The organism is Psychrobacter sp. Rd 27.2 (assembly GCF_001921755.1).
Taxonomy (GTDB): domain Bacteria; phylum Pseudomonadota; class Gammaproteobacteria; order Pseudomonadales; family Moraxellaceae; genus Psychrobacter; species Psychrobacter celer.
The window spans coordinates 1-183,881 of the sequence record NZ_MRYB01000006.1 but is presented as its reverse complement, the minus strand read 5'-3'; the positions used below and the strand labels follow the sequence as shown (position 1 = coordinate 183,881).

General features: G+C 45.7%; 168 protein-coding genes, 4 tRNA genes, 1 other RNA gene and 1 pseudogene. 101 read left to right on the top strand and 73 right to left on the bottom strand.

Features of this window, described 5'->3' with window-relative positions:
* Positions 1 to 90: 90 nt before the first annotated feature.
* From BTV99_RS07365 to BTV99_RS07340, 6 genes and pseudogenes are all read right to left on the bottom strand, one after another.
* Positions 91 to 465, bottom strand: a complete 375-nt coding sequence (locus BTV99_RS07365) for a HopJ type III effector protein (RefSeq protein WP_075101716.1) — start codon at positions 463 to 465, stop codon at positions 91 to 93.
* 231 nt (positions 466 to 696) lie between these two features.
* A pseudogene (csrA, locus tag BTV99_RS07360) lies at positions 697 to 864 on the bottom strand (carbon storage regulator CsrA); the annotation flags it as partial.
* Positions 865 to 1,255: 391 nt separating this feature from the next.
* Positions 1,256 to 2,542, bottom strand: coding sequence for an aspartate kinase (locus tag BTV99_RS07355; RefSeq protein WP_075101715.1), 1,287 nt, complete (start codon positions 2,540 to 2,542; stop codon positions 1,256 to 1,258).
* A 366-nt stretch (positions 2,543 to 2,908) separates the two neighbouring features.
* The gene (gene alaS / locus BTV99_RS07350; protein ID WP_075101714.1) at positions 2,909 to 5,581 is read right to left on the bottom strand and encodes an alanine--tRNA ligase; all 2,673 of its coding nucleotides are present in this window, start codon (positions 5,579 to 5,581) and stop codon (positions 2,909 to 2,911) included.
* Between the two features lie 186 nt (positions 5,582 to 5,767).
* On the bottom strand, positions 5,768 to 6,862 hold the full coding sequence (locus tag BTV99_RS07345) for a hypothetical protein (protein ID WP_075101713.1): 1,095 nt from the start codon (positions 6,860 to 6,862) through the stop codon (positions 5,768 to 5,770).
* Between the two features lie 222 nt (positions 6,863 to 7,084).
* Positions 7,085 to 8,818 (bottom strand): TIGR00341 family protein, encoded by a 1,734-nt coding sequence (locus BTV99_RS07340; RefSeq protein WP_083608570.1) that lies wholly within the window; start codon positions 8,816 to 8,818, stop codon positions 7,085 to 7,087.
* Between the two features lie 391 nt (positions 8,819 to 9,209).
* On the opposite strand from BTV99_RS07340, the gene BTV99_RS07335 reads away from it, so the two are divergent.
* Entirely contained in the window at positions 9,210 to 9,422 is a 213-nt protein-coding gene (locus BTV99_RS07335; protein WP_075101712.1) for a hypothetical protein, read from the top strand.
* A 152-nt stretch (positions 9,423 to 9,574) separates the two neighbouring features.
* Here BTV99_RS07335 and BTV99_RS07330 read toward each other — a convergent pair whose 3' ends face one another.
* Positions 9,575 to 10,990, bottom strand: coding sequence for a L,D-transpeptidase family protein (locus BTV99_RS07330; RefSeq protein ID WP_075101711.1), 1,416 nt, complete (start codon positions 10,988 to 10,990; stop codon positions 9,575 to 9,577).
* Between the two features lie 365 nt (positions 10,991 to 11,355).
* On the opposite strand from BTV99_RS07330, the gene prmB reads away from it, so the two are divergent.
* Together prmB and aroC are read left to right on the top strand one after the other, a co-directional pair.
* The gene (gene prmB / locus BTV99_RS07325) at positions 11,356 to 12,531 is read left to right on the top strand and encodes a 50S ribosomal protein L3 N(5)-glutamine methyltransferase (RefSeq protein ID WP_075101710.1); all 1,176 of its coding nucleotides are present in this window, start codon (positions 11,356 to 11,358) and stop codon (positions 12,529 to 12,531) included.
* Positions 12,532 to 12,634: 103 nt separating this feature from the next.
* Positions 12,635 to 13,738: a chorismate synthase gene (gene aroC, locus BTV99_RS07320; RefSeq protein WP_075101709.1), complete on the top strand. Its 1,104-nt coding sequence runs from the start codon at positions 12,635 to 12,637 to the stop codon at positions 13,736 to 13,738.
* 102 nt (positions 13,739 to 13,840) lie between these two features.
* On the opposite strand, the gene BTV99_RS07315 is transcribed toward aroC, so the two are convergent.
* The 3 genes from BTV99_RS07315 to BTV99_RS07305 all read right to left on the bottom strand — a co-directional run bounded on the left by BTV99_RS07315 (position 13,841) and on the right by BTV99_RS07305 (position 16,732).
* Positions 13,841 to 14,041 carry a hypothetical protein gene (locus tag BTV99_RS07315; protein ID WP_075101708.1) on the bottom strand — a complete coding sequence of 67 codons (201 nt, stop codon included), beginning with the start codon at positions 14,039 to 14,041 and terminating at the stop codon, positions 13,841 to 13,843.
* Positions 14,042 to 14,157: 116 nt separating this feature from the next.
* A complete protein-coding gene (gene creC / locus BTV99_RS07310) occupies positions 14,158 to 15,870 on the bottom strand; it encodes a two-component system sensor histidine kinase CreC (protein WP_075101707.1) in 1,713 nt (570 codons plus the stop codon).
* Between the two features lie 46 nt (positions 15,871 to 15,916).
* Positions 15,917 to 16,732: a response regulator gene (locus tag BTV99_RS07305; RefSeq protein ID WP_075101706.1), complete on the bottom strand. Its 816-nt coding sequence runs from the start codon at positions 16,730 to 16,732 to the stop codon at positions 15,917 to 15,919.
* A gap of 311 nt (positions 16,733 to 17,043) precedes the next feature.
* Between BTV99_RS07305 and BTV99_RS07300 the strand changes: the two genes are divergently transcribed.
* Together BTV99_RS07300 and ssrA are read left to right on the top strand one after the other, a co-directional pair.
* Complete coding sequence (locus BTV99_RS07300) at positions 17,044 to 17,715, top strand: alpha/beta hydrolase (protein WP_075101705.1); 672 nt, start codon at positions 17,044 to 17,046, stop codon at positions 17,713 to 17,715.
* Positions 17,716 to 17,800: 85 nt separating this feature from the next.
* Positions 17,801 to 18,159: a transfer-messenger RNA gene (gene ssrA, locus BTV99_RS07295) on the top strand.
* Positions 18,160 to 18,318: 159 nt separating this feature from the next.
* Here the strand turns inward: ssrA and BTV99_RS13890 are convergent.
* From BTV99_RS13890 to BTV99_RS07230, 15 genes are all read right to left on the bottom strand, one after another.
* Entirely contained in the window at positions 18,319 to 18,669 is a 351-nt protein-coding gene (locus BTV99_RS13890; RefSeq protein ID WP_075101704.1) for a type II toxin-antitoxin system RelE/ParE family toxin, read from the bottom strand.
* Positions 18,662 to 19,528, bottom strand: coding sequence for a hypothetical protein (locus tag BTV99_RS07285; RefSeq protein ID WP_075101703.1), 867 nt, complete (start codon positions 19,526 to 19,528; stop codon positions 18,662 to 18,664). Before BTV99_RS07285 ends, BTV99_RS13890 begins: the two co-directional genes overlap by 8 nt.
* Before the next feature lie 93 nt (positions 19,529 to 19,621).
* Positions 19,622 to 19,993, bottom strand: a complete 372-nt coding sequence (locus BTV99_RS07280) for a hypothetical protein (RefSeq protein WP_075101734.1) — start codon at positions 19,991 to 19,993, stop codon at positions 19,622 to 19,624.
* On the bottom strand, positions 19,978 to 20,841 hold the full coding sequence (locus BTV99_RS07275) for a thermonuclease family protein (protein WP_075101702.1): 864 nt from the start codon (positions 20,839 to 20,841) through the stop codon (positions 19,978 to 19,980). The genes BTV99_RS07280 and BTV99_RS07275 overlap by 16 nt, the downstream gene beginning before the upstream one ends.
* Positions 20,842 to 20,843: 2 nt before the next feature.
* Positions 20,844 to 21,125 carry an excalibur calcium-binding domain-containing protein gene (locus BTV99_RS13885; protein ID WP_083608571.1) on the bottom strand — a complete coding sequence of 94 codons (282 nt, stop codon included), beginning with the start codon at positions 21,123 to 21,125 and terminating at the stop codon, positions 20,844 to 20,846.
* Between the two features lie 283 nt (positions 21,126 to 21,408).
* Positions 21,409 to 22,377 (bottom strand): tyrosine-type recombinase/integrase, encoded by a 969-nt coding sequence (locus BTV99_RS07265; protein ID WP_256713747.1) that lies wholly within the window; start codon positions 22,375 to 22,377, stop codon positions 21,409 to 21,411.
* 20 nt (positions 22,378 to 22,397) lie between these two features.
* Complete coding sequence (locus BTV99_RS13765; RefSeq protein WP_256713746.1) at positions 22,398 to 22,766, bottom strand: hypothetical protein; 369 nt, start codon at positions 22,764 to 22,766, stop codon at positions 22,398 to 22,400.
* Between the two features lie 2 nt (positions 22,767 to 22,768).
* Positions 22,769 to 23,155, bottom strand: coding sequence for a hypothetical protein (locus BTV99_RS07260; RefSeq protein ID WP_075101700.1), 387 nt, complete (start codon positions 23,153 to 23,155; stop codon positions 22,769 to 22,771).
* Positions 23,139 to 23,699 (bottom strand): hypothetical protein, encoded by a 561-nt coding sequence (locus tag BTV99_RS07255; RefSeq protein ID WP_075101699.1) that lies wholly within the window; start codon positions 23,697 to 23,699, stop codon positions 23,139 to 23,141. Before BTV99_RS07255 ends, BTV99_RS07260 begins: the two co-directional genes overlap by 17 nt.
* A gap of 17 nt (positions 23,700 to 23,716) precedes the next feature.
* On the bottom strand, positions 23,717 to 23,893 hold the full coding sequence (locus tag BTV99_RS07250) for a TraR/DksA C4-type zinc finger protein (RefSeq protein ID WP_256713749.1): 177 nt from the start codon (positions 23,891 to 23,893) through the stop codon (positions 23,717 to 23,719).
* 37 nt (positions 23,894 to 23,930) lie between these two features.
* Complete coding sequence (locus BTV99_RS13760) at positions 23,931 to 24,065, bottom strand: hypothetical protein (RefSeq protein ID WP_256713745.1); 135 nt, start codon at positions 24,063 to 24,065, stop codon at positions 23,931 to 23,933.
* Positions 24,052 to 24,762 (bottom strand): HNH endonuclease, encoded by a 711-nt coding sequence (locus tag BTV99_RS07245; RefSeq protein ID WP_075101697.1) that lies wholly within the window; start codon positions 24,760 to 24,762, stop codon positions 24,052 to 24,054. Before BTV99_RS07245 ends, BTV99_RS13760 begins: the two co-directional genes overlap by 14 nt.
* Positions 24,755 to 25,036, bottom strand: coding sequence for a hypothetical protein (locus BTV99_RS07240; protein ID WP_075101696.1), 282 nt, complete (start codon positions 25,034 to 25,036; stop codon positions 24,755 to 24,757). The genes BTV99_RS07245 and BTV99_RS07240 overlap by 8 nt, the downstream gene beginning before the upstream one ends.
* Positions 25,036 to 25,326, bottom strand: coding sequence for a hypothetical protein (locus BTV99_RS07235; RefSeq protein WP_075101695.1), 291 nt, complete (start codon positions 25,324 to 25,326; stop codon positions 25,036 to 25,038). Before BTV99_RS07235 ends, BTV99_RS07240 begins: the two co-directional genes overlap by 1 nt.
* 159 nt (positions 25,327 to 25,485) lie before the next feature.
* Positions 25,486 to 26,160, bottom strand: coding sequence for an XRE family transcriptional regulator (locus BTV99_RS07230; RefSeq protein ID WP_075101694.1), 675 nt, complete (start codon positions 26,158 to 26,160; stop codon positions 25,486 to 25,488).
* Positions 26,161 to 26,286: 126 nt separating this feature from the next.
* Between BTV99_RS07230 and BTV99_RS07225 the strand changes: the two genes are divergently transcribed.
* From BTV99_RS07225 to BTV99_RS07030, 42 genes are all read left to right on the top strand, one after another.
* On the top strand, positions 26,287 to 26,469 hold the full coding sequence (locus BTV99_RS07225; protein WP_075101693.1) for a hypothetical protein: 183 nt from the start codon (positions 26,287 to 26,289) through the stop codon (positions 26,467 to 26,469).
* Positions 26,470 to 26,535: 66 nt separating this feature from the next.
* Complete coding sequence (locus BTV99_RS07220) at positions 26,536 to 26,979, top strand: phage regulatory CII family protein (RefSeq protein ID WP_075101692.1); 444 nt, start codon at positions 26,536 to 26,538, stop codon at positions 26,977 to 26,979.
* Positions 26,980 to 27,088: 109 nt separating this feature from the next.
* Positions 27,089 to 27,790 carry a phage antirepressor KilAC domain-containing protein gene (locus BTV99_RS07215; protein ID WP_083608568.1) on the top strand — a complete coding sequence of 234 codons (702 nt, stop codon included), beginning with the start codon at positions 27,089 to 27,091 and terminating at the stop codon, positions 27,788 to 27,790.
* Complete coding sequence (locus BTV99_RS07210) at positions 27,790 to 29,205, top strand: DUF1376 domain-containing protein (protein WP_075101691.1); 1,416 nt, start codon at positions 27,790 to 27,792, stop codon at positions 29,203 to 29,205. Before BTV99_RS07215 ends, BTV99_RS07210 begins: the two co-directional genes overlap by 1 nt.
* Positions 29,206 to 29,572: 367 nt before the next feature.
* Positions 29,573 to 30,058: a hypothetical protein gene (locus BTV99_RS07200; protein WP_075101689.1), complete on the top strand. Its 486-nt coding sequence runs from the start codon at positions 29,573 to 29,575 to the stop codon at positions 30,056 to 30,058.
* Between the two features lie 2 nt (positions 30,059 to 30,060).
* Positions 30,061 to 30,243, top strand: coding sequence for a hypothetical protein (locus BTV99_RS07195; protein ID WP_075101688.1), 183 nt, complete (start codon positions 30,061 to 30,063; stop codon positions 30,241 to 30,243).
* A 215-nt stretch (positions 30,244 to 30,458) separates the two neighbouring features.
* On the top strand, positions 30,459 to 31,289 hold the full coding sequence (locus BTV99_RS07190) for a hypothetical protein (RefSeq protein ID WP_075101687.1): 831 nt from the start codon (positions 30,459 to 30,461) through the stop codon (positions 31,287 to 31,289).
* 166 nt (positions 31,290 to 31,455) lie between these two features.
* Positions 31,456 to 31,929, top strand: coding sequence for a Panacea domain-containing protein (locus BTV99_RS07185; RefSeq protein ID WP_075101686.1), 474 nt, complete (start codon positions 31,456 to 31,458; stop codon positions 31,927 to 31,929).
* The gene (locus tag BTV99_RS07180; protein ID WP_075101685.1) at positions 31,926 to 32,357 is read left to right on the top strand and encodes a hypothetical protein; all 432 of its coding nucleotides are present in this window, start codon (positions 31,926 to 31,928) and stop codon (positions 32,355 to 32,357) included. The genes BTV99_RS07185 and BTV99_RS07180 overlap by 4 nt, the downstream gene beginning before the upstream one ends.
* 258 nt (positions 32,358 to 32,615) lie before the next feature.
* Positions 32,616 to 32,688 (top strand) — tRNA-Ile (locus tag BTV99_RS07175).
* Positions 32,689 to 32,751: 63 nt separating this feature from the next.
* Entirely contained in the window at positions 32,752 to 32,976 is a 225-nt protein-coding gene (locus BTV99_RS13285) for a hypothetical protein (RefSeq protein WP_143507095.1), read from the top strand.
* A gap of 27 nt (positions 32,977 to 33,003) precedes the next feature.
* Positions 33,004 to 33,189, top strand: coding sequence for a hypothetical protein (locus BTV99_RS13835; protein ID WP_305956342.1), 186 nt, complete (start codon positions 33,004 to 33,006; stop codon positions 33,187 to 33,189).
* Complete coding sequence (locus BTV99_RS13830; protein ID WP_305956341.1) at positions 33,135 to 33,278, top strand: HNH endonuclease; 144 nt, start codon at positions 33,135 to 33,137, stop codon at positions 33,276 to 33,278. Before BTV99_RS13835 ends, BTV99_RS13830 begins: the two co-directional genes overlap by 55 nt.
* A gap of 122 nt (positions 33,279 to 33,400) precedes the next feature.
* Positions 33,401 to 33,877, top strand: coding sequence for a phage terminase small subunit P27 family (locus BTV99_RS07165; RefSeq protein ID WP_075101684.1), 477 nt, complete (start codon positions 33,401 to 33,403; stop codon positions 33,875 to 33,877).
* A 290-nt stretch (positions 33,878 to 34,167) separates the two neighbouring features.
* Entirely contained in the window at positions 34,168 to 35,871 is a 1,704-nt protein-coding gene (locus tag BTV99_RS07155; RefSeq protein ID WP_075101682.1) for a terminase large subunit, read from the top strand.
* The gene (locus BTV99_RS07150; protein ID WP_075101681.1) at positions 35,868 to 37,109 is read left to right on the top strand and encodes a phage portal protein; all 1,242 of its coding nucleotides are present in this window, start codon (positions 35,868 to 35,870) and stop codon (positions 37,107 to 37,109) included. Before BTV99_RS07155 ends, BTV99_RS07150 begins: the two co-directional genes overlap by 4 nt.
* On the top strand, positions 37,090 to 37,764 hold the full coding sequence (locus tag BTV99_RS07145) for an HK97 family phage prohead protease (protein ID WP_075101680.1): 675 nt from the start codon (positions 37,090 to 37,092) through the stop codon (positions 37,762 to 37,764). The genes BTV99_RS07150 and BTV99_RS07145 overlap by 20 nt, the downstream gene beginning before the upstream one ends.
* 9 nt (positions 37,765 to 37,773) lie before the next feature.
* Positions 37,774 to 38,976 carry a phage major capsid protein gene (locus BTV99_RS07140; RefSeq protein WP_075101679.1) on the top strand — a complete coding sequence of 401 codons (1,203 nt, stop codon included), beginning with the start codon at positions 37,774 to 37,776 and terminating at the stop codon, positions 38,974 to 38,976.
* Between the two features lie 105 nt (positions 38,977 to 39,081).
* A complete protein-coding gene (locus BTV99_RS07135) occupies positions 39,082 to 39,315 on the top strand; it encodes a hypothetical protein (protein ID WP_075101678.1) in 234 nt (77 codons plus the stop codon).
* Positions 39,316 to 39,321: 6 nt separating this feature from the next.
* Entirely contained in the window at positions 39,322 to 39,525 is a 204-nt protein-coding gene (locus BTV99_RS07130; protein WP_075101677.1) for a hypothetical protein, read from the top strand.
* A gap of 2 nt (positions 39,526 to 39,527) precedes the next feature.
* Complete coding sequence (locus tag BTV99_RS07125) at positions 39,528 to 39,836, top strand: head-tail connector protein (RefSeq protein WP_075101676.1); 309 nt, start codon at positions 39,528 to 39,530, stop codon at positions 39,834 to 39,836.
* Between the two features lie 29 nt (positions 39,837 to 39,865).
* A complete protein-coding gene (locus BTV99_RS07120; RefSeq protein WP_075101675.1) occupies positions 39,866 to 40,102 on the top strand; it encodes a hypothetical protein in 237 nt (78 codons plus the stop codon).
* 2 nt (positions 40,103 to 40,104) lie between these two features.
* Positions 40,105 to 40,461: a phage head closure protein gene (locus BTV99_RS07115; RefSeq protein ID WP_075101674.1), complete on the top strand. Its 357-nt coding sequence runs from the start codon at positions 40,105 to 40,107 to the stop codon at positions 40,459 to 40,461.
* A gap of 2 nt (positions 40,462 to 40,463) precedes the next feature.
* Positions 40,464 to 40,967 carry an HK97-gp10 family putative phage morphogenesis protein gene (locus BTV99_RS07110; RefSeq protein WP_075101673.1) on the top strand — a complete coding sequence of 168 codons (504 nt, stop codon included), beginning with the start codon at positions 40,464 to 40,466 and terminating at the stop codon, positions 40,965 to 40,967.
* Positions 40,964 to 41,341, top strand: a complete 378-nt coding sequence (locus tag BTV99_RS07105; protein ID WP_075101672.1) for a DUF3168 domain-containing protein — start codon at positions 40,964 to 40,966, stop codon at positions 41,339 to 41,341. The genes BTV99_RS07110 and BTV99_RS07105 overlap by 4 nt, the downstream gene beginning before the upstream one ends.
* A gap of 4 nt (positions 41,342 to 41,345) precedes the next feature.
* Entirely contained in the window at positions 41,346 to 41,831 is a 486-nt protein-coding gene (locus BTV99_RS07100; RefSeq protein WP_075101671.1) for a phage tail tube protein, read from the top strand.
* Positions 41,832 to 41,914: 83 nt separating this feature from the next.
* A complete protein-coding gene (locus tag BTV99_RS07095) occupies positions 41,915 to 42,271 on the top strand; it encodes a phage tail assembly chaperone family protein, TAC (protein WP_075101670.1) in 357 nt (118 codons plus the stop codon).
* Between the two features lie 20 nt (positions 42,272 to 42,291).
* Positions 42,292 to 42,558: a hypothetical protein gene (locus BTV99_RS07090; RefSeq protein WP_256713744.1), complete on the top strand. Its 267-nt coding sequence runs from the start codon at positions 42,292 to 42,294 to the stop codon at positions 42,556 to 42,558.
* A gap of 73 nt (positions 42,559 to 42,631) precedes the next feature.
* Entirely contained in the window at positions 42,632 to 43,333 is a 702-nt protein-coding gene (locus BTV99_RS07085) for a hypothetical protein (protein ID WP_075101669.1), read from the top strand.
* Positions 43,334 to 43,477: 144 nt separating this feature from the next.
* Positions 43,478 to 46,771, top strand: coding sequence for a hypothetical protein (locus BTV99_RS07080; protein ID WP_143507093.1), 3,294 nt, complete (start codon positions 43,478 to 43,480; stop codon positions 46,769 to 46,771).
* Positions 46,761 to 47,099 carry a phage tail protein gene (locus tag BTV99_RS07075; protein ID WP_075101667.1) on the top strand — a complete coding sequence of 113 codons (339 nt, stop codon included), beginning with the start codon at positions 46,761 to 46,763 and terminating at the stop codon, positions 47,097 to 47,099. The genes BTV99_RS07080 and BTV99_RS07075 overlap by 11 nt, the downstream gene beginning before the upstream one ends.
* 43 nt (positions 47,100 to 47,142) lie before the next feature.
* A complete protein-coding gene (locus BTV99_RS07070) occupies positions 47,143 to 47,967 on the top strand; it encodes a hypothetical protein (protein WP_075101666.1) in 825 nt (274 codons plus the stop codon).
* A complete protein-coding gene (locus BTV99_RS07065) occupies positions 47,968 to 48,759 on the top strand; it encodes a phage minor tail protein L (protein ID WP_075101665.1) in 792 nt (263 codons plus the stop codon).
* A 2-nt stretch (positions 48,760 to 48,761) separates the two neighbouring features.
* A complete protein-coding gene (locus tag BTV99_RS07060) occupies positions 48,762 to 49,499 on the top strand; it encodes a C40 family peptidase (protein WP_075101664.1) in 738 nt (245 codons plus the stop codon).
* Between the two features lie 23 nt (positions 49,500 to 49,522).
* On the top strand, positions 49,523 to 50,101 hold the full coding sequence (locus tag BTV99_RS07055; RefSeq protein ID WP_075101663.1) for a tail assembly protein: 579 nt from the start codon (positions 49,523 to 49,525) through the stop codon (positions 50,099 to 50,101).
* Positions 50,101 to 53,502 carry a host specificity protein J gene (locus BTV99_RS07050; protein WP_075101662.1) on the top strand — a complete coding sequence of 1,134 codons (3,402 nt, stop codon included), beginning with the start codon at positions 50,101 to 50,103 and terminating at the stop codon, positions 53,500 to 53,502. Before BTV99_RS07055 ends, BTV99_RS07050 begins: the two co-directional genes overlap by 1 nt.
* Positions 53,502 to 53,810: a hypothetical protein gene (locus tag BTV99_RS07045; RefSeq protein ID WP_143507091.1), complete on the top strand. Its 309-nt coding sequence runs from the start codon at positions 53,502 to 53,504 to the stop codon at positions 53,808 to 53,810. Before BTV99_RS07050 ends, BTV99_RS07045 begins: the two co-directional genes overlap by 1 nt.
* Positions 53,810 to 54,427 carry a hypothetical protein gene (locus BTV99_RS07040; RefSeq protein ID WP_075101660.1) on the top strand — a complete coding sequence of 206 codons (618 nt, stop codon included), beginning with the start codon at positions 53,810 to 53,812 and terminating at the stop codon, positions 54,425 to 54,427. Before BTV99_RS07045 ends, BTV99_RS07040 begins: the two co-directional genes overlap by 1 nt.
* A 12-nt stretch (positions 54,428 to 54,439) precedes the next feature.
* On the top strand, positions 54,440 to 54,613 hold the full coding sequence (locus tag BTV99_RS13435; RefSeq protein ID WP_178377938.1) for a hypothetical protein: 174 nt from the start codon (positions 54,440 to 54,442) through the stop codon (positions 54,611 to 54,613).
* 69 nt (positions 54,614 to 54,682) lie between these two features.
* Positions 54,683 to 55,075 (top strand): hypothetical protein, encoded by a 393-nt coding sequence (locus tag BTV99_RS07035; RefSeq protein WP_083608566.1) that lies wholly within the window; start codon positions 54,683 to 54,685, stop codon positions 55,073 to 55,075.
* A 14-nt stretch (positions 55,076 to 55,089) separates the two neighbouring features.
* Positions 55,090 to 55,251: a hypothetical protein gene (locus BTV99_RS13430; protein WP_178377937.1), complete on the top strand. Its 162-nt coding sequence runs from the start codon at positions 55,090 to 55,092 to the stop codon at positions 55,249 to 55,251.
* Positions 55,252 to 55,315: 64 nt separating this feature from the next.
* The gene (locus BTV99_RS07030; protein WP_075101659.1) at positions 55,316 to 55,810 is read left to right on the top strand and encodes a glycoside hydrolase family 108 protein; all 495 of its coding nucleotides are present in this window, start codon (positions 55,316 to 55,318) and stop codon (positions 55,808 to 55,810) included.
* A 171-nt stretch (positions 55,811 to 55,981) separates the two neighbouring features.
* On the opposite strand, the gene BTV99_RS07025 is transcribed toward BTV99_RS07030, so the two are convergent.
* Positions 55,982 to 56,167, bottom strand: a complete 186-nt coding sequence (locus tag BTV99_RS07025; RefSeq protein WP_075101658.1) for a hypothetical protein — start codon at positions 56,165 to 56,167, stop codon at positions 55,982 to 55,984.
* A gap of 796 nt (positions 56,168 to 56,963) precedes the next feature.
* Entirely contained in the window at positions 56,964 to 57,854 is an 891-nt protein-coding gene (locus tag BTV99_RS07020) for a hypothetical protein (RefSeq protein WP_075101657.1), read from the bottom strand.
* 556 nt (positions 57,855 to 58,410) lie between these two features.
* Between BTV99_RS07020 and BTV99_RS07015 the strand changes: the two genes are divergently transcribed.
* The 11 genes from BTV99_RS07015 (at position 58,411) to BTV99_RS06965 (ending at position 67,213) form a co-directional block, all read left to right on the top strand.
* Positions 58,411 to 59,346, top strand: a complete 936-nt coding sequence (locus BTV99_RS07015; RefSeq protein WP_075101656.1) for an inovirus-type Gp2 protein — start codon at positions 58,411 to 58,413, stop codon at positions 59,344 to 59,346.
* Between the two features lie 118 nt (positions 59,347 to 59,464).
* On the top strand, positions 59,465 to 59,755 hold the full coding sequence (locus tag BTV99_RS07010) for a hypothetical protein (protein WP_075101655.1): 291 nt from the start codon (positions 59,465 to 59,467) through the stop codon (positions 59,753 to 59,755).
* 35 nt (positions 59,756 to 59,790) lie between these two features.
* Positions 59,791 to 60,783 carry a DUF932 domain-containing protein gene (locus BTV99_RS07005; protein WP_075101654.1) on the top strand — a complete coding sequence of 331 codons (993 nt, stop codon included), beginning with the start codon at positions 59,791 to 59,793 and terminating at the stop codon, positions 60,781 to 60,783.
* A gap of 160 nt (positions 60,784 to 60,943) precedes the next feature.
* Entirely contained in the window at positions 60,944 to 62,011 is a 1,068-nt protein-coding gene (locus tag BTV99_RS07000; protein ID WP_075101728.1) for a YqaJ viral recombinase family protein, read from the top strand.
* Between the two features lie 106 nt (positions 62,012 to 62,117).
* The gene (locus BTV99_RS06995; RefSeq protein ID WP_075101653.1) at positions 62,118 to 63,017 is read left to right on the top strand and encodes a hydrolase or metal-binding protein; all 900 of its coding nucleotides are present in this window, start codon (positions 62,118 to 62,120) and stop codon (positions 63,015 to 63,017) included.
* Between the two features lie 168 nt (positions 63,018 to 63,185).
* Positions 63,186 to 63,437, top strand: a complete 252-nt coding sequence (locus tag BTV99_RS06990) for an AlpA family transcriptional regulator (RefSeq protein ID WP_075101652.1) — start codon at positions 63,186 to 63,188, stop codon at positions 63,435 to 63,437.
* 165 nt (positions 63,438 to 63,602) lie between these two features.
* Positions 63,603 to 64,316, top strand: a complete 714-nt coding sequence (locus tag BTV99_RS06985; RefSeq protein WP_075101651.1) for a DUF805 domain-containing protein — start codon at positions 63,603 to 63,605, stop codon at positions 64,314 to 64,316.
* 60 nt (positions 64,317 to 64,376) lie between these two features.
* The gene (locus BTV99_RS06980; protein WP_075101650.1) at positions 64,377 to 65,534 is read left to right on the top strand and encodes a tetratricopeptide repeat protein; all 1,158 of its coding nucleotides are present in this window, start codon (positions 64,377 to 64,379) and stop codon (positions 65,532 to 65,534) included.
* A gap of 12 nt (positions 65,535 to 65,546) precedes the next feature.
* The gene (locus BTV99_RS13880) at positions 65,547 to 65,822 is read left to right on the top strand and encodes a YkgJ family cysteine cluster protein (RefSeq protein WP_075101649.1); all 276 of its coding nucleotides are present in this window, start codon (positions 65,547 to 65,549) and stop codon (positions 65,820 to 65,822) included.
* Between the two features lie 18 nt (positions 65,823 to 65,840).
* Positions 65,841 to 66,770, top strand: a complete 930-nt coding sequence (locus tag BTV99_RS06970; protein WP_075101648.1) for a hypothetical protein — start codon at positions 65,841 to 65,843, stop codon at positions 66,768 to 66,770.
* A gap of 17 nt (positions 66,771 to 66,787) precedes the next feature.
* Positions 66,788 to 67,213 carry a hypothetical protein gene (locus BTV99_RS06965; protein ID WP_075101647.1) on the top strand — a complete coding sequence of 142 codons (426 nt, stop codon included), beginning with the start codon at positions 66,788 to 66,790 and terminating at the stop codon, positions 67,211 to 67,213.
* Between the two features lie 89 nt (positions 67,214 to 67,302).
* Here the strand turns inward: BTV99_RS06965 and BTV99_RS06960 are convergent, their stop codons facing one another.
* The 4 genes from BTV99_RS06960 to BTV99_RS06945 form a co-directional block, all read right to left on the bottom strand.
* On the bottom strand, positions 67,303 to 67,812 hold the full coding sequence (locus BTV99_RS06960; protein WP_075101646.1) for a hypothetical protein: 510 nt from the start codon (positions 67,810 to 67,812) through the stop codon (positions 67,303 to 67,305).
* Between the two features lie 11 nt (positions 67,813 to 67,823).
* Positions 67,824 to 69,026: an ATP/GTP-binding protein gene (locus tag BTV99_RS06955; RefSeq protein ID WP_075101645.1), complete on the bottom strand. Its 1,203-nt coding sequence runs from the start codon at positions 69,024 to 69,026 to the stop codon at positions 67,824 to 67,826.
* A gap of 71 nt (positions 69,027 to 69,097) precedes the next feature.
* Positions 69,098 to 69,628 (bottom strand): Holliday junction resolvase-like protein, encoded by a 531-nt coding sequence (locus BTV99_RS06950; RefSeq protein ID WP_075101644.1) that lies wholly within the window; start codon positions 69,626 to 69,628, stop codon positions 69,098 to 69,100.
* Between the two features lie 45 nt (positions 69,629 to 69,673).
* Entirely contained in the window at positions 69,674 to 70,561 is an 888-nt protein-coding gene (locus BTV99_RS06945) for a competence protein CoiA family protein (RefSeq protein WP_075101643.1), read from the bottom strand.
* A gap of 111 nt (positions 70,562 to 70,672) precedes the next feature.
* Between BTV99_RS06945 and BTV99_RS06940 the strand changes: the two genes are divergently transcribed.
* The 6 genes from BTV99_RS06940 to BTV99_RS06915 all read left to right on the top strand — a co-directional run bounded on the left by BTV99_RS06940 (position 70,673) and on the right by BTV99_RS06915 (position 84,365).
* Complete coding sequence (locus tag BTV99_RS06940; protein ID WP_075101642.1) at positions 70,673 to 71,737, top strand: hypothetical protein; 1,065 nt, start codon at positions 70,673 to 70,675, stop codon at positions 71,735 to 71,737.
* A 175-nt stretch (positions 71,738 to 71,912) separates the two neighbouring features.
* Positions 71,913 to 73,610, top strand: a complete 1,698-nt coding sequence (locus BTV99_RS06935; RefSeq protein ID WP_075101641.1) for a DUF262 domain-containing protein — start codon at positions 71,913 to 71,915, stop codon at positions 73,608 to 73,610.
* Positions 73,611 to 73,646: 36 nt separating this feature from the next.
* The gene (locus tag BTV99_RS06930) at positions 73,647 to 76,499 is read left to right on the top strand and encodes an SNF2-related protein (RefSeq protein WP_075101640.1); all 2,853 of its coding nucleotides are present in this window, start codon (positions 73,647 to 73,649) and stop codon (positions 76,497 to 76,499) included.
* A 189-nt stretch (positions 76,500 to 76,688) separates the two neighbouring features.
* Complete coding sequence (locus BTV99_RS06925; protein WP_075101639.1) at positions 76,689 to 79,823, top strand: site-specific DNA-methyltransferase; 3,135 nt, start codon at positions 76,689 to 76,691, stop codon at positions 79,821 to 79,823.
* Positions 79,824 to 79,826: 3 nt separating this feature from the next.
* Entirely contained in the window at positions 79,827 to 83,237 is a 3,411-nt protein-coding gene (locus tag BTV99_RS06920) for a DEAD/DEAH box helicase family protein (protein WP_075101638.1), read from the top strand.
* A gap of 90 nt (positions 83,238 to 83,327) precedes the next feature.
* Positions 83,328 to 84,365, top strand: coding sequence for a hypothetical protein (locus tag BTV99_RS06915; protein WP_075101637.1), 1,038 nt, complete (start codon positions 83,328 to 83,330; stop codon positions 84,363 to 84,365).
* Positions 84,366 to 84,444: 79 nt separating this feature from the next.
* Here BTV99_RS06915 and BTV99_RS06910 read toward each other — a convergent pair whose 3' ends face one another.
* The 9 genes from BTV99_RS06910 to BTV99_RS06875 form a co-directional block, all read right to left on the bottom strand.
* Positions 84,445 to 85,806 (bottom strand): integrase arm-type DNA-binding domain-containing protein, encoded by a 1,362-nt coding sequence (locus BTV99_RS06910; protein ID WP_075101636.1) that lies wholly within the window; start codon positions 85,804 to 85,806, stop codon positions 84,445 to 84,447.
* A gap of 163 nt (positions 85,807 to 85,969) precedes the next feature.
* Positions 85,970 to 86,056, bottom strand: a tRNA-Leu gene (locus BTV99_RS06905).
* Positions 86,057 to 86,182: 126 nt separating this feature from the next.
* Positions 86,183 to 86,256, bottom strand: a tRNA-Cys gene (locus BTV99_RS06900).
* A 177-nt stretch (positions 86,257 to 86,433) separates the two neighbouring features.
* Positions 86,434 to 86,568 (bottom strand): putative transporter small subunit, encoded by a 135-nt coding sequence (locus BTV99_RS13690; protein ID WP_208855952.1) that lies wholly within the window; start codon positions 86,566 to 86,568, stop codon positions 86,434 to 86,436.
* A 94-nt stretch (positions 86,569 to 86,662) separates the two neighbouring features.
* Entirely contained in the window at positions 86,663 to 88,330 is a 1,668-nt protein-coding gene (locus BTV99_RS06895; protein WP_075101635.1) for a sodium:solute symporter family protein, read from the bottom strand.
* 912 nt (positions 88,331 to 89,242) lie between these two features.
* On the bottom strand, positions 89,243 to 90,319 hold the full coding sequence (locus BTV99_RS06890; RefSeq protein ID WP_083608563.1) for a formate dehydrogenase accessory sulfurtransferase FdhD: 1,077 nt from the start codon (positions 90,317 to 90,319) through the stop codon (positions 89,243 to 89,245).
* 127 nt (positions 90,320 to 90,446) lie between these two features.
* Entirely contained in the window at positions 90,447 to 92,819 is a 2,373-nt protein-coding gene (locus BTV99_RS06885; protein WP_075101634.1) for an FdhF/YdeP family oxidoreductase, read from the bottom strand.
* Positions 92,820 to 93,016: 197 nt separating this feature from the next.
* Positions 93,017 to 93,940, bottom strand: coding sequence for a c-type cytochrome (locus BTV99_RS06880; RefSeq protein ID WP_075101633.1), 924 nt, complete (start codon positions 93,938 to 93,940; stop codon positions 93,017 to 93,019).
* Entirely contained in the window at positions 93,937 to 95,322 is a 1,386-nt protein-coding gene (locus tag BTV99_RS06875) for a cytochrome c (protein ID WP_083608562.1), read from the bottom strand. Before BTV99_RS06875 ends, BTV99_RS06880 begins: the two co-directional genes overlap by 4 nt.
* Before the next feature lie 199 nt (positions 95,323 to 95,521).
* Between BTV99_RS06875 and BTV99_RS06870 the strand changes: the two genes are divergently transcribed.
* Together BTV99_RS06870 and BTV99_RS06865 are read left to right on the top strand one after the other, a co-directional pair.
* A complete protein-coding gene (locus BTV99_RS06870) occupies positions 95,522 to 97,603 on the top strand; it encodes a PhnD/SsuA/transferrin family substrate-binding protein (RefSeq protein WP_075101631.1) in 2,082 nt (693 codons plus the stop codon).
* 147 nt (positions 97,604 to 97,750) lie between these two features.
* Positions 97,751 to 98,428, top strand: a complete 678-nt coding sequence (locus tag BTV99_RS06865) for a response regulator transcription factor (protein ID WP_083608561.1) — start codon at positions 97,751 to 97,753, stop codon at positions 98,426 to 98,428.
* 91 nt (positions 98,429 to 98,519) lie between these two features.
* On the opposite strand, the gene BTV99_RS06860 is transcribed toward BTV99_RS06865, so the two are convergent.
* The 6 genes from BTV99_RS06860 to BTV99_RS06835 form a co-directional block, all read right to left on the bottom strand.
* A complete protein-coding gene (locus BTV99_RS06860; protein ID WP_075101630.1) occupies positions 98,520 to 99,314 on the bottom strand; it encodes an ABC transporter ATP-binding protein in 795 nt (264 codons plus the stop codon).
* Between the two features lie 66 nt (positions 99,315 to 99,380).
* Positions 99,381 to 100,280, bottom strand: a complete 900-nt coding sequence (locus BTV99_RS06855; RefSeq protein WP_075101629.1) for an ABC transporter permease — start codon at positions 100,278 to 100,280, stop codon at positions 99,381 to 99,383.
* Positions 100,281 to 100,576: 296 nt separating this feature from the next.
* Positions 100,577 to 101,614 (bottom strand): ABC transporter substrate-binding protein, encoded by a 1,038-nt coding sequence (locus BTV99_RS06850; RefSeq protein WP_075101628.1) that lies wholly within the window; start codon positions 101,612 to 101,614, stop codon positions 100,577 to 100,579.
* A 108-nt stretch (positions 101,615 to 101,722) separates the two neighbouring features.
* Positions 101,723 to 102,766 (bottom strand): ABC transporter substrate-binding protein, encoded by a 1,044-nt coding sequence (locus BTV99_RS06845; RefSeq protein ID WP_075101627.1) that lies wholly within the window; start codon positions 102,764 to 102,766, stop codon positions 101,723 to 101,725.
* Positions 102,767 to 103,068: 302 nt separating this feature from the next.
* Positions 103,069 to 105,138, bottom strand: a complete 2,070-nt coding sequence (gene metG, locus BTV99_RS06840; RefSeq protein ID WP_198411613.1) for a methionine--tRNA ligase — start codon at positions 105,136 to 105,138, stop codon at positions 103,069 to 103,071.
* A 330-nt stretch (positions 105,139 to 105,468) separates the two neighbouring features.
* A complete protein-coding gene (locus BTV99_RS06835; RefSeq protein ID WP_075101626.1) occupies positions 105,469 to 106,884 on the bottom strand; it encodes a GntP family permease in 1,416 nt (471 codons plus the stop codon).
* 356 nt (positions 106,885 to 107,240) lie between these two features.
* Here BTV99_RS06835 and BTV99_RS06830 point away from each other — a divergent pair, with 356 nt between their 5' ends.
* The 8 genes from BTV99_RS06830 to dcd all read left to right on the top strand — a co-directional run bounded on the left by BTV99_RS06830 (position 107,241) and on the right by dcd (position 115,167).
* Positions 107,241 to 107,954 carry a CoA transferase subunit A gene (locus tag BTV99_RS06830; protein WP_075101625.1) on the top strand — a complete coding sequence of 238 codons (714 nt, stop codon included), beginning with the start codon at positions 107,241 to 107,243 and terminating at the stop codon, positions 107,952 to 107,954.
* A 175-nt stretch (positions 107,955 to 108,129) separates the two neighbouring features.
* Positions 108,130 to 108,759: a CoA transferase subunit B gene (locus BTV99_RS06825; protein ID WP_075101624.1), complete on the top strand. Its 630-nt coding sequence runs from the start codon at positions 108,130 to 108,132 to the stop codon at positions 108,757 to 108,759.
* Positions 108,760 to 108,809: 50 nt separating this feature from the next.
* Positions 108,810 to 109,610 (top strand): 3-hydroxybutyrate dehydrogenase, encoded by an 801-nt coding sequence (locus BTV99_RS06820; RefSeq protein ID WP_075101623.1) that lies wholly within the window; start codon positions 108,810 to 108,812, stop codon positions 109,608 to 109,610.
* 259 nt (positions 109,611 to 109,869) lie between these two features.
* On the top strand, positions 109,870 to 111,222 hold the full coding sequence (mgtE, locus tag BTV99_RS06815; protein WP_075101622.1) for a magnesium transporter: 1,353 nt from the start codon (positions 109,870 to 109,872) through the stop codon (positions 111,220 to 111,222).
* A 195-nt stretch (positions 111,223 to 111,417) separates the two neighbouring features.
* Positions 111,418 to 112,650 carry an iron-sulfur cluster carrier protein ApbC gene (apbC, locus tag BTV99_RS06810; protein WP_075101724.1) on the top strand — a complete coding sequence of 411 codons (1,233 nt, stop codon included), beginning with the start codon at positions 111,418 to 111,420 and terminating at the stop codon, positions 112,648 to 112,650.
* A gap of 94 nt (positions 112,651 to 112,744) precedes the next feature.
* Positions 112,745 to 113,170, top strand: coding sequence for a hypothetical protein (locus BTV99_RS06805; protein ID WP_178377936.1), 426 nt, complete (start codon positions 112,745 to 112,747; stop codon positions 113,168 to 113,170).
* A gap of 23 nt (positions 113,171 to 113,193) precedes the next feature.
* On the top strand, positions 113,194 to 114,315 hold the full coding sequence (locus tag BTV99_RS06800; protein WP_075101620.1) for a DUF2804 domain-containing protein: 1,122 nt from the start codon (positions 113,194 to 113,196) through the stop codon (positions 114,313 to 114,315).
* A gap of 276 nt (positions 114,316 to 114,591) precedes the next feature.
* Positions 114,592 to 115,167: a dCTP deaminase gene (dcd, locus tag BTV99_RS06795; RefSeq protein WP_075101619.1), complete on the top strand. Its 576-nt coding sequence runs from the start codon at positions 114,592 to 114,594 to the stop codon at positions 115,165 to 115,167.
* Positions 115,168 to 115,319: 152 nt separating this feature from the next.
* Here dcd and BTV99_RS06790 read toward each other — a convergent pair whose 3' ends face one another.
* From BTV99_RS06790 to BTV99_RS06765, 6 genes are all read right to left on the bottom strand, one after another.
* Positions 115,320 to 115,745 carry a ClpXP protease specificity-enhancing factor gene (locus BTV99_RS06790; RefSeq protein WP_075101618.1) on the bottom strand — a complete coding sequence of 142 codons (426 nt, stop codon included), beginning with the start codon at positions 115,743 to 115,745 and terminating at the stop codon, positions 115,320 to 115,322.
* 190 nt (positions 115,746 to 115,935) lie between these two features.
* The gene (locus tag BTV99_RS06785) at positions 115,936 to 116,550 is read right to left on the bottom strand and encodes a glutathione S-transferase N-terminal domain-containing protein (RefSeq protein ID WP_075101617.1); all 615 of its coding nucleotides are present in this window, start codon (positions 116,548 to 116,550) and stop codon (positions 115,936 to 115,938) included.
* A 329-nt stretch (positions 116,551 to 116,879) separates the two neighbouring features.
* Positions 116,880 to 117,596 carry a cytochrome c1 gene (locus tag BTV99_RS06780; RefSeq protein WP_075101616.1) on the bottom strand — a complete coding sequence of 239 codons (717 nt, stop codon included), beginning with the start codon at positions 117,594 to 117,596 and terminating at the stop codon, positions 116,880 to 116,882.
* Entirely contained in the window at positions 117,596 to 118,816 is a 1,221-nt protein-coding gene (locus BTV99_RS06775) for a cytochrome bc complex cytochrome b subunit (RefSeq protein ID WP_372046596.1), read from the bottom strand. Before BTV99_RS06775 ends, BTV99_RS06780 begins: the two co-directional genes overlap by 1 nt.
* Positions 118,817 to 118,823: 7 nt before the next feature.
* A complete protein-coding gene (petA, locus tag BTV99_RS06770; RefSeq protein WP_075101614.1) occupies positions 118,824 to 119,408 on the bottom strand; it encodes a ubiquinol-cytochrome c reductase iron-sulfur subunit in 585 nt (194 codons plus the stop codon).
* Between the two features lie 469 nt (positions 119,409 to 119,877).
* Positions 119,878 to 121,818, bottom strand: a complete 1,941-nt coding sequence (locus BTV99_RS06765) for an ATP-binding cassette domain-containing protein (protein ID WP_075101613.1) — start codon at positions 121,816 to 121,818, stop codon at positions 119,878 to 119,880.
* Positions 121,819 to 122,058: 240 nt separating this feature from the next.
* Here BTV99_RS06765 and BTV99_RS06760 point away from each other — a divergent pair, with 240 nt between their 5' ends.
* The 7 genes from BTV99_RS06760 to BTV99_RS06730 all read left to right on the top strand — a co-directional run bounded on the left by BTV99_RS06760 (position 122,059) and on the right by BTV99_RS06730 (position 139,694).
* Positions 122,059 to 122,316 (top strand): SlyX family protein, encoded by a 258-nt coding sequence (locus tag BTV99_RS06760; protein WP_100749766.1) that lies wholly within the window; start codon positions 122,059 to 122,061, stop codon positions 122,314 to 122,316.
* A 168-nt stretch (positions 122,317 to 122,484) separates the two neighbouring features.
* A complete protein-coding gene (locus BTV99_RS06755; RefSeq protein ID WP_075101612.1) occupies positions 122,485 to 123,561 on the top strand; it encodes an RNA-guided endonuclease TnpB family protein in 1,077 nt (358 codons plus the stop codon).
* 191 nt (positions 123,562 to 123,752) lie between these two features.
* The gene (locus BTV99_RS06750) at positions 123,753 to 125,147 is read left to right on the top strand and encodes an outer membrane protein transport protein (protein WP_075101611.1); all 1,395 of its coding nucleotides are present in this window, start codon (positions 123,753 to 123,755) and stop codon (positions 125,145 to 125,147) included.
* 683 nt (positions 125,148 to 125,830) lie between these two features.
* Positions 125,831 to 127,216, top strand: coding sequence for an OmpP1/FadL family transporter (locus BTV99_RS06745; protein ID WP_075101610.1), 1,386 nt, complete (start codon positions 125,831 to 125,833; stop codon positions 127,214 to 127,216).
* 254 nt (positions 127,217 to 127,470) lie between these two features.
* Positions 127,471 to 131,202: a transferrin-binding protein-like solute binding protein gene (locus BTV99_RS13185; RefSeq protein WP_083608560.1), complete on the top strand. Its 3,732-nt coding sequence runs from the start codon at positions 127,471 to 127,473 to the stop codon at positions 131,200 to 131,202.
* A gap of 688 nt (positions 131,203 to 131,890) precedes the next feature.
* Positions 131,891 to 138,019 (top strand): transferrin-binding protein-like solute binding protein, encoded by a 6,129-nt coding sequence (locus BTV99_RS06735; RefSeq protein ID WP_075101609.1) that lies wholly within the window; start codon positions 131,891 to 131,893, stop codon positions 138,017 to 138,019.
* A gap of 127 nt (positions 138,020 to 138,146) precedes the next feature.
* The gene (locus BTV99_RS06730) at positions 138,147 to 139,694 is read left to right on the top strand and encodes a porin family protein (RefSeq protein ID WP_075101608.1); all 1,548 of its coding nucleotides are present in this window, start codon (positions 138,147 to 138,149) and stop codon (positions 139,692 to 139,694) included.
* Between the two features lie 85 nt (positions 139,695 to 139,779).
* Here the strand turns inward: BTV99_RS06730 and putP are convergent, their stop codons facing one another.
* Together putP and BTV99_RS06720 are read right to left on the bottom strand one after the other, a co-directional pair.
* On the bottom strand, positions 139,780 to 141,279 hold the full coding sequence (gene putP / locus BTV99_RS06725) for a sodium/proline symporter PutP (protein ID WP_075101607.1): 1,500 nt from the start codon (positions 141,277 to 141,279) through the stop codon (positions 139,780 to 139,782).
* Between the two features lie 575 nt (positions 141,280 to 141,854).
* On the bottom strand, positions 141,855 to 142,727 hold the full coding sequence (locus BTV99_RS06720) for a LysR family transcriptional regulator (RefSeq protein ID WP_075101606.1): 873 nt from the start codon (positions 142,725 to 142,727) through the stop codon (positions 141,855 to 141,857).
* Between the two features lie 415 nt (positions 142,728 to 143,142).
* On the opposite strand from BTV99_RS06720, the gene leuC reads away from it, so the two are divergent.
* From leuC to BTV99_RS06695, 5 genes are all read left to right on the top strand, one after another.
* The gene (gene leuC / locus BTV99_RS06715) at positions 143,143 to 144,561 is read left to right on the top strand and encodes a 3-isopropylmalate dehydratase large subunit (RefSeq protein WP_075101605.1); all 1,419 of its coding nucleotides are present in this window, start codon (positions 143,143 to 143,145) and stop codon (positions 144,559 to 144,561) included.
* 44 nt (positions 144,562 to 144,605) lie between these two features.
* Positions 144,606 to 145,256, top strand: coding sequence for a 3-isopropylmalate dehydratase small subunit (gene leuD, locus BTV99_RS06710; RefSeq protein ID WP_075101604.1), 651 nt, complete (start codon positions 144,606 to 144,608; stop codon positions 145,254 to 145,256).
* Positions 145,257 to 145,393: 137 nt separating this feature from the next.
* A complete protein-coding gene (locus BTV99_RS06705) occupies positions 145,394 to 146,062 on the top strand; it encodes a hypothetical protein (protein ID WP_075101603.1) in 669 nt (222 codons plus the stop codon).
* Positions 146,063 to 146,265: 203 nt separating this feature from the next.
* Complete coding sequence (leuB, locus tag BTV99_RS06700; RefSeq protein WP_075101602.1) at positions 146,266 to 147,369, top strand: 3-isopropylmalate dehydrogenase; 1,104 nt, start codon at positions 146,266 to 146,268, stop codon at positions 147,367 to 147,369.
* 377 nt (positions 147,370 to 147,746) lie between these two features.
* Positions 147,747 to 148,880 carry a L,D-transpeptidase family protein gene (locus BTV99_RS06695; protein WP_075101601.1) on the top strand — a complete coding sequence of 378 codons (1,134 nt, stop codon included), beginning with the start codon at positions 147,747 to 147,749 and terminating at the stop codon, positions 148,878 to 148,880.
* Between the two features lie 481 nt (positions 148,881 to 149,361).
* On the opposite strand, the gene infA is transcribed toward BTV99_RS06695, so the two are convergent.
* The 7 genes from infA to dinB all read right to left on the bottom strand — a co-directional run bounded on the left by infA (position 149,362) and on the right by dinB (position 158,066).
* Complete coding sequence (infA, locus tag BTV99_RS06690; protein WP_021814850.1) at positions 149,362 to 149,583, bottom strand: translation initiation factor IF-1; 222 nt, start codon at positions 149,581 to 149,583, stop codon at positions 149,362 to 149,364.
* Positions 149,584 to 149,690: 107 nt separating this feature from the next.
* Positions 149,691 to 150,533: a tRNA pseudouridine(38-40) synthase TruA gene (gene truA / locus BTV99_RS06685; RefSeq protein ID WP_075101722.1), complete on the bottom strand. Its 843-nt coding sequence runs from the start codon at positions 150,531 to 150,533 to the stop codon at positions 149,691 to 149,693.
* A 64-nt stretch (positions 150,534 to 150,597) separates the two neighbouring features.
* Positions 150,598 to 151,683 (bottom strand): asparaginase, encoded by a 1,086-nt coding sequence (locus BTV99_RS06680; protein WP_075101600.1) that lies wholly within the window; start codon positions 151,681 to 151,683, stop codon positions 150,598 to 150,600.
* A 213-nt stretch (positions 151,684 to 151,896) separates the two neighbouring features.
* Positions 151,897 to 153,516: a FimV/HubP family polar landmark protein gene (locus tag BTV99_RS06675; protein WP_075101599.1), complete on the bottom strand. Its 1,620-nt coding sequence runs from the start codon at positions 153,514 to 153,516 to the stop codon at positions 151,897 to 151,899.
* A 51-nt stretch (positions 153,517 to 153,567) separates the two neighbouring features.
* On the bottom strand, positions 153,568 to 155,421 hold the full coding sequence (locus BTV99_RS06670; protein WP_075101598.1) for a FimV family protein: 1,854 nt from the start codon (positions 155,419 to 155,421) through the stop codon (positions 153,568 to 153,570).
* Between the two features lie 123 nt (positions 155,422 to 155,544).
* Positions 155,545 to 156,720, bottom strand: coding sequence for a tRNA preQ1(34) S-adenosylmethionine ribosyltransferase-isomerase QueA (gene queA, locus BTV99_RS06665; protein WP_256713748.1), 1,176 nt, complete (start codon positions 156,718 to 156,720; stop codon positions 155,545 to 155,547).
* Positions 156,721 to 156,980: 260 nt separating this feature from the next.
* Positions 156,981 to 158,066: a DNA polymerase IV gene (gene dinB, locus BTV99_RS06660; RefSeq protein WP_075101721.1), complete on the bottom strand. Its 1,086-nt coding sequence runs from the start codon at positions 158,064 to 158,066 to the stop codon at positions 156,981 to 156,983.
* Positions 158,067 to 158,468: 402 nt separating this feature from the next.
* On the opposite strand from dinB, the gene BTV99_RS06655 reads away from it, so the two are divergent.
* The gene (locus tag BTV99_RS06655) at positions 158,469 to 158,726 is read left to right on the top strand and encodes a hypothetical protein (protein WP_075101596.1); all 258 of its coding nucleotides are present in this window, start codon (positions 158,469 to 158,471) and stop codon (positions 158,724 to 158,726) included.
* Positions 158,727 to 158,777: 51 nt separating this feature from the next.
* Here the strand turns inward: BTV99_RS06655 and BTV99_RS06650 are convergent.
* Positions 158,778 to 158,864, bottom strand: a tRNA-Leu gene (locus BTV99_RS06650).
* A gap of 160 nt (positions 158,865 to 159,024) precedes the next feature.
* Positions 159,025 to 159,798, bottom strand: a complete 774-nt coding sequence (locus tag BTV99_RS06645; protein ID WP_075101595.1) for a ferredoxin--NADP reductase — start codon at positions 159,796 to 159,798, stop codon at positions 159,025 to 159,027.
* A 531-nt stretch (positions 159,799 to 160,329) separates the two neighbouring features.
* On the opposite strand from BTV99_RS06645, the gene BTV99_RS06640 reads away from it, so the two are divergent.
* Together BTV99_RS06640 and BTV99_RS06635 are read left to right on the top strand one after the other, a co-directional pair.
* Positions 160,330 to 161,205 carry a tRNA (N6-threonylcarbamoyladenosine(37)-N6)-methyltransferase TrmO gene (locus BTV99_RS06640; RefSeq protein ID WP_075101594.1) on the top strand — a complete coding sequence of 292 codons (876 nt, stop codon included), beginning with the start codon at positions 160,330 to 160,332 and terminating at the stop codon, positions 161,203 to 161,205.
* A 118-nt stretch (positions 161,206 to 161,323) separates the two neighbouring features.
* The gene (locus BTV99_RS06635) at positions 161,324 to 163,111 is read left to right on the top strand and encodes a GspE/PulE family protein (RefSeq protein ID WP_075101593.1); all 1,788 of its coding nucleotides are present in this window, start codon (positions 161,324 to 161,326) and stop codon (positions 163,109 to 163,111) included.
* A 46-nt stretch (positions 163,112 to 163,157) separates the two neighbouring features.
* On the opposite strand, the gene BTV99_RS06630 is transcribed toward BTV99_RS06635, so the two are convergent.
* A complete protein-coding gene (locus BTV99_RS06630; protein WP_075101592.1) occupies positions 163,158 to 163,823 on the bottom strand; it encodes an acyltransferase in 666 nt (221 codons plus the stop codon).
* A 225-nt stretch (positions 163,824 to 164,048) separates the two neighbouring features.
* Here BTV99_RS06630 and BTV99_RS06625 point away from each other — a divergent pair, with 225 nt between their 5' ends.
* The 6 genes from BTV99_RS06625 to gspK all read left to right on the top strand — a co-directional run bounded on the left by BTV99_RS06625 (position 164,049) and on the right by gspK (position 169,142).
* Positions 164,049 to 164,837, top strand: a complete 789-nt coding sequence (locus tag BTV99_RS06625) for a TatD family hydrolase (RefSeq protein ID WP_075101591.1) — start codon at positions 164,049 to 164,051, stop codon at positions 164,835 to 164,837.
* Between the two features lie 233 nt (positions 164,838 to 165,070).
* Positions 165,071 to 165,754, top strand: coding sequence for a TetR/AcrR family transcriptional regulator (locus tag BTV99_RS06620; RefSeq protein WP_075101590.1), 684 nt, complete (start codon positions 165,071 to 165,073; stop codon positions 165,752 to 165,754).
* Between the two features lie 192 nt (positions 165,755 to 165,946).
* Entirely contained in the window at positions 165,947 to 166,801 is an 855-nt protein-coding gene (locus tag BTV99_RS06615) for a prepilin-type N-terminal cleavage/methylation domain-containing protein (protein WP_256713742.1), read from the top strand.
* A gap of 3 nt (positions 166,802 to 166,804) precedes the next feature.
* The gene (gspI, locus tag BTV99_RS06610; protein ID WP_075101589.1) at positions 166,805 to 167,278 is read left to right on the top strand and encodes a type II secretion system minor pseudopilin GspI; all 474 of its coding nucleotides are present in this window, start codon (positions 166,805 to 166,807) and stop codon (positions 167,276 to 167,278) included.
* Complete coding sequence (gspJ, locus tag BTV99_RS06605) at positions 167,275 to 168,075, top strand: type II secretion system minor pseudopilin GspJ (RefSeq protein WP_075101588.1); 801 nt, start codon at positions 167,275 to 167,277, stop codon at positions 168,073 to 168,075. The genes gspI and gspJ overlap by 4 nt, the downstream gene beginning before the upstream one ends.
* Before the next feature lie 38 nt (positions 168,076 to 168,113).
* Positions 168,114 to 169,142, top strand: coding sequence for a type II secretion system minor pseudopilin GspK (gene gspK, locus BTV99_RS06600; RefSeq protein ID WP_075101719.1), 1,029 nt, complete (start codon positions 168,114 to 168,116; stop codon positions 169,140 to 169,142).
* A gap of 12 nt (positions 169,143 to 169,154) precedes the next feature.
* On the opposite strand, the gene BTV99_RS06595 is transcribed toward gspK, so the two are convergent.
* The 4 genes from BTV99_RS06595 to ychF form a co-directional block, all read right to left on the bottom strand.
* Complete coding sequence (locus BTV99_RS06595; RefSeq protein ID WP_075101587.1) at positions 169,155 to 169,835, bottom strand: TetR family transcriptional regulator; 681 nt, start codon at positions 169,833 to 169,835, stop codon at positions 169,155 to 169,157.
* A 144-nt stretch (positions 169,836 to 169,979) separates the two neighbouring features.
* Positions 169,980 to 171,428 (bottom strand): deoxyguanosinetriphosphate triphosphohydrolase, encoded by a 1,449-nt coding sequence (locus tag BTV99_RS06590; protein ID WP_172953079.1) that lies wholly within the window; start codon positions 171,426 to 171,428, stop codon positions 169,980 to 169,982.
* A 128-nt stretch (positions 171,429 to 171,556) separates the two neighbouring features.
* Entirely contained in the window at positions 171,557 to 172,156 is a 600-nt protein-coding gene (locus BTV99_RS06585) for a hypothetical protein (RefSeq protein ID WP_075101585.1), read from the bottom strand.
* A gap of 178 nt (positions 172,157 to 172,334) precedes the next feature.
* Entirely contained in the window at positions 172,335 to 173,426 is a 1,092-nt protein-coding gene (ychF, locus tag BTV99_RS06580; RefSeq protein WP_075101584.1) for a redox-regulated ATPase YchF, read from the bottom strand.
* A 453-nt stretch (positions 173,427 to 173,879) separates the two neighbouring features.
* On the opposite strand from ychF, the gene BTV99_RS06575 reads away from it, so the two are divergent.
* The 3 genes from BTV99_RS06575 (at position 173,880) to arfB (ending at position 176,306) form a co-directional block, all read left to right on the top strand.
* Positions 173,880 to 175,127, top strand: a complete 1,248-nt coding sequence (locus BTV99_RS06575) for an FAD-binding oxidoreductase (protein WP_075101583.1) — start codon at positions 173,880 to 173,882, stop codon at positions 175,125 to 175,127.
* A gap of 64 nt (positions 175,128 to 175,191) precedes the next feature.
* Complete coding sequence (locus BTV99_RS06570; RefSeq protein WP_075101582.1) at positions 175,192 to 175,530, top strand: RidA family protein; 339 nt, start codon at positions 175,192 to 175,194, stop codon at positions 175,528 to 175,530.
* Between the two features lie 362 nt (positions 175,531 to 175,892).
* Positions 175,893 to 176,306, top strand: coding sequence for an alternative ribosome rescue aminoacyl-tRNA hydrolase ArfB (arfB, locus tag BTV99_RS06565; RefSeq protein ID WP_075101581.1), 414 nt, complete (start codon positions 175,893 to 175,895; stop codon positions 176,304 to 176,306).
* 62 nt (positions 176,307 to 176,368) lie between these two features.
* Here the strand turns inward: arfB and BTV99_RS06560 are convergent, their stop codons facing one another.
* The 4 genes from BTV99_RS06560 to BTV99_RS06545 form a co-directional block, all read right to left on the bottom strand.
* On the bottom strand, positions 176,369 to 177,181 hold the full coding sequence (locus BTV99_RS06560) for an enoyl-CoA hydratase (protein ID WP_075101580.1): 813 nt from the start codon (positions 177,179 to 177,181) through the stop codon (positions 176,369 to 176,371).
* Between the two features lie 131 nt (positions 177,182 to 177,312).
* On the bottom strand, positions 177,313 to 177,507 hold the full coding sequence (locus tag BTV99_RS06555; RefSeq protein ID WP_241900689.1) for a hypothetical protein: 195 nt from the start codon (positions 177,505 to 177,507) through the stop codon (positions 177,313 to 177,315).
* A 78-nt stretch (positions 177,508 to 177,585) separates the two neighbouring features.
* The gene (locus tag BTV99_RS06550) at positions 177,586 to 178,743 is read right to left on the bottom strand and encodes a glycerate kinase (RefSeq protein ID WP_075101579.1); all 1,158 of its coding nucleotides are present in this window, start codon (positions 178,741 to 178,743) and stop codon (positions 177,586 to 177,588) included.
* Positions 178,744 to 178,808: 65 nt separating this feature from the next.
* The gene (locus BTV99_RS06545; RefSeq protein ID WP_075101578.1) at positions 178,809 to 180,158 is read right to left on the bottom strand and encodes a GntP family permease; all 1,350 of its coding nucleotides are present in this window, start codon (positions 180,156 to 180,158) and stop codon (positions 178,809 to 178,811) included.
* A 281-nt stretch (positions 180,159 to 180,439) separates the two neighbouring features.
* Between BTV99_RS06545 and cobT the strand changes: the two genes are divergently transcribed.
* From cobT to BTV99_RS06530, 3 genes are all read left to right on the top strand, one after another.
* The gene (cobT, locus tag BTV99_RS06540) at positions 180,440 to 181,516 is read left to right on the top strand and encodes a nicotinate-nucleotide--dimethylbenzimidazole phosphoribosyltransferase (protein ID WP_075101577.1); all 1,077 of its coding nucleotides are present in this window, start codon (positions 180,440 to 180,442) and stop codon (positions 181,514 to 181,516) included.
* Positions 181,516 to 182,463, top strand: a complete 948-nt coding sequence (gene cobS / locus BTV99_RS06535; RefSeq protein ID WP_083608559.1) for an adenosylcobinamide-GDP ribazoletransferase — start codon at positions 181,516 to 181,518, stop codon at positions 182,461 to 182,463. Before cobT ends, cobS begins: the two co-directional genes overlap by 1 nt.
* A 172-nt stretch (positions 182,464 to 182,635) precedes the next feature.
* Positions 182,636 to 183,193 carry a histidine phosphatase family protein gene (locus BTV99_RS06530; RefSeq protein ID WP_075101576.1) on the top strand — a complete coding sequence of 186 codons (558 nt, stop codon included), beginning with the start codon at positions 182,636 to 182,638 and terminating at the stop codon, positions 183,191 to 183,193.
* 152 nt (positions 183,194 to 183,345) lie between these two features.
* Here the strand turns inward: BTV99_RS06530 and BTV99_RS06525 are convergent, their stop codons facing one another.
* Positions 183,346 to 183,615 (bottom strand): hypothetical protein, encoded by a 270-nt coding sequence (locus tag BTV99_RS06525; protein WP_241900688.1) that lies wholly within the window; start codon positions 183,613 to 183,615, stop codon positions 183,346 to 183,348.
* Positions 183,616 to 183,881: the final 266 nt, after the last annotated feature.

Here is a 183,881-nt window from a genome sequence, read left to right as displayed (position 1 = left end):
TGCTTAATGTAAAAAAGCCAGATACATAAGGTATCTGACTTAGCAAAAAAACTATCAATCTATTTTAGGACGAGACATATAGATTAGGTTTTAAAGTGCAGTGGTATCCACACTAGGGCGAACCGTTAGTGGGTTTTTTTGCATCAAAAACCCTTGCCAGCCCCAATGTAAAAAGTTGCGAATATTGGCATGATCTGTACCGTTAGGCGTCGCTAGGACTTTGGCATAATGCTCGCCAAACAGTTTTAGCGTGTCTAATTGGTTTAGGCCATGATGCTTGGCAAACCCAAAAATCTTGGCACTGCCTTCGTTTTCACCAGCAGCATTATGTACCATACCGTTGACAAAAGGCGCTGGGGCATAACGATAAAAATCATCAATAAAACTGATGACATCATTGAATCCAATGGCTTTTTTGTCCAAACCATTAAGTAGGGCCGATACATCTGATTGGCGGATACTCATAAATAAATGACCTCAGAGCAGATTAAAAAATAAACCTATTAGATTATATAATTATAAAAACGACAGTACTTCTAAAAACACAGCGTATTTATAAAAACACACTTCTACTAGATGCTCAATGATTATTCGTGATTAATCGTTCAGTTTTATCGCTCAACGATTAAAATAGTCTTCGTCATCAAATGAAGGCGCAAAGTTGCCTTGCTCAAGATGCTGCATTTGCGACTGTACAGAACGCTCATGCTGAATACGTTGGTAAATCTCTTCGCGGTGTACGGCAATATCTTTGGGTGCGTTTACACCGATACGTACTTGATTGCCTTTGACACCAAGGACAGTCACACTGACCTCATCGCCAATCATTAGCGTTTCGCCCACGCGGCGTGTCAAAATTAACATGCGTCACACTCCTTATGTCGCATCAACAGATTATTACTCATCAGATTACTTCTCGATTGCAGGACATCGCCGCAGCACAAAACAAACCATGTGTTGATCACAACATAATGATTGTGCCAATAACGGCGATGATAGGTAGATTCATTTAGCCCAAATGAAACCCCCATTATAGGGGGCATAACAGTTACTGTCACGGGTTTTCACAAAACTATTGGGTAAATACGCAGCCTAGTAATAATAAAAAATAAAAATAGGATCTGAAAAGACCCTATTTTATTAAATATATTAGACAAAGTAATTGATACTGATTTAATTGATAACCGTTGATGCTAAGTTGATAGGTTTAATGGTTTAAAATCAATGACAGTTTCATCAATAATGGTGAAGTCAATTATAGCCCAGCGATTTTACTATCGCCATCGTCGCGGTCTAGACCGAACGCTGTATGCAATGATTTGACCGCTTTTTCTAGATGCTGATCTTGAATCAAGACAGAGACTTTGATTTCACTGGTCGAGATCATCTGAATGTTGATGTTGTGCTCGGCCAAGGTTTGGAACATCAGGCTTGCAACCCCTGCGTGTGAGCGCATGCCCACACCGACCAAAGATACTTTGACCACTTCACTGTTACCCAAAATTTCTTTGGCACCGATGTCGTCTTTGACCTCGTCGTTTAGCACTTTCATGGCTTTGTCTAAGTCAGTACGGTTGACGGTAAAGGTGAAGTCAGTGGTGCCTTGATCCGATAGGTTTTGTACAATCATATCGATTTCGATATTGGCACGTCCAATCGGGCTTAAAATAGCAGAGGCAATACCAGGGTGATCAGGTACGCCGCGCACTACAATTTTTGCTTCGTCTCGGTTAAAGGCGATACCTGAGATGATTGCCTGTTCCATACTGTCTCCTTCGTCTATCGTAATTAGGGTGCCGACATTGTCTTGAAATTCTTGGTCAAAGCGACCGTCAGTATTTTCATCAAAGCTAGATAGCACACGCAGCGGCACGCCATATTTACCAGCAAACTCTACCGAACGAATCTGTAGGATTTTGGAGCCAAGGCTTGCCATCTCAAGCATTTCTTCAAAGGTAATTTTTTCAAGCTTTTTGGCTTTCGAGGTCACGCGTGGATCGGTGGTATAGACGCCATCGACGTCGGTATAGATTTGACACTCATCAGCGCCTAGTGCTGCTGCAATCGCCACGCCGGTGGTGTCAGAGCCGCCGCGGCCTAGGGTGGTGGCGTTGCCTTCTGCGTCGATACCCTGAAAGCCTGCGACGATGACGACATTGCCAGCATCGAGCTGTTCGCGGATGTTTTCGTCATCGATGCTCTCGATACGGGCTTTGTTATACGCGTTATCGGTTTTGATCGCCACTTGGCGACCCGTCAATGAGCGCGCCCCCACGCCCAGCTCTTTTAGCGCCATCGCAAGCAACGAGATGGAGACTTGCTCACCTGTTGAGACCATTTGGTCATATTCACGTGGGTCAGGTTGGGTACTGATTTGGCGTGCCAAATCGATCAAACGGTTGGTTTCGCCGCTCATGGCTGAGACCACGACGACCACTTGGTGACCGTTATCATGCCAGCGTTTGACTCGTTTGGCGACGTTTTTTATGCGGTCGATACTGCCCATCGAGGTGCCGCCATATTTTTGTACTATTAACGCCATAAAAATCTACCTATTATTCAATAATGGCCTTTTTTATCATCGCTGTGCATCTATGTGACGCCCAATCAATGTCTGCATAGATAAAGCCGTATTATAAGAGTTGCGCCCTATGCTGTTTGCTACGTTGTGCTGCTGAGCAAGTGAATGAACGATATGTTCAAACGTTGACCTTTATATCATATCTGCTGAGCAACGTTAAGTGCCAGCAGTGCTTAGATGCATGGCGATTGGTTATGAAGGCCATAACCAACCCGCATCATGCGATAAGGATTGCTCTATGACACTCAGATAGCATTTAGGCTGGATAGCATTTGGGTTAGGTGGCGCTTGTTGGGTTTTTCGTCCCAGCGCCATGCCCGAGATGCCCTAACCTAACTGCTCGGCAATCCAAGCGGGCAATGCGTCGATGACGGCTTTGGCATTGTCAGATTTTGGTGCGCCGCCTTGCGCATAGTCAGGCTTGCCGCCGCCTTTACCGCCCAGCTCGCCTGCTAGATGACGAATAACATCGCCCGCCTTTATTTTGGCGGTGACAGATTTTGCCACACTGGCTGCCAATGCCAATTGCTCGTTCTTATCACCGATCAGGACAATGACGCTATCTGGCAGTTTGGATTTGATATCATCCATCAGGGTACGGATGGATTTGCCATCGATACCGCTTAGGGTGCTGATGAGTACAGGTGTGTCTGCGATGGTCTGTACTTCATCGAGTAGGTTGGCTGCTTGGGCACTGGCCATCTTTTGCTGCAAACGCTCAAGCTCTTTTTCTAGCTCGCGCTGCTTGTCGACCATCGTACGTACACGCTGTGCCACGTCAGGGCGCTTGGCTTTTAGCTGACTTGCCAGCTCGCTGAGTTGCTGCTCGCCTTGCTGTATGTTTTTGATAGCGTTCATGCCAGTGACGGCTTCAATACGGCGGATACCAGCGGCGATACCAGATTCGCTGGTGATTTTGAGTAGGCCTATATCACCGGTGCGCTGCACATGCAGACCGCCGCACAGCTCGATAGAGAAGGGCTTGCGCTGACTATCGATAATGCGCTCTGTGCCCATCGTCAATACACGGACATCACTGCCATACTTTTCGCCAAACAGCGCCATCGCCCCTTGGTTCATGGCTTCATCGATGGACATATGCTCGATACGGGTCGGGGTGTTGGCTTGAATTTGCTCATTGACGAGGCGCTCAATACGGCTAATCTCATCGGGCGTGACAGGTTTGTCGTACGCAAAGTCAAAGCGCAAAACCTCACTGGATACCAATGAGCCTTTTTGGGTAACCGCATCGCCCAGCACTTCTCTTAGGGCGGCGTGCAATAGGTGAGTGGCTGAGTGGTTTTTGGCACTTGCCGCGCGGATGCTTGAGAGTACTTGAGCATTGGCGGTTTGTTTGCTACAAATCTCGCCCATGGTCACGACGCCATGATGAATGATGGCTTGCCCAGATTTTTTGGTGTCTTGCACGGCAAACACGCCCGTTGCGGTGTGGATTTCGCCCAGCTCACCGACTTGACCACCGCCTTCAGCATAAAACGGGGTGCGATCAAGAACCACGACGCCTTCCATCCCTTCAGCCAAACGCTCAGCAGGGTTGCCATCTTGATAAAGGGCATCGATGCTCACGCCATCTTCTTCTAGCTGCTCATAACCAATAAACTCAGTAGGACTCTCAACTTGAATGACGCTGCTATAGTCCACATCAAACTTACCAGCATCCCGAGCCCGCTCGCGCTGTGCTTGCATGTGCTCATCGAACTCAGCCTCATCGATGGCGATACCGCGCTCGCGTGTGATGTCAGCTGTCAAATCAAGCGGGAAGCCGTAGGTATCATAAAGCTTAAACGCCGCTTCGCCAGAGAGGATATCACCATCTTTTAGGCCTTCAAGCTCAGAGGCGAGCAGGCGCAGACCTTGCGCCAGTGTCTTAGCAAACTGCGCTTCTTCTTTTTGAATGGCGCTCTCGATCGCGCTTTGTTTGTCTTTTAGCTCGGGATAAGCGTCGCCCATCTCTGCCACTAAAGGCGCGACCATTTTATAGAAAAACTCACTATCAGCGCCCAGTTTGTTGCCATGACGTACTGCGCGGCGAATGACACGGCGCAGTACATAACCGCGGCCTTCGTTGCTTGGCGTGACGCCATCTGCAATCAAAAACGCCACTGCCCGGATGTGGTCGGCGATGACTTTGAGTGATGACTGCTGCTGATTGTCAATCTCTAAAATCTTAGCCGCTGCCTCCATTAGATGTACAAATAGATCTATCTCATAGTTGCTATGGACGCCTTGCATAATGGCGCTGATACGCTCAAGCCCCATGCCCGTATCGACACTTGGCGCAGGCAGCGGCAACATGGTGCCGTCTTTTTGGCGATTGAACTGCATAAAGACGCAGTTCCAAATCTCGATATAGCGGTCGCCGTCCTCCTCAGGCGTACCCGGCAGGCCGCCTTCGATATCGGCACCATGATCATAAAAGACCTCGGTACATGGGCCACAAGGACCGGTGTCGCCCATGGTCCAAAAGTTATCTGACGCGTAAGGCGCGCCTTTATTATCACCAATACGGATAATACGGTCGCTTGGGATGCCGATGTCATGATGCCAAATATCGAACGCTTCATCATCCGTTTCGTAAATGGTCACATACAGACGGTCTTTATCAATGGCCAACCACTTATCTGAGGTCAAAAACTCCCAGATATATTCAATACCAGATTTTTTGAAGTAATCGCCAAACGAGAAGTTACCGAGCATCTCAAAAAACGTATGGTGGCGCGCGGTATAGCCCACATTGTCCAAATCATTGTGTTTGCCGCCAGCCCGTACGCATTTTTGCGAGGTCACCGCACGCGTATAGTCGCGCGTTTCCATGCCCAAAAAGGTTTCTTTAAACTGATTCATGCCCGCGTTGGTAAATAACAGTGTCGGGTCATTGTGCGGAATCAAGCTAGACGATGACACTTGGGTATGCTGCTTGCTGATAAAAAAATCGATAAAGGCTTGGCGAATATCGGCTGTTTGAGATGGCTGGCTCACAGCGGCTCCTTACTGACGGATAGAATTGAGTAAAATAATTTTGCAAGCGATTTTAGCACAAACGCCCAAGCTCTTGGTATAAGAGTTATCACTGTTGGGATATTGTGCCAAGGTCAATGAGGCTTTCATTTACAAACAATCAGCGTGAACGTCTTACCGCAAATGACGGCATGAGTCGTCCAACTGCTAACTTGATGTTTGAGCTTGCGCTTGTATAGGCTGCTTGCGGTTGCGAACCCACACCCAAATAATAGCCACGATCATGATGAGACCAATAATGCCCAGCATGGGATACACGGTGCCAATGAGTGTGCTAAAACCGAGCTGGCTTAAACCAAGACCCACGATAGCAAAAAACGCGCTAAGTGCTTTGAAGCGGTTTGTCCCTGGTGTTGCAAAGCGGGTACTAAAGGCAAAAAACATACCCACGGCGGTGCTGTATATCATACAAATGAGCGTCGCTGACATGATGATCGCCAACACGGGTGAGATGTTTGAAGCCAGTCCTAGAGTAGGCATCTCAACACCGATGAGTGTGTCAATGTTAGCAAAAAGGCCAATATTGAGTAAAAATACTAACAATCCCAAGCCGAGTCCGCCCATCGCGCCACCGCTGGCTGCTGTTTTTTCGGAGCGAGTCATACCGCCAATGACTGCCAGCATAGGAAAGCCAACCGCGATATTAAATGAGGCATAAAGCACTGCCCCAAAAAACCAATTTGAGATCGGCCAGTCTGAGCTGATAGTAGGTATTTCTTGCGCTACCTTATTTAGCGTCTCACTTGAGGCGGTGCTGTTAAAAAATGAGTAGGTGGTAATCGCCAATATCAATAGCAGCAGCACAGGCATGATGATACTGATTAGCCTAATAATGCCTTTTACTTTTAAGCAGAGTGTGGCGATGACCAGTACCGTCATAAAAACACTGCCTACCAGTGGTGGCCAACCGTACTGCTGCGTAAAGATGGAACCACTACCAGCCAGCATGACCACGCCCACACCAAATAAAAAGAATGATAACACCACATCCACAACCAACCCAGCGCGTGTACCAAATAAGGTATACAGTACTTTTTTGTGTGAGTTGGCCTGCATATTTGAGCTCATGCGCGCAATTTGCATACCCAAAAAAGCAAACAGCGCGGCACTAACCAGCGTGCCAATAACACTTGCCATCCCATATCCGGTAAAAAACTGAAGGACTTCTTGGCCAGAGGCAAAACCACCGCCAACGACTACTGACATATAGGCTGCGGCTATTTGCCAAGATTGTTTATTCACTATGATGTACTCCTATCCCTGAAGTCTAGGTTGGTGAGGCTAATCTGCCTGAGTTGTTGCTGCGGCGCAAAGTATAGTATCCAATGCTTTATTGACAGACGATTGCGCGTCAGACAACAAAATTATGGCAGTAAGGCTGTAAAAAAAGCCTAGATACTAACACGGCATTGAGAAGTCAGCAATCGAGTACAGCCGATACGTTTGGTTTACACGCCCTCAGCATTAATTGGTCAAAATCGCGGCATCTGTTTTGTCGAGTTTGTCTTGTGTCAGCGGATTGGACTCAATGACCTGTACGGGTAGGTAACGCAGCTGGATTTTTATCGGCAGATAATCAGGGAAGTTCTTTGCCATATCTTGGGTGATGCGGGTTTCTATTTGCTGCACGTCATAAGCGCTCGGTGTTGTCTCACCGCGGATGACAGCGCGGACTACTTGGTTTTGCTCAGTGCTATCAAACTGAGTGTTGGTCAGCACATTGCCTTTATCAATAAAATAGTGATTGATGGCTTCTTTGACACTGCTTTCAAACACTTGCTGCTTGGCGTTGGTTTGTAGGTTGATGGTTAGATAGGTACCGAGGCCGCCTAACAATAACAACGTCACCGCGTTACGCTGCAAAAAAGTCAGGTAGTTGCTGGACTTGTAGTCGTCATCGACCAGTCGCCGAAACCCAAGCACCCACAGCACCAAGGCGTTGGTAAACTGAATCGCAATGATGTTGGTCACTGCCAGTAACAGCGCGCCAAAGCCTAGCTGCATCTCACCATTGGCAAACAAAATCCCGCTGGCGGCCAGTGGTGGTACCAAAGCAGTCGCCACCGCCACCCCAACAACGGCAACCGAAAGATGCGGGGATACCATGGCATAAGCGCCGGCTGTGCCACCTGCTAAGGCAATCATCAAATCCATAGAGGTCGGCTGCGTACGCGATAAAATCTCGGCGGTGAGAGGTTGGTCTTTGTGCAGCCAGCCGACGATAAAACCAACCACTAACACCAAAGTGATGCCCAAAAGTACCGTAATCAGCGACTTACGTAGCAGCGGCATCCGGTGATCGATAATGGCCAATGCCACACCCGTGATGGGTCCGAGCATCATAGCCACCAGCATCGCACCAATCACCACCGCAGCTGAGTTGGTCACCAGCCCATAGCTGGCAATGATGGCTGAGAGAATATTCATGATAAAATACATCCTACTGGGCAGGGCGTTGGCCTCTATCTTTACCCGAACCTCAGGATAGTCGACTTTTTGGTTGCTAAACTGCTCCGCTGCAAACTGCTTATAAGACTCTAGTTTGGCTTCTTTTTCTTCTTTTATCTCATCTTCTTGCTGGTCGCTATCATCTGTTGCTGGCTTGTCTGTTGTTTTGCTCACTTTCAGCTGCTCTGCGTCGGTAGTTTTGGTTTGTTGCTCAGCATTCTCTGGGTTTTGCTGCTCCTCATTTATTTCGCTATTATCGTGTCCTTGGTCATTTTTTTTATCATGTTCTTGGTCAGGGGCATTAGTATCTGTTTGTTGCTGAGATACGGGTGTAGAGGCTTGCTTGGCTGTTTGTGTCGGCGTGTGCTCATCATCGGTATCAGGGTTTAAAGGCTCTGACTCTGAGGTTGGCTGGTCGTTTGCTGATGGTGCATCGGGGTCCGTGGTCTCTAAGGTCGCAACGACGACATCAGGTGCGATGGATTCCATGCTAATCTTAGACTCAGGAGGTTTGGCACATGCCATATCGTTATCATTGTCGTCACCTCCATTATCATTACTTCTATTGTCATCGCCTCTACTGTTATCAGCGCTATTTTCTATTTCGGCGTCGTCAGTGACAGTAGGTTCGACATCAGTGTTTGTCTTAGTAGTTGGCGTCTCTAAGCTTTCATCCGTGCGAGATGGTGCCGTTGTATCAGCGGTGTGGCTGGATGAGTAGTGGGCTTTTTGTTTATCAACAGACGTCATAATAGGTAGCTTTCTATCAAAAAAAGACACTCGTTATTGTAATGATAAATGGCCGCAGCTGTGTGGGTTTTTTGCGAGTCGTCATCGAGCAGCATCAGAGCAGGCAGCATGGAAGGTAGTAATGGATGGTTATTTAGCGCAACACGCTTGATGGCTATGAACTACGGACGGTGGACTCAGTCAGAGACGCGGCAATAGGAAAAATCGGTAGTATAAAAATGCTGTAGAAATAATGATAGAGCGGTTTATTATAAATAACCTTAATAATAGCAAGGGCTTTGCCCGTTATCAGTTGCTATGACTGGCCTGAAGGTTTGTGAGAAACACTTACTTTTTTTGTGGAATTGGTGTATAAAGGAGTTATACCCACAAAAAAAGTAAGGAGTAATTCATGAATTGGCCATTATTCTCTGTTATTTACTCAATCGCTGCGACCGTGACAGTCGGTGTCTTTATCATTGGTGCGTTGGTGACAGGTTTTAATCAAATCCCGCATATACAAATCGCGGTCGTCGCCGGTCTTTTGCTCTCTATTCCTGCAGGTTTGTTTTTTACCAAAAAAGTCGGCAGTATCACGGGTAATGAGGAAGGCTATAATACGTAATCGCATCTTAGCTGAGTTTGTGACTTTCTGTTTTTGGGTTTGTACCAAACATATACCTAGCCACTGCTTTACGCCTCTTGTTTTAGATACGCCAAAAAAAAGACCTTGCAAGCAAGGTCTTTTTTTTGGCGTATACAATACCAGTTAAGTAGTTATTTCAACTCGACGGTTGCGCCATTTTCAATATTGGCATATACCTCGAGCACATCCCAGTTGGTCAGACGCACACAGCCTGCTGATGCTTGACGGCTGATGCCTTCAGGCTTTGGCGAGCCGTGTAGACCATATGATGGCTTAGACAGACCCATCCATACGACGCCGACTGGATTGTTTGGGCCTGGTGGCAGCATGTGTACTTTTTTCTGCGAGCCTTTACCGACAGTCGCTTTGTACCAAGGCATTTTGACCTTATTGATGATTTTGAAGGTACCTTGTGGAGACGGGGTGGCGTCACTACCTACGGTGGTAGGATAAGTGGCCACAAGCTTGTCACCATTATAAGCATACAGTGTTTTGTCGGCTTTGTTGGCGACTACGCGGTTGATACGTTGGTTGAGAGGGTCTCGGGTGTTTAGGACAGTGATGGTCTCGCCCGCTTTGTAGGTTTTGTTTTTATTGAGTTTGTCCAAGTAGCGAATGTCCATATGAAAGCGCTCAGCCAGCATCTCTTTGATGTCTTGGTAATATAGGCCTTTCATTTTTGACTTGGCTTCTGAGCCTGCAGGTGTACTGGCAAAGTTGGTTTTGATGTCGTCATCAGTCAGTGTATAAGTCACCAGTACCGGCTTATTGGCGGGGATGTTTTTGGTTAAGGCATTCCACGTTTTTTGATCCATCCTGCCGGTGGCAGGCAAGCCTTTCATGGTTTGAAAGTTGATCAATGCTTTTTTGCTGTTCATGCCCCAGCCACCATCGATAGGACCAGGAGAGGCATGGTTCCAATCTAGCAGTGCCTGCATTTTTATCGTCATCGCTGAGTTGACTTTCATGTTCGGCGACCAAACGGCGTTGTTGACTTGTTTGGCATAGCTTGACAAGTTCAGCGTGGTATAGCGCTTACCGTTTTTGTCTTCGATGCTTTTGATGGTAGGATCGTCGCTGAAGTCTTGGCGTTTTTCGTTGTCTGGTAGCTCAAAAGACAGCGGGTCAGAGGAGTCGATAGCATCGATATTGCTAGGCGCAGCAACGGCTTGGCCTTCACTGATGTCATCTGTGCGCTCAGACTGCTCATCCTTTAGAGTCAGCTCGGCGGCACTCATATTATCAGCCGCGTTTGCCTTGGGGGCGGCATCTGAGGCTTGTTTTGAGTCAATCAGCTGCGTCATGCTGTCGCTTGAGGCGGATTTGTTTGGCTTGACGCTGGGCGTCGCATCAGTCGCTCGCGGCTCGATTGCGTGACTCCGGTTTTCTTGCACATCAAGACTGACTTTTTGTGCCAGACTTGGTAGGGTCTCAGCCGTACGTACTGGCAATGTGCGCGCGGTCTCATCGGGCGCGGCAAACGCGCTAACACTGGCGCTAATGATAGCGATTGAGATAGCGGTAATAAGTGGCTTTTTTTTCATCATATGACGTTACTTGTGGTTGCTACTAATGGGGTTATTATGCGCATAATTGTGGCGCTTCGCAAACTTTTGATACATGTTTTTCTATCTTAAGACGTCTAAACGTCAACTGCTGACGTATTCACTACAGTTGGGCAATAATATAGTGAAAATGTGTAGACGGCCAAGTAAGCTGCTGAGGCAATCTGATACATAAAAGCAAATAGAAACAAAGATAAATGTGACAGTATAAATGCAAGTATTGGCGCAAGTTACGGTTTGCGTCTATAATGGTAAACGAGATTTTTATTTAGTAGATCGGCTTTTATTATCAGGCGATTTAATCCATCCGCATGCTATCCGTGAGCATGCAATCAGCAAGGTGCGATATGTCAGAAGAGCAAACAATGAGCGCAGAAGCGTTTCAAAATCAGTACTTCAATGAAGAGGGCGCGCAGGTCGCAGAAGGTGATATGGCGTATGATTTAGAGACCGGTCTGCTCGGTGAGCATGAGCAATTTGCCAATTTACATGCTGAGCTTGCAGAAGCACGTGAGCAGCTTGTGAGTATTCGTGATTTTATCCGTTTTTCGGTCACCCAGCTGCGCAATTATGATGTGGTCGTCGCTCAAGGCACCACGGATGAGTTTGCCGAAGCCTCTGCTATCGTCTTACATTCTTTGTCTTTGGACTGGTCGGCCAATGAGCAGATCCTCGATTGTCGCCTGACGTCTTCAGAAAAGCAGCTGGTGCTTAGCTTATTGGAAGAGCGTATCGCTGAGCGCAAACCGTTAAGCTACTTAATCAACTTATCGTACTTTTGTGATTTACCGTTTTATGTCGATGAGCGTGTGCTCATCCCGCGCTCGCCCATCGCCGAGCTGATTCGCCAGCAGTTTCATCCGTACTTTGAGGTCAATGAGCTGGCCAAACCGCTCGGCGTCGATGTCAATGAGCAAACCTCGGTATTTTATGACCATGGTTTGGACATCAAACAGCTATCACAGCCTGAGCGTATCTTAGACCTATGTACAGGCTCTGGCTGTATTGCCATTGCGCTTGCGACCCGTTTTGTCGACGCGTTGGTTGATGCAGTCGACATCGATAAAGGGGCGCTAGAAGTGGCGATGGTCAACGTTGATCATCATGAGCTTGGTCATCAAATCAATGTCATTGAGTCAGATTTGTTTGCCAAGATACCTGCTGAAAATCAATACGAGCTAATCGTTACCAACCCGCCATACGTCGATGCTGCCATCATGGCTGATTTGCCGCCTGAGTTTTTATATGAGCCTGAGCATGCATTGGCGGCAGGTCAAGACGGTTTGGACTTGGTACATCGTATCTTATTTGAAGCGCCAGATTACTTAAGTCCTGAAGGCTTGCTGGTCTGCGAGGTGGGCGATAGTGAATGGGCGCTAAAACAAGCCTATCCTGATATCAGTTTTGACTGGTTAAAATTTGCTCGTGGTGGTCATGGGGTATTTGCCATGACTTATGATGAGCTGGTGGCAAACCGCGAGCTGTTTGCCGCTTATGTGCAGTTATTGGATAGCGCGCAGTAGTCGTATGTAGGCGGTGCTGTTAGATGACAAATAAAAGCGGCGACCATGCGTCAATACCTCAACAGGATAGCGCGCAATAGATTTTACGGATTTAAGGACAGATATGGCAGGCAATAGTATTGGGCAGGTTTTTACCGTCACGACGTGCGGTGAGTCACATGGCGCTGGATTAATGGCCATTGTCGATGGCGTGCCACCTGGTTTGGCACTGTCGGCAGAGGATTTGCAGGTAGATCTGGATCGCCGCAAGCCAGGCACCTCTAAATACTCAACCCAGCGCCGTGAGGCCGATGAAGTCGAGATTATCTCAGGCGTCTTTGAAGGTAAGACCACAGGCACTTCGATCGGGCTGCTGATTCGAAATACCAATCAAAAATCCAAAGATTATAGCGACATCAAAGATACCTTTCGCCCCGGTCATGCCGACTATACATATAGTATGAAATACGGCTTTCGCGATTATCGCGGTGGTGGACGCTCGTCAGCGCGTGAGACGGCGATGCGGGTAGCGGCTGGTGCTATCGCCAAAAGATACCTGCAAGATCGCTTGGGCGTGCAAATCCGTGGCCATGTAACGCAGATAGGCGATCAATATAGCAGCGTCACTGATACTAGCCAAATTGACTGGGAGTTTGTTAATAGCAATCCGTTTTTTACGGCAGATAAAGACGCTATTGGTCGGTTTGAGGCTTTGATAGACAGTCTGCGCCGCGAAGGAAGCAGCTGCGGCGCGCGTCTAGAAGTGATCGCCAGTGGCGTGCCTGTGGGTCTGGGCGAGCCGGTATTTGACCGTCTGGATGCGGATATCGCTCATGCCATGATGAGTATCAATGCGGTCAAAGGGGTGGAGATTGGCGATGGCATGGCGGTAGCAGGGCAGTTCGGTCATCGCTCTCGTGATGAGCTGACGCCAGAGGGTTTTACGGCCAATCATGCTGGTGGTATTTTGGGCGGTATTTCATCAGGACAAGATATCCGCGTGAGCATCGCCCTCAAGCCAACTTCTAGTATCACCACGGCTGGCAAGAGTATCAACACCCAAGGCGAAGCTGTCGACATGCTGACCAAAGGTCGTCATGATCCTTGCGTTGGGGTACGTGCCACCCCCATCGCCGAGGCGATGCTAGCGATTGTGTTACTCGATCATTATCTGCGCCACCGTGGTCAAAACGCCGATGTCGAGCCGCCGGTGTCCTCAATTACGTAATATCGTGAGATAGCATCAGTTATCTAGCGTATCAGCCCTTTAGCGTCTTTAGTGTGCCATGACTAAAAATGCTAAAGGGCTGTTTTGTGAGTGGTCAATCAGTTACGCTGCCAGCGGATAGGTATCAATCGCCACGCACTGCTGATGCCGAAATATCAATAGTAGCTGCTGACTGGGTATGGCAAGCCAATGACCAAACGCGATACTATCTATCCCTTGGCCGGATAAAGTCTGAGCACAGCACTGACGGCTTTGCCCCACTAAGTTTTTGACAACAGACGGATGCATTAATAACTGTGACATGCGGTCTCTACTCCTAAGATAAGTGATGAATGTGTATAACGTCATCGTAAGACAAGCGAGTAGAAATCCTGTGCAGTTCTGATGAAAAATCTATGAATTGGTATAACGGGTGTGTTTTAAGCCAGCGGTAAGGTAATGCGTACGCTGACACCAGCGTTTGGACTCTTGTCATGTCTAGCAAAGGCTTGCTCTGTGCCGATATTACTGATCTTCACATGACCGCCATGGTGTTCGATCACTTGCTTGACTAAGGTGAGGCCCAGCCCCGTGCCTTTTTTAAGGGCTGTATTAGCCTGATCAGGTGCTGTCTGCGGGCTTTGATGCGAGAGACTAAAATAGCGATCAAACGCTTTAGAGAGGGCATATTCGGGCAGTGGTTTGCCATCATTAAAGATATCAATGGTCACGGTTTTGTCGCTACTATCGTGAGCGTGGCTATACACAGTAAGTGTGACCTCAGTGTTGGCAAAATAAATGGCATTATCTAACACATTTTGTAGCGCTTGTACCAACCAAAACGGATCAGCAAAGACATGCGGATTTGTCAACGCATTGGCTTGTATTGGAGTGTCAGCGATGACTAGGTCAGTCACGCATTTATCCTCACTATAAATCTTGATAGGTGGTAGATTTTGTTGTTGTAGTTTGGCGCTGTTGTTTTTTATGAGGGTTTGCAATACTGGCAGTACCGCTGTCAGTTGCCGATTGAGCCTAAAGGTGGGTTGTTCGACCTTGGCCAGTAGTAATAAACGATCAATCAGTTGCTGCATTTTGATGCTTTGTTCAGCGACCGAGTGGTTTAACATCTGCCGATCTTCTGCATCTAGTTGCTCATCTTCTAATAGCTCGCTACTAGCACGAATGGCAGTTAGCGGGCTTTTGAGCTCGTGAGTTAGGGTGTGGACATAGTCGGTGACATAGGCGCGGTTTTCTAACCGATGTTTCATAGACTCGATCGTATCTGTCAAGCTGTTGAGCTCATGACCGAAATAAAAATAGGGTTTTTTGGTGTCTTCAGCTAAGGCATTGGTGTAGTGCGTGACCAAAGTAATGCTCTGTTTGAGCCACCATGCCACCAGTCCTGCGAGGATAAGAGCGGCAATGCTCATCAGCAGCGCGGTGATGAGCATGCGATTGCGGGTATTATCAAGATAGGGCAGCACGCTATCGACCGGTTTGCCAACACTGACGACACCGATCACGGTACCCCTGCTATCGATGATAGGCTGCGCTACATACATAATAGAGCTACCACGAGTGCTATCGATATCTGCCGTGCTCCTCGCGCCGTAGCGCCCTTGCAGCGTAAGGTACACATCATTCCAGCGGCTATAGTCCTGACCTTCGGCATTGAGCGGGGCAGGTAGAGAGTCGTATATGACCACGCCATTTGCGTCTGTTACATAAACGCGAGAGTTGCTATTGTTTGAGGGCGCTTGGGTAAGCTCGAGGGTAGAGCTCGCGGCTGAGGTATGCTTGAGCGTCGCATCAAGGGTGGCTTGATAAGTATCATCGTACAATTGCCCTGATGACAATGGCAGCTGTAGCGTCGCAGCCAGCAGTTTACTGGTATCTAGCAACGTGTCTTCGATGACTTGTTGGGCGGTGGGTTTGACGTAGCCAAACAGCTGCGTGAAAGCGACCACACCGCAAATGCTTAGCACCAATGCGACTGCAAGCCAAATCCGAAAAAATATGCTCAAATTTAGCAGGCGTTTCGGACTGCGGGTTTGTTGCGCGGTCCCAATGGGGTGCAGTTTGGCATACCAATTGCTCTGATTGGCAGGTGTTTTTTCAAGATGACGATGACTCTTATCAGGAGCGTTCATGTCTTTAGCACTTTAGTAATATCATAAATTGAGTATAGCGGATGAGCTAAGCTGGGCATAAGGCATACCCCAAACCGCGATGCGTGTAGATAACATCGCGGCTAGGATCGACGATCGCCAGCTGCTTACGGATGGATTTGATATGACTGTCTATCGTCCGTGCGAGGCGATGATCAGGATAGTCGCTTACCGCATTTAGCAGCTGCTCACGGCTAAAGACTTGGTTGGGCGCTTGTAATAAGGTTAATAAAATCTTACGCTCGGTATTACTCAGCTCCAGTTTTGTATCTTGCCACATCAAAGAGTAATTGAGCGGCTGGTAATGCCAGATGCCAGATTGACACTCAAAGCTCAAGGCTTGCCCTGATAGATGATGAGCAGGAGTGTTGCCAGATGAAAGGGTAGATACATGCTGATTGGCGTTCTCAGCCGCCTCAGTAACAGTCGCCGTGGCCGCTGATTGCTCAAAGAGCAGCTGCTCACGACGCCAAATGGCTTTTAGGCGTGCGACCAGCTCACGAGGGCTAAAAGGCTTGGCGCAGTAGTCATCGCCGCCCATCTCTAGTCCCAAGATACGATCAACCTCATCGCTACGCGCGGTCAAAAACACCACAGGTATATCTTTTAATCGGCCGATATCTGGTGTATGGCGTATCTGTTGACAGAGACTGAGCCCATCACCATCGGGCAGCCCAACGTCTAAAATAATAGCCGATAAATCTTGCGCCTCATTACTGTGTAGCATCGGCAATACACTACTGGCGTTATCGAGCCACGTTATCTGCCAGCCCTCACGCTTGCAAGTAACTTTGAGCGACATAGCTATCGCCGGATCGTCTTCTACCAGTAAAATATGAGTCATAAACGTAATATCTTTATTAAAGGGTGCCTGCTATATAGGGCACTGGTGATATGAGATTGAAAAATATAAATAAGGCGTCATACAGTAGTGAGCGCAGTGTTTGATATCAGTCGTACTTGCTCTGCAGCAATTGGTATCAGTTGTAGCAGAGTCTATAATTATCGTAGCACAAAAGCTTGGCTGGATTTTGTCAGTCAGTGCAAAACACTGTGAAAAATTGATGAAAATAATAGGGATAAAGGCGATACAAGCGCCATCTCAGTTCTATATTTGATGCATATTTTATGCTTTATAAAGGGAAACTAGCGATAATGAGTAAGTATCTAGACGTGGTCACCGCCGAGCACAATCCGGCGCAAAAAAAGGTAGACAGAGCGGTCATTTGGTTACATGGCTTAGGGGCCAGCGGTCATGATTTTGAGCCTGTGGTGCCGCAGCTCGGACTGGCTGACGACATGGCAGTACGGTTTATCTTTCCGCATGCGCCCAAGCGTCCTGTCACGGTCAATGGTGGGATGGTAATGCCGGCTTGGTACGATATTTTGGAGATGAGTCTTGAGCGCAAAGTTGATGTGACACAAATTGAGACATCTTCGCAGCAGATTCGCGATTTGATTGCTCGTGAGGTTGAGCGCGGCGTCAAGCCTGAACATATCGTTATCGCTGGGTTTTCGCAGGGCGGGGCGGTCGCTTATCATGTGGCACTCAGTCATCCAGAGCGCTTGGCGGGTCTGATGACGCTCTCTACCTACTTAGCAACCAATGACAATATTGAGTATAGTGCTGCCAATAGAGACCTACCGATTTTGATTGAGCATGGTACGCATGATCCAGTCGTACCCGTGATGCTAGGCGAGCAGGCGCAGCAGTTATTAGCGAGCAAAGGCTACAATGTTGAATATCATACTTATCCGATGGCACATCAAGTCTGTATGCCGCAGATTCAAAACATCGGCAAATGGCTAAACACCGTCTTGGCTTAAGATGATTCGCTGTAACGTAATGTAATAAGGGTTATGTATAGGTTGAAAAACCATCAATAAATCCTATATAATAGTCAGTCTTATTGGGGATGTTCTGGCTTCGACGCTGGTGATGAAACTTAATGATGCATGTCGAGAGTGTATGTCCTCTCGTTAATCAAACATATATTGTTATAGTCGCAAACGACGAAACTTACGCTCTAGCAGCTTAAACCCTGCTTACTGCGCTGCCGATTACCTATAGTTGGTTAGCCCAGTTGAAGCGTCCGCATATAGGTTCGCCACAAGTGATTGTCTCAATCGCTTGGGTTCAAAAGTAGAGAATCGTCCAATCCATCCTGACTGTCGGATCGGTGCGGATTAAAACCAAAGACAGAAACTAAACATGTAGATTCATGAGCGTAATGCTGGCGGACGCGGGTTCAACTCCCGCCATCTCCACCAAATATTTTAAAGAAAGTCAGTCACTTAGGTGGCTGACTTTTTTTATGACACCCTTTTGACATCATTGGCTGGCAAGAGGATGCACTGTCTTTAGTTGAAGGGCAAAGGATTATTAACTAAGTAATAAAAAACCCACCGTGGGGTGGGTTCTAGTTTTTACTACACTGAAATCTCAGTACACTCTTCTACTGAAATCTCTCGTAATCTACTAATAGCACTGTCATATACTTTGTCATCATCTCTTTTATCAACAGCCCATACGATTAGGACAACGGTTTGGCATCGCACCTCATAAACTAAACGATAGCCTGCACGTCTTAATTTAATCTTATAACAATTGAATAGCTTGCCGCGCAGTCTATTGCTATCAATAACTGGATTAAGAACTATACTGCTAAGCTTTCTTTGAAAAATTCTCCGAATACTATGATCTATTTTGTTCCATTCTTTAAGAGATTCTTTAGTTAGTAAAACCTTATAGACTTGATTACGTTCTCGGTCTTCACACATGCAGTTCTTCTCCATTCACCTCAGGAGTTAGATTGCTTGCCATGCGAGCCTCAACAAGCTCAATCAAATCATCATCATTTTCTTCATAGTAGACAAAATCTTCAGGAATATTGCTTATAGGAATGTTTATGCAAAAGACCTCAATATCGTCTGCTGCTATTTGGAAGTCTATGTCATCATGATCTAAAATAGCATTGTTGATCTCTTTATTTAACTCTATCGTTTCTTCAAGTGTCCAATGTTTGTTTGAAATTATAAGTTGTAGAGATTTAGTTCTAAACTCAATATCTAACGGTAAGGAGTATTTAAGCTTAATTGTTTTGACAACAAGCTCTAAGACTTTTTGATAAACAGATAGGTCGCCATTTTGTTTGAGGTACCAATCTATTCGCGACTGAATATTAGAGTAAATAAAATCACGCTCTTTAATATCATAGAAATCAAGAACTTTTATAAAGTCGCCACTGTTATCAAGATACATAGTACTATCTTCTATATACCGTAAAACATCTTCTTTACTTATTTTAAACTCTTTTCTCAGCAACAATTTTTCAGAATACTGCTTTAACAAAGGCCATCTACCAATTGATTTAGCAGCTCTAACCTGTGTTTGCCCAAACATTTGGTTGTAACCATTTTGTTTAATAGCTTTATCTAGAGTGATAAAAGCAAGCTCAAGTTGATTAGTATAAATATAATAGTCAGCGCGCGCGGCAGCCCCCTGTGAAGGGTCATTGCGTTCTAATGCTTTGACGGCTCTATCAAGTCTTTTTAATTTGAATACATCAAAGGTTTTTTTACCCTCTTGGGCAAACATAGTGTTAATAAACTCTACGTCACTTTGCGGCTGCAAGCTCATATTGCTTCCTATAGCTAAGTATTTCTTAATACTTCATATGATATATAAATAAGCAGTTGACAGCAATCGTTTATAAGTAAGCAGTTAGTACCTTCATACTTCACTACACGCCCTCAACCCAACCTCTACCGCCTCGCTCAAATCAGCACCTTCCTTAATGCTATAAGGCACATTCGGCTCCATACCATCGCGCTTCAGAGCATCGGCAGCGGCTTTATTAAGCGGTGTACCGATAGATGAGTCTTTACTGTAGCCCGCAGGCTCAAAGTACACCTCAATACCGGTAGGGTAATAAACACAAGATATCTCGCCTGATGTCGTAAACGGGTATGGCGTATCATGATCAGCACCCCAAAATACCTCGTGCACCACAGTATAGCCGGAAACAAACTTATGGCTTTCGTCTTGGGTAGGAGTGCAAGCAACTATGGATAGTGCTGCAGCTACAATTAACCACCAGGGCATATTGATTCGCATGGTATGCCGTCCTTATCGCCATCAATCTGCGTATTACCGCAGGCAAGCTGCTGCTGCGCTTCTACGCATGTTGTTATCTGACTACAGGTTTTCTTAATGAAGTTACTGCATATAGCGCCAGTAGGTGGCAATGGGATAATAGTGCCAGAACCATTAGACGTGCCTGCACTAGGTTTGCTATAGCACTTGCTAGCACCTTTTGATGGCAAGCGATCATTATTAAAGTTGAGATCAGAGCTGTTTTTACCGCTTCGATAGTCAGATGGCTTTATAGGATATCGGTTTACCCATAAGCCCCTACCATTTAATCGCGCCACAATTTCAGCGTTTGCATACTCAATACGGTCATAAGGTGTCTGACTACTTTGATATTCTTTATAGTGCCAGGCGGCACCTTTTTGTAATTGATTGAGATTGCAATCGACACTATTGGCAATAACTTTTCCAAGCAGCCGATCGTATTTGTCTCGCTCAGTCCATTCAATAGTGATAATGGCGCTATTGATACATTGGGCCAACTCTGCGGTACTTTCGGCACCATATTCTTGTTTCGATTCAGGTGCGTCAATACCGAGCAATCGCACACGCTCACTTTGCCCTGATGCTTGCGTTACTTCTACTGTGTCACCATCAATCGCACGCGTCCCAGTAGCATTTAGTATATTAGGTTCATAGCATTTAACACTATTACCACTGTTCGAACCAGTATTGTCATCGACGACGCCAGTAGAGCCTGTAGTGGCATCTCTCATGGCGTCAATATCATCATAGCCACCGCCGCAACTAGTAAGAGCAACAGCTGTAACTATTATGATGCTTTTAATAGATAAGTTCATGTCTAACCACCTGGGCATATTGATTCGCATGGTACGCCATCCTTGTCTCTATCCAGTCGTTTATTGCCACACTTCAATGCTAACTTAGCCTGCTCACAACTAGCCATCTGCCCACAGGTGCGCGGTAGGCTCTTGCACTGCGAACCACCAGCACCTTTAGCAAATAATGGGTGATCGACTTCGACAGACTCTTTCAAGACTGTATTACTTTGGAACGGATTCTCTACTGTCTTAATTGCAGCATTAGATGACAACGCGAAGATAGATAGCACAGAGGCTAGCATTAGTTTTTTCATGCGGAAATTACCTTTCTATTAATTATACTGACAACTATGAGTTCTTCGTGATAATAAAGAAAAAAAATATTAATCAACTTTAACTTATTAGTAATTATTGAGCAATGTAATAAACAACTATAGTTTACGATAAGCCATCAAATATAGTTGTGTAAATGCAGATGATAGGAAATTTCACGAACATCAGGATCGCATTTGAGATGCGATCCTATAAAACTCATGCAGTAGGATTAAAGGCTTTTTGATAAAACGGTGGGATGGCGAGAGGATATTAATCAGTTGTGAGCTTGGATATCTCAAGCTTATTCTGATCACCATGCAACCATCTGCCGTATCGCTTAATTAGCATTTGTAAGCTATGGCCCAATTGGTTAGCAACAAATACTGGGTTCACATCTGACATGAGCAGCATTGTGGCATAAGTGTGCCTGGCATTATATGCTGGGCGATGGCGTACTCGAGTAGACTTCATTGCTTCAATCAGCCGCATACGGGCAGGTTTTTCATTATAGAAAGGCTGGTTTGTTTCTGGACATATCATCACATAGTCATCGCTGAGCTTCATAGCGTCCAGCGCCTCAAATGCACGCTTAGAGCGGTCATTTAAATAGACTTCACGTGCAGTATGAGTCTTAGTGACTTGCTTCTCAACGCCACGTACACGACTCTTATTAATGATCACTGAGCCATTAAACCAGTCGATATCTTTCCATCTCAAAGCATAAAGCTCACTAGGACGGCATCCAGTCCAGAATGCTACTTCAAAATACCAGTAATAAAAATGGTCTTTATCTGTTAGGTTTTTATCCAACCAACCTAATAGCGCATCCATTTCAGCGCGGGTGAATGGATCCGGCAAACCTGATTGCACCTTTTTATTCTTAATCATAGCCATGGGATTATCGGCTGGCATGAGGAGTCGCAGCTCAATCGCTTTGTCAAATACACCGCGCAGTGGCACCAGACAGTTATTAAATGTCTTATCAGACTTGAAGCCGATATCAGAGATGATGTCACGAATTAGTTCGGATGTGATATCTTGTATTGGCATAAGCGCTAGCTGCGGCATCCAATGCTTATTTAGAGCGCTAATGTAATCATTTTTTGAATCATTATTGGCTTCACAGTGCTTCAGATACTTCTGGGCGACTTCTTGAAATAGAGCGCCATCACTAACAATGACGCTGTCGTCATTAACCAATTCACCTTTAGCGCTGGCAAGGTCTGCTTCTGTCAGCACACCCCATTCAGCCTTAGTGATTAAATCGCGTCTAACCTTAACGGCAGCACGGATACCCTCCGCAGAGACTGGGAGCGGTAGCGTGATTGAATAATATTTCTTTTTGCGCTTAAAGTAGACTTGGAGGCTTCCCGATCTAATCCGGACGCCTTCCGGCAACGTATATCTGCTTGTTCTGTCATCCACTGGTTATACCCTCTTATTGAGTAATATAGGTTACCACTCTGCTTCATCCAAACAACGTTTTCTGGCCACTCTCGCTTACGGTGAGTTAGCTTTTGCTCGGCAATGCCAGTCAGCGCAGCAAACTGCTTGGCATCTACCCAATCAAGGGGCGTTAGGCCCATCTGATGGAGTAGTTCTATTATGGCTTGAGATTCATTTGGCATGATTAAGCTCCCTTTTCTAGTAATTCAGGTATCGGCATCCAGTGGCTAACCATTCCCCATTTTTCGCCACCACTTTCCATGTAAAACCCATTTCCATATTTACCTAGAGCTACTCGACCTTGATAGTCACGAATCAAGTAATCACCTTTTTCGGTAGGTTGCTTAATTTTGTAATCAATCCAGCCACTAGCAAATTTAGATAATGATTGGATTAACTCAGGTATTTCAGATAGTGGTACCACAATACTGGTTGTCTGCTCATCGAGTTCACCATATGGCAATTCTCGTATGCAATTTACACCAATATAAACACCCATCCCGCACTCATTAACCATTAGCTTTTCTTGAGTATGGTTGCTTTGAGCAATGTAATTAAACAAGTGATTCATTGTTACTCTCCTTATTCAACTTCATACCCATCACAACAAAAGACCTTTCGCCATCATTGGCATACATAAAGTTTTCACCATCATTATTGGTGTGGGTGTGCAAAACAGTCTGACCCTTGGTAGACATGCCAAAAGTTGCTTCAAGCACGTATATGCGTTGAAAGGCGCTATTACCATCTTTTGCCACCAATTGACCATAGAAGCCGTTTTGCACGTAGAAGTCAGAGGCTGTTATTTCGCTGGCGGGGTTGAATGCTTTACGCGCTTTATTGATCATGACCAGCTGCGGCTTAAATCCAGAAGGTATTTCAATTTCAGTTTCGACTGGCGGTATATTATTGATCCCCAAGCTTCTTGCTATCTCGTTATAACAATAAACACCATCATCTAATTCGCATGGTGCTGCGTGCATACGATGACCATCTGTAGCGTAAGCATTGCCATTTGCAACATGGATATACTCTAGGTGAGGTCGCTCGATACATTCTTCTTTTAATGCCAAACACAGCCAATTAAAATCATCTTCTTTAATAAATGCTTCCATAAGTATCTCCACCCTTATTACTTATAACCGTGATTCCAAAATCTTACCGAGCTTTCATGGTGCTTTTGGCAGTCTACGCAACGCCTTACGCCACCAATGGCGCGTCGCTTGCTTGGTATTTCTTCACCGCATGATATGCACTCAGGAAGCGAAGGAACATCGAATACCGGCAAAACCCTAAGACGAGCAGTCATTTCAGCATCTATGCGCTCACCAGCGCGATCAATATCATCAGCCATCTTGTTTACTCTCCACGTTACTGCCACAGATAGGGCAGGTATTTGCTGGCACGTCCATGTTTAGCTCAGTTTCGAGCAGTTCAAGCGCCAACGCTTCCATTTCTTGCGGGGATTTATAGTCGTTCACAGCGATAATCCTTTTTGGTTCTTTTTGTCTGTTGGGATTTGACGTAATCTCTGACCAGGGCATTAAGTGACTCGGTCAACATAATGGCTTTGTTTAAATCAGGATTGTCAGTATTAGCAGGGTTGTTGTGATTGATAGTGACGCTTATCGTTTCACGTACGCACACTAGGTTATCGATATCAACGTTATCGACATTGCCATCAGCAAACAAAATCATAAATCCTTCAGGCACCTTTTTGCTGTGGTGCCGTTCCCAAACAAACCGATGCAACGATTGCCATTCCGATTTACTGATCTTTATGTTCAAAAACTTACCATGGCGGCTTATATGGCCAATTGGTTTGCGGTTACGTATTAAGTCATCCATCCAAAGCCCTTTGCGTCTGCAGTAACCGTTCATCTGAGTAACAGAGATGGCTTTGCCAAACCGCTCGTTAAACTTTGCTGTCAACTCACCGCGGGGCGTGTTGGCCTGATGTTTGGCTATCCACTGCAACTCATCGCCATTGTTTATCATGGTGCGGATAACTCTTTTTAGGCCCATGCGCTTGGTGTAGCTTCGAACTTGCTCTGTGGTTAAGTTAAGACCAAAATCAGCATTTAGCATGGCTGCTAGTTTGGCGCGGGTGATATGAGCTTGGTGCTTTACCATGAAGTCATGCTGCGCTGGCGTGACACTCCATCTTTTGCTACTCATTACGATCACCGTTTCTGCTTTGTAGCGCTTTACTTGGCGTGCCGACACTTAGTATCTCATCACTAACGTGCACTTCCGCGCCTGTTTGATGAGCAAACTTGCCAGCATCCAAGCTCAACCGATAGATATCAACGACTTGCTTGCTGACCGCGGTTAGCTGGCGTGTCTGCTCATTGATGGCTTTTAACTCTTCGCTTGAAGGGCTGTCGGACATAATGTTGTCCATCTGCATATCAAGGTTTTTTAAGAGCTTGTTTAAAGTATGGCTGCTCATTAATCTCTCCCATAAGCATTAGAGATAAAAAGATTGGCATGCTTTGCTGTGCCTGCCTGCTCAGATGCCTCATAGACTTCTTCGTCAAACCCATTCATAGGGTCGGTGACGTAATGTTCGTCATCGCTGGCTAGGTACGCCTTGTGTTCGGCAATCATCGCCTCATGGCCTGCCTGCGCGCGGTCAAACGCTTGGTTGATGTGTTGCGCGCCAGCCGTTGCTGCTGTCATACCAAGCGCTAACAATGTGATGGTGCCGATGCTGGCTAGTAAATCTTTGATTGAGTCCATAATGATTACTCTGTGTCGTTGTGATACGTTTAATATTAAACATAATGTTTAAGAGTGTCAATGTATTATTAAACAAAATGTTGAAATGCTTTAAACGTTAAGAGTTTTAGACACAAAAAAACCGCCTTGAGAGGCGGTTTTTTTGTGTTTAGTCTTTAATTAATCGTAGGTAATAAGTCTTGCTACTACTTTACCCAACACTTCATAGGTGTCATCTAATCTTATTATTGTCTGATCAACCCAATCAGGATTGTATGGTCTTATATATTTCTCATCAGATGAGTCGCCTGTAAGTAGCTGTCTCAACATAGCGTCTGTCGTCCCATGCTTCCTCACAACGATAAAATCGCTATCTTTAAGCTCTTCCATCGATATCTTTACATCGACGAAAATCATGTCGTCAGGGTTAAATTCAGGCGCCATGCTTTGATTTAGTATAGTTAAGCATATACTCCATTCTGGCACATTGCTTGGCCGCATCACAAACTCTAAAGCGTTGTCGAAGGATCCTATTATTTCAAAATCCCAATCAAGCAGCGGTACCAGATAATGGAACATATCGACATCTTCGGCAGCGGCCGGATCCTCGCATACTTCGGACACGTCGGTAACGCGCATGACTGTATCAAGATAACGTTGCTTATCACCCCTTAAAATCCAATCGACACTACAGTTAAACTCTTGAGCTACTGCCATTGCTCCCGTTTTAGATATTCCGCGTTTAGACCAGTTAGTAATGCTTTGTGGCGACACGTTTATTCTTAACGCTAACGCGGACGGTTCTAGTCCAGTTAATTCAAAAACTCGCGCCATTGTTGGATGTGTTTCATTCATCTTATAAACACCTTGTTTAAATTAAATCATTAAATCAAAGAAGCAGTTGCTTTTGTTAAACGAAGGATTGACGTTATTAAACATTATGTTTACAATGTTTTAAACAAAATGATTAAAGAGAAACCTATGACTGACAAAGAGCTAATCATGAAGCTTGGTGGAGTCGTCGTCGTTGCTGAATATCTTGGCGTCACCTACCAATGTGTTTTTAACTGGCTAAGTCGCGGTATACCACCAAAGGTAAAGCTTGATTACCCAGAGGTATTTCTATCGAAGGATCCACAACCATTGGCGGTAAGAGAAACCTAGCATCTGACATAAATGATATGAAAATACAGATTTAAACAAAACGTTTTTATAAATAGGTAGGACACGATGGACGTAATCGACGCAGCACACAAGACGGTACACAACCCAAAACATGGCGGCTCAACAGCTATTGCAGCACGTATGGGTATGTCTAACACCGTACTGAACAATAAAGTAAGCCCAACATGTAGCACGCATCATCTGCGCCTTGATGAGGCAGTCACGATCATGGAATACACAGGTGACACTAGCATCATCCAAGCCATGGCTCATCGTCTGGGTGGTGTGTTTGTCCGTGTAGATGAAGAGGCGACGCAGGCAAGCATCATCATGACCGCGCTATCTACATCTGCATGCCAGGGCGACATCATGAGTGAGATGCAGCAAGCGCTAGAAGACGGACGCATTGATTGCAAAGAGCATGACGCGCTACAGACAAAGATTCAAGACGCTATGGTCGCACTGCGCACACTCAGCGTTCAAATCGCCAATCATTGTGAAGGTAAATAACATGCCAGCCACTAGTTGCCGCAGTGACACGCAAACAAAAAGCCCATCAGCGGGAACTGATGGGCTTTAGGCGTTTCTTCAAAGCAAAACTTGATAAAGGAATACTACAATGAATATTCAGACTTTGCAAACAAATAATAAAAAACGTATGTCTAGCCGTGAAATGGCAGACCTATGCAACAAGCCTCATGACAATGTATTAAAGCTAATACGCTCTTTGGTCGAAAAGGGTATCGTAAAAAATACGACACCCCATCAGTACACGCATGAGCAAAACGGCCAGCAATACACTCACTTTTTATCAGACCAGCGAGACAGCCTTGTAATTGTCGCTCGCTTATCACCTGAGTTTACCGCTGCAGTTATTGACCGCTGGCAAGAGCTAGAAGCACAAGCCAGCGCACCAGTTATCCCTGCCACCTTATCTGAAGCATTACGCCTTGCCGCCGATCAGGCCGAGCTTATCGAGAATCAGCAGTCACGCTTAGCACTTACTGAACCTAAAGCTGCAGCGTTGGATGTTATCGACTGCGCCATAGGTAGCTTAAACGTTCGAGATACTGCCAAAGCGCTTGGTATTCCACAAAACAAGTTTGTTAATTGGTGCCTGGGCCATGATTGGATGTACCGCGACAAGCGCAACAAGCTAAAGATGAGCAGCATTCGCATGAAGCAAGGCTTTATGGAAGAGCGCGCAGTGACGTATCAAGGCAACAGCAACGAGCGAGTCGCAACCACTCAGCCGCTATTCACGCCAAAGGGCCTTACGCATCTTGCTAAGACTTTTGCCATCGTTCATGAGGTGGCCTAATGCATTTCGTTAACCACAACTTCACTGATCACGACTTTGAGACAAAACACATGAGCCGCATCGAGAAGACTATTTATCTTGACTTGCGCTCTCTCTATTTATCAGAAGAAAAGCCTATCGATGGTAGCGACATGGAACTATTGCAGCGCCGCCTATCTGTCATCAGCGATGATGAAAAGCAAGCGCTGGCATTCGTACTAAAAGACAAGTTTAAAAAGGCTGGCAAATACTACAAGCGCGCTGCTTGGGACAAGATACTCAAAGATTATAAATGGGGAAATAAGAATAAAGGTAACGCAAACGGTAACGCTACCCGTAACGGTGTAACGATTGATGTAACGCAAGGTGTAACGCCAAGTAACGATGGGTGTAACGTTACATGTAACGATAATGATACGCCTATGACACCTGCAGAGCGTGTCCGTAAGTCCCGCCAAGACAAGCGTAATATGATTAACGCCCTTACTAATATAGGCGTGTCTGTCGATAAAGGTATTGGTGCTGCTGCTTTAAGAGAATTACATGCTAAGCATATCGATGCTATCAAACAGTGTCACGCTAGTAACGTTACAAACGATGTAACGCAAACTGTAACGCCAAGTAACGATGACTGTAACGCCGGTAACGCCAAAAACGCTGCTATAACTAAGAACCATAAACCACTAACCAATAACCATAAACCAGTTAGTGAGAGCGCACACACAAACACAGGCGAGGCGGTTGTGGAAAATTTCAATCATGGCTCTGTGGCTAACTCTACTGACAACAATCAATCATCAGCCAACCAGCCAGCACCAGTTGCACCAGCACACCCAACTCAGTCAACAGCTAATCAGCAACCGACCACGGCTGAATTAATCCGCAGTCAACACGCAGACAGCATCGAAAACTGGGAAGCACCAACCATTGATCAGATGCGTGGTGAGTTGTTCAAAGCGGGCAAGATGATAAAGCTGACCGATGATCAGTATCAGTTTGAAATCTCAGCATTCAAAGCTCATTACGCTGAGCAAGCGCTCAAAGGCAATCCACTGACCACAGAGTCTTATCGCAAAGTTAAGCTCGTAAAGTGGATGATACGCGAAGCAAACAATCAAAAAGCCGATCAAGCGCGCCAGGAAAAAGCCAAGGGCCGTTTTAATATCGACAATGAAGATTGGAGTAACAGCGCTGGCAAGTCGTCTAACGGTTATGACAGCGACTTACCTGATGTGTTTCATCCGAGCCATAGCCAGCCAGTACAGGCCAAGATAGACCCGAGCAAGTGCTGCATATTTAACGGCCTACGCAAAGAGCCGCTGCCAAACATGGATATTGCTGAAACCTATGAGTATGTGGCTCAGCATAAGATGCCTGGCGAATCAGCAGATGAAACCTATGACAGAGTGTTAAACCAGTTGCAGGAGGCGGTATGAGTGGTTTCATGACTAATTTTGAAATCAAGCTCAAAGCATTACGTTACATTGCTGCCAGTTACCCCTGCTGGGTTAGCCGTAAGGAGCTGTCAGGAATACTAAATGGCACAATCAGAACACACCAGAGAACGCTACAGGAGTTGGTTAGGTTGGGTTATTTGGAGTGTGATAGGAGTAATCCAGTAGGGTATCGACTGATCAAAGGTAAGTTTAAGGAGTTTCAGGGTTTATGAAAAACATCTACAACAACAAGCAGATACAAAAACAGGAATGGATTAAGACCAATACTGTTGTCATCACATACACAGACGGCACTAAAGAAACCATGAGCCGCCAGACGTTTAATCAAATTATTAGGGGCTGAGTAATGATCTTAATCGGTATCGATACAGGCGTCAAAACAGGTTTTGCTCATAGCATCGACGGTGTACTGCAAGAAGTGTCTACTCAAAGCATTCTAAGCGCCCAAGACAAGGTTTATAAAACGTTTGAAGAGGCGCAAGCGTCGGATATTAAGTTCGTCGTCTGTATTGAGGATGTGCGTAAGCGTAAGTGGGTAGATCCTCGCATCGGCAAGGAGCGCATGAAGGGTGTTGGCTCGGTCACACGTGATTGTAGTATTTGGCAAGAGTTTTGCGAGCGCTACGATATTCCACATCTCTTGGTTGCGCCAGCTAGCATTGATACTAAGCGCAGCGCTAAAGACTTCAAGATGATTACCGGCTGGCATGGTCGTACATCTGAGCATAGCCGTGACGCTGGCATGATGATTTATAAATACCACAGGCTAATTAATAAAGGCGTGGTCGACGTGCCAGCGCCAAAGCCGATTAAAAAGAAAGGGAGTAAGTGATTATGGACTGGAAATATTGGCCAGAGTGTTTTCATGCGCTGCTAGCGATGATTTATAACGTGGTATTGGTGTTGGCTGTGTCATTCACTGTGCTTGAGCTATATAAGCTATCAGGTTCACTTTTATCGTTACTTGGGTTCGTAGCGCTGCTGATGGTTATGAAGCCAGGGTTTAAACGAGATTAAAGGCAGGGCGATGTGAAGCAAGTATTGTCAGTACGGTTTATTTCGAAAGTTGGAATTGAGGATAGTGTAATGAGCAAGATAAAGGATAGCAGCAGAATTATCGCAATGCTTAAGCAACAGACCCATGGTATATGCAACCCATTCGAGTTTAAAGGCCAGGGTTATATCCCGCATAAACCACGCAATAATCGTAAAACTAAGAAAGGTGGTAAAAAGTGACTGATATCGAAATCAAAACCGAATGGGTCGATAAGGCAGGCGAAGTGATGAAAGTGCTGCATGTCGATTATGATAAAAACGAACTTAGGTTTAAATGGCTTAACAATCCAAACCGCAAAAAAGAAAGGGTTATATCTATCGACAAGTTTCTCCGTTACGCTGTGCCAGTTGTGCGAGCGCAGGAAGTGTTAGATAAGCCTGAGCCGGCGAAAGAAAAACATAAGCCTGGTCAGTATGCCTACGCACTGATTGACGAGCTGCATAACAATTTCGGTCAGTCACCAAACCTGCAGCTATCAAACCAAGATTGGCTTGAACAAGGCATGCACGCCAAGACTGTTAAATTCAATATTGGACAAGGTGGATTGCCGCCAGAAGTGAACTGGGAAGACCACTGCGCTGCTATTGCAATGATTGATGACGCGCCAGCCAAGGCGCTGGCAAGTATATTGCTATGGGGTAGTGATACCAACTGGGATTGGTCACGTCATTTTGACGAGGTAGTGAAGCATCTGGCAGCCAATATGATTGAGCGCTGTAAGAAAGATAAGCGCGCTGCACCGCAGGCATGTACTCACAGTCTGCCTGAGCTGGCACGACTGATGGCGCGCATGGTACTGCATTTTGAGTTGTATGAGTTGTGGGATGTTTATACAGTCAAAGGTCGGTTGAAGTTTTGCGGTATAGAAATTAATCCCAGTACATACACTAATGCGTGGCTAACCTACCAGCGACAGATGACGCACGACCTTTTTGATATGGTCGGCAAGGTTGATTGTTCGGTCGCTCATTATCGTAAGCAATTAAAGTTTTCGAATGCAGAGTAAGGCGACACTATTTGTCGTATGCGATTAATAATTACAACTATATATTGCATTTATAGCTATATACGCCCATTATATAGCTATAAACTAACTAAATTTATATTTAATCGGTCTATGGAGTTGCTTGTAAATCCATAGGTTTTCTTGTCTCTAAAATAAGGAGTAGGTTATGGTTAGCGCTATTTCAGTTGCCAACGAATTTATTCGTTTAGGGAAAGAAGAAGAAAACTTTTTCACTCCAATGCAGCTATTAAAGTTAGTGTATATTGCCCATGGCTGGATGCTTGGGTTCTTTAATAAGCCATTAATTAATGAAGAGATTGAGGCGTGGAAGTATGGGCCGGTTATCCCAGAGCTTTACCAGAAAGTAAAAAGTTATGGTAGAGATAAAGTAAAAAAAGAAATAAGCTCTTGGTCTGTTTTTTCTCAAACTCCATTAAATGAAGAAGAGAAAAGCGTCATTCATTTTGTATATAAAAAATATGGGAAGTTAGATGGTATTCGGTTGTCAATGATAACCCATCAAAAGGATACACCTTGGTCAGATATTTTCTCTCATGAAGGATGGGGAGATGTAATCCCTAATGATTTGATAAAAAATCACTATACGCACTTAACTAAAAAAGTGTTAGCAAATCAATGAGTGAGCTAGATCAGGTAGGCAGACCAACAATCACCGTTGCTCGCATTAATGCGCTGGCGGAGGACTCCAGTTCTGATTTAGTTGATTTAGATGTTGATGAAAGCATTTCCAATTCTCATGAGCAATCTTCATACTGGGCAGAACAAGAAGAAAGTTTACTTGGTAAAAAAGATTTAGAAAAAGTTAGCAAAGATAATCAGCATGAGCGTGATGAAGACTGGAAGAGTAAGTTTGATATTACTTTTAAGTGCTTGTTTTTTCTCCTTGCGTTTTTATTCGCTCTAATGGTTGTTGCATTAGTCCTCCACTGGATAATTCCTGAGTCATGGCAGTGGTTATCTGAAAGCCAAGCGGGTCGTTTAGAGACAGTTGTTATCGCCGTGTTGGTATCTAAGGTTGTAACAGTGATGCAGAGTAAGATTGAGTGAAACGATAGATAGCTTGACCCGTGCCGCCCGAATAGGGTAGTATTTGTCATACTGGCTTAAGTAGTAGGTAAGGCCAGTTAAACCAAAAGACGACGGCTTAATTGCTCTCGTCTTTTTTTATGCCTGATTGGTTTAGCCACGGTCAGCACATGCCAGCGAGATACTAGCCAGCAGATGGCAACTGCGAATTGAATGAGAGTCACAGTTATTTAACAATCATTGCATGTGATGATTGATAAGTAACAGTGGCGATGCTGCGTGCCTGTAGCTCAGTGGTTAGAGCAGAAGACTCATAATCTTTTGGTCGTAGGTTCGAATCCTGCCGGGCGCACTATCACTTACCCACGTTAGAAATAGCGTGGGCTTTTTTATGCCTAACGTTTAGTGAGGTGTGATGACCATGAGATATGAATGCACAAGCGAGACGCTGTATATCAACTATCGCACAGGCGAAACGCTAGAGTATAGACACTCGAATCTAAAGCTGCTTACTGCTAGAGCCAACAACGGCAACAGTGATGCCAAGAAATATATGGCTTTGATTGAGCCAGACAATAAGAAATGGAAACCAAAGCCATGCCATCCACGCCATGCCGCCAATACCGCTGCCCAAACATAGTTAAACGTAAAGACAAAGGATACTGTGATGACCATGCAGACCAACGCAGCAACTGGACCAAGCGACCAGACCGCAGCGGTAGCACAACCAAGCGCGGTTACGGACACGCTTGGCGTAAGCTTCGCGCGCAAGTACTTAATCGTGATGGTCATCTGTGCATGGCTTGCCAGCGCGCAGGCAGATACGTGCCAGCCACCGACGTTGATCACATAATCAATAAGGCGAGCGGCGGTACGGATGAGCTCAGCAATCTACAATCGCTTTGTCGTAAGTGCCATAGATCAAAGACAGCTAACGAGTAAAGGGGGAGGGCGGGTAAATTGTTCAGCCGGAAGCCCCGAATGACCGCCCCCCTCCACACATTTTTACGACCGCGAAATTAAAAACTTAGGTCAAGGCAAAAACTACAGATTTGGAGATTGAAATGGCCGGCGTTGCAACGGTACCTGGGCGCGGCCGAAAGCCAAAACCCACGAAGCAGAAACAGCTGGCGGGTAATCCCGGTAAGCGTGCACTAAACAATAACGAGCCTGAATTTACCAAACTGACCAAGGTTGACCCGCCCGAATGGATGCCAGAGATTGCAATCGGTATGTGGGAAACCATCGTTCCAGATTTATTGGCCAATGATGTTTTGACGGTACCAGATTTGCATAATGTCGAATCGTTCTGCATGGCGTATTGTCGCTGGCGTGAGGCTGAGCAAGATATTAATGAGAATGGTATTACCATCCATACTGAAAAAACTGTGATTAAAAATCCAGCGGTGACGGTGGTCAATGAAGCTAAGCGGCAGATGGTGCAGTTTGGTAGTTTGCTTGGGCTTGACCCCAGTAGCCGTCAACGTTTGATAGGGCCCAAAGGTGATAAAGATAGTGGTAATCCGTTTGCTGATTTATAGGAATTAGTATGATACTCCCTAGTCTATTTGCGGTTAATTTCTACATCATAAATCAAGAGGGCTTGTTCGCTAGACGCATTCTTTGTCAAGTACCAAGCTTAGAAAACTTTGTTGTTTTAAATGACAAACGATATAAAGTACATAAGGTGGAGTGGTGTTTGGATGACAATGCTACTAATCACCAGTATCAAGCGCTCGTCAATATTGAGCTAATAAAACAAACTATGTAAACCAATTCACCACCTTCATGGTGGTTTTTTTACGCCTAATAAAAGACAAGAAAATATGAAATGGCCCGTACTAAATACACCAATGTTGCGAAAGCTGAAAAGTACGCTCGTGACGTTGTTGCGGGCAAAATTATCGCGTGTAAGTGGGTAATACTCGCATGCAAACGTCACTTGGACGACAAAAAAGCCAGTCGTTCAAAGGATTTTCCATACAAATTTGACCCCGCTAAAGCTGAAAAAATAGCTAAATTCATCCAGTTATTGCCGCATACCAAGGGGAAGTGGGCGCAAAAACGCCTAAAAATTACGCTTGAGCCATGGCAGTTGTTTAGCATTTGCATTCCGTTTGGCTGGATTAATAAAAAGAATAAGCTGCGCCGCTATTCGCGCATGATTATCTTTGTACCGCGTAAGAACGGCAAGTCTATTATCGCTGCAGGCATCGGCTTGTACATGTTCGTCGCTGATGATGAGTTTGGCGCAGAAGTGTACAGCGGGGCCACCACAGAGAAGCAAGCGTGGGAGGTATTCCGCCCTGCTAAGCAAATGGTTGATCGCACACCAGCACTCAAAGAGTTTTACGGTGTGGAATCCAATGCGTCCAACATGAACGTGTCGCGTGATGGTAGTCGTTTTGAGCCTATTATCGGAACACCAGGTGACGGCTCAAGTCCGTCATGCGCCTTGGTCGATGAATACCATGAGCATAAAGACAGCACGCTATACGACACAATGGAAACGGGTATGGGTTCGCGTGAGCAGCCGATGATGGTTGTTATTACCACTGCCGGTAGCGGTATCGGTGGGCCCTGCTACATGCTCGTGCGTGATGCGCAAAAGATGCTCGAAGGCGTCATGGATATGCCTGACATGTGGGCGATGATTTACACCAAAGACGAAGACGATGACTGGACAAGCGAGCTGGCGCTACGTAAGGCCAACCCAAACTATGATATATCGGTCGGCGGTGAGTTTTTGGCCGCTCGTTGCCGTGATGCGGTGCAGTCAGCTCGCAAGCAAAACACGTTTAGAACCAAACACGTCAATGAGTTTGTCGGTGCCAAGTCTGCTTGGATGAATATGTCTAAGTGGGGCCTTGCGCCAGAGCGGCTGTCTCTTGATGAGCTACAAGGGAGGCCATGCTATATCGGTCTTGATTTGGCAACCAAAATCGATATCGTCGCCAAGGTGATGGTGTTCCCGCCGTATGGCGATGACCCTAATTATCACATACACGCAAAATACTATATCCCTGAGGCGCGCCTTTATGAAGAAGGTGAGGTTAATAGTGAGCGGTACCAAGAGTGGGACAAGCTTGGATTGCTGACGGTGACCGATGGCGAGGTAATTAATTTTGCCACTATCGAAGAGGATATCGCTGACGATATGGCCACTCACGACGTTCGTGAGGTTGCTTATGATCCATGGCAGGCGGCGCAGCTTGCGCAAAACTTGTCAGACGAGGGCGTGACCATGGTTGAGATACGCCACACCGTACAAAATATATCTGAACCCATGAAAGAGATGGAAGCACTGGTGCTATCGCAGCGATGGGCGCACGGTGACTGTCCAATCATGACGTGGATGATATCGAACGTCGTGGCTACTCTTGACAAAAAAGACAATATTTATCCCAACAAAGAGCGCAGCGAAAACAAGATTGATGGCCCAGTGGCTGCAATCATGGCGCTGGCGCGTGCGGTCGTGCATAACCAAGACGATGGCAGCTTAGACGACTTTTTACAGGACCCTATAATTGCATGAGTACATTAAATGACGTCGGCTGGTGGTCACGCTTTCGCGGCGCATGGCGCTCAGGCACTAACCGGTTAGATAAAGATAGCGAATCACCACCTTGGAACGGCAATAGCACCGAGTCGGGCAACCGTGTCAGCGCAGATACATCATTGCGACTGGCGACGGTATGGGCATGTGTGCGCTTGCGTAGTGAGACTATCGCATCATTGCCGCTGCATCTGCGTGACAGTGATAAAAACATAGCGGTCAATCATCCTCTTTATCGGATTTTGCATGACCAGCCCAATGCTGACATGACTGCCAGCGAGTTTTGGGAGGCTATGATTGCCAGTCTTGACCTCTGGGGCAATGCTTATGCGCTCATCCATCGCAACACCAAAGGCGATGTGATCTCTCTCGATATCTTGGACCCTGAGTGCATGACGGTGCGGCGCAGTAAAACAGGCGCGATTGATTATATTTATGAAAAGAAGTCTGACGATGGCAAATACCACGAAGACGACATCTTGCATATCAAGGGTTTTACGCTTGATGGTTTGGTGGGCTTGTCGCCCATACGGTACCAGTCGGATGTGATTGGCGCACAGGTTGATGCCAATAATGCAGCTGGCGCTGAGTTTAAAAACAATCTCAAAGCGGGTGGGTTTTTAAAGACTGGCGAGAAAATACTAAACAAAGAGCAGCGCGACCGGCTAAAAGAAAACCTAGGAGTGTTTAGTCGCCCTGAAAATGCTGGTAAGTGGATGGTGCTGGAGGCGGGCATGGAGCCTGCTAGTGCCGCCCACATCCGCATCAATCCCGCCGACGCTCAGCTGCTTGAGTCTCGCAACTTTGGTGTTGAAGAGATTTGCCGCACATTCAAAACACCGCCGCAGCTTATTTATCACTTAGACAAAGCATCGAGCTGGGCATCTAGTCTTGAGCAGATGAATCAGGGTTATTTGACTTACTCGCTACAGCCGACACTGGTGCGCATCGAGCAGACCATCGCCCGTAAGCTATTGTCACCATCTGACCGCGCTAAATACCGTCCTAAGTTTTCGGTGGAGGGTTTGCTGCGAGCAGACAGCCAAGGACGCGCCAATTATTACAGCACAATGCTACAAAACGGCGTATTCACTCGCAATGAGGTACGTGCGCTGGAGGATCAGCCAGCGTACAGCGGCGCTGATCAGCTAACTGTACAACTTAACTTAACACCTATCGAGCTATTGGGGCGCAATGATGAGCAAACTAAAGACTAAAGCCATTGATTTCAACGTAAAAGCCATCGATGACGATGGCTTTTTTAGTGGCTACTGCAGCGTATTTGATGTCGAAGACAGTTATGGCGATGTCGTCAAGGCAGGCGCGTACACAGAAACTATCAAAGCATGGGCTGACAAAGGCAAGATGCCGCCGATTTTATGGCAGCACAGCCGTAGCGATGTCATCGGTGTATGGACCAAGCTTATCGAAGATGAAAAAGGTTTGTATGGCGAAGGTCGATTGCTGGTCAAAGATGTGGCCAAGGCACGTGAAGCACATGCGCTGATGAAGGCGGGCGCGATTGATGGCCTATCTATCGGTTACCGTGTGCAGAAATGGTCATATAACGAAGACGATGATGTGCTTGAGCTGCTAGCGATTGACTTAAAAGAAGTCAGTGTCGTGACGTTCCCCGCTAACGACGAAAGCCTTGTCGACAACATAAAATCTAAATTAGAAAAGGGCGATTTGCCCACATTACCAGAATTTGAGAAGTTCCTGCGTGACGCTGGTGGCTTTTCGAAATCGCAAGCGACTGCCATAGCTGGGCACGGTTTGCGATCACTGACTCAGGGCGAGCCTGAAGATACCAAAGCAGCTGACACCGATATGAGCGATGCGCTCGATATCTTAAAAAGTATCAATGTATAAGGATTGGTTATGAAACCAGAAGATCAAGTTAAAGAGCTCGCCGCTGAGTTTAAAAAAGCGACTGACAAAGTAAACGGCCTTGGCACAGAGCTGACAGGTCGCATGGAAAAGGGCGAAAAGGGCATCAACGATCTAAAAGATCAGGTCGATGAAGCTTTAACAGCCATGAATGAAGCCAAGACGCGTCTTGACGACATGGAGCAAAAACAAGCACGCCGCGGCAATAATGAGCCTGATCAGCAAAAATCTATTGGCCAGCAACTGTTTGAAAGCGATCAGTTCAAGTCATTTGTAGAAAACCCAGCAACAGGGCAGCGCGCCACGCTGCAAGTTAAAGCATCTGATATCACCAGTGCCACCACCGCCGCCGCGGGTTCTGCAGGCGGGCTTGTTACTGCACAGCGTCAACCAGGTATCATCGCGCCGCCCAATCAGATTCTTACTATACGTGACTTGCTGGCGCCCGGTACCACTGACAGCAACTCTATTGAGTATGTGCGTGAAACTGGCTTTACCAATAATGCTGCGGCGCAATCGGCTGAAGGCGCGCTCAAGGCGCAGTCCGACTTGCAGTTTGATGATGAAACAGCATCCGTACGCACACTGGCGCATTTTGTCAAAGCGTCACGTCAAATCTTGGATGATGCCTCACAGCTTGAATCATATATCGGTCAGCGCCTTATGTATGGCTTAAAGCTGGTTGAGGACCGCCAATTACTGAATGGTGATGGTTTGAGTGGCAATCTCAAGGGCATTATCCCGCAAGCGACTGCATTTGCCGATCCTGCCACGCTTGCCAACTACACAATCATGGATCAGCTGCGTTTGGCAATGTTGCAAGCGGTGTTGGCTGAATACCCTGCAAGCGGCCACGTATTAAACCCAATTGATTGGGCTAAGATTGAGCTGACCAAAGATAATGACGGTCGTTATATCATTGGTCAGCCGCAAGGCACTGCAAATCCGACTCTGTGGGGCTTGCCAGTAGTGTCAACACAAGCCATGGGCGCGGGCAAGTTCTTGACCGGTGCATTTAATCTTGGTGCGCAAGTGTTTGACCGCCAGCTAGCGTCTGTAGCGGTCGCTACCCAGAACGAAGATGATTTTGTGAAAAACAAAGTAACCATTCTTTGTGAAGAACGTCTGGCACTGGCTGTCTATCGTCCAGAGGCGTTCATTACTGGAACGTTATTGGCCAAAACCACGCCATAGTCTTAATCGAAATCATTTAACAAGGCCCTGCCATATTGGTGGGGCTTTTTATTAAGCCAAAGCCAGTTTATGAAGCTGATTTTGTCTTAATAAAAGGAGCAGGTTATGAAATATAAAGTCACTAAGCAGCACTGGGGTGATCGCCAGTACTTCGAAGGCGATACCCGTGAAGTCAAAAATGATTCAGATGCTAAAGAGCTTATGCGAATGGGGATGCTTGAAGACCCAAAAGAAGTTGAAGCTAAAAAGAAAGCGGCTGCTGATGCTGAAAAAGAAACCAAGGCTGCGCCAAAACCCAAAAACAAGGCTGAAAAAGAGCCTGCTAACAAGGCTGAGTAATAAACTATGAAAATCAAAATATTAAAACGAATGATGATTGGTCGCACGATTGCACAAAAGAACGAAGTGCTAACCGTAACCGCCAAAGAAGGCAAAGATCTGATTGATAAAGGTCATGCTGTCGAAGTCGAGTCACCTCAATCGACTGCATCAAAACCAGAAACAACCAAAAAGGCCGATAGCAAGGCTAAAGACGACAAGGCAGATTAACGATGGTGACTCTTGAGCAGGTAAAGTTTCAATGCCGCATCGACCACGATGATGAAGACGCTTTATTGCTTGGATATGTGGCAGCCGCTCGAGATCATATTCAGATGTATCTTGATCGTACTATTTATGAGTTGGCGGTACCAAGTGAGGATCCAGATGGCGTGCTAGATAATGCGTCTATTGATCAGGCGACATTGATGATAGTAGCGCATTGGTATGCTCATCGTGAGTCAGTCAGTGATTCATCGATGGTTGAGGTGCCTATGGGGGCTTATCATGTACTGCAACCGTACCGCCGCATGGGGGTTTAATATGAACTGTAAAGGATGTGAGGCGCGCCGTGAGTGGATTAAAGACAGAACCAGCGAAGCCAAGCGAAGAGCCAAGCTGCTCTTGCAAAGACTTAATAGCGCTGATGACAAAGGTAGTCGAACAAAATACGATACTGATTCAGCAAATCGACATTAGTAACCAAAACACTGCTGAGCTCATCGACCAAAACAACGAGCTGATAAACGAGCTAGTCGAACAAGAAGATGACGCCGACGTAGGCTCGACCTTTTTAGATATGGATTAATTATGGCAGTCAATGCGGGCGAGTTACGGCATAGAGTCACTATCCAGCGCTATATCAGCGGTGGCCGTGATGCAGACGGGCATCTATTAGATGGTGCGTGGACCACTCACAAAAAGGTTTATGCCAAGATCACGCCGCTCTCTACTAAAGACCTACTAACAGCGCAGGCGGCTCAGTCAGAGATTACCGCTAGAATGATGGTGCGCTACCGTACCGGTCTTAATATCGATACGACTATGCGCGTGATTTGGCAGGGCCGTACTTATGCGATTGATAGCCAAGGCTTACCTGATAACGAAACCGGCGTCGAGTATATGACCTTTAACCTTGCATCAGGTGTTGAGCAGTTTAAGGATTAATCATGGCAAACGATATAACCGGTCTCGATGAAGTTCAAGCAAAACTGCGTCAGCTTGGTAATAAGCGTAAAGCTAAAAACGCCGCCAATCGCGCTAGTCGCAAAGCTATGAACATCGTCAAAAAAGCCGCGCGTGAGAATGCCAAACGTATCGATGATAAAGACAGTCCCGAAAAGATTTGGAAGAACATCGTCGTTAAAGCTGGTAAAACCAAAGGCTATGACAACGTAACGATGAAAGTCGGAGTCAAAGGTGGCGCTAGAAAGTACGCTAACACCCGTGCTAACAGAAGAGCAAACCGCGCTGGACGCAGCTATCAAACCCAAGGCAGCAAAAAGAACCCCGGCGGCGACACTTGGTACTGGCGCTTTAAAGAGTTTGGGTCCGCTACGAATAACGCGGATCCTTTCTTACGTCCAGCGCTGAATAATAATATCAACGCTGTACAAGCGGAGTTTACCCGCGCTTATAGCGCTGAACTTGATAAAGAGATTGCCAAACTATGAGCGATTTGCCTATTTACCGCATGCTTAATGCCGATGTTGGCGTGACGTCGCTTATAGATGTAGAAGCCAAGGTTTGGGAGGCTGTCGCACCTGAGGGCACCCAAGCGCCTTATGTGGTGTGGCAAATCATCAGCGGTCAAGCTGAGAACCACTTGGACGCACCCGCTAACTTTGACAACGTACAATTTCAAATCATGGTTTATGACACGAGCTCTAAATATGCAAGCGCGTTACGTGGAGCGATACGCAGCGCATTAGAGTCGCGTGCATGGATATTAAACCCAAAAATCAATCAATATGATTCCAACGCTCGACTTTACGGGCGCGGCTTTGATGCCAATTGGATATCAGACCGTTCAACAACAGAGGATTAGCATCATGGCTAAAGTCGAAAAAGGCGTACTATCACAAGGCACGCAAGTATGGATTAAGCATGGCGATACGCCTGAGCTTACTAAGATGATTTGCATCACCGGCATTACACTCGGCGATGATAGTGTCAATGATATTGACGATACATGCCTAGAGGAAGAGGATACCACTACATCGGTACCAGGACTTACTACGCCCGGTGAAGGGTCTATCTCTATTAACACTGATCCCAAAAATGAGACGCATATGACGCTACTGCAGTTGGCTGATGAACGCGCAACTATCGAGGTCTTTATTGGTTGGTCGGACGGTAAGGAGCCGCCAGTGCTTGAGACTGGTTCTGTCACGCTTCCACCGACCCGTACTTGGACTTCATTTGTTACGCAGCTGAAAGACACTAACCCTACGTTTGAGCCAAACTCACTGGTTAAGCACTCAGTGCCTATGAAGCGTCAGTCGAAAGCAATCACTGCGTATAAGACAAATTCGTAGGCTTTATAAAAGATACGGATGGATTAGTTGGTTAAACCAAAGCCCCTTTTATTGGGGCTTTACTTATTTATGGGATTATTAAAATGGCAAAGATATTATTATCAGATGTGAAAGCGGGTAGCTTGGTCGGTGAAATACATTCAGAAACGGTTGAGTTTTATCACAAAGGCGAGCTTTGTGAAGTCGATATTATGTTCAAGACACTTCCTTTTGCCATCAGCGATGATCTGCATAACTGCATGAACAATAAGGAAGATGTGGCTGCTGAATGGATTAGCAAGACGCTAGTTGATGAAGACGGTAAGTTGCAATTCACCAAAAAACAAGTCGAAGATAATTTTATTCAGCCACTGGCGAACGCTGTCTTTAATAAGGTATGGGGGCTTGATAATATAAAAAAGGCGGTAGAGAAGCAGGCGCCGAAGAAGAAAAAGGAATAATCGCCGGCGAGCATGAGCTGTTGTTTGAATTGGCTCTCAACGGTATAGGTGGTAATAGTGTTCATCAAGTAAAAACCAATCTAACGATGGTTGAGATTAAGCAGTGGGCGGAATACCGCTATCGCCGTGGCAGTCTAAATGTGGGCAGGCGTGTTGAGCAAGCGGTCGCCAATATGATGGCTACCTATATCAAATCTCAAGGGGGTGATATAGAAGCGCTTGAGCTCATGCCACATGAAGATGATGTGATCGTCAGCTTTGAAGATCAGATTGAGGACACAAACTAACAAATGTTGCTGAATTGTTTTTGATGATTTATAGTAATGCTTTTATCGCAAAAAAAATCATTAAGGACAGAGTATGGCGAAGCTCGTTAATTGTAAAAATTGCGGTGGTTTTATCGCTAAAAATGCAGATTCCTGCCCCAGTTGTGGTGCTAGAGTTAATCGCACGTCAGTCCTTACATGGATTGCAGTGGTATTTATTGGATTTATGGTGCTTTCGGCTTTAATGGCCGGCATGTCTGACAATCCTTCACCGGGCGTAGCAGACAATAGCAGCGCTGGCGAAGTTAGCAATAATGTTGCAGAAACTGACGCTACCCAATTGAACGAAGTTACTGAGGTTCAGGCAGTCCCTAACTGGATGTATGGTGAATCAGTAGATAAAATGCGTGATACTACGACATATACTGCTATAACTACATCTAGAAATAATGTTCATTTAAGTTCACCCTATAGTGGTGGTACTGACTTAAGTATTATTATTAGGCATACCGATGAACTAAATAATGAGGTCTTGTTTGTTACAAATAATGGTCAGTTATGGTGTGAATACCGAAATTGCACCATGACAGTGAAGTTTGATGATAATAGTATTGAGCAATATTCTTTATCTAGGGCTGCTGGCGGCTCAAGTGAAGCGATGTTCTTGGATGGCTCTGAAGAACTTTTTATAAACAAACTAAAAGATTCCAAAATAATGATGCTTGAAATAGGGTTTTACAATAACGGTAATCAGCAGTTTACGTTCGATACTGCTGATCTGGATTGGCAGCATTAATACGTTACGATGCTATCTAGTGTGTTTGAGAGCCTGAAAAGCCAAAATGCTAGAATGGTAAAGTAATTTAGCAAACTAAAATATTTAAAGAAACCTCAGTCAGCAATGATTGGGGTTTTTTATTATCCAAAAAAGGTGTTTATCATGGCAACAAACTCACTTGGTAGACTGACACTTGATTTGGCGGTACGCCTAAGTGAGTTTACAGATGGCTTGACCCGCGCAGAACGCGAAACCCGTGACCGTACCGAGAATATGGGTAAGTCAGTATCTAAGTTTAAAGAGCAGTTGATTGAGGACCTCAGTGGTACGCCTGTCGGTGGTGCTATTGACTCTCTTAACGAGCAACTTGGTTCTATTTCCGATGCTTTTGGTAAAGGTGGATTAGCGGGTGCAGCGGCGGTGGGCGCTGCTTCTGTTGTAGCGTCAGTGGCGGTCATGGGTGCAGGCTTAGTAACTTTAGCACTACAGACCGCCGAAGCGGATGAACAGCTAGAAAGGCTGGCAAAAAGAGCCAATACCTCGACCGAAAACCTACAAGTTTTGACCGCTGCAACTGCCAGCTACGGGTTAGAGATGGATAGCGTAGGAGATATACTGGCCGATGCTCAAGAAAAGCTTGGGGAGTTTAGTGCTAATGGCGGTGGCGGATTGGTTGATACCTTAGAGCTTATGCAAGAAGCCACTAAGAAAACTGACGCAGAATTAGAAATATTCGGTAAAAGCTTGTCAACAATGGATAGTGTCGATGCTATCCAAGCCGTCGTAGATGAAATGGAGCTGGCAGGGGCAACCACGCAAGAGGTTAGATTTGTCACTGAGTCTTTGGCTAGTGGCCTTGGCGATATCATACCTTTGTGGGATAACAACGGCGAAGCGCTCAGAAACTATGAGCGCGATCTTAATGAAGCTGGCGTCATCAGAACCAAGGAGTCTATAGAGCAGTCCAAGATATTGGCCGATGAAGTAGAAGGGCTAAAGATTAATTTTGAGGGCGTACGCAATGAGCTGGTTACTGAGGCTCTCCCGGCCATGGCGACGCTAATAGAGTACTTTAAGGAAGGCACGAAACAAGGCGGTAGCTTTAAAGACGAAATTAGTGGCGTTGGACAAGCTATAAACATAGCCGCCGCCTCAGTAGTTGGGATAGCGGCGGGTATCGGGCAGCTCATCAATGCTTTTTCAGCAGTCGGTATGCAGATGCGCAATATTGGCCAAACCGCTGAGAACTTCTTCAGCGCTGATACTTTAGCGGATAAAGGTAAGGCTCTATTTACCGGGTTCTTCAGCGCTGGCGCTCTAGCGAGTGGCAGTATGTTGGATATATCTAGCCAGTGGGCTAGGGATATGGAAACTATAGACAAGCTATTGGATGGCGCGTCTAGCAAAATGAATAGAATCAATACACAGCGCCCTGCAATCAATAATTCATTCGGGAGTGTGTTAGGTACAAGCGGCTCCAATGTGGCTTTTCCTTATAATAATAATGGGATCCCTTATAGAAATGGCGCGGTAGATGCGGAGATAAAAGCTACTAGGGCCTTGGCTGATGCCGCTGAAAACGAAGCTAAGGCTAGAGAAAGAACTGCTAAAGCAACCGCTGATGCTTCTAAATATATCCAATACGCAAACAAAGGCGCAACTCGAAATCAACGCTTAAATCCCGAGCTCGAGCAAGCATTATCTTTTTTACAAGAAGAAGGGATAGTTTTCAAAGTGAATTCAGGTGGTCAGCCTGGTAAAGGATCAGGTGGTAAGCGAGTTGGCTCTACTGCGCATGACCATGGCTATGCCGCTGATGGTGATCTATATAAGGGTGGTAAAAAACTAGACTGGAATAACTCTAAAGATTTGCCACTGCTAAAAGCTATCGTTGAAGAGGCCGCCGCACGTGGTATCAACGGTATCGGTGCTGGTAATGACTATATGGGCGCTGGTCGCTTTCACTTTGGTATTCAGCAAAACGCAGCGGCTTGGGGCAAAGATGGCAAAGGGGCCAATGCGCCAGGATGGCTGAAGGCGGCGCATAGCGCTGGCATGTCTCGTAAATCTTCAGGTACGTTTTATGGTAAAGCTTTAGCGCAAGATGCCAAGATTGCTGAACAAGCTCAGCGCGAACAAGCAAGGCTCGCTGCAGAAGCATTGCGCCAGCAAGAAGCGATTGAACGCGCTCAACTTTCTATCGTCAATCAATACGCAAGCGATAAAGAGAAAATCGAGCTTGATCATATCGCTCGTGTTGAAAGTATAGAAGAAGCCTACGCCGAAGGCTCTGCTGAGCGAGCTAAGTATTTGACACGCGAAGAAGAGCGCTACGCTAAAGAAAAAAACGCAGCAGCTCTATCCATCATGGAGAGATACCAAGGCGAGGAGCAGCGCATCCATGCCAGGCATCAAAAAGCACTCAAAGAGATCGAAGCCGCGAACATCAAAGATGATAGCGTGCGTCAAATGTATGTTGATATGCAAAACGCGGCTTATCAAAAGGACTTAGATAACTTTAAGTTTGCATCAGAGGCCAAGGCTCGTGCTCAGGACAAAATGTATCAATCCATTGCTGATAGCGCCCGTGCAGGCGGTATAAACGCGCTAAGCACTGGCAAAGATAGCATGATGCAGCGCACATTAAACGATGAAGATTACCAGCAATGGCGCTTGAATCAAGATTATGTAGAGGGTTTTGATTCTATTAATAATCAGTATAAATCCCGCGAAAGCGAGATAAACGCTGTCGATGAGCGCGGTAACCCGGCGTTTAATGATTTAGAACGTTATGAGCTGTTGGAGATCGCCAAGCAAGAACACTTAGATAAAATGTGGGCGTTAGAGCAAGAGTATGCTTTAAAAGATAAGACGCTGGCAGAGCAGCAGGCAGCGCACCGCGTTTCTCTTTATCAGGGACTATTCAGCGGCCTTGCTGGCTTAACCAAGGCTTTTTTTGGAGAGCAGTCAGGGGCTTATCGGGCTATGTTTGCGATTGAAAAAGGCTTTGCTATTGCGAGTGCAGCACTAAGTATACAAGAATCTATAGGTAAGGCAATGGCAGCGGGTGTAACGCCAGTTGATAAAGCTGCCTATGTTGCTGAGGCTGTAGCTTCAGGTACCACACTAATGAGTAATATCGCAAGTATTGCTGCTCCTGCAGGTATCGCCCACGGCGGGCTAGATTATGTGCCAAAAGAATCTACTTACTTACTCGATAAGGGTGAGCGCGTATTATCGCCTAAGCAAAATAAAGATTTTACTAGCTTTATAAATAATGGTGGCTCAAGCGGTGGCGATGTGAATATCAGTGTAACAGTCGATGCCAAGGGCAATAGCTCAATACAAGGCGATAATGAGCGTATAGGGCGCGATATGGCTAACGGTATCAAAGCCGTAGTCATGGACGTTATGCGTAAAGAAAAACGTCAGGGAGGTATGCTGTATGGCACTTAGAACGTTTGACTGGTGTGTTGATGCAGGAGCAACACGCACCACCGCATTAAAAACTAATACCGTGCAATTTGGTGATGGTTACGATCAGGTATCGAGCTTTGGTATCAACAATGTGCGCGAAACATGGCAGGTCGCAAAGACTGCCTATAAAGCCGAGATTGACGCTATCTATGATTTTTTGATTGAGCACAAGGGTGTTACGCCTTTTTATGTAACGATTGCAGGTGATACAAAAACCTATCGCACTGATGGCGCTATTAGTGCGCCGCACCAAAGTGGCAACGTGTGGCAAATATCCTTTAATCTCAAGCAAGCATTTATACCTTAACCCCTTAACTGGGGTTTTTTATTATCTAATTTTGGAGATAACCATGGCAGTACAAATACCAGACCCCGGACAAGGCGACAGCAAAACGGGCGATAATGAGTATGTATTTCGCAAAAAAGTACAGAACAACTTTAGCGACCAGAGTAACGCAGCTAGTCGTTTGGTTGGAGAATTGCCTGGCAACGTAGCTCAGATGACCACCACTGGTGTAGTATTTAGTGGGTGGGGAGGAGAAGGTCAGAGCCTTGGTTCTGCAACTAAAGCAGATTTGGTTGCAACCTTGAACTCGCGGTCAAGTGTATTTCGCAACTCTCAAACCATCGCGGGCAGCGCGATACTATCGTACTCACCATCTATGTATTTTAAAGTACGAGATACCGAGGCGATTATCTCGTGCGGACTGGGTGGCTTAGGTGTAAATATAGAAGTTTGGAATACTTCTAGCACATCTTTATATACATTACTGCACGATAAAAACACATTAACTGATAGCAACGGATTTATCAAATCTGCGTCACCTATCGTTAAGTTGTTTGCCGACAAAATCGAGCTAAACAACGAGGCTGAGCAACAAAACATCGAGTTTATCAAAAATGGCGTCGGTGACTATACGATAAAAAACACATCAGGACTATCAACTGATGGTTGGTACATTGAGCTGCCAAACGATGCCAACGGCAATACCAAGTTTGCCGTTATTTATGACGAGCTGGCAGACGGCACTATTAATATCAAGACATATAAGCGCAAGTTTGATTTTGAGCTGGTCGCTATCGTCGCTGATATTGATAATCCAATCGACATCACAGATGGGCGCTGGATTGATTTGCGACTCAATGAGACTGAGCAGCCGATACAGGAGGTCTAAATGTTATCAAGTGACTTGCAAAAGCTCTCAGTCACAGGACTGGTCACGCTTTATGAGCTAGACGCAACCGCATTAGGTGCTGGTGTGTTTAGATGGCATGGCCACATTTCGCGTGAGGACTGGCAGCACATTTACCGCTACACTGACAAATCGCGCTATACAGATATGACGCGCCATACCGACCCAGTAGGTCAGGAGGATATTGTCAGGCGCGATATTATTTGGGCAGGTCAAACCTACACGCCTATGCCAATCAAATCAGACGGCCTTGAGATGCGAGGCGATGGCAAAGCATCAACGCCCAGCCTTGCATTGGCAAATAATATTGACGGATTGCAAGGCGCGGTATCAGCACTATGCTTGCAGTACGATGACTTTGCAGGCGCTAGATTGACTGTCATTAATACGATGGCGAAATACCTAGACGCTGCAAACTTTAGTGATGGCAATCCTAGCGCAAATCCAAACGAGTACCGCAAACAGGTGTGGTATGTTGAGCAAAAAACCAGCGAGAACGCCAGTGCGGTGACGTTTGAGCTGAGTAACCCTGTGGACTTCGAAGGCGCTAAGATACCAAGCCGTGACATTACATCGTTTTGCCACTGGGCTGTCCACGGTCGCTACCGTGGCGAGGAGTGCGCTTATCGAGGCACTGCTATGTTTGATGCTGAGGGCAATCCAACCGATGACCCAGCAAAGGACGCTTGCGGTGCAAGATTGACGGACTGTCGTATTCGCAATAACGAAGATCGCTACGGTGGATTTCCTTCGTCGTCATTAATCAAGGGATAGACATGCTAACAGCTAAGATAAAAAAGACTATCAACGCCCATGCTAACACTGAATATCCGCGTGAGGCTTGTGGCGTTATCGTGAATGGCGAATATATCCCCTGCACCAATGTAGCAGCCGATGATGCTCAGTTTGAGATTGATGTAATGGATATTGTCGGTGCGTCAAAAGAGGGCGAGATAACAGCATACGTGCATAGTCACCCCGATGGAACGACCGCACCTAGTCAGCCCGACCGTGTGCAGATGAATTTACACGGCCTGCCGTGGATAATTACAAACGGCATTGACGTGGAGATACATAAGCCAGACGACTATCAAGCCCCACTACTAGGGCGTGAGTATCATCATGGAATTATGGACTGCTACACGCTCATACAGGACTACTATCAGCGCGAGCTTGGCATCACACTTGGCGATTATGAGCGAGCAGATGCGTGGTGGGAGGATAAAGACAACAAGCCGCTATATCTTGATGGGTTTAAAAACGAAGGCTTTGTCGAGGTCGATGCAATCCAAAAGCACGACTTGATACTCTGCCGCCTAGGACGCACTGAGCACGTCAATCATGCCCTTGTCTTTATCGGTGATGGTAAGCTCAAATCTGAGCGTACAGACGATGTTATCGGCAATGACTTGGTATTGCACCACCCTTACGGCAGAGAGTCGCTACGTGAGATATATGGCGAGCAATGGCAGCGTAGAGCTGCTGTTATTATCAGACATAAGTCGCTCATGTAGCGGCTTTTTTATGGGCGCAATTTATGAAAACTATCATGCTGCATGGTCAGCTAAAACAATTTGGCGAGCAGTTTAGTCTAAATGTCGATAGCGCAGCCGAGGCATGTCACGCGCTATCGTGCCAACTACCTGAGTTTAAAAAATTTATGCTGACCGCTGAGCAGGATGGTATGCGCTTTGCGGTCTTTTTGGATGAGGTAAATGAGCAGGGCAACATCGGCGAGCGCGATATAAGCAATCATACAGGCGCAAGCGTTATTCACATTGTGCCGCGTATCATGGGCGCAGGCGGTGATGCACTAGGCTGGCTGCAAGTTGTTGCAGGGGCAGCACTGATAGCGTTTAGTGGCGGTCTTGGCTCGGCTCAAGGTCTAGCGATGATAGGCGCAGGTGTCGGCTTGATGGTAGGCGGCGCTGCAAGTTTGCTCATGCCAACGCCTGAGATTGAAAGCCAAGACGAGGACGGCAACCGAGCAAACTATGGCTTTGGTGGCGCGGTGACAACGGTAGCGCAGGGCAATCCAGTGCCTATATTATACGGTGAGCGTTACATAGGTGGCTTTATTTGCTCAGCAGGTATCTACACAGAGGATAATCAATAATGACAGCTATCGCAATCAAAGGCGCAAAAAAAGGTCGGGACAAGCCGCGCCGCCCGTCTATTGCTAAAGACTCAGTAGCAAGTACCAGTACCGCAAAACTGCTGTATGGACTAGCTGAGGGTGAGGTGTGGGGTTTAGTCGATGGCGGTAAGTCAATTCGTCTCGATGGTACACCACTACTAGATGATAACGGTAATTCAAATTTTGGCGGCGTGACATGGGATTTTAGACACGGCACAAACGAGCAAGATTATATCAAGGGCTTCCCCGATGTTAGCAATGAAACTGGCATCGGTGTTGAGCTTAAAAGCTCGCAGCCTTGGATTAAAGCCTTTACTGACACCCAGCTATCAGCCGTCCGTGTGCGTTTTAAGTGGAATCGCCTATCTAAAACCAATCCTGATAACGGTGATGTGACAGGTTATAAAATTGATTATGCAATCGACCTGCAAACAGATGGTGGCGCATATCAAGAGGTTTTAAAAACCAAGATTGAGGACAAGACCAGCGCAGGTTATGAGCGCACTCACCGTATTGATCTACCAAAAGCCACAACAGGTTGGCAGGTACGCGTCAGACGCTTAACGCCCAACGACCCTAGCGAGTACGTGCAAGACACGATGATGATTGATGCGGTCGCTGAGGTGATTGATGTTAAATTGCGCTACCCAAACACCGCGCTACTGGGTGTGCAATATAACGCCGAGACATTTAGCAGTATCGCTAAGTTAGAAGCTCATGTACGCGGCTCAGTCATTCGTGTGCCGAGCAACTATGATCCGGTTGCTCGTACTTACACAGGCATTTGGGACGGCACATTTAAAGACGCTTACAGCAACAACCCTGCATGGGTTTATTATGACCTATGTCGTCAGTGGCGCTATGGCCTAGGCGAGCGACTAGATGCGACGATGATTGATAAATGGTCGCTATACACGCTTGGCCAGTATTGCGATGAGATGGTATCAGACGGTCAAGGCGGTACAGAGCCGCGATTTACGTGCAACGTCTATCTACAAAAACAAGCCGACGCTTATCAAGTATTGTCTAATATCGCTGGTATATTTCGCGGCATTAGCTACTGGAACGGCGAAAAGATATTTGCCGATGCTGACGTACCGCAAGACCCAGTTTATACCTTTAGCCGCGCTAACGTCATTGATGGTCAGTTTGAATATACCGGCACACGAGCGCGTGACCGTCATACTCTAGCAAAAGTCGCTTGGGATAATCCGCTAAACAGCTATCAAACCGAGTACGAGTATGTACGTGACGAAAAGGCGATGGCGAAGCTGGGCGTTAAAGTTTTAGAGCTAAACGCCTTTGGTTGCACCAGTCAGGCGCAGGCACAGCGAGCAGGACTGTGGGCGCTCAAAACTGAGCAGTTAGAGACACGACAAGTATCGTTTGGCGCAGGTCTTGATGCGGTAAAAAACATCACTGTCGGCAATATCATCAATGTGTCAGACGAGCTATTTGCAGGTCGTGCCAATGGTGGCCGTGTATCAACTGTAAACGACACGCAGCGCATCATAGAGCTTGATAGGGAAGTCGTGGCTGCTGCTGGTGATGTGCTTATCATTAATGGCGGTAGCGGCAAATCTGAGCGCCGCAATATCAGTCATGTAAACGGCAATCGCATTACTGTCACCGCTGGATTTACTGGCGCTGAGCCTGAGCACGTTTGGGCGATTGAGACTGCCGATCTAAAACTAATGCGTTTTCGCGTTATGTCCATCACGCAAAATGATGACGTGACATTTAATATCACAGCAATACAGCATGAGCCACAAAAGTACGACGCTGTGGATTTTGGCACAGACGTAAAGCCGACTGAAATCACTATCGTCAATCCTGAGACTGTGGATGCGCCAGAAAGTGTTACGATCACTAGCCGTCACCGTGTCGTGCAAGGTCAGACAGTCACAACGCTTGTCATCGGCTGGGCGCAGGTGCCGGCAGCCGTTGCGTATGATGTTGAGTGGCGTAAAGACGATGGTAGCTGGGTTAAAGCACCGCGTACTGGTAACGTATCAGTTGAGATTGAAGGCGTATATAGCGGTAATTATATGGCTCGTGTACGCTCAGTGTCTGCGTTTGATGTGCAATCGCAGGCCACAACATCAACACTGACATCGGTTGAAGGCAAGGTAGGACTACCGCCTAAGATTGTCGGCCTAACTGCCACAGGCGTGTTGTTTGGCATGGATTTGAAATGGGGGTTTCAAGCTGGCTCAGGTGATGCAGCCTACACTGAAATACAAGTAGGCAGTGCGCCCAATGTCAACGTGGCAACGCTGGGGCAATATAGCTACCCAACTAACACCCATACCATTAACGGTTTACAAGGCAATCTAGCGCAGTCATATCGTGCGCGTTTGGTTGATAAGCTGGGCTTTAAGTCTGAGTGGTCGGCATGGGTGACAGGCACGACAGATGCTAATGCTGACAAGGTCATGGACTTAATACAAGGTCAGATTGACGAGAGCAGTCTTAGTCAGTCGCTAACTGAAAAAATCGGCAAGATTGAAGATAACGAGCTGGCGATCAGTCAAGAAACACAAGACCGCATTGATGCGATTATTGATGCAAATACTGAAATTGGCAAAAAAGCAAACCAAGCGGATTTTATCAACTATCAACAAGATATAAGCGATGAGTTTGGCGTACAAGGTGAGCGATTAGATGGCATTATTGCCGACTACAAACCTCGTTACACAGACGCAAACCGCTACACAGATGCAAGTCGTAGTCAACAATGGACTTACTGGAAAACAGTTGCTAAAGACGGCTATGCAACCAATGAGCGCATTACTAATTTACAGTCAGAGGTTGCAGACAGTAATGCTCAGTTAGTCAAACGCATTGAGACTGAGGCAACCGCTACAAGCGCATTAGCTCGCGAGGTGACAACACTCGAAGCGACTGTAGGCGAGAATACTGCATCGCTGCAAGAGACAAAAGAGGTGGTCGATGGTATCAAGGGCGAGTACACGCTTAAACTTGATGTTGGTAACAAGGTTGCTGGCTTTGGCCTTGTAAACAACGTCGGCGAGCCGTCGGCTTTTGATATACGCGCTGACCGCTTTAGCATCTCAGCGCCAGTCGGCAAGCCTAATGATGTAAACGGTGACAGCCCATTTATGGTGCTAACCACGCCGCAAAACATTGATGGGGTGCAAGTGCCTGCTGGTGTTTATATGCGTCATACATACATTGCTAAAGAGTCTGTAGGGTTTTCGCAAATAGATACAGCGTCTATCACGTCTTTATCGGCGTTATCAGCCACTATCGGACACTTTAAATCTGCGCCAACTGGTGCCAGACTTGAGATTAAAGATAGCTTACTGAGCGTTTACGATGCTAACAATAAACTGCGCGTTCGACTGGGGTTATGGTAATGGCACAAGGATTACAAGTATTTAACGAGCTGGGGAGTATCGTCTTTGATACCAACACAAAGACAATTAAGGTTTTAGAAAGGTTTAAAATCACCCCAAATATGGATAGAACGTTTACTCACCCATTATTAGCTAGTGATGCGCCTTTCTACCTCATCACGCCTGTTGCTACTGGCTATCTTATCGATCAGATCACTGTCACAAAATTAAGCAACGGATTTAGAGTGCAAACCAACAACCTGAGAATGTCGAACGGCAACTTATACCCGAATGCTAATTTTTTAGAAATAACGATAGGGGTTTACTGATGCCAAGCGGATTTGAGGTTTATGGCGATAACGGCACTGTGCAAGCGTCTGATAAACACTATGATTTAAGCCGCAGTCGCGCTCAAAAGTACAGTGGCTCACTTACGTTCCACGACAAAATTTACGCGATAGAGCCTGACAACACGAAAGGCGTTAATGTTAAGTTTGTAGAAGACCCGCCCGTTTTGACGCAAGCGGTTCAAGGCGACGGCACACTACATATCTTTGAGTTTGGCCATGTCCCAAAGGGCAAGATGGGTCTTGAAGTGTATGACGAAGCAGGCTTGCTCACATTTTCATCTGACCTTAGAAGTTGTAATGTCATTGATTTTATCGACATACCCAACTATGAAAACATGAGTGGGTCTAATGGCACGTTATTCACCAAAGACTATGGTGTGAGTAGGTTTGCAATCATACCGATTCGCATACCATTCATGGCGTTAGCGTCAGACAATATTAATACGCACCATTTAGGGACGCTAAGTTTTATAAAAAACAGCACCAGGTTAGAGATACGTAGAGTAATCAGCGAAAGAGACTACCTACCATCTTTTGTGGGGTTTGTTTATCCTAAACGCCTAAGCTTCGCTGTTATCGATGTTACTAACTTTTAAGAGAGATTTGGTATGAAATATCTACTATTAACAGCGTTATTGGTTGGCGGATGCGCTACCACCGCCAATCAACCTACTATGCAAGACGCTATCGATATTCAGTTGCAGCGCGATTTTGAGAAAGAGCAGCAAAAGCGTGTACAGGATATTATCAATGACAATATTATACAAAGCCAAATAATCTAAATACCTCGCCAAATAATTATTACCGCCCCTAAAAGGGGTTTTTTTATATCTAAAATCTGAGGAAAGACGATGCCAAACAACATGCCGTTTTGGGATATAGTGCTGCTAAAGATGCTCACATACCTGCCCAAAGTCTTTGCTGCCGTCATCGGTGCTATCTTTGGGCTTATGCTCAGTGGTGACATCGGCAAAGACGGTAAAATAAAAATTAATATGTCGGTCATCGTCAAATTTACGATTGCTGTAACGATCTCATTATTCGGTGGCCAAGCACATATTGAGTTCATGGGATATCAAGATTATAGCGTGATGGCGCAAGGTGGCATTATGCTGGGCTGGGCAGTATTCGGCATGTTGGCGATTGGCGTCTTTTATCAGTCCGTCGCTCTATTGCAGGGCAAGCCACTATCAGCAGTCATCAAAGAAATCAAAGATGCGGCTTTTGCGATTTTTGGTAAATAAATAGGAGTAAGACCATGCGATTTAATCTAATCAAAACAGCACGTCAACTGACAAACATCGCAATCAAAAACAGCGAGATTGTGCAGCCGTATGTCAAACCACGACATTACCGACGCGGACTACTCGCACTCAATGCACTGCATTACGCACTGCGTGTTGCAGATAAAAACAAATAACAATCAGCACTAAAAACCGCCCCATATTTGGGGCTTTTTTAATGCTCAAAATAAGGTATAGGCTATGAGTATTTATGACATGATTTTTGATAGATTGATGGATCACGAAGGCGGCTACGTTAATCACCCAAGCGACCCTGGTGGCGAAACCATGTATGGTGTGACTAAGCGAGTAGCTCAAGCACATGGTTATTGGGGCGATATGCGCCGCCTGCCCAAATCTCTTGCAAAAAAAATCACCGAGCAGTCATACTATAAAGCAGTAAAAGGTGATCAACTCGATCGCTTGATTGCATGGCAGTTGACAGATGCGGCATACAATCACGGCAAACGCCAAGCTGTTAAATTTTTACAGCGCGCTGTTGGTGCCAGTGACGATGGTTTGATTGGTCCACGCACATTGGCAGCAGTCGCAGCGATGGATAAAAATGATGTGGTATTATTATTCAATGCTGAGCGCTTAGAGTTTTTTACTAACCTGCGTATCTGGCAAACTTTTGGCAAAGGATGGGCGCGGCGTATCGCTAAAAACCTACGTTATGCAGCTGTAGACAATTAAATCTGTGACACGATTTTTGACAGCCTGCCACCAATAACTATCACATCTAATCACATTTTGTTATCGTAAGTCATTGATTTTAATAAGCACTGATTTTATAGCGTGTGATAGTGTTTGATGTAATCGGGTTCAACTCCCGCCATCTCCACCAAATATTTTAAAAAAAGTCAGTCACTTAGGTGGCTGGCTTTTTTTATGACAGGCTTTTAGGTAATGCTGACAGACGACCGTTGCCTTGGTTTTTTCTTGCATGGTCTGCATGCCAAGTAGGTCGTAGTGCGCGAGGTGATAAATCAGCTCGGTGCTTTGTTGCAGCGGCTGCCAAAAAACCAAAGGGAATGTGTAAAAATAAGCCAATACGGTTACGCATACCAAGCTACCGACTTTTTGATACCCATACCTGTTATTGAGGGAGAAGGACGATCTGTTAGGTGGTTTTTGATGAATGGGCTAGGAGTGGCGCTGTTCTTTAGAGACGGTTGAGACTCCAGGTCTCCTTGTACCGCAGCGAATCCCACTTCATCAGTGATATTATCTCTAATAAATATCGAAAAAATCGGCTTGTCAGTTTGGAGGTGCTGTAACAGCGTGAGGTTTACCTGTTTTAATATTCAATTTGGATATGGCGCTACCACCGTTGACATAATGTGATGAGCAGTCCGAGCCAAAGTAGGATTTAGCCGCTAATGCAGAGTAGCAGAGTGTGGTTTGTCTTTTAGTATAAAATCAGGGTATGACCGACATGCTCGACGAATGGCGTGTTTTATCTCAATCAGCGCAGTGTTATCTACTGACACCGTGCTTATTACGTCACGTCATTAGCGCCGCTTTGGTGAGTGTTATTAAGGCTGCTCATTGCTATTTGTAAGCCGTGTGAAGCAGTAATCGGCAGATCCATAGGTATCAGAATGTGCTCCGATAATAGGTTTGCTCGATTTGTTATCAGTTCTGTAATTTATGTAGTTGACATAAACGCAAAAAAACCGCAAATCGTTACGATTTGCGGTTTTTCTGTACTGCTATAATGGTACCCGGAGCCGGAACGATTATTGATAGCTAAGATATTGATTTTATTATAATAGTGAATATTAGTACTTTTCAGTGTACATGGTAGTGTACATAAAATTTAAGTTTCGGATTTCAGCTATCTAAGCTAATTGAGACTATTATACTCTTTATCAATCATTTGCTGAAGATACTCCTTACTACTTAAACCATATTCATCCGCTAATTTTTTTAGCTTATTCATATGGCGTCTCGTCAAGAAATACTCTTGGGCGGTCTCAGCATCTTTTTTATCACGAAACTTTTTCTGACTCCAAGCGTTACGCATTTTATTCAACACGTCCTTTTTGAAAAGGCTCATCTTATAAGAACGACTGTTTCTATGATTAAGAGTGTCTAGTGCGTCTAGAGATGCGCAAATTTGCACATAGTAAGTGCTCAGATCATTACACAAAAATAATGGGTTCTGGATAAGATATCCATGTGTGCCTAAGTAGCTATGCGCCCATAAAATTTGTTTTTCATTTTTACTATCCAACCACTCTAGGTCTTGTGGCATAGTCCGTATATTATTATATATACCTTTAGCTTTGTTTATAAAGTCTCTTTTCCATTCAACCTTATAGTCAAAAAGTTTAGCTTTATCTCTATGTGGCAAACGTATGTTTGTTAGATCAAAGCATGTGATTAAGTTGCTTTGGAAGTCAGCAGAGTAATTTTTCCATTGAAATGAATCTTTATTGTAATAATAAGAGTAATGATCAAACCATAATGCTGCTCTCAAATCATCTTGTAGCCAAGCTATAGACTCATCAGGCAATACATTAGATTTAGAAAAACTAACAAGTGATTCTCTATAACTTTCTGTTAACTCAAGGCTATTACAGGCAGTGTTTAGATACTCTAAATCGTTAGGAAGGTCCACGTTATATCTATCTAAAATCAATTCGTTTAACGCAATATTAACCTGCCTCTGAGTTAATTTTAACTTTATATTCTTTTCTGGATTAGGCTTAATCACATCATTAGTATCAGTCATTTTACATCTTCTCTTCAATATTTTAAATAATATTTTACTAACAATACCATAATTTAACGATGATATTTTAATAATATTTAAATAAATTTATAGTAATAATATAGTAATGATTTAATAAATAAAATTTATCTGAACCCTCGATATTACTAGTGTAGGGTGGTATATTAGCATCAGTATGTTAAATAAAGAACGTTAAATAATAAATATAAAGAATATTTGTTCTGGTGTTTTTATTATCATCTGCCGCCTATCACAGATATGCTTGTGAATTCTTCTATATGCACAAAAGCTTTTGTTTATAATTTCTAGTGTCTTGATTACGAAAAATATCAGTTAAATGCATGATTCGAATAACACCTTGATACACGGTATATTTCACACAAATAGGATCGACTATACCGCTAGTATTCACATGCTCCACTAGCAGGTTATTTATATTATTATATGTAGCAGCGTCACTACGCTGACTATCTTCACACTAAACCACCAGTAGTCAGAATAAAAAAATATGGTGTAGCTCTACTATGTGCAAGACAAACCACATAGGAGAAACATCATGAAATACAGTAACCATAATCAAAATTTTCTAATGACTAAAGTCCATCAATTAGTCATCAATATTATCTACAGTCGAGCTAAATCAGACTCTATTATTTCTGACTCGTTCATTAATGAGCTGAACAACTTGTATCAACCATTCATGTATTGTTATGAGCCTGTTACTGAGCTGGTTTACTCGATGCCCATCAACGCTTTTTTTATTAGTACGCAGCTTATTGTCGGTGATCAATATCCTAATGAAGTGATTTGGGATAATAGCAACGTAGCTGAGCTGATCGATAGATTACGTTGCTATAAAAGAGAGATTAATCGTGAGAAATGTGTTTTAAAATATGAAGAAGGGAAAAATAAGGAGTCGTTAGGTCAGTACATCACTCAATTATTCAATCATCATGCACGGCTGATATTTGTTCGTGTCGATCTCAAATACGCTAAAGATTGTAGCCACTTGATTACTATCGAAGACTTTCACGACCATATAAAAAAGCTATGTCAGATGATAAGAAATGAAAACACTTGCTTTAGATGCTTACAAGGTTATGCATGGGCGCTTGAGCAGGGAGGTATCGAGGGCGGATTACATTGTCATTTGTTGCTGATATATGACGGTAATAAGAGACAAAATGATTGGTATATCGCAAAAGAGGTTGGTGAAAAGTGGAAGGTCATTACTGGTGGTCTAGGCGAGTGCTATAGTTATCACGATAAAGAGACTAAGCAGGGTTATGAGCGAAACGGTAAATTAGGTATCGGTATGATTCATCGTAATGAACCTCAAGAGGTTGAAAATGCTGTAGATTCAGCTTTATACCTAACAAAGCCAAGCAAGGAAGATCAGCACTTAAAAGTATGGCTCCCAAACATGAACACCTTTGCACATGGTCGATACCGCACATCCGACCGCCGAGGACTACCACCCATATCAAAATAATCTCAGATATATACTATTACCATGAGAATACGTACAGCCTGTTTGTATGTACGTGACTTCAGCCAATAAGGTCTGCTTTTTAGCAGGCCTTTTTTATGCGCAAAATTTAGGAGTATATATGAAAACCCTGTGTCCTAGCTGTGAGTCATCTTTGGTCTACGAGATGACTGATGGTAGTCAAATCAATCTTATTGATCAGCTGTTATCCCCTGCGGTATTAGTCAGCCTTGGCGTTAGTCTTTGCAAAGCACTTAAAGTACATCCTGCTATAGGTGTGGTTGCAGGAACAACGGTAGCAGCGCTTATTGAGATCACTCAGTCTCATCAAGCGCTACCAATGCTGGTCAATAAGCAATATCGCTGTGATGACTGCTCGCATGTCTTCACCACCTTTCACTCATTCACTTAAACTCAATTTAATCATAATACAAAAGGAAAATTATCATGGCACATTTAGTAGAAACTATGGCATACGTTGGCGACACCCCTTGGCATGGCCTTGGCAGTGAGCTATCCCCTAAGCAGCCACTTGAGGTTTGGGCGCGTGAGGCAGGTATGGATTGGCGTATTGAGTCATCGGACGTCAATTTCATGGCTGAGAACGATCGAGGGCATAATCTTATCTTGCCCTTCGCTGAGCAAAAGGTCTTGTACCGCTCAGATACCTTTGATCCGTTGTCAGTTGTCAGTCAGCGCTATCAAGAAGTACAACCGGAAGAGATATTAGAGTTCTATCGTGATCTCACTGAGCACTCACACTTTGAGCTTGAAACTGCTGGTGTTTTAAAGGGCGGTCGTAAGCTCTGGGCACTCGCTCGTACAGGTCAATCCGCGTCTTTACGTGGCGGCGATGTCAGTCATGGCTATTTGCTACTAGCAACGGCTTGTGATGGTACGCTGGCAACCACGGCGCAGTTTACCAATATCCGTGTGGTGTGTAATAACACCTTAGCAGTAAGCTTAGCTGATGGTAGTGGCGGTGTGGTGAAAGTACCGCATAGCACCTCGTTTGATGCCGATAAGGTCAAGCAGCAATTAGGCGTGTCGGTTAATCAGTGGGATGAGCATATCTATGAGATGAAGCAGTTATCCGAGCGGCGTGTTACCCAAGCAGAAGCCGCTAACTATCTAAGCCGTGTGTTTAACGATCAAGACAATGACATCATTCTGTTTAACAGTGCTAAGAAAGAGAAAGACGCGGTTCCTAATGCCAAAGCAATGAATAAGGTGATGACCATGTTTAACGGTCAAGGACGCGGAGCAGATCTCGATGCTGCCAAAGATACCGCTTATGGTCTGCTCTGTAGTATCACTGAGTACGTCGATCATGAACGCCGCGCGATGAATACGGACAATCGCTTAAACTCAGCTTGGTTCGGCGCTGGCGCTAAGCTTAAGCAAAAGGGCTTAGAAGAATCATTACGTATGCTGGCCTAACTGTCTTATCACCACACATTAAACCACGCTTAAAAGCGTGGTTTTTTTATGCCGTTTACTCAGATCATCAGTTATCAACGATTAATTTAATAAGGAATCTATCATGGAAACTATCGCATTAAATACCACCAGTCAGCCAAGTCGTCGTAAGCGTAAAGCGATGCAATCTAAGCAAACAAAGCCGACTGCTACTATTAATGTTAAGACTAACCGGCCTAGCCTTAGTGAAGATAAATCTAAGCAAACTACATCATCTCAGCCCAAACGCTTAATTAACACCAAAGACCTAAGCCGTGAAGAGTGGTTAGCCGTTCGCAAACAAGGCATAGGCAGTAGTGACGCTGCTGCTGCTTGCGGTATTCATCCATATTTGTCGATGCTTGAGCTATGGATGATTAAGACCGGACGCATGAGCTCAGACTTAGATGAAAGCATAGAAGGCTATGCGCCGCTGTATTGGGGCAATACTTTAGAACCGATGGTGGCTAAATACTATCAAGAAAAGACAGGAAACAAAGTACGCCGCGTCAATGCCATATTGCAGCACCCTGATCCTGACAAAGCCTTTATGCTTGCCAATCTTGACTATGCGGTAACAGGTAGCGATGAGGTACAAATACTGGAATGCAAAACCACTGGTGAGCATGGCGCGAAATTATGGCGAGATGGCGTACCGCTATACGTGACTTGCCAAGTGCAACATCAACTAGCCGTTACAGGTAAACAAGCCGCTCATATCTGTGTCCTGCTTTGCGGACACGAAGCAAAGATCTATAAGGTTGAGCGTGATGAGCGTTTGATTGCATCAATTATTGAGCATGAGCGTCTGTTCTGGCAGTACGTGGAGACGGATACTCCACCCACGCCTGATCACTCTGAGTCAGCCGCTCGTGCGCTTAAGCTGCTTTATCCTGAGCCTAAGCCTACAAGCAAGATAGACTTTAAGAGTGATGAGGGCGCAAATAAGCTGTTCGATAAGCTGCTTAGCTATCGCGCGTCAATCGAAGATCTAGAGCAGCGCCACGATCAAGTTAAACATCAACTGCAAAGCTTAATCAAAGATAATGAAGTAGCGGTCTTTGACAAAGGCGCAATCTCGTGGAAGCGCTCGAAGGACAGCGTGAGCTTAGACAGTAAAGCCGTCACTAAAGCCCATCCTGAGCTGATGGATAAATTTAGTAAAACCCGTCAAGGCAGTCGTCGCTTCGTCATCTTAAACGATAATTAAACCAAGACAGCTAATCTCATTAACCAAACGCATAAAGCCCACCTATCACAGGTGGGCTTTTTTATGTCGATTTATTCAAATTATTAAACAAATAAGGAATATCATCATGATTAAAGGTCTAACGATTACCCCGCCCGTACTCGGTCGTATCAGCATTGGACGCGTTATCCAAAAGGATGGCAAACGCCTACCTGCCAAAGACGATCAATTCACCATTACCAGCCAAGTGCAAAATAAAGACGGCTGGGTCAATCATCCGCTTGATGAAAAGCTCCGCGCACGTAGTGAAGGTAAGCTCAGACAAATACCCGTTCGTATGCTGTTCAATGATCCTGATCTTAATTTACGAGCTCAGTACACGCTATTCGATCGGCAAACGGGTCGTCCGTTATGCGTGGGAGATGGCGAACACTGTCAGCGGCGTACCAATAACGGCATGGAGCAACTGCCTTGCCCATCACCTGATCGTTGCCCATTAGCACAAGGTGGTGCTTGTAAACCTTACGGTCGTCTGTACGTCAATCTGTCTGAGGACGATGAGCTGGGTACGTTTATCTTTCGTACTACAGGCTTTAATAGTATTCGCACCCTTGCGGCACGCTTAAGCTACTTCGCCGCAGTATCAGGTAATAAGCTGTCCTGCTTGCCCCTGCAATTAACCTTACGAGGTAAAAGCACCACCCAAAGCTATCGCACACCCATTTACTTTGTGGATTTAACGCTAAGAGATGGGGTAACACTCAAAGACGCGGTACAGCAAGCTAAGGCAATTGATAGTGAGCTTAGCGAAAACGGCTTTGATCAAACAGCGTTAGAGCAAGCTGCCACGCTTGGTTATGCCAATTCGTGCTTTGAAGTTGATGGCGATGAGATGTCTGATGTGGTGGAAGAGTTTTATCCGCAAGATGATAGCAATCAAATGCCTAGCAAGGTAGAGAAAACTATGCAGCCAAACACCCGCAGTATCGCGCAAGGCTTACGTCAAAGCGTGACAGCGGTGAGCTAACTCGTGACAGATAAATAATGGCATAGAAAGGAGTTGATCAGATCAGCTCCTTTTTTTATTACCTGCATCAAAGGCTAACGCTCGGACTGCATGGGAGGCCATAAAAAAATATGGGACTCGGTAAGTATATGAGAGGTGATGCTCTCGTTCACTTACAAGGAGATAATCATGGAAAATTTAAATGCAACACAACCAGCCATCGAGCAATGCAATCACATTCCACAACTGCTAAGCATCAAAGACGTTGGGCACTATACTGGGCTTAGCCGTTCGACTATTTATGAGATGATCAATGAGGAGTCTGACCGTTACGATCCAACGTTTCCTAAAAAGGTACAGCTTACAAAAGTAAGGGTAGTATGGGTAGCGAGTGAGATTGCAGGTTGGATTGAAAGTAAGATAGCTGCTCGTGTTAGCTAGAAAACGATATGACAATAAGTCGCGTCATGCGGCTTATTTTTCCTGACTGTTGTTTTTTTTGTCTTTTTTATCTATTAGGTGTAATGGACAAAGTTTTCTTAATTTAACTGTTTCTATTTAACTTCTGTTTAGTTATTATATGTAATTTAATATGAGGGTTTTTAGATGAATGGCAAAATAATTAACTTTGATGATTATAAAAATACGGGAATAATTATAGCTGATGATGGTGTTCAGTATTCTTTCGATGGCAAGGATTGGATAGAGAGGTATGCTCCCAAAGCAGGTGATAATGTAGATTTCATGTTCAATGGTACGGGTAGTATCAATCGAATATCTTATCAATCCAGCCAGTCTCAGGCTTCTACTCCTCCATCATTACTTAAAGAACCTCAAAACCAAAATATATCAACTACACCAGAACTTGAAGGTTACGGTCGTCCTGATAATAGTCAGTATGATGAGAATATCGGAAGCTTATACCTAGCAGAAAGTAACTATGGAATAGTAGATTGGACAAAAAAAGTGTTCAGTAATTATGCGACTTTTACAGGCCGTGCTAGACGAAAAGAGTATTGGCTGTTTTATCTAGCAACCATTATTCTATCTGTAGTCTTTGGATTTATGGAAGGTTTTTTTGGAGGGCTTTTGGGTATAGGAATAGGAGATGAGGCTATATCACCATTAATTTTGGCTTTAGTATTCTTTATTCCTACTATAGCCGTAGCTACAAGACGTCTGCATGATACTGGACGGTCTGGTTGGTGGCAGCTACTATGGTTTATTCCGATTATTGGTTGGATTGTTCTTGTCGTCTTTTTGGCTCAGCAAACATCACCACAAAATAATCAGTGGGGATTACCAGCGAAGCGTGTTTAATAGCCAGTGTGGTCAAAATAATTTTGTGCACCTATCAATGTTACCAGTGTGGAGTAATCAATGTACGGTATCCCTGTCAGTAGAAATTATATAGAAGCGCAATATTTAATCGGAGTAGATTACCTACTAGGTAATAAAGTAGCTCAAGACTATACACAAGCTTTAGAATGGTTTCAAAAGTCAGCGAGTGAAGACTATGCGCCAGCTCAAGATGTTATAGGGTGTATGTACAGCTACGGTTTTGGTGTTGATCAAGATTATACTAAAGCATTCGAATGGTGTGTAAAATCTGCAGAACAAGGCTATGACATTGCGCAGAATAATGTTGCTTATTTATATAAAGAGGGTTTTGGTGTATTGCAAGATAATAGTAAAGCTTTTGAATGGTATCAAAAAGCATCTGAACAAGATAATGCAGACGCTCATTACGAGCTGGGTAATTTTTATAGCGAAGGCATAGGAGTTGAAATAGATAAAGACAAAGCTAATTATTACTATAATAAAGCAGTATGTAAGGGTCATTTAGAAGCAGAACAGCGTTTGCAAAAAAGTAATAAGCCACTTGAAGAAGATAAGCAATCTAACGAAAAATTGGTAGAGGACGCTGATAGTCATATCGAAAGCATAGACTTTGAAAATGATGGAAGTATTTCATTTAAAACGTTCTTTGACAATTACTTCCGTGATGAGTCAAAAATGTTGCCGCAAAATCCAGGCGGAGGTGTTTGGTTTTATGAAAGTATGGATTTTGACGAAAGTTCCAAATTTTATGATAAAGCAAGTGCTGTCAGAGAGAAAAATGACTATATGATTGACACTACGTATGCAGACTTTATCATCGACACAAGCTTTACTAGAAATTTTGGTGTTGGTCTCTTCTTACATGTACATCAAAATAGTTATCAATTTCATTTAAAAAATGATACTAAAGACTGGGAGATATTGAACGATATCGAAGAAGCCTACTACAGCGAAAGTGATAAAGCTCTGTATATAGAGGATTATAAAATAAATCTGATAGGAGATGTCGCTCGTTTTTATGGTAAAAGGCTTGTAGAGTGTATCAATGCATATTTAAATCAAAACGAACTTGATAAAATCGATGAAGAAATAGTGTCTAATTCAGAGCTTGTGACAGATGCGCTGGATAATATTGATGACAGACTCACTGAAATTAACCAAAAGCTTAATGATCTACGTGAAGATAGCGCAGCTTAGAGTACATTAATCATGAAGTTTCCTTGCAATCAATGTGGTTGGTGCTGTCAAAATCTTGATAAAAATGAAATATATGCAGCTTTAGATAGAGGTGATGGCACATGTGAATGGTTCGATATAGATAGTAAAAGTTGCACTATTTATGAGTCAAGGCCGCTTATATGCAATATTGAAGCAATGCATCAGGCTTATTTCTCTACTATCCCTTACGATGAATATATAGCGCTGAATATAGAGGTTTGCCAATCGATTCAAGTTAAGCATCGACTGCCAATAATTCAGATATAACCAACAAAGGACTTTGCTATGCCCATCCCTCTAATCATAGGTGCAGGCGCACTAGCTGCATCAGGCTTTGGAATCACCAAAGGCGCTAAAGGCGTATCTCAATTATCTGACGCTAGCGCCACTATTGAAAGAGCGCAAAGAAGGCTAGATAAAAAGCGTAAAGCACTAAGTAACCTTCGGATAGATACTAACGATGAGCTTAGAAATTTAGGACAGCTAAAAGTTGATATTTTTAACAATCAAATTAAGCATATTATAGACACTATTAAAAAGATAAAAGATGCGGGCTCTAAACTTGAAAATTTTAGTCAGACGATTACAGAGCAAGACTATATTGACATACAGCAAAAGGTAACCGCTTCACTTGAGTTAGAAAACGGTCTTTTAACAGGTGCGGCAGCAGGTGTCCTTACGGGTATAGGCGCTTACGGGTCTGTTGGCTTACTTGCTTCGGCTTCAACAGGCACAGCAATTTCAGCATTATCAGGAGCAGCTGCCAAAAGCGCTACGCTTGCATGGCTTGGTGGCGGATCTTTAGCAGCAGGGGGATTCGGTATGGCAGGCGGTACTTTGGTACTAGGAGGTATAGTTGCCGCTCCCGCATTAGCTATAACCGGTCTACATCTTGCTGGTAAAGGTGAGAAGGCGTTAACCCAAGCGCGCGATGCGAAACTTAGAAGCAATTGTAATATAGCCGCGATTGAATTAATGGAAGTAGGCGTCAAAGCTGTGATGACTAATGCTTTAGAAGTTCAGATGGTACTACTCGAAACGGTTAAACGTTTTGAGAAAATTAAGGTATATGATAATTCAGATCCAGTAGCATTCCAGACAATGCTTGCTTTAGGTAAGTCACTGAAAAATATTTTAGATCAGCCTCTTTTAAATAATGAAGGCGAAGCAGTACAAAATATTCGCTACAAGTGTGAAGGCTATCTTGAAATCTAATAAGGAATATAAACATTATGAAAGATGTGATTACAGCAAGCTCTAAGAAAGCTATTAAGACGGTAAGTTCCAAAAACCCAGCTTCTAGCGCTTATCAAGGATTTGAGATGCTAGTCAAAGCTTACGCAGATTATAAAACTATTTGTCAGACTGAATATACAAAACGTGAAGCGATAGCTGCATGGGAAAATGTACATCTTACTAAGTCCAATAACCAAAGAGAGTTTCTAGAGTCTTATCTAAAAGAACGCTTCGCAGAACGTCGTCATGTGATAGATGAGATGTTCGTAAGGCTTGATCAGGGGATTGAAAATGATAATCCTGAGTTGATCACGATGGCTATGAGCGCGATAGAAAACACGGTTAAATCTTCACCACTTCAAGAAGCCGGTCAGGTATTAATGGCGATGAATGACCCAAACATCGACAAAATTGAGTTTTAAAAGTAATAAATACTTGAGTCGATTTAGTGCTATAAGTCTATATTACTAAAATAAAAACTAATTTACTTAACTCTAGCGAGCAGGGCGGTTTATTTCTTGCCTAACAATGAGCGCAGCTGTTTAATCGTGGCATGAATGCTTTGATCGAGTACAGGTTTTGCAAATAAAGGCTCATAGCTCTTTGGTAGGGCAGGATTATCAGACAATTGTGGATGTAAGGCACTTTTGCATTTTTGTGCAGTATGGGGCGTGTTTTGGCCTAGCACGTTCAGCAACATACCTTCTAGGCATAACGGCTTTGAATATAAGATTGTAATGCCAGAACCTTTAGCGGCTTTAATATCTTGTTGATTAACAGGGACGTCGCTATCCATCAAAATAAACTTTTTATCATAACCAATATGGCGGCTCTTTTTGACTGTATCTTTAATGATATCGTGCGGTGAGCCACCACTAGAAAAGTCTAAAGTAATTTTACTGCCAGAGCGCCTTTCATGATAAATACCTTTCATATGACTTAAGAATGCTTTGTCATGCTCACCTTCGCCCATCACCAGCAAAGTGGTTTTGTTGACTGTCCGAGATTTGCGCTTTGCCATAATCTAGCCCCTTATAGATTTGGTATCGCGTCAAACGCGCCAGCCATATATTTGGCATAAAGGTTGTCATCGTTACGAACCCCTTCCATCTCATCGAGCCGCCAAGCTTCTGAAGCCTGCTCATACTTTTCAACCAAGTATATTTGATGCTTATTCAATAAGTTAAATACTTCAGGCGTATGGCAACTAAAAATAAGCTGAGCATTATGAGGGTTATGATGCGATGAGCGGAATAAGTCGAATATGGCAGGCAGTAGTAGGGGATGTAAGTCGTTATCAAGCTCATAGATAATAGCTACGCCACCATTTTTAAGCACAGGTAGTATTAGGCCAAGTAAGCTATAAGCAGATTGTGTGCCATTAGACTCTTCATAAATCATAAGCTCAAATGAGTCATCACCGATCTTATGAACACCAAAGGGCAGCAGTACTTCTTGCTGCTTGCCTTCATTGACTGTCATGACGCTTTTTATATTAATCTCATCGATGCCCGTATCAAACTGACAAAGTAGCTTTTCAGCGGTTTGTTTTAAGCCGTCATCCTTAGCAAACAACTCAGTCATCTCAGGTATAGACTGGCTAAGACTCCCAAGCCTACCCATTGAGACGACATTGGTTTTATAGCCTTCAAACATCTCAATAATTGCTTCTGCCAGTGGCTCATCAAGCAAATTAGCATAACTGATTAAGGAGGCATTTTTTTTCACGTCATCTGCAAGTGATGGGATGACAAAGCTGCGATGCTTATAGACCATCTCATCACCATCATAGTGACGGCTGAAAACGTAGCTAAATAAGCGACTGGTCTTTTTATATAGAGCTTCATTGATCACGCGGCTTTGGCTAAGCGTTAGCTCGTAGCGATACTCCTCATAAACACCATCAGCATTTTTGAGTAAAAAACTCATCTCAAATTCAGATTCCTTGTCTTTGCTCATAGCAAAGGGGCTATACGGGATACAGTCTTCTGAATCAAGGCTGCTGGTAGAGCCACAGATAAACCAGCGCAAGAACGATATTGCTTTTAGCAGCTGTGTCTTACCAGAGCCATTCGCACCTAAGATCGCTGTGACTTTATTGAGCCGATACTGGTCATGCGCGGTATCAATGTAAAAGTCATAGTTAGACTCAGTCGGTTGCTTACCCAGCGTAAACGATACTTCCGTTGATTCTGGGTAAGAGTAGAAATTATCGAAACGAATATAAGTGATCATAGTCAGCCGTTTTTAACGATATTTTGTGGTTTATAGGCTACGATAGCATAATAATGATCACGTAGTATAGTTTAGCTTGTCAAGATGGTCATGTTTTCAGTGTCCTCGCAATACTTGATTCGAAGCTCCTTGAAACTGACTTGACCATTTTCGATCGCTTGCTTAATAATTTTCTGACGCACATTTAATCTAGCATTACCTGTTTTTACCTCAGCAATAATGATCTGTACATCTTCTACATCAGCCAACCCTTCTGAGCATGCATGAAGATTTTGAAAAATCATATAATCAATTGGTTCTCCTAAGAAGCGGCAATCAGATGGATTGTAAGGAAAATCAGCGATAAAGGGAGTGAACTGTTCACCGATTTGACCTTTTAGTACATTACGCTGCATGTTATTAGAGCGCTTTTTAGCGTCCTTAATTTTTTGAGCAAGCTCAACTTCAAAATCAGCTTGTTGCTGGGTTATCGCGGTTTGAATATTTGCAATATCACGCTCGCTTTGTAAAATAGTTTTGTTTTGCGCTAATATTTTTTGGACGGCAAGTACCAGCAAAACCAAAGCAACAAGTATAGTGAGTAGTAAAATAGTATTGTTCATAATCGGTTCCTAAGTAAAATATAATAAACGTGGCTAGGCTTTCGGCTATTGCTTTGGCGTCATATCCATTTCTTGCAAACGAGCAAAGACAGTATCTGAAAACGGCTTAAAGTAATTCCATGATTTGTATTTTTGGTTATATTTGCCGCCGCCTTCGTTACGCCACTGCTTTAATATTTCGATGACATCGTGGTTATAGGTCACGCATTTCACCGACACCATGCCTGAATTAAATACTCTTACATCTACCCAACTGTGCTTGATCGTAAAGCGATAAGTGCTATAGCCCTTATCAAAGCTTTCATTATTAGCCTCTTCAGTGATTGTTTGGCAGTTATAGATAGGTTCAACTGATAGAGTAGGTGCTGTTAAAGTACTTGCTTCAGGGAACACCCATTGTTTATTACTCACACAGTCTAAAATGTAGTCTTTCGCTTCAGTGCTTGGCAGCTCCATATCTTGTTTAATAATCTCACGCAAGTCGATCTCTACCGTCTTTATACCAAGCTGCTTAATAAAAGCGGATTTGTCTGCGTCGATAAATGACGTTACTGCCACTTCGATAAACATTATTTCGTCGTCGATAGTCGCTACTAGATCAGGTCGTATAGAGCCGATAGCTTGTTCTGCGATTAGATGATCAAACTGCCATGTTTTTTCTTCATTGTGTTCATCATCAGGTAGTGCTGGTAGTGTTAAATATTTCTCTTCCATAATGACTTGCTTAGCAAACTTGTGTAGGATACTTTCAGGGTGAATCGTGCAGCTTTCTTTATTACTTAGATGCGAGAAGTGATGCTCATTTTTCTCACCTTTACGAGCCACCACGGGCTCACCGCACTCAAAGCAAAAACACATACAAGCTAGCCCTCGCTCGACTTGTTTAACGTTGACGATTTGCTTCTGCTCATTAACAGCGATTGACATAGACATAGTTACCATCCTTTTGTTAGTTGGTTAGGAGTGAGGTAACTATGCGATAAAATTTGATCTTGAAACAGGCTGCTATAGGGATGTTAATAGGGGTTTAATCGGTAAATTTATATGAAAAATAATCACTTAGCAGTATTCAGTGAACTGCATGATCAGCTATTAAATTATCCCCGTGATACGCTTTGGAATAAGTATCTAAGCATTATCGTCAGCGAGCAGCTTAGAAAAATTGAGTATTCGGACGATGGGTTTAAGCCTGAAAAGTTATCAAGACAAAGAATTTATGCGAAAGCGAAAAACATCGATGAAAAAAGTGTAGATAGTCAAACCGCCAAAAATGCGGTTAAAACGACCAAGTTAAAAGCAACTTTAAAAGCATTTATTGATGATCATCCGGACTGTAAAAAGGCGTTTATCAATTTAGGGTATAAGCCAATAATTGTCACATCGGCTTCAGGAGGAGGCTCGAAAAATAAGACGCTACTATGGATGGATATTCAAACTATCGATAGTGAACAGTCAGAGCAAGAGCAGATAGATAAGTTGGCTACCGTTGAAGCCGATAGCGATATTGAAGAGGATGAGGACTTAAGTACTATTACGTACGAGCGTAAAGCCACATCCGATGTTAAGCCATCATTATTTACGAGACTGTTTTTTAAGCAAGGTGAGCTTAAGATGATGAGCTTTAAAGGCATTGTGTTAATGCTACTGCTACTATTAAGCTTTTTTCTAGACATCTTGATTGCCATATATGCTGTATTCGTTGTCATGCTAATGAATGAGATACCAAACTTAAAGCTTTGGCAAGCGTTCTTATACGCTATTCTTATTCCGGTAGCATACTTAAACTGGCGATACTTTTTTATACCGCTATATATGCTGCCTTATCATCGTGTTGTTAAAGCGCCTATGTTCTTTGCTAATATCAATGTTGTTAATGCTGATATCGAGATGTATTGGGACAAAGATAAGCTAAATGTAGCGAGAGTTACTGAGTTTACGGCAACCTGCCCAATTTGTTCTGGAGTAATAGAGCTAGCGAATGGTAAACCTGATCAAAAGCAGCCATTAGTGGGACGCTGTAGGGAAGCACCTCATGCTCATGTGTATAGCTTTGATCGGATGACGATGCAGGGGTATTTTTTGGGTGTGGCAGACTATCTGACAGGTTAAAGTTTAAGAGTTTGAAAGTAAGGCAATATCAAGGGTCTTGAACTGACAAATATGGCAGACAGAAATATATCATTAGTAATGATATTTCAAGCTCGCATGATAGACTATTCCGAATAATTTAATCACAAAACAATAATCTTCATGTATAAGTTAATCTTTAATAGAGAGTTTACGAATGAGCAAAAACCTTAGCGGTGCGGACTACCCTTTATCAAAAATATTTAGCTCAGATTTTGAATACGTTATTCCACCTTATCAAAGACCATATGCATGGACGATAGATCAGGCTTCCGAGTTATTTGAAGATTTACATAGTTTCTATCAATATGAACCTGATGAGGAGTACTTTCTTGGTAGTATTGTTCTGATCAAGGAAGAAAATAAGCCTCATGCCGAAGTAATTGATGGTCAGCAAAGATTGACCACTTTAACAATCCTATTAGCTGTGCTATCAAATAAACTACAGGGTGATGATAGGAAGGCACTACTGCAATACATACTAGAGCCAGGGAATAAATTTGAAGGACTAGAGAGTAAGCCACGATTGACTGTTCGCAGTCGAGATCGAGATTTTTTTGCAGCTTACGTTCAAGGCCTAAAGTTTGACGAACTTTTCGCAATGGATGAAAAAGCGCTTGAGAATGAATCACGTCTAAATATTAAACGCAATAGTCAGCTTCTAGATAAATACGTTTCTGAAAAGCTTGGTGATGATGTAGAGCAAATTGAGATTTTTACAGCTTTCCTACTTCGAAAGTGTTATTTAGTAGCGGTATCAACCCCTAATCAAAAATCAGCCTTTAGAATATTCTCAGTGATGAATAGTCGAGGGTTAGACTTGCAGCCAACTGATATCATTAAGGCCGATACGATTGGCATGGTTGAGTTAGATGCCCAAAGAGAAAAATATAATGAACGTTGGGAAGATATGGAAGTCGAGCTTGGACGGAATCGTTTCAACGATTTGTTTTCTTATATTCGTATGATTCATGCTAAAGAGAAGGCAAAACGTTCGTTGTTAGAAGAGTTTAGAGAACACGTACTGAGTAAAGGTATTGGTCCTGAAGATCTGATTTCAGCAGTCTTAGAGCCTTATGCAGAAGCATTGTTGATTGCAAAAAATAGTGATTATATAGCTGTAGCCCATGCCGAAGAAGTTAACAGATATTTAAAATGGCTGAATAGAATTGATAATTCTGATTGGGTGCCAACAGCAATCGAATTTATAAAGAATAATAAAGCTAAGCCTGAGTACATGGCTTGGTTTTTTGAAAGATTAGAGCGACTGGCAGCATTTATGCATATTTGTGCCTATAACATAAACCAACGCATCGAGCGTTATAACAAGGTGCTTAGCGCACTCGAAAACGATCATTCTCTTACTAATCCTATAAGTGAGTTAGAATTAACAGATGATGAAAAGCGTAAAATGATCAAGGTACTTGATAGTGATATTTATGATTTAACATCAAGAAGAAGAAACTACTTAATATTGCGATTAGATGCATTTATATCAGATGGGGGAGCAACTTATGACCCTACTATCTTAACTATTGAGCACGTTTTACCTCAGACAGTAGACAAGGAAAGTGAATGGGCCCAATGGTGGCCTGTAGCAGAAGAAAGAAAAATATGGGTACATAGATTAGCCAACTTAGTACCCTTAAATAAGAGACGCAATTCAAGCGCTAGAAACTTCGATTTTGATAAAAAGAAGAATGCTTACTTTTTAGGTCGTAAAGGCGTCTCTTCGTATGCCCTAACTACACAAGTCATTGGCTATGATCAGTGGAAGCCAGAGGATTTACCTAAGCGTCAAATGGAGCTTATCGACATCCTAGCTGAAAACTGGCGATTGAAGCCCGACGCGTAAAGACTCTATACCGCGACTAATACTAAGATTTAAGCTATGAAAAACATAACCAACCACCAACTAAAATATTTCGCTTGGGAGATCACCAAGCAGCGTAGTAGCTCAGATGATGCGCGTATTGCGCAATCATTGTTTGACGCTCAAGTCGATGTTAATCCACACCAGATCGAAGCGGCTTTATTTGCGCTTGGCAACCCTTTAAGTCGAGGTGTTGTCTTAGCGGACGAAGTAGGCTTAGGTAAAACGATTGAAGCGGCTTTAGTGCTTTGCCAATACTGGGCAGAGTATCGCAGACATTTATTGATTGTTTGTCCAGCATCGTTACGTAAGCAGTGGGCATTAGAGCTACAAGATAAATTTAACTTACCAGTACAGGTATTAGATGCTACCACTTGGAGGAAGCTACGCGAAGACGGCGTCTATAACCCTTTTGAAAATAAAAAGATCACGGTTATCTCCTATCCATTTGCCAGTCGTATGGAGCATGAGCTAGCAAAGATACCTTGGGATATGGTAGTCATTGATGAGGCGCATCGGCTACGTAATGCCCATCGACCAAGTAACAAAACAGGCAATAGCTTTAAAAGGTCTCTAGTTGCTCGCAATAAACTACTCTTGACAGCCACGCCACTACAAAACTCATTAATGGAGCTATACGGACTCAGTACTATCATTGATGAGCATTTATTTGGAGATGATAAGGCGTTTCGCCGTCAATACGTCAATCAAGATAACTTGCCAGCGCTAAAGCGTCGCTTAGATCAGTTTGTGCATCGTACGCTACGCAAAGATGTTTTAGAATATATCCCTTATACCAAGCGTCATGCTTTGACCGTCCCCTTTACGCCTAGTGAAATAGAACAGCGTCTGTATGAGAAAATTAACAGCTACTTACAAAGGGAGTTTAGCTACGCCTTTCCTGTACAGCAGCGACATCTAATCACCATTGTTTTACGTAAGCTACTCGCATCTTCTACTTCTGCTGTTATAGCAACATTAGAATCAATTCGTACTCGTCTCCAAGCTCTTTTAGATAACCAGACCATTGATGCTGAATGGATAGCGCACTTTATAGACGATGAGGATATCGACGAAGAGCTTTTAGAAGAAGAGGAATACGATCAAGACGGATATGAAACTCGCGGCGTTGATGCTGATTTGCTCAAAGCTGAAATTGCTGAGGTCGATCAGTATCTTGCGTTAGCACACGAGATTGATGAAGATCGTAAGTCCTATGCGTTATTGACCGCCTTGGAGCGCGGCTTTGCCCGTATGTTCGAAATGGGAGCGCCAAAAAAAGCCGTTATATTCACTGAGTCGCGCCGTACACAGACCTATCTATTAGAGTTTTTACAAGCGCATGGTTTTGATGGCAAAGTAGTTGCTTTTAACGGTAGCAATAATAGCCCAGTCAATACAGGTATTTATCACAGGTGGTTAGCTAAACATGTCGGTAGTGATAGAGTAACAGGTTCATCCTCGATAGACAGACGTACAGCACTGATCGATTACTTCAGAGATGACGCTGAGATTATGATTGCTACTGAAGCGGCAGCTGAAGGGGTTAACTTACAGTTTTGCTCTTTAGTGGTTAACTATGACTTACCTTGGAATCCACAAAGAGTGGAGCAGCGTATTGGTCGCTGTCATCGCTATGGCCAAGCCTTTGATGTTGTCGTCGTGAACTTTATTAATGAGCGCAACGCTGCTGATAGGCGAGTGATGGAGCTGCTTAGTGAAAAGTTTGATCTATTTGAAGGAGTATTTGGTGCCTCAAACGAGATACTAGGGTCGATAGAGAGTGGTATTAATTTTGAGAAGCGTATTCTTGAGATCTACGATAAATGCCGTACAAATCAAGAGATAGAAGCAAGCTTTAATCAGCTTCAGTCTGAGCTTGAAGCCCAGATTAATCAAAAAATGCTACAGACTCGCGACTTACTACTTAAGCACTTTGATGCAGATATTCACGAATTGCTGAAGATCCATAAGCAGCGAGCTGAAGAACAGCTTGATCGTATCAGTAACTTTTTTTGGACGATTAGCCGAGCGCTACTTGCACCTTATGCTGACTTTCATCCTAGTCAGCTCCACTTCACCTTGCATACATCGCCTAGTCTGGATATCAAGGTAGGGGATTATCAGCTCATCCGTAAAGGCGAGTCTGTCCCTGATAATACCTATATCTACCGTTTGACCCATCCGCTAGGAGAGTATGTACTTAATAAAGCAAAAGAATTACCGACTGAGACGGTGAGCATTGATTTTGACTATAGCCATTATTCCAAAAAAGTCTCTAGCCTTGAGCCATTAGTAGGGCAGTCAGGGTGGCTGGCACTGAGTGTATTATCATTAGATTCCTTTGCCAAAGAAGAGCATGTCATCCTCACAGGTATGAGTGATGATAGCACTATTTTAGACGCTGATATCTGTGAGCGTATTTTGCGACTAGATGCTACTTTGACCAAGGATCAGTCGTTGCCAGCGATTCCGCAGCTATTTACCGATACATTAGCGCTTCAACACAAAAACAAGCTCAGTCAAGCATTAGATGACAATCAAGTATACTTTCAGCGTGAGCAAGAAAAGATTGAGCAGTGGGCAGATGACCATATGGCCTCAGCAGAAGCGGCGCTTGATGATATCAAACTAAAAATACGTAGCCTAAAGCGTGAAGCACGCCAAGCCAGTACTATTGACGAGCAAAAACAAAAGCAAGAGCAGCTCAAAAAGGCGGAGCGCGAGCAGCGTAAACTGCGGCAAAACATCTTTGATGTCACTGATGAGATTGAGGACAGACGCGATACCTTAATAGAAAACCTAGAGCAGATGATGCACAAAAAAAGCCAGTTTGAAACGTTTTATCACATCCGCTGGCAGATATGCTGAAACCGTTTTTCACTAGCACGGTTTATATTTTTTAAGTTACCAAAACCCTGATCTGCTATAATATTTGGTTAATTTTTACTCTCTTAGAGCTAGCTTGGTTTTGGTAGTTATAACTAAGCCAGCTCGTTTTGTTATGGACGCTATGACAAAATACTGCACTAGCAATATAGAAACATTGAAGGATGACTCATGAGCCAATACGCCAATCTCAATCAAAAACTAAAAAACATCTTTCAAATTGATCGCCCTGATCTAGACTTTGGTATCTATCGTATCTTGAATGCTCGTCGTCGTGAGATTAGCGATTATTTGGATAATCGTCTGAAAACCAAGGTAGAGACCTATTTAGCAGACGCAAAAAGCGATGTACATGACAGTCAGCTAGAGAGCATTACTAATCAAATCAAAGATGAGTTTGGTAAGCGTGCGTTTGATGAGGCAGGTAACTTAGTCAACGAAACCGCTATTGAAAGCTCACTTGGACAGCAGTACCAAGAGCTAAGAGGTCATGCTGATAGCACATTTGATCAAGCGCAAGTGTTTAGTCATTTGTACACCTTCTTTAGTCGCTATTATGATGAGGGCGATTTTATCAGTCAGCGTCGCTATAAAGGCGATACCTATGCCATTCCTTATTCTGGCGAAGAGGTGATGCTGCATTGGGCGAATAAAGACCAGTACTATACCAAGTCAGGTGAGATGTTTAGCAATTACCGTATTCGCTTCAACTCGATAGGTGAGTCAGACAAATCTGTCTTATTCCGTCTGCTATCTGCTGATACGGCGAAGGACAATCAAAAAGACAATGACAAAAACCGTCGCTTCGTTATTCTCTCTAAGCCGAAGACGCTAACTCGTACCGATGAAGAAGGCGAGGAATATGAAGAAACTGTACACCCTATAGAGTTTAATGACGCTGGCGATGAGCTGACGGTATGGTTTGAATACGCGGTCATGGACAGTAAGGCCAAGCAAGATAAGCTCAATAAAGAAGCTCATGACGATATATTGGCAAATACCAAAGTTGATACAGCATGGGCTACTTTACTCAAGCATCCAGCACCAACTGAAACACAGGCTGATCGTGACTTACTGCGTAAGCATTTAGACACCTATACGCAAAAGAACACAGCTGATTATTTCATTCATAAAGACTTGGGTAAATTCTTAAATAACGAGCTGGACTTCTATATCAAAAACGAAGTCATGCATTTAGACGATGTGGTTAATAACTCAGGCTTTATAGAGATAGAGCGCCAGCTTGTGCTGATTAAATGCTTACGTAAAATTGGTCGTGAGTTAATTGACTTTCTAGCGTCGCTAGAAAAATTTCAAAAGAAGCTATGGCTTAAAAAGAAGTTTGTAGTGTCGAGCCATTATTGCATTACGCTTGATCGTGTCGACGAGTCGCTGTATAGCGAAATTGCTGATAATGAGGCTCAGTGGCAGCAGTGGGAGAGCTTAGGGTTTAATGTGGCTGATGATAGCTTACCGTATTGGGGTAACAGCCATTATCTAAAAGAGCATCCGTATCTCATGGTGGATACTAGCTTGTTTGATTTAAGCTTTAAAGCCAAGCTATTAAATAGTCTTGATGATTTGGATGAGCAGACGGATGGTCTGATAATCAATAGTGATAATTTTCAAGCTTTAAATCTATTACAAGAAAAGTATGAAGATAGAGTCAAATACAACTACATTGATCCACCTTACAATACGAACTCAACACCAATTTTATATAAGAATGAATACAAACACTCGTCTTGGTTGACTTTATTGAGTAATAGATTAATTTTAGGAAAAAATCTATTAAGTCAAAATGGTATACAGAGCGTTGCTATTGATGATTCTGAAGAGAATAACTTAAATTTCATTCTTAAAGATATTTTCATAGACTATAGACTATCTAAAATAACAATTGTGCATAATCCTAAAGGATCAATTACGAAGGATTTCAATAGAATTCATGAATACTGTTTGTTTCTAACGCCTGACGATAAAGGTAAGTATATTCAAAGAAGTTTAGAAAAGAACAGTACGCCTAGAAAAATGCGTCGTTGGGGAGAAAACTCACTAAGAACCGAGAGGCGTTTATCTTTTTATCCTATTTATTTAAATCAGTCAGGTGAAATAATTAAGATAGGGACGGTTCCAGCAGACGATTATCACCCAATATCAAAAAACATAACAATTAACGATGAAATTGAAGTCTGGCCAATTGATCAAAATGGCATTGAAAGGCGCTGGAATTTTGGATTAGATTCAATCAAGTCCAACCTAAATAGAATAGCAGCTATGAAAGTTAACGATGAATATGATCTCTTTGTCACTCATGAAGAAACTGTACCTAAAACTGTTTGGAAGGGGGGTGAGTACGATGCTGGTAAATATGGTAACTCCTTATTGATTAATCTTTTAGGACAGAAAATATTTGACTTCCCAAAATCGATAAATTTGGTTGAAAAATGTGTCCACCTCAGTACTTCTAATAGCAATAAGGATATTATACTAGACTATTTTGCAGGGAGTGGCACAACTGCTCACGCTACTATATCTCTAAACCGAGAAGATGATGGTAACCGTAAGTATATTCTAGTTGAGCAAGGTGAATATTTTGATACTGTAGTTAAGCCACGTATTCAAAAGGTTGTTTATAGCGAAAACTGGAAGGGTGGCAAGCCTGCACTGCCGAAAAGCAAGAGTGATGAAAGCATAGCAAACCCTTATAAAGGAATTAGCCATTGCCTAAAAGTCGTCAAGCTTGAGAGCTATGAGGATACTTTGAACAACCTTGAGCTCAACCGTAGTCCCGCTCAGAATGATTTGTTTGCTGACTTGACACCTGCTCAGCAAGATGACTATCTCATGCACTACATGCTGGATATTGAGAGCAAAGACTCGCTACTTAATGTTGCCGACTTTGCAAACCCTTTTGATTATCAGCTCAAGATAACTGCTGATAGTGCAGGTGCTTATACCGTACAAAACGTCGATCTTATCGATACCTTTAACTATCTCATAGGGCTAAAGGTTAGAAATATAGACTATCAGCTAAAACAAGGCTATGTGCAGGTCGTTGGACATTTGCGGACAGGAGAATTTGTCACCGTGTTCTGGCGTGATTGTGAGCGTATTGGTTATGACAAATTAAATCAGCTGCTTGACACCTTGTCTATTAATCCAAACGACAAAGAGTACCGCTACATCTATGTCAATGGTGATCACAACATTAATAGCAAATTGTCCAAAAAAGACGATGGCAGTAGTGAGTTAAAAGTCCGCTCGATAGAGCAGGTATTCCTTGAGCGTATGTTTGCAGAGTAAGTTATGGCTAAATCCAGTAAAACAAAAAGCAAAAAAATAAACTTTCATGAGCAGCTGGTATTGACGCAGTGGCTGTGGTCAAAGTTTAACCCGAGCAGTATCGAAGGAATGCAGCAGCTTTTAGATTCACCTGAGCATCAAGGCATAGAGCTTGAAGGTGACAATGCAGGTCAAACCAAGTTTTTTACTGAGCTGACTAGTAGAGACTTAGTTGGTAAGCAGGCTTTAGATATCGACACGTTAAGGCGCTATGATAGAAATATTGTGCGTCACTGGCTACAGATCAGTGAGGCTCGTAATGAGAAGGAAAACAGTGAACTAAATCCTAAGTACTTTCAGTATTTATCACTGCTATTTACTGAGTACTATTTAGATCACTATTTTAACCACACGGATCAGATGCTAGCTGAGCTTAACGATACGCTTGCCGCCTACAACACGGATAAAAACGACAGCGAAATCCTCCAGCCCTACGTCGCTGAAGATCTAAACAAAGTAGCGTATTGGAGCGCTACAGGTAGCGGTAAGACGCTCTTGATGCATGTCAATATTTTGCAGTATCAATACTATATCGAGCAAGCGGATCATACCGATAAGATTGAGCAAATTATCTTACTGACACCTAATGATGGCTTGAGTCAACAGCATCTAGAAGACTTTGCGTTATCTGGCATCGATGCCATGATATTTAACAAATATAGATCTCGCGATCAGTTTTTAAATTATGTGCAAATCATCGATATCAATAAACTCGCTGATCGAGATGGTGACAAGACAGTAGCGGCTGAGTCTTTAGAAGGCCAAAACCTTGTACTGATTGATGAAGGACATCGCGGTACTAGTAGTGGTGGCGTGTGGATGGGCTACCGTGATACTTTGACCAAAAACGGCTTTAGCTTTGAATATTCAGCGACATTCGGGCAAGCTGTTAGTAGTTCAAAAAAATCTAAGAACGTCATTAAGCAAGAAGAAGACGAGCAAAAAAGCAAAGCGAAAATGCTCTACGGTACCAGTGCCTTAACCAAACTTGATGATGTACAGCTAAAGTCACTAGCACTGGACGAGCTTGAAAAGCAAAAGGCACGCCGTGAAGCCCTGCGTGAAGTCTATGCCAAAAATATTTTATTTGATTACTCTTATAAGTACTTCTACCAAGATGGCTACGGTAAAGAAGTCAATATTCTTAATATGAAAAAAGGCGAAAGCCGTGACAGTCAGCAGCTCTACTTAACCGCCTGTTTACTGACCTTTTATCAGCAGCAGTACCTGTATGCTCATAATGTAGCTCGTCTTGAACCTTTCAAAATCGAAAATCCACTTTGGGTATTTGTTGGTAACAAGGTTAACGATGATGATTCAGATATTTTGACCATTATCAAATTTTTGGCAGATTTTTTAGACAGTCATCATAAAGCAGAAACCATCAACTGGATTCATGACTTTATCACCAATACTTCACGTCTGGTCGATAACAAAGGTAACAATATTTTTGTTAATCGTTTTGCTCCATTGCATGGTAGAGATGCAGAAGCTATTTATCAAGATATACTTAGCCAGTTCTTTAATGCAGGGAGTAATCAGCGCTTAAACGTCATTCGTATCACTCAAAATACCGGCGAGCTGCGCTTACAAGTGGGAGAGAACGAGCCGTTCGGAGTGATAAACGTAGGCGACGAAAAAGGACTATTCGATCAGTGCGAAAAACTGACAGATAGCCATTATCTAAATGCACGTGCGGATGCATTTAACCCATCGCTATTTGACACTATTAACGATGACAACAGCAAAACCAATCTACTTATCGGCTCACGTAAGTTTACTGAAGGCTGGAGCAGTTGGCGTGTCTCTACTATGGGTTTGCTGAATATGGGCAAAGGGGAAGGCTCGCAAATCATTCAGCTGTTTGGTCGTGGCGTGCGTCTAAAGGGGGAGGGTTACTCCCTTAAACGCACTCCGCACAACATCTATAGTCGAGGTGAGTATCAAGACTTGCATCTTGATCTATTGCAAACCATCAATATCTTCGGCTTGCAAGCTGACTATATGGAACAATTCCGCGAATACCTAAATGATGAAGGGATCGTTCTAAATCAGGATTTAGTGACTTTAGACTTTAAGACCAATCGTATCAAAGCGCCGCATCGACTCAAAACTCTGACGCTTAAAGACGGTTACAAAGACAATCAGCCAAATGGCTTTAAAGCGCAAATGAAGCTATCACTGTTTGAGATACCTAAACAGTATCAAGGAAAAATTAAAACGCCTTTTGTCGTGCTTGACTTATACCCGCGTTTGCAGGCTTATCATACCGATAAACGCAAACGCAATGACGATCTACAAGACAAGCGTCAAGAGCAAGAGATATCACCGAACATCATGCCATTCTTTGATTTTGATTGGCTGTATTTGCAGCTACAAAAGTATAAGATGCAGCGCGGCTATACCAATATTCGTATTGACCTTAAAGATCTACGCGCATTTTGCTGTAAACCAATAAAAAATACCCATGACGATTGGTATAAGCTACTAGTAGATAGCGAAAAGCTCACCCAAGATGTGAGCGGTATTCGCTTTCAACAAAGCGTTCTGCTAGAGCTACTACAAGCCTACATGGACAGATTTTATAAGACCATGAAAAACGCGTACGAAGGTCAGTACTACGAAGTGACTGAGTTTGAAGTAGGCGATGATGATTTGCCCGTACATATGTGTGACAAATACGTGTTTACATCAAAAGAAGGTCAGAATAGTGAAGCTCAAGAATACTTTGATCGCCTCGATAAGCTGCAAGAGATTGTCAACAAAGGGCAACTAGATAAAGTCAAATGGGAAGACGGTAGCCTCCGTACCGTCGTATTTGATAAGCATCTGTACTATCCCTTGTTTAGCAAAAACGATGACAGTTTACCGTTTACGTGGTCGCCTGCTGTTTTTGATTATGATAGAAAGGGCGAGAGCAGTGAGGTCAAGTTTGTTGATGATTTGCAGCAGTATATCAACTCAGCTAAACAGATCGATGCGCTCAAGGACTATCACGTCTATCTATTACGTAATCCTGATAACCGCTATAAAGGCTTAGGTTTTGCATTGGCAGGTAATTTTTATCCAGACTTCTTGTTATGGCTTATACATAAAGAGACAGGCCAGCAGTATCTAACATTGATTGATCCTAAAGGTATTCGTAACATGAGTACCGATGATGCCAAGATTAATCTATATAAGCAGATTAAAGAGCTTGAGAGCCAGTTAGACAATGATCTTGTACTCAATAGCTTTATCTTAACCACCACACCGCTAAGAGAGCTTATTAATAACTCACTTAGCGAAGAGGAGCTAAAGGCGCGTAATGTGCTGTTTATGATAGGCAATCAGACAGCTTATTTGGATGATATGTTTGAGGGGATTTTAGGTTGATGCATTCTCAAAATAGCTTTATTGTATAATTTAGTGATAAGTTATGGTTTGTTTCAAACCATATATATTTTTAGATAGAGTTCAAGTCTTATGGAAACAACTGATATAGCAATCTCATCTGAAGTCTCTATATTTGGATGGGTAATATTGGTTATGGTTTTAGTCATACTGATATTTGCTGGGGCTAGAAAGCTATATAGAAACAAACGCTTCAAATTATCAAAACTTAGAGTTCCCAATAAAATAAAATCCACGTCTATCGATGAGTCGAGTATCGACCATCAGTCTGTCGAAACAACTAGTCTTAGGTACGATGAAACTTATCTAAAGTATATTGCTGCTTTCAACAACCATATCGATGCAAGAAAGCAAACTAACATGTTACTTAAAAAATTAGAAACTACAACTTGCCATAATTTCAAGATAATTGAGAAAAGTAAAAGTTTATGTAAACAGCCTTACGATAAGAATGAGCTTCAACAGAGGCTTAACTCCTATAGTTTCGTACCAGAAGAGCTTTATACTTTAGAACGCATATCAAAATTCTATATACAACCACTTGTAGCAATAATATTTGGTGCATTAATAGGCGCTATTTTAGTTATGGCTGGATTAAGTTTAGTTACAATACTAGGAGATGCTTCTACTGGTACATCTATTCAAACTTTATCAGGTGCTGCGCAGGAGAAAGCTACACTAGCATGGTTTGGTGGTGGTTCTTTAGCAACGAATGGTGAAGGAATTAAGGGAGGTGTTATTACGCTGTTAGTAATTTTCTTTACTCCGATCATAGTTCTATTTTTCCTATCAATTAACGGACGTGAACGGAAAATCCAAAAGTTTAAACAAGAAACAAAAAAGTTAAAATATGATGATGTACAACTCAGAAATAGCAATAAGCTTATAGAAGCTGAAATAGCTCACATTAAAACCCTATATCAATACATAGAAGAATCCTATCAAGAGATCTGTAAGCTGATATATCCTAAAGGAAATATAACTAGAGTCGGCAGAGGATTATTAAGTATAATGAACAGAGATTATTATAATGACGAAGAAGCTAAAGCTATTGATAGACTATCGCAAGCGATAAACTATGTTGACCAAACATCTGATAAAATGAGATAAGTTTATTATCGATCTCTATAGAACGTATTTTGTGTTTTTTATTAATAATATATTTCTGAATAAGTTTAGATAATTAGCTTTAGCTATTAGTCCTAAGAAGCTTAAGTACCTGATCCTCTCCTAATTCTGCGATTAACGCTTTTAGTTGGGCAGTAGAGTCAGCGTCGTCTTTTACATCTGCTCTAAACTTAGCGGTATCCTGACCGTCTCTAAGCGCATCTAAGTAGTCCGCCCAGTTTTGCATCATCTGCGCCCGATCATCGATGTATTCAAACCGCCCATAAGCTGTGCCATTAGGATCTTTGGTTGTATGACCCAAAGCCATCTCAACAAGCACGAGAGGATACTTTAATTGCTCTTGTAAGATGGTCTTCGCTGTGGCTCTAAAACCATGAGCGCAATGAATGTCTTTATAGCCCAAATCTTTTAAACGCTTATTTGCCGTCGCATCAGAGATAATCTGGTGTTTTTTTGCCGTCTGACTAAAAAACACATATGGAGTATGACCATTGATCTTTTGCTGTTCTCGTAAGATTGCCACGGCCTGACGAGGTAGGGGAACCACCATGTCCTTGACCATGTTTACCTTACCTTGTCCCTTTAGCGGCTTTAATGTCCACCTGCCAGCATCTAGATCAACATCAGCCCAGCGCATACGCCTAAGATCACCGTTACGCACGAACAGTAACGCCAATAGCCTAAGGGAATTAATTGTATTTAGATCACCTTCTATAGTCTCAATATCGCGTAGTAGTTTAGCTAATTCTTTAGGTTTGGTAATAGCAGGGCGATGACCATAGCTTGATTTAGCCAGTTGACTCTTGATTAGCGCCGCAGGATTGCTCGTACAAAAGCCGCGAGCGCCAGCATAAATAAATACTTCACTAGCGATACCTGCACAGCGTTCAGCCTTGTCTGTGGGCTTGCCAGCTTTGTTTAATGAGTTGGCTTGGATGTCTAATAATACTTCAAGCATTTTAGGCGAGCTGATCTCACTGATCGGCTCATCACCTATGTAGGAGCAAATCAGCTCAAGCCGACCTCTTTTACGAATAAGCGTATTACTCTTTTGAGTTTGATCCAAGCTATCAAAATACTCCCAAGCAAAATGACTAAAACTATTGTTAGTATTGCTTAATAGTGTTTTCTGTTCTTCTTCACGATGATCTTTAGGATCGATATTACGGCTAAGCAGTTCTTCATAGTCACGCCATATCTCACGGGCACGTGCAAACGACACACTTGGATACACACCCAGTGAGATGCGTTTATTTTTAGATAAGGTAGGGGACTTATAACGATAGATCCAAGACTTAGTGCCATTTGGTCTGACCATAAGGTAAAGCATTGGATGATGTCTGACAGTCACTAGGTATTCTTTGTCAGCAGCTTTGTGGCTACTAATACTCCGATCGGAGCTAATAGGTTTGCGCTCTTCCATGACGACACCCTCAATGTACATTTAGAAACCAGTGTACATCACAGTGTACATTATATGCACGGATTGGGCTAGATAAGACAGGACAGTATAAGACGTCAGATACAGCAAAGCCCCTGATATCAGGGGCTTTGTCTACTCTATGAGATAGCATAGAACTATATAATGGTACCCGGAGCCGGACTTGAACCGGCACGCTATTGCTAGCGAGGGATTTTAAATCCCTTGTGTCTACCAATTTCACCACCCGGGCAAAACTTGTGTTATCTATACATTAAAAAGCGTTGATAGTGCTTTTCGCTGGTAAGATAAGTGGTCGCTATTATAAGCGGTTATGCTGATAATGCAAGCCTAAATTAACATGACGTTAATAAATAATTGGAGGCTGGAGTCGGAATCGAACCGGCGTTAACGGAGTTGCAGTCCGCTGCATGACCACTCTGCCATCCAGCCAATCAAGGTGGACTATATTAGCAAAAATAATTTAAATTACAAGTCATTTTTTGGCTAAAAATAGCTTATTTGTTCACTTGTGCTGATTTTAGTGCTTTTTTATGAGTTTTTTACGTATTCAGGCTCATCAGTGAGCCGGACCCACTGATGAGAGTACTGATTATTGAGTATGTACTTTTATAATATCTCTTCGTTATTACGTTTGGCTCGTTTGATATCGCGATAAGTCGCGGTACAAATCAATACCAGCACGCCGAGCGTAATGGCTGGCCAAATTAAAATATATAAGCCGTAGATAAAGACGTTGTCCATGATATCTCCTTATAGTATTTATGAAGGGTTGCCTGTGCAGCTGGTCACATATTGACCAACTGCCAAACCCGCAAGCGGTGCTCGCTACCTGTGTTTATGAAAGCTCAGAGGTCGATGCCTTGGCTTTTTTATCATAATCGCCAACACGTTGATTGATTAAAGCAAAATCAAAGTGTTCATCACCCATGAGGCTAACGATGATACAAACGATGGTGCTGGCACCATAGGCCGTTAGTGAGGCCAGTAGTACCATGTACTGACGTAAGAAGCCTGTGGCAAAAATGAGCATCAGTACCAGCGTGATCGCTGCCGCTACCATGCCGATTTTACGACCCAAAAAGCCAAAGACCATCAGTCCAATCACGACTGCGGCGCCCACACTGGCCAGTATTTCAAAGAAAAGGGCAGTAAAGCCTGTCATCGGTAGCAGCTCAAAGCGTACCACACAGAATAGCAGCAGGCCGATGATGACCGCCGAGGTAAAGGCGGCATTGGTCACGCGGTTCCAAAACACACTGGCGATGACCGGGAAAACAATCGCGCCCCACAGCGCCCCTACAAAGACCAACATCACCAAGATATCTAGCTTAAAGCTGGCAAAGATCAGTCCGGCAGCGGTGGCGATAATCATCGTGCTACGACCAACGAGCATCATCGTTTTAGGCTTGACGCGGCCTTTGGCAATGTTTTTGCCATACACGTCCGCCATCATAATGGTCGATAATGCCGACAAATCCGAGTCGGCTGTCGATGATAGTGAGCCAATGACCAAGATAAAGAACAAGGCGATAAATACAGGGTGCAAGTAAGTGCTGACCATCTGCGGGATGAGGTTATTCATATTGCCATCTAGTGGCTCGATACCGATGGTCAAAGCCATCAATCCGATCATACCAAGACCGATGACGATACCAGCATAGCCGACTGTGGCGGTAATAAAGGTCTGTTTAATCTTAGTCTTATCGATCGCAAACAAGCGCTGCGTGATGGTTTGGTTACCAATCGCATAAGCAAGTACAGCGACAAAATAGGGCGCCCCTTGCTGAAAAAACGCTTCGGATGAAAAGAAATCCTGCTGTTCAAGCGTGAGGTTAGAGAGGCCATCGACCATGACTTGTGGCCCGCCCATCGCAAACAGTACCGCTGGAATAATGACAATACCGATGGCCATCAAAGCGACCAATTGCGCAAAGTCTGTAAAGACGGAAGCGCGAAACCCTGAGGTTAAGGTATAGCTTAGCACCCCGATACCTGCAATCATGACCCCTGTCTGAAACGATAATGGCGATAATACCGACACCAATGCCCCAGCCGCAGTAAAGTTGACCATCAAGCTAATTAAGCTGCCCATAAGGTTGGATATGGCTAAAATTAATTGGCTTGATGAGCCATGGCGGGCGTGGATAAGCTCACCTAAGGTATGACCATCGGGCGCAAGCTCACGAAAGCGCATACCAAAAGGATAGATGAATAAGATCATCAGCGCGCCCCAAAAGCCGTAATGTATCGGCCCTGACACGCCATACTTGTAGCCAGAGGTCGCCGCGGCATAAAATGATGCGGCCCAAATCCAAGTAGCGGTCATACTAGCAGCACCCATGCCAAAGCCGACACCGTGGCCTGCTACCATAAATCCTGAAGTGGTTTCTTTGTCTTTTTTGATCAGCAATGACAACAAATACGTGCCGCCATAAAACGCTAACAACAATAAAATAATGGTTAACGATGAAAATTGGAACAGTGACTCAGTTTTCAAATTCATACCTCGCGATTATTTTACATAAATAAAAGTTTAATAGGATATCTCTACCCAAAACTGTTAAGAATACAATAAAGCCCATAAAATTCTTATGTAGAGGCATCACACAGTGCTAACAGTTGGCCGTCATAAAAAGCGGTCAGCGCCGATCCAAATGCAGCGCGCTGGCGCACTTGGTGTTTTAAGAGTAGATCCTGCAACCTGTAAATGACAACTGCCCATTGACATCATGCCGGTTACTCACTGTTGTACGTCATTTGAAAAAATCACATGCAACAGTGAGCCATGTCTCACAAAAATCGCAGGGCAGTCATCAGCATGCGTCTATTGATGGATAATCCATCACGCTGTCAAGTGGTCATACTTGATAGTAGCTGGCTGCTATAGAGCGCTGACAAGGCAGGTATCTACAGCAAAATTATGGATAAGCACTCAGCCATCTGCTGATGACGATGCTAAGTGTAGACAGCTTTATCGGCTAATATTATGTATAGCCGGCTGAAATACACCCAAGCATGAGCGAATTTTTGCCCATGATTAGGTAATTGACGCATTACCTGTAGTTAAGTATCAAACACGCTACAGCCCTGATGCGTCGCACCATAGGCTCGGTATTTATAAATAAAACTACAGCTATGTTAACTATGTGTAACATACTCGTGCGCTAAGGGTACCCTATTCTGCCGTGAAGCTCAAATCTATCGGTCAGTTATTTATCATCAATGACCAAAAGGCAGAGACCGACCTCAAGAAAAATGGCATTGACAAATGGGGTTTATGAAAAGGTGTTTGTGAGGGTGTCAATAAGGCTAACGTATTGAATGGTGGCAGTATTAAATGCTCAATGTGAGGGTATCAAAGTAAACGAATCGGTGATAACGACAGGATTTAGAAAATGTGGTTAGGCAATACTCATCAAATACCAGTGTAGTAGGTGACTCTATTGTCACGCAAAAACCCAGCCAGCCCCAAACCATAGCGCTGGGCGACCCGTACGGCCGTACTGGTGGGCGCAGACATGCCAACAAGCCAAGGGATACGCCCACGAATCGATTTTTGTACCAGCTCGATAGACAAGCGTGAGGTCATCAGCACACAGTCTGCCTCTCGCTTGTTGCGCAGCTGCCAGCCAATCAGTTTGTCTAGCGCGTTGTGGCGGCCAACATCTTCAAACAAATACAGCTGCTCGTCATGCAGGGTCGCTGCAGCGTGTACCGCCCCTGTTAGCTGATGGGTATGTTGCATGGCAGTGATTTGCTGGCGCATATCCAATAGATAATCCAGACGCGGGCAGGCTGCCTGAATTGGTTGGCTATCTTGCGTATAAGCGCTCAAATCAGGTAGGGCTTGTGTCAGCCCCGTGATACCGCACATACCGCAGCCCGTTCGTCCCGCCAGTTGTCGCTTTTGGGCTTGGATGCGCTGATGGCAGCGTTGGCTCAGTCTGAGCTCTACCACATAGACGTCATAATCTTGCAGCTGTGTGAGAAGTGTCTCAAGCGTATCTGGCAAAGCGGCTGTATCTATTGCATTGTTTATAGGCGAGTTTTTAATAAGGGGCGCTTGTGCCCATGGTTGGCAACTGGCGCTGTCTGTCAATTGGGTGACTTCCCAATCGAGCAGCTCATGGCTATGCTCGATCAGCCCTTCGCTAAACAAAAACCCAACCGCCAAATACTCTAACTGATGAGGGCTGGCCATTAAGACGGCATAATGGATACCATTGATAACGATAGCGACAGCTGCTTCCACTGCCAAGTCCGCCGATTGCTCTTCACTGTGAAGCTGAGACTTATCCATTTGTCCAGTATTGTCTGGCATACGGCTATTGGCAAAGGTAGGTTTATCGGGCAGATAAAAATGCTTTTTCGCACAGTGGCTGCGGGCGAGTGGGACGGTGGTAGGCGATCTCGTAGAGACAGGCAGGGTGTTTTTTAGCGGATAGCTTCGCTCATTATCACTCTCAGGTATGGGGTTGCTTTTGCTTATCATGATGACTCAACACGCTTTATTGCCATGACAGATCGTCTGGCTGTTTTGGAATAACAATCAATATGGATAACACACCCATACGGCGCTATGCTAAGCGCCTTTATGGGACACGGCCTACGCTGACAATTTATGCTGATAGTACAGGGTCAGATAATCGCGCGGCTGTCGCAACACGCTGCAAAACCACCGTTGTCGATTTGTAGGCAGGTATGTGCGAGTCTGGCGCATGGGTATCCAAATCAAACAGGTCGTTACATTCAGGATAATAGGCGGCGACGGCATTGGCGGCGATATCCATTTCAGTCAATATGAGCGGCCCTAGTACGCGCGGCTTGTTTTTATGCGCTGTGTGGCTTGAGCTGCTGGCGTGCCGCGATACCATTACCTGATCTCCTTTTTGCCAGCCTAGGCGGCTCATCTCGTCTGGATGCATAAATAGCACGTCGCGGCGGTTGGTCTGGCGATAGCGATCGTTATAGCCAAAAATCATGGTATTAAATTGATCATGACTACGTACACTGGTCAATTGCCAGATTTTTTGTTCGATATTTTGGTCGCTGTCATTGCCAGAGGAGTTTAAGCCATCATTTAAGGCAGCGGCGGTGTCGGCCATTTGGGCTGCGACATAAGTGATGGGGTATTTCGGCACGATAAACTGTGCTTTACCACTGTCTGTATTCCACATGCGGTGGCGCGCTGGGTGGTATAAATGAAAACCGCGCTCGGCTGCCCGAATGCGCGTGTTGAAGTTCTCAAAGCCGTCAATCGCTTGGGCGATATAGTCGCGAATGAGATCGAAGTCGGTACTCATCGCCTGCCAAGGAATGTCGGTATCAGTCTTGAGCACATGCGTGGCGATATCGGCGACGATCTGCGCCTCGGATTTGAGCGCGTCGCTGACGGGTGTTAGGGTGCCTTGCGTCGGGACAATCTGACACATAGAGTCTTCGATGGTGGCAAACTGCTCACCTTTGGCCGTCACGATACGCTCAGTACGCCCTAGACAAGGCAGTATTAGGTTATGCGCCCCTGGGTAGAGCATGGTTTCATTGAGCTTGGTGCCCACAAATATATTGAGCTGTGTGGTGGTGAGTGCTTGCTCGATAGCGCTGGTATCGGGGGCGGCCACGGCATAGTTACCGCCCATACTCATAAAGACTTTGAGTTTGCCGGCGATCAATGCTTTGGCACCTGTCACCACATCAAAGCCTGCTGCTTGCGGCATTGGGCGCTTAAAGACGCGCGCTAGGCTGTCGAGTAGCTTTTGCGCTGGGCGCTCATGGATACCCATGGTGCGATCGCCTTGTACGTTAGAGTGTCCACGCACAGGAGATGCGCCTGCGCCCTCAATGCCAATCATACCCATCAATAATAATAGGTTGGTAATCATCGCTACATTGTCATCGCCTTGTACATGCTGAGTGATGCCCATGCCCCATGTGCAAATGGTCGCTGGACTATCGACGACCAACTTAGCAAGCCTGATAATCTCTGTCTGAGCGATACCGCAGCCTTGCTCGATATCCGTCCAAGATTGCTCGGTCAGCCATTGTTTTAATGGCTCGAACCCTGAGGTATGCGTTGTAATAAAATCGGTATTAATTTTATTATTCTCAATCAGCCATTTGGCAATGCCGGTCAGCAGCGCCGCATCGCCGCCGATTTGGATTTGCACGACTTCATCGACCATGGTGTCGCTTTGGCCTGCTGCCATATGCGTGGGTTTTTGTGGGTTTCGAAACTTACTCAAGCCTTGCTCGCGCATGGGGTTTATCGAGAGGATTTGGCAGCCTTGCTCATGGGCATGAGCGAGCATTTCGAGCATGCGCGGATGGTTGGTGGCGGGGTTTTGACCAAACATCAATATGAGCTTGGCTTGCTCAAAATCCTCTAGCATGACTGTCGCTTTGCCGACGCCCAGCTGTTTACCGAGCATTACTGAGGTCGGCTCATGGCACATGTTCGAGCAATCTGGTAAATTATTGGTACCAAAACAGCGTACAAACAATTGATACATAAAGGCTGGCTCGTTGGTCACGCGCCCTGAGGTATAAAATAACGCCTCATCTGGTGAGTCAAGTTGACCTAATTGCTCAGCGATACACTGATAAGCCGCCTTCCAAGAAATCGGTACATAGCGATCTTGTGCGGCGTCGTAATATAAAGGTTCTGATAAGCGCCCGCTATGCTCAAGCTCATAGCCCGACCAGCCTTGTAGCTCGGTGACGGTATGCCGCGCAAAAAATTGCGCATCCGCCTTTTTCGTCATGGTTTCGCTGGCGATGACTTTGATGCCGTTTTCGCAGACGTCGATGCGCTTGTGTGACTTATGGTCTGGCCACGCGCAGCCTGGGCAGTCAAATCCGCCTTTGGGTTGATTGCTTTTTAGGACGCTGACACTACCGCGTAAAAAGGTCTGATAATCCATCAGTTTGCGTGTCGAGGAGATCAGCGCAGGCCAACCGGCAGCAGGGTGGGAGTAAACAGGAATTTTGCGCATGACAGACCTCATCGATAAATGGCGGCATAATAGTGGTATTTCATCACTATATAATGCTCGCTGTACCGTGTGTAGCAGTAGTAACCATAGATAACAAAAAACCTTTAAGAAAAGCGCGTTTTCTTAAAGGTTTGCTTTGTTAGAGTGGTTTTATCAACAGCAAAGAACAACCACGGAGAACGCCGCGTTTAGGGCGATCAGTAGCGCGCGTCTTTGGGTTTTTTACCACTGGGCCAGTCATTGACTTTGCCTGCAAAATCAGGGCGCGGCTGATGGGTAAAAAAATGCGCCACGTCGACAGCATCTTGATCGCTTAGGACATTGCCGTGGCCCCATAGCCCTTTGGTCTGAATGCCCATGGGCATGTTGTATTTAATAAAGGCGGCAGCTTTATAGGTGCGAGCCATGCCTGCGCCGATATTAAAGGACTCATCGGCCCATAATGGCGGAAAAACGATGTCACCGCGACTGTCTTTGAGCCCTTCGCCATTGTCGCCATGGCAAGTCGCGCATTGTGCCTGATAGATTTGCTCGCCGCGTATAGGGTCCGGTGTCAATGAGGTATCGACAGCGCCTGCGTTTTTGATATCGACTTTGTGCTCTTTTGGCGTGTTTTGTGACAGCCATTTCATATAAGCCATCATCGCCTGCATCTCAGGTGACTCACGGTCTAAGGGTTTGCCATTCATTGAGCGCTGAAAACAGCCATTGATACGGGCTTCTAGATCGATTTCTTTGCCAGCACGCGGCATCACCCGTGGGTAGGTGTTATAGCTGTTGATATAGGGGTCGCCAAGCGGGACTTTGCCTTGTGATATATGGCAGCTATTACAGTTCATCTGCGCGCCGACGTGCTCTGGTAGCAGGCGCTTGGTTTCGTTGAGGAGCCGTTTGCCATAAAATATTTCCTCAGCATTTGGCTCATATAAGATGGCAGTGTCTTGCGGCAGTATATATGTGCCGATGTCTTCGTTGGCATCGTCGGCTGTGACCGTGTTAAATTCAGGCGCATTGCGCTCAGCAGGGGTAGGATTGGAGCAGCCACTGAAGGCGCCTATACTGATGACACCTAAGACGGCATAAACCGCGGCGCGCGGCCATGTAAATAGTAAATGGGTCATTGGTTTGCTCCTTTTTCTGCAGCGTCAATGCTTAGGTCTGGGGCGATATCGGTACTGGTTTTTGGTTTTTTGGCGAGAAAGGCGCGCATTTTTACCACGTCATTGACGTCGATTTTGGGCGCTTGGTTGGTCCAGCTGTTGCGAACATAGTTGACCACCTCGGCCACATCCGCATCGCTTAAGTTAGAAAACTCAGGCATGGTAAATGCCATACGGTCATAAGGGGTCTTGGGCATCCGGCCGCCGCTTAAGGTGATTTGCAAGACGGAGTCCGCGTTTTTAGAATACACCGCGCTATTACCATCAAGGGCGGGGAAGATACGGGCGACACCTTGACCATCGGCGCGGTGACACACTTGACAATACTCTGCGTAGAGGATTGCGCCGCGTGAGTCATAGTTGCCATCTAACAGTTTTTGCGTGGTGGTGTCTGCTTTATTCGGCAGGGTTTCTTCTTTGTTTGGTGCAGGGCTTAGGGTTTTGAGGTAGGACGACATGGCGTTGATATCGTCGTCAGTCATGTATTGGGTGCTGTGCTCGACCACTTCAGCCATGGCACCAAAGGCAGCAGTGGTGTCGGTACGGCCAGTCTTAAAGAAGTCGTTTAACTCTGCCACTGTCCACGTGCCAAGTCCGCGATGCTCGCCGCGTATGCTTTTGGCACGCCAGCCATCGATGACCGCGCCGCTTAGATATTTGTTGGAGTCCGCGTTACTGAGCGCGACCTCTTGAAAGCCGATACCGCGGCCAGTGTGACAAGAGCCGCAATGTCCAGGGCCTTCGATTAAATACTGACCACGAGTCAAGAGCGCATCGTCCGTCTCAGGGACAAACTCACGCTTGCGATCAAATAACACCTGCCAGTAGGCTAAGGGCCAGCGCCAATTGGCCACTGGTGGTAGCTCGCTCTTTAGGTTAGCTTGCTGAACGGGTTTGACATCAGACATAAAAAACGCATACATCGCGGCCACGTCCTCATCTGGCATCAGCTGATAAGACGGGTAGGGCATCGCAGGATACAAGGCTTTGTTATCACGTCGTACCCCGTGTTTGACCGCATTTTTGAAATCATCAAAACTATAATTGCCGATGCCCGTGTCTTTGTCGGGGGTGATGTTGGTTGAGTAAATCGCCCCAAGCGGCGTCAGCATCGGTAGACCGCCTGCATAAGTCTCGCCGTCAAGCGTCGTATGACAAGCGACACAGTCTGCGGTACGGGCGATGTACGCGCCTTTTTTTATCAAGGTCGGGTCGGTGATATCGACCTCGATATTGCTCGTGCTGGTGCGCATATTTGGCAGTAATTGTCCAATAATAAAGGCAATGACCAGCCCGATAATACCGATGATCAAGATAATCAGTGGCCACTTTTTGTTTTTCATCCGTCCACCCTCCATAAGATAGCTGTGTCCAGCCCACCGTGCCCTAGGATTGCATACGGTGCGCATGACGATTTAAAGGTCGTACTATGATGATTGAGTATAGGGCAGGCGCGCCAATGGCGATATTGTGGAAAACCACATTATAATTGGGGTTTTGGTTTATAATGTCGACTGATAGGTCCAGTGGGAAGTGAGCACGATGTACAAAGGCTCTAAAAATAAGGCGGCGTGGCATGCGTCTGTTGGTGCCGTCTTGCTGCTTGTGATGACGTTATATAGTGGGGTAGGTGTCGCGACAGCATTTGCGCAGACGTATTATTTGGGTGTGCTAGCGCCGCAAGGCGAGAGAGCCGCGCAAGATCGCTGGCAGCCATGGTTAGATGATATCAATCGGCAACTCGCCGAGGACACGGTGATATTAGTGCCGTTGGCATTAGAAAACTGGCAACAGCAAATACAAGCCAAACAGTTTGCATTTGTGCTGGGTCCGCAAGTTCAGTTTATAAAAATGAATACCACTAAATGGCGCTGGCTGGCTACGTTGCAGGCGCCGACAGTGTTGTCTGAGCCGGCGCTGTCGGTCGATGATAAGGTGCAAGGCTTTCGGGCACATACGCTCACCCAACGTGCGTCGCAGGCGACGGTTAGCTTGGCTCAGCAGTTTCGCCAAATACCTGAGCCGATAGCGCAGCAACAGCCCAGCGCGATGGAAGCGGTCGCCAGTGCCTTATGGGTGGCAGCCGATAGCGACATATATCGTTTGTCAGATTTACAGCGCCGTACGGTGGCCGCAGTCGATGCCGATGCGTTTGGTGGATATTTGCTGGGCGCGCATTTACTACAGCAAAACAGCATCACGCCCAGTCATTATCACGTACAGTTCACCGGCTATCCGATTGAGCGGAGTTTGCAGGCTTTGGCCCATGGCAGGGTCGATGCTGCCATCGTGCCGCTATGCTTAATGGAGGAGATGACGCGGCAAGGGAAAATACATGCCAAACAATATCGTCTACTGCATCCAGTCGCGACCGCATCAAACTGCCAGTCTTCTACAGCGATCTATCCCAACTGGACGTTGGCCGCCACTGAGCAAGCACCGGCGGCATTGGTACGGCAAGTCAGTCAGCAGGTATTTGCCCCGCCGCCAGCAGAGCAAATGTCTACGGCAGGGCTGCGCTGGCTACCTCCAGAGTCTAGCATGGAGGCTGAGCGTGTCTTATATGAGATGCAGCGTCATCCAGCCCAAAAACCGCTCAGCGCTCATTTGCTCGACTGGATACAAGCGCATCGGCTGGGGGTCGGCGTGCTGGTGTTTATTATTTTGATATCGACCATCAATTATGGCTGGATGAGTTGGCTGGCATGGCGTCGACGCCAAAAAATACTGACGCAAAACCGTCTCATTCGTGACTATGATGAGCAGCTGCGTCAATCAGAGCGTTTTGCGGTCATTGGTGAGATGAGTGGTGCCATCGCCCATGAAATCAATCAGCCGCTGGCAACCATCCAAAACTACGCACAAGGACTGCTAATACGGCATCAGCATAAGACTAAGACAGAAACAAATAATAAAGAGACACAAAATGCCTTAGAGCAGATCGTCCATGAGACCAGACGTGTCGCGGCGGTCGTCAACAACATCCGTAGCTGGGCAGGACGTCCGCAGCGGAGCGCCGCCGATGACGTGAGGGTCGACATCATAGCGACCTATCGGCAGTGTGTTTTATTATTGGGTGATAAAGCGAGCGGTATCGATTTTTGGCTGATAACCGACTATAAAGGCGTGACCCTGCCGCATCTGCTCTTAGATCAACTGCTCATCAATACCATGAGCAATGCCGCCCAGCAAGGTGCGACAAATATCTCGTTACGCTGTCAGATAGATAGCCGCCATGACAAAAAGTGGCTGGCGCTGCATGTCAGTGACGACGCAGGAGGGTTTGATGTGCGGCAATTGGCTCAGTCTCATCAGCACGAGGCTGCATCTGGATATTATGCCGCGCAGTCGAGCAAAGCGGACGGTCTGGGGCTGGGTCTGATGATTTGTCAGCGGCTGTGTAAGTCCATAGAGGCACAGATAGCGCTAAGTAATATCGAAGTAGCCGCAGAGCTCGATAAATATCCTGTGGCAAACGCTCAGACCTATCGCTTTCGGCGTACCTTACAGGGTAAACTGCAGTCGCTCCCCGCGCATCTAGGCCAGCCGCCAGCAAATACGCTGGGCGCGCAAGTCTCTTTTTATTTGCCGCTGTCTGTAATAGATAGAAACAACAGGCAGTAATATAGCCAGTTGAATAGAAAACGGTTATAAATTGTGAGGCGTGATGGGGATAAGTTTTACGTGTGTGCTGCATGCCTTCGATGCTGCGCAACCTATATTTAAAAACACCATCATTTATCATCACTCAATTGGGCCAAAAAGGTTTATATGATTTTCTCCCCTTTGACACACATCTCTGAGCAGGGTCAAGATACGCCTATGATGTCATCTGACCACGTACCAAAAACCAGCGCTGAGCCCCTTGTCGTTCATATCATCGATGATGAAGAAAGCGTGCGCCTCTCTTGTGAGTTTTTACTTGGGAGTTTGGGGGTGCAAGCGCAAGGATGGCCGAGTGCGTTAGCGTTTTTGCAGCAGGTAGATATCTATCGTCCCGCTGTCATCATCAGTGATTTGATGATGCCGGAGATGAGCGGGCAGGCGCTACAGGAGTATCTGAATACTCATGATAGCCCTATGGCGCTCATCGCTTTGACAGGTAATGGCGAGATTGCTGATGCGGTAAATATGCTCAAACAGGGCGCAGCCGACTATTTAGAAAAACCCATAGGCAGTCAGCGTCTACAGCAAGCGTTGGCACAGGCGCAAGCATTAACCATCAAGCGTGCCAAACTGTACGAGATTCGCAAGCTGTATGCTCAGCTGACGGATAAAGAAAAGCTGGTAGCCGATGAGCTGCTACAAGGTAATATCAATAAAGTCATCGCCGACCACTTAGATATTGCCGTGCGCACAGTCGAGGTGCACCGCTCACAAGTGATGAAAAAGATGCAAGCGCAGCATGTCAGTGAATTGATTCAAAAGCTGGTGCTGCTTGACGCTTAGGGCATGTCCTTACTGGTGACTCATTTTGCGGTCTACTTACCAGCTATCGAGGACCTATTTTTAAATAAGCACTGTGCATAACATCAATGACTTAGCTTAAAATCAGGCTATCATCTTCGACCTTTTCACCACGGGTTTGCTCGAACATATCGAGCAGGTCATGGACGGTCATGCCGCGACGAGTGTCTCCTGCGACATCTAAGACCACTTGGCCTTGATGTAGCATCACCGTGCGCGTGCCGTGCGCCAGCGCCTGCTGCATAGAGTGGGTGACCATCATCGTCGTAAGGCTGTTGTCTGTGACGATCTTATCAGTCAGCTCCAAGACAAACGCCGCTGTCTTCGGGTCAAGCGCGGCCGTGTGCTCATCTAGCAATAAGATTTTGGAAGGCTGGAGCGAGGCCATCAGGAGGCTAACTGCCTGACGTTGCCCGCCTGATAGCAATCCCATGCGGTCAGTTAAGCGGTTTTCTAATCCCAGTTTGAGTACGGACAGCTTTTCGCGAAACAAATCACGGTTATTTTGGTTTAAGGCAAAGCTCAACCCACGCTTGCCGCCGCGTTTGTACGCCAGTGCCATGTTTTCTTCGATGGTGAGTGCCTCGCAGGTGCCCGCCATCGGGTCTTGAAACACGCGAGCGACCCAGTGCGCGCGCTGATGCGCGGTTTTTTTGGTGACATCAATACCATTGAGTAAGATTGAGCCACTATCGACACGTGTGGTACCACTGACAGCATTCAAAAACGTGGATTTACCGGCACCATTGGTACCAATCACCGTCACAAACTCACCATCAGCAATGTTGAGATTGATGCCGCGTAGCGCCGGATTTTCGATAGGCGTGCCTGGGTTAAAGGTTAACTGCAAATCTGTGGCTTGCATCATAGTCGTTATTCCTTATTGTCACTTTAAGACAGTCACTTCAAGCTTATATTGCTACTTTACCCACTATTAAGCGCGAGCCTTACGAGATAAAAACTTGGTTTTGGCTTTTGGTAGTACCAGTGCCAGTACCACCAGTAGGGCGGTGATTAGGTTTAAATCCTGCGGACCAAAGCCGATGCTACGTAGTGTATCGCTCGATAGCGCCACCTGAATAAACAGCTTATATAGTACCGCCCCGACGATAACAGCAAAGGTAATCAGCCAGATACGCTTGGCAGGAATGATGGTCTCACCGATGATGACGGCTGCTAGACCAATGACAATGGTACCGATACCGATAGAGATGTCCGCGCCGCCTTGTGTTTGTACAAACAAAGCACCTGCCAGTGCGATTAGACCATTGGATATGGCCATACCGATGATGGTCATCCATGAGGTGTTGATACCTTGGGCTTGTGCCATCCGTAGGTTGGAGCCTGTGGCGCGCATCGACAAGCCAGTTTCAGTGTTATAAAACCAATCTAAAAACAGCTTGGCCAGTAAGATCACCACCCCAATGATCAAGCAGCGCATCCAATAGCCGTTGCCATCGGTTACCAAGCTGCTAAATACAGTGGTCTCACCAAGGAGCGGTAAGTTTGGCGCACCCATGATGCGCAAGTTGACAGAATATAGCGCGACCATCACCAAGATACTGGCAAGTAGCTGCAAGATACCCAGCTTGACGTGGAGCCATGCCGTGACGATACCTGCGACTGATCCTGCGAGCATACCAAACGCGCAAGCTAGCCATGGGTTGATACCAGCGACGATAGAGATACCAGCGACAGCGCCGCCGAGCGGAAAACTGCCATCAGCCGTCAGATCAGGAAAGTCGAGCGTACGAAATGAGATCAGGACGCCAAGTGCAACAAGGCCATAAATCAGACCGCTTTCAAGCGCACCAAAAAAAGCAATTAAAGACATAAGAGATCAGTAAGTCATAACCAAGTGTCCGGCGCGTGAGAGTCACATAAATGCGCGGCGATTGCCACACTCATATAAACGCCAAACAGCTAAGCGGTGAATTTAACAGATTAAACAATCTGCGGTTAGGGTAAACCAAAATATATCACGATGAATAACGATCATAAGCTACCTTGGTTTTAATTATATAGCCCCATCGGACAAAACCAACGACAGACAGCCATGAATAGCGCTGTCTGTTTGGTGGTTTTGCTGATAGATAGACGCTGCTATGTGACGTCAAAGATAAAAGGCCGTTATTCTATCACTTCTTTGGCGTTATCGATAACCGCTTGTGACAAAGTAATGCCTTCTTCAGTCGCATGTTTTGGACTGACATACAAATCTAGCGCTTGCGGCGTATAGACAGGGATAGCGCCGGCTTTTTCACCATTTAAGATACGCACAACGATTTTGCCAGTTTCGCGGCCAAGATCGTAGTAGTTGACGCCCAACGCCGCCACCGCACCGCGCTCGACTGAGCTGGTGTCTGAGGCAATCAGTGGGATCTTACTTTCTTTGGCGATTTGGTATAGCGACTCATAAGCCGACACCACGTTGTTATCGGTTGAGGTGTAAATCATATCCACCTTACCCTCAAGACTGCGGGCGGCCATGGCGATGTCGTTACTACGCTGTGCTGGCGCTTCATGCACATTGATACCAAGTGGCGTCAGCTTTTCTTTTAGGTTTTTTAGGATGATGGTTGAGTTGACTTCACCTGGGCTATAGACGTAACCGACGTTTTTTAGGTCTGGGATGATCTGACGCATCAGCTCGATTTGCGGCTCATAGGGTAGCGCATCTGATGCGCCAGTGACGTTGGTGCCTGAGCCATCAAGTTTCGGTACTAGCTTGGCGGCGACAGGGTCAGTCACAGCCGAAAACACCATCGGAATGGTGCTGGTCGCTGCCGCAACAGACTGAGCGGATGGGGTGGCAATCGCGACGATAGCGTCTGGCTCATCCGCGACGAACTGCTTGGCGATCTGTCCGGCTGTTGCCGTATTGCCTTGTGCGCTTTGAAAGTTAACCGTTAGGTTTTCACCGTCTTTAAAACCTGCTTCATCGAGCTCGTCGATCACGCCTTTACGTACGTCATCTAAGGCAGGATGCTCGACAATGGCGGTAATGGCGACCGTTTTCATTTGCGTGGCGGTACTGTCTGTCGCACCGTCAGTACTGTTGGTGTCTTGGGCTGTCTGATTACAGCCAGTTAAGATCGCAGTACAAACGCTGCCTAATAACAGCGCCTTACTGAAGTTGAAATGACCAAAACGGTTTTGATAAAACATAGCTCTCACTCCTGAAAATAATAATGTGTCCGTACATTATTTAATAAATGGGTAAAGGATAACGTCAGTTGACTGTGTCATACAATTACTGCATCACACGCCCTATGACTACTGCGCAGTGGCTTGTGCTTTTTTGTCGATATTGATGGCGTTTTTTAGCAAATCCTCACTCAAGCTGACGCCTTGCTCAGCGGCATGCTTTGGACTGGCGTACAAGGTTAAGGTGTTCATGACCTCAGGCTTGATGGCACTCACGGTTTCACCATTTAGCACGCGATAGACCATCTTGCCTGTGGTACGACCAAAATCATAATCATTGACCCCAAGTGCGGCGGTCGCGCCGCGTCGTACGCTAAACTCGTCCGAGGCAATCACCGGAATATCCAGCTCGTTGGCTGCGCCTGCCATGGCTTCAAAGGCGGATACCACGTTGTTGTCAAGCGAGGTATAAATGACATCGGCACGACCTGAGAGGCTGCGCGTTGCCATGGCGACATCGGTTGGGCGATTGGCCGTGACATCTAAGATAGTAAGGCCATAATTTGGCGCGGCTTTTTTGAGCTGATCGAGCACCACCACAGAGTTGACTTCACCTGGGCTATAGACATAGCCGATGGTTTTGGCATCGGGGACGATTTTTTTGATATTGTCCAGTTGCGGCTCGATAGGCAGCTCACTTGATAGGCCAGTGACATTTGACTGGATAGGCACATCATTGGCATCGATGAGTTTCGCCGCCACAGGGTCTGAGATGGCGGTATAAATCACAGGGACGGTTTTGGTAGAGGCCACCACTGACTGTGCCGAGGGCGTCGATATGGCGACGATGGCATCAGGGTTGTCGCCGGCAAACTGTTTGGCGATTTGCCCTGCGGTGGCAGTATTACCCTGCGCACTTTGGAAGTTTACTGTGAGGTTTTGACCTTCGATGTAGCCATTATCAGCCAGCTCATCAATGATACCGCGGCGCATCTCATCTAGCGATGGATGTTCGACGATCTGGGTGATGGCCAAGGTCTTGGCAGGTTTGTCGGCATCAGTACCAGCGCTATCGGCGGCGGTGTCGGTGGCGTCTGAGCAGCCCAGTAGTCCAAGGGCCGCGCTCATGGCGGCACCATATAGGCTAAAGCGTAAAGTAGTAGCAAAGGTCATGTTATTCTGGCTCGTCGGTTAAAGAAGTGCAGGTTACCCGAGTCAATATTATGTACATGCTGAGATAACGGGCGAACATAAAAGTAATCAATCCATGATTATTACGTCCATATTATGACAGTAATGTAAGTTATCGCAATAAAAAATTAAGGCGAGTTCGTCATGAGTCATCTCGCCAAATATATTGACAATGGGGTTTCTCAGCTTTTATCGGCAAAAACGCAAAAAAGACGTCACTTGGACGTCTTTTTTGAAACAAAAAAATCATAAAGGTACAAAGAGCATGACGCTCAAAACCGACTTTACGCTAACGTATCGCCAATCACGCAGTCATCTGGCAAGGTGACGACCGTAAGCCCTGTCTTTGGATGACCGGTTGAGAGTACCATGCCTTCTGAGACACCAAACTTCATCTTGCGCGGCGCCAGATTGGTGACGCAGATCACCTTTTTATCCAATAACTGCTCAGGCTCATAAAATTTACGAATACCGCTAAACACATTGCGCGGAGACTCTTCGCCGACATCTAGGGTAAATTGCAATAGTTTGTCCGCGCCTTCGACATGGTTGCACGCGACCACGTGCGCCACTTTCATCTCAACCTTGGCAAAATCCTCGATACCGATATAGTCGTCTGACTCGCTTGCGTTGTCTGCGGCAGAAGCCGGCTGATCAACCGCTGGCGTCTCACTCTGGGTTAGCGATGCTTTGGAGTCTTCAATCATGGCGGTGACGTCTTTTTCTTCGATACGCTGCATGAGTGGCTTGAATTTATTGATTTTATGACCCAGTAGCCACTCATTGCGGCTGGCAAAGCTTAAGTCTTCAATATTCAAAAACGTTTTGGCATTGGCGGTCAGCTCAGGCAATACTGGCGCCAAATAAACCATGAGCTGACGGAAGATGTTGATCGCCACCGAGCAGACGTCTTGCACCTCTTGTTCAGTACCTTCTTGCTTGGCAAGTGACCATGGTTTTTTGCCATCGATATATTCGTTGGCCTTGTCCGCACACTGCATGATAAGGCGCATGGCACGGGAGAACTCGCGGTTTTCATAAGCGGCGGCAATCTCATCGCCCGTTTTGGTGATGTCTTCTAATAACTCAGGCTCAGCGCAGGCCTCTGAGAGCATCCCGTCGTATTTTTTGACGATAAAACCGGCGCTGCGACTGGCGATATTGACCACTTTACCCACCAAGTCAGAGTTGACCTTTTGCATAAAGTCTTCTAAATCAAGGTTGATGTCCTCGACCTTGTCCGACAGCTTGCTGGCGAAGTAATAACGCAAATACTCTGGGTGCAAGTGCTCGGCATAAGTCTCAGCTTTGATAAAGGTGCCGCGTGACTTACTCATTTTTTCGCCATTGACCATTAAGAAACCATGGGCAAAAACGCCCGTTGGCGTGCGGAATTCACTACCGGCTAGCATGGCAGGCCAAAATAGCGCATGGAAATACACGATGTCTTTACCGATGAAGTGATACACCTCGGTTTTATGCTCATTTTCCTGTGCCCAGTAGCGGTCAAAGTCCAATTCGTTTTCGGTTCCCTCTCGCTTATCACAGAGGTTTTTAAAGCTGGCCATGTAGCCCACTGGTGCATCGAGCCATACATAAAAGTATTTGTCTGGCTCATCGCTTGGCGTATCAGGTATCTGAAAACCAAAATACGGCGCATCGCGCGAGATGTCCCAACTGGTGAGACCCGCTTCAAACCATTCTTGCAGCTTATTGGCGACCGAGACTTGCAAACGCTCATCACTGCGGGTCCAGTCTTTTAAAAACTGCTCAAATTCTGGCAAATCAAAGAAATAATGCTTTGAGGTTTTGAGTACCGGCGTGGCATCCGACAACGTCGAATAAGGGTTTTTTAGCTCGGTGGCATCATAGGTGGTGCCGCAGACTTCACAGTTATCACCATATTGGTCTGGGCTAGCGCATTCTGGGCACTCTCCCTTGACAAATCGATCGGCCAAAAACAATTGTTTTTCGGGGTCAAACAATTGCTCGACATCCTTTGTGCTGATGTGGCCGGCGTTATTTAGACGACGATAAATCAGCTCAGAAAACTGTTTGTTTTCTTCTGAGTGGGTGCTGTGGTAGTTGTCAAATTCAATCAAAAACTTCGCAAAGTCTGCTTCGTGTGAGGCTTTGACCGAGGCGATTTGCTCTTCTGGCGTGACGCCATTGGCTTCTGCTTTGAGCATGATGGCTGTACCGTGCGCGTCATCGGCACAGACATAAGTGACCTGATGGCCTTGCGCCTTCATGGCACGTACCCAGATGTCTGTCTGAATGTATTCTACAAGGTGCCCCAAATGGATGTAGCCATTGGCGTAGGGCAGCGCACTGGTTACTAAAATCTCACGCACTTTTATCACCTATATTTTTGTATAAATGGGTTGATTATCAAACGTCACACGCTGTTTATAAAGGTATGATGATGACGTTATCAAGGCTAAAAACTTCTAAAATAAGCAAAAGTCTAAAAAGTGTGCCTATGATACCGTAATTCGGCCAAATTTGTGATATTCCTTAGTAATTAACGCTAAGTGATGGCTGAATCTTTATAAAAAACCAGCATCGCTTTGACATAAAAAACCCACCGAGCGCAGGCTAAGTGGGTGGTATTCGTGGTTATCATCAATCGAAAATAAAACGACTGTAGAGTGAGGTGCGCTAAGGCTAGGCGAGCGGTGCGATCAAAAAGAACCAAACATCGTCCCTAAGATGATGATAGCGACCACTGCGACCAGCGGAATCACGATGGTGACCATGGCTAGGTTGAGATACGACTGCTTATGAGTCAAGCCACAAATCGCCAGCAAGGTGATGACCGCGCCACTGTGCGGCAAGGTATCCAGACCGCCTGCTGCCATGACCGCCACACGGTGCATCAGCTCAGGGTCGATACCAGCATTGACTGCCATTCTAAGATAGTCTTCACCCAAGGTTGAGAGAGCGATACTCAAGCCACCAGACGAGGAGCCAGTGATACCTGCCAAGGTCGTCATCGCCACCGCTTCTGAAATCAAAGGATTGTCAGGGTTTAGGTTTAAGATGCTATCACGAATGATAAGAAAGCCTGCGAGTGAGGCAATCACCGCGCCGTAACCCACTTCCGACGCCGTGTTAAAAATCGGCAACATCGAGTCGTAAGTACCACGGTTGATGGTTTTTTGTAGATTATTCCAATGACCGATACGCAGCACAATTAAAACCGTACAAGCAACGACCAATGAGATGATAATTGACCAAAGGCCAAGCGAGCCTGCGATATTGAGATCAGGGAACTGCGCTTGTAAGGCGCTAAATTCCATTGACGGAAAGATGAAATAGGTCAGAACGGCGTTTAGAGCAATAACCAATACCAATGGAATCATAGCGACGGTAAATGAGGTGTGGTGCGTACTGAGGGTTTCGGTTTCTTTTTTAACCGCACCAACACCGCCCACATCTGTTTCGTCATGCTGACCATAGCCTTCACCTGCGGCATTGGCTTTTTTGGCGCGTGTCTGTAGCCATAGCCAGCCGCAGACAAACATAATGGTACCGCCGATGATACCCAGTATCGGTGCGGCAAAAACATTGGTATTGTAGTATGGGATTGGGATGGCGTTTTGAATGGCTGGCGTGCCTGGTAGCGCTGTCATGGTAAAGGTAAAGGAGCCAAGCGCAATCGCCGCTGGAATCAAGCGCTTGGGTACATCTGCAGCCTTAAATAAATCCTTGGCGATTGGATAAATGGCAAAGGCCACAACAAACAACGACACACCGCCGTAGGTCAAGATAGCGCAGACTAAGATGACGGCGAGAATGGCTTTGCTGGCACCGAGTTTTTCGACCACAGTATTGGCGATCGCTGTCGCCGCGCCTGAGTCTGCCATCAAGCGCCCAAATAGCGCACCTAGCAAAAATATGGGGAAAAACTTAAGCAAAAACCCACTTAACGCGCCCATAAACACATCGGTATAAGCCGGAATACTGCTAAGAAAGTCGCCCGACAGTAATACGGCCAGCGTCGCCATAATCGGTGCTAATATCAGCACTGAATAACCGCGATAAGCAAAGAACATCAATAATAATAATGTAATGACAATAGCAAATGTGCTAAACATAATCGCCCTCCTTGGCAAAGTTCAATCAGCGAGTATGCAGGGCATGTTTATCGGGGTCAATAAAATTAATCAAAATATGTGATTTTTGATTTTTTATCAAACATTAATCTAGAATAATATGATATTGACTTACCTCATACCCCGCCACTGTGCTGTCTCGTTCGTTCTTAGTGTTATTGTCTTCTCGCTACGAGATTTATATGTTAAGTTAGCATAAGTATTTGATATATGATATATCGATATAAAGTGTATTAATATAAATTTAAAACAGTCAATACGCTATTGATTGGCACAGTAAATAAATCATGATAGATAATGGACGTTAATAACAAAAACAGACTTGCAAGGAGATAAGCATGAGTCGCTCAAAAGTATACAGTAGTGCCGAAGAGGCGCTAAAAGGTGTGGTAAGTGATGGACAAACACTTGCTATCGGCGGTTTTGGTCTGTGCGGTATTCCTGAAGCGTTAATCGAAGCGCTACGTGATAGCGGTGTCAAAGATTTGACTTGTATCAGTAATAACGCCGGTGTCGATGACTTTGGCTTAGGATTACTACTACAAACCCGTCAAATTAAGAAAATGATTTCGTCTTACGTCGGTGAAAACAAAGAGTTTGAGCGTCAATACTTGGCCGGCGAGTTAGAGGTTGAGCTGACGCCGCAAGGCACCTTGGCCGAAAAACTGCGCTCAGGCGGTGCAGGCATTCCTGCATTTTATACCGCCACAGGCGTTGGTACGTTGGTCGCTGAAGGCAAAGAAACCCGTGAGTTTGACGGCCGTACGTATGTGCTAGAGCATTCACTGCGCGCCGATGTGGCATTGATTAAAGCGCAAAAAGCAGATAAGGCAGGCAATTTAATCTTTAATAAGACCGCTCGTAACTTCAACCCAGATTGCGCGATGGCAGGCAAAGTGACCATCGTCGAGGTCGAAGAAATCGTCGAGACAGGCGCTCTTGACCCTGATGACGTGCATCTACCTGGTATCTTTGTGCAGCGTATTGTCTTAAATAATAACCCCGAAAAACGTATCGAAAAAACCACCACGAAAGCCGCTGAGAGTGCTTAGTTAGTGGTTTTATCCGAACCTTTCAAAGATGACGTTAATAATAGAATATTGTAATACCACTTCTAAAAATTGAGCAGCAAGTAAGATAACTCTAAGTGCTACATTTTGTAGACTAAGCGAGTTTGATGCCGCTAATCATATTTCTTGGAGTGATTATAAAAATAAGGAAATCACCATGGCATGGACAAGAGAGCAGATGGCACAGCGTGCCGCACAAGAGTTGCAAGACGGCTATTATGTAAATTTGGGCATCGGACTACCGACCCTCGTGGCCAACTACATTCCTGATGATGTGGATGTTTGGCTACAGTCTGAAAATGGCTTATTAGGTATTGGCGAGTTTCCAACGGCGGAGAATGTCGATGCCGATTTAATTAATGCAGGCAAGCAAACGGTGACCGCAGAGCCGGGGGCCAGTTATTTTAGTAGCTCAGAGTCGTTTGCCATGATTCGTGGCGGTCATGTCAATCTGGCAATATTAGGCGCGATGGAAGTGTCAGAAAAAGGGGATTTGGCCAACTGGATGATTCCCAAAAAAATGGTCAAAGGCATGGGCGGGGCGATGGATTTGGTCGCAGGCGTACAGCGCGTGATTGTACTGATGGAGCAAGTCAACAAACACGGCGACCCAAAAATCCTTGCAGAATGCGCGCTACCCTTGACGGGCAAAGGCGTGGTCGATCGTATTATCACCGAGCTTGCAGTGTTAGACGTCACCCATGATGGCCTAAAGCTGGTGGAATTGGCAGAGGGTGTCAGCTTTGAGGAGCTACAAGAAAAAACGCCAGTGAGCATTGTGCAATAACGGCGGCCAACAAAGACTGAAAACAGCCAACTGATAAAGGATGATCGCATATGGCGACCCAATTACAACAAGATTTGACAGGCAAAGTGGCCTTAGTCACAGGCGCTGCAAGCGGTATCGGACGCGATATCGCCGAAACCTATGCCAAGGCAGGCGCTGCGGTTGGTATTGCTGATATCAATCTGGCCGCCGCCCAGCAAACGGTTGATGCCATCGAGTCAGCTGGTGGCCGTGCGCTGGCAATCGCCATGGATGTCACCGCAGAGCAAGCGGTGGGTGAGGGCGTGCAGCAGCTGGTAGATACGTTTGGTAGTATCGATATTCTCGTCTCCAATGCCGGTATTCAAATCATTGATCCTATCGATAAGATGGCGTTTGCGGACTGGAAAAAAATGCTCGCCATTCATTTGGATGGGGCGTTTTTGACCACCAAAGCGGCCACGCAGCACATGTATAAAGATGACAAAGGCGGTACGATCATCTATATGGGTTCGGTGCACTCGCACGAAGCATCGCTATATAAAGCGCCGTATGTCACTGCCAAACATGGACTCCTAGGGCTGTGCCGTGTGTTGGCAAAAGAAGGCGCGCCTCATAATGTCCGCGCGCATGTGATCTGCCCTGGGTTTGTCAAAACCCCACTGGTCGAAAAACAAATCCCCGAACAAGCCGCCGAAAAAGGCATCAGTGAAGAGTCAGTGGTGAATGACATTATGCTGGTCAATACCGTCGATAAAGCGTTCACCACAGTCGATGATATTGCCCAGCTGGCTTTGTTTTTAGCGGCATTCCCAAGCAATGTCTTTACTGGGCAATCCATCGTCGCCAGCCATGGTTGGTTTATGAATTAATAAAATCCAAACTGAGCCAGTCGCGGGTTTATGGCGCTTTTATATAAATTGATACCATCCATGTTTGTTTGTGGTATCAACTTTGGCAACACTGACCGTGATTGTGATTTGCTGGCTATTTGAGGCGTTTGACCATCATCAGCTTGCTAATAAAAGACCAATCCATTAGGATTTGATTTTATGTTGACTTGAGCCAATTGTATTGGCTCTTTTTTATGAGCGCCTGTTGCCTGACTTCGCGCTGCACGGAGTGACAATGATGAATGAGAAAGATTTTGCAGAAACGTTTGCAGCCAAGTTAAGCGACGCTGTCGCACAGCAGCAAATTGATCAGTCGGTACAGCAGTTGCAAGACCTGCGACCTATCGATAGCGCTGACGTACTGGCATTAATGACGCCTACGCTTGCGTGGCCATTACTACAGCGTCTGCCCAATCGTGCGACAGTGTTTGCCTACTTAGCGCCTGATATTCAGGTTGCCATGGCGCAGGTGTTCCCGCGGGCAAGCCTAGCAAAGATTGTCGGCGAGATGCCCGCTGATGAGCGTACCGATTTATATAAGCGTCTCAATCAAGCGCAGCGTGATGCCCTGCTGCCAGCGTTGGCACAGGCAGAGCGCGAAGATATTCGCAGACTCTCCGCCTATGAAGAGCGTACCGCTGGGGCGCTGATGACCTCAGACTATGCGACCTTGAGCGCTCAGATGAGTGTCGCTGAGGCATTGGCCGCGCTACGCTTAGAGGCGCCGGATGCTGAGACCATTTATCATGCTTATGTCATCGATGCGGCGCGCAAGCTGTTGGGCGTGGTGTCCTTACGTGTATTGATTTTGGCATCGCCTGAGCAGCGTATCGCCGATCTGATGATGAGTAGTGTGGTGTCGTGTAATGTCCATGATGACCAAGAGGACGTCGCCAAAACCATCGCGCGTTATGATTTGATCGCCTTGCCCATTACCGATGACAGTGGCGCTCTGGTTGGGATCGTCACTCATGATGATGCGATCGATGTGGTCAATGATGAAGCCACCGACGATTTTCATAAGTCGGGTGGTGTCTCGACCATGGTCGGTAAGCTAAAAGATGTCAGTATCCGTATGCTCTACCGCAAACGGGTGTTTTGGCTGGTGTTTTTGGTGTTTGGTAACTTGCTATCTGGTTTGAGTATTGCAAATTTTGAAGAGGTGATTGCCGCCAATTTAGTGCTGGTGTTTTTTTTGCCGCTATTGGTCGATAGTGGTGGTAACGCCGGCTCGCAGTCTGCAACCTTGATGGTACGGGCGTTGGCCACGGGCGATGTGGTGATGCGCGATTGGTTTTCCTTGCTTGGCCGAGAGGCTTTGGTGGCATTGATGCTCGGTGCGACTATGGCGGTGGCGATCTCTATCATCGGTTATATTCGTGGTGATGCCGTGGTGTCGCTGGTGCTGGCGCTTAGCATGATGTCGGTGGTGATGATTGGTTGTGTGATCGGCATGAGCTTACCATTTGTGCTGAACAAATTAGGCTTTGACCCTGCCGCCGCCAGTGCGCCTTTAATTACTTCAGTGTGTGATGCATCGGGGGTGCTGATCTATTTATTTATCGCCTCGAAGTTTTTGGCGATTGGTTGATTTGGTTTTTGCCATAGGTATCGTCGGCGCGCGTGTTCCCACTGGCATTGTGGTTTTTTTATAGCGTCAATTGAGCTACACTGTCGGATAATAAGGGTAGACAAAAAGCTGATGATGTATTATTGACCAGCGCGACGACGGTATTGCTCGAGTTGTCCTACCGGCCCACTTGCAAAATAGGTAGTCATGATAGCCATGTTTAATTTTATGAAAAAAAAGCCCAAAGCCGAAACACCGCAGCAGCGCGCCGAGCGTGATAGCGCGGTCGATAAAGTCTTGCTCGGCTATGAAGTCGGCACCGTTAGCATCGCCACGATGGTGACGGGACTTGAGCGCGACGGGCAAGTGCTCACTTTAGATTTGCGCTTACCCAAAGACAGTAACCCTGAACAGATACAACAGGAGCTGGGGCAACTGCTGCATCCGCATGGTATCAGAACCATTCATATGAATGTGCGCCTACCAGCCGATGCTAAAGGCGCCGGTGCAAGCTTGCCCAAAGCGCCGCCCAAATCGATGCCAAAGACGACAGATGCCATGGCCACTCACGCCAAACCTGCTACCCAAGCAGACCAAGAACCGACAAGCAGCGAGCCGCCGATTACTAAGGCTGCGCCGACGCAAGCATCGCTGGCAGCGCACCCACGTATTCGTCATATCATTGTGGTGGCCTCAGGCAAAGGCGGCGTCGGCAAATCAACGACGACAGTCAATATTGCTTTGGCATTACAAAAGCTTGGCAACCGTGTGGGCGTGCTAGATGCCGATATCTACGGCCCTAGTATGCCAACGATGCTGGGTGTGGCGGATATCAAGCCTGAGCTAGAAAACGAGCAGTTTGTGCCTGTCGAGGCGCACAGTATGGCCATGCTATCGATAGGTAGCTTGCTCGATAGTGACAACACTCCTGTCGCGTGGCGCGGCCCCAAGGCCACGGGCGCCCTGATGCAGCTATACAATCAAACCAACTGGCCACAATTGGACTATTTGGTGATTGATATGCCACCAGGTACAGGTGATATTCAGCTGACATTGGCGCAGCGTATTCCTGTCACAGGGGCGGTGATTGTGACAACACCGCAGCATGTGGCCTTGATGGATGCGCAAAAGGGCGTTGAGATGTTTCATAAAACCAATATCCCCGTACTGGGTGTGGTGGAAAACATGGCCTTGCATACTTGTAGTAACTGCAACCATACCGAGGCCATCTTTGGCAGCGGCGGCGGCGAGTTTATCGCAGAGCAGTATCAGGTGCCGCTACTAGGCCAGCTGCCACTTGCCAGTGGTATCCGCGCCCAAGTGGACAAAGGGGTGCCAAGCGTTTTGGCTGACGATGAGTTTGCCTCTTATTATTTGAGCATTGCCAAAAACATCGAAGCCAACATTGCAAAATTTGCCAAACCAGTCGATGATAAGCGGATTTTTTGATAGGTTTTGCGCGCTACTCGAATAATAGCAAGATAACCTAAGCGTATTTTTCCATTTTTTCCATAAAGAACGTGGTTTACAGCAAGGAAGTATGGTGAGCGTATCGATTTATCGGCGTTATTTGGACGATATTCCCAAGCAGTATGTGTTATTAAAATTGTTGCGCCCGCCGATATATGTGATCGAGCTTTCAAACAATCAAATAATTGCCGTTTGCTATAACAAAGATGGTAGTAGCAAACGGTATCAAATCAACGCCGAATTTAGCAATCGCCGCATGGTGATCGCTGACTTCAATAAGTTTTCAGCAGTGTTGGCTGAGTTATTAAAAAAATTTCCTCGGCACTTTTTATGGACGAGCGCGATAGCCGCTACCGATGTGGCACAAACGCTGACAGATGGTTTGACCGATATAGAGATTAAGGTGATAAGAGAAGCCATTTGGGTGTCTGCAAGACAAGCAAAAAGAAGCGTCATAAGCACCACCGTTGGCTACCAGGGACGGGTAGTCTCACGATAAAATTTGGCTAGGATGCCGTAAACATGAACCAAAACCCCAGCCCTAACGCACAAAATCAGCCGCACTCATCTGTGAGTGCAAGACCAGTTATTGAACAGCTTATCCAAGAGGGACAGCCCTCTTTTGGGGTGTTTACGCAAGTCAAAAGCATCAATTATCTTGACTACCACAGTCATCTGATCTCGCAAAAGACGCTGCCAAACTGGCGAAAAGACCTCAAAGCCAATCAATTTTGCTTTATCCAAATTATCCAGCCGCCTTATCGCATCTGTTTGGCACTGGCGACCATCAAGCTTGCTACCAGTGCCTTTGTCTATCTTTATAACGATGAGACTGATGAGCTAGAGGTTTGTGAAGCTTTGCAGCCTTTGACGCGGCAGACGCAGCTAATAGGTGATTGCTATCAAGGGCGAATGGCATTTACCCATAATAAGCTGACCGTAACGTTGGATTTTACGCCTTCACAAATCGCAGTAGCATTGGATAGTAAACACATTACGCTTGATGCGACGCTACAGCGGCAAGCGCAGCCACTTGCGATCTGTACCCCAACGGGCAGGCGCGGCTGGACATACACGCAAAAAGAGCCACTGACAGCAATCATGGGACACATGCGTATCAAAGAAGCGTCAATACTTAATATCGCTGCGGTTACGGCTGGCAGCCAAACCAAGCAAATAGACTTTGATGCGTCTGCAATTGCCAATCTAGATTGGACGCTGGGCTATATGCGCCGCGAGACCAATTGGTTTTGGACATGTATCAATCACTATTTGCCCGATGGTCGCCATTTTTTATTAAACTTATCGATGGGTGTCAATGAAACGGGTATGAGCGAAAATGCCTGCTGGCTAGATGGGCAGATACATTATCTACCGCCTGTGATGTTTGTACGTAAGGACTTGCAGGCAGTTGTGCCAAGTACTTGGCGTGTTTATCATCAAAACCTTGGCTGGAGCAATGTCGATATTGATTTGACCTTTACGCCCATGACTGTCTATCAAAAAACCGATAACTTTGGCGTGGTGGCCAGTATTTTCGAGCAATGGCTTGGCTGGTATAGTGGAGAGATACGGCTGGGCGATACCGCCATCAGGCTCGATCATGTCATGGGATTGGCAGAAGACCATTTTGCCAAATGGTAGCCTAGAGGTCTTGCCTGCTTTTTATAAAGTTACTCGGTTGACTCGGGTGTTAAAAGTTTGGTTGTCAAGTAGTTTGGGTGTTAAGGGTTTGGCTGTTAAATGGTTTGCATGATAAATAGTGACAGCTCTATAAATTCAGCGCTCAATTCCGTATAATCACCGCTACCAATATACGAAGCGTGTCTCTTAGAGGGTGACAATCATGATAGCCTCTGGGTCATTGATGCGCTATCGTCAGCGCCCAACCCCTATATTATTATTTGCTAAGGAACAAAAATGTCTATCAAATCTGACCGCTGGATTCGCAAAATGGCCGAAGAACATGGCATGATTGAGCCATTTGAGGCGGGTCAAGTACGTTTCAACGATGCAGGCGAGCGTTTGGTCAGCTACGGCACATCAAGCTACGGATACGATGTACGCTGTGCCCCTGAGTTTAAAGTTTTTACCAATGTACACTCTGTGGTGGTCGATCCCAAAAACTTCGATGATAAAAGCTTTATCGATATTGTTGGTGATGAGTGCATCATTCCGCCCAACTCATTTGCGCTGGCGCGTACCGTTGAGTACTTTCGCATACCGCGCGATGTCCTGACTATTTGTCTTGGTAAGTCTACTTATGCACGCTGCGGCATCATCGTCAACGTCACGCCACTTGAGCCTGAATGGGAAGGGCACGTGACACTTGAGTTTAGTAATACCACCAATCTACCTGCGCGTATTTATGCGGGTGAAGGGGTTGCACAGATGCTGTTTTTCCAAAGCGATAGCGATGATGTATGTGAAACCAGCTATAAAGACCGCGGCGGCAAGTACCAAGGCCAACGCGGTGTCACGCTACCAAGAACGTAATTGGCAGCCGCTCAATTATCGCTGTTTGGCGATAGCTTAGGTCTTTAGCCTTATAGAGTAAAGTTATAGAGTGTTAAATAAGCAAAAAGCCAGTCATATGAACCATGACTGGCTTTTTTCGTGGGCTAAAACCAAGGTGTTGGAGATTTCTGTTACTTTAAGACTTTTAGACCCGCTTTGTTATCGCGTTTGGGTTTAGGCTTGTCAACCTTGGCCGTCGTGTGCTGCTCTTCTGGCACATAATTATCATACTCGTTTGGATCAAAAAACATGCCTTGCGAGTTTTCTTTGGCATAGATACCCATCACCGCCGTCAATGGCACCCAAATCTCTTGTGAGACGCCACCAAAACGAGCGCTGAACTGGATATAGTCATTGTCTATACGCATATTGCCTGTCGCACGGCTGGCAATATTGAGCACAATACGACCATCTTGCACATGTTCAGTTGGTACCTGGACGTTTTTGGCCGTCGCATCGACCATCAGATAGGGCGTCAGCGCATTGTCCTCTATCCATTGATAAAGGGCGCGTACCATATAAGGACGAGTTGGAGTGAGAGAAGTGGTATCGCTCATCTAATGATTTCCTATATTAAATATGGGGTATGAGATAAACGGTCATCTATGACAACAGTCTACTATTTTAAATAATACATTGTTTACAACAGACAAGTATGGCGGGACTGATTTTTGCGTCGTCACTGTCTGTTTGGTTTTTATTGTTTTTACATTTTTTATTTTAAGACAGACATCGAGCGTTGTCTAATTAGCGCACGCTTCTTTGAAAGCTCTCACGCTCAAAGATACGCTGCTGGTAGTCCAATAAAGGCCGACTGATCGCACGCGGTAGCGCTATGCCCATGTCTTCTAGTCGCCACAGTAAAGGCGCTAACAACACGTCACACCAGCCAAAGTCATCTGCCATAAAATAAGGCTTATGCGCAAACAAAGGCGCAAGCGTGATTAAAGAATCACTGAGCTGTTTTTTGGCAATGACAGCTTTCGCTTTATGAAAACTATCAGGATGTGTCAGTAGCTGCTTGCCGAGCACCAGCCAATCATGCTGGATGCGCCATGCCAATTGGCGAAACTGTGCGCGCTCTTGCGGGGCTTCAGGGAGCAGCTTATTGGTATGGTAGCGCTCTTCTAAGTATTCAAAAATCACGTTGATTTCATAAAGGGCAATATCACGCTGCTGCAACACAGGCAGGGTATGATAGGGGTTTAGCTCAGTCAAGTCCTCGGGGCGCTCAGAGTGCAAACGTGACAAATAATAGTCGAGCTTTTTTTCTTCAAGTAATAGGCGCACCACATGACTGTCGTAGCCGTCATCAGCATATAAGATTAGCTGACTACTTGGAATGTCGTTTGCATCAATCATGAAAGCTCAATGTTCATAGTAAAGGATGTCATCGTAAACAAAGTAGAGCCGATTATCAAGCCAGCGTACGTAAACGCGATGGATGAGTGCCATATGGATAGGTGTTTGTCCTATTATCAGTCTCTATTATCTACGCTATCCTCGATTCGATATAAAAACGTTTCATTGAGCGACTTGATAGCCATGTATCTGATTTACTTGGATCAAACTATATAGTAACACGTACAAAATACGGTGCGGCAAAATGAAAAAAGGCACTACCAGAGTAGTGCCTTTTTGTGTCTATTATGACCAAGTTTTTATAGCGATAGGCTATGTTTATGATTCTATTATTTTACGTCTTTCCAGAACTCTTTATTGAGTAAGTAAACTGGGATCAGTAATACTAACAAGAATAAAATTACAAAGAAGCCAATCACTTGACGGTCATGACGGACAGGCTCTGCCATCCACGCCATAAAGTTGACCAAGTCACCAACTTCAGATTCAAACTCTTCAGCACTAAGCTCTTCTTGCATGTTATGCAATACGTGCGGCATGGCCGCGTTTGCCAGTACTAAGTTGTTTGAGCCCCAAGGACGGCTTGGATCTTCATAAAATGACAATAGATAAGTATAAACCCAGTCATCACCGCGTAGTCTGGTTTCAAGCGATAAGTCTGGTGGCGCCGCCCCAAACCATGCTGCTTGGACATCAGGGTCAATCTCCGCTGTGATATGGTCACCGATTTGATCGGTGGTGACCATTAGGTATTTTTCGACCAGCTCAGGTGGAATATCCAAGTCTTTGGCGATGCGCGAATGACGGACGTACTGTGCAGAGTGACAACCAGCACAGTAGTTCATAAAGATTTTTGCACCGTTTTGTAGCGAGCCTTTATTGGTAAAGTCAATGGGGGCTTCACTACAAGCCAAATGTTCTACCACGCCGTCGGCATTGGTGAAAGTACCACATCCGCCGCCGCCTGCTGCCAGCGCACTACCAGCAGTCAAACTCAATGCCGCGCCTAAGCCTAGACCAGCTAGGGATTTGATTAGCGTGCTCATTAGTGACCTCCGGTAACGCGTTCTGGTGGCTGTTTACACTTCTCGATTGCAGTGTAAAACGGCATCAACAAGAAGAACAAGAAATACAGAATGGTGAATATACGTGACATGATCGTCGCAGTTGGCGTTGCAGGTGTTGCACCCAAGTAGCCTAGTACTACAAAACTAATAGCAAAGACAGTTAGTGCAATCTTAGACAAGATACCTTTGTAGCGTATTGAGCGTACAGGTGATCTGTCGAGCCATGGTATCAAGAATAGTACAGCAATGGCTGCACCCATGGCGATGACCCCGCCCAGCTTACTTGGAACCGCACGCAAGATGGCATAGAACGGTGTGTAGTACCATACTGGCGCGATATGCTCTGGTGTTTTTAGAGAGTTCGCTGCTTCAAAGTTAGGTGGCTCAAGGAAGAAGCCGCCGCCCTCAGGGAAGAAGAACACCACCGCAAAGAAACAGATAAAGAACACTACGATACCCACCATATCATGCACAGTGTAGTATGGATGGAATTCGATACCGTCTAATGGTACGCCGTTTTTGTCTTTTAGCTTCTTAATATCGATACCATCAGGGTTGTTAGAGCCCACATGGTGCAATGCGACAATGTGCATAAAGACCAAGCCCACAAGGACCAATGGGATAGCGACAACGTGTAGCGCAAAGAAGCGGTTTAGGGTGATACCTGAGATGATATAGTCACCACGTACCCACTCAGCAAGACCGTCACCAATCACCGGCAGCGCCGCAGGAAGGTTTAAGATGACCTGAGCACCCCAAAATGACATGTTGCCCCAAGGGAGTAGGTATCCAAAGAAACCTTCGGCCATAAGAGCCAAATAGATGCCCATACCGATGAGCCAAATAAGCTCACGAGGTTTCTGATATGAGCCGTATAGCAGTGCTCTAAACATATGCAAATACACCACGACGAAGAACGCTGAGGCGCCAGTCGAGTGCATATAACGGATGAGCCAACCGCCTTTAACATCACGCATGATGTATTCTACAGACGCAAATGCGCCCTCGGCACTAGGGTTGTACATCATCGTCAACCAAATACCGGTCACCAACTGGTTGACCAATACGATCATTGACAATACGCCAAAGAAGTACCAAAAGTTAAAGTTCTTTGGTGCATAGTACTTTGACATGTGGTATTCATAGGTTTCAGTCGCTGGGAAACGCGCGTCTACCCAATGCATTAACTTTTTACCCATACTCATATTAAGCCTCCCCAACCGTCAAGATGGTACCGTCCATGCTATATTCTGGAACAGGTAAATTCAGCGGTGCAGGAACGCCACTATAAACACGGCCTGCTAAGTCATATTTTGATCCGTGACAGGGGCAAAAAAAGCCGCCGTACCAGTCGTTACCACCCAAATCGGTCGCGCCCACATCAGGACGGTAGTTCGGTGCACAGCCTAAATGCGTACACACGCCTTCGACCACCAAGACCTCTGGTGTTAAAGAACGCTCTGGGTTTTGGCAATACTCTGGTTGTAACGATGCCTCTGAATTAGGGTCAGATAGTAATGGCTTAACTGACTCAAGCGTGCTCAACATGTCTTCGGTACGTTTTACCACAAAGATCGGTTTACCGCGATATTTGACGACAATCATCTGTCCCGCTTCAATAGAGCTGATATCTTGGGTGACTGCAGCCCCTGCAGCCTCAGCTTTAGCGCTTGGGTACCAAGAGCGGACAAAAGGTGTTGCCACAGCAGCTACCCCAGCTGCACCAATTGCGGCAGTTGAGGCAATAAGAACTCTACGGCGTTGTACGTTAACGCCTTCGGCTTGGCTCATTAATACTTCCTCCAGGTGAATGAAATGGGATTATCCCACACTGGGTTTGTGGCTTAGAAAATATACAATATCAAGCCACTTTAGCTGTGCCTAATTTTGCTAATTGTTGCTATTCTAAGCTATTTCGGTGATAAAATAAATTATTGCGTTAAAAATAAAGCAACTTTGAGAGAACACAGTATAAGGTTGAACACGGTAACCCATACAAAAAAGCTGGATTATCAACGTCTAACATCCGTTTTGTTTCGATAAAGGGCGCAAAGGCGCTTCAAAGGTTTTGCAAACGATGGTCACGTGATGACCTTATAATCAATAAGGATATTCAGCAATAGCGAATGATACTTGAAATTTAGGCAATGTTCACTAACTTTCAGTACTTAAGCGTTAAGTCTCTCATTGTCAATCAAAAATCACCACTTTAGCGACGAAAGCGGTGATTTTTTATTATCCTAAACGCGTCTCTAGGCGATTAGCCTTCAAGCTCACTCCAGCGTTCAAGCTTGCTCATCATCTCCTCTTCGATGACCAACAAGCGCTCACTGGCGGCCGTCGCGGCATCAAAGTCGGTGGTAAACCATGAGCCATCAGCCAGCTTGTCTTCTAGCGTTTTTTGTTCGGCTTCTAGCGCCGCGATTTCTTTGGGTAAGCTATCTAGCTCGCGCTGCTCATTGAAGTTGAGCTTTTTGGCGGCTTTATTTGGCTTTCCAGCGTCAGCTTTATTGGCTGATTTTGACGTTTTAGTATTGCTAACGGGTGCTTTTGCGGCGCGCGCGGCTTCCTCGCGGTTTTTTTGTATCAAGTACTCTTGATAACCGCCGACATACTCTTTGACGATGCCATTGCCATTTTCATCCGTGTCAAATACCCAAGTGGAAGTGACCACATTGTCCATAAATGAGCGGTCATGACTGATCAGCAAGATGGTACCGTTAAAGCTGCTGACCGACTCTTCTAATAGCTCAAGGGTGGCCATATCCAAATCGTTGGTCGGCTCATCAAGGACTAATATGTTGGCAGGTTTTAATAATTGCTTGGCAAGTAATACGCGGTTGCGCTCACCACCTGATAAGGCCTTGACAGGTGTCCGCGCGCGCTCCGGCGCAAATAAGAAGTCCTGCAAATAGCTCATGATATGGGTTTTTCGGCCGCCCACTTCGACAAAGTCCGAGCCCTCTGAGACGTTTTGTGCGACGCTTGCCTCAAGGTCGAGCTGATCGCGCAGCTGATCAAAAAAGGCAATTTGCAAATTGGTGCCAAGCGTGACGCTGCCGGTCTTGGTGACCTCGTCATCCGACATATCGAGTAGGGCTTTGATTAACGTGGTTTTGCCTGCGCCGTTAGGGCCGACAATTCCAATCTTATCACCGCGCATGACCATGGTGCTAAAGTCATTGACGAGTACATTGCCATCATATTCAAGATGTAGGTTTTTGACTTTACAGACCATCTTGCCGCTTTTTTCGCCTTCACCCATGGTGATGTTGACGTTGCCGACTTGCTCGCGGCGGCTTTTTCGCTCTTCGCGCAGAGCTTTTAGCTCGCGTACGCGGCCTTCGTTACGGGTACGACGGGCTTTGATGCCTTGACGAATCCACACTTCTTCTTGCGCCAGTTTTTTATCAAAATTGGCATTGTTTTTTTCCTCAGCAAGTAGCTGCTGCTCTTTTAGCTCTTGATAACGAGCGTAGCCTTTGGCACCTTGGGTGACGTCATAGCTGGTCAATTGGCCACGGTCAAGCTCTACAATACGAGTCGCAAGTTTATCAACGAATGCTCTATCGTGGGTGACAAACAGTAGAGTTAGACCTTGCCAATCAAGCAAGAAGCGCTCTAACCACTCAATACTATCAACGTCTAAATGGTTGGTTGGCTCATCTAATAACAATACGTCAGGTTTGGTGACCAGCGCACGCGCGAGCAAAACGCGGCGCTTACGGCCTCCAGATAGCGAGGAGAGGTCGTCCTCTGGGTCAAGCCCCATGGTGGTGATTAGACGGGTGGCATCGCGCTCTAAGTCCCAGCCATGGACGGCGTCGATATCATGCTGCAAGGTCGCCATGTGCTCGCAAGCGTCCATGTCGCCATTGGCGCACATCTCCACTTGCTTATTATAATTGATCAGCAGCTCAGCTGTGCGGCGGCTACCGCCCATGACGATATCAAGTATGCGTCCGCTCGACTCGGGGACGTCTTGCTCGAGCATCGCAACGCGCATGCTACTATTGGTGATAATCTCACCACTATCTGGCTGCAGCGAGCCATTGATCAGTTTAAATAAAGTAGATTTACCTTCGCCATTGCGGCCGATTAAGCACACACGCTCGCCTGCATTGATGGAAAAATCAATACCATCGAGAATGGGAGCGACGCCAAAGGCTAAGTGAATGTCTTTTAGATGTATCAGTGCCATAGAGTATCTTAAGCTTATATAATAGTGAGGTAGGGGTTGTTGCAAAATTGCCAGCAGTATAACATGCCACCGCATCACTGTAGTGCGCGTAAGTGGTTTTATCAACACTATTTATTACTTTGCATAGTGGCTGCGATTTAATGCCTGTCATCAAGGGTGACTGGTTATTATTGACGCTGCTGCAAATATGCTGCCGCCGAGTCTATTTGACCTTCTATTTACCATTATTTAGAGAACAACATGAATCAATTCAAAGATAAAGAGGACAGGTTTGGTATGCAAGATGACTTGCAAGCCCAAGTAATCGATTTACAAACGAGCCTAGCGCATCTTGAGGTCACTGTCGAAAGGTTAAATGACGTCATTACGCGACAAGATAAGGATATTCATACATTGCAGCGTCAGTTACAGCTCATTTATAAGCAAATAGACAGTCAAGCTACTGAAGTGGGTATTGCACCATTTGATGTGATGGCAGATAGACCGCCACATTACTGATTTCTAAACCAATATCTGATGCAGGACTGGATGTTTTTTGTTTGACTGTTTTATCATCCAGCGCCGTAAAACCACGTCCTTCTAGGGCGTGAATATCAGGCGTCAGTTGTTGTCGTACAATATTGTGAACCCCTTGATACCCAACTGTATTAATATCATAATGATTCCATGAAAACGCTCAAGCTACGCATCAAAGACAAACACGCCACTCAGCTCAATATCTTGGCTGGGGCGGTTAACTTTGTCTGGAATTATGTTAATGAGCTAAGTTTTAAACATCTTAAACGCACAGGCAGATTCTTTTCAGCTTATGATTTGGCCGCTTATACCAAAGGCAGTGGCGAGTATTTAAACTTGCACAGCCAAACCCTACAAGCCATCTCTGAAACCCATGCCAAGGCTCGTAAACAATTCAAAAAAGCCAAACTCAACTGGCGCACCAACAACCCAAAGGCCAAGAGAAGAAGTTTGGGCTGGATTCCCTTTAAAAAGACCGCGATTAAGCATATCAGTACGCGCCAAAGCGGTAAAAAGTCTTTAAAAAGCACCCTGCAATTTAGCTTAGCTGACCTTCAAAAGCTCACAATAGACCTATGGGATAGCTATAATCTCTCGCTCTACAACATCAACACTTGCGAATTGGTACAAGACAATCGGGGCCATTGGTATGCCTGTATCACCGTTAAAGAGTTTCCAAAAACAGTTTGTGGCACTGGCCAAGTCGGTATTGATTTAGGCTGCAAGGATTCAGCGGTCAGTAGTGATGGTGATCAGTTACAAACCAAAGTCACCCATCAATACGCCGAAAAACTGGTCACCGCCCAAAGAGCTAAAAACAAAAAGTGGGTTAAGGCGATTCACGCCAAGATCAAAAATACCCGTCAAGACTTAATCCATAAATTCACATCAAAGCTTGTTAAAGCCAACAGCCTAATCGTTGTTGGTAAAATCAAATCAACATCATTCACTTCATCCAAACTGGCCAAATCCGTCTATGACGCAGGTTGGTTTGAAATAAAGCGGCAATTGGATTATAAATGCGCGAACGCAGGTTGCCACTATATCGAAGTCAATGAAGCGTACACCACCCAAACCTGCTCGTGTTGCGGCTCTCGCCAAGACAGTCCGAAAGGTAGATCAGGGCTTGGTATAAGAGCATGGTTTTGTCGTTCTTGTAAAACGACCCATAACAGAGATGTTAATGGAGCAAAAAACATTCTCGCGGTCGGGCTTGGCCGTCTTTAGTAGGAATCCCCTCACTTTAGGGAGGGGAGGAAGTCAATAGATGAAGATACTGTTCAGTCATAAACAAGAAATAATGTGTTTTTGTAGTTGTTTTCGTGTGCCAAAATCTTTACTATCTTCACCCTCGGATGCTGCTTACCCATAAAAGTCGGGTTAAGTAGTGAAACAATGCGGATGTTTGGAGATATACAATGCGCGCAACTTTTCATTTAAAAACTCTCACAGTAGCTGTTGCTGCTCTATCTGTCGCTAGCGTTGCTAGTGCTGCTGGTCTTGATCGTTCAGGTCAAGACATCACCGCATTTCTACAAGATGGCACTTATGCCGAATCTGTTTATACTTATATCGATGCTGATGTGAGTGGTCAAGATTCATCAGGCAACAAAATTGACGACATTGCAGAAGATTACGACTTTTTCCGTTACGGCGTAAAAACAGATATCAATGACACCTTTAGTCTCGGTGTCTTATATGATGAGCCATTTGGCGCCGCAGCCGACTATATTGGTAAAAATGACTTCATTACCAATACTGATGCCGATGCTATCATCCAAGATTTTATAGACAACCCTAATGTTACCGAAGATTATGTTGATGATGTGTTGATACCGCAGTTGCAAGGCGCGCTCGCGCCAGGTAACCCAGGCGGTTTGACAGCTGAGCAACTAAAAGAGGCACAGGCTCAGCTAATCGGTCTAGAAGCCGCTAAAGGTCTAGCAGCAGTTGCAGGCGAAGAGACACAAGTTGAAGTACGTACCGAAAGTATCACGGGTATTCTTGGAATGAAGTTTGGTCAAAACAAAGAGTTCCAAGCATATGGTGGTCCCGTTGCTCAGCGTGTAAGAGCGGACGTGAAGCTGCGTGGCGATGCATACAGCTCAGCAAAAGGCTATACCACGCATATTAGCAATGACCAAGACTATGGTTGGATTGCTGGTATGGCATATAGCAAGCCTGAGATTGCGCTAAAAGCGGCGTTGACATATCGCTCTGAGATCAAGCATAGCGCAAAAGCGTTTGAGTCTTTCCCTTTGGCCACCGCTGCTGGTGCCACTGTCGGCGTTCCACTATCAACGACTAGACATGCTGATATCGAAATTAACACACCAGAGTCAGTTAACTTTGATTTCCAAACGGGTATCAATCCAACCACATTAGCCACTGCTAAAGTGCGCTGGGTACCGTGGAGCGACTTTGCTATCGTACCGTCGTTATACAACGATGTGAGTAAAGTTGCTACGCAAGATGATAAAGGCTTGGCATTAGTAAGCTATGATAAAGACCAGTGGCAGGTAGAGTTAGGTCTTGCCAAACGTCTAGCGCCAAAGTTTGCCGTTAGTGGTACTGTTGGTTGGGACAGTGGCGCTGGCAACCCTGTCACTTCACTAGGCCCAATTGATGGCTATTATAGTGTCGGCCTAGGTGGTAAATACGACATCACAGAAAACTGGGCAGTGTCTGCAGGTGGTAAATACCTACGGTTCGGCGATGCTGATGGTCAAATTCCATCAAAGCAAGTCGTCAGCAAATTTGAAGACAACGATGGTTTTGCGCTGGGTGTGAAGTTGTCTTATCAAGCAAAATAAGCACTAAATCAGTTTAATTTTAAACTGAGATAAATACTAAAAAAGCGATCCATTATGGGTCGCTTTTTTTTGGCAAAAACAAATAATATGGTCAGCCTTACTGGTGAATAAACATATGATTCTTTTATTTAGAGTCGACCATAGATGAGATTTTTGCTTAATCAAAATGTCAAATAGCTAGTTAATACTTATCAGTCAGTGAACGATTGTTTTAATACTTTACTGTGCTGTTCTTTATAAAAATGGTGGTCTAAAACGGCCTGCTTTTTTTACAAAAAAAATTTTATAAAATATATCTATTATAATCAATGAGATATAGTGAATCATATAAGGTGGTATATAGACGACAAGAAAGCGTTTGTGAGGTAAAAAATGCCACATTATTGGCTCAATAGAACAGTGGTGAATATTCTATTAACATAAATCTATCTTTGTAAAATCTCTAAAAGAGTATTGCTATAGTATAGAAGTTTAATTATGATACTGAAATCAGTTACGTTGTCTTACATAGCGGTAATGTCTGATAACAACGAAAGTAAGGTTGCGTAAATCATCGTTACTTTCGACAGTTAAGTCGTTTGGCAAAGGATTGCATAGCATCGGCTGACGTTACTAGTACAGGTCACTAGTCTGTATAGTCTCCGAGCTACTTGCCAGTTATTTTATTCATGGAGGATATCTAAGTGTCTCAAAATTTTCCTATCTCTAAACTTACCCTCGCTCTGATCACGCTATCGGCTGCTTCGTTGACGCAAGCTGCTGGCCTCGACCGTTCTGGTCAAGACATCAAAGGCTTTTTTAATCCTGGTACTTATGCCGAGATTGATTACGCTTACATTGATACTGATGTATCAGCCCATGATAATGCTGGTGCTATCACTACTCCAGGTGGTGATATTAATAATGGCATTACTTCGACAGAAGAGGCTTATAGAAAAGGTAAGTCAACTGGTGATGCAACTCCAGATACATATAGCTTTATGCGCTATGGCGTCAAAACCGACATCAATGAAAACTTCAGTATTGGTGTGTTTTATGACGAACCATTTGGTGCAGAAGTAGAGTACTCTGGCGATAGCACGTTTGTCTCTCAAGCAGGTAAGGATACCATTGCCGACTCATCAACTGGGACATCCGTTCCAAACGAAGTTATCAACTCTTCGGTACTAGACCCAGATTACGACAAAAATACCAACGTCAGTGTACACACTGAATCATGGACAGGTTTGATCGGTTATAAGTCCAATGGCTTTCAAGTCTATGGCGGTCCTGTGATGCAAAAGGTAAAAGCAGATGTGCACTTGCGCGGTCAAGCATACGGTCCGTTGACAGGCTACGATGCTAATGTGAATAGTGACACTGACTATGGCTGGGTAGCAGGCTTGGCGTATAGCAAGCCTGAAATCGCCTTAAATGCTGCCTTAACGTATCGCTCAGAGATTGATCATAAAACCCCAGTGGGAGAGAGAATACCTCTATTAGGGTCACCTCTACGAGATACAGCATTAGGCAAGCTTGGGATTGATCCAGACTCTGCGCTTGGTCAATCAATCGGTGAATATGCCACCACTGATGCGACAGTCACAACGCCTGAGTCTGTGAACTTAAATATCCAAACGGGTCTAAGTGAAAAGTATCAGCTATTAGGTACATTAGATGTACGCTGGGTACCATGGAGTGATTTTACCATCGTACCACCATTATACAATGCTTACTCTAAGGCTGCAGTTCCAGAAGGCCTGCCATTATTATCTTATGACAAAGACCAATGGAAAGTCGACGTGGGTCTAGCCAAACGTTTCAATGAAAAACTAGCAGGTTCGGTCGTGGTTGGTTATGACTCTGGTGCTGGTGATCCGGTGAGCTCGCTTGGTACTATTGAAGGGTTTTATAGTATCGGTGGTGGCGTAAAATACAATGTCACTCCTGAATGGGCGGTATCTTTGGGTGGTAAATATCTGAAGTTTGGCGATGCGACTGGACAACTACCTAACGGTAGTATCGTCAGCAAAGCTGAAGACAATGATGGCTATATCGCGGGCGTAAAGCTGTCTTATCAAAGCCAATAAATTGTGATATCTGACTATCTGAAATCTAACTATAACGGCTTATCTAGCTTATGAGCCAGATAAGCCTACATCACGTCGATACATGTATTTAATTTTTAATAAATGAACGTTTGCGTCATGTTTTATCAGCAGGTACTCGCTGCAATAAATTGACTTTGCAAACTAAATTTGATTATCTATATATCGTACAGACCCATCCTATGTCGTACGAATAGGTAAAGGACTATCTATCAATCATCCATGGAGGAAGAAGAATGTCACCTAATCGTCATTCAATCTCAGTTGTATCAACCGCTAAAAAACTAAAAACTCCACTTAAAGCCAGTGTTGTCCTTTTGACGTCAATGATTTTGGCCGCCTGTAATACAACAGATGAGCCTTCTTATAATCTTGATGATGTCTTTAGCCCAATACCTGGTGCTACCGATAAGCAACTAGAAGAAGCGAAAGCTGAAGCCGAAAAAGCAAAACAGGAAGCTCAAAAGGCGAAAGAAGAAGCTGAAAAAGCAAAAAAAGAGGCCGCCGAGCAAATAGCTGCTGCTGAAAAAGCAGCTGAAGAAAAGGCGGCATCGGCCCTCAAAGCGAAAGAAGAAGCTGAAGCTGCTGCTGCTGCTGCTGAAAAAGCAAAAGCAGATGCCATTAAAGCAAAAGAAGAGGCTGAACAAGCATTAGAGGATGCATTAGCAGCTGGGGGTGGTTCAGAAGCGCTTCAAAAAGAAGCTGATCGCAAGGCGAAATTAGCAGAAGAAGCGGCAGCTGCCGCCGACGCCGCTGCCGCTGCCGCTAATACTGCCCAGCAAGAAGCAGAGGCAGAAGCGACTGCAGCTGCAGCAGCACAACAAGCTGCGCAAGATGCAGCATCAGATGCTGAAATCAAAAACGCTGCTGAAACTTCTAAGTCTGGCGTTCAGTCATTAGATATCAATGCAGGATCAATTGGTTTATTCAAGACAACGACCAGTGACTTTACCGTTAGTGAGGATGGTACAGTCGTTAATGCTCGAGCTGACCTAGCCTCTGATAATCCGGAGACCGAAAAAGTAGATGGATTGCTACCACAAGTGCCAATAACGACATCAGGTGCTGATGATACTCAAGTTGCTAATTCTAATGGCTTTATGAGTCATAAAGACAGTACGAGTATTAATGCGTTGGGCATGGATCTACCACTGACTTATACTTCGACTTATAAAGATTTTGGCAATGATGAGATGCGTATTGGTCACATTAATGGTTCGGTTGCCGCGTTAGGACAGACATTACCAGTCAATGGTGTCGTCGTTATTGGCAACGCTACTGAAGCTGCTAACGTGCCAACAGAAGGTAAAGTAGGCTATACAGGGGACGCAACCTATCGTGAATTGGGTTTAGATAAAGCTATTGAGTTTGGGACTTCAGTATTCACCGCTGACTTTGTGGCCAAAAACGTAAAAGGCGACCTAACCTTTAGTGATAAAACAATCGGTCTAGAAGGAACTATAGACGGCAATAAGTTCTCAGGAACTAAAGACGGCTATAACGCAGATGGTGGCTTCTACGGTGGTGATGCTCAATACTTAGGTGGTGTGTACGAAGGTAAAGGCGCTCAAGGTACTTATGGAGCCAAGAGTGACAATCAAACCGCAGCTGAGCAGGCAGCTAAAGATACAAAAGCGCAAGCAGAAGCTGCTGAAAAAGCGTTAGCCGCTGCTCAAGCAGAAGCGGCGGAAGCTCAAGCTGCTGCAGAACAAGCTCAAGCTGATGCGGCAAAAGCGAAAGCCGATGCCGAAAAAGCACAAGAAGCGGCTGATAACGCTGGCAGTGGCGGCGATGATCAAGCACTGCAAGATGCTTTAGACAGAGCAGCCGCCGCAGAAGAAGCGGCGAAGAAAGCTAAAGAAGACGCAGATGCAGCAATCCAAGCAGCAGCAGATAAAGCGCAAGAGGAAGTTAAAGCGGCACAAGATAAAGTAACAGCGGCTCAGTCAGAAGCGAGTGCAGCTAAAGCGAGTGCAGCCGCTGCTGTAGCCGCCGCAGAAGCAGCCGAAAAAGATGCCGCTGCTAAAATAGCCGCTGCAGAGTCAGCCGCCGCAGAAGATGTAGCAGCAGCTGAACAATTGGCAGAAAAAGCTAGATTAGAAGCTGAAAAGGCAAAAACTGCTAAAGAAACAGCTGAAAAAGAAGCACAAGAAGCAGAAGACAGAGCAACTGCAGCAGCTGAAGCACAAGCAGCAGCTGAAAAGAAAGCTCAAGAGCTGCAAGAACAGCTAGATGCGTTAACGCCAAAATTTGAGTCTGCAGCTGAAGCTGAGCAATCAGGTGTACAGCATTTATCTGTTGATGCAAGTGCATTGGAGATGGGCGTCAAAACAACCACTACTCGTGACTTTGAAATCCGTAGTACCTCAGATGTCGATGCTCGTGCTGATTTGGCGCTTACAGGTGTTCTCCCAGGGCCTATAACCATTCAGGTATCAGGTGACAATGATGCTGAAACGGAAAATGGCTTCAAAGCTTATGAAGGTACTGGAAACGTAACTGGTGAAGGTGATTTGGCTTACATTGCAACCTATAAAGACTTTGGTGCTAACGGTGAGATGCGCATTGCCCATATAGATGGCACAGCAGCCAATGGCGCTGTACCTGTAGATGGTGTAGCTGTAGTGGGTAATAAGACAGCGACGCTACCGACAGAAGGTACGTTTGAGTATGCTGGTGATGCCACCAATCGTAAAGTTGGAGTAGACAATGCGATTGAATATGGCAGTTCTGAGTTCACGGCTGACTTCGTCAATAGTAAAGTTGAAGGTAAGCTTAACTTTATTAAAGCTGGTGAAATTGGGCTATCAGCAGACATCGACGGTAATGAATTCTCAGGGGCGGCCGCCGATGAGAGTGGCTACAATACCGAAGGTGCATTCTACGGTGAAGATGCCAACTTTATTGGTGGTATCTATGAAGGTAATGGCTCACAAGGTACCTTTGGTGCAGAGAAGGATGGTACAGCAGCTAATCCAGTAGCACCAGTTGAGCCAGCACCAGTTGAGCCAACTGATCCTGCTGACACAGACATAACCGGCTTTCAATCGACGGCATTAAGTAGTAAAGAGCGTGAACTACCATTTGGTCAAGGTCAATTAGATTCAGCAATTGGTTATTCAGCAATTCGAGATGATAAAGACACTTGGTCTGGTAATCAAGACGATGTTGCTGCCGATGGAACGCTTCCTGCCGATAAAGTACTAAATACCGGTGATAACTTCACCGCATTTGATACATTGTCGTTGCGTGCTGACATGGTTAAACCGCAGTCTGTGCAACAAGCGCTTAAGATAAATCTAAAACAGGAAGGGGTAGGTACCGTAGGTGTTGAAGCAGGTAAGGGTAATTTCAACCCAGACTTTAATTACAATGCTGTTTATAAAAACTTCGGTACACAAATGCAGACAGGCCATGTTTATGGTTTCATAAACTCAGGCGTTGCCGGTGATGTATCTAGAGTAGCCAACGTTTATGTTCAAGGGAACCTAACCAGTCAAGCGTATATGGACTATCTTGCTGAGGTGAATGATGGTAAAGCTCAATATGTAGGCACCGCTACATATATCGAAAACATCCACCTAGGCGATTTCGATATTGCTAAGTCAGGAGGGATTGCTGACAAATGGACAGCTAGTCCTGCAGCAGGTGCTGCCATAGCACCAGTAAATGGTACGTCTAAGTTTGATGTTGACTTTGTTAACAGCAAGCTTGAAGGTACATTGACGTTTGCAGATGGTGATTATAAATATATGCCTACTAACAATGAAATAAAAATCGAAGCCGATATCACAGGTAACACCTTTGCAGGTAACAATGGTATCGATACTGCTGGTGGTTTCTATGGTGACAAAGCAGAGTTCTTGGGTGGTATTTACCAAGATGCAGGTGATGTAGCTGGTGGTAAAGGTGCAGGCGCTGGAACGGGGACTAAGTTCCAAGGCACCTTTGGTGCAGAAAAGCAATAAATTAGCCTATTAGCTCAGAATAAAAAAAGCGCCTTCGGGCGCTTTTTTTTGTTTATAAAAACCATAAAAGTACTGCTTAATAATAGACTTAGGTTTATATTTTTATTTGATTTTATAAAGTATTTAATACACCGTATTAATAATAATGGTGGTAATACTTTTTAAGTATTGCGGTAAATTTAACTAAGTATTCTTGCTTGTAGAGATATTGTTTTTCTGCTTTTAAATTAATTGGGTAGAAATTAATAAATAAATGAGGTCTTAATAAGTTTATTTTTTATTAAAAAATATTGGTTATATATTTTATATAATATATTTATGGCTAATATAACAAGGTTTCGTTATTTATCCTAAAGTATTGATTTTGCTATACTTTTGGTTAATATATTTTTATAAATATCGTAACTAATAAATGAAGAGTGATATGAATATGTAATATTTAAATTACTATCATTGGGTCTGCCAGGAATGAGTATTTTATCAACTTTAAATAAAAACTGATTCAAAACATATCGTTTAAAAGAAATATGAAATTAATTGGTAACCAAAGGTTACATTATTCATAATTGTAGATATATTTATTGACTTTTTATAAGTGATTTGTTTATCTATGCGTGGCACTAGATATTTGTTGTGCCTAGTATGGATAAATAATGGACTGTTATCAATTCTTCATGGAGGAAGACGAATGTCACTTAACCGTCATTCAATATCTGCTGTAGCGACAGCAAAAAAACTAAAAACGCCGCTGAAAGCTAGCGTCGTTATTTTAACTACTGTAATCCTAGCATCATGCGCTAGTGATGGTGGAGACAGCACCACGCCCAAGCCATCCCCTACAATACCTAAAGATGACAGTGGAACTGCAGGAGGATCAGAAACTGAGGGTAGCGGCGTTGATACTGGCAGTAATGCGCAAGCAGAGGCTGCGATCAAAGCAGCAGAAGCCAAAACAAAAGCAGCAGAAGCTGCCTTAAAACAGGCAAAGGCCAAAACGAAGGCTGCAGAAGACGCACTTAAAGCTGCTGAGATGAAATTTGGTGTCGAGTCACAAAAGGCGGCAGAAGCGTCACAAAAAGCGATTGATGCAGCAAGATCAGAGGCAGCAGAAGCGAAAGCCGCAGCAGAGGCCGCTAGGGTAGAGGCGGTAGCAAAAATTGAAGCGGCGGCACAAGAGGCCGAAGGTAAGATAAAAGCTGCTAAAGAGGCGGCAGCTAAAGAAGCCGTAGCTAAAGTGAAAGTTGCTGAAGCTAACGCAAAAGCTGCTGAGGCCCGTGCAAATACGGCAGAAGCCAAAGCTAAAGAGCTACAAGATTTGTTGGCATCAGAAACGGCTGCCAAAGAAGCCGCTGAGGCAGAAAAGAAAACAGCCGAAGCTGAGACTAAGAAAGCTCAGGACAAAGTTAAAACAGCAGAAGAAAAGGCCGCCGCCGCCATAAAAGCCGTTGCAGCTGCAAAAGCTGAGGCAGATAAAAAGATTGCAGCTCTAAAAGAAGCAACAGCCAGCCAAGTTGCTGTCGCTGAAAAAGAAGCGACAGCGGCAAAAGAAGCGCTTAAAACTGCAGAAGCACAAGCAATTGTAGCGGCAAAAGCAGCAGCGAAAGCGGCAGCTGATGCAGCAGCCGCAGCAGCTAAAGAAGCCGCAGCCAAACTCGAAGCAGTCAAAAGTGCGTCAGAAAAAGAAATTACTGCTGCAAAAAAAGCAGCCGCAGACGCTCAGGCACGTGCTGATAAAGCAGTCAAAGACGCCGCTGATGCCCAAAAACGTGTAGAAGAAGCGGAGGCGATTGCTAAATCAGAGGCTGATAGAGCAGACTTAGAGGCTTTGCGAAAGGAACAGGCGATAAAGCAAGCTGAAGAAGCAAAAGCAGAGGCATTAAAGGCTAAGGATGAAGCAGTAAAAGCAAACAAAGAAGCAGCAGATTCTAAACAGTTAGCCGAAAAAGCTAAAGCGGACTTAGAAACTGCCGAAGCAGCCCTGGCTAAAGCTGAGAAAGACCTAGCAGAAGCGTTGGCAAGTGGAGGTAATCCTGAAGCCCTACAAGCAGAAGTAGATCGTCGCCAGGCCGCCCTTGATGCAGCCAATGCCGAAGTGATCGCCACCCAGCAAGCTCAAGCGGATGCTCTTGCCGCAGCAGAAGCGCAAATTGCAGCCGCTCAGCAAGCCGCGCAAGCAGCAGCCGACGCCTTAGCAGCCTCGCAGATTAAGAACGCACCTGAAGTCGCTAAGTCTGGCGTTCAGTCATTGAATATCAATGTAACTCCACTAAGTAAAGTTTATAACACTACTACCCGTGACTTTGAAGCAACGGATAATAGTATCGTAGCCCGCGCAGACATCGCTTCAGAATCAGAACCAGGCAAAGGTGATGGACTATTAGGTAAAGTTGGCGTCACAACATCAGGTAATGCTGACACAGCGCTTGCGAATGGCTTTATGAGTCATGCTGACAGTGCAGAAGTTTCTGTTCCAGCCTTGGGCCAGACATTGCCTCTAACGTACACCTCAACATACAAAGATTTTGGCGATGACATGCGCATCGGTCACATTGATGGCAAAGCGGTCTTTAGTGGTGTAGAACTTCCAGTCAATGGTGTAGCCGTAATTGGTAATGCCACGCAAGAAGCAAACATGCCAACCGAAGGTAAAGTTGGTTATACAGGGGATGCTACTTATCGTCAGCTTGGCATAGATAATGATATCGAATTTGGTAAATCAGTTTTTACCGCTGACTTTGTTGCCAAAAATGTGAAAGGCGACCTTACCTTTGATAATGCTGGTAAAATTGGTCTTACTGCTGATATCAACGGCAACCAATTCTCAGGTACGGCGGCTGACAATGCTGGTTACAATACTGAAGGTGGATTCTTTGGTGGAGATGCTCAGTATCTAGGCGGTGTTTATGAAGGCAATGGCGCTCAAGGTACCTATGGTGCCAAGAGTGACCTGCAAACTGCTGCCGAACAAGCAGCGATAAAAGCACAAACAGATGCGGATGCAGCCAATGCAGCCATTGCAGGTGTTCAAGCCCAAGCCGACGCTGCCCAAGCTGCTGCCGAAAAAGCACGAGCTGACGCCATCAAAGCGCAAGAAGCCCTAGCAAAAGCAGAAGAAAACTTAGCAAACACCGGTAATGGTGAAGACCTGCTTGCTGCTGCCCTAGAGCGCGCGGCCGCAGCAGAAGCGGCCGAAGCTGCAGCATTAGATGCGGCAACCAAAGCGACAGCTGCTAAAGATGCGGCCATTAAAGCACAAGCTGCAGCAGAAGATGCGGCCATTAAAGCACAACAAGCAGCCGACAAAGCCATTGGTGATGCCAAAGCAGAGGCTAATCAGAAAGTAGCAGAAGCCAATCAGCAAGCAGCTGATGCAAAAGCACAAGCGGCGGATGCCCAAACACGAGCTGATGCAGCAGAAGCCGCCGAAGCTAAAGCCAAAGCTGAAGCTATCACCGCCAAAGAACAAGCGGAAACAGCGATTGCTGCTGCTAACGCCAAAGCCGATCAAGCCAACCAACAAGCAAGTGCAGCACAAGCATTAGCGCAAGCTGAGAAACAAAAGGCTGAAACAGCTCAAGCGGAAGCGGATCAAGCCAAGAGTGAGCTGGTAACTGCACAACAAAAACTGGCTGAAGTAGAACAAGCACTAGCGGATGCTCTAGCTTCAGGTGGCGGCAATACCGAAGCCCTACAAGCAGAAGTAGATCGCCGCCAAGCGGCACTTGATGCAGCAAATGCGAAAGCGGCCGCCGCTCAGCAGGCACAAGCCGCAGCGACTGCCGCAGCAGAAGCGCAAATCGCAGCCGCTCAGCAAGCCACTCAAGCAGCAGCCGACGCCTTAGCTGCTTCTCAAATCAAAAACGCACCTGAAACTGCTAAATCCGGTGTGCAGCATATCAGTATCGATGCCACTGGACTAAATCAAGGTATGTTGACAACCACGACTCGTGACTTTGGCATTACGGATGAGACGCAAGTACAAGCACGGGCAGATATCGCCTCTAGAGGATTAGTCTCTGATCCTGTAGCGCTTCAAGTCAGTGGTGACAATGATACAGCAGTAGCAGGATCTAGTGGGTTCAACTCATTTGAAAATACCACCAAAGTGGTTACTGCTTCACTGGGTGAACAGGACCTTGTCTACACCTCAACATACAAAGACTTTAGTGATGACTTAAGAGTGGCTCATATTGACGGTGCCGCTGCTGGCCTATTACCTGTCAATGGTGTGGCTGTCGTTGGTAATGCAACCCAAACTGCTAACATGCCAACTGAAGGTAAAGTTGGTTATACAGGAGATGCCACTTATCGCGAGACTGGTTTAGACAAAAACATTCAATTTGGCATCTCAGTCTTTACCGCTGACTTTGTTGCTAAAAACGTGAAAGGTGATCTTAGCTTTGCTAACGCCGGTAAGATTGGTCTAACGGCTGATATCAATGGTAACCAATTCTCAGGCAGTGCAGATGCTAACGGCGGTTATCTCACTGAAGGTGGATTCTTCGGTGGTGACGCTCAGTATCTAGGCGGTGTTTACCAAGGCAATGGTGCTCAAGGTACTTACGGAGCCAAGAGTGACAAGCAAACTTCTGCTGAACAAGCAGCTGTGAAAGCACAAGCAGATGCGGATGCAGCCAATGCAGCCATCGCAGGCGTTCAAGCACAAGCTGCTGCTGCCAAAGCTGCAGCAGAAAAAGCGCAAGCAGACGCCATCAAAGCACAAGAAGCCCTAGCAAAAGCAGAAGAAAACTTAGCAAACGCCGGTAATGGTGAAGACCTGCTTGCTGCTGCCCTAGAGCGCGCGGCCGCAGCAGAAGCGGCCGAAGCCGCTGCTCTAGAAGCCGCAGCGACAGCAGAAGCCGCAAGACTAGCCGCTGAGAATGCTCAAGCAGCAGCAGAAGAGGCTGTGATCCAAGCTGAAGCTGCAGCTCAAGCTGCCATCGGTGATGCCAAAGCAGAGGCCGCACAGAAAGTAGCAGAAGCCAATCAGCAAGCAGCTGATGCAAAAGCACAAGCGGCGGATGCCCAAACACGAGCTGATGCGGCTGAAACGGCAAGATTAGAGGCTGAGGCTAGAGCAAAAGCAGCAGAAGATGCTCTTGAAGCCGCGCAGCAGCTACCACCAGCGCCTACTAATCCAAAGGCTCCCGTCAATGTAACAATAACTGGTTTCCAAAACAGTATTGCAGATCATGATAATAGTGGTATAAGTGCAAATACTTCTGCTAGCTATGATACGTACACTGCGCTTTTGAATGAGACAGGTTCAGGAGACTTTAAAAACTCTATAAATGTAGAATTGAGAAACGCATCTGACGAAGATTATGAAGGTAGTTTCAAAAAGAGCGAACTTAAGCAGATTGGCGGTATATTTAATAATAAATTAAATTATACGTCAACTTATAAGAACTTTGATGAGCAGATGCAGATTGGTCATGTATATGGAGACCTTAAAGGCCTAGCCAATGTAATCCGACTATCTAAGTTATCGAACGTATATGTACAGGGTAATAGTACAAATATCGACGATATGCAGTATATGAAAGAGCTATCACAGTACAATATCGATAACGGCATTAATGATGGTAAAGTTGACTATAACGGTGTAGCCAGCTATATCGGCAATAGTAAAAGTGAGATCATTGGAAAAGATCCAATCATTGGTACTTCAGAATTCAAAGTTGATTTTGTTGATAGCCAAGTCGATGGGACGTTATCCTTTGATGGCTCTAGCGTTAGTCAGAAGAAGATTAAAGCTGAAATCACTGGTAACACCTTTGCAGGTAACTGGAACGGCGTTGATACAAAAGGCGGCTTCTTTGGAGAAGATGCCAAGCTTTTAGGCGGTGTCTATCAAGTCTCTGGCGGAAAGGGAACGTATGGCGCTACTAAGGTGGACCCAAGCGCAGAGCCAGTACCAGAACCTAAAGCCATAACAGGTGTGATGAGCAATACCATTAGTAGCGTATCAGGCTTAGGCACCGATGATGCGATTGGTTATCGTCAGTTTGTGACAGATAATCAAACCTTTACCACTACAACGGGTGAAGGTGAAGAGACGACACCGAACATAGTTGAAGATAGTGCTGTAGATAATCTGCCAAGCTATGATAAGTTTGCAGCCCGTCTTGATATTGTTAAACCTAACAAATTCAAGCAACCTGCTATGATTACAACGGTTAGAAATAATGATGTCGCCTTTGACGCTGATAGCGGTTTTATGAAGTCTAAGGACAAGAATTCTGTTACCTTCAAAAATGTCGGGTCTGTCATTGGTGACATTGATTTAAAATATAATTACGACTCTGTGTATAGAAACTTTGACACACAGATGCAGATAGGCCATGTCTACGGCGATCTTGTTAAAGAAAGTGGTATCGGTAGTGGGGTGAAATCACGCTATACCAATGTTTACGTTATGGGCCAAGCAACTGAGAATATGCCAACTGATGGTAATGTTCAATATGCTGGCGTGGCCACCTATATGGACAATCTACATTTAGGCTCAGGCGCTATCAAAGACCCAGTGGTCAATGGCACATCGACATTTAATGTAGATTTCGTCAATGATTCTATGACAGGTGAGCTGACATTTGCTGGTATTAATAAAAACATTGGCATCAGTGCTAATATTACCGGAAATACTTTCGCTGGTAGTAAGGACAATATTGCGACATCAGGTGGTTTTTATGGTGATGGTGCAAAGTTCCTAGGAGGCATTTATCAAGAAGCTCAACCTGGTAATGTAGCAGGAACAGGTACCACACCAGGAACAGGCACGACCTTTCAAGGAACCTTTGGCGCCGAAAAGCAATAAAGGAATATGACTGTACAACCCAAACGAAAAAGCGTCTTAGGACGCTTTTTTTCTCGCTTAAACGTTTAAAATCCCTTAGGATGATTAAGTTTGGAAGATTAATGATCATACTTAGGTAAGGATACCCATGAATAATCAATATATGCTCAAACCTCTTACGCTCTGTGTTTCACTAATGATGGCTTATTCTGTACCCGTCATGGCAGAAGATACGCCACCAGACATAGGGCCGGAGCTTGATCAGGCAACTGAGCTGCTCAAACGTGAAAATCAAACAGCAGTATCAGATCCCACAGCGCCATCTACCGCGGTTTCTGATACAGAGGCGCAGCGTGCCATCAAAAGTCGTCAGCAACTTGCTGCTGCCACGACATACAATTTGGCGGCGTTAAAAGCCAACCCAGCGGCGTTTAGTAAGTTTTTAAATGATGCGTTAGCCGCGCAAGATATGGTCACGGTAAAAGAAGTATTGCCGCATTATAAAGCACTTAAAACCAATGATCCCATGCTCATCAAATTCGCTGACGCCTTAATATATCGCAGTGAAGCCAAAAACAAGCAAGCCATCGCCATTTACCGTGAGATGCTCGCAGCAGATCCAGATTTTCACCCTGTACGCCTAAATATGGCGCTTGCCATGCAAGCAGATAAGCAGTATGCCGCCGCAAAAGAGCAGTTTTTAAAGCTACAGTCGGTTGATTTACCAGCGCCTGTGATGGCGAGAGTTCAAAACTCGTTGGCTCAAATAAATAGTTCAGAAAAATGGCAGTTTAACGTCTCAGCCAGCTATGTCAGAGATAGCAATATCAATGACGCGCCGTCTAAGTCTATTCAATCTAGTCTGGGGCGTTCAATCGAACAAAAAACGGCCAACGGTATTCAGGTGTCTGGCAGTGCCAATAAGCGCTTTAATTTACCTGAGAATTTTTATGCAACCGTAGGCGGAAATGCTTCACTAAAAGGCTACTGGGATGAAACGGATTATAACGATTATCTGCTGACCGCTTCTGCTGGTATTGGTTATGATGATGCCAAAAATGATGTCTCACTCACACCGTTTGTGACCAAGCGGTATTACGATGAAGAAGATTATAGCCTACGTAAAGGGGTCACGGTCAGCGGCTCACGCTGGGTAAAACCAAAGTTGAAATTGACGGCCACCGGTATTTTGTCCAATGAAACGTTTGAGGATGACGACAATAAAAACCGAGAAACCGATGGTCAGTTCCTTGGCCTAAACGCATTTTATATCAAAGATGCCAAAGAGTACTTCTATGGTGGATTGGGTAATTATCAAAACGATGTCCCCAAATCAAGCATCATCAGCTACGATCGCAATTCTGTCAATGTCGGTTGGGGGCGTGAATGGAAGCACGGTATATCTACCCTTGCGACAGCAGGCTATGGTATCAAAGAGTACGAAGATCCTGCAGATGCCTATCCAGCTGGTAGTGGTGCATGGTTGGGCTACTATAATGCAGTGGGCGGTAAGCCGGGTACAAAACGCGAGGATAAAACCACCTCACTAGGTCTACAAGTCTGGAAGCGCGATATCACAGTGCTTGGTCTGACTCCAAGACTGGTGTTTGACTATGAAACGACCTCTAGTAACTTTGGTTATTATGATGATCGTGATGAAAAATCAGCGACGGTATTATTAACCAAGACTTTCTAAGTATCTTACCAGTTTTGTATTAGCCAAATAAAACCCTCGCTATCTCGGATAGCGAGGGTTTTTTAGTGTTCGATAGTTTATGAACTTATTTGTTTAAATTCAGCTCCATCTCTTTATATTTGGCAGATACCGAAGGTCTTGGACCGCCAGTCATGATACTCACTGCAAAGATAGCAATGGTACTTAAAATAAAGCCTGGAACGATGGCGTATAACCAACTATTTAGTGGTACGCCATTCATCTCAAATGGACCATAGACCCATAGGATGACTGTCAAGGCACCGACGACCATACCGGCGACAGCGCCGTTACGGTTCATGCCGCGCCATGTCAGACTAAAGATAACGAGTGGGCCAAATGCCGCGCCAAATCCTGCCCAAGCGTTAGAAACGAGGTTCAGTACTGAGCTGTCTGGGTTCGACGCTAATAAGATAGCGATGACAGCAACGACAATCACAGAAATACGGCCGACCAGTACTTGGCGCGCCTCTGGTGCTTCTTTATCAAAAAACAGCTTATACACATCTTTCGTCAATGAGCTTGATACCACCAATAGCTGAGATGAGATGGTACTCATGATCGCTGCCAAGATGGCCGCTAACAAGAAGCCTGAAACCAATGGATGGAATAAAAACTGCGTGAATACCAAAAAGATGGTCTCAGGATCATCTAGAGTCATCGCGGTTTTTTGTACGTAAGCGCGACCGGCGATACCCGTCACACAAGCACCGATCAGGCTGATAATCATCCAGCTCATACCGATGTTACGCGCTGTTGGAACATCTCGCACTGAGCGAATCGCCATAAAGCGCACGATGATATGCGGTTGACCAAAATAGCCTAATCCCCAAGCGAGTAGCGAGATGATACCAAGTGCTGTCATGCCGCTTGTGATATCGAGCATACTAGGATCGATGGTTCTGATGGCATCAGTCGTGGCTGATACGCCGCCCAGATCTGTCAAGGCAACGATAGGGACGATCACCATGGCAAACAGCATGATGACACCCTGTACAAAGTCCGTCATCGACACGGCAAGGAAACCACCAAACAAGGTATAAATGACGACCACACCAGCGGTGACCCATAAGCCTGTGCTATAAGATAGGTTTAATGAGCTTTCGAAAAGTTTACCACCCCCCACAAGACTTGCAGCGGTATAGACGGTAAAGAATAGAATGATGACAACGGCTGAGATGACACGTAGCATGTGTGACTTGTCTTCAAAGCGGTTGGCGAAGTAATCGGGTAGGGTAATAGCGTTGTCAGCTACTTCGGTATACACACGAAGGCGAGGTGCCACGATGATATAGTTTAAAAAAGCACCCAATGTCAGACCGATGGCAATCCAAGCACTGACCACGCCATCGGCATACATAGCGCCTGGTAATCCAAGCAATAGCCAGCCTGACATATCTGAGGCACCCGCTGAGAGTGCCGTTACTGCTGGGCTGAGATTACGGCCACCGAGCATATAGCCTTCTGTGTCATTGGCCTGCTTAAAGTAAGCATAAATGCCAATCCCAATCATCACTAAAAAATAGGCGCCGAGCGATATCAGCACGCCACTAGAAACTCCGTTCATATAAATTGTCCTTAACCAACTGCGTTGGCGGTAATTATTTTTAACTATAAAGAGTAAGTATTACAAGACGTTGTCCAAAACAATATCTAAAGACAAAAAAAGCCATTAAGTAGGACATAATGGCTTTGATTCAATATCTGCTGTTAGTTTTATATGATTGGCGTTGCTCTAGGGCGAAGGTATATAGATCATGACACTGCGATTATCGACCAAATCATCCGCTCATAAATAGCACATGGCGTAGTCAATAAAGATTGTCATTCAACAAGGAGCAAATCAAAAAGTCGATGCTTCGCTTTATCGCATTTGCCAGTTATATACCTATAGTTATATAACTATATTGGTCGCCAATATAACCAATCATTTAAAACCATTAAACCTACTGACACCTATCATATATTACTCGAAGTGTTCAATATATGACTATCAGTGTTTATATGGTAAATTTTTGTTATAAAAACAACGTCAAGCGTATTATAACGTATGACTACTACAAATGCGAATGGCGTGCTTGCTAATGGTAAGGCACAAGAATTATGCGCCTTGACTGATGCTATATAGTATGAGTCACTTTATTAATCGATAGGAGATAGTAGATCCAATAGCGCCGTCACACTGCTAGATTGAGTCAGCTTTGGATTGATGACCACGCCCAGATAACGCTGTAACTCGATATTGTCCGCCATATCGATACGCTCTAAGTCTTGACTGATCATGGTCTGCGGCAGTACCGACCAGCCAAGACCGACAGAGACCAGCATACGAATAGACTCTAATGGGTTGGTGCTCATGGTCGCATAAGGCTTGAGGTTATGCTTGGCAAACTCAGCCAGCGTAATCTGACTGGTAAAGGTATTGGCCGATGGTAAAATCGCAGGATAGCGAGCCAACTGCTCGAGCGTCACATTGGATTTGGTCGCCAATGGTGACAAAGTGCCTGTCATAAAGTATAAAGGGTCAGACCAAAGCGTATGGTAGGTCAGCCGCTTGTCGTAGACAGGTGGCAAAGTGACAAACGCCAGTGACAAGTCACCATCTAATACTGCTTTGTGTGCCGCCTCTGAATCGACAAAATGCACTTCTAGCTGGACGGCAGGATACGCTTGGATAAAGTGTTTGAGGACAGGCGCTAAATGGTGTAGGCCAATATGATGGCTGGTACCGATGATCAGCTTACCTGATACAATATGCTGGGAGTGCTGCAGGTTTATCTTGAAGTTTTCATAATCTTCAAGCCAGCGTTTGGCATGTGGCAGCATTTCGGTCGCCGCTTGCGTGGGTACAATACCGCGTCCGACAGTATCGAACAAAGTGATGTTAAACTCATCTTCCAAATTTTTGATACGTTTACTGACTGCAGGCTGAGTGATAAACAGCTTTTCGGCTGCGCCTGAGATGCTGCCAGTGTGCATAACGGTAACGAATGTCGTCAAATTTGTGGTGTTCAAACGGATGTCCTTAGCTACTTTGTAAGCTATAAATAAAAGTTGGCTGACCCAATCACAATGTATTAGAAATAAAAGTTTGTGTCTATGTAAAAATCATCAATTATTATTATAGGATTAGCCTGCTATAATCACAAGACATCGAGACGTATTGTCACATATTTATTGCATAAACGGCGGTGTTTTTTCGTATAACGCTTGTTTTAAGCGCAGTTTTTAGCAATAAATACTAGATAAGTATGCCGACCTGACAAAGCGTTGGCGTAGAGATAAGACATACCAACATACTACCTAGACTAGACCTCATTTTTGCTTACCGATAGCAAGCAGGTAAAATAGTAAGTCAGTTAAAATAGTAAGTCAGTGAAAAACTGAGCAATTAGCAATTAGCAATTAGCAATCAATAAAGGATAGCAATATGGCCGGTCAAACGTTATATGACAAACTTTGGAACGCTCACGAAGTCACCAAGCGTGATGATGGCTCGAGCCTGATTTATATCGATCGCCATTTGCTGCACGAAGTGACAAGTCCGCAAGCTTTTGAAGGCTTAGAGCTGGCCAATCGCACACCGTGGCGTCTGTCTGCGAATATCGCAAGCCCAGATCATAACGTCCCAACAGTGACCAAAGAGCGCTTAGAGGGCGTGTCGGGTATCAAAGACAAAGTATCGCGCCTGCAGGTACTGACGTTGGATGAAAACTGTAGCAAGTTCGATATTGCTGAGTTTACCATCAATGATGCGCGTCAAGGTATTTTGCACGTGGTCGGTCCTGAGCAGGGCTTGGTGCTGCCCGGTATGACAGTGGTCTGCGGTGATTCACATACCGCCACTCATGGCGCGCTAGGTTGTTTAGCGCATGGCATCGGTACCTCTGAGGTTGAGCATGTCTTAGCCACTCAGTGTTTGATTCAAAAGAAATCAAAAAATATGCAAATCCGAGTCAATGGTACGCTTGGCGCTGGCGTGACGCCAAAAGATGTGGTGCTAGCGATTATTGCCAAAATCGGTACGGCAGGCGGCACAGGATACGCTATTGAATTTGCAGGGCAAGTGTTCGAAGACATGAGCATGGAGGGGCGCATGACCGTCTGTAATATGGCGATTGAGGCGGGCGCACGCGTTGGTATGGTGGCGGTCGATGATACAACGATTGACTATGTCAAAGGTCGTCCTTATGCGCCGACCGAGGAGCAGTGGGAGCAAGCCGAAGCTTATTGGCGTACGTTATACTCAGATGATGATGCCGTATTTGATAGCGTAATTGAGATTGATGGTAGTGAGATTGCGCCGCAGGTGTCTTGGGGCACGTCACCTGAAATGGTCGTCGATGTCACTCAGTCTGTTCCGACACCTGACGAAGCTATCGATGAGGCGCAACAAGAAGGCTGGCTACGCGCATACACCTATATGGGCCTAAGTGCAGGGCAAAAGATTACTGATATCCAGCTTGATCGTATTTTTATTGGCTCATGCACCAACTCGCGTATCGAAGACTTGCGTGATGCTGCTGCGGTCATCAAAGGCCGCAAAGTCGCTGACAATATCAAGGAAGCGATCGTGGTGGCGGGCTCAGGGCAGGTCAAGCAACAGGCAGAGTCAGAAGGCTTGGATACCGTCTTTACGGAGGCGGGTTTTGAGTGGCGTGAGCCTGGCTGTTCGATGTGCCTTGCGATGAATGCCGATAAGCTAGAGCCTGAAGAGCATTGTGCCTCAACCTCTAACCGTAACTTTGAAGGCCGTCAAGGCAATGGTGGTCGTACGCATTTGGTCAGCCCCGCGATGGCAGCAGCAGCAGCATTGGCGGGTCACTTTGTCGATGTGCGTACGTTTTAAGACCGTTCATCCATAACTCCCTCATTGAATTGATAGGAAAAACTATGCAAGCTTATAACACCCAAACGGGTATCGTTTGCCCACTTGATCGCGCAAACGTCGATACCGACCAGATTATCGCCAAGCAGTTTTTAAAATCTATTAAGCGCACCGGTTTTGGCGTCAATCTATTTGACGACTGGCGTTATTTGGACGAAGGGTTTCCGGGGCAAGATAATAGTAAACGCCCGATCAACCCTGATTTTGTCTTAAATCAGCCCCGCTATCAAGGTGCTACCATTTTGCTGGCACGCAGAAACTTTGGCTGTGGCTCAAGCCGTGAGCATGCGCCTTGGGCACTGTCAGAATATGGCTTTCGTACGATTATTGCGCCAAGCTTTGCCGACATTTTTTATAATAACTGTTTTAAAAACGGTATGTTGCCCATCGTCTTAGACGAAGAGATTGTCGATGAATTGATGAAAGCGACCATGGCCAATGAAGGCTATGAGCTCACCGCCGATCTTGAGCGTCAAATGGTCATCACTCCAAGCGGTGAAGAGTACGCTTTTGAGGTCGATGAGTTTCGTAAGCATTGCTTGTTAAATGGTCTTGATGACATCGGACTGACTTTGCAGCAAGGCGACGCCATCAAAGCGTATGAGGACAAGATGAAGCAAAAAACACCTTGGGTGTTTAATGACGTACAAGCATAAACAAAGTGCCTCTTAACCGCGGTGGGCAACGTGCTGAACAATAGTAATGCAGCGTTGAGTTATGGCGGTGAACTGGCTAAAATAAGGGGGTCGTTGTGTTGTTTTTATCTTCCTTATTATAAACAGTAGCCGCCATTATGAATAAAACACGTTATGCTTTGTGGACCAGTACAGTGATTGCTGCCAGTTTTTTAATGTCAGGCTGCCAGCTATTAACCGGTTATCAAAAAATCGATGAAGCCGAAAATGCCAAAGTATGGGTAGGCCATATTCAGCCAGTCGCAGGCGAGGTAAGTATCGCGTGTGTTGGAACCTATCACTGCGAAATCGTGCAGATAGACAAAACACTCGTCATCGCTCCTGACAGTCACGAGCCGGTAAATCCAGCCATGGTGACGACGCTTGCAGAGGGCGTAAAAAAAGCCTCAGCCAGTGCAGGGATGACGCCGCTTGTCAATAAAAAGTCGATCAAGATAGTGCCGCTATCCGCCTCTGCAATGCCAGGATTGACCAATTACTATGCCAGAGTCATGCCAGCCAAGCGCGAAATTCACGTCAACTTCTATCCAGAAAACAACGTGGGCTATGTTGAGCGTTTTGCCATGATTCATGATTTTACTCAGGCAGGGACTTATCAGTTACGTGCTTATCAAAAAAAACCTAGTAACAAGTCAGGCAGCTTGCTAGAGACCGCGTCGCCCGAGCCTTTATGCATTGAGCTGCTACAGGGTAGTACCGTACAGCGCCGGTTTTGTAAGCAGTTAGATAGCAAGCATCGAGGTGAGTTTGTAGAAACCCGTATATAAAAATCTGGTTAATACGTTGAGGTCATCCATCTATGCCAGATAGCCTGCTTGACTGTCGTTTGTTTCATGTTTAACGCAGTTTTGGGATAAAGACACGCCTTAAAAGCCGCTAAATACGCTGTAGCGAAGGCGTATCTTTTTGTACGTTTTAGCAAAAACCCATAGCAATATTATTCAATAAAAACCTATCAAAAAGGATCAGTATGGCAACGATTTTGACACTAGCGGGCGATGGCATCGGCCCTGAGATTATGACCCAAGCCATTGATGTATTAAATGCCGTCAATGATAAGTTTGCGTTAAATTTGACCCTCGAATCTGGACTGATCGGCGGCGTCGCCATCGATGCGACTGGCGTGCCTTTACCAGATGAGACCTTGGCTCGTGCCCGTGCCGCCGATGCAGTATTACTAGGCGCGGTCGGTGGTCCAAAATGGGATGGTATCGAGCGCAGCAAGCGTCCTGAGCGTGGTCTTCTGAAGATTCGCGGTGAGCTTGGCTTGTTTGCCAACCTACGTGTGGCAAAGCTGTATCCCCAGTTGGCCAATGCCTCGAGCATTAAGCCTGAAATCATCTCAGGTCTCGATCTACTAATCGTGCGTGAGCTGACAGGCGGGATCTATTTTGGGGAGCCGCGCGGTATTCGTACGCTAGATAATGGTGAGCAGCAAGGCTATAACACCATGGTATATAGCACAAGCGAGATTCAGCGTATCGGCAAGGTGGCATTTGAGTTGGCAAAAACGCGGGCAGCCGCGACAGGTAGTGCTGCCAAAGTCTGCTCAGTGGATAAGGCCAATGTCTTAGAGGTCACTGAGCTGTGGAAGCAGACGATGATTGAGATGCAGCAGGCTGAGTATGGTGATGTGGCGTTATCACATATGTATGCTGATAATGCGTGTATGCAGCTGATCAAAGACCCAAAACAGTTTGACGTTATGGTGACGGGCAATATGTTTGGTGACATCTTATCTGACGAAGCTGCGATGCTGACAGGGTCCATTGGTATGTTGCCATCAGCCAGTCTTGATGCGTCAGGAAAAGGCATGTACGAGCCTTGTCATGGCTCGGCACCGGATATCGCAGGGCAAGACAAGGCCAACCCATTAGCGACGATATTATCTGTTGCCATGATGCTGCGCTATACCTTTAAGCAAGAAGCGGCCGCCCAAGCCATTGAGCAAGCAGTCAGCGACGTGCTGGATGATGGACTTCGTACGCTCGATATTTTAGATCCTAGTGAAGCTGGATTGACCCAGGTTGGCTGTCAGCAAATGGGACAAGCCGTTTTGGCAAAATTGGTATAAGGCTCTGCGATATTGCGCCCTATAAAAAGCCATATACAAAGTCTGACGACTCATTTAACGTCTGACGGCTCATTTTTTGACTATTAAATCATTATATGTTGTAAATTTAGTACCCATAAATTGCTGTGCAGTTTATGGGTTTTTTATATTTGTCTTATATTCATTTGGCTGCGCTGGGTAACATAACCAACCTGTTATCCGCAAAAAAGTACTTTTATTAACACAGCTTGTGCAGAAGGCCGGTCTTATTAACATAAAGGTGTTATATGCTCACAGACCGATATGGCACCATATTTCACGTATACAACTGATAAAAAACAATCTGATAAAAATAATCGATATAACAATAAAACCTGATAAAAATGCTAGGAGCACACATGTATCATTTAAATAAAATCAGTGCAGCGCTCGCCGCGGTTGGTTTTTCAGCTGCCGTATTGATAGGACAAAGCGTTATCGCCGATACAGACAATGCCAGGGGCGATGCTCAGGCAACGATGAGCAAATCCGCCGCCACTAAAGACGTTAGCCCAGTCACCAACGGCGTCAGTCAAAAGCTGACTGGTGATAGCAAAACGTCGATGTCGCTTAACAAACTGCTTCCTACCATTAAGTACAGCACCGACGATTTGCCAGCGATGGCAAAAAAAGTAAACGACGCCAGCTGGACGTCAGGTACTAATATCGATCGGACAATTGGCACCAAGTTACAAGCATTATTAAACTGGCATCACAGTGGCGTGGGTGCGGTCGATGGATACTGGGGAAAAAACACCAAAAAAGCCATGCAAGCCTTTCAAAAAGCCAATGGCCTAAGTGTCACAGAGGCTTTAAATACCGAGACTTGGCAAGCCCTTACGAGTGATAAGGTGCTTATGATGCAGCCTGTGTTGGTCAGCTACCAATTGACAGACGCGGACGTCGATATCAAAACCACTACTATCCCAGCGGGCGCTACCGCAAAAGCTGAGCTAGAGGGTCTGTATTATGAAAGTGTGATAGAGGCGTTGGCAGAGAAGTTTCACATGAGTGAAAAATATCTCAAAACCCTAAACTCCAATGCCAGCTTTTCAGCGGGTGAGACCATAACGGTCTATAATCCAGGAAACCCTAACACCGCGCCCGTCAGCCGTGTGGTCGCTGACAAAACCACCCAGACGCTATATGCGTACGATGACAAAGGGACACTGGTTGCCAGTTATCCGACGACAGTAGGGAGTACGGCCACTCCGTCGCCATCAGGCACGCATACAGTAGAGGTCAAGGTTCATGAGCCCAACTATACTTATACTGCCAATGATGGGAACAAAGCTATCTTGCCGCCAGGCCCTAACAACCCAGTCGGCTCTGTGTGGATTGGCCTGAGTAAACCCTCTTATGGTATTCATGGCTCACCGGACCCTGCCCGTATCAGCCGTCAAGCATCTGCAGGCTGCGTGCGTCTGACCAACTGGGATGCCTTGGCGCTATTGGGTGTCATACAAGATGGGGCTACGGTAGAGTTCAAATAGCTTTAGGCAAAAGACAGAGGGCATGAAACCATCAAAGTTTTTTGCTTATAAGGGCGGGTTTTATGAACGCGTCAAAAAAATACCGCTAACCATCAGTTAGCGGTATTTTTATGCGGGTATGGCGGATATAGTCATTACTAAATAAAAAAGATACACAGCATAAATTCGCGAGATTGGTACAAACTCTTCTTGCGTGCTGTGCCAGCGCCGCTCGATGCCGCAAAAAACTTATTCGAGTCTCGCCATATCTTTTTTATATTGATCTGACTAACTTGTAAGACAAAACATTGATAGCCAATAATGAGTAGGTTTGCATTTTCATTATTATTATCTGTTAAACCACCCAAGCATTCACAAAAGTGCTCTTAAAAACGTCTTAGCAAGTACTGCATCATTTGGTAATGATGAGATTTGTCATAACCGCGTAATCGTCATCACTGTTGAATAAAATCGATTTTATTAAAGTCGATTTTTATCGCAATTAGTTTTTACCACGATAGGTGATACGACCCTTTGATAAGTCATAGGGGGTCATCTCGACTTTGACTTTATCGCCAGTCAAGATACGGATATAGTGTTTACGCATTTTACCAGAGATATGCGCGATGATTTCGTGTCCGTTTTCTAAACGAACTTTAAATAATGTGTTTGGAAGGGTGTCGATGACTTCGCCTTCAAATTCGATAATATCGTCTTTTGCCATAATTTTGTATCAATCAGTTAAAAATAAGCCCATATTATACGCAAGCTAGCGTATTAAAGCAATACAGAACCTGGTTTTGGCTTGACAGCTTGTAATCGATATGTATATCAGTCAGGCAGGTTTAGCCAGAGGGGCGTAAGAGGCGCGGTGGGCAATAGTTTTTGCCAATGCTCGGGATAGCAAGCATTGATAAAGTATAGGCCGTCACCAGAGGCGGTCGGTGGTGCAATAGTACGGTCTTTTTTGGCCAAAATAGTCAAAAAATCAGCCGGCTCTAGCTCGTGCTTGCCGATAGCGTACAAGGTGCCCATTAGGTTGCGTACCATATGATGCAAGAAGCCATCTGCTTGAATGTCAAACACGATAAACTGGCCATGGGCAAACAATCTGGCATGACTGACTGAACGCACTGGCTGATTGGACTGACAAGCGGCGGCGCGAAAGCTACTAAAGTCGTGCGTACCGACGATATCCGCTGCTGCCTGCTGCATGGCGGCCAAGTCAAGTGGTTCATAAATATGAGTGACTTGATGGTTTAAGATAGCAGGGCGCTGGGGTTGATTGAGGGTGATATAACGATAACGACGGGCGATAGCGCCAAACCGTGCATGAAAGTCGTTCGGCATGGGCTGTATCCAGCGCAGCGCAATGTCGTCGGGGAGCAGGCTGTTTACACCGCGAAGCCAATTATGAGTCGGGCGATAGGCGTGAGTGGTAAAGTGGGCAATCATATTACTGGCATGGACGCTGGCATCGGTACGCCCTGCGGCGACGACTTCTACGGTCTCATTGGCGACTTTGCCGATAGCAGTTTCGAGGGCTTCTTGGACACCCAGCACTTCTTGTTGCCGCTGCCAGCCGTGATACTGCGTACCCAAAAACTCAATAGCGATTGCTAGGGTGTAAGTGGGTTTTTTGCTGGCGGTTTCGATAGGGAGTATCTCAGACATGATAATGTGTGGCTTATAAAGTAAATGGTAAGAGTTTCTTATGGCTTTAATAGGACCGATCAGATCAGCGCTTTTTGATGGTGATGCTGGCTTGGCTGACATTGTTTGTCCAGCGTTGACGGCGTCTGGTAGGACTGTCGTACCGTAGCAGCAGCCACAATAATCGCGCATAGATGGCTGGAATGGTCAACCGGCCGCCAGCGATGACATGATACTCATATTGCCAACTGCCAGCCGCATAGTTGTCACTCACGCCGCCAAAAGGCGATTGACTGGCGCAAACCACCATATGCCCATGCTGATGCGCAAGGGTTAATGCCTGCGCCAAATCAGCTGAATAGGGCACGTTGCCTGCACCAAATCCTAATAAGATAATGCCACATGGCGGCTGAGAAAGTAGGGCTTGTAGCTGATTGCTCATAACCTCAGTATCGTTGGGTAGGCAATACAGCGCATGAATACGTGCTTGCTTGGCACGAGCATCGATGCTTTTGCTGACTTCTTGTTGGTCCTCGAGCCAGTGTTGGCGGCGGGCATCTGGCAAGTGCTTTATATAACTATTGGCAGGATAGGCTGCCCGAGAGTGACCAGTAAACGCCATGAGATCATGACTATGGATTTTTTGTACCGTTTGCGCAGGCCAAGATTCGCCGCCAAAGGCAATTTTTACTCCTGACTCACCCGCTGCTGCCAGTTTTAACGCATCGTTTAGGTTGCCCCACGCATCGCTATGCGTATCGACGCTATAGGTATGTAGCATCTCGCTGTCTAATAGCGGGCGCATACTGCCAGTGACCGCCACACAGATATCACTCCCTGCAAAGGCCTCTGCCAAAAACGCCCCGAGATAACTGAGCGTATCGGTACCAGTGATCAGCACAAAACGTCTGTGCCCCTGCGCATAGGCGGCTAGTATCAGCTGGTAAAAATGCACAAAATCGACGGGCGTCAATTGGCTACTGTCTTTGATCAAAGTGTTGTCTAGCCAAGAGACTGGCGGCAGATAGTGGGCATGATCTGGCTCTGTTAGCAGTGTTTGTAACGTCGGTAAAAACACCTCTGCTGGTAGCGGTGCTAATGGCCGGCCATAACTGCCAAAAGTGCCGCCTGCATAAATCAGCTGGACGGGATCAGTAAGCGTCTTGGTCATAACAGAAGAGGGCATAGTCGGCGCCGTCATAAAAAGTAAATAAAAATAAAAGCTAGGGTACCCCAGCTCAATCGCTCAAATGAACTGCTCAATGAGTTGCTCAATAAATTGATAGTCATCTAAATCAGACCCTACTATAAAGGCTCAATGCAAAAAAAAGCAAGTATTCTCAAGGCACAAGAATACTTGCTGATAAAAAAGCCTGCTTTTTAATTACGCTGTGCGCTCGAGTAGTGACTGCGCTTGCTGCTGCTGTGCACTATTGCCTTGAGAAATGACTTCATTGAGCAAGCGTTTGGCACTATCGTACTCGCCTAGCTGTAGGTACTGACCTGCCAAGTCTAATGCTACCTGATTGCTGTCTAATGATTTGACAAAGTCAAAATCAGCGGCAAAGCGTGCTAAGAAGTCCTCAGCGTTATCTTTTTCAATACTCCCGGCAGGTTGAGCTGCTACTGGGGCAGCTGAGCTTGCTGCTGTATCCGATTCATCTGATAATGCATCAAGATCAAAATCAAAGTCATCATCGATCAATGTATTATCATCAAACGATGTGGGGCTACTCGAAGTCAGCTCAGAGGCTGCTGTCAAAGTAGGAGTAGCGTCATCACTGCTGTCTGCAAAATCACTGTCTAATGTTAAGTCATCAATATCGATGCTGTCATCACTTAATTCGCCACTTATCTCATCGCTCAGATCAAGCACAGGCTCATCAGTGTTTGTTTCAACATCTAAGTCAGCTAAGTCAGACTCTGTTTCAATTCCTAGTCCAGTCTCTGATGCAACGTTTAAGTCATCTGCGTCATCCAAATCGTCTAAGGACAAGACAAAGTCGTCGTTGCGGCTTTGGGCGGTCGCATCAGTCATGTGGTCAGTCGTGCTTGCTTTATCAGCAGCATCTTCTGAATCCATATCTGTCACTAAATCATCAAAATCTAAGACGAAATCCTCTTCATCTAGCGTTAGCGCTTCATTGGTATCCGCGCCGACACTGTCCGCTTGGGTTGAGACATCAGATGACTCTGGCTGCGCTGTTTCAATGTCCTCAAGACCAAAGTCGAATTCACTAAAATCTGTCTCTTCAGTCGTTTCTGTGGCCGCAGTGCTCTCGTCAGCTGCCGTGGTAGGCATTGCTGCCAGTGCCGGCTCATCTAAATCCGCTTCCAAATCACTGAGCGTCAAAGCAAAATCTGTGTCGGTATTGTCATCTGCCAGCACTTGTTCTGATAATGCTGGGGTCTCGACAGAAGAAGTTAAGGAGGCATCGCTCTCGCTGATATCATCAGTTGCCACATCATGGGTGGGACTGGCAGGTGTCGTTGGCAGATCAAAATCTATGCTTTCAAAGTCGGCGGCTTGCTCAACGGGCGCAGTTTGCGCGGCGACTTGATTTTGCTCTTCAAAAAACAGCATCTTTAGCTCATCTGCTAAGGCAAGGCTTTTTGGGTCATTTTGCGAGCTGATGGTGTCATAGACTTTGTTGAAATTCTCTGATTGATTGATCGTCGCATAGATGCTTAGCAGCTTCAAAGAAAGCTGACTGTCGTTAGGCTTTTCGCGCAAGCCGCGATTGAGTGTTTCAATCGCTTTGTCATAACGCTGCTGATCTATAAAGCGCTGGGCAATGGTGATGGTGTCAAACTTGTTTTCGCCGCTGACATCAGTTTGTACGGGCGCACTTGCTTTTGGCGCTGGTGTCTGTGCCGCTGCATTTCTATCTGATTTGACATAAGGCTGCGCCGAAGGTTTTTGCGCTTTGTTTTTACGTATCACTAAAACCGCTATTAATACAATCAGTACCAAGCCGGCGATGATGTATAGCATATTGTCCATTGTTACTCCCACGCCTATGATCACAGCATAATACGCTGCTATATCAGGCAATTATTGGTTGCGTAGTTTTTTGAGACGAGCTTGCAGCTCTGCCAATTTTTGATTCTGTAATTGAATTGTTCGCGTATAACTGTCAAGTGCGCTACTGGTCTTGGATAAGCTTTGGGCCTGAGAGGCTGCCGCTTGCCGTGATGCTTTTAAAGTAGCTAGTATGTCTGTGCTAATTCCATTGCCTGTGGCCGCCGCTGATTTGGTTTGGGTGCCATCGGCATTGCCATCATGTCCTGGAGCCAATACAGAAAACTGCGCTCTTGGCAGGGTCTTGGTAATGGTTGGTTTTTTTTGTGACTTGGCTGCAGGTGCTGAGTTGTTTTGCGCTTTAGCTGTATGGGGCTTTGCTTTAGGAGCTGGCTGTGCGACAGGGGTATTTATCCGCCGACGATATTTTTGTTTTTGGGCGTTGATAGCGGCCTCTAATGCTTGCTGTGATGGCAATACATCATAATTTGGCAGATTTAGCTTGGCGTCGGCTTTGAGCTGGTCTGCGTTTTTATTGATAAAAGCATTGGGATTTTGTGATTGGATCTGTTTCATCACGGTCTGAATATCGACATTGTTTTCTTGGGCAATCTGCTGAGCAATGATCCATAAGCTATCATTGCGCTGTACTTGATATTGAACGCTTGCCGTGCTTTGCGTTTGGGCGTCTGCTATAGAGTCTGCCGCCACGTGGTTTGTAGGTGCAGTCTGATTGTTGGTGCTTGATTGAGAGGGTGCGGCAGTATCAGCCGGTATGTTGCTACCGACAACCGTTGCCGCTGCCGTATGCGCTGTGCTCAAAGCCGCTTGCTCGGCGGTTTGGTTATCCTGAGCTGCGTCATTTTTTGGGGCGGCAGCTACGATGCTGGCACTCACATCCGTGTTTTTTTGCTGACTCGGCTGTATCTGACGCGTGACTTGAATATTTAGCGTATCTAGTGCGTTGTTTGCTTGCGCTGTGCCGAGCGTGTGTTGCGTAGCAGGTGATACTTCGCTCGCGGTGCTAATACTTGAGGCGGTTTGCTCTTGAGCCAAATGGCCATTGTCCAAGCGGCTGGCAGGGTTGGGGCGGCTAGCATTGCTCTTCGCTGGACTGGCGGCCGTGAGCTCAAAGTCATTTGCCAAACGCCCATTGTCTAAACGGCTAGGCGTATAGACTAGATGGTCAGTTGCTGATACAGATGTCTTGGCAGGCATTCCAGCTGAGGCAACTTGCGTTTGAATACTTGCGCTTTGCGTATTGGCCCCTTGCGTATTCGGTAGTTGCACGTTGGGCGCGGACCGTTTGACGGCCGTAGGAGCGCTTGTCGATGAGCTTGCGGCTGATGCCGATATCAGTGGTGGCGGAGCACCTTTTCTAAGGGTCAAAGGTTTGGCATTATTGGAGGATACGGCAGGTAGATTGGGCTTTTTTGCGCCTGTTACGATGTTTTTGGTGGTATCGATAGGTAAACTGGCATCGAGCGGCATCAATAACGTTTTGGGCACGACATTACGCTGACCCTGATCATTGATGGTCAACACAATATCGGCAAAGGGTTTAGAAACAGGTTTTGATGTACTGATATAGACTTGGCCGCTGGTTTCTGAGGTTGGCTGAAAGCGTACCCTCATTGAGTCAGTTGGCGTCAACCCCATTTGCTGATAGATAGCAGGGTTGGCCAAGCTGGCTGAAAAATCAGCCGCCCGAATGTCCGAGACACTGATGCTGGCTCTTAGAGGCTCATGCTGTGCTGAGGTCACAACGGTCTTGCCAATCGTGGCCGCTTGGGCACTAACAAAGGCGGCACAGCTTACCGAACACAGTAATGCCATCGATACCGCACGGTGTACGCGAGTCAAACGATGAGATAAACGACAAGACATATGCAGCCCTTAGAATATAGGTTATCTTTGCTTTTATAACAAAATCTGGTTTAGTTTACCAGTTTATTTCACAACTGTTGTGTCCAATGTATCAAATGTTAATTTACTGTATAAAACACTCGTTTATTCAGCGGTTATCTGCTTCTCAAGTAGCATGGCATCTCCATAACTAAAGAAGCGGTATTGCTGCTCGACGGCATGTTTGTACGCTTGTTCTATCGCTTGTTTACCCGAAAATGCCGAGACCAGCATCAATAGGGTGGACTTGGGCAAATGAAAGTTGGTTAGTAGCTTGTCGATGACGGCGAATTTAAAGCCTGGATAAATAAAAATATCTGTGTCGCCTGACCAGCCAGCAAGCGGTTTGCCCGTGCTCGCAGCCTTTTGGTAGGCAGTTTCGAGCACACGCGTGACCGTCGTGCCAATCGCGATCACTTGCTTGCCGTTTGTATGGGTTTGATTGATTAGATCCGCGGTTGCTTGCGGTAGATGCGCATATTCACTATGCATGGTGTGATTGAGCAAGTTGTCGGTTTTGACAGGGGCAAAGGTGCCTGCGCCCACGTGCAACGTCACAAAGGCGGTATGAATCCCTTTGGCTGCCAGTTTATCCAAAACCACTTCATCGAAATGTAAGCTGGCAGTCGGTGCCGCCACGCTAGCGAGTTTGGCTGGATCATGAAAAACGGTTTGATAGCGGGTATTGTCCGTGTCGTCTGCATGACGCTCAAAATATGGCGGGATAGGTAGCTCGCCGTATTGCTCTAGCTGCGGCAGGATAGGAGCATCAAAGGCTAGGATAAATAAATTATCCTGACGACCAATCATGACCGCATGTATATGACCATCCGCGAGCTGCAAGCGCTGTCCAAGCTTGGGCGCTTTGCTGGCTTTTATGTGGCCAAGCGCGATATGGTCAGTGCAGACCGGTTGATCATCCGCGGTCGTCAAATGCAGGGCGGCGGGCGCTAAGTCGGCAATATCGACCAAACGCTCGATCAGCACTTCGATCTTACCGCCTGTGTCTTTTTGTCCAAACAGGCGCGCTTTCATCACCTTGGTGTCGTTAAACACAATCAAATCACCCGCATTTAGTAAGTCTGGTAACTCAGAAAACATGCGGTCTTCGGCACGGCTATCTGCCACAGTGGCGGGATTGCTGGCGGGTAAATACAATAATCTTGAGGCCGAGCGCTGCGCTAGCGGGTAGCGGGCGATTAAGTCATCTGGGAGCTCATAGTCATAGTCATTAACGCTCAGATAGTCTGAGTCATTATTGTTTTTATGGGTATCAGTCATGGTATTACGATCTAAATCTACAGCGTGGGAGTGGGTCATAATGGATCTTTCAATGAAGAGTGATGAAGGATGATATGAGCGTAATTGTAGCAGAAATGACAGGATAAACGCATGTCTCATTGAGTGACTTACAGGCATAATGTGTCATAACGACCACGTTATTACAGCCATGTCGTCATGACCGCGAGCGCTGCCACAAAAACCTGACAGCCATACTGATGGCTTGAGATAACTATCAATCAGACATCAATCAGGCTCATCTATTCAAATAGTTTTAACTGAGGCAAAAGCAGGGCGGCGGGCACCAATGAAGAGAAAGTCACACCGACCAGACGTATGGGCAGCTGACGCGGGATGTCCAAAAACAGCTTGTCTAGCCAATAATGGGCGGATTCGGCGCTGTCAAAGGCCGTCGATAACGTGTGTGAGCGCGTGACTTGAGTAAAATCCGCGTATTTAACTTTTAAAGTAATGGTATGCGCGACCAGTTGTTTTTTTTGCATTTGATCAAACGCATCTTCATTTTGTGCATAAATTTGTACTTTTAGTTCAGCATCGTCGTCAAGATTATCCCGAAAGGTGGTCTCAGAGCCTACGGATTTGTGCGTGCGCTGCGACTTGACCGTACGCTCATCGCGGCCATGAGCGATATCATGATAGAACTGACCACGTTTTCCAAACTCCTGTACCAATGCCGCCGCTGGCAAGCGCCGCAAATCAGCACCCGTGCGCACGCCCATGGCATGGAGACGCTTGGCAGTGGCTTTGCCAATACCATGAAAGCGCTCGATGGGAAGGGTGCTAATAAATGCATCGGCATCGGCTGGTGGGATAACTGCGATACCATTGGGTTTGTTGATATCAGAGGCAATCTTGGCCAGCACCTTATTAAATGAGACGCCAGCAGAAGCGGTCAGCCCTGTGTGCGCCAAAATCTGCGCTCGTAGCCAATTGGCCATCAACGTCGCTGAGCCCTTATGTATAGATAAGCCGGTGACATCCAGATAGGCTTCATCCAATGACAGCGGTTCGACATGAGGCGTCAATTGATGCATGATTTGGCGTATATCACGACTGACCGCCCGATAAACCTCAAAGCGTGGCCGAACAAATATCGCCTCAGGACAGCGTTTACGCGCTTCATAGCATGACATCGCTGAGCGTACACCAAACTTGCGCACCTCATAACTGGCTGCTGCGACAACCCCGCGCCCGCTTGGGTCACCACCGACTACCAAAGGCAGACCTCGTAACTCTGGGAAGTCACGTTGTTCGACACTGGCATAAAAAGCATCCATATCAATATGAATGATTTTGCGGGGTGAAAGAGGAGTAGAAGCAGTCATGACCACTATTTTACCCCAATTAGCAAAACTATTTTAGCGGCAACCATAAATATGGCTTGATTATTATAAATAAATAGGATGTTAAAACAATTTAAAGAATATCAGTGGGTTAAACCCGCCAATCTCCCTAAGCTCGTACCTTTTGTTTACCGTTTAACCTAAAGGATTTGCCGTCTATCATGAATAATGCATTTAGATGTTACGCTTTTGCTTCAGACGTTCTACACTAAAGTAAGTATCGAAGTAGACGATTGTTAAAAGGATAAACAACTTCTTTATACGCCCTAGTCTATAGCGAATAAAAAGGTTGTTTATGGCTCGCACCACACTCGCCTATAGAGTATTGGTAAACTCGCCGCCTAAGGGAACATACTTAGGGGTGCATGAGGGACTAAGGAGCTGATGATGAATAAACTAACAGGGAGCGAATTGACACGCGCAATGCTAGCACGAGGAGATAAAGATATCTGGTGTGCAGTTTGTGATGAGAGTGATGAGCTGGCGATGATGGATCTGTATGGTAATGACTTTACTGTCTATATTGTCGCTTATCGTGATGGATATTTTTACTGCCGTAGCGGCACATCTTGGGCCTGTGCAGTGCCTATAAAGATAGCAGCCATCACGCAAGAAGACATTGATAGCCCAATGATACAATAAATCTTATAAACACAAAAAAACCTCCCATATAGGAGGCTTTTTTGCTAAAGATGGTACCAGTGGTCGGACTCGAACCGACACGCTTTTAAAGGCAACGGATTTTGAATCCGTCATGTCTACCAATTCCATCACACTGGCATGTAAATAGATAACGTTTATAAAAACAACAGTTATCGAATATCGAATTGGGCTACGGTGTTCGCCGTATAGGCTGCGTATTATAGCAGCCTATTTTTTGTCGTCAAGAATTATTTTAAATAATTTGCAGTTATTTGACGATATAGCAAAAAACGCAGACCTAACCGACAAAGGCTCGTTCAACGGCATAGTCGGCTTGTACGCCCATACGTGGGGAGACAGTGAGGCCAAAGCCGTCTAGTATCTCTGATACTTCCGCGTTAAATGGCATGCTACCGCATAGCATGACACGATCATCGTCTTTGTTCATCGGTGGCAAGCCGATATCGTCAAACAGCTTACCTGATCTCATCAAATCGGTGACTCGGCCTTGGTTTCTAAATTCTTCACGGGTCACGGTGGGGTAGTAAATGAACTTTTCGCGGTACCATTCGCCAAAGATTTCATCGTTAGGCAACTGGTTTTCAAACATATCGCGATAGGCCAAGTCTTCGACATGACGCACGCCATGTACCAAAATGATTTTGTCAAAACGCTCATAAACCTCAGGGTCACGTGCCAATGCCAAAAAAGGCGCAAGTCCAGTACCCGTCGATAGCATGTAAAGGTGCTTACCTGGTAACAGGTCATCCAACACTAACGTGCCTGTGGGTTTTTTACTGACCAATAACTCATCGCCAACTTTGATGTGTTGCAAGCGTGAAGTCAGTGGGCCATCTTGTACTTTGATCGAAAAGAACTCTAAATGCTCTTCGTAGTTGGGACTGGCAATAGAGTAAGCGCGCAGCAGCGGTCTGCCATCGACCACGATTCCAATCATCGCAAACTCGCCATTACGGAAGCGTAAGCCATCGTCACGCGTGGTTTTGATGCTAAATAGAGAGTCATTCCAATGATGAACCTCTGTAACCGTTTCGGTGCGAAGTTTTGACATAAAGTCCTCGTTAATAAGTGATTATCGGTATCGTATGGGTTAAATAGGTATAAGATAAAATTTTTCAATGACCGTTTCGGCGCTAATAAGGTGCTGGGTTTTATAGGCGGTATGAAGCGCTATTTTAGCCTTTTATATACTTTAACTTATATATTTTAGCATTTTATATAATGTTATAAATGACAGCGAATGCCTGTGGCGTCAAGCCATGAAAATCATTTTGTTCAGCCAAATCTGCCCACTAAGATAAGGCAAAACACGACAAGGTATCACTATTTTTATCAAAAGCGGTTTCGTCAGCGCGCCTAGCCTATCAAGTCGCCTCTATTGAACTGCCCATATCAAATTGCTTTTATAGAGCTGTTTCTATAAAACTGTTTTTATAAAAATAGGGGCGGTCATCAAATTCTCGCTCATAATACCAAACTTTAAAATAAAAATCCGTCTGGCAGCGACTATGTGGCATGATAAAATAGAATATCGTTAGTAAATAATTTTGTATCATGCAATAAGCGTGTTTTTGGAGAATTTATGCCTGTATCAGGTGACGATGTGCTCGCCGATTGTCATCGGGCGCCTATTATTGGCTATCATCGTGCGCCGCTCTCGCAAAAGTTTGGGGCGCCAAGACAACCAAACTTGGTGGCGCTGATGAGCGTAGTTGAGATGATTGCGCCTTATGATACGCCCGCCGCTTTTGTGGGTTTAGAGGCGTTTAGTCATATCTGGCTGAGCTGGCAGTTTCATCATAATGATACGGCCAAAGCTGGCAGAGTGAGTGCAGGTGCACCTACCGGCGAGGAGGGTACAGCAGCGGCGCGTACGACAGCAAAAGGGCATTTTCGTCCGCAAGTGCGGCCACCAAGATTGGGCGGCAATCAAAAAATAGGCGTGTTTGCCAGTCGTAGTATGTATCGCCCATCAGCGCTGGGGCTGTCTGTGGTCAAGCTTGAGCGCGTCGAGGTAGTACAAGGTCGCGCGTTTCTTATCATCAGTGGCGCTGATATGATAGATGGTACGCCCATCATCGATATCAAGCCCTATTTGGCGTATAGCGATGCGCTGATCGATGCTCGTAGTGGCTTTGCTCCTACGGCACCTGAGCTGCTAGAGGTCACAGTCACTGACACCGCTTATCAGCAGTTTTTGCAGCTAATGTCTGATGCGTTTACTAGAGAAACTGCGCAAGGCGTTGGCAGGCAAGTGTTAATCGATCAGGCGCGATGGCAACTTGTTGATACGGATATGGCCATCATTCAAGCACTTATCGCTCAAGATCCGCGACCTGCCTATCGCCGCAAGGAAGTGCACAAAACCTTTACGATGCGCTATAAGTCTGTCGATATAGCGTTTTGGCGGCTTGCCTCAGGGGCGCTGCAGATCACAGAGATTACCGGTATAGCATAACGCTAACATAGTATGACGTTAATATAGTATCACGCTAAAGAACTTATATAATGCTGCAGCTGAGCTTGGCCAATCTAGACAATGGCCTCACATGTACTGACCAAAAAAGAAGAAAAATATGTCTGAGCAGAAGTATTCGATAGTCATAGATTTACGGTGGTGCCTAGATGAGTTATTGGCAGATAGAGTCATTGATCAACGCAGCTATAATTTGGTCATCACCAGCCGCCGAGCCAAGGAGCAGCACCCACTACTGACCATTAGCGAGTTTGGTTTGCCCAATGCTCATGCGCTAGACAGCGCCTCTGAGGCCAAAATAACGCTGTCATGGCTCAACCAATGGCTGGCGGCCAAAGCAGGGATGGCGATGGTGCGTATTGATCCGCTAAAGGTTGATGTGCCAGCAGTCACGCAGCTGATGTCTTTTGAATATGCTCGCTCGCAGCATATTTTGCCGATTGAGGTCACATTAGAGGAGGTCGTCATTGGTACAGACCAGCCGTTTTTTACCGATTGGCACGCCAATATCGAAAAACTGATCAAATCCAAAACCTATCGCACCGTCTATATCAGTCCTGATCAGCTCAAGCGCTATCGTCAAGAGTTTTATCAAGTGACACAAGCGATTGCGGGTGCCAACTCTTTACATAAGCGTGCTGCCGCTGATGTGACCAATGTTGAGGCGTTATTGCAGCTTGGGGACAACACCAACCCCGATGCCAATGATCAACATATTGTCAAAGTCGTCGACTGGCTGCTGCAGTATGCCTTTGAGCAGCGTGCCAGTGATATTCATTTAGAGCCGCGGCGTGAGATGGGGAGGGTGCGTTTTCGTATCGATGGGGTGCTGCACACAGTATATGAGATGCCGCTAGCTATCATCGTCGCAGTGACTGCGCGTATCAAAATCTTGGGGCGGCTAAATGTCGCCGAAAAGCGCAAACCGCAAGATGGCCGTCTAAAGACTCGTACGCCAAAAGGGCTAGAAACCGAGTTGCGACTCTCTACTATGCCGACCGCTTTTGGCGAAAAGCTGGTGATGCGTGTCTTTGACCCTGAAGTGTTGGTACGCTCGTTTGCTCAGCTTGGTTTGTCGGGTAAGCAGCTCGAGACATGGCATGAGCTGACGGCCCATCCAAACGGTATTATTTTGGTCACCGGCCCGACAGGCTCTGGTAAGACCACCACCCTATATAGTACGCTCAAACAGTTGGCGACCGAGCAGGTCAACGTGTGTACCATCGAAGACCCTATCGAGATGATTGAGCCGAGCTTTAATCAGATGCAGGTCAATGCGGGAGTGGATTTGCATTTCGCTGATGGTATCCGCTCATTGATGCGTCAGGATCCAGATATCATCATGGTTGGGGAGATTCGCGATACTGAGACGGCCAATATGGCGGTACAAGCATCGCTAACTGGGCACTTGGTACTCTCAACACTGCATACCAATGATGCACCAAGCTCACTGACACGTTTGCATGATTTGGGGGTGCAGCCGTTTTTGACCTCAGCGACCATACTCGGAGTCATGGCACAGCGTTTATTGCGTACCTTATGTCCACACTGCAAGCAAGCGCTAGAGGTACGCCCCGAGAGTGAGATTGCCATTCAATGGCAGGAGCTGGTGCAGCCTTGGCGCGCGCCCTTGCCTGCGCAAATCTACCGCGCAACAGGCTGTGAGCATTGCCGCCAAACGGGCTATCAAGGCCGTGTGGGCCTGTATGAAATCATGCCGCTATCCAATGAGTTAAAAAAGTTGGTCGCAACCGATGCCAATGTAGAGGCACTAAAAAAACAAGCCTACCGCGAAGGTGTGCAGCCGCTGCGATTATCGGGTGCCAAGCGTATCAGTGAAGGGGTGACGACCATAGAAGAGGTGATGCGCGTGGTACCGCTGCATTAAGCGTATGCGGCAAATAGACCGCTGTCCTTTATGTTTGCATACTGCCTTAGCGCTCCCAGCGTACATTTTGGCGCATAATTTTCGCGGGCGTGCCTGCGACCATGCAGTTTGGGGTGGTAATGGGTTTGTTGACAAAAGACCCTGCGGCAATGATACAGCCGCTAGCGATGGTGACATTTTTGGAGATAGTGACGTTGGCTGCGATCCAGATATGATCTTCTAATACCACATCAGCGCGGGCCTGGTTTAGGCGCTCGTTGGACTCGGTATCGTAGACTTTGTGGACATCGGTTGCACGGATTTCTATCCCGCGCGATATCATGCATGCTTTGCCGATGCGCACGCTTTTGTCACGTGCCAACACATAGCAGTCAATCGCCGTGGTCCGATCGCCGATATCAATGTGCAAATGATCGCCCACAATCAGCAGATGGCCTGAAAATTTGACGTGCTTACCGATGGTAATATGATTATGACTGCCATTGATATCGATATTGAGCTTGTTAAACTTCCCGTGCTTGCCGATACTGATTTGATTGTCATGACCTTTACGTATGGTAATGGTTGAGCCGCCGATGATACGCGCATCATGGGCGATATCGATATGATTGTCCTGTCCGTTATCTGTCAATAAAAATCGCTGTTTGTAGAGTTGTTTGGGTAGCAGAGTTTTGAGGATAGGGGGCAGGGTCACTGTCTTTTTTGGCGTCATAATAGCAGGGCTTATGTGGATGAATGTTAGGCGTGATAGGCCGCTGGTCGCAGCGCTCTATGGGTCTTTATGGATTATGCCTTGAAAACAGTGCAAGTCAGAGCAATAAATAGCACAAAGACGAGGCATTTTATACTGTTAAGGTCATTTTTTAACTGTCATTTCTCAAGTGTCATGTCTTATTTTAAAATTTACCACTTATGTATTTAATTAACGAGAGTGTTTATGTTTACTGATACGCATTGTCATCTAAACCGCCTGGATTTAACCAAATATGATGGTCAACTGTCCGGCGCAATTGACGCGATGAAAGCAGCCAATGTCACGCGCGCGATGGCGATTATGTGTGATTTTGCTGAATATGATGACATCGCTCATATTGTCAGCACTCATAGCGATGAGGTGTTAGAGCTGGGCATGAGTGTCGGCATTCATCCTTGTGAAGATATCACAGTGCTGCAATCCGCGACAACCGAGCGGCTGATACAAACCGCTGATGCTGAGCATGTCTGGGCCATTGGGGAGACGGGACTGGATTACTACTGGTCAACAGAAAATAAAAAAGAGCAGCAAGCAAGTCTTGCTCGTCATATCTATGCCAGCCAGCAGCTCAAAAAACCCTTGGTGGTGCACATGCGCGATGCCAAAAAAGATACACTTGATATCCTAAAAGCAGAAGGCGCTGAGCATGGCATTATTCATTGTTTTACTGAAGATTGGGAGACGGCCAAACGAGCGCTGGATCTAGGATTTTATATCTCGTTTTCAGGCATCGTCAGTTTTAAGAGCGCACAGATGATTCAAGATGCGGCGCGCAAGATGCCCAAAGATAGAATCCTCATCGAAACCGACAGCCCTTATCTGGCTCCTGTCCCCAAGCGCGGCAAACCCAATGAGCCTGCCTATGTGCCGTATGTCGCCCGTTATCTGGCTCAGATGTATGAGTGTGACAGTGAGGAGGTTGGAGCGCTGACAGCAAAAAACTTTGAAAATTTGCTGGCACAGTACTGCTAAAATGGTTATGCTATGACCACTCAGTCATTTGTCGGGTAATATGAGGATTTTGTCTCTTTTTTATTTCTAATATCGAGCGTAATCAGGCAGTTACCCATGACTATTTAGCAAACACGAGCATATTCCCTTTGGCAGTTCTCGAGCAGTCTTCATATAGTTGCATCCGCTTGTTGCCGATACATCCGTATAAACGATGGTTATATGCTTAATCTTGTCAAGTTTTAGGAGAGATTATGAGTCGTCAGCATCAGTTCAAAGCACGAGAAGAGAATATCTTAGCGATGGCAGAGCAACTGTTACTTGAGTCCGGCGATGGTGATATCACTTTGGACAGTTTGGCAGATCAGCTGGATTTGGCCAAAGGCACGTTATATAAGCATTTCTCCAGTAAAGATGAGCTGTATTTGCGTATTATTATTCGTTATGAAGAGCAGTTGTTTGAGATCAACCGTATTGATGACTGCCCATCAGCGGGGGTGGCTCGTATGATTTTGCAGCAACTGTTTAATCCCCAAAAAGCCATGTTGCTCAACCAGATAGAAGAGCGTCTGGCGGCCTCGGTGACAGGTCTTAACCGCTTGTTTGGCGAGCTGTACGACATTCGCCGTCAGCGTATGAAGCGTTTGATCGACATCATCAGCGCGTATCTAAAAGACGAGCACAGTAGTTTGAGCACTCGTGATTATTTGTCGTCGATTTGGGCGATGGGTCAAGGCGGGGCGGGGTTATTAAACTCAAGTTTTTATCAGCGTTATTTGGGTCGCCGCGACACCTTGCGTTATGCTTTTGTGCAGCAAATGCTGGAGTTGCCAAGTCACTATCCAGCTGCTGACGACGACGTGATGGATGAGGACATGCAAGAGTTGGTAGAGCAAATCGATACAGAATCAGAAGAGCACCGTAATACCAATTATTAGCGCGTTTCTTGTGTTTTAGCGGATTTCCCGTGTTCAAAATGATGACGTACATAAGTTAAGAGCACATACCTCAACAGATAAACACAGTGCCCAATGTAGGCAGTCACATCGCTCTGTGCTGTGGCCTCTTGGCAGGCAGCACAGAGAATTTTTGTACTTACCTTAATACAATCATGAGCTTATAGGTGCAATATGCCGGTCACTGTCAAGACTCAGACTCAGACTCGCTCAGCGACCAGCTCTCTAAGATTGATTCAATCAGAATTTAGTCAGTATAAGCGGTATGATAAGGCGTTTATGCCTGATGCTGATGGTCATACACTTCCTTTCATAAAAAACGCCCGTACTTCTTTTGTTCATACATCTGCTTCGGCACACTCGCACTTCATGTCTTCTAACTCTCAAACAGGCTTTACGCTGGTCGAAATCGTGGTAGTGGTGGTCATATTGTCGATATTTGCTGGTATGATGAGCCTATCTGTGGGCAGTAGTGAAGCGCGTAAAAACCGCGCGTTTTATGAGCATCTTACCGACTCACTCAGCTATGTACGGTTATTGTCTGCTGAGCGTATGCAGCCGATGGGTCTTAGTCTGCAGGCCGATAAGCGCGGTCAGGTGACGCCTGTGATTGTGACCTTGTCCAATCCCTATGCCGCGTATCAGGCAGCGAGCATCTCAGCAGATACCAATGATAGTACGCCCAAAAATGCCATGGAGCTGTCGGCAGAGCTGACTACCATGAGCGGTGGTTCTGATGAAGCCTTGCCAACGCCAAGCTGGGAGACTGAGACGGAGGTGACGCTGCCTGAGCTGCCATCTGGTGTTCATATCAGGGTGCAGAGCTTGGCGGCTGTAGAGGTATCAAGCACTCAGCAAGCTCAGACATTGCAGCCTTGGTTTGTCGGTCAAATGGTGCCGCAGGTGGTTTGGTTTGGTACAGGGCAGGCCACGCCGGTGACCATCGAGGTGCTGCATGAGGCGCGGCTGGTGGGTGATGTGATCACGATCATGCCCGACGGTAGTATGATGATTGGACAAGGACAGTAAGTGATGAGCCAACACACCAACGCTTATGATAAAGCTGCCTCATCAGATTTAGAGCAGAGTCAGCGCGGCTTTACGTTGATAGAGGTGATGGTGGCGCTAGCGATTTTGGCCGTGGTTGCTGTTGCAGCCAGCCGCGCCAGTAGCGCTTATTTAAGCTCAGTCGACATACTGCGAACCCGTACACTGGCGCATTTTGTGGCACAAAACGCGGCGGCGGATTTACGTATTCAAGAGACGTGGCTGACGGCCAATCGCACCCAAACGATCAATGCCCAAGGCCGAGATTGGCAGGTGGTCATGACGGTCAATGAGGCGATCACACCTGCGCTAAAAGAAGTAAATATTTCAGTTGCGCCGATAGTAGATGGCCAAGCACGTACGGCTGTGACCGATATCAGTGTGATGCTAAGCAATAGTGAGCAAGACATCGGCAGCCTAGATTTGGCAGGTTTGGCCGCATCAGGCGGTGCGCCATGAGACAGCAGCGCGGCTTTACTTTACTAGAGCTGCTGCTAGCAATGGCGATATTTGCCATGCTAGCAGTCGCAGGGTGGCAAGTGTTTGACAGTGTCAGTAAGTCGCGTGAGCGCGCCCAGCGTCATGCAGATGATTTGGCAGCATTACAATACGCGTATTTGCAGTTGCAACAAGATATGGGGCAAGTCATTGCTTATCAGGCGAGTGAAGCGTCAACGACTGACGGCTTAACCAATAATAGCAGCACAGATCCGCAAGCAACACTTCCGCCGCCTCAGCCGTTTATGAGCGTGGATGGCGAGTCTGTCAGTTTTGTACGATTTGCCGATCCTGATCCACGCTATCAGAGTAGCGCTAGTGTGCAGCGGATCGCCTATGTGTTTGCTAACGATCAGCTAATTCGCCGTCAATATCATAGTATCCATAGTATGAATGGCGAGAGCACAAGCTTAGATAGTGTGCTATTAAAAGGCGTGAGTGCAGGACGCTGGCAGGCTTTAATACCAGAGCCAAGTGATCAATTCCCTAATACAGAGGGGGAGCGCTTGAGCACATCGGCAACTCAAACGAGCCGCGTAGCCAATACTGCTAATACTCAGGCCAAAAGCACTCTTTTGCCAAAAGGTGTGGCGGTGAGCTTTACTTATCAAGACATGCCAATCACGTGGCAATGGGCGCTCGCTCCTAAGTCGCTAGCTGTTGATAGCTTTAAAACAGCAAATACAGTTAATGATGACAACAGTAACAATGATGATAATGGCGGTGCCCAAAACGATGATGCAGGGGGCGGTGTCTAAATGCATCCTTTATTCGATACTAGAGGGCAGTTATGTCGATGACAGCGAACTCACAGCGCGGGGTTGCCTTATTGACGATATTGCTACTGGTGGTCAGCATCACCGTCGTGGCAGGTGCCATGCTGGCCAGTCAAAAGATTGCCATTAGACGCAGTGGGTTGTTGTTTGAGCAAAACCAGCTTTTACAAGACATCCATGCTGGTCAACAGCTGGCCGTGACGCTGATTCGCGCTGATGATGCGCTAAATGAGACGGATAGTGAGCAAGATATCTGGGCGCAGCCGATCCCGCCGTATACCTTGGATGGGCATAGTATCAGCATCGAGGTGCGTGATGAAGCCAGTCGATTTAATATCAATAACTTATATCATGACGGCGCAGTGGATGGCACCGCATTGGCGGTATTTCAGAGGTTGCTGGTACAGTTAAATTTGGCACCAGAGATTGCTATAGCCGTGCTTGACTACCAAGATAGTGACAGCACGGTTTATCAAGATGGCGGTGATGAAGGTGTGGTCTATGGACAGCAATCAAGGGGCGCGTCCAGTACACTGCCCAATCAGCCATTTGTCAGTGTGGAGCAGCTGCAAGATATCGAAAAGGTCAGCGCTGAGGATTTAGCAGCACTACGTCCTTATATTACTGTAGTACCTTATTATTTGCCTATCAATATCAATACTGCCAGACCGGTTTTGCTCGCTGCCCTAACAGAGACGGCTGATCGTCAGCAGATGCAGGCGCTGGTCGATATGCGCGGCCAGCAAGCATTAGCGGCGATTGATGCGCTGTGGCAACTACCAGCGCTTGGTACGGTGAGCGCTGACGAGCGCCGAGCGTTGACTCCGCTGCTTGCTACCGAAAGCCAAGCATTTATGGCGCTGATCACGGCTGCTGATACTGGTGCAGAAAAACAACGCTTTGCCACCATACTGATCAGCAAAACGCCTGCCAATGCCGCAAACAGTAGCGGCGGCAACAACGAGGGCGTCGCGAGTGAGACCGATAAAATCGCTAAGCATATTCAGGTGGTGGCACAGCGCTTGTGGGCCTTTAGACCCAGCTTTTAAGCTGTAGAGCCGCTAATCTTTTAAACGAGTCTCTTCGCTTGATTTCCAGTTGTACGCACCATAAAACAGCATCTGTGCTTGCCGAGTACAGTTATGGAGCATCAGTTGTTTGTTTTTTTCGATTTCGTTTAGATCGATCTCGTCATCATGATCTTCGGTGTAAGTCAGCTCCAACCAATCGATGATCCAAGAAAAAAACATATTGATGCCAGCTTCAGCCAGTAGCCGTCGATCATAAGCATTGATGTGAGTAAAGGCTGGCTGCAACGCTAAGTCATCGGCTAGGTTTTGCGTGTGATTTTTGACCAGATCGCTGATGGCTTTGCGCACCGCATCAGAGCCGCCATAGCGCTCACTGACCAAAAACTGCCAATAGTACGGCTGATCGCTGACCATATACAAAAACAGCTGGATACTTTTGGCGATTTGCCGATCAAAACTGCGCTTACGGCCAATCTGCAGGCTATCACTCAGTATAGCGAGTGTACTGCCAAGCTCCTCAATCACTAAGGCGCGACCAAGCGATTCCATATCGTCAAAATGCCGATAAAATGCCGTCGGAACCACGCCCACCTCGCGGGTGACCTGCCGAAGACTAATAGAGCTAAAGGCTTGACCAGTCATACATAAATCGAGCACCGCATTAAAAAAAGCGTGCCGAGTTTGAAGTTTTTTTTGTTCGCGACTACTCATAGTATTTCAAAAATTATCCAGTAAAGGGTTATCATACGCATTTTAGCGCACAAATACGACCAAAATACGCAACGACTGTTAACTCAATAGTCGCCATATCGCACCCATTCATTTTTTTATCGCGGTTTTTCAAACGGACACGGTTTATACCATCGTCCCCCAATGCCCCTGTAACTCTTGCGCCAGTCGATAGGCTTCATGATCGTTCATACCCGTAATAAAATCTAGAATGCTTAAAATATTATGATAGACATTGTCTGATAACGTACGGCGCTGCTCATCTAAGTGCGGCTGTAGCAGCTTTAGCAAACGCTCCTGCTCAAAAGACATAGGCTGCGCGGCGCTTATGATCGTACTCCCCGTCCACGCCAGCGGCATAAAGGCATCTAAAAGACGATGCAGGCATTGATTGGCCATCAGCTCCATACGTACTTTACTTGGATGGTTAAATATCTGCTCACGCGCCAGCTGCTTGGCTTGATGGATGCCGCTTTGTACGCTGGTATCACAGTGGGCAAACAGGCTGCCGCTAAGGGTTCCCGCCAGTAATGCGTCATCATTGGCAACAAAAGCATCCGTCACGGTATTGACCAAGCGCATCATCGCCCGCGCGCGCAGTGATGCCAGACTTTGTCTGACAGACATATGAGCAGGTAACTCGATGGTACAAGGTCGCTCACCGATCAGCTCATAAAATATCGCCGCCACATCTTGATAAGTCAGCATATTTAGATTGATGCCGTCTTCTAAATCAATCAATGCGTAACAAATATCATCCGCCGCCTCTAATAGATATGCCAGTGGATGACGGGCAAAACCGTCATGCTGCTTGGAGCGCGGCAGATTTAAACACGATGCTAAGGTTTCTAGCTGCGCCGCTTCACTATAAAAGCAGCCAAATTTTTGTACTTTTTTGGCTTGCGATGGACGGGCTTGTAAGGTGGCAGCAGGGCGCTGCGGGTAGGTAAGGTGTGAGCTGTCATTGCTGTGGGTGGCCAGCCAAGGATATTTCATAAAAGCGCCCAAGGTTGCGCAAGTCAAACGCATGCCGCCTTTATCAGGATGATGCTCGTTACGTGCGAGCAAACGAAACCCTTGCGCGTTACCTTCGTAGGCCAATAAATCCAACTGCTCAGATGGGGATAAATGCTGCAAAACCGCCTGCCGCTCAGGATGGGCAAACCAGTCGCGAATGGCGTACTCACCTGCGTGCCCAAATGGCGGGTTGCCGATATCATGGGCCAGACACGCTGCTTGTACGATGACCCCGACATCAGCAGGCGAAACCCCAGTGGGCAGACCGTGGGACAGCTTATCATGGAGCTTTTCTGCTGCCATCATACCCAAAGAGCGCCCGATACAAGAGACTTCAAGAGAGTGGGTCAGACGGGTATGAATACCCAGCTGATTGGTCAAAGGATGTACTTGGGTCTTTTGATTGAGCTGACGAAAAGAGTGCGAAAATACCAGCCTGTCATAATCTTTATGAAACTGAGAGCGAGTGCTGGTATTGGCATTGTGTTTTTTATGAGCGCCGAGGCGCTGAGCGTTTAGAAGATGAGACCATTGGGTGGTGGCAGACGACAAAGACATAGAGGTGCCTAGCATATAAAAATATCCAAAACCAAGGGAGCCTCTAGCATAGCAAAAATAGCATCCTTGGCACAGCTGCTACTTAGTACCGCTTTCGTATTTCATACCACCGCTCAGCGTGATGATTGCTAGGCTGTATGGCAGTTAAAAAGTATCTGCTCATCGCTGATGGCGACCTCATCATCTAAGGTTTTGTTCAGTAGTATCGCCTCATCACCACTGACTTGCCAGATGATGCCGTGGCGGTCATCAAGACCGATATCGCTCATATAGGTTTGTTGGTCATTGCTCTCAGCGCTAGCGGTCAAGTCGTATTCGATACCATCGATGAGCAAATGCGCTGTCTGCGGTGTACTGTCGCTATGATAAGAAACGCCAATAGTAGCAGTAGGCTCACAAGAGAAAGGAGTGCTGTTGCTGGTATGAGCTGCATGATCGTGTCCTGCGTGCGCATGTTCATCGTGAATATGACTCTCATGACTGTGATCTTCATGATTATTAGGCCCTTCATGACCGTGTTCCATATCGCTATGCTCTTCGTAGCCGTGCTCTTCATGCTCTTTATTGTCATGAATTTCATGACCTTGTTCATGATCGACGTGATTATCTACTGGTGCTTCTTTAGATACCGCTGTATCGGTATCGTTGTTTGGCTGACAGCCCAATAGAGAGCCTGCCATTGTATCGGTATCGTTGTTTGGCTGACAGCCCAATAGAGAGCCTGCCATCACACTTCCTAATATAGTAATACCTGCAAGGCTAGAAAAATAATTATTCACAGTATGAACCCTAAAATAAGTAAATAAAGATATGTTATAATATAACAATGTAGCGATAAAATAAAGCCGATGATGGAGAATATCCAACATCGGCTAATTAACTTTAAACAAGCTATACTATTTAGAGTTACACGTTAAATCTAAAGTGCATCACATCGCCGTCTTGGACGATATAGGTCTTGCCTTCTAGGCGAGATTTGCCAGCGGCTGCAGCGCCTTTTTCGCCGTTATACTCGATAAAGTCATCATAAGCGATGACCTCAGCACGAATAAAGCCGCGCTCAAAATCGGTATGGATAACACCAGCAGCTTGCGGTGCAGTAGCGCCGATAGCGACCGTCCATGCGCGCACTTCTTTGACCCCAGCAGTAAAGTAAGTCTGCATATCAAGTAAGTCGTAACCTGCACGAATCACTTGATCAAGACCAGCTTCTTCCATGCCCATGTCTTCTAAAAAGTCTTTTTTGTCGTCTTCGTCGAGCTGCGCGATTTCAGATTCGATTTGGTTGCACAAAGCGATAACGATCGAGTCTTCGCCTGTGGCGTAGTCGCGCACCGCATCAAGATAAGGGTTGTTTTCAAAACCATCCTCGCTCACGTTGGCGATATACATGGTCGGTTTCAAAGTGATCAAACCATAGCTGCGGATCAGTTTTTGCTCATCTTTATCCAGACCTGCTGCGCGTGCTGCTTTGCCTTCAGCCAATAAAGGTTCGATTTTTTTGAATACCTCAAGCATGGCCTGCGCGTCTTTATCACCGCCTTTGGCTTTTTTGCTTTGGTTTTGAATAGCGCGCTCGACTGCTTCTAAGTCTGCGAGCGCCAGCTCTGTATTGATGGTTTCGATGTCATCGATAGGGCTGACGCGGCCGTCGACGTGGACGACGTTGTCATCGTCAAAACAGCGTACCACATGTGCAATCGCGTCGGTCTCACGGATATTGGCCAAAAACTGGTTACCCATGCCTTCACCTTTGGATGCGCCTGCGACCAAACCTGCGATATCGACAAACTCCATGGTCGTAGGTAGCACGCGCTCAGGATTGACAATATCGGCCAGTTTTTTGAGACGAGGATCTGGTACAGGCACGATGCCGGTATTGGGGTCTTTGGTACAAAACGGAAAGTTTTCAGCAGCGATGCCCGCTTTGGTCAACGCATTAAATAAGGTGGATTTGCCCACGTTTGGTAGGCCGACGATGCCGCAATTAAAACCCATAATGGTCTCTCGATAGTATTATAAAATAAGGTCGGCCGATGCTCGATGAAAGCGCCAGCCAAAATTGGGCATATTGTAGCAAATTTTCCGAGGATAAGGGTGAGGTTGTTGCGGTGTATTTGGACTCAAATATCTATCGCAAGACTGGTCTCAGTACTGACATCAAAATACACATATGACGATGCCCTTGTTATGGGCGCTCTTATGAGCTATCGCCACGTGTGATTTGCGCGCAGGTGCGCCATTAATATCAGGCGAGTGGGGCGCTTGCGGGCTTTATGTTTGATAAAATAGCCTGTTATTCCTGAAAAAAATACCTTTATTAAAAACGTATAACCAAAAGTATTTTTCGGCGAAAAAATCCGTTAAATATGGGTTTATTAATTATCAGGTTCGCGTTATTATCACCCCCTGATATGCAAGACTCTACTACCTGTTAGGAAAGGATATTCTATGCGCTATGAGGTTATTGTTATTGGTGCTGGCATGGTTGGCACCTCAATTGCGTGGCATCTACAAAAAAATAATTCGCAAGTACTGTTACTAGATAAAAAACTCCCAGGGTCAGAGACCTCTTATGGAAATGCTGGCTTGATCCAGCGTGAAGCCATCCATACTCATCCTTTCCCGCGTCAGCTGACAGAGATGATTCGCGTACTGCCCAACCAAGGTACTGATATTCGTTATCGGATACCGGCTCTTTTGCGTTATCATCAAGCCTTGCTGCAATACTGGAAGTACTCGGCGCCAGCCACGGTTAAAAAAATCGAAGCTGAATGGCAGACGCTGATTGCGCATTGTACCAGCGAGCATCAAACCATGATTTCGGCATCTGGTGCCGATGAGCTGATCACGCGTGATGGATGGTTGCAGCTGCATCGCTCTGAAGACACCTTTAAAGAGGCAATCGAATCAGCCATTGCGGCTCGCGAGCAGGGCGTCGAGCACAACGTACTGAGTCTTGCAGAGTTGAAAGCGATGGAGCCGAGTGCCAACTTTGATGGGTTTGTGGGCGCGATTCATTGGCTCAACTCGTGGCAAGTTTCAAACCCAAGCGCCTTGGTCAAAGCTTACGCCAAAAACTTCGAAGAGATGCAAGGGACGATCAAAGAAAGTGACGTAAAAGAAATCGTCAAAGAAGGTGAAGGCTGGAAAATCATCACGGATAAAGAGACCTACTATAGTGATAAGCTGGTCATCGCTGCCGGCCCTTGGTCAAACGACTTGATCAAACCACTGGGTTATAACCTGCCGTTGTTCCCGATGCGCGGCTACCATCAGCACTTTAAAGTGACGGACAAAAACACCATCCATCACAGTATGTTTGATATGGACAAAGGCTTTGTCATGGGACCGATGCAGCAAGGTATTCGCATCACCACCGGTGCTGAGATGACCACCATGAACGCGCCAAAAAACTTCGGCCAATTACAGACCGTCCTAAAATTCGCGCGCAAAATTCTACCGCTAGATGACGCTGTCGAGAGCGAAGCGTGGGCAGGCTCGCGTCCTTGTATGCCAGATATGAAGCCGGTCATTGGTCCTGCACCTAAGCATGACAAGCTCTGGTTTGCCTTTGGTCATAGCCATCAAGGCTTTACTTTGGGGCCGATGACAGGACGCATCGTAGAAGAGATGATTCATGATAAGCCGCTATTGGTCGATATCACCCCATTTAGCGCTCAGCGTTTTTCTCGCTAGGCGCTAGAGCTACTTACCGGACAAATGCAACTTAACTTTCGTTAGATATTAAGGATAAAATACGATGAAAAAGCTACACAGCAATCAGCGTATGAGTAAAATCGTGGTACACAACCAGACCGTTTATCTGTGCGGTCAGGTGGGCAACGCAGAAGACGACATTAAAGCTCAAACCCTCACTTGCCTAGAAAAAATCCAAGCATTGCTCGAAGAGGTTGGTAGCGATAAATCAAAGCTACTCTCTGTGACCGTTTGGATTAAAGACATGGCAGACTTTGCTGCGATGAATGAAGTATGGGATAAGTGGTTTGAAGGCATACAGCCACCAGCGCGTGCTTGCGGCGAGTCTGCACTGGCGCGTCCTGAGCTACTCGTCGAGATGATTGCCACTGCCGCAGAGTAGCTTAGCGTTGCTACGAGCGGAGCGCTGCTATTATAGTGAGTTCAATATAAAAACGATACAGTGGTACTGGGATAAATTTTACGCAGCATCGAGCAGCGCAGGCACAGCACGCAAGGAAAATTTATACCAGTTCCACGTTGACATATAATGTATCTGTTTTATTTAGAATTGACTATAGTATGCAGTCAGAGCCAAACAAAAAGGACATGATAGCGATATCGTGTCCTTTTTTATTGGTATTCTTTATTGGTATTGTCCTTTGGCTTCTTGCTGTTAGCTTTTTTGTCATTACTCTACTGCGGTTTATAAATGCCAAGTTAAGCCCCATATCATAAAAACCATATACAACAAAAAAGAGTCTTATGATTTTTATCAGTCATACCATGCGTCTGAGCGATAGCGACGTGGAGATGCATGCCATTCGTGCGCAAGGGGCAGGCGGACAAAACGTCAATAAAGTCGCCTCGGCCATTCACCTACGCTTTGATATCAATGCCTCAAGCTTAAGCGAGGAGCACAAACAGCGTTTATTAAACAGTAAAGATAGCCGTGTCACCAAAGATGGTATCTTTGTATTAAAAGCGCAGCAGTACCGTACGCAGGAGCGCAATAAGATAGATGCGCTTGAGCGCCTCAAAGCCTTTATTTTGCAATCCACGAAAACGCTGCCGACACGTAAACCAACCAAACCCAGCAAAAGTGCTAAGCGTAAACGAGTCGATCAAAAGACGCAGCGCGGCAAAATAAAAGCGTTACGCGGCAAGGTGGATTTTTAATCACATGTTTAATCATGCTTTTCAATCACATTATGGTGGCCAGTCACACTGGCGCGTGAGTCTTATCGTCCCGTCCATACAGCATCGCGCTTTTCGATAAACGCATCAATGCCCTCACGCACGTCATCTGCCATCATATTGCAGCTCATCACTTTGCCTGCATAGTCATAGGCGTCTGCCAAGTCCATCTCCAACTGCTGATAAAACATATCCTTGCCAGTTTTGAGCGCGACAGAGGATTTGGCAGTGATGCTATCGATTAAAGTGTGTAGGCTGGCCGCCAACTGATCCGCTGGCGCGACACGGTTAATAAGCCCTTGCTGCAAGGCGGTACGGGCATCGATAAATTCACCAGTGATGAGCATCTCAAACGCTTGCTTGCGAGAGAGGTTGCGACTGACAGCGACAGCCGGCGTCGAGCAAAACAGCCCGACATTGATGCCAGAGGTGGCAAACTTGGCTTCATCAGCCGCCACGGCGAGATCGCAAGCGGCGACCAGCTGACAGCCTGCGGCAGTGGCGATGCCCTGTACTTTGGCAATCACGACTTGCGGCATCTGGTTGATGGTCAGCATCATCTGGCTGCATTGTTTAAATAATGCGCTGTGAAATGCTTCATCCGAGTGGGCGCGCATCTCTTTTAGATTGTGACCTGCACAAAATGCCTTGCCAGCCGCCGCGATGACGACCACACGGATATTGCTGTCTTGGGCGATATTGTCCAGCTCTGTCTGCATGGCGGTGAGCATATCGCTTGATAGCGCATTGAATTGTTTGGGGCGATTGAGAGTAAGCGTGACGACGCCGTTTGCCTCTTTATGGTTTTCTCTGATAACGAACGGATCATTGGTTTCAGGCGTATGGGTGTTGTACATTTATCTTCCTTGATAATGGGACATAAACCCAAATGATAGCATGGCTTATCAGTGATATAACAGCTGGCTTGTGATAAAAATAGCGTACCTAAATCATGAGTACGCTATGTATGAGGCAATAAATCTGCGGCCTAGTATGCACCCTCGCTATATATCAGCTCATAGCTGTGGCTATATATCTCAACGATATTGCCAAACGGGTCTTCCATATAAATCATACGATAAGGCTTTTGGTTAGGGTAGTAATAGCGCGGTTTTTCCATACGCTTTTTGCCGCCAGCGGCGACGATGCGCTCGGCCAGATCTTCTACGTTTGGGTCTTGCACACCAATTGCCATCGAAGCAGTAAAAAGCTGGCTAACCTAAGAAAGGCACGTTATTTTGTTTTTCCTATTATTTAATGATCAGGGCAGTGGCATTATATCTTGCTCGAGAGATTGCCCAAGTTTAATAGCCGCTGCAATATTGCTCGCAGTGGTCTCAATATTGTCATAAGCGCTGCCTAATACCTTATCTAGGCTATCTAGTTTTTGGATACTGGGCATGACAATGTCAAAGTGACTGGCTTGATCCGCGGTCAGTCCATCCACGCTACCACAAATGGCAATCACAGGTTTGCCGCCAGCTTTGGCAAGTTGGCTGATACCACCTGCGACTTTGCCCATGGCGCTTTGGGCATCGAGCCTACCTTCACCAGTAATCACCAAGTCAGCGTTTGCAATGTGTGCTGGTAAGCTGACCGCCTCGGCCACGGTATCAAACCCTGACTTTAGGCGAGCGCCGCAAAAGCTCATCAAGGCAAAGCCAAGACCGCCTGCAGCGCCAGCACCCGCAATGTCTTGACAGTTTTGATAGCCATGCTGTTCAGATACCTCTCCAAAATGACTTAGTGCCTTATCTAGTAGCGCCACTTGCTCAGGACTGGCGCCTTTTTGTGGCCCAAAGATAGCACTGGCGCCCGATGCTCCGCATAACGGATTGGTCACATCGCAGGCCACTTCAAAGGTGGTATCTTGCAGTTTTGGATGTAATTGTGAGCTATCTAGCTGTGACAGATGAGCAAGCGCACTACCGCCTTGTACCAAAGGCATGCCATCATGATCATAAAACGTAATACCCAGCGCCATTAGCATACCGAGTCCGGCGTCGTTGGTAGCACTACCGCCTAGACCAATAATGATGCGCTTGACGCCTTCATCCAACGCATCGGCGATCAGCTCACCCACTCCGTAAGTGCTTGTGACTAGCGGGTTGCGCTCATCCGTCGTCAATAAATGCAGACCGCAGGCGTGTGCAATCTCAATCACGGCCGTCTCGTTTTCTAGTAATAGATACTTGGCGGTGATGGGGCGCATAAGTGGATCGTTGACCGTCACTTCTTTCCAGCGTCCGCCCCGTACATAAGAGAGCACCGCAGAGGTGCCTTCGCCGCCATCAGCCATAGGCAGCAGCGTATAGTCGGCATTGGGAAACACCTGACTAAAACCAGACTGAATAGCGCGGCACACATCCAGCGCTTCTAAGCTTTCTTTAAATGAGTCGGGGGCGATCAGAATATTCATGTATGTCTCTTTGTTTGTCTTATATTTTTTGCTTATATGGTCGATTCAATTTTATAAACCAGCAATTAAATAAATACCAAGGTCAACAGCCAGATAAAGAGGATACTGGTCACCCCTTGAATGCCAGTCGCCATGGAGTGCGCTTTGTACGCTTGCGCGACACTCATACGGCTAAACTGGCTGACAATCCAAAAGAAGCTGTCGTTGGCATGCGAGATTGTCATGGCACCGGCGCCAATCGCCATCACACAAAACACGCGACCAAGCTCGCTGTCGAGACCAATTTGATCCAATAACGGTGCAACCATCGCTGAGGTGGTGACCAGCGCGACAGTGGTCGAGCCTTGCGCGGTTTTTAGCGCAGCCGAGACAATAAATGGCATAAAAATACCCAGCCCCAATGCCGACAGTGTGGTGCCTAAATAGTCGCCTATTGGCGTGATCTTTAGCATAGCGCCAAACGCACCGCCTGCGCCAGTGATGAGCAAGATAGGTGCTGCCACCACGAGGCCTTGCGAGATGCTATCGCTAATCTCCTGCGTTTTTTGTTCAGTGTTGATCAGTAAAAACGATAAAAACAGCCCAATAAGCAGCGCCGTCAAAGGATTGCCAATAAAGATGAGGATGTCTGCCAGCGTGCCGCTACCGAAAGGCGCGCTTGGAAAGTTGGCAATAGAAGATAAGCAAATCAAGACGATAGGCACGATAATCGGCAAAAACGCCATCGTGGCAGACGGCATACTGCCATAATCATCGCGTGTTTTGATATTGTCAGGCATTGTCGCTGCGGGTGCACTTGTATTATCAGGCATGACATTCAAAAAACGATTGGACCACCACCAGCCTGCCAATACCGCAACCGCTGTCACTACCACGCCGACCATAATAACCAAACCTAGATTGGACTCTAAGCCCAAGTTACCCGCTGCAGCGATGGGCCCTGGGGTTGGCGGCACAAAGGTATGAGTGGCGTATAGACCAGTTGCTAAAGCAATACTCATCGCCACGCTAGATACTTTTAAGCGCTCGGCCAAAGACTCTTTTAAAGAGTTTAAAATAATATAGCCTGAGTCACAAAATACAGGAATTGAGACGACGGCACCGACGATAGACATGGTCAAAGTCGGGAAGCGTGGCCCCAAAACCTTGATGACAGACTCCGCCATCACAATGGCAGCGCCGGTCTTTTCTAGGATAAGCCCGATGATAGTACCAAAAACAATGACCAGACCAATATAGCCTAAGATACCACCGAAGCCATCAGAGATAGTCTTGGCGACGGTGTTGAGCGGTACTTGATAAAATAGCGCGACCAAAAAGGCAGATAGGATCAGCACTAAAAAAGGATGCCATTTTAGCTTTGCGGTGGCAAAAATAATAAAAAGAATGGTCAGCACAAGCCAAAATACAATCATTACTGTCTCTACATAATAGGGTGGATATCATCACTGCTTGTGTCATTGGTTATGCTGGTGTCAGTGCCCATACGCTTATCAGCAAGCATCTGCCATCAAGCAAAGCCATCATAGAACAACAGCAGTCATGATATGAGTTTTTAAAGGCGCATATTCTATAGCAAATACAGGCAGCGAGGAAATTTATTTAGCATAGTAGTCGGTGTCGACTGCCTTTGGTTATGCCAAAAACTCCATACTCTGCTAGTATGTACTCTTTGTTTAATAGCATCGACATTAGGATGACTGCCTTGACTCTCTTGCCCACCTTTACCGCCCCCACCATTGCCACGATAGAAAACAACGAGCTACGCCAGCATCTACAGCAAATCATCGACCTCAAGACCAAACCACGTGGCGCGCTGGGTCGTTTAGAGTCGCTGGCGCTGCAAATCGGCATGATTCAAGGGACGACGAGGCCGCAAATTTATCAGCCGCAAATTCGAGTATTTGCCGCCGATCACGGTTTGACCAAACATGGCACCTCAGCCTATCCAAGTGCTGTCACCGCGCAAATGGTTTATAACTTCTTGCAAGGTGGTGCTGCTATCAATGTGTTTGCCCGCCAACATAATATCGAGCTAAAGGTCGTCGATGCGGGAGTGGATGCAGACTTTGCCAATTCTCCTTTTAAAGACCATCCGCAGCTGCTCGATTATAAAGTTCGATACGGTAGCCGAGATGCCATGAGCGAGCCTGCCATGAGCGAAGCGGAGTGCATCGCTGCCCTAAGCAGTGGTATGGAAGTGGCTAAAGGCTTGGCAGGTAATTTGCTCATCGTCGGTGAGATGGGGATTGGCAATACGTCGGCGGCGAGTTTATTACTGGCACGCTTGGGTGAGATGTCGATTGCCGATTGTATCGGCCGCGGTACGGGACTTGACGATGCGGGACTACAGCATAAGACAACAGTTTTGACCCAAGTATTGCAGCGGCATAAAAACGCACAGACGCCATTAGAAGTGCTGGCGGCATTAGGCGGGCTTGAGATCGCCATGATGGCAGGGGCGCTGATTCAGGCCGCCAGTGAGCGCCGTATTTTATTAATTGATGGTTTTATTGCCAGTAGTGCATTATTGGCTGCCGATCATCTAGCGCCAGGTGTCGCGCAGTATGCCATCTTTGCTCATCACTCAGTCGAGCCAGGACATGCGCATTTATTAAAATTACTTAATGCTGAGCCATTACTCGATATGGGTATGCGTCTGGGCGAGGGTAGCGGGGCTGCGCTTGCTTATCCACTATTGCTGTCCGCGTGCAGCTTTATAAACGAGATGGCAAGCTTTAGTGATGCTGGCATCAGTGAGCAAAACAGCTAATGTCAAAGTTGCTGAACGAGCCACCAAACCAATTGCCAAACCAGCCAAAAGGTCAGTCAACGGAGCAACCAACACGGCAGTCAGAAAACGCGCCTTTAGATCGATCAGCGCCGCCACAGCAGTCTGTCGCAACGCCACGCATTGGTCAATGTATCAAACAAGAAGGCATACTGTTACTGGTTGCGGTGCAGTTTTTGACGCGCCTGCCGGTGCCCGCGTTTAAAACCTACGATCCGCAGTGGTTACACCAGAGTAGTCGTCATTTTCCTGGGGTAGGTCTGCTGGTTGGGCTACTTTGCGCGAGCGTATTTTGGCTAGGCAGTCTTTTATTTACGCCTTTGGTGGCGGCAGTGATAAGTACGGTCTTTGGAGTTAGGCTGACTGGCGCTTTTCACGAAGACGGTCTTGCCGATAGCTGTGATGGACTGGGCGGTGGTCTGACTCGTGAGCGCACGCTGACGATTATGAAAGACTCACGTTTGGGCACTTATGGCGTGTTAGGGTTAGTCTCTGCGCTATTGATTAAGATTTCTTTACTGGCGTCCATGCCGTTATCGGTGGCTATCGTGGCGCTAATTATGGCTCATACCGCGTCGCGCTTATTATGTATCAGTTTGCTTGCGCTATTGCCGTATGGCGGCGAGGTCGAGCATGCCAAGGCCAAACCAATGGCGCAGCAGTTGACACCGCTACAAGCGCTGTTTAGTAGTGGTTGGCTATTGGTGGCAGGCGCGCTCGTTGTCTACTTGTTTCCGAGCACTGTACAGCAGATCGGTCTGAGCCAGTGGATAGTAGCGCTGATATTGGCGCTGCTGGCGACAGACTATATGCGCCGCTTATTACTTAGGCGGTTAGATGGCTATACGGGTGATGGGCTAGGGGCGACGCAGCAGGTAAGTGAAATCGCCATATATGCGGGGCTGGCTGCTTCTATACCTTTTGTCTGAAGTATATAGTCAGTCCTACATGAAAGAGTACAAGTATTATGACGCGCTACTGGTATAAATTTTCCTTGCTTGCTGTGCCTACGCAGACAGATGCTACGAAAAATTCATCTCAGTAGCACTGTGTTTATTTTATGGTGAATTGACTATAAAAAAACAGGAGGCAAATTCATCAATGACGCTTTATATTTGGCGGCATCCAAAACCTATGGACACTGACGGGCGCTGCATCGGCCAGAGTGATGTGGCCGTCGATAAGCGCAAATTAAAACGTCTGGCGCATCGTGTCGAGCGTTTTGTGCGGCAGCATCAACTGCCAAAGGTGATCTGGGTAAGCCCATTACAGCGCTCACTCAAAGTCGGGCAGATATTGGCGCAGCGCGGTTTTGCCTGTCATGTCGCCCTTGAGCTTGCTGAGATTAATTTTGGTCAATGGGACGGTCAAGATTGGGCGCAAATCGCCAAGCAAGAGATCGATGACTGGTGTGCTGATTTTACTCACTTTGCACCCGATGGTGGTGAGAGTTTGCAGCAGCTATTTGAGCGTGTTGAAGGCTGGTTGCATAAGGTTTTGGCTAAACAAAACAACCCCCGAATACTAGCCATTGGTCATGCGGGCTGGATAACTGCTGCAAAAACACTCGCCGCTGGGCAGGATGTACCGAAGATAGCAGCAGATTGGCCAGCTTCAGTGGCGTACGGAGAGCGCCAAGACTTGTCTTTTCTTTTTTGAGCGTATTTTTAATGCCAGCTTCCATAATAATCCAATTAAAAAAAAGCCCTAATAACATGCTCTAATAAAAAGGCTCATAGTAAAAAACTGGCCATGTGTAATGACCAGTGTATTTTATCTTCTGCAGCGATGGACAAGGGCTTTTGCATCATTTAAGCAATCTTATCAAACCATGCTTTGTTATTATCAGGCGTCATAGAATCAAAGCTGACATAAATACCTTTTTCATCTAGTGTGGCATACCAGTGATCCTCATTACTGCCAGTTAACAGTTGAAAATACTTATTATTTACAATTCTACCGACAGTGTAAACCTCACCTTCTGCATAAAACTTATTACCTTGGATACATAACAATTTATCATTGGTATTTATCACACGACTGTCTAATGTTTTATCGTTCAACGTATCGTTATTTGGCATACTATTCGTCGTACCCTATCAACAAATGAGAGGGCGATAGCATAACAGTCAGATAATTAAATATATAGAGGGTTTTATAGAGGTTATATTGTCATTAAGTATAAGATATTTAAAGGTTTATTGCAGATAGTTGCTAGAGTATATCATCAGGTAGCAACAAATAGATCAAACGAGATTAGCAGCGATCAGTGTCTCGTCCTAAAATAGATTGATAGTTTTTTTGCTAAGTCAGATACCTTATGTATCTGGCTTTTTTACATTAAGCA

What these genes read in the sequence shown, in the direction of transcription:
- BTV99_RS07315 (WP_075101708.1), bottom strand. Translation starts at nt 14,041, where the DNA reads ATGTCACAGTTATTAATGCATCCGTCTGTTGTCAAAAACTTAGTGGGG.
- BTV99_RS06850 (WP_075101628.1), bottom strand. Translation starts at nt 101,614, where the DNA reads ATGTTTTATCAAAACCGTTTTGGTCATTTCAACTTCAGTAAGGCGCTG.
- BTV99_RS06880 (WP_075101633.1), bottom strand. Translation starts at nt 93,940, where the DNA reads ATGACCCATTTACTATTTACATGGCCGCGCGCCGCGGTTTATGCCGTC.
- BTV99_RS06730 (WP_075101608.1), top strand. Translation starts at nt 138,147, where the DNA reads ATGAATAATCAATATATGCTCAAACCTCTTACGCTCTGTGTTTCACTA.
- BTV99_RS06670 (WP_075101598.1), bottom strand. Translation starts at nt 155,421, where the DNA reads ATGTCTTGTCGTTTATCTCATCGTTTGACTCGCGTACACCGTGCGGTA.
- BTV99_RS06755 (WP_075101612.1), top strand. Translation starts at nt 122,485, where the DNA reads ATGAAAACGCTCAAGCTACGCATCAAAGACAAACACGCCACTCAGCTC.
- BTV99_RS06890 (WP_083608563.1), bottom strand. Translation starts at nt 90,319, where the DNA reads ATGATAAGCAAAAGCAACCCCATACCTGAGAGTGATAATGAGCGAAGC.
- BTV99_RS06920 (WP_075101638.1), top strand. Translation starts at nt 79,827, where the DNA reads ATGGCTAAATCCAGTAAAACAAAAAGCAAAAAAATAAACTTTCATGAG.
- BTV99_RS07155 (WP_075101682.1), top strand. Translation starts at nt 34,168, where the DNA reads ATGGCCCGTACTAAATACACCAATGTTGCGAAAGCTGAAAAGTACGCT.
- BTV99_RS06760 (WP_100749766.1), top strand. Translation starts at nt 122,059, where the DNA reads ATGAATCAATTCAAAGATAAAGAGGACAGGTTTGGTATGCAAGATGAC.
- BTV99_RS06830 (WP_075101625.1), top strand. Translation starts at nt 107,241, where the DNA reads ATGAGTCGCTCAAAAGTATACAGTAGTGCCGAAGAGGCGCTAAAAGGT.
- queA (WP_256713748.1), bottom strand. Translation starts at nt 156,720, where the DNA reads ATGACTGATACCCATAAAAACAATAATGACTCAGACTATCTGAGCGTT.
- BTV99_RS06585 (WP_075101585.1), bottom strand. Translation starts at nt 172,156, where the DNA reads ATGGCAGGCTCTCTATTGGGCTGTCAGCCAAACAACGATACCGATACA.
- BTV99_RS07365 (WP_075101716.1), bottom strand. Translation starts at nt 465, where the DNA reads ATGAGTATCCGCCAATCAGATGTATCGGCCCTACTTAATGGTTTGGAC.
- BTV99_RS07115 (WP_075101674.1), top strand. Translation starts at nt 40,105, where the DNA reads ATGGCAGTCAATGCGGGCGAGTTACGGCATAGAGTCACTATCCAGCGC.
- BTV99_RS07240 (WP_075101696.1), bottom strand. Translation starts at nt 25,036, where the DNA reads ATGAGCAGCCATACTTTAAACAAGCTCTTAAAAAACCTTGATATGCAG.
- BTV99_RS06980 (WP_075101650.1), top strand. Translation starts at nt 64,377, where the DNA reads ATGTACGGTATCCCTGTCAGTAGAAATTATATAGAAGCGCAATATTTA.
- gspJ (WP_075101588.1), top strand. Translation starts at nt 167,275, where the DNA reads ATGAGACAGCAGCGCGGCTTTACTTTACTAGAGCTGCTGCTAGCAATG.
- petA (WP_075101614.1), bottom strand. Translation starts at nt 119,408, where the DNA reads ATGAGCCAAGCCGAAGGCGTTAACGTACAACGCCGTAGAGTTCTTATT.
- BTV99_RS13835 (WP_305956342.1), top strand. Translation starts at nt 33,004, where the DNA reads ATGACCATGCAGACCAACGCAGCAACTGGACCAAGCGACCAGACCGCA.
- BTV99_RS07075 (WP_075101667.1), top strand. Translation starts at nt 46,761, where the DNA reads ATGGCACTTAGAACGTTTGACTGGTGTGTTGATGCAGGAGCAACACGC.
- apbC (WP_075101724.1), top strand. Translation starts at nt 111,418, where the DNA reads ATGTTTAATTTTATGAAAAAAAAGCCCAAAGCCGAAACACCGCAGCAG.
- BTV99_RS06860 (WP_075101630.1), bottom strand. Translation starts at nt 99,314, where the DNA reads ATGATGCAAGCCACAGATTTGCAGTTAACCTTTAACCCAGGCACGCCT.
- BTV99_RS06925 (WP_075101639.1), top strand. Translation starts at nt 76,689, where the DNA reads ATGAGCCAATACGCCAATCTCAATCAAAAACTAAAAAACATCTTTCAA.
- BTV99_RS06550 (WP_075101579.1), bottom strand. Translation starts at nt 178,743, where the DNA reads ATGAATATTCTGATCGCCCCCGACTCATTTAAAGAAAGCTTAGAAGCG.
- BTV99_RS06635 (WP_075101593.1), top strand. Translation starts at nt 161,324, where the DNA reads ATGTCTGAGCAGAAGTATTCGATAGTCATAGATTTACGGTGGTGCCTA.
- BTV99_RS06680 (WP_075101600.1), bottom strand. Translation starts at nt 151,683, where the DNA reads ATGACCAAGACGCTTACTGATCCCGTCCAGCTGATTTATGCAGGCGGC.
- BTV99_RS07275 (WP_075101702.1), bottom strand. Translation starts at nt 20,841, where the DNA reads ATGAACTTATCTATTAAAAGCATCATAATAGTTACAGCTGTTGCTCTT.
- BTV99_RS06870 (WP_075101631.1), top strand. Translation starts at nt 95,522, where the DNA reads ATGTACAAAGGCTCTAAAAATAAGGCGGCGTGGCATGCGTCTGTTGGT.
- BTV99_RS06575 (WP_075101583.1), top strand. Translation starts at nt 173,880, where the DNA reads ATGCGCTATGAGGTTATTGTTATTGGTGCTGGCATGGTTGGCACCTCA.
- BTV99_RS07305 (WP_075101706.1), bottom strand. Translation starts at nt 16,732, where the DNA reads ATGACTCATATTTTACTGGTAGAAGACGATCCGGCGATAGCTATGTCG.
- BTV99_RS06645 (WP_075101595.1), bottom strand. Translation starts at nt 159,798, where the DNA reads ATGTCAAAACTTCGCACCGAAACGGTTACAGAGGTTCATCATTGGAAT.
- BTV99_RS06910 (WP_075101636.1), bottom strand. Translation starts at nt 85,806, where the DNA reads ATGGAAGAGCGCAAACCTATTAGCTCCGATCGGAGTATTAGTAGCCAC.
- BTV99_RS07005 (WP_075101654.1), top strand. Translation starts at nt 59,791, where the DNA reads ATGGCACATTTAGTAGAAACTATGGCATACGTTGGCGACACCCCTTGG.
- BTV99_RS06595 (WP_075101587.1), bottom strand. Translation starts at nt 169,835, where the DNA reads ATGAGTAGTCGCGAACAAAAAAAACTTCAAACTCGGCACGCTTTTTTT.
- BTV99_RS13430 (WP_178377937.1), top strand. Translation starts at nt 55,090, where the DNA reads ATGCGATTTAATCTAATCAAAACAGCACGTCAACTGACAAACATCGCA.
- BTV99_RS07100 (WP_075101671.1), top strand. Translation starts at nt 41,346, where the DNA reads ATGGCTAAAGTCGAAAAAGGCGTACTATCACAAGGCACGCAAGTATGG.
- BTV99_RS06835 (WP_075101626.1), bottom strand. Translation starts at nt 106,884, where the DNA reads ATGTTTAGCACATTTGCTATTGTCATTACATTATTATTATTGATGTTC.
- aroC (WP_075101709.1), top strand. Translation starts at nt 12,635, where the DNA reads ATGGCAGGCAATAGTATTGGGCAGGTTTTTACCGTCACGACGTGCGGT.
- ychF (WP_075101584.1), bottom strand. Translation starts at nt 173,426, where the DNA reads ATGGGTTTTAATTGCGGCATCGTCGGCCTACCAAACGTGGGCAAATCC.
- BTV99_RS07030 (WP_075101659.1), top strand. Translation starts at nt 55,316, where the DNA reads ATGAGTATTTATGACATGATTTTTGATAGATTGATGGATCACGAAGGC.
- BTV99_RS07200 (WP_075101689.1), top strand. Translation starts at nt 29,573, where the DNA reads ATGATCTTAATCGGTATCGATACAGGCGTCAAAACAGGTTTTGCTCAT.
- BTV99_RS06570 (WP_075101582.1), top strand. Translation starts at nt 175,192, where the DNA reads ATGAAAAAGCTACACAGCAATCAGCGTATGAGTAAAATCGTGGTACAC.
- leuB (WP_075101602.1), top strand. Translation starts at nt 146,266, where the DNA reads ATGGCAACGATTTTGACACTAGCGGGCGATGGCATCGGCCCTGAGATT.
- BTV99_RS06615 (WP_256713742.1), top strand. Translation starts at nt 165,947, where the DNA reads ATGCCGGTCACTGTCAAGACTCAGACTCAGACTCGCTCAGCGACCAGC.
- infA (WP_021814850.1), bottom strand. Translation starts at nt 149,583, where the DNA reads ATGGCAAAAGACGATATTATCGAATTTGAAGGCGAAGTCATCGACACC.
- BTV99_RS06775 (WP_372046596.1), bottom strand. Translation starts at nt 118,816, where the DNA reads ATGGGTAAAAAGTTAATGCATTGGGTAGACGCGCGTTTCCCAGCGACT.
- BTV99_RS06995 (WP_075101653.1), top strand. Translation starts at nt 62,118, where the DNA reads ATGATTAAAGGTCTAACGATTACCCCGCCCGTACTCGGTCGTATCAGC.
- BTV99_RS07340 (WP_083608570.1), bottom strand. Translation starts at nt 8,818, where the DNA reads ATGACGTCTGTTGATAAACAAAAAGCCCACTACTCATCCAGCCACACC.
- BTV99_RS06525 (WP_241900688.1), bottom strand. Translation starts at nt 183,615, where the DNA reads ATGCCAAATAACGATACGTTGAACGATAAAACATTAGACAGTCGTGTG.
- BTV99_RS07130 (WP_075101677.1), top strand. Translation starts at nt 39,322, where the DNA reads ATGAAAATCAAAATATTAAAACGAATGATGATTGGTCGCACGATTGCA.
- putP (WP_075101607.1), bottom strand. Translation starts at nt 141,279, where the DNA reads ATGAACGGAGTTTCTAGTGGCGTGCTGATATCGCTCGGCGCCTATTTT.
- creC (WP_075101707.1), bottom strand. Translation starts at nt 15,870, where the DNA reads ATGAACGCTCCTGATAAGAGTCATCGTCATCTTGAAAAAACACCTGCC.
- BTV99_RS06655 (WP_075101596.1), top strand. Translation starts at nt 158,469, where the DNA reads ATGATGAATAAACTAACAGGGAGCGAATTGACACGCGCAATGCTAGCA.
- BTV99_RS07135 (WP_075101678.1), top strand. Translation starts at nt 39,082, where the DNA reads ATGAAATATAAAGTCACTAAGCAGCACTGGGGTGATCGCCAGTACTTC.
- BTV99_RS07180 (WP_075101685.1), top strand. Translation starts at nt 31,926, where the DNA reads ATGAGTGAGCTAGATCAGGTAGGCAGACCAACAATCACCGTTGCTCGC.
- BTV99_RS07110 (WP_075101673.1), top strand. Translation starts at nt 40,464, where the DNA reads ATGGCAAACGATATAACCGGTCTCGATGAAGTTCAAGCAAAACTGCGT.
- BTV99_RS06955 (WP_075101645.1), bottom strand. Translation starts at nt 69,026, where the DNA reads ATGATCACTTATATTCGTTTCGATAATTTCTACTCTTACCCAGAATCA.
- BTV99_RS13830 (WP_305956341.1), top strand. Translation starts at nt 33,135, where the DNA reads ATGGCTTGCCAGCGCGCAGGCAGATACGTGCCAGCCACCGACGTTGAT.
- BTV99_RS06990 (WP_075101652.1), top strand. Translation starts at nt 63,186, where the DNA reads ATGGAAAATTTAAATGCAACACAACCAGCCATCGAGCAATGCAATCAC.
- BTV99_RS07050 (WP_075101662.1), top strand. Translation starts at nt 50,101, where the DNA reads ATGACAGCTATCGCAATCAAAGGCGCAAAAAAAGGTCGGGACAAGCCG.
- cobS (WP_083608559.1), top strand. Translation starts at nt 181,516, where the DNA reads ATGTCAAAGTTGCTGAACGAGCCACCAAACCAATTGCCAAACCAGCCA.
- BTV99_RS06800 (WP_075101620.1), top strand. Translation starts at nt 113,194, where the DNA reads ATGAACCAAAACCCCAGCCCTAACGCACAAAATCAGCCGCACTCATCT.
- BTV99_RS06630 (WP_075101592.1), bottom strand. Translation starts at nt 163,823, where the DNA reads ATGACGCCAAAAAAGACAGTGACCCTGCCCCCTATCCTCAAAACTCTG.
- BTV99_RS06820 (WP_075101623.1), top strand. Translation starts at nt 108,810, where the DNA reads ATGGCGACCCAATTACAACAAGATTTGACAGGCAAAGTGGCCTTAGTC.
- BTV99_RS06940 (WP_075101642.1), top strand. Translation starts at nt 70,673, where the DNA reads ATGAAAAATAATCACTTAGCAGTATTCAGTGAACTGCATGATCAGCTA.
- BTV99_RS06620 (WP_075101590.1), top strand. Translation starts at nt 165,071, where the DNA reads ATGAGTCGTCAGCATCAGTTCAAAGCACGAGAAGAGAATATCTTAGCG.
- BTV99_RS07105 (WP_075101672.1), top strand. Translation starts at nt 40,964, where the DNA reads ATGAGCGATTTGCCTATTTACCGCATGCTTAATGCCGATGTTGGCGTG.
- BTV99_RS07245 (WP_075101697.1), bottom strand. Translation starts at nt 24,762, where the DNA reads ATGAGTAGCAAAAGATGGAGTGTCACGCCAGCGCAGCATGACTTCATG.
- dcd (WP_075101619.1), top strand. Translation starts at nt 114,592, where the DNA reads ATGTCTATCAAATCTGACCGCTGGATTCGCAAAATGGCCGAAGAACAT.
- BTV99_RS06930 (WP_075101640.1), top strand. Translation starts at nt 73,647, where the DNA reads ATGAAAAACATAACCAACCACCAACTAAAATATTTCGCTTGGGAGATC.
- cobT (WP_075101577.1), top strand. Translation starts at nt 180,440, where the DNA reads ATGACTGCCTTGACTCTCTTGCCCACCTTTACCGCCCCCACCATTGCC.
- gspI (WP_075101589.1), top strand. Translation starts at nt 166,805, where the DNA reads ATGAGCCAACACACCAACGCTTATGATAAAGCTGCCTCATCAGATTTA.
- BTV99_RS07065 (WP_075101665.1), top strand. Translation starts at nt 47,968, where the DNA reads ATGTTATCAAGTGACTTGCAAAAGCTCTCAGTCACAGGACTGGTCACG.
- BTV99_RS13765 (WP_256713746.1), bottom strand. Translation starts at nt 22,766, where the DNA reads ATGCCAAATGAATCTCAAGCCATAATAGAACTACTCCATCAGATGGGC.
- BTV99_RS06985 (WP_075101651.1), top strand. Translation starts at nt 63,603, where the DNA reads ATGAATGGCAAAATAATTAACTTTGATGATTATAAAAATACGGGAATA.
- leuD (WP_075101604.1), top strand. Translation starts at nt 144,606, where the DNA reads ATGCAAGCTTATAACACCCAAACGGGTATCGTTTGCCCACTTGATCGC.
- BTV99_RS07225 (WP_075101693.1), top strand. Translation starts at nt 26,287, where the DNA reads ATGACTGACAAAGAGCTAATCATGAAGCTTGGTGGAGTCGTCGTCGTT.
- BTV99_RS13885 (WP_083608571.1), bottom strand. Translation starts at nt 21,125, where the DNA reads ATGCTAGCCTCTGTGCTATCTATCTTCGCGTTGTCATCTAATGCTGCA.
- BTV99_RS07285 (WP_075101703.1), bottom strand. Translation starts at nt 19,528, where the DNA reads ATGAGCTTGCAGCCGCAAAGTGACGTAGAGTTTATTAACACTATGTTT.
- BTV99_RS06640 (WP_075101594.1), top strand. Translation starts at nt 160,330, where the DNA reads ATGCCTGTATCAGGTGACGATGTGCTCGCCGATTGTCATCGGGCGCCT.
- BTV99_RS07215 (WP_083608568.1), top strand. Translation starts at nt 27,089, where the DNA reads ATGAATATTCAGACTTTGCAAACAAATAATAAAAAACGTATGTCTAGC.
- BTV99_RS13435 (WP_178377938.1), top strand. Translation starts at nt 54,440, where the DNA reads ATGAAATATCTACTATTAACAGCGTTATTGGTTGGCGGATGCGCTACC.
- BTV99_RS06935 (WP_075101641.1), top strand. Translation starts at nt 71,913, where the DNA reads ATGAGCAAAAACCTTAGCGGTGCGGACTACCCTTTATCAAAAATATTT.
- dinB (WP_075101721.1), bottom strand. Translation starts at nt 158,066, where the DNA reads ATGACTGCTTCTACTCCTCTTTCACCCCGCAAAATCATTCATATTGAT.
- BTV99_RS06785 (WP_075101617.1), bottom strand. Translation starts at nt 116,550, where the DNA reads ATGATTGATGCAAACGACATTCCAAGTAGTCAGCTAATCTTATATGCT.
- BTV99_RS07045 (WP_143507091.1), top strand. Translation starts at nt 53,502, where the DNA reads ATGGCACAAGGATTACAAGTATTTAACGAGCTGGGGAGTATCGTCTTT.
- BTV99_RS07260 (WP_075101700.1), bottom strand. Translation starts at nt 23,155, where the DNA reads ATGAATCACTTGTTTAATTACATTGCTCAAAGCAACCATACTCAAGAA.
- BTV99_RS07070 (WP_075101666.1), top strand. Translation starts at nt 47,143, where the DNA reads ATGGCAGTACAAATACCAGACCCCGGACAAGGCGACAGCAAAACGGGC.
- BTV99_RS06545 (WP_075101578.1), bottom strand. Translation starts at nt 180,158, where the DNA reads ATGATTGTATTTTGGCTTGTGCTGACCATTCTTTTTATTATTTTTGCC.
- BTV99_RS07125 (WP_075101676.1), top strand. Translation starts at nt 39,528, where the DNA reads ATGGTGACTCTTGAGCAGGTAAAGTTTCAATGCCGCATCGACCACGAT.
- BTV99_RS07000 (WP_075101728.1), top strand. Translation starts at nt 60,944, where the DNA reads ATGCAATCTAAGCAAACAAAGCCGACTGCTACTATTAATGTTAAGACT.
- BTV99_RS06950 (WP_075101644.1), bottom strand. Translation starts at nt 69,628, where the DNA reads ATGAACAATACTATTTTACTACTCACTATACTTGTTGCTTTGGTTTTG.
- BTV99_RS06735 (WP_075101609.1), top strand. Translation starts at nt 131,891, where the DNA reads ATGTCACTTAACCGTCATTCAATATCTGCTGTAGCGACAGCAAAAAAA.
- BTV99_RS07165 (WP_075101684.1), top strand. Translation starts at nt 33,401, where the DNA reads ATGGCCGGCGTTGCAACGGTACCTGGGCGCGGCCGAAAGCCAAAACCC.
- BTV99_RS06960 (WP_075101646.1), bottom strand. Translation starts at nt 67,812, where the DNA reads ATGGCAAAGCGCAAATCTCGGACAGTCAACAAAACCACTTTGCTGGTG.
- BTV99_RS07300 (WP_075101705.1), top strand. Translation starts at nt 17,044, where the DNA reads ATGAGTAAGTATCTAGACGTGGTCACCGCCGAGCACAATCCGGCGCAA.
- BTV99_RS06750 (WP_075101611.1), top strand. Translation starts at nt 123,753, where the DNA reads ATGCGCGCAACTTTTCATTTAAAAACTCTCACAGTAGCTGTTGCTGCT.
- BTV99_RS07095 (WP_075101670.1), top strand. Translation starts at nt 41,915, where the DNA reads ATGGCAAAGATATTATTATCAGATGTGAAAGCGGGTAGCTTGGTCGGT.
- BTV99_RS06695 (WP_075101601.1), top strand. Translation starts at nt 147,747, where the DNA reads ATGTATCATTTAAATAAAATCAGTGCAGCGCTCGCCGCGGTTGGTTTT.
- BTV99_RS07335 (WP_075101712.1), top strand. Translation starts at nt 9,210, where the DNA reads ATGAATTGGCCATTATTCTCTGTTATTTACTCAATCGCTGCGACCGTG.
- BTV99_RS07250 (WP_256713749.1), bottom strand. Translation starts at nt 23,893, where the DNA reads ATGACTGCTCGTCTTAGGGTTTTGCCGGTATTCGATGTTCCTTCGCTT.
- BTV99_RS07235 (WP_075101695.1), bottom strand. Translation starts at nt 25,326, where the DNA reads ATGGACTCAATCAAAGATTTACTAGCCAGCATCGGCACCATCACATTG.
- arfB (WP_075101581.1), top strand. Translation starts at nt 175,893, where the DNA reads ATGATTTTTATCAGTCATACCATGCGTCTGAGCGATAGCGACGTGGAG.
- BTV99_RS07255 (WP_075101699.1), bottom strand. Translation starts at nt 23,699, where the DNA reads ATGGAAGCATTTATTAAAGAAGATGATTTTAATTGGCTGTGTTTGGCA.
- truA (WP_075101722.1), bottom strand. Translation starts at nt 150,533, where the DNA reads ATGTCTGAGATACTCCCTATCGAAACCGCCAGCAAAAAACCCACTTAC.
- BTV99_RS07210 (WP_075101691.1), top strand. Translation starts at nt 27,790, where the DNA reads ATGCATTTCGTTAACCACAACTTCACTGATCACGACTTTGAGACAAAA.
- prmB (WP_075101710.1), top strand. Translation starts at nt 11,356, where the DNA reads ATGTCAGAAGAGCAAACAATGAGCGCAGAAGCGTTTCAAAATCAGTAC.
- BTV99_RS06945 (WP_075101643.1), bottom strand. Translation starts at nt 70,561, where the DNA reads ATGTCTATGTCAATCGCTGTTAATGAGCAGAAGCAAATCGTCAACGTT.
- BTV99_RS06780 (WP_075101616.1), bottom strand. Translation starts at nt 117,596, where the DNA reads ATGAGCACGCTAATCAAATCCCTAGCTGGTCTAGGCTTAGGCGCGGCA.
- BTV99_RS13690 (WP_208855952.1), bottom strand. Translation starts at nt 86,568, where the DNA reads ATGGACAACGTCTTTATCTACGGCTTATATATTTTAATTTGGCCAGCC.
- BTV99_RS06625 (WP_075101591.1), top strand. Translation starts at nt 164,049, where the DNA reads ATGTTTACTGATACGCATTGTCATCTAAACCGCCTGGATTTAACCAAA.
- BTV99_RS06970 (WP_075101648.1), top strand. Translation starts at nt 65,841, where the DNA reads ATGCCCATCCCTCTAATCATAGGTGCAGGCGCACTAGCTGCATCAGGC.
- BTV99_RS06825 (WP_075101624.1), top strand. Translation starts at nt 108,130, where the DNA reads ATGGCATGGACAAGAGAGCAGATGGCACAGCGTGCCGCACAAGAGTTG.
- BTV99_RS06530 (WP_075101576.1), top strand. Translation starts at nt 182,636, where the DNA reads ATGACGCTTTATATTTGGCGGCATCCAAAACCTATGGACACTGACGGG.
- BTV99_RS07010 (WP_075101655.1), top strand. Translation starts at nt 59,465, where the DNA reads ATGAAAACCCTGTGTCCTAGCTGTGAGTCATCTTTGGTCTACGAGATG.
- BTV99_RS06875 (WP_083608562.1), bottom strand. Translation starts at nt 95,322, where the DNA reads ATGAAAAACAAAAAGTGGCCACTGATTATCTTGATCATCGGTATTATC.
- BTV99_RS07330 (WP_075101711.1), bottom strand. Translation starts at nt 10,990, where the DNA reads ATGATGAAAAAAAAGCCACTTATTACCGCTATCTCAATCGCTATCATT.
- BTV99_RS07080 (WP_143507093.1), top strand. Translation starts at nt 43,478, where the DNA reads ATGGCAACAAACTCACTTGGTAGACTGACACTTGATTTGGCGGTACGC.
- BTV99_RS13880 (WP_075101649.1), top strand. Translation starts at nt 65,547, where the DNA reads ATGAAGTTTCCTTGCAATCAATGTGGTTGGTGCTGTCAAAATCTTGAT.
- BTV99_RS07140 (WP_075101679.1), top strand. Translation starts at nt 37,774, where the DNA reads ATGAAACCAGAAGATCAAGTTAAAGAGCTCGCCGCTGAGTTTAAAAAA.
- BTV99_RS13890 (WP_075101704.1), bottom strand. Translation starts at nt 18,669, where the DNA reads ATGTGTGAAGACCGAGAACGTAATCAAGTCTATAAGGTTTTACTAACT.
- BTV99_RS07185 (WP_075101686.1), top strand. Translation starts at nt 31,456, where the DNA reads ATGGTTAGCGCTATTTCAGTTGCCAACGAATTTATTCGTTTAGGGAAA.
- BTV99_RS06590 (WP_172953079.1), bottom strand. Translation starts at nt 171,428, where the DNA reads ATGTCTTTGTCGTCTGCCACCACCCAATGGTCTCATCTTCTAAACGCT.
- BTV99_RS07040 (WP_075101660.1), top strand. Translation starts at nt 53,810, where the DNA reads ATGCCAAGCGGATTTGAGGTTTATGGCGATAACGGCACTGTGCAAGCG.
- BTV99_RS06895 (WP_075101635.1), bottom strand. Translation starts at nt 88,330, where the DNA reads ATGAATTTGAAAACTGAGTCACTGTTCCAATTTTCATCGTTAACCATT.
- BTV99_RS06885 (WP_075101634.1), bottom strand. Translation starts at nt 92,819, where the DNA reads ATGCGCAAAATTCCTGTTTACTCCCACCCTGCTGCCGGTTGGCCTGCG.
- leuC (WP_075101605.1), top strand. Translation starts at nt 143,143, where the DNA reads ATGGCCGGTCAAACGTTATATGACAAACTTTGGAACGCTCACGAAGTC.
- BTV99_RS07230 (WP_075101694.1), bottom strand. Translation starts at nt 26,160, where the DNA reads ATGAATGAAACACATCCAACAATGGCGCGAGTTTTTGAATTAACTGGA.
- mgtE (WP_075101622.1), top strand. Translation starts at nt 109,870, where the DNA reads ATGAATGAGAAAGATTTTGCAGAAACGTTTGCAGCCAAGTTAAGCGAC.
- BTV99_RS06560 (WP_075101580.1), bottom strand. Translation starts at nt 177,181, where the DNA reads ATGTACAACACCCATACGCCTGAAACCAATGATCCGTTCGTTATCAGA.
- gspK (WP_075101719.1), top strand. Translation starts at nt 168,114, where the DNA reads ATGACAGCGAACTCACAGCGCGGGGTTGCCTTATTGACGATATTGCTA.
- BTV99_RS13185 (WP_083608560.1), top strand. Translation starts at nt 127,471, where the DNA reads ATGTCACCTAATCGTCATTCAATCTCAGTTGTATCAACCGCTAAAAAA.
- BTV99_RS06855 (WP_075101629.1), bottom strand. Translation starts at nt 100,280, where the DNA reads ATGTCTTTAATTGCTTTTTTTGGTGCGCTTGAAAGCGGTCTGATTTAT.
- BTV99_RS06790 (WP_075101618.1), bottom strand. Translation starts at nt 115,745, where the DNA reads ATGAGCGATACCACTTCTCTCACTCCAACTCGTCCTTATATGGTACGC.
- BTV99_RS06915 (WP_075101637.1), top strand. Translation starts at nt 83,328, where the DNA reads ATGGAAACAACTGATATAGCAATCTCATCTGAAGTCTCTATATTTGGA.
- BTV99_RS07195 (WP_075101688.1), top strand. Translation starts at nt 30,061, where the DNA reads ATGGACTGGAAATATTGGCCAGAGTGTTTTCATGCGCTGCTAGCGATG.
- BTV99_RS07150 (WP_075101681.1), top strand. Translation starts at nt 35,868, where the DNA reads ATGAGTACATTAAATGACGTCGGCTGGTGGTCACGCTTTCGCGGCGCA.
- BTV99_RS07145 (WP_075101680.1), top strand. Translation starts at nt 37,090, where the DNA reads ATGAGCAAACTAAAGACTAAAGCCATTGATTTCAACGTAAAAGCCATC.
- BTV99_RS07280 (WP_075101734.1), bottom strand. Translation starts at nt 19,993, where the DNA reads ATGCCCTGGTGGTTAATTGTAGCTGCAGCACTATCCATAGTTGCTTGC.
- BTV99_RS07060 (WP_075101664.1), top strand. Translation starts at nt 48,762, where the DNA reads ATGCTAACAGCTAAGATAAAAAAGACTATCAACGCCCATGCTAACACT.
- BTV99_RS06965 (WP_075101647.1), top strand. Translation starts at nt 66,788, where the DNA reads ATGAAAGATGTGATTACAGCAAGCTCTAAGAAAGCTATTAAGACGGTA.
- BTV99_RS06865 (WP_083608561.1), top strand. Translation starts at nt 97,751, where the DNA reads ATGATTTTCTCCCCTTTGACACACATCTCTGAGCAGGGTCAAGATACG.
- BTV99_RS07055 (WP_075101663.1), top strand. Translation starts at nt 49,523, where the DNA reads ATGAAAACTATCATGCTGCATGGTCAGCTAAAACAATTTGGCGAGCAG.
- BTV99_RS13285 (WP_143507095.1), top strand. Translation starts at nt 32,752, where the DNA reads ATGACCATGAGATATGAATGCACAAGCGAGACGCTGTATATCAACTAT.
- BTV99_RS07220 (WP_075101692.1), top strand. Translation starts at nt 26,536, where the DNA reads ATGGACGTAATCGACGCAGCACACAAGACGGTACACAACCCAAAACAT.
- BTV99_RS06675 (WP_075101599.1), bottom strand. Translation starts at nt 153,516, where the DNA reads ATGGACAATATGCTATACATCATCGCCGGCTTGGTACTGATTGTATTA.
- BTV99_RS07020 (WP_075101657.1), bottom strand. Translation starts at nt 57,854, where the DNA reads ATGACTGATACTAATGATGTGATTAAGCCTAATCCAGAAAAGAATATA.
- BTV99_RS07355 (WP_075101715.1), bottom strand. Translation starts at nt 2,542, where the DNA reads ATGGCGTTAATAGTACAAAAATATGGCGGCACCTCGATGGGCAGTATC.
- BTV99_RS07085 (WP_075101669.1), top strand. Translation starts at nt 42,632, where the DNA reads ATGGCGAAGCTCGTTAATTGTAAAAATTGCGGTGGTTTTATCGCTAAA.
- BTV99_RS06705 (WP_075101603.1), top strand. Translation starts at nt 145,394, where the DNA reads ATGAATAAAACACGTTATGCTTTGTGGACCAGTACAGTGATTGCTGCC.
- BTV99_RS07015 (WP_075101656.1), top strand. Translation starts at nt 58,411, where the DNA reads ATGAAATACAGTAACCATAATCAAAATTTTCTAATGACTAAAGTCCAT.
- BTV99_RS07035 (WP_083608566.1), top strand. Translation starts at nt 54,683, where the DNA reads ATGCCAAACAACATGCCGTTTTGGGATATAGTGCTGCTAAAGATGCTC.
- BTV99_RS06765 (WP_075101613.1), bottom strand. Translation starts at nt 121,818, where the DNA reads ATGGCACTGATACATCTAAAAGACATTCACTTAGCCTTTGGCGTCGCT.
- BTV99_RS06845 (WP_075101627.1), bottom strand. Translation starts at nt 102,766, where the DNA reads ATGACCTTTGCTACTACTTTACGCTTTAGCCTATATGGTGCCGCCATG.